The organism is Halorubrum rubrum, from assembly GCF_024494685.1.
Taxonomy (GTDB): domain Archaea; phylum Halobacteriota; class Halobacteria; order Halobacteriales; family Haloferacaceae; genus Halorubrum; species Halorubrum rubrum.
In genome coordinates, this window is the sequence record NZ_JANHDM010000002.1 from 56246 (window position 1) to 286931 (window position 230686).

General features: G+C 69.7%; 205 protein-coding genes, 3 tRNA genes and 1 pseudogene (1 of these 209 only partly in view). 104 read left to right on the plus strand and 105 right to left on the minus strand.

What is annotated here, in order from left to right; genetic code table 11:
* Positions 1-155: 155 nt before the first annotated feature.
* The 12 genes and pseudogenes from NO889_RS16490 to NO889_RS02590 all read right to left on the minus strand — a co-directional run bounded on the left by NO889_RS16490 (position 156) and on the right by NO889_RS02590 (position 12041).
* Positions 156-860, minus strand: coding sequence for an oligopeptide/dipeptide ABC transporter ATP-binding protein (locus tag NO889_RS16490; RefSeq protein ID WP_417445330.1), 705 nt, complete (start codon positions 858-860; stop codon positions 156-158).
* Between the two features lie 147 nt (positions 861-1007).
* A pseudogene (locus tag NO889_RS16495) lies at positions 1008-1574 on the minus strand (ATP-binding cassette domain-containing protein); the annotation flags it as partial.
* A complete protein-coding gene (locus tag NO889_RS02545) occupies positions 1567-2637 on the minus strand; it encodes an ABC transporter ATP-binding protein (RefSeq protein WP_256410695.1) in 1071 nt (356 codons plus the stop codon). The pseudogene NO889_RS16495 and the gene NO889_RS02545, both read right to left, overlap by 8 nt.
* Positions 2634-3851, minus strand: coding sequence for an ABC transporter permease (locus tag NO889_RS02550; RefSeq protein WP_256410696.1), 1218 nt, complete (start codon positions 3849-3851; stop codon positions 2634-2636). The genes NO889_RS02545 and NO889_RS02550 overlap by 4 nt, the downstream gene beginning before the upstream one ends.
* Positions 3844-4800 (minus strand): ABC transporter permease, encoded by a 957-nt coding sequence (locus tag NO889_RS02555; RefSeq protein WP_256410697.1) that lies wholly within the window; start codon positions 4798-4800, stop codon positions 3844-3846. The genes NO889_RS02550 and NO889_RS02555 overlap by 8 nt, the downstream gene beginning before the upstream one ends.
* A 19-nt stretch (positions 4801-4819) precedes the next feature.
* Positions 4820-6589 carry an ABC transporter substrate-binding protein gene (locus NO889_RS02560; RefSeq protein WP_379786996.1) on the minus strand — a complete coding sequence of 590 codons (1770 nt, stop codon included), beginning with the start codon at positions 6587-6589 and terminating at the stop codon, positions 4820-4822.
* Between the two features lie 332 nt (positions 6590-6921).
* Complete coding sequence (locus NO889_RS02565) at positions 6922-7713, minus strand: DICT sensory domain-containing protein (RefSeq protein WP_256410699.1); 792 nt, start codon at positions 7711-7713, stop codon at positions 6922-6924.
* A gap of 187 nt (positions 7714-7900) precedes the next feature.
* Positions 7901-8278, minus strand: a complete 378-nt coding sequence (locus NO889_RS02570) for a thioredoxin family protein (RefSeq protein WP_256410700.1) — start codon at positions 8276-8278, stop codon at positions 7901-7903.
* A 64-nt stretch (positions 8279-8342) separates the two neighbouring features.
* Positions 8343-9683 (minus strand): M20 family metallopeptidase, encoded by a 1341-nt coding sequence (locus tag NO889_RS02575; RefSeq protein WP_256410701.1) that lies wholly within the window; start codon positions 9681-9683, stop codon positions 8343-8345.
* Positions 9684-9786: 103 nt separating this feature from the next.
* Positions 9787-10224 carry a YeeE/YedE family protein gene (locus NO889_RS02580; protein ID WP_256410987.1) on the minus strand — a complete coding sequence of 146 codons (438 nt, stop codon included), beginning with the start codon at positions 10222-10224 and terminating at the stop codon, positions 9787-9789.
* A gap of 17 nt (positions 10225-10241) precedes the next feature.
* Positions 10242-10766, minus strand: coding sequence for a YeeE/YedE family protein (locus NO889_RS02585; RefSeq protein WP_256410702.1), 525 nt, complete (start codon positions 10764-10766; stop codon positions 10242-10244).
* 72 nt (positions 10767-10838) lie between these two features.
* On the minus strand, positions 10839-12041 hold the full coding sequence (locus tag NO889_RS02590) for an MBL fold metallo-hydrolase (protein ID WP_256410703.1): 1203 nt from the start codon (positions 12039-12041) through the stop codon (positions 10839-10841).
* Between the two features lie 267 nt (positions 12042-12308).
* On the opposite strand from NO889_RS02590, the gene NO889_RS02595 reads away from it, so the two are divergent.
* Together NO889_RS02595 and NO889_RS02600 are read left to right on the plus strand one after the other, a co-directional pair.
* Entirely contained in the window at positions 12309-12563 is a 255-nt protein-coding gene (locus NO889_RS02595) for a sulfurtransferase TusA family protein (RefSeq protein WP_256410704.1), read from the plus strand.
* 1 nt (position 12564) lies between these two features.
* Positions 12565-13152, plus strand: a complete 588-nt coding sequence (locus NO889_RS02600; protein ID WP_256410705.1) for a DsrE/DsrF/DrsH-like family protein — start codon at positions 12565-12567, stop codon at positions 13150-13152.
* Between the two features lie 58 nt (positions 13153-13210).
* Here the strand turns inward: NO889_RS02600 and NO889_RS02605 are convergent, their stop codons facing one another.
* From NO889_RS02605 to mptA, 4 genes are all read right to left on the minus strand, one after another.
* Positions 13211-13840 (minus strand): helical membrane plugin domain-containing protein, encoded by a 630-nt coding sequence (locus tag NO889_RS02605; protein WP_256410706.1) that lies wholly within the window; start codon positions 13838-13840, stop codon positions 13211-13213.
* A gap of 1 nt (position 13841) precedes the next feature.
* Entirely contained in the window at positions 13842-14987 is a 1146-nt protein-coding gene (locus NO889_RS02610) for an NAD(P)/FAD-dependent oxidoreductase (RefSeq protein ID WP_256410707.1), read from the minus strand.
* Between the two features lies 1 nt (position 14988).
* The gene (locus tag NO889_RS02615) at positions 14989-15231 is read right to left on the minus strand and encodes a sulfurtransferase TusA family protein (RefSeq protein WP_256410708.1); all 243 of its coding nucleotides are present in this window, start codon (positions 15229-15231) and stop codon (positions 14989-14991) included.
* Positions 15232-15383: 152 nt separating this feature from the next.
* Positions 15384-16310, minus strand: coding sequence for a GTP cyclohydrolase MptA (mptA, locus tag NO889_RS02620; protein WP_256410709.1), 927 nt, complete (start codon positions 16308-16310; stop codon positions 15384-15386).
* A 273-nt stretch (positions 16311-16583) separates the two neighbouring features.
* On the opposite strand from mptA, the gene NO889_RS02625 reads away from it, so the two are divergent.
* From NO889_RS02625 to NO889_RS02650, 6 genes are all read left to right on the plus strand, one after another.
* Complete coding sequence (locus NO889_RS02625) at positions 16584-16874, plus strand: 50S ribosomal protein L21e (RefSeq protein ID WP_256410710.1); 291 nt, start codon at positions 16584-16586, stop codon at positions 16872-16874.
* 1 nt (position 16875) lies between these two features.
* The gene (locus tag NO889_RS02630; protein WP_256410712.1) at positions 16876-17232 is read left to right on the plus strand and encodes an RNA polymerase Rpb4 family protein; all 357 of its coding nucleotides are present in this window, start codon (positions 16876-16878) and stop codon (positions 17230-17232) included.
* Positions 17233-17323: 91 nt separating this feature from the next.
* On the plus strand, positions 17324-17929 hold the full coding sequence (locus NO889_RS02635) for a DUF655 domain-containing protein (protein WP_256410713.1): 606 nt from the start codon (positions 17324-17326) through the stop codon (positions 17927-17929).
* Between the two features lie 121 nt (positions 17930-18050).
* Entirely contained in the window at positions 18051-18950 is a 900-nt protein-coding gene (locus NO889_RS02640) for a 16S ribosomal RNA methyltransferase A (RefSeq protein ID WP_256410714.1), read from the plus strand.
* A gap of 51 nt (positions 18951-19001) precedes the next feature.
* A complete protein-coding gene (locus NO889_RS02645) occupies positions 19002-20156 on the plus strand; it encodes a mechanosensitive ion channel family protein (RefSeq protein WP_256410715.1) in 1155 nt (384 codons plus the stop codon).
* Positions 20153-20719: a HemK2/MTQ2 family protein methyltransferase gene (locus NO889_RS02650; RefSeq protein WP_256410716.1), complete on the plus strand. Its 567-nt coding sequence runs from the start codon at positions 20153-20155 to the stop codon at positions 20717-20719. Before NO889_RS02645 ends, NO889_RS02650 begins: the two co-directional genes overlap by 4 nt.
* Here NO889_RS02650 and NO889_RS02655 read toward each other — a convergent pair.
* Entirely contained in the window at positions 20688-21623 is a 936-nt protein-coding gene (locus NO889_RS02655; protein WP_256410717.1) for an ABC transporter substrate-binding protein, read from the minus strand. The genes NO889_RS02650 and NO889_RS02655 overlap by 32 nt on opposite strands.
* A 125-nt stretch (positions 21624-21748) precedes the next feature.
* Here NO889_RS02655 and NO889_RS02660 point away from each other — a divergent pair, with 125 nt between their 5' ends.
* The 4 genes from NO889_RS02660 to NO889_RS02675 are packed head-to-tail and all read left to right on the plus strand — an operon-like array spanning position 21749 to position 25331.
* Positions 21749-22762 (plus strand): 5-methyltetrahydropteroyltriglutamate--homocysteine methyltransferase, encoded by a 1014-nt coding sequence (locus NO889_RS02660; RefSeq protein ID WP_256410718.1) that lies wholly within the window; start codon positions 21749-21751, stop codon positions 22760-22762.
* Complete coding sequence (locus NO889_RS02665; protein ID WP_256410719.1) at positions 22762-23835, plus strand: methionine synthase; 1074 nt, start codon at positions 22762-22764, stop codon at positions 23833-23835. Before NO889_RS02660 ends, NO889_RS02665 begins: the two co-directional genes overlap by 1 nt.
* 54 nt (positions 23836-23889) lie before the next feature.
* Positions 23890-24528 carry an NAD(P)/FAD-dependent oxidoreductase gene (locus tag NO889_RS02670; protein WP_256410988.1) on the plus strand — a complete coding sequence of 213 codons (639 nt, stop codon included), beginning with the start codon at positions 23890-23892 and terminating at the stop codon, positions 24526-24528.
* A gap of 53 nt (positions 24529-24581) precedes the next feature.
* On the plus strand, positions 24582-25331 hold the full coding sequence (locus NO889_RS02675) for a sugar phosphate isomerase/epimerase family protein (RefSeq protein ID WP_256410720.1): 750 nt from the start codon (positions 24582-24584) through the stop codon (positions 25329-25331).
* 9 nt (positions 25332-25340) lie between these two features.
* Here the strand turns inward: NO889_RS02675 and NO889_RS02680 are convergent, their stop codons facing one another.
* Together NO889_RS02680 and NO889_RS02685 are read right to left on the minus strand one after the other, a co-directional pair.
* Entirely contained in the window at positions 25341-26165 is an 825-nt protein-coding gene (locus NO889_RS02680) for a DUF7547 family protein (RefSeq protein WP_256410721.1), read from the minus strand.
* Between the two features lie 65 nt (positions 26166-26230).
* Positions 26231-27316: an NADH:flavin oxidoreductase/NADH oxidase gene (locus NO889_RS02685; RefSeq protein WP_256410722.1), complete on the minus strand. Its 1086-nt coding sequence runs from the start codon at positions 27314-27316 to the stop codon at positions 26231-26233.
* Between the two features lie 131 nt (positions 27317-27447).
* Here NO889_RS02685 and NO889_RS02690 point away from each other — a divergent pair, with 131 nt between their 5' ends.
* Entirely contained in the window at positions 27448-27609 is a 162-nt protein-coding gene (locus NO889_RS02690) for a hypothetical protein (protein WP_256410723.1), read from the plus strand.
* Between the two features lie 69 nt (positions 27610-27678).
* Here NO889_RS02690 and dpsA read toward each other — a convergent pair whose 3' ends face one another.
* Entirely contained in the window at positions 27679-28227 is a 549-nt protein-coding gene (gene dpsA / locus NO889_RS02695) for a DNA starvation/stationary phase protection protein DpsA (RefSeq protein WP_256410724.1), read from the minus strand.
* A gap of 192 nt (positions 28228-28419) precedes the next feature.
* Here dpsA and NO889_RS02700 point away from each other — a divergent pair, with 192 nt between their 5' ends.
* Positions 28420-29913, plus strand: a complete 1494-nt coding sequence (locus tag NO889_RS02700) for a HEAT repeat domain-containing protein (protein ID WP_256410725.1) — start codon at positions 28420-28422, stop codon at positions 29911-29913.
* A gap of 236 nt (positions 29914-30149) precedes the next feature.
* On the opposite strand, the gene NO889_RS02705 is transcribed toward NO889_RS02700, so the two are convergent.
* Positions 30150-30344 (minus strand): cold-shock protein, encoded by a 195-nt coding sequence (locus NO889_RS02705; RefSeq protein ID WP_066411613.1) that lies wholly within the window; start codon positions 30342-30344, stop codon positions 30150-30152.
* A 155-nt stretch (positions 30345-30499) separates the two neighbouring features.
* Between NO889_RS02705 and NO889_RS02710 the strand changes: the two genes are divergently transcribed.
* Entirely contained in the window at positions 30500-32209 is a 1710-nt protein-coding gene (locus tag NO889_RS02710) for a phospholipase D-like domain-containing protein (RefSeq protein ID WP_379786994.1), read from the plus strand.
* A 37-nt stretch (positions 32210-32246) separates the two neighbouring features.
* Here the strand turns inward: NO889_RS02710 and han are convergent, their stop codons facing one another.
* Positions 32247-34196, minus strand: a complete 1950-nt coding sequence (han, locus tag NO889_RS02715; RefSeq protein ID WP_256410727.1) for a Hef-associated nuclease — start codon at positions 34194-34196, stop codon at positions 32247-32249.
* Positions 34197-34332: 136 nt separating this feature from the next.
* Between han and NO889_RS02720 the strand changes: the two genes are divergently transcribed.
* The 5 genes from NO889_RS02720 (at position 34333) to NO889_RS02740 (ending at position 37802) form a co-directional block, all read left to right on the plus strand.
* Complete coding sequence (locus tag NO889_RS02720) at positions 34333-34854, plus strand: JAB/MPN domain protein-containing protein (protein ID WP_256410728.1); 522 nt, start codon at positions 34333-34335, stop codon at positions 34852-34854.
* Positions 34851-35279 carry an FAD synthase family protein gene (locus NO889_RS02725; protein ID WP_256410729.1) on the plus strand — a complete coding sequence of 143 codons (429 nt, stop codon included), beginning with the start codon at positions 34851-34853 and terminating at the stop codon, positions 35277-35279. Before NO889_RS02720 ends, NO889_RS02725 begins: the two co-directional genes overlap by 4 nt.
* 82 nt (positions 35280-35361) lie before the next feature.
* The gene (locus NO889_RS02730) at positions 35362-36786 is read left to right on the plus strand and encodes a heme o synthase (protein WP_256410730.1); all 1425 of its coding nucleotides are present in this window, start codon (positions 35362-35364) and stop codon (positions 36784-36786) included.
* A 63-nt stretch (positions 36787-36849) separates the two neighbouring features.
* On the plus strand, positions 36850-37092 hold the full coding sequence (locus NO889_RS02735) for an Rdx family protein (RefSeq protein ID WP_256410731.1): 243 nt from the start codon (positions 36850-36852) through the stop codon (positions 37090-37092).
* A gap of 95 nt (positions 37093-37187) precedes the next feature.
* Entirely contained in the window at positions 37188-37802 is a 615-nt protein-coding gene (locus NO889_RS02740; protein WP_256410732.1) for a hypothetical protein, read from the plus strand.
* A gap of 12 nt (positions 37803-37814) precedes the next feature.
* On the opposite strand, the gene NO889_RS02745 is transcribed toward NO889_RS02740, so the two are convergent.
* Together NO889_RS02745 and NO889_RS02750 are read right to left on the minus strand one after the other, a co-directional pair.
* The gene (locus NO889_RS02745; RefSeq protein WP_256410733.1) at positions 37815-40325 is read right to left on the minus strand and encodes a heavy metal translocating P-type ATPase; all 2511 of its coding nucleotides are present in this window, start codon (positions 40323-40325) and stop codon (positions 37815-37817) included.
* 57 nt (positions 40326-40382) lie between these two features.
* Positions 40383-40595 carry a DUF8131 family protein gene (locus NO889_RS02750; protein ID WP_256410734.1) on the minus strand — a complete coding sequence of 71 codons (213 nt, stop codon included), beginning with the start codon at positions 40593-40595 and terminating at the stop codon, positions 40383-40385.
* Between the two features lie 97 nt (positions 40596-40692).
* Between NO889_RS02750 and NO889_RS02755 the strand changes: the two genes are divergently transcribed.
* The 5 genes from NO889_RS02755 to NO889_RS02775 all read left to right on the plus strand — a co-directional run bounded on the left by NO889_RS02755 (position 40693) and on the right by NO889_RS02775 (position 43767).
* Positions 40693-40866 carry a hypothetical protein gene (locus NO889_RS02755; protein WP_256410735.1) on the plus strand — a complete coding sequence of 58 codons (174 nt, stop codon included), beginning with the start codon at positions 40693-40695 and terminating at the stop codon, positions 40864-40866.
* Positions 40867-40872: 6 nt separating this feature from the next.
* Positions 40873-41385 carry a cytochrome c oxidase subunit II gene (locus NO889_RS02760; protein ID WP_256410736.1) on the plus strand — a complete coding sequence of 171 codons (513 nt, stop codon included), beginning with the start codon at positions 40873-40875 and terminating at the stop codon, positions 41383-41385.
* Positions 41382-43202 carry a b(o/a)3-type cytochrome-c oxidase subunit 1 gene (locus tag NO889_RS02765; protein WP_256410737.1) on the plus strand — a complete coding sequence of 607 codons (1821 nt, stop codon included), beginning with the start codon at positions 41382-41384 and terminating at the stop codon, positions 43200-43202. The genes NO889_RS02760 and NO889_RS02765 overlap by 4 nt, the downstream gene beginning before the upstream one ends.
* Complete coding sequence (locus tag NO889_RS02770; protein WP_256410738.1) at positions 43199-43408, plus strand: CbaC protein; 210 nt, start codon at positions 43199-43201, stop codon at positions 43406-43408. The genes NO889_RS02765 and NO889_RS02770 overlap by 4 nt, the downstream gene beginning before the upstream one ends.
* 83 nt (positions 43409-43491) lie before the next feature.
* A complete protein-coding gene (locus NO889_RS02775; protein ID WP_256410739.1) occupies positions 43492-43767 on the plus strand; it encodes a DUF7542 family protein in 276 nt (91 codons plus the stop codon).
* 15 nt (positions 43768-43782) lie between these two features.
* Here the strand turns inward: NO889_RS02775 and NO889_RS02780 are convergent, their stop codons facing one another.
* The 3 genes from NO889_RS02780 to NO889_RS02790 all read right to left on the minus strand — a co-directional run bounded on the left by NO889_RS02780 (position 43783) and on the right by NO889_RS02790 (position 46961).
* Positions 43783-44589 carry a TrmB family transcriptional regulator gene (locus NO889_RS02780; RefSeq protein ID WP_256410740.1) on the minus strand — a complete coding sequence of 269 codons (807 nt, stop codon included), beginning with the start codon at positions 44587-44589 and terminating at the stop codon, positions 43783-43785.
* Between the two features lie 132 nt (positions 44590-44721).
* A complete protein-coding gene (locus NO889_RS02785; RefSeq protein ID WP_256410741.1) occupies positions 44722-46410 on the minus strand; it encodes a DUF255 domain-containing protein in 1689 nt (562 codons plus the stop codon).
* 215 nt (positions 46411-46625) lie between these two features.
* Positions 46626-46961 (minus strand): DUF8028 family protein, encoded by a 336-nt coding sequence (locus tag NO889_RS02790; protein ID WP_256410742.1) that lies wholly within the window; start codon positions 46959-46961, stop codon positions 46626-46628.
* A gap of 314 nt (positions 46962-47275) precedes the next feature.
* Here NO889_RS02790 and NO889_RS02795 point away from each other — a divergent pair, with 314 nt between their 5' ends.
* Both NO889_RS02795 and NO889_RS02800 read left to right on the plus strand, forming a co-directional pair.
* Positions 47276-48379, plus strand: coding sequence for an asparaginase (locus tag NO889_RS02795; protein WP_256410743.1), 1104 nt, complete (start codon positions 47276-47278; stop codon positions 48377-48379).
* Positions 48380-48532: 153 nt separating this feature from the next.
* Entirely contained in the window at positions 48533-49720 is a 1188-nt protein-coding gene (locus NO889_RS02800) for a hypothetical protein (RefSeq protein WP_256410744.1), read from the plus strand.
* A 28-nt stretch (positions 49721-49748) separates the two neighbouring features.
* Here NO889_RS02800 and NO889_RS02805 read toward each other — a convergent pair whose 3' ends face one another.
* Together NO889_RS02805 and NO889_RS02810 are read right to left on the minus strand one after the other, a co-directional pair.
* Positions 49749-51404: a globin-coupled sensor protein gene (locus tag NO889_RS02805; protein WP_256410989.1), complete on the minus strand. Its 1656-nt coding sequence runs from the start codon at positions 51402-51404 to the stop codon at positions 49749-49751.
* 168 nt (positions 51405-51572) lie between these two features.
* Entirely contained in the window at positions 51573-52085 is a 513-nt protein-coding gene (locus tag NO889_RS02810) for a thioredoxin family protein (RefSeq protein WP_256410745.1), read from the minus strand.
* Between the two features lie 88 nt (positions 52086-52173).
* Between NO889_RS02810 and NO889_RS02815 the strand changes: the two genes are divergently transcribed.
* Entirely contained in the window at positions 52174-52626 is a 453-nt protein-coding gene (locus tag NO889_RS02815; protein ID WP_256410746.1) for a pyridoxamine 5'-phosphate oxidase family protein, read from the plus strand.
* A 42-nt stretch (positions 52627-52668) separates the two neighbouring features.
* Here the strand turns inward: NO889_RS02815 and NO889_RS02820 are convergent, their stop codons facing one another.
* Both NO889_RS02820 and NO889_RS02825 read right to left on the minus strand, forming a co-directional pair.
* Positions 52669-54750 carry a type II secretion system F family protein gene (locus NO889_RS02820; protein WP_256410747.1) on the minus strand — a complete coding sequence of 694 codons (2082 nt, stop codon included), beginning with the start codon at positions 54748-54750 and terminating at the stop codon, positions 52669-52671.
* On the minus strand, positions 54747-57185 hold the full coding sequence (locus NO889_RS02825; RefSeq protein WP_379786953.1) for a type II/IV secretion system ATPase subunit: 2439 nt from the start codon (positions 57183-57185) through the stop codon (positions 54747-54749). Before NO889_RS02825 ends, NO889_RS02820 begins: the two co-directional genes overlap by 4 nt.
* 156 nt (positions 57186-57341) lie before the next feature.
* Here NO889_RS02825 and NO889_RS02830 point away from each other — a divergent pair, with 156 nt between their 5' ends.
* The 7 genes from NO889_RS02830 to NO889_RS02860 all read left to right on the plus strand — a co-directional run bounded on the left by NO889_RS02830 (position 57342) and on the right by NO889_RS02860 (position 65636).
* Positions 57342-58244, plus strand: a complete 903-nt coding sequence (locus tag NO889_RS02830) for a hypothetical protein (protein WP_256410749.1) — start codon at positions 57342-57344, stop codon at positions 58242-58244.
* A gap of 66 nt (positions 58245-58310) precedes the next feature.
* The gene (locus tag NO889_RS02835) at positions 58311-61454 is read left to right on the plus strand and encodes an FAD-binding and (Fe-S)-binding domain-containing protein (protein WP_256410750.1); all 3144 of its coding nucleotides are present in this window, start codon (positions 58311-58313) and stop codon (positions 61452-61454) included.
* 59 nt (positions 61455-61513) lie between these two features.
* Complete coding sequence (locus NO889_RS02840) at positions 61514-61690, plus strand: hypothetical protein (protein ID WP_256410751.1); 177 nt, start codon at positions 61514-61516, stop codon at positions 61688-61690.
* A gap of 135 nt (positions 61691-61825) precedes the next feature.
* A complete protein-coding gene (locus tag NO889_RS02845; protein WP_256410752.1) occupies positions 61826-62272 on the plus strand; it encodes an acyl-CoA thioesterase in 447 nt (148 codons plus the stop codon).
* 835 nt (positions 62273-63107) lie between these two features.
* Complete coding sequence (locus tag NO889_RS02850; protein WP_256410753.1) at positions 63108-63536, plus strand: ArsR/SmtB family transcription factor; 429 nt, start codon at positions 63108-63110, stop codon at positions 63534-63536.
* Positions 63533-64540 carry a permease gene (locus NO889_RS02855; protein WP_256410754.1) on the plus strand — a complete coding sequence of 336 codons (1008 nt, stop codon included), beginning with the start codon at positions 63533-63535 and terminating at the stop codon, positions 64538-64540. The genes NO889_RS02850 and NO889_RS02855 overlap by 4 nt, the downstream gene beginning before the upstream one ends.
* Positions 64541-64622: 82 nt before the next feature.
* Positions 64623-65636: an aldo/keto reductase gene (locus tag NO889_RS02860; RefSeq protein WP_256410755.1), complete on the plus strand. Its 1014-nt coding sequence runs from the start codon at positions 64623-64625 to the stop codon at positions 65634-65636.
* 396 nt (positions 65637-66032) lie between these two features.
* On the opposite strand, the gene NO889_RS02865 is transcribed toward NO889_RS02860, so the two are convergent.
* Positions 66033-66434 (minus strand): SHOCT domain-containing protein, encoded by a 402-nt coding sequence (locus tag NO889_RS02865; RefSeq protein ID WP_256410756.1) that lies wholly within the window; start codon positions 66432-66434, stop codon positions 66033-66035.
* Between the two features lie 150 nt (positions 66435-66584).
* Between NO889_RS02865 and NO889_RS02870 the strand changes: the two genes are divergently transcribed.
* Entirely contained in the window at positions 66585-68954 is a 2370-nt protein-coding gene (locus tag NO889_RS02870; protein WP_379786948.1) for a hypothetical protein, read from the plus strand.
* A gap of 42 nt (positions 68955-68996) precedes the next feature.
* Here the strand turns inward: NO889_RS02870 and thrC are convergent, their stop codons facing one another.
* Entirely contained in the window at positions 68997-70226 is a 1230-nt protein-coding gene (thrC, locus tag NO889_RS02875) for a threonine synthase (protein ID WP_256410758.1), read from the minus strand.
* 97 nt (positions 70227-70323) lie between these two features.
* On the opposite strand from thrC, the gene leuS reads away from it, so the two are divergent.
* Positions 70324-72996, plus strand: a complete 2673-nt coding sequence (leuS, locus tag NO889_RS02880; protein ID WP_256410759.1) for a leucine--tRNA ligase — start codon at positions 70324-70326, stop codon at positions 72994-72996.
* A gap of 289 nt (positions 72997-73285) precedes the next feature.
* On the opposite strand, the gene NO889_RS02885 is transcribed toward leuS, so the two are convergent.
* From NO889_RS02885 to NO889_RS02895, 3 genes are read right to left on the minus strand one after another with little or no spacing between them, the layout of a single operon-like run.
* Entirely contained in the window at positions 73286-75448 is a 2163-nt protein-coding gene (locus NO889_RS02885) for a glycosyltransferase family 2 protein (RefSeq protein ID WP_256410760.1), read from the minus strand.
* On the minus strand, positions 75445-76713 hold the full coding sequence (locus NO889_RS02890) for a HEAT repeat domain-containing protein (RefSeq protein ID WP_256410761.1): 1269 nt from the start codon (positions 76711-76713) through the stop codon (positions 75445-75447). Before NO889_RS02890 ends, NO889_RS02885 begins: the two co-directional genes overlap by 4 nt.
* 1 nt (position 76714) lies before the next feature.
* Positions 76715-77095 carry a response regulator transcription factor gene (locus NO889_RS02895; RefSeq protein WP_256410762.1) on the minus strand — a complete coding sequence of 127 codons (381 nt, stop codon included), beginning with the start codon at positions 77093-77095 and terminating at the stop codon, positions 76715-76717.
* Between the two features lie 130 nt (positions 77096-77225).
* Here NO889_RS02895 and NO889_RS02900 point away from each other — a divergent pair, with 130 nt between their 5' ends.
* The gene (locus tag NO889_RS02900; protein WP_256410763.1) at positions 77226-77867 is read left to right on the plus strand and encodes a riboflavin synthase; all 642 of its coding nucleotides are present in this window, start codon (positions 77226-77228) and stop codon (positions 77865-77867) included.
* A gap of 17 nt (positions 77868-77884) precedes the next feature.
* Here the strand turns inward: NO889_RS02900 and NO889_RS02905 are convergent, their stop codons facing one another.
* Positions 77885-78583, minus strand: a complete 699-nt coding sequence (locus tag NO889_RS02905) for a phosphoglycerol geranylgeranyltransferase (RefSeq protein ID WP_256410764.1) — start codon at positions 78581-78583, stop codon at positions 77885-77887.
* 101 nt (positions 78584-78684) lie between these two features.
* The gene (locus tag NO889_RS02910) at positions 78685-79764 is read right to left on the minus strand and encodes a tubulin/FtsZ family protein (RefSeq protein WP_256410990.1); all 1080 of its coding nucleotides are present in this window, start codon (positions 79762-79764) and stop codon (positions 78685-78687) included.
* 75 nt (positions 79765-79839) lie between these two features.
* Between NO889_RS02910 and NO889_RS02915 the strand changes: the two genes are divergently transcribed.
* The 12 genes from NO889_RS02915 (at position 79840) to NO889_RS02970 (ending at position 92505) form a co-directional block, all read left to right on the plus strand.
* Positions 79840-80385, plus strand: a complete 546-nt coding sequence (locus tag NO889_RS02915) for a DUF7310 family coiled-coil domain-containing protein (protein WP_256410765.1) — start codon at positions 79840-79842, stop codon at positions 80383-80385.
* 54 nt (positions 80386-80439) lie between these two features.
* The gene (locus tag NO889_RS02920; RefSeq protein ID WP_256410766.1) at positions 80440-80928 is read left to right on the plus strand and encodes a DUF7311 family protein; all 489 of its coding nucleotides are present in this window, start codon (positions 80440-80442) and stop codon (positions 80926-80928) included.
* A 60-nt stretch (positions 80929-80988) separates the two neighbouring features.
* Positions 80989-82857 (plus strand): ATPase, T2SS/T4P/T4SS family, encoded by a 1869-nt coding sequence (locus NO889_RS02925; RefSeq protein ID WP_256410767.1) that lies wholly within the window; start codon positions 80989-80991, stop codon positions 82855-82857.
* Between the two features lie 188 nt (positions 82858-83045).
* Positions 83046-84833, plus strand: a complete 1788-nt coding sequence (locus NO889_RS02930) for a type II secretion system F family protein (protein WP_256410991.1) — start codon at positions 83046-83048, stop codon at positions 84831-84833.
* An 84-nt stretch (positions 84834-84917) separates the two neighbouring features.
* The gene (locus NO889_RS02935; RefSeq protein ID WP_256410768.1) at positions 84918-85400 is read left to right on the plus strand and encodes a DUF7283 family protein; all 483 of its coding nucleotides are present in this window, start codon (positions 84918-84920) and stop codon (positions 85398-85400) included.
* On the plus strand, positions 85381-85806 hold the full coding sequence (locus NO889_RS02940; protein ID WP_256410769.1) for a DUF7285 family protein: 426 nt from the start codon (positions 85381-85383) through the stop codon (positions 85804-85806). Before NO889_RS02935 ends, NO889_RS02940 begins: the two co-directional genes overlap by 20 nt.
* A complete protein-coding gene (locus NO889_RS02945; RefSeq protein ID WP_256410770.1) occupies positions 85803-86348 on the plus strand; it encodes a DUF7284 family protein in 546 nt (181 codons plus the stop codon). The genes NO889_RS02940 and NO889_RS02945 overlap by 4 nt, the downstream gene beginning before the upstream one ends.
* Complete coding sequence (locus NO889_RS02950; RefSeq protein WP_256410771.1) at positions 86349-89561, plus strand: DUF7286 family protein; 3213 nt, start codon at positions 86349-86351, stop codon at positions 89559-89561. It begins immediately after the preceding gene.
* Between the two features lie 68 nt (positions 89562-89629).
* Positions 89630-90130 (plus strand): DUF5791 family protein, encoded by a 501-nt coding sequence (locus NO889_RS02955; RefSeq protein WP_256410772.1) that lies wholly within the window; start codon positions 89630-89632, stop codon positions 90128-90130.
* Positions 90127-91029, plus strand: a complete 903-nt coding sequence (locus tag NO889_RS02960) for an NAD-dependent epimerase/dehydratase family protein (protein ID WP_256410773.1) — start codon at positions 90127-90129, stop codon at positions 91027-91029. Before NO889_RS02955 ends, NO889_RS02960 begins: the two co-directional genes overlap by 4 nt.
* A gap of 117 nt (positions 91030-91146) precedes the next feature.
* Positions 91147-92322: a DHH family phosphoesterase gene (locus NO889_RS02965; protein ID WP_256410774.1), complete on the plus strand. Its 1176-nt coding sequence runs from the start codon at positions 91147-91149 to the stop codon at positions 92320-92322.
* Positions 92323-92376: 54 nt separating this feature from the next.
* A complete protein-coding gene (locus NO889_RS02970; protein WP_256410775.1) occupies positions 92377-92505 on the plus strand; it encodes a hypothetical protein in 129 nt (42 codons plus the stop codon).
* 29 nt (positions 92506-92534) lie between these two features.
* Here NO889_RS02970 and NO889_RS02975 read toward each other — a convergent pair whose 3' ends face one another.
* Together NO889_RS02975 and NO889_RS02980 are read right to left on the minus strand one after the other, a co-directional pair.
* Complete coding sequence (locus tag NO889_RS02975; protein WP_256410776.1) at positions 92535-93290, minus strand: ABC transporter permease; 756 nt, start codon at positions 93288-93290, stop codon at positions 92535-92537.
* Positions 93287-94333 (minus strand): ABC transporter ATP-binding protein, encoded by a 1047-nt coding sequence (locus tag NO889_RS02980; RefSeq protein ID WP_256410777.1) that lies wholly within the window; start codon positions 94331-94333, stop codon positions 93287-93289. The genes NO889_RS02975 and NO889_RS02980 overlap by 4 nt, the downstream gene beginning before the upstream one ends.
* A gap of 309 nt (positions 94334-94642) precedes the next feature.
* Between NO889_RS02980 and NO889_RS02985 the strand changes: the two genes are divergently transcribed.
* Positions 94643-94921, plus strand: a complete 279-nt coding sequence (locus NO889_RS02985; protein ID WP_256410778.1) for a hypothetical protein — start codon at positions 94643-94645, stop codon at positions 94919-94921.
* Between the two features lie 128 nt (positions 94922-95049).
* Here NO889_RS02985 and NO889_RS02990 read toward each other — a convergent pair whose 3' ends face one another.
* The 5 genes from NO889_RS02990 to NO889_RS03010 all read right to left on the minus strand — a co-directional run bounded on the left by NO889_RS02990 (position 95050) and on the right by NO889_RS03010 (position 100443).
* A complete protein-coding gene (locus NO889_RS02990) occupies positions 95050-95307 on the minus strand; it encodes a DUF7561 family protein (RefSeq protein ID WP_066412281.1) in 258 nt (85 codons plus the stop codon).
* Between the two features lie 205 nt (positions 95308-95512).
* Entirely contained in the window at positions 95513-95995 is a 483-nt protein-coding gene (locus tag NO889_RS02995) for an aminoacyl-tRNA deacylase (RefSeq protein ID WP_256410779.1), read from the minus strand.
* 186 nt (positions 95996-96181) lie between these two features.
* Positions 96182-97330 (minus strand): ABC transporter ATP-binding protein, encoded by a 1149-nt coding sequence (locus tag NO889_RS03000; protein WP_256410780.1) that lies wholly within the window; start codon positions 97328-97330, stop codon positions 96182-96184.
* The gene (locus tag NO889_RS03005) at positions 97320-99113 is read right to left on the minus strand and encodes an ABC transporter permease (RefSeq protein ID WP_256410992.1); all 1794 of its coding nucleotides are present in this window, start codon (positions 99111-99113) and stop codon (positions 97320-97322) included. Before NO889_RS03005 ends, NO889_RS03000 begins: the two co-directional genes overlap by 11 nt.
* A gap of 88 nt (positions 99114-99201) precedes the next feature.
* The gene (locus NO889_RS03010) at positions 99202-100443 is read right to left on the minus strand and encodes a thiamine ABC transporter substrate-binding protein (protein WP_256410781.1); all 1242 of its coding nucleotides are present in this window, start codon (positions 100441-100443) and stop codon (positions 99202-99204) included.
* Between the two features lie 128 nt (positions 100444-100571).
* On the opposite strand from NO889_RS03010, the gene hisA reads away from it, so the two are divergent.
* Entirely contained in the window at positions 100572-101312 is a 741-nt protein-coding gene (gene hisA, locus NO889_RS03015; protein ID WP_256410782.1) for a 1-(5-phosphoribosyl)-5-[(5-phosphoribosylamino)methylideneamino]imidazole-4-carboxamide isomerase, read from the plus strand.
* 36 nt (positions 101313-101348) lie between these two features.
* Here the strand turns inward: hisA and NO889_RS03020 are convergent, their stop codons facing one another.
* Together NO889_RS03020 and NO889_RS03025 are read right to left on the minus strand one after the other, a co-directional pair.
* A complete protein-coding gene (locus NO889_RS03020; protein ID WP_256410783.1) occupies positions 101349-102146 on the minus strand; it encodes a universal stress protein in 798 nt (265 codons plus the stop codon).
* Entirely contained in the window at positions 102139-103587 is a 1449-nt protein-coding gene (locus tag NO889_RS03025; RefSeq protein WP_256410784.1) for an APC family permease, read from the minus strand. The genes NO889_RS03020 and NO889_RS03025 overlap by 8 nt, the downstream gene beginning before the upstream one ends.
* A 132-nt stretch (positions 103588-103719) precedes the next feature.
* On the opposite strand from NO889_RS03025, the gene hisB reads away from it, so the two are divergent.
* The 3 genes from hisB to NO889_RS03040 all read left to right on the plus strand — a co-directional run bounded on the left by hisB (position 103720) and on the right by NO889_RS03040 (position 105821).
* Positions 103720-104316 carry an imidazoleglycerol-phosphate dehydratase HisB gene (hisB, locus tag NO889_RS03030; protein WP_256410785.1) on the plus strand — a complete coding sequence of 199 codons (597 nt, stop codon included), beginning with the start codon at positions 103720-103722 and terminating at the stop codon, positions 104314-104316.
* Between the two features lie 137 nt (positions 104317-104453).
* Positions 104454-104813: an Ig-like domain-containing protein gene (locus NO889_RS03035; protein ID WP_256410786.1), complete on the plus strand. Its 360-nt coding sequence runs from the start codon at positions 104454-104456 to the stop codon at positions 104811-104813.
* 93 nt (positions 104814-104906) lie between these two features.
* Positions 104907-105821, plus strand: coding sequence for a YkgJ family cysteine cluster protein (locus tag NO889_RS03040; protein ID WP_256410787.1), 915 nt, complete (start codon positions 104907-104909; stop codon positions 105819-105821).
* 39 nt (positions 105822-105860) lie between these two features.
* Here NO889_RS03040 and NO889_RS03045 read toward each other — a convergent pair whose 3' ends face one another.
* The 3 genes from NO889_RS03045 to serB form a co-directional block, all read right to left on the minus strand.
* Positions 105861-107021, minus strand: a complete 1161-nt coding sequence (locus tag NO889_RS03045) for a Brp/Blh family beta-carotene 15,15'-dioxygenase (RefSeq protein ID WP_256410788.1) — start codon at positions 107019-107021, stop codon at positions 105861-105863.
* Positions 107014-107874, minus strand: coding sequence for a lycopene cyclase domain-containing protein (locus NO889_RS03050; RefSeq protein ID WP_256410789.1), 861 nt, complete (start codon positions 107872-107874; stop codon positions 107014-107016). The genes NO889_RS03045 and NO889_RS03050 overlap by 8 nt, the downstream gene beginning before the upstream one ends.
* Positions 107875-107960: 86 nt before the next feature.
* Positions 107961-108608, minus strand: coding sequence for a phosphoserine phosphatase SerB (gene serB / locus NO889_RS03055; RefSeq protein WP_256410790.1), 648 nt, complete (start codon positions 108606-108608; stop codon positions 107961-107963).
* A 115-nt stretch (positions 108609-108723) separates the two neighbouring features.
* Between serB and NO889_RS03060 the strand changes: the two genes are divergently transcribed.
* Together NO889_RS03060 and NO889_RS03065 are read left to right on the plus strand one after the other, a co-directional pair.
* On the plus strand, positions 108724-108912 hold the full coding sequence (locus NO889_RS03060) for a DUF7554 family protein (RefSeq protein WP_256410791.1): 189 nt from the start codon (positions 108724-108726) through the stop codon (positions 108910-108912).
* Between the two features lie 13 nt (positions 108913-108925).
* Entirely contained in the window at positions 108926-109507 is a 582-nt protein-coding gene (locus NO889_RS03065; protein ID WP_256410792.1) for a 2'-5' RNA ligase family protein, read from the plus strand.
* A 228-nt stretch (positions 109508-109735) separates the two neighbouring features.
* Here the strand turns inward: NO889_RS03065 and NO889_RS03070 are convergent, their stop codons facing one another.
* The gene (locus NO889_RS03070; RefSeq protein WP_256410793.1) at positions 109736-111130 is read right to left on the minus strand and encodes a cytochrome P450; all 1395 of its coding nucleotides are present in this window, start codon (positions 111128-111130) and stop codon (positions 109736-109738) included.
* 129 nt (positions 111131-111259) lie between these two features.
* Positions 111260-112885 (minus strand): methyl-accepting chemotaxis protein, encoded by a 1626-nt coding sequence (locus NO889_RS03075; RefSeq protein WP_256410794.1) that lies wholly within the window; start codon positions 112883-112885, stop codon positions 111260-111262.
* Between the two features lie 128 nt (positions 112886-113013).
* On the opposite strand from NO889_RS03075, the gene NO889_RS03080 reads away from it, so the two are divergent.
* Complete coding sequence (locus NO889_RS03080; protein WP_256410795.1) at positions 113014-114813, plus strand: excinuclease ABC subunit C; 1800 nt, start codon at positions 113014-113016, stop codon at positions 114811-114813.
* 160 nt (positions 114814-114973) lie between these two features.
* On the opposite strand, the gene ahbB is transcribed toward NO889_RS03080, so the two are convergent.
* Both ahbB and NO889_RS03090 read right to left on the minus strand, forming a co-directional pair.
* Positions 114974-116038, minus strand: a complete 1065-nt coding sequence (ahbB, locus tag NO889_RS03085; protein WP_256410796.1) for a siroheme decarboxylase subunit beta — start codon at positions 116036-116038, stop codon at positions 114974-114976.
* A gap of 80 nt (positions 116039-116118) precedes the next feature.
* Positions 116119-116277: a DUF7317 family protein gene (locus NO889_RS03090; protein ID WP_256410797.1), complete on the minus strand. Its 159-nt coding sequence runs from the start codon at positions 116275-116277 to the stop codon at positions 116119-116121.
* Positions 116278-116630: 353 nt separating this feature from the next.
* Here NO889_RS03090 and NO889_RS03095 point away from each other — a divergent pair, with 353 nt between their 5' ends.
* The gene (locus tag NO889_RS03095) at positions 116631-117719 is read left to right on the plus strand and encodes an anthranilate phosphoribosyltransferase (protein WP_256410798.1); all 1089 of its coding nucleotides are present in this window, start codon (positions 116631-116633) and stop codon (positions 117717-117719) included.
* A gap of 150 nt (positions 117720-117869) precedes the next feature.
* On the plus strand, positions 117870-118019 hold the full coding sequence (locus NO889_RS03100; protein ID WP_179234045.1) for a DUF7563 family protein: 150 nt from the start codon (positions 117870-117872) through the stop codon (positions 118017-118019).
* 38 nt (positions 118020-118057) lie between these two features.
* On the opposite strand, the gene NO889_RS03105 is transcribed toward NO889_RS03100, so the two are convergent.
* From NO889_RS03105 to NO889_RS03115, 3 genes are all read right to left on the minus strand, one after another.
* Positions 118058-118891, minus strand: coding sequence for an NAD+ synthase (locus NO889_RS03105; protein WP_256410799.1), 834 nt, complete (start codon positions 118889-118891; stop codon positions 118058-118060).
* Between the two features lie 333 nt (positions 118892-119224).
* The gene (locus NO889_RS03110; protein ID WP_256410800.1) at positions 119225-119926 is read right to left on the minus strand and encodes an NUDIX hydrolase; all 702 of its coding nucleotides are present in this window, start codon (positions 119924-119926) and stop codon (positions 119225-119227) included.
* Positions 119923-120312, minus strand: a complete 390-nt coding sequence (locus NO889_RS03115) for a hypothetical protein (RefSeq protein WP_256410801.1) — start codon at positions 120310-120312, stop codon at positions 119923-119925. Before NO889_RS03115 ends, NO889_RS03110 begins: the two co-directional genes overlap by 4 nt.
* Positions 120313-120434: 122 nt before the next feature.
* On the opposite strand from NO889_RS03115, the gene NO889_RS03120 reads away from it, so the two are divergent.
* Complete coding sequence (locus NO889_RS03120; RefSeq protein WP_256410802.1) at positions 120435-121391, plus strand: DUF5787 family protein; 957 nt, start codon at positions 120435-120437, stop codon at positions 121389-121391.
* 507 nt (positions 121392-121898) lie between these two features.
* On the plus strand, positions 121899-122306 hold the full coding sequence (locus NO889_RS03125; protein WP_256410803.1) for a CBS domain-containing protein: 408 nt from the start codon (positions 121899-121901) through the stop codon (positions 122304-122306).
* Positions 122307-122734: 428 nt separating this feature from the next.
* Here NO889_RS03125 and NO889_RS03130 read toward each other — a convergent pair whose 3' ends face one another.
* Positions 122735-123208, minus strand: a complete 474-nt coding sequence (locus NO889_RS03130) for a deoxyuridine 5'-triphosphate nucleotidohydrolase (RefSeq protein WP_256410804.1) — start codon at positions 123206-123208, stop codon at positions 122735-122737.
* Between the two features lie 200 nt (positions 123209-123408).
* On the opposite strand from NO889_RS03130, the gene NO889_RS03135 reads away from it, so the two are divergent.
* Entirely contained in the window at positions 123409-125391 is a 1983-nt protein-coding gene (locus NO889_RS03135) for an aconitate hydratase (protein WP_256410805.1), read from the plus strand.
* A gap of 188 nt (positions 125392-125579) precedes the next feature.
* Here the strand turns inward: NO889_RS03135 and NO889_RS03140 are convergent, their stop codons facing one another.
* From NO889_RS03140 to NO889_RS03180, 9 genes are all read right to left on the minus strand, one after another.
* Entirely contained in the window at positions 125580-126230 is a 651-nt protein-coding gene (locus NO889_RS03140; RefSeq protein WP_256410806.1) for a 30S ribosomal protein S7, read from the minus strand.
* The gene (locus tag NO889_RS03145; protein ID WP_004048726.1) at positions 126227-126655 is read right to left on the minus strand and encodes a 30S ribosomal protein S12; all 429 of its coding nucleotides are present in this window, start codon (positions 126653-126655) and stop codon (positions 126227-126229) included. The genes NO889_RS03140 and NO889_RS03145 overlap by 4 nt, the downstream gene beginning before the upstream one ends.
* A 214-nt stretch (positions 126656-126869) precedes the next feature.
* On the minus strand, positions 126870-127676 hold the full coding sequence (locus NO889_RS03150) for a DUF7537 family lipoprotein (RefSeq protein WP_256410993.1): 807 nt from the start codon (positions 127674-127676) through the stop codon (positions 126870-126872).
* 95 nt (positions 127677-127771) lie between these two features.
* A complete protein-coding gene (locus NO889_RS03155; protein ID WP_256410807.1) occupies positions 127772-128191 on the minus strand; it encodes a NusA-like transcription termination signal-binding factor in 420 nt (139 codons plus the stop codon).
* The gene (locus NO889_RS03160; protein ID WP_321169281.1) at positions 128191-130875 is read right to left on the minus strand and encodes a DNA-directed RNA polymerase subunit A''; all 2685 of its coding nucleotides are present in this window, start codon (positions 130873-130875) and stop codon (positions 128191-128193) included. The genes NO889_RS03155 and NO889_RS03160 overlap by 1 nt, the downstream gene beginning before the upstream one ends.
* A complete protein-coding gene (locus NO889_RS03165) occupies positions 130868-133795 on the minus strand; it encodes a DNA-directed RNA polymerase subunit A' (RefSeq protein ID WP_256410808.1) in 2928 nt (975 codons plus the stop codon). Before NO889_RS03165 ends, NO889_RS03160 begins: the two co-directional genes overlap by 8 nt.
* A 6-nt stretch (positions 133796-133801) precedes the next feature.
* Positions 133802-135631: a DNA-directed RNA polymerase subunit B gene (gene rpoB / locus NO889_RS03170; RefSeq protein ID WP_256410809.1), complete on the minus strand. Its 1830-nt coding sequence runs from the start codon at positions 135629-135631 to the stop codon at positions 133802-133804.
* A 1-nt stretch (position 135632) separates the two neighbouring features.
* Positions 135633-137198 (minus strand): DNA-directed RNA polymerase subunit B'', encoded by a 1566-nt coding sequence (locus NO889_RS03175; RefSeq protein ID WP_256410810.1) that lies wholly within the window; start codon positions 137196-137198, stop codon positions 135633-135635.
* Positions 137195-137425 (minus strand): DNA-directed RNA polymerase subunit H, encoded by a 231-nt coding sequence (locus NO889_RS03180; RefSeq protein WP_066412362.1) that lies wholly within the window; start codon positions 137423-137425, stop codon positions 137195-137197. Before NO889_RS03180 ends, NO889_RS03175 begins: the two co-directional genes overlap by 4 nt.
* Positions 137426-137655: 230 nt before the next feature.
* Between NO889_RS03180 and NO889_RS03185 the strand changes: the two genes are divergently transcribed.
* A tRNA-Asp gene (locus tag NO889_RS03185) sits at positions 137656-137728 on the plus strand.
* A 30-nt stretch (positions 137729-137758) separates the two neighbouring features.
* A tRNA-Asp gene (locus tag NO889_RS03190) sits at positions 137759-137831 on the plus strand.
* Positions 137832-138134: 303 nt separating this feature from the next.
* On the opposite strand, the gene NO889_RS03195 is transcribed toward NO889_RS03190, so the two are convergent.
* A complete protein-coding gene (locus NO889_RS03195) occupies positions 138135-139742 on the minus strand; it encodes an ABC transporter permease (RefSeq protein WP_256410811.1) in 1608 nt (535 codons plus the stop codon).
* Positions 139743-139859: 117 nt separating this feature from the next.
* Here NO889_RS03195 and NO889_RS03200 point away from each other — a divergent pair, with 117 nt between their 5' ends.
* The 3 genes from NO889_RS03200 (at position 139860) to NO889_RS03210 (ending at position 143050) form a co-directional block, all read left to right on the plus strand.
* Positions 139860-140441, plus strand: coding sequence for a gluconate 2-dehydrogenase subunit 3 family protein (locus NO889_RS03200; protein ID WP_256410812.1), 582 nt, complete (start codon positions 139860-139862; stop codon positions 140439-140441).
* A complete protein-coding gene (locus NO889_RS03205) occupies positions 140438-142096 on the plus strand; it encodes a GMC family oxidoreductase (protein WP_256410813.1) in 1659 nt (552 codons plus the stop codon). The genes NO889_RS03200 and NO889_RS03205 overlap by 4 nt, the downstream gene beginning before the upstream one ends.
* 300 nt (positions 142097-142396) lie before the next feature.
* Positions 142397-143050: a dolichyl-phosphate hexose transferase gene (locus NO889_RS03210; protein ID WP_379786991.1), complete on the plus strand. Its 654-nt coding sequence runs from the start codon at positions 142397-142399 to the stop codon at positions 143048-143050.
* A gap of 158 nt (positions 143051-143208) precedes the next feature.
* On the opposite strand, the gene NO889_RS03215 is transcribed toward NO889_RS03210, so the two are convergent.
* Positions 143209-143763 carry a DUF7523 family protein gene (locus tag NO889_RS03215; RefSeq protein WP_256410815.1) on the minus strand — a complete coding sequence of 185 codons (555 nt, stop codon included), beginning with the start codon at positions 143761-143763 and terminating at the stop codon, positions 143209-143211.
* Between the two features lie 188 nt (positions 143764-143951).
* Here NO889_RS03215 and NO889_RS03220 point away from each other — a divergent pair, with 188 nt between their 5' ends.
* On the plus strand, positions 143952-144821 hold the full coding sequence (locus NO889_RS03220; RefSeq protein ID WP_256410816.1) for a CbiX/SirB N-terminal domain-containing protein: 870 nt from the start codon (positions 143952-143954) through the stop codon (positions 144819-144821).
* A 2-nt stretch (positions 144822-144823) separates the two neighbouring features.
* A complete protein-coding gene (locus NO889_RS03225) occupies positions 144824-146032 on the plus strand; it encodes a DR2241 family protein (RefSeq protein ID WP_256410817.1) in 1209 nt (402 codons plus the stop codon).
* Positions 146033-146100: 68 nt separating this feature from the next.
* Here NO889_RS03225 and polC read toward each other — a convergent pair whose 3' ends face one another.
* The 5 genes from polC to NO889_RS03250 form a co-directional block, all read right to left on the minus strand.
* Positions 146101-151179, minus strand: coding sequence for a DNA polymerase II large subunit (gene polC, locus NO889_RS03230; RefSeq protein ID WP_256410818.1), 5079 nt, complete (start codon positions 151177-151179; stop codon positions 146101-146103).
* A gap of 31 nt (positions 151180-151210) precedes the next feature.
* Entirely contained in the window at positions 151211-151630 is a 420-nt protein-coding gene (locus NO889_RS03235) for a PPC domain-containing DNA-binding protein (RefSeq protein ID WP_256410819.1), read from the minus strand.
* 196 nt (positions 151631-151826) lie between these two features.
* On the minus strand, positions 151827-152198 hold the full coding sequence (locus tag NO889_RS03240) for a NifU family protein (RefSeq protein WP_256410820.1): 372 nt from the start codon (positions 152196-152198) through the stop codon (positions 151827-151829).
* 56 nt (positions 152199-152254) lie between these two features.
* A complete protein-coding gene (locus NO889_RS03245; RefSeq protein WP_256410821.1) occupies positions 152255-152581 on the minus strand; it encodes a DUF5783 family protein in 327 nt (108 codons plus the stop codon).
* A 368-nt stretch (positions 152582-152949) separates the two neighbouring features.
* On the minus strand, positions 152950-153963 hold the full coding sequence (locus NO889_RS03250; protein WP_256410822.1) for an AI-2E family transporter: 1014 nt from the start codon (positions 153961-153963) through the stop codon (positions 152950-152952).
* Positions 153964-154192: 229 nt separating this feature from the next.
* On the opposite strand from NO889_RS03250, the gene NO889_RS03255 reads away from it, so the two are divergent.
* Positions 154193-155494, plus strand: a complete 1302-nt coding sequence (locus NO889_RS03255; protein WP_256410823.1) for a TIGR00341 family protein — start codon at positions 154193-154195, stop codon at positions 155492-155494.
* Between the two features lie 17 nt (positions 155495-155511).
* Here the strand turns inward: NO889_RS03255 and NO889_RS03260 are convergent, their stop codons facing one another.
* The 8 genes from NO889_RS03260 to NO889_RS03295 all read right to left on the minus strand — a co-directional run bounded on the left by NO889_RS03260 (position 155512) and on the right by NO889_RS03295 (position 165684).
* Positions 155512-157518, minus strand: coding sequence for an SLC13 family permease (locus tag NO889_RS03260; protein ID WP_256410824.1), 2007 nt, complete (start codon positions 157516-157518; stop codon positions 155512-155514).
* Between the two features lie 197 nt (positions 157519-157715).
* Positions 157716-159143, minus strand: a complete 1428-nt coding sequence (lpdA, locus tag NO889_RS03265) for a dihydrolipoyl dehydrogenase (RefSeq protein ID WP_256410825.1) — start codon at positions 159141-159143, stop codon at positions 157716-157718.
* Positions 159143-160732: a dihydrolipoamide acetyltransferase family protein gene (locus tag NO889_RS03270; protein WP_256410826.1), complete on the minus strand. Its 1590-nt coding sequence runs from the start codon at positions 160730-160732 to the stop codon at positions 159143-159145. Before NO889_RS03270 ends, lpdA begins: the two co-directional genes overlap by 1 nt.
* Entirely contained in the window at positions 160729-161721 is a 993-nt protein-coding gene (locus tag NO889_RS03275) for an alpha-ketoacid dehydrogenase subunit beta (RefSeq protein ID WP_256410827.1), read from the minus strand. The genes NO889_RS03270 and NO889_RS03275 overlap by 4 nt, the downstream gene beginning before the upstream one ends.
* Positions 161722-162825, minus strand: coding sequence for a pyruvate dehydrogenase (acetyl-transferring) E1 component subunit alpha (pdhA, locus tag NO889_RS03280; RefSeq protein ID WP_256410828.1), 1104 nt, complete (start codon positions 162823-162825; stop codon positions 161722-161724).
* A gap of 731 nt (positions 162826-163556) precedes the next feature.
* Positions 163557-163961, minus strand: a complete 405-nt coding sequence (locus NO889_RS03285; protein WP_066412396.1) for a DUF8146 domain-containing protein — start codon at positions 163959-163961, stop codon at positions 163557-163559.
* Positions 163962-164081: 120 nt separating this feature from the next.
* Positions 164082-164756, minus strand: a complete 675-nt coding sequence (locus tag NO889_RS03290; protein ID WP_256410829.1) for an RPA family protein — start codon at positions 164754-164756, stop codon at positions 164082-164084.
* 1 nt (position 164757) lies between these two features.
* Positions 164758-165684, minus strand: coding sequence for a replication factor A (locus NO889_RS03295; RefSeq protein ID WP_256410830.1), 927 nt, complete (start codon positions 165682-165684; stop codon positions 164758-164760).
* Between the two features lie 329 nt (positions 165685-166013).
* Between NO889_RS03295 and NO889_RS03300 the strand changes: the two genes are divergently transcribed.
* From NO889_RS03300 to NO889_RS03315, 4 genes are all read left to right on the plus strand, one after another.
* Positions 166014-166316: a DUF7091 family protein gene (locus tag NO889_RS03300; RefSeq protein ID WP_256410831.1), complete on the plus strand. Its 303-nt coding sequence runs from the start codon at positions 166014-166016 to the stop codon at positions 166314-166316.
* Positions 166317-166355: 39 nt separating this feature from the next.
* Positions 166356-167606: a hypothetical protein gene (locus NO889_RS03305; protein WP_256410832.1), complete on the plus strand. Its 1251-nt coding sequence runs from the start codon at positions 166356-166358 to the stop codon at positions 167604-167606.
* A 99-nt stretch (positions 167607-167705) separates the two neighbouring features.
* Positions 167706-169544 (plus strand): ABC transporter substrate-binding protein, encoded by a 1839-nt coding sequence (locus NO889_RS03310; protein WP_256410833.1) that lies wholly within the window; start codon positions 167706-167708, stop codon positions 169542-169544.
* Positions 169541-170440 carry a phosphatase PAP2 family protein gene (locus NO889_RS03315; RefSeq protein WP_256410834.1) on the plus strand — a complete coding sequence of 300 codons (900 nt, stop codon included), beginning with the start codon at positions 169541-169543 and terminating at the stop codon, positions 170438-170440. The genes NO889_RS03310 and NO889_RS03315 overlap by 4 nt, the downstream gene beginning before the upstream one ends.
* Before the next feature lie 15 nt (positions 170441-170455).
* Here the strand turns inward: NO889_RS03315 and NO889_RS03320 are convergent, their stop codons facing one another.
* Positions 170456-171148: a DsbA family oxidoreductase gene (locus NO889_RS03320; RefSeq protein ID WP_256410835.1), complete on the minus strand. Its 693-nt coding sequence runs from the start codon at positions 171146-171148 to the stop codon at positions 170456-170458.
* 85 nt (positions 171149-171233) lie between these two features.
* Here NO889_RS03320 and thiD point away from each other — a divergent pair, with 85 nt between their 5' ends.
* Positions 171234-172067, plus strand: coding sequence for a bifunctional hydroxymethylpyrimidine kinase/phosphomethylpyrimidine kinase (gene thiD, locus NO889_RS03325; RefSeq protein WP_256410836.1), 834 nt, complete (start codon positions 171234-171236; stop codon positions 172065-172067).
* Between the two features lie 102 nt (positions 172068-172169).
* Here the strand turns inward: thiD and NO889_RS03330 are convergent, their stop codons facing one another.
* Positions 172170-173003 (minus strand): DUF8054 domain-containing protein, encoded by an 834-nt coding sequence (locus NO889_RS03330; RefSeq protein WP_256410837.1) that lies wholly within the window; start codon positions 173001-173003, stop codon positions 172170-172172.
* Positions 173004-173146: 143 nt separating this feature from the next.
* On the opposite strand from NO889_RS03330, the gene mutS reads away from it, so the two are divergent.
* The 3 genes from mutS (at position 173147) to azf (ending at position 177300) form a co-directional block, all read left to right on the plus strand.
* A complete protein-coding gene (mutS, locus tag NO889_RS03335; protein WP_256410838.1) occupies positions 173147-175930 on the plus strand; it encodes a DNA mismatch repair protein MutS in 2784 nt (927 codons plus the stop codon).
* A 96-nt stretch (positions 175931-176026) separates the two neighbouring features.
* Complete coding sequence (locus NO889_RS03340) at positions 176027-176380, plus strand: cell division protein SepF (RefSeq protein WP_256410839.1); 354 nt, start codon at positions 176027-176029, stop codon at positions 176378-176380.
* A gap of 113 nt (positions 176381-176493) precedes the next feature.
* Positions 176494-177300 carry an NAD-dependent glucose-6-phosphate dehydrogenase Azf gene (gene azf, locus NO889_RS03345; protein ID WP_256410840.1) on the plus strand — a complete coding sequence of 269 codons (807 nt, stop codon included), beginning with the start codon at positions 176494-176496 and terminating at the stop codon, positions 177298-177300.
* 46 nt (positions 177301-177346) lie between these two features.
* Here the strand turns inward: azf and NO889_RS03350 are convergent, their stop codons facing one another.
* Entirely contained in the window at positions 177347-178141 is a 795-nt protein-coding gene (locus tag NO889_RS03350; RefSeq protein ID WP_256410841.1) for a DUF309 domain-containing protein, read from the minus strand.
* Positions 178142-178249: 108 nt separating this feature from the next.
* Here NO889_RS03350 and NO889_RS03355 point away from each other — a divergent pair, with 108 nt between their 5' ends.
* Positions 178250-180091, plus strand: a complete 1842-nt coding sequence (locus NO889_RS03355) for a cation:proton antiporter domain-containing protein (protein ID WP_256410995.1) — start codon at positions 178250-178252, stop codon at positions 180089-180091.
* A 1260-nt stretch (positions 180092-181351) separates the two neighbouring features.
* Here NO889_RS03355 and NO889_RS03360 read toward each other — a convergent pair.
* A tRNA-Arg gene (locus NO889_RS03360) sits at positions 181352-181424 on the minus strand.
* A gap of 273 nt (positions 181425-181697) precedes the next feature.
* Between NO889_RS03360 and NO889_RS03365 the strand changes: the two genes are divergently transcribed.
* The 7 genes from NO889_RS03365 to prf1 all read left to right on the plus strand — a co-directional run bounded on the left by NO889_RS03365 (position 181698) and on the right by prf1 (position 189821).
* The gene (locus NO889_RS03365) at positions 181698-183140 is read left to right on the plus strand and encodes a single-stranded DNA binding protein (RefSeq protein WP_256410842.1); all 1443 of its coding nucleotides are present in this window, start codon (positions 181698-181700) and stop codon (positions 183138-183140) included.
* Positions 183141-183323: 183 nt separating this feature from the next.
* Positions 183324-183755, plus strand: coding sequence for a histone (locus NO889_RS03370; RefSeq protein ID WP_256410843.1), 432 nt, complete (start codon positions 183324-183326; stop codon positions 183753-183755).
* Positions 183756-184760 carry a histone deacetylase family protein gene (locus NO889_RS03375; RefSeq protein WP_256410844.1) on the plus strand — a complete coding sequence of 335 codons (1005 nt, stop codon included), beginning with the start codon at positions 183756-183758 and terminating at the stop codon, positions 184758-184760. It begins immediately after the preceding gene.
* Between the two features lie 427 nt (positions 184761-185187).
* On the plus strand, positions 185188-186123 hold the full coding sequence (locus NO889_RS03380; RefSeq protein ID WP_256410845.1) for an NAD-dependent epimerase/dehydratase family protein: 936 nt from the start codon (positions 185188-185190) through the stop codon (positions 186121-186123).
* 61 nt (positions 186124-186184) lie between these two features.
* Positions 186185-186583, plus strand: coding sequence for a hypothetical protein (locus NO889_RS03385; RefSeq protein WP_256410846.1), 399 nt, complete (start codon positions 186185-186187; stop codon positions 186581-186583).
* Between the two features lie 92 nt (positions 186584-186675).
* Complete coding sequence (argS, locus tag NO889_RS03390; protein ID WP_256410847.1) at positions 186676-188457, plus strand: arginine--tRNA ligase; 1782 nt, start codon at positions 186676-186678, stop codon at positions 188455-188457.
* Positions 188458-188570: 113 nt separating this feature from the next.
* A complete protein-coding gene (gene prf1 / locus NO889_RS03395) occupies positions 188571-189821 on the plus strand; it encodes a peptide chain release factor aRF-1 (RefSeq protein WP_256410848.1) in 1251 nt (416 codons plus the stop codon).
* Between the two features lie 28 nt (positions 189822-189849).
* Here the strand turns inward: prf1 and NO889_RS03400 are convergent, their stop codons facing one another.
* Both NO889_RS03400 and NO889_RS03405 read right to left on the minus strand, forming a co-directional pair.
* A complete protein-coding gene (locus NO889_RS03400; protein ID WP_256410849.1) occupies positions 189850-190290 on the minus strand; it encodes a metal-dependent transcriptional regulator in 441 nt (146 codons plus the stop codon).
* Between the two features lie 82 nt (positions 190291-190372).
* The gene (locus NO889_RS03405; protein WP_256410850.1) at positions 190373-190858 is read right to left on the minus strand and encodes a ferritin-like domain-containing protein; all 486 of its coding nucleotides are present in this window, start codon (positions 190856-190858) and stop codon (positions 190373-190375) included.
* A gap of 118 nt (positions 190859-190976) precedes the next feature.
* Here NO889_RS03405 and NO889_RS03410 point away from each other — a divergent pair, with 118 nt between their 5' ends.
* The gene (locus NO889_RS03410; RefSeq protein WP_256410851.1) at positions 190977-192308 is read left to right on the plus strand and encodes an aminotransferase family protein; all 1332 of its coding nucleotides are present in this window, start codon (positions 190977-190979) and stop codon (positions 192306-192308) included.
* A 63-nt stretch (positions 192309-192371) separates the two neighbouring features.
* Here NO889_RS03410 and sufD read toward each other — a convergent pair whose 3' ends face one another.
* The 4 genes from sufD to NO889_RS03430 all read right to left on the minus strand — a co-directional run bounded on the left by sufD (position 192372) and on the right by NO889_RS03430 (position 200231).
* Positions 192372-193589, minus strand: coding sequence for a Fe-S cluster assembly protein SufD (gene sufD, locus NO889_RS03415; protein WP_256410852.1), 1218 nt, complete (start codon positions 193587-193589; stop codon positions 192372-192374).
* Between the two features lies 1 nt (position 193590).
* Complete coding sequence (gene sufB, locus NO889_RS03420) at positions 193591-195018, minus strand: Fe-S cluster assembly protein SufB (protein WP_256410853.1); 1428 nt, start codon at positions 195016-195018, stop codon at positions 193591-193593.
* Between the two features lie 52 nt (positions 195019-195070).
* The gene (locus tag NO889_RS03425; RefSeq protein WP_256410854.1) at positions 195071-195985 is read right to left on the minus strand and encodes an ABC transporter ATP-binding protein; all 915 of its coding nucleotides are present in this window, start codon (positions 195983-195985) and stop codon (positions 195071-195073) included.
* 121 nt (positions 195986-196106) lie between these two features.
* Positions 196107-200231: a DNA polymerase domain-containing protein gene (locus NO889_RS03430; RefSeq protein ID WP_256410855.1), complete on the minus strand. Its 4125-nt coding sequence runs from the start codon at positions 200229-200231 to the stop codon at positions 196107-196109.
* Between the two features lie 175 nt (positions 200232-200406).
* On the opposite strand from NO889_RS03430, the gene NO889_RS03435 reads away from it, so the two are divergent.
* From NO889_RS03435 to NO889_RS03445, 3 genes are all read left to right on the plus strand, one after another.
* The gene (locus NO889_RS03435; RefSeq protein WP_203227857.1) at positions 200407-200580 is read left to right on the plus strand and encodes a DUF7331 family protein; all 174 of its coding nucleotides are present in this window, start codon (positions 200407-200409) and stop codon (positions 200578-200580) included.
* 81 nt (positions 200581-200661) lie between these two features.
* Positions 200662-201144 carry a DUF7322 domain-containing protein gene (locus NO889_RS03440; RefSeq protein WP_256410856.1) on the plus strand — a complete coding sequence of 161 codons (483 nt, stop codon included), beginning with the start codon at positions 200662-200664 and terminating at the stop codon, positions 201142-201144.
* A 27-nt stretch (positions 201145-201171) separates the two neighbouring features.
* Positions 201172-201618: a DUF7346 family protein gene (locus NO889_RS03445; protein ID WP_256410857.1), complete on the plus strand. Its 447-nt coding sequence runs from the start codon at positions 201172-201174 to the stop codon at positions 201616-201618.
* A gap of 180 nt (positions 201619-201798) precedes the next feature.
* Here NO889_RS03445 and rad50 read toward each other — a convergent pair whose 3' ends face one another.
* The 4 genes from rad50 to NO889_RS03465 all read right to left on the minus strand — a co-directional run bounded on the left by rad50 (position 201799) and on the right by NO889_RS03465 (position 206467).
* Positions 201799-204492, minus strand: a complete 2694-nt coding sequence (gene rad50, locus NO889_RS03450; RefSeq protein ID WP_256410858.1) for a DNA double-strand break repair ATPase Rad50 — start codon at positions 204490-204492, stop codon at positions 201799-201801.
* Positions 204489-205781 carry a DNA double-strand break repair protein Mre11 gene (mre11, locus tag NO889_RS03455; protein ID WP_256410859.1) on the minus strand — a complete coding sequence of 431 codons (1293 nt, stop codon included), beginning with the start codon at positions 205779-205781 and terminating at the stop codon, positions 204489-204491. The genes rad50 and mre11 overlap by 4 nt, the downstream gene beginning before the upstream one ends.
* Positions 205778-206137: a DUF7966 family protein gene (locus tag NO889_RS03460; RefSeq protein WP_256410860.1), complete on the minus strand. Its 360-nt coding sequence runs from the start codon at positions 206135-206137 to the stop codon at positions 205778-205780. Before NO889_RS03460 ends, mre11 begins: the two co-directional genes overlap by 4 nt.
* Before the next feature lie 66 nt (positions 206138-206203).
* Positions 206204-206467 (minus strand): MarR family transcriptional regulator, encoded by a 264-nt coding sequence (locus tag NO889_RS03465; protein WP_066412490.1) that lies wholly within the window; start codon positions 206465-206467, stop codon positions 206204-206206.
* Between the two features lie 140 nt (positions 206468-206607).
* Between NO889_RS03465 and pan1 the strand changes: the two genes are divergently transcribed.
* The 3 genes from pan1 to NO889_RS03480 all read left to right on the plus strand — a co-directional run bounded on the left by pan1 (position 206608) and on the right by NO889_RS03480 (position 208753).
* Entirely contained in the window at positions 206608-207825 is a 1218-nt protein-coding gene (pan1, locus tag NO889_RS03470; RefSeq protein ID WP_256410861.1) for a proteasome-activating nucleotidase Pan1, read from the plus strand.
* Positions 207826-207899: 74 nt separating this feature from the next.
* Entirely contained in the window at positions 207900-208037 is a 138-nt protein-coding gene (locus NO889_RS03475) for a DUF7560 family zinc ribbon protein (protein ID WP_256410862.1), read from the plus strand.
* Positions 208038-208141: 104 nt separating this feature from the next.
* Positions 208142-208753, plus strand: coding sequence for a creatininase family protein (locus tag NO889_RS03480; RefSeq protein WP_256410863.1), 612 nt, complete (start codon positions 208142-208144; stop codon positions 208751-208753).
* A 68-nt stretch (positions 208754-208821) separates the two neighbouring features.
* Here the strand turns inward: NO889_RS03480 and NO889_RS03485 are convergent, their stop codons facing one another.
* The 3 genes from NO889_RS03485 to NO889_RS03495 all read right to left on the minus strand — a co-directional run bounded on the left by NO889_RS03485 (position 208822) and on the right by NO889_RS03495 (position 210389).
* Positions 208822-209274 carry a pyridoxamine 5'-phosphate oxidase family protein gene (locus NO889_RS03485; protein WP_256410864.1) on the minus strand — a complete coding sequence of 151 codons (453 nt, stop codon included), beginning with the start codon at positions 209272-209274 and terminating at the stop codon, positions 208822-208824.
* 140 nt (positions 209275-209414) lie between these two features.
* On the minus strand, positions 209415-209567 hold the full coding sequence (locus NO889_RS03490) for a DUF7560 family zinc ribbon protein (RefSeq protein ID WP_198530012.1): 153 nt from the start codon (positions 209565-209567) through the stop codon (positions 209415-209417).
* A gap of 87 nt (positions 209568-209654) precedes the next feature.
* Positions 209655-210389: a helix-turn-helix domain-containing protein gene (locus tag NO889_RS03495; RefSeq protein WP_256410865.1), complete on the minus strand. Its 735-nt coding sequence runs from the start codon at positions 210387-210389 to the stop codon at positions 209655-209657.
* 160 nt (positions 210390-210549) lie between these two features.
* On the opposite strand from NO889_RS03495, the gene NO889_RS03500 reads away from it, so the two are divergent.
* The 5 genes from NO889_RS03500 to NO889_RS03520 all read left to right on the plus strand — a co-directional run bounded on the left by NO889_RS03500 (position 210550) and on the right by NO889_RS03520 (position 217098).
* The gene (locus NO889_RS03500) at positions 210550-210939 is read left to right on the plus strand and encodes a winged helix-turn-helix domain-containing protein (RefSeq protein ID WP_256410866.1); all 390 of its coding nucleotides are present in this window, start codon (positions 210550-210552) and stop codon (positions 210937-210939) included.
* Between the two features lie 95 nt (positions 210940-211034).
* A complete protein-coding gene (locus NO889_RS03505) occupies positions 211035-212504 on the plus strand; it encodes a PAS domain-containing protein (protein ID WP_256410868.1) in 1470 nt (489 codons plus the stop codon).
* An 85-nt stretch (positions 212505-212589) separates the two neighbouring features.
* A complete protein-coding gene (locus tag NO889_RS03510) occupies positions 212590-214749 on the plus strand; it encodes an acetate--CoA ligase family protein (protein ID WP_256410869.1) in 2160 nt (719 codons plus the stop codon).
* Positions 214746-215804, plus strand: a complete 1059-nt coding sequence (locus tag NO889_RS03515) for a phosphotransacetylase family protein (protein WP_256410870.1) — start codon at positions 214746-214748, stop codon at positions 215802-215804. Before NO889_RS03510 ends, NO889_RS03515 begins: the two co-directional genes overlap by 4 nt.
* Before the next feature lie 241 nt (positions 215805-216045).
* A complete protein-coding gene (locus NO889_RS03520) occupies positions 216046-217098 on the plus strand; it encodes a cell division protein CdpA domain-containing protein (RefSeq protein ID WP_256410871.1) in 1053 nt (350 codons plus the stop codon).
* A gap of 30 nt (positions 217099-217128) precedes the next feature.
* Here NO889_RS03520 and NO889_RS03525 read toward each other — a convergent pair whose 3' ends face one another.
* Together NO889_RS03525 and NO889_RS03530 are read right to left on the minus strand one after the other, a co-directional pair.
* A complete protein-coding gene (locus tag NO889_RS03525; RefSeq protein WP_256410872.1) occupies positions 217129-218238 on the minus strand; it encodes a DUF373 family protein in 1110 nt (369 codons plus the stop codon).
* A 333-nt stretch (positions 218239-218571) separates the two neighbouring features.
* Positions 218572-219303, minus strand: coding sequence for a DUF6517 family protein (locus NO889_RS03530; protein WP_256410873.1), 732 nt, complete (start codon positions 219301-219303; stop codon positions 218572-218574).
* A gap of 140 nt (positions 219304-219443) precedes the next feature.
* Between NO889_RS03530 and NO889_RS03535 the strand changes: the two genes are divergently transcribed.
* The 4 genes from NO889_RS03535 to pheA all read left to right on the plus strand — a co-directional run bounded on the left by NO889_RS03535 (position 219444) and on the right by pheA (position 223772).
* A complete protein-coding gene (locus NO889_RS03535) occupies positions 219444-220442 on the plus strand; it encodes a radical SAM protein (RefSeq protein WP_256410874.1) in 999 nt (332 codons plus the stop codon).
* Positions 220443-220547: 105 nt separating this feature from the next.
* Positions 220548-221609, plus strand: coding sequence for a M48 family metalloprotease (locus NO889_RS03540; RefSeq protein WP_256410875.1), 1062 nt, complete (start codon positions 220548-220550; stop codon positions 221607-221609).
* On the plus strand, positions 221606-222877 hold the full coding sequence (locus NO889_RS03545) for an outer membrane protein assembly factor BamB family protein (protein WP_256410876.1): 1272 nt from the start codon (positions 221606-221608) through the stop codon (positions 222875-222877). The genes NO889_RS03540 and NO889_RS03545 overlap by 4 nt, the downstream gene beginning before the upstream one ends.
* Before the next feature lie 88 nt (positions 222878-222965).
* On the plus strand, positions 222966-223772 hold the full coding sequence (gene pheA, locus NO889_RS03550; RefSeq protein ID WP_256410877.1) for a prephenate dehydratase: 807 nt from the start codon (positions 222966-222968) through the stop codon (positions 223770-223772).
* A gap of 60 nt (positions 223773-223832) precedes the next feature.
* On the opposite strand, the gene NO889_RS03555 is transcribed toward pheA, so the two are convergent.
* Both NO889_RS03555 and cysS read right to left on the minus strand, forming a co-directional pair.
* On the minus strand, positions 223833-224738 hold the full coding sequence (locus NO889_RS03555) for a DMT family transporter (RefSeq protein WP_256410878.1): 906 nt from the start codon (positions 224736-224738) through the stop codon (positions 223833-223835).
* Between the two features lie 209 nt (positions 224739-224947).
* Positions 224948-226423, minus strand: a complete 1476-nt coding sequence (cysS, locus tag NO889_RS03560) for a cysteine--tRNA ligase (protein WP_256410879.1) — start codon at positions 226421-226423, stop codon at positions 224948-224950.
* A gap of 151 nt (positions 226424-226574) precedes the next feature.
* On the opposite strand from cysS, the gene NO889_RS03565 reads away from it, so the two are divergent.
* Positions 226575-227492: an alpha/beta fold hydrolase gene (locus NO889_RS03565; protein WP_256410880.1), complete on the plus strand. Its 918-nt coding sequence runs from the start codon at positions 226575-226577 to the stop codon at positions 227490-227492.
* A gap of 19 nt (positions 227493-227511) precedes the next feature.
* On the opposite strand, the gene ilvA is transcribed toward NO889_RS03565, so the two are convergent.
* The gene (ilvA, locus tag NO889_RS03570) at positions 227512-228765 is read right to left on the minus strand and encodes a threonine ammonia-lyase (protein WP_256410881.1); all 1254 of its coding nucleotides are present in this window, start codon (positions 228763-228765) and stop codon (positions 227512-227514) included.
* A gap of 128 nt (positions 228766-228893) precedes the next feature.
* Positions 228894-230686 carry the 3' portion of an ArnT family glycosyltransferase gene (locus tag NO889_RS03575; protein ID WP_256410882.1) on the minus strand. 490 nt of this gene lie beyond the right edge of the window, so only the last 1793 of its 2283 coding nucleotides appear in the window; its start codon lies off the right edge, out of view; it ends in the stop codon at positions 228894-228896.

Sequence of the window (230686 nt, forward strand, 5' to 3'; positions counted from 1 at the left end):
CGCGACGCCCCGGCCGGGAGAAGCCGGTCGGACGTCACGGTGCGGACGCCGCCACCGCATCCGCCGTCCGATCCGCCTCCCGCTCGCTCCGCCGAACGTGCGGGTCGCCGTTCCGGCGAAGCGCGTCCGACCCGTAGATCCGTCGTCGACGACGGCTACTCCGCCGACCCGGCCGGTTCCGACCCGTCCGCGAACGTCCCGGCCTCCTCGTCGAACTCCCCGTCGTACCGGAGACACGCGATCCCGTGGTCCGCGCCGACGTCGTACTCCGTCGGGTGACGTCGCTCGCAGGGGGAGACGAACGCGGCGTCGAGCAGTTCCGCGGCCTCCCCGATCCGGTCGTCGCGGAGCGCGTCGATCGCCTCGGCGACGGCAGCCTCGGCGTCGGGGTCCGAGAGCGGATCGGGGAGGCCGAACTCCTCGCGAACCAGCGCGTCGAACGTCTCTCGGGACGCCTCTGTCGGGCCGGTCGGACCGGCCGGATCGATCGCGTCGGCCGGATCGAGAGCGCCGCCGTCGACCGGCGACCCGTCGCCCTCCCTCGACGTCCTCGCGGCCGTCAGGGACGTCACGCCGTCGGCCTCCCTCGCCCGGAGTTTCAGGTCCGTCAGGGAACGCCAGGTCTCCCCGGAGAGGTCGTACTCGGCGCTCGGGACGAGTCGCGGACATCGAGTGTGAAACCGACAGCCCGAGGGGGGATCGACCGGGGACGGGACCGTCCCGGTGAGGCGGATCCCGTCGCCCTCCCACAGCGGGTCGGGTTCGGGGATCGCGGAGAGCAGCGCCTCGGTGTACGGGTGGTACGGCGGTTCGAACACCGTCTCGGTCGGCCCGCGCTCGACGAACTCGCCGAGGTACATCACGGCCACCCGGTCCGAGACGTGCTCGATCACGCGCAGGTCGTGCGCGATGAACACGTACGCGAGCCCGAACTCCGCCTGGAGGTCGGAGAGCAGGTTGAGGATCTGCGCTTGAACGCTGGCGTCGAGCGCGGACACCGGCTCGTCACAGACGATCACCTCGGGATCGACCGCGAGCGCGCGGGCGATCCCGAGTCGCTGGCGCTGCCCGCCGGAGAACTCGTGCGGATAGCGGGCCGCGTGGTTCGGCTTCAACCCGACCGTCTCCAACAGCTCGCGGACCCGCTCGTCGCGTTCCGCGCCCGCCGCGAGCCCGTGGACGTCGAGCGGCTCGCCGACGATGCCGCCGGCGGTGAGGCGAGGGTTCAGACTCGAGAGGGGATCCTGAAAGACGTACTGGAGGTCCTTCCGGCGGTCGCGCAGCTCGGCGCTCGACAGCGCAGTCAGGTCCTCCCCGCGGTGATACACCGACCCCGCCGTCGGCTCGACCAGTCCGAGCACGCTCCGGGCGAGCGTCGTCTTCCCGCAGCCGGACTCGCCGACGACGCCGAGCGTCTCGCCCGCCCGAAGATCGAAGTCCACGCCGTCGACCGCCCGCACCCGCCGCGACCGCCCGAGCAGCCGGTCGAGGAACCCCTCGGTCGAGTCGTAGTGCGTCTCCAACCCCTCGACGCGGAGGACCGGTTCGACGGCGTCGCCGTCATCGTCACTCATCGGCGGGGTCACCCCCGGCGCGTTCGTCCCGCGGTTCCTCGACCTCCACGGAGTAGTCCAGCCCGCCCGAGAGCCCCTCCGTGTACTCGAGGCAGGCGGCAGCCCGGTCGTCGTCGAGCGTCGCCGCCTCGCCGGTCTCCGGATCGACGAGCGAGGGGTGCGTCCGGGTACACGCCTCCTCGGCGAAGGGACACCGCGGGTGGAACCGACAGCCGGAGGGCGGATCGACCGGATCCGGCGTCGTTCCCGGAATCGTCCGGAGGCGATCCCGGCCGTCGCCGATCCGCGGGATCGCGCTCATGAGCCCCGCCGTGTACGGGTGTTTCGGGTCGTAGTACAGGTCCTCTATCGGGGCCGTCTCGACGGCCTCCCCCGCGTACATCACCATCGCTCGGTCGCACGTCCCGGCGATCACCCCGAGGTCGTGGGTGATGAGCTGGACCGCGACGTCGAACTCGTCGGCCAGCTCGTCGAGCAGCTCCAGGATCCGCGCCTCGACGGTGACGTCGAGAGCGGTCGTCGGCTCGTCGGCGACGATCAGGTCCGGCTCACACGACAGCGCCATCGCGATGGTCGCGCGCTGGCACATTCCGCCGGAGAACTCGTGGGGGTACTCGGAGTACCGGGCCTCCGGATCGGCGATCCCGACGCGGTCGAGCAGCCGGATCGCTCGCGTTTTCGCCGCCGCCGGGTCGTATCCCATGTGGTGTTCGATCGTCTCGGCGATCTGCTCGCCGACGGCGTAGACGGGGTTCAACGCGGCGCGGGCGTCCTGAAAAACCATGCCGATCTCGTCGCCGCGGACCGACCGGAGGGCGGACTCGTCCATCGACAGGAGGTCCTCGCCCTTGAACCGGACCTCGCCGCGTTCGATCCGGCCAGGTCGGTCGATCAGCCCGAGCACCGACCGCGCGGCCACGCTCTTTCCGGCCCCGCTCTCCCCGACGACGCCGAACGTCTCCGCGGCCTCGACCCGGTAGGAGAGGTCGTCGACGGCGGTCACGACGCCCTCATCGGTGTGAAACCGAACCGTCAGGTCCTCGACCTCCAGGAGGGCGGTCACGGCTCGTCACCTCGGCTCTCGCGGTTCTCGCCGTCGTCCCGCAGATCCCCCCGATCCCCGCGTCCCCCACGGTCCACGCCGATCCGGCGCGCGTCGAGCGCGTCGTTGATCCCGTCGCCGATCACGTTCATCGCCAGCACGAAGACGAAGATCGCCGCGCCGGGGTACACCGTCGCCCACCACGGGATCTCCCCGCCGGGCCCCTGGATCAGCGTCTCGCGGGTCGCGTCGAGCATCGTCCCCCACTCGGCGGTGCTCGGGTCCATCCCGAGTCCGAGGAAGCCGAGCGCGGCGACGCCGATCACGACGTTGCCGACGTTGAGCGACGCCAACACGACGAGCGGCGACAGCGCGTTCGGCGCGACGTGTCTGCGGATGACGCCGCGGTCGCGCGCGCCGATCGCCCTCGCCGCCAGCACGTAGTCGCGTTCCGCGATCGACAACACCTCCCCGCGAACGAGCCGGGCGTACCCGGCCCACCCGAAGAGGCTGAACGCGCACACTAGCTGCCAGTAGCCGCCACCGAGCGTGGCGACGACGACGAGCGCCAACACGAGGCCGGGGAACGCGAAGACCACGTCGACGATCCGCATCATGACCTCGTCGACCGTCCCGCCGTAGTACCCCGAGACCGCCCCGTAGACCAGCCCGAACGCCGCCGTCAGCCCGACGACCACGAACCCGATCGAGATGCTGTAGCGCCCGCCGACGAGGACCCGAGAGAACAGGTCGCGTCCCGCGCCGTCGACGCCCATCGGGAACCGCGCGGACGGCGGGTCGTACGGGCTCACGCTCGGGTCCACGGAGAGGTAGAGGATCGTCGTCGGGTCGTAGGGCGCGAGCGCGAACGGCTGGACGACCACGCCGAAGACCTCGACGGGCCGCGCGAGAAGCGAGACGAGCGCCATCGCGACGACGACCGAGAGGGCGACCATCGCCGAGCGGTCCCGTCGGAACCGTCGGAGCCCGCGTCGCCACCGGCCGGCCGCCGCGCCGTTCGTCGCCCTCTCGGCGCTTTCCCCGTCGTCGCCCTCGCCGGTCGCTCCCCGACCCTCGCCGGTCGCGCCGTCCGTCTCGCTCCACTCGGAGAGCGGATCGCGGTCGCGGACGCGGTCCGCGTCGAACCCGACGACCCGGATCCGTCCCCGCTCGGCGGTTCGACCGCGCGCTCGACTCCCGTCCGAGCCGGTCCCGCGCTCCCCGTTCTCAGTCATACCTGATCCTCGGGTCGAGCACTGCGTACAGGACGTCCGCGAGGAAGTTCGCGAGGACGACGGCGACGGCGGTCACGACCGTGATCGCCATCACGACGTTGACCTCCCGTCGGTTGATCGCCCGGACGAGCTCCGAGCCGAGTCCGGGCCAGTTGAACACGCTCTCGACGACGACCGAGCCGGCGACGATGCCGGCCGTCAGCGTGGCCGCGAGCGTGACCACTGAGACGAGCGAGTTCCGCAGAACGTGTTTGAACACGACCGTGCGCTCGGGCAACCCCCTCGCGCGCGCGGCGGTGACGTACTCCGCGTTCAGCTCCTCGACCATCGACGTCCGCATCACGCGCATGAGGCTCGCGGCCGCCGCGGTCCCGATCGTCACCCCCGGTAACAGGAGATACCGGAGCGTCTCCGGGTGATACAGCGGCAGCCGCGAGGGGGGCAACACCGGGAACAGTCCGAGGTACAGAGAGAAGACGAGGATCAACAGCAGGCCGAGCCAGAAGTTCGGGAGCGAGACTCCCGACAGCGCCAGCACGCGGCTCGCGACGTCGCCGAGCTTCCCCTTGTTCACCGCCGCGTAGATCCCCGTCGGGATCGCGATCGCGACCGCGAAGACCCAGCCGAAGAGCCCCAAGGCGATCGTCTCTGGAAGCCGTCGCCACACGAGGCCCGAGACCGCCCGTCCCGTCCGGATCTCTCGACCGAAGTCGCCGACGAGCACGTTCGAGAGCCACTCGAGGTACCGTCTCCACACCGGTCCCGAGACGCCCCACCGCTCGCGGAGTCGCGCCTCCTCGGCGGCGCTCACGTCCGGGTTCAACGCGACCACCTGCGAGACCGGATCGCCGGGCGTCAGGTGGAACAGCCCGAAGGTGACCACCGACACGCCGAACAGGACCGGGATCACGGCGAGCGCACGCCGGAGGACGAACCGTCTGAGACTCATCGTCGAGCGGACTCCGCGGTCACGGCGACTCGCCGTACTCGGCGGCCATCTCCTCGAGCAACTCCTCCGCACGCTCGACGTCGTACTCGTTCAGCGGCTTGACCGTCGCCTCGAGCGCGTCGTAGTCGGCCGTCCCCGCCCCCCGCGCGATCCGCGGGATGGGCGTCCAGGCGGGTTCCGCCCAGCCGTTCAACACGTTGTCGACGATCCGCTGACGGGGAACGAGGTGGTTGACCGCCTCCCGAAGCCGCGGATCGTCCCACGGCTCGACGTTCACCGGATACTGGAGGTAGTCGTATCCGCCGGCCTCGACGGCGTGGACGACGAAGTCGTCGGCGTCGTCGAAGTCCTCGAGCGTCCCGCTCGCGACGTCGTAGGTGAGGTCGACCTCGCCGTTCCGGAGCGCGCCCGCCCGCGTCGCGTCGTCGGGAACGACCTCCACCTCGACGGCGTCGATCGCGGGGCCGTCCGGGAACGCGTCGGGGCCGTCGAACCACGCGAACGCCTCCGCGACCCCGCGGGATTCGACCCAGTAGTCGTCGAACCTCGAGACCTCGAGGTACTCCTCGTCGACGAACTCGCCGAACTCGTACGGGCCGGTTCCGATCGGCGTGACCCCCTCGCGCGGGTCGATCCCGCCCTTCTCGACGTCGGCGATCTGGTCCGCGCTGAGGACGTATATCCCCGGCAGTTCGCGCTCCGCCTCCGCGTCGGGGACCTGCGCGTACACGTCGACGACGTGGTCGTCGACCGCGACGGCGGCGAGCACGGAGTCGAACGTCTGGGGGGCGGTCGCCGAGTTCTCGTAGTACTCGTAGCTCGCGACGACGTCCTCGGCGGTCAGCTCGCTCCCGTCGTGGAACTCGACTCCCTCGTGGAGCTCGTAGCGGAACCACATCCCGTACGTCCCGTCCGCGGCCGCCTCGCGAGCGTCCTCGGGCAGCAGGACGCGGACCTCGTCGTCGGCCGCGGGGTCGTCCTCGGGGTGTCTGGCGATCACCTGCTCGTCGGCGTCGACCGCGCCCTCCGCCGTGGTCCCCACGACGCGCATGTACTCCTCGTAGGCCGTGCGGTCGACGTCCCGAACGTCGCGAAGCTCGTAGCGCTCGGCGAGCCACGGATGGACGTTTCCCTCGGCGTCGTTGACGACGAGCCCCTCGAAGAGGAGGTTCTGAACCATCGTCGACGTCGTGTCGCTGCTGTGGGGGGGATCGAACGAGCCGGGATTCGTCGAGATCGCACCCGTCAGCGTTCCGCCCGTCACGAGGTCCGCGAGGTCCGCGTCTCCCGCCCGCCGCTCCCGGTCGATCCAGGCGACCTGCTCGTCCTGTGGCGCGTACAGGGCGTAACCGAACAGCCCCTCCTGGAACGGCCACGTCGCGAACCCGTGGACGGCCGCGTCGGTCACGGCGGTCGCCACGCTGAAGTGGGTGAAGGAGGTGTATCGCTCCTCGGCGAGCGTCCGCCAGATCTCGTCGTACGTCTCCGCGCGGAGGTCCGCGTCCTCGGCGACCTCGATCCCGTACCGGGCGGAGTCGAGCAGCTCGTCCAGCTCCGGATCGGAGATGCCCGTCAGGTTACAGCACGCGCCGACGTTCGCCGAGTTGTGGATCACGTTACAGAAGCTGTGGGGGTTGAACGTGCCGGAGAGGCCGATGGCGGGGAGGTAGCCGTTCTCCCGATACGTCGGGTTGATGACTCGGTCGAGGTACGCGTTCCACTCGTAGGTCTCCACCTCCGTCTCGAAGTAGCCGGTCTGTTGGAGCGACTCCGCGATGAGTTCGACCATCCGAATTCGTTCGTCCTTCCCGCCGGTCTCGAGACGAACCGAGAGGGGAAACAGCCCGTCGTCGTCCGAATCGGAGCCCGCGGACCCCGAGGGCTCGGTGGCCCCCTGACCACCGCATCCGGCGAACCCGGCGGTCCCCGCGGCCCCGATCGTCGCGAGGAGGTTCCGCCGGTCGAGCCGCCGACCCCCGTCGGCAGCTTCGTGTCGATTTGCCATGCCGTGAAAAATTCTCTCACCGGTATAATATGTTACGGAGAGTCACCCGGTCGCAGTCCGGTCGATCCGACGATGCCCGAGGAACCGACAAGTCCGCGCCGCGAACCCGCTTCCCCTCAGACGTGATCGGCGATGTAGCGGTCGATCCGGGACACGAGGTCGGGTTGAAAAGTCCAGAACCCGTCCCAGACGTTGGGCTCGTCCTCGAGCGCGACGAGCGCGGCGTGATCGCCGTTTCCGCCGTCCGTCCCGGCGTCGGCTCCGCCCGGCGGGGTGAAGACCACGAACCACGACCGATGGTAGGGGTACGACGAGCCCGTGTGGATCGTCACCGGAAGCGTCTCAGAGAGGTCGGCGTCGTCCACGCCGTAGACGTGGACGTCGACGCCGATCCGCCCGATCGACTCGTACACCTCGTAGGTGCCGCGCTCGTCCCTGAGCCTCGAGAGCCGCTGGAACGACGAGCGGAGCGTTCCCTCGCCCGTCTCGTTCGCGATCCGCTCTATCACCCGCGAGATGACGATCAAGAGCAGCTTCTCCTTGTTGGACTGGGGGTATCCCCGTACCCTGAACGGCACCTCGTCGAGCCCGCGGAGCACGTCGGGGAGTTCGACCTCCTCGAGGTCTATCGCGCCACTCTTGTACAGATCCGAGTTGATCAGAAGCACCGACTCCAGCAGCTCGTCGAGCGTCGACTGCGCGAGCACCTCGCCGCCCTCGATCAGCGCGACCACGTCTGCGTCGCCGTCGGGAACCTCGACGTCGCGTATCGACACGGGCTGTCCCTCGAGCAGCGAGTCGAGCAGCCCACGGACCGGGTCCGGTGACGATCGGTTGAGCACGACGAGGGACCGATCGGGGGCCTCGATCTCCTCGAAGAACGCGCGTAACGACTCCGGTCTCGTCATGACACTCTCCGGTGAGTGTTCGGGCGAGCCTCACTAATAGTGTTTGCCTCCCCCGCGTCTACGGATGAGCAAGGCGACTGCCTCGGGGGGATCCCGAGGCGGGCCACCGACTCGAGGAGCGGGTCTCACCGTGGGTTTCCGCCTTGGTCCTCTGTGAGTCCGGCGGCCGCGGAAGGGCGGCGACCCGCTACTCGACGTGTTCCTCCACCCACGCGGCGAGGTCGTCGCCGGGGATGAACCCCTCCGCGCGCCGGGCGACGGGCTCGCCGTCGACGAAGAGGACGAAAAGCGGGACGCTACGCACGTCGAATCGCTCGACGAGCGGCGGATCGTCGCGCGGGTTCACGAGCGCCACGTCGACGTCGACCGTGCGCGAGACGTTGCCGAGGACGGGCTCCATGCTCGCGCAGATCCCGCACCCCTCGGTGTAGAACTCGACGAGCGCGGCGTCGGTGTCGGCGAGAAAGTCGTCGAGGGCGGCCTCGTCGGCCAGCGAGATAGGGCGACCGCGGGAAGCGCCCTCGACGCGATCGGCTGCGTCTGACGATACAGTATTGGAATTCATACACACTATTGTGTTCGAGACGGCATAAAGCCTCGCTTCCGGCGACCGTCCGGATCCCCGACTCTCACGTCTCGACTCGCTCCGCCCACGTCGCCGGCAGTCCGGCGTACACCTCGGCGTTGCGCGCCAGCGCCTCGAGGGTGGTGTACTCGTCGACCGCGTGGACCGTGTCGGTTCCGAACGCGAACTCCACGGTCGGCACGCCGGCGTGTCGGAAGGTCTTCGCGTCCCCGCCGCCGGTGGCGCTCCGGCGGTAGATCCGCTCGCCGGAGACGGCGGCCGCCGCGGTGCTCACGGCGCCGACGAGCGGCCCGTCGACCGGCTCGTAGCTGCCGACCGACCAGCTCACGTCGGCGATGGAGACGGCGGGGAACTCGTCGAGACAGTCGCGGACGTCAGCGAGCACGTCGGCGGTCTCGACGCCCGCGGTCAGCCGCACGTCCAGCCGGGCGGTCGCCGCGTCCGGAACGGTGTTCACCGCCTCGCCGCCCTCGATCGTTCCGAGGTTCACCGTCGGATGCGCGAAGAGGTCGCGCGCGGCGGCCGCGCCGAGCGTCGGCTCGTAGTACTCGACCGACTCCTCGATGATCGGCCGGAGCGCCGCGTCGAGGTCGAACTCGCGGGCCGTGAGCCGCGACCGGAGCAGCGAGACGGCCTCCCAGAGACGGTCGATCGCGTTGTCGCCGAGCGACGGCCGAGAGCCGTGTGCGGCGGTCCCTTCGGCGCGCAGCGTGAGCCAGATGCTCCCGCGGTCCGAGACGGTGACCGAGTGACGGCCCCGCGAGCAGGTCGTCTCGCCGATGACGCAGGCGTCGGGCGCGAGCCGGTCGAAGGCGTCGCTCCCGACGAGCGTGTCGACGCCGGCGTCGCCGCCGGTCTCCTCGTCGCCCACGACCGCGAACGCGAGCGTGACCGGCGGGTCGTCGCCGGCCGCGGCGATCGCCTCGCCGGCGGCCAGCATCGCCGCGAGCGGCCCCTTCATGTCGGTCGCTCCCCGGCCGTAGATCCGGTCGCCCGCGCGCTCCCCCAACGGCTCGTGCGTCCACGCGTCGGCGTCGAACGGCACGGTGTCGACGTGGCCGTTGTACAGCAGGGTCCGGTCGCTCCGACCGGGCAGGACCGCGAGCAGGTTCGGCTTCGCCGGATCGGTGATGACGCGCTCGGTCTCGAAGCCGGCGGTCGCCAGCAGGTCGTCGACGTAGTCGACGATGGCCCGAACGCCGCCGGGTGGGTTCCGCGTGTCGAACCCGATCAGGTCGGTCGCGATCTCGACGACACGATCGGTCGAGACGGTCGGTCCGTCGCCGATCGCGTCGGTCGAGACGGTCGGTTCGCCGCCGATCGTATCGATCGATCCGGTCGGTCCGTCGCCGAGGTCGATCGTCTCCGAGTTCTCGTCGGTCATGGTGGTGTGTCGTGATGTGGGTCGGGAGAGGCGATACGGGGAGCGGGTAGCGATCGCGAGCCGGCGGACGAAAACGGTCTCCACCGCTCAGGGGTCGCGCCGGTCAGTCGTCGCTCGGTGCGGCCGCGGCCGTGTCGGCGGCGTCACGGCTGCGCCAGAGCCCTTGAACGTACGCGCCGATGAACATTCCGCCGATCGCGTACAGGATCGGCCAGTTGCCGACCCCGAGGCTGGCGTAGGCCGCGCCGGGACAGATCCCGGAGAGCCCCCAGCCGACGCCGAAGATCGAGCCGCCGACGAGGACGTTCCGGTCGAACGACTTCAGCCGGCGACCGTACGGCCGGCCCGTCAAGGGGGCCGACTCGCGCAGCCTCGGCAGCGTCCAGAACGCGATCCCGGCGACGATCGAGCCGCCGAACATCACGAAGAGGAGCCCGAAGTCGTCGAACGTCAAGAAATCGAGGACGACCTCCGGACGGGCCATGTGGCTGAACCCGAGCCCGAAGCCGAACACGAGCCCCCCGACGAGGACGAGCGGCATGAAGAGGGGATGTCGGCTCACAGCCCCACCCCCAGCGCCGAGACGGCGTTCGCGGTCACGATCGCGACGACGAGGAACGTCGCCACGCCGACGAGCGACGTACGGGAGACGGACCCGACCCCGCAGATGCCGTGTCCCGAGGTACAGCCCTTCCCGACGCGGGTACCGATCCCGACGAGGATCCCGCCGAGGAACAGCCGCCACGGCGAGACCTGCGTGGTCCAGGCGCTGCCCGCGATCGACCAGGGGTCGCCCTGATAGATCAGCGCGTAGACGGCCGCGCCACCGATTATGCCGAGCGTGAAGACGACGCGCCAGTCACGCGAGAGGCGGTATTGCTCGAACCGAGAGCGCCCCGAGACGTACGAGAGCGTCGACTCGAGGAACGTGCTCGCGCCCGCCGTGATCCCCGTCCCGAGGTAGATCAGGACGGTGCCGAGCCCGACGAGCAGCCCGCCGATCGCGTACCGCGATATCCCGTTTGGGAACAGCGCGTCGACCGTTCCGGCCCCGAGCAGGTCGGCGAGTACGCCGGCTATCACCGGCGATCACCTCCGGATACGGAGGGGTCAGTCGGGTTCCGCCTCGCGGCCTGATCGGGGATCACGGTCGGATCAGTCGTCGCTCGTGAGCGCATCCTGGCTCGCGGCGCAGTTGTTCGGGCCGAGCTCGAGCGCGAACGCCTCGTCGTCGTCGACGGCGTTCCGCCCGAGGTTGGTGGCGATGACCTCCTCGTAGTTGGCCGGCCGTGGGGGCATGTCCGCGAGGACGGTCTCGACGAAGGTATCCTCGTCGGCCGAGAGCGCGTCCATGCGCTCGCGGAGCTCGCCGATCGGCGCGGTGTAGGTGCCGTCGGCGGCCGGATCGGCCGCGTCGCTGAAGTGCGCGCCGCCGACGAGCACGTCGTCGTCGAACGTCAACACGCGGTTCTGTAGCGACTCGTACAACAGCCTGGCGGCCTCGGGGGCGCCCTCGTCGCCCTCCTCGAGGTCGGGGCGAGCGACGCTCTCGATGAAGAGGCCGTCGCCGGTCGCGAGGAGGCTCCCGCCGAGCAGGTAGGAGGTCATTCCGGTGGTGTGGCCGGGCGTGAAGACCGTCTCGATCGTCGCCGACCCGACGGCGAACTCCTCGCCGTCGGTCGTCAGCGTGACCTCGTCGGCGTAGGTGACGCCGCGGTCGGCGGCGGCGGACGGGAGGACCGCCTCGACGCCCTCCGCGGCCAGTTCACGGAGCCCGGAGACGTGGTCCGCGTGCACGTGAGTGTCGAACGCGTACGTCAGCTCCACGCCGAGATCCTCGGCGTCGGCGAGGTACCGGTCGGCGAACGCGCGAAGCGGGTCGACGACGGCGGCCTCGTCGCCGTCGTACAGCAGGTAGCCGAGACAGCCGCTCGAGGGGCGCTGGTACTGGAGGAGCGTTCCCGGCCCGTCGTAGTCGGTCACCTCGTGGGCCTCGTAGATCGACGCCCAGCCGTTCATGCCGTCCTCGAGGTGATCGACGTCGTAGCCCCGGTCGGCGAGCGCGCCCGCGACGTACTCGCTCGCGCCGCCCTTCGCACAGAGCACGGTGACGTGCTCGTCGTCGGGGATCGACGCGAGGACGTCGTCGTCGATCTCCTCGTCAAGAAAGTGGAAGTAGGGCGCGTTGATCGACTCGACGTTCTCCCCGTCGATGCGCCACTCCTCGTAGTCGCTCGACATCCGCGCGTCGAGCAGCGTCACCGACTCTCCGGCGTCGATGCGGTCTTTGAGCGTTTCGGGTGCGATCGAGTCGACGTCCGATTCCGGCGTCGGAAAGTCCATCTCGTCTGCGTCCATGTACATCACCTACTATCGGACGTATCGACTTAAATGTTCCCATAGTAATGTACAAGACATACAATATAGATATCCACGTGTGGAGTCGGAGTTCGAGTTTTCGGCCCATTAGAGCGGTGGTTTGGCCCACTATCGCGCGTTGCGATCAATACGTACGCCAGGATCGGACGTCGTATCGTTCAGTAGTTCAGGTCAATCACAAGAATCGACACACTTATCTCCGGACACCCAATATTGTATGCTAGCCCCAACACGGGGATCCCAACCATGAGCACGGAAACCGCGACCGAGACGCTCGACGTGAAAGGACAGAACTGCCCGATGCCGGTCATCAAGACGAAGGGAGCGTTCGACGGCCTCGCGGCCGGCGACGTCCTCGAGATCGTCTCGACGGACTCGGGGAGCATGAGCGACATCAAAGGCTGGGCCGAGTCGACCGAAGGTGCCGAGCTGGTCGACCAGGAGGAGGCCACCGAGGACGGGACGGCGGTGTACAAACACTACGTCCGGAAGGCGGAGTGAGATGAGCGCGGACACACCGCCGTCGTCGGACGGCGAGCTCTCTCCGGACGACGTCGCCGACCTGCGCGCGCAGATCGAGGCGTTGGAGAGCGAGGTCTCCGACCTCCGGAGCGAGGTCGACGAGGGAAGCGCGGACAAGATGGTGATCATCGCGACGAAGGGGACCCTCGACATGGCGTACCCGCCGCTCATCCTCGCGAGCACGGCCGCCGCGTTCGGCTACGACGTCACCGTCTTCCACACCTTCTGGGGGCTCGAGATCCTCCACGAGGAGAACTCGAAGGACCTCGGGTTGAGTTCCGTGGGTAACCCCAACATGCCAGTCCCGAACGCCATCGCCGCACTTCCGGGGATGGATCGAATGACGGCGCGGATGATGCGAAACCGCATCGAGGACAACGACGTGGCCTCCGTCGAGGAGCTGATCGAGACCTCGCTCGCGAGCGGCGTCGACCTCCAGGCGTGTCAGATGACGATCGACCTGCTCGGCTACGACGAGGACGACTTCTACGACGGCGTGACGACCGGCGTGGGCGCGGCCTCCGCCTTCCAGGACATGGCCGACGCGGACATCCAACTGCTCGTTTGAGCCGCCCCGGCGGCGTTCGGAAAGACTCGTATCCCCCCGATCGAAAGGAACCGAACCGCTAGGACTCGTTTTCCGGCGATCGCGACCGACCGATGGCCTTCGACAGCGCGAGCACGTAGCCCAGTCCGTACTGTATCTCGGGGTCGCGGAGCCCGCGAACGAGCCCGACGGCACCCACCTTCGACGGCTCGCTCCGTTGGGCGGACCCGAGTCCCTCCAGGAGCGTCTTCGTTCCCTCGCGGACGTCGTCGTCAGCCGCGGCGTCCGCGACCTCGCCGAGCGCGGCACCGGTGCCCGCGAGCGACCGAACCATCCCGTCGTCGAGCGCGGCCGTCGCGAGCGAGCCGACCTGCCCCAGCTCCGCGAGCTCGTCCAGGGTGCCGCTCCGCTGGAGCTCGATCAGCGTCTCCATCGCCTCGCGGAGCTCGTCGCCGTCCTCCCCGACCGTCTCCGCGAGCGCGACCGTCTCCGCGGTCGCCAGTCCGTCCGCCGACTCCGCGAGCGTCGACGCCGTGTCCGCGAGGTCGGCGACCATCTCGTCGGTGAGCGCGGCCTCGCCGAGCGCGAGCACGTCGAGGAGGTCGTTGACCGCGTCGAGCCGGTCGATGAACGCCGCCACCGCCTCGGGGTTCTCGGCGACGATCGCCTCGAGCTCGTCGCGGTCGAGGTCGGAACGCTCCCCCGACATCTCAGAGCAACCCCCGTGCGGTGAGCCAGTAGGACTCGTTGTACGCCAGCTTCGACCAGTGGAGCTTCTCCGAGGGCGGCGCGGGCGACGGCGGGTTCTCGTAGTCGAACTCGACGAACGACGCCGAGTCCATCCCCGTCTCGATGAAACACAGGGTCTTGCCGTCGTACGTCGCCGTCGCGGGGCGACCGCGGACCTCGCTCGCGAGCCGCCGGCCCACGACGCCCGCCTGGTAGTGAGCGACGCTGCCCGCCTTCGGAACGCCGGTCGTCGCGGCGTCGCCGATCGCGTACACGCCGTCGGCCGCGTCGGCCTCCAGCGTGTGTTTGTCCACGTCGACCCAGCCGCGGTCGCCGAGGTCCGCCTCGTCGACCACGTCGACGCCGCGGTGCGGCGGGACGCCGACGAGTAGGTCGTAATCGATCTCGGACCCCTCCATGGAGGCGATCGTTCCCGCGTCGGGGTCCACCGACTCGGCGTTGAAGAACGTCTCCACGTCGATCCCGCGCTCGTCCATGATCGGCCGGGCCCACTCGGCGATGTTCGCGTTCCCGTGGACGCGGTTGATCGGGTAGGTGTAGGTGATGTCGACGTCCTCGCGCAGCCCGCGCTCGCGGAACCAGTCGTCCGCCATGAAGACGAACTCCAGGGGCGCGGCGGGGCACATGTGCGGCGTCCCCACGACGCTCAGTACGAGGTGCCCCTCCGTCATCGAGAGCAGCTCGTCCCGGAGCGCGACCGCGCCGGACTCCGAGTAGTAGTCGTGGCCGCCCTCGACGAGTCCGGGAACCTCGGCCGGCGCGAGCGTCGATCCCGTCGCGACGACGAGGTAGTCGTACGCGAGCGATCCGGGGGCGTCGCGGAGCGCGAGCGCCTTCGCGTCCGCGTCGATCTCCGTCACTCGGTCGATCACGAGGTCGATCCGGGAGTCGACGAGTTCCCGGAGCGGCCGCCGGCCGTCGGCCGGCTCGCGCTGCCCGAACGGGACGTACAGCCACACCGGCTTGTACACGTGGTCGGGGTCGTCGTTGATCAGGGTCACCTCGACGTCGCCCGCGTCGATCTCGGCGGCGAGCCGGTCGGCGAGGTCGTTCGCGAGCACCGCTCCGCCGGTGCCGCCACCGAGGACCGCGATCCGGTCGACCACGTCAGGTCACCTCCACGTAGAAGCCGTACTCGTCGCCCGTCTCGTCGACGGCGAGCAGTTCGTTATCGGTCTCGCCGACCCACTCCGGGACGTCCGTGAGCGACCCCTCGTTGTCGCTTAACAACAGCACGACGTCGCCCGAACTCGCCGAGCGGACCCGTCCGATGAGGTCCATCAGCGGACCGGGGCAGGCGGCTCCGCGCGCGTCGACCGTGTCCGTCGGTTCGATGTCGATGTCGGTCATGAGTACGCGTGAATATCCGACCCCCGCGAACATAGTATTGTGTATAAATTCCACGTATGTAGAACCGTACCGGACGTTATATACCCCATCGGCGACGACACGAGCGTCTCGGGACGAGTCGAGAGCCGTTCTCGGAACGGACGGCGGCTACGCTACTCGCCGAGTTCGGCGCGGAGGTCACCCATCGTGACCTCGCGTTCGGCGTGTGCGTTGTGCTGGTGGATCGACTCGTCGTTCGACTGTTTCATGCGGATCACGGCGTCGTCGGCGAGGTGGTCGAACTCCGAGAGCGCCCCCTCGGCGAGCGCGCGGACGCAGTCCTCGACGAACTTCGCGTTCGCGTGGGCGTGGTAGGTCATGTGGTCCTCGTCGGGGCGTTTCGCCATGTTGTAGATCCGCGCGCTCATCGAGTCGCGGGCGACGTCGATCACGTCCCGGAGGTCGACCTCGGGGCTGCCGTCCGTGGTGATCGTCAGGGTGGCGTGGCCGCGCTGGGAGTGGCCGGGCTGCGGGACCGCCTCGAGGAACGTCTCGGCGGTCTCCTCGTCGACGCCGAGCCGGTGGAGCTCCTCGCGGGCGCGCGACTCGCTCATCCCCTGCGAGCAGGGACACACCGTCATCCCCGTGACCTCCGCGCCGATCTCGGCGCGGGTCACCTCGTCGGTCGCGGTCGCGCTGGCGAGGATCGTCGCCGTGCTCTGGGTCTCGAGCCCGGAGGCCGGGGTCTCCTCGCGGGTGACGAGCTCCGCCGACATCGACACCTCCGCGGTGGTCGTGTAGTCGTGTTTCTCCAGGAGTCGCTCGGCGGCGTCGCCGCAGACGTCCTCGACGCGATAGGCCTCCTCGCGGGTTATCTCCTCTAAGATCTCGTCTATCGTCGCGAGGTTCCGCGACATGTCGATCCCCTTCCGGCCGCTCGGGAGGTCGACGAACACCTCGAACTCGGCCATGAGCACGATCGGTCGGTCGTCGCCGCGGGCGAGCTTGACGAGCTTCTCCACGCCGGTGACGCCGACCTGTGAGAGCCCGACGGTGACGTCCGGGGCCGACGCCTGTACGTCCGGCAGCTGGTGACTCATTACGAACGTACCAGGGGAGACGAGCGATTAGGGCTTTCGATGACGGGTCTCACGTCGGGTTCTCCGGGACGTCGGGGAGCCGATCGCGCGTTCACTCGCGCCGATCGGTGCTCGACCCCCGTTCCCCCCGAACCGTTCGAGCTTGAGCGCCCTGACCTCCCGCTCCACGTCGAGGCCTTCCAGCTCGTCGAGCGCTCAAAGCCGCGTCGCTCGCCGCTCCGGCGCGTAACGCACCATTTATAACCGCGGCAGCGGAACCGTACCCCAACGACCATGCCGAGTTCCAATGGACCCCAGAAGGCCACTCGCGACAAGCTGTCGAACAAGCCGAGAGACCGCGGAACCTCGCCGCCCCAGCGCGCGATCCAGGAGTTCGAGGAGGGAAGTCAGGTCCACCTCAAGATCGACCCGAGCGTCCAGGAGGGCCGATTTCACCCCCGCTTCGACGGCCGAACCGGCACCGTGATCGGCAAGCAGGGCGCGGCGTTCAAAGTCGAGATCACGGACGGCGGCAAGACCAAGACGCTCATCGTCCGCGCCGCCCACATGAGCCGTCAGCAGTAAGATGACGATCTTTAAGGAGAAGCTCGACGAGGAGTACCTCACCACCGCGGAGGCGAAGGACATCCTCGCCGAGATCGAGGCCGACCGCGCGGCCGACGAGGACCGCGAACTCCGATACGAGCTGGCCCGCGCGATCGAGCACGTGAACCGGTTCGGCCACCTCGACGCCGAGGAGTCCCGCGAACTCGTCCAAGATCTCGTCGATCTCGAACCGATCGACGTTCCGACCGCGGTCAAGATCGCCGACCTCCTGCCGGAGGACCGCACGGAACTCCGCTCCGTCTTCGCACAGGAGCGGTACTCGCTCGACGGCGAGGAGCTCGATCAGGTCCTCGACGTCGTCGCGAAGTACGCCTGAGACGGCCGGTCGGCCCGAACCGTCCCGGCCGGGGTCTCGAGTTTCCCCGACGACAGCGGTTTTTTACCCTTCGGACGCGCTACCTAGTGGCATGACCGACGACGCCACAGACGTCGCCGCCGAGCGCGCCGCGACCTCCGGAGACGGGACGGAGGAGCGCTCCGTCGCCGTCCTCCTCGACGTCCTCCCGAACGGCCGGCCCGACGACGGCCGGCCGGGCTACCAGAAGTCACCGGTCGCGTACGCGCTCGGCGAGTCGTCGTTCGGGCTGTACGAACTGTCCCTGGAGGAGGACGCGGACGTCTCCGTGAGCGACCGGATCGACCTCGACGGACCGGCCGTCTCGCGGTACCGAAAGGTCTCCTTCGACGACCTCACCCGGAACGCGGCCGCCGAGATCGAGTACGCGGTCGAGGCGATCGTCGACGCGGACGAGCGCCGGTTCGTCGACTTCTACAACGAGGCGGAGCCGATCACGCTTCGACTCCACCAGCTCAACCTCCTTCCGGGGATCGGCAAGAAGCTCCGAAACAGGGTCCTCGACGAGCGGAAGCGCGGCCCCTTCGAGAGCTTCGAGGAGGTCGAAGACCGGATCTCGGGGCTCCACAGCCCCCGCGAGGTGATACTCGAACGGATCGCAGAGGAGATCCGCGAGGACGACCTGAAGTACCGGACGTTCGTCGGACGCGGGGAGTGACACGACGCGGGCGCAGGGGGAAGACGCGGACGGGTGACACGACGCGGACGGGGGGACCCAGGAACGGAACGCCACCGCGCCGAAACGGGACTTTTACCCCGAACCGACGTGTAGCGCGGCCATGACCGATCGATCGGCGGGGACCGCGGACGCGTACGGAAACCGTGACCCCGACGCGCTCGCGCGGCGGGCCGGCACCCGCGCGAACCCCGACAACGATCAACACTTCCTCGTCGACGACCGCGTCCTCGACCGGTTGCCGACGTACCTCCCCGACGGTGCGGACGCGAGCCACCTCCTCGAGGTCGGCGGCGGCGCGGGCGCGCTCACGGACCGACTGCTCGCGGCGGCGGGCGCGAACGACCCGGACCCCGCCGGCCGGGTGACCGTGATCGAGCGCGACCCGCCGTTCGCGGCCTTCCTCCGCGAGGAGTTCGCCGACGCGGTCGAGTCGGGGACCCTCGAGGTGATCCAGGGGGACGCGCTGACGGTCGATCTGCCCGAGTTCACCGCCTGTGTCGCGAACCTCCCGTACGGGATCTCCTCGGAGATCGCCTTCCGGCTGCTCCCGGAATCGAGGCCGCTCGTGTTGACCTTCCAGGCGGAGTTCGCCGACCGGATGGTCGCGTCGGCCGGCGAGTCCGAGTACGGCCGGCTCTCGGTCTCGACACAGCACTACGCCGACGTCGAGGTCGTCGAGCGGATCCCCAAGGAGGCGTTCGATCCCCAGCCCGCCGTCGAGAGCGCGGTCGTCCGCTGTACGCCTCGAGACCCCGACTACGAGGTCGACGACGAGGCGTTCTTCCTGCGGTTCGTGAAGGCACTTTTCACCCAGCGGCGCAAGACGGTCCGGAACGCGATCCGCAACACGGCGCACATCTCCGGACTCGACCGGCCCGACGCGGTCGTCGACGCGGCCGACGAGGACCTGCTGTCCCGGCGACCGGGGACGCTCGACCCCTCGGCGTTCGCGGCGCTGGCGGCGCTCGCCAGCGAGCACGGCTCGCCGACGGAGGCGTGAGACGATGACCGACCGGACTCGAACCGAACGACGGCGGACCGGAGAAAACCGATGACGGCCGGGGCGGAGACCCTCGTCGGCGTCCTCGCCGGCGTCGAACGTCTCGTGAGCGAGAACGCCCGGCGCATTCTGATCACGGCGGCGATCCTCGCGGTCGTCGGCGGCGTGAGGCTGGTCGTCGGCCGCGTGAAAGGACGGGACGAGGAGCTCTCCTCGAAACAGCGGCTCGCGCTCTCGACGACGGTCGCCGGGGTCACCGCCGCGGGGGTGCTCTCGCTTCTCGCCGTCTGGGAGCGCAGCGGGGCGCTCGTCGACGCGGTCCAGTCGGCCGCGATCGCCGACCAGCTGTCGAACGTCGTGCTCGCGGTGATCCTACTCGCGAGCGCCTACGCGGTCACCGACTTCCTCGGGGGCGTGATCCGCGAGCTCTCCGTCGAGAGCACGGCGATCTCCGAACACCAGGAGGAGGTGCTCCGCCGGATCGTCCAGTTGAGCGTGTACACGCTCGTCGGCCTCGTGACCATCGGCCTCTTCACCGACAACGTCGGCAGCCTGCTCGTCGGGGCGGGGTTCCTCGGGATCGTGGTCGGGATGGCCGCGAGACAGACGCTCGGGGCCGTCCTCGCCGGCTTCGTGCTGATGTTCTCGCGCCCCTTCGAGGTGGGCGACTGGGTGTCGATCGGCGAACACGAGGGGACCGTCACGGAGATCTCGATCATCAGCACGCGGCTTCGGTCGTTCGACGGGGAGGTGGTGACGATCCCGAACGACGAGGTGCGCGCCGGCGCGGTCATCGACCGATCGCGGCGAAACCGGCTCCGGATCGAGATCGAGGTCGGCGTCGACTACGCCACCGACCTCGACCGGGCGGCGGACGTCATCGGCGAGTCGGTCTCCGGGATCGACGGGGTGGCCCGAATGCCCCAGCCGGACGTCGTGACGAAGCGGTTCGCCGACTCGGCGGTCGTCTTCGGCGTCCGCTACTGGATCACGAACCCGAGCATGCGCAAGCGCTGGCGGACCCAGACCGCGGTCATGAGCGCGATCAAGACCGCGTTCGAGGACGAGGGGATCACGATCCCCTTCCCGCAGCAGACGCTCTCGAGCCGCACGAAGGGGGCCGACGCCGAGATGGAGGCCAGGATCGGCGGTGCCGCCGAGGGCGAGCCCACGCCGTCGAGCGAGGACAGCTCGGAGGGAGCGTGAACGGTCTCGACCGCGACGGACCGGCGGTGTACCGGCCCGCGGAGGACTCCGGGCTGCTGGCGGAGGCGGCCGTCGAGAGCGCTCGCGGGCGCGTGCTGGAGGTCGGCACCGGCTCCGGCTGGGTCGCGGAGCGGATCGCCGAGGAGCGCGGGCTCCGCGTCGTGGGCAGCGACCGCAACCCCCACGCGGCGCGGGAGGCCCGCGGGCGCGGCGTGGAGGCGGTCGTCGCCGACCTGCTCGACCCGTTCCGCGCCGACGCGTTCGACACGGTGTGTTTCAACCCGCCGTACCTCCCGACCGACCCCGAGAACGAGTGGGACGACTGGATGGAACGGGCGCTCTCGGGCGGCGAGTCCGGCAGGGAACTCATCGAGCCGTTCCTCGCCGACGTGGGTCGGGTGCTCGCGCCCGACGGCGTCGTCCTCCTGCTCGTTTCCTCGCTCACGGGATACGAGGAGGTGCTGGCGCTGGTCGAGGCGGCCGGCTTCGCCCACGAGGTCGCACTCGAGGAGTCGTTCCCGTTCGAGACGCTCAGCGTGTTGCGGCTCGAACGACGCGTCTGACCCGCTCGTCGGACTCGCCGCGTCCGCTCGCCTCGAACCGGCTCGGGTGGATCAGGGTCGCGAGCGCCTCCAGCGCGTCGACGACGCGGTGGCTGTGGCGGTTCAGGTAGGCGGTGCCGTCCATCGCGTACACCCGTCCCTCACGCACCGCGGCCACGCCGTCGAGCGACTCGCGCTCCAGCAGGTCGAGCGCCCGTCCGTGAGCCTCGCCGACGTCGGCGCTACAGGGGCCGACGACGAGCACTTCCGGGTCGAACGCGCGCAGCTCTTCGGGATCGACCTTCCGCGACCGCTCGCCGGCCGCCACGAGTCCCGGCTCCCCGCCGGCGAGACGGACCAGGTCGGGGATCCAGAGCCCGCCGTGGCGGACCGGGTCCGTCCAGTCGAGGACGGCGACGCGGGGGCGGGCGGCCTCCGTCCCGCCCCCCACGGTTCCGCCCGGAACCGCGTCGGCGACGGCGTCGATCCGGGTTTCGAGGTCGGCGCGCAGTTCGGCCGCGGCGTCCGGACGGCCGACCGCCTCGCCGATCCGCTCGACGTTCGCGAGCACGTCCCCGAGGTCGTCGGCGTGAACGTCGAGCACCGCGGCGTCGAGGTCGAGCCGCTCGACCGCCCGGCGGGCGAGGCCGGCGTCGAGCGCGCAGACGGCACAGACGCCCTGCGTGAGTATCGCGTCCGGGTCGGCCGCGGCGAGCGCGTCGCCGTCGAGGTAGTAGGTGTCGTCGTGGGCGGCGATCCGGTCGAACCCGTCGGGGTCGCCGTCGAGGTCGCGGACGAGCCCGGTGAGCGTCGGGCGGTCGGCCGCCGCCGGCGGGCGGTCACACTGGTGGGAGACCGCGGCGGGCGTGACGCCGAGCGCCGCCGTGACCTCCGTCGCCGAGGGGAAAAGCGAGACGACGGACATGGATCGCGGTTCGACGCCATCGATGGTAAGGGTTCGGCTCCGGCTCTCGACGGGAGCGCGAGGATAACCGAGAAACATGAAACAGGTTCGCAAATATTATACAACGGCATATCCAACGCTCGGTGATGACTGAACGAGTCGCGGCCACGCCGGGGATCTATCCGCTCCCGGACTGGGCGAAAGAGACGCTTTCGGACCTGAAAGGCCATCAGAAGGGCGATCTCCTGAGCGGCGACGAGGGAGGCGAGATCGCCGAGGCGTACGACGAGGTCCGCGCGGAGTTCGTCGACGACCAGCTCGGGGCCGGTCTCGACCGCGTCGTCGAGGGACAGGGCCGCTGGGACGACATGATCGCGCACCCGCTCACGGTTCACGAGAGCGTCGAGACCGGCGGGATCGTCCGCTACTACGACAACAACAACTTCTACCGCGACCCGCGCGTGGTCGACGACCTCGGCTTCTCCGGCGACGTCGCCGCCGAGCTGGAGGCGGCCGCCGACCTGATCGACGGGACGGACGTCGGCGACGCCCCGCTCGCGGCGACGCTGCCCGGCCCGTACTCGCTCGCGGCGCTCGCGACCGACGAGCACTACGGCGACGAGAGCGCGTTCCAGGCGGCGATAGCCGACTTCCTCGCCGGCGAGCTCGAGGCGTTTCCCGCCCACGAGACGCTGTTCCTCCTCGAGCCGTCGCTGGTGACGGACCCGCCGGCGGAGGGAGCAGAGGAGCGGGCGACCGACGCGATCGCGACGGTCGCCGACGCGACCGACGCCGACGTGGTCGTCCAGACCTCGTACGGCGCGCTCGACGAGAAGCTGTACGCCCACCTCGTCGACGAGGCCGACGCGGACGCGCTCGGCCTCGACCTCGTCGCCGGCGACCGCGAGGACACGGTGTACAACGTCCAGGAGTACGGCGCGACCGACTCGGTCGCGCTCGGCCTCGTCGACGGCCAGAACACGCTGGTCGAGGAGCCGGAGACGGTGGCGGAGCGCGTCGAGTGGTTCGAGGGACAGGTTCCGGCCGCCGACTTCGAGGCCACCTACCTGACGCCGAACACGGAGCTGTTCTACCTGCCGGAGAACAAGTACCGCGCGAAGCTGTCCGCGCTCGCCGCCGCCACGGAGGTGTTAGAGTAATGGTCCGAAACCCGTCCGCCAACCGCGCCCAGTTCCGCCCGCACGACCACCCGAACGACTCGTTCCTGCTCACGACCGTCGTCGGCTCGTACCCGAAGCCGAAGTGGCTGAACCGCGCCGACGAGCTCGTCGAGGACCCCGACTCGAAGTTCGACGAGTCGGATCTGACGGAGGCGCACGACGACGCCTGCCGGCTGATCACCCACGAGCACGAGCGCGCCGGCCTCGACACCGTCGTCGACGGCGAGATGCGCCGCAACGAGATGGTGGAGTTCTTCGCCGAGCGCATCGACGGCTACGAGTTCAACGGGCCGGTGAAAGTGTGGGGCCACAACTACTTCGACAAGCCGTCGGTCGTCGAGGAGGTCTCGTACGACGAGCCGTGGCTCGTCGAGGAGTTCGCGTTCACCACGAACGTCGCCGAGCGCCCCGTCAAGGTCCCCATCACGGGGCCGTACACCCTCGGCTTCTGGGCGTTCAACGAGGCGTACCCCTCCACCGAGGAGCTCGTCTACGACCTCGCGGACCTCGTGAACGAGGAGGTCGAGAAGCTGGTCGAGGCGGGCGCGCGCTACGTCCAGATCGACGAGCCCGCGCTGGCGACGACGCCGGAGGACCACGCCATCGTCGGCGAGGCGCTCGACCGGATCGTCTCGGGGATCGACGAGGACGTGCGGATCGGCCTCCACGTCTGTTACGGCGACTACTCGCGGATCTATCCCGAGATCAACGACTTCCCGATCGACGAGTTCGACGTGGAGCTGTGTAACGGCGACTACGAGCAGATCCCGACGTTCCAGGAGCCCGCGTTCGAGCCCGACCTCGCGCTCGGCGTCGTCGACGCCCACACCGCCGAGATCGAGCCGGTCGAGGAGATCAAGGCGAACATCCGCCAGGGGCTGCGCGTCGTTCCCCCGGAGAAACTGACGATCTCGCCCGACTGCGGGCTGAAGCTGCTGCCCCGCGAGATCGCCTACGGCAAGACCGAGAACATGGTCGAGGCCGCGCGCCAGGTCGAAGCCGAGATCGACGCCGGCGAGATCGACCTCGACGCGCCGCTCGCGGACGACTGAGGCGGTTCGAACGGCGGCCGCTCCGGATCGGTGACCGATTCGCCTCCTTGCCCGATCACACTCCCGTTACCGGGCGTTTATGCGGGTCGAGTCCGTGTCTCCGACATGGCAAACGTCATCGTCGTCGGCGGCGGCCCCGCCGGCCTGAGCGCAGCCCTCTTCGCGGCAAAGAACGGTCTCGAGACGACGGTCTTCGACACCGACGGCACGTGGATGCACAAGGCGCACCTGTTCAACTACCCCGGCATCGGGTCGGTGGACGGCACCCTCCTCGTCGACACGATGCGGGACCAGGTCGACGACTTCGGCGTCGAGCGCCACCAGGGCGTCGAGGTGACGGGCGTCGAGGAGAGCGGGGACGGCTTCGTCGTCTCGACCACGGAGGACGAGCACGCGGCGGACTACGTCGTGCTCGCGACCGGCGCGAGCCGAGACCTCGCGGAGGACCTCGGCTGTGACTTCTCCGAGGACGACACCGTCGACGTCGGCGTGGACATGGAGACCTCCGTGGAGGACGCCTACGCGACGGGCGCGATGGTCCGCGCCGAGGAGTGGCAGGCGGTCATCTCCGCCGGCGACGGCGCGGCGGCCGCGCTCAACGTCCTCTCGAAGGAGAAGGGCGAACACTACCACGACTTCGACGTGCCCGCGGACGCCGAGCGGGTGCTCGGCTCGCTCGTCGACGAGGAGTAGGACCGGAGTCGTGGGTCCGTTTTCTTAAGTCCCCCGCGGCGCAGCCGATCGGTATGGACATCGGCGTGACCGTCGGCGACGACCTCGATCGACTGGCGGGGTCGCCGGCGGCGTTCGACTTCGTCGAACTCGGCGTGGGCGCGGGCAGCCTCCCGCCCGAATCGATCGACCCGGACCGACTGGAGCGGGCGCTGGCGGGTCGCGACCTGATGGTTCACCTCCCGTACAGCCAGCTGCTCACGAGCTACGCGCCCGAGGTCAACGACGCCATCGTCGCCTACCAGCGGCGGCTGTTGGAGGCGACCGGCGACCTCGGCGCGGAGAAGGCGGTCCTCCACGCCACCTCGGCCGACCGCGACGACGTCGAGTTCCGCGAGGTCGCGGCCGACCAGCTCCGTCGCGTCGCCGACGCCGGCCGCGAGGCTGGCGTCGAGGTCGTCGTCGAGAACGTGGGACACCAGCACCGCGGGATCCAGCTGTCGGTGCTCGGTGATATCGTCCGCGAGACGGACGCTGCGGTCTGTTTCGATGTCGGCCACGCCTACATGGAGGGCGGCAACAAGGCCATACGGCGGTTCCTCCGGAGCCACGGCGACCGCGTCTCGCACCTCCACTGTCACGACGTGCGGCGACGCGGCGACACCCACATGCCGGTCGGGGCCGGCGAAGTGGACTACGGGAGCGTGAGCGACGCGCTCGGCGAGTTCGACGGCACCGTCGCGCTCGAGGTGTTCACCGACGACGGCGCGCTGCTCCTCGACTCCGCCGAGCGCGTCGCCGGCCACCTCGGCGCGGAGTGGTGACCGGACCGGTCAGGGTTCGTCGTTCCCCTCGGGCCGGTCGGGAGCGCCATCGTCTCCCTCGGGCTCCTCGTCCGCGTCGCCGTCCTCGTCGAGCTGGCTCTTGATCGACTCCAACTCCGACTCGACGTCGACCTCGGGTCGCGCCTCGTCGGCGGGTCGGTTCGCGTCCGCCGGCGCGTCGCTCCCGTCCGCGTCCGTCGAGCCCTCGCCGCGGTCGTCGTCAGGGTCGGTGACGTCGATGCGGACCGCCCCGTCGTCGGAGCGGGCGTCGCTCCGTCCTCGGTCGGCGGCTCCGGCCCGCTCGCCGCTCCCGGTCCGCTCGCCGGCGTCGCGCTCCGGCCGTCTCGCCGCGTCCGCCTCCCGGCGGCCCTCCTCGATCCGGGCTTCGATCTCGGCGGAGAGGTCGCGCGCGTCCTCGATGATCGAGCGCGAGGCGGCCTCCTCGGGGAGGTCGGCCTCCGCGAGCGCGGTCCGAAGCTCGGAGAGCGAGCGCGCGAGCCCCCCGGCCGCGCCGTCGCGAACCCCCGCGAGTCGGTCCGCGGTCGCGTCCGCGTCCTCCCGTAACTCCCGTCCGGGATCGAGCAGCCGGAGGGTTCCGCGCACCAGCTCCAGCGACGTGATCGTCGTCTCGAGGAGGGCGATCAGCGTCGGGATCGTGTACTGCTCGGTGAATCGGACCAGCTCGGAGAGGCGGGGCGGGCGCGGGGGACCGCGGCGGTCGCGCTCGGTTTCCCGGAGGTCGCGCCGGAGTTCGGAGAGCACGTCCTCGAGCTCGTCGAGCCGCTCCTCGAGGTCGTCGTCGCGCGGGCCGTCGCGGGAACCACGGGAACTCATGTACGGCCGTACGCGGCCGGGAGATAAAAAGGCCGTCCGGAGGGAAGGGTCGCCCCGATCCGCCGCTACTCGAACCGGCCGCGGCGGTACTGGACGGGCCACTCGACCGCCGCGCCGAGCTCGTGGGCGGCCTCGAGCGGCCAGTAGGGGTGTCGAAGCAGCTCGCGGCCGAGCGCGACGAGGTCGGCGCGTCCGTTGCGCACGAGCGCGTCGGCGTGGGCCGGCTCCGTGATCCCGCCGACGGCGGCCACGGGCACGTCGGTCCCCTCGCGGATCGCCTCGGCGTACGGCACCTGGTAGCCCGGTCCCGCGTTCGGGATCTCCTGGTCCGGGTGGATCCCGCCGCCGGAGACGTCGATCAGGTCCGCACCGGCCTCGGCGAGCAGCGGGGCCAGCCGCACCGAGTCGTCGACGTCCCACGAGTCGCGGTCGGGGAGCCAGTCGGTCGCGGAGATCCGGACGAAGACGGGCCTGTCGTCGGGCCACACCTCGCGGACCGCCGCGACGACCTCGCGAACCAACCGCGTCCGGTTCTCGAAGCTCCCGCCGTACTCGTCGTCGCGGTCGTTGGTGACCGGCGAGAGGAACTGGTGGAGGAGGTAGCCGTGCGCGGCGTGGACCTCGGCGATCCCGAAGCCGGCGGAGCGGGCGCGCTCCGCGGCCGCGGCGAACGCGTCGATCACGTCCGCGACGTCGTCGCCGTCCATCCGTCGGGTCGCGGCGGGCTCCTCGTCGGGGTACGGCTCGTCCGTCGCGGAGACCGTCTCCCATCCCTCCTCGTGATCGAGCGGGAGCGCGTGGCCGCCCTCGCTCGGGGGAGCGTGGGAGGCCTTCCGGCCGGCGTGGGCCAGCTGGATCGCGGGGATCGCGCCCCGCGACCGGACGAACGAGGTGATCGGCTCGAGCGCCTCGGCCTGCTCGTCGGACCAGATGCCCAGACAGCCGGGCGTGATGCGGCCGCGACGCTCGACGCCGGTCGCCTCCGTCATCACGACGCCCGCGCCGCCGACCGCCCGACTCCCGAGGTGGACCCGGTGCCACTCGTTCGGCATCCCCTCCTCGGCGGAGTACTGACACATCGGGGAGAGCATGACTCGGTTCGGAATCTCCGTATCGCGCAGCGAGAACGGCGTGAAAAGCGAGTCCGTCATCGTCGGATCGACGCCGCCGTCGCAGTAATGCCCTCCGGTAGCCCGCCGCCATCGCCGCCATCGCCGGCGGCTATCGGCGCGATTTAGGCCGACCGAAACTCATAACGTCGCTCGTCCCCGAGCGGCCGTTAATGAGCAGCGGAGAACGCGTCGAACGCGACCCCGACGCTCCGGGCGACGCGCCGCCGACCGTGGCGACGAATCACACCACTCCCGACCGTACCGTCTTCATCGAGGAGGGCAACACCGACGCCTGGATCGCGACCGACCTGACCGTCGAACCCGAACGCTGAGGAGAAACGGCCGCCGAAGATCACGCCCCTATCACCGACCGTCGGACACCGACGGAAATCGCTGGCCGATCAGTCGAGCGCTTCGGGGCTGACGAGCGTGTCGTCCTCGAGGTAGTGCTCGACGTGGTGGCCGTGCTCCTCGACGTCCTCCAACACGTCGCGGAGGTGGTCCTCCGTGGTGTAGTCGCCGAGGTTGTTGGCGAGCCGGACGTGCTCGCGTAAGCTCTCCACGACGTCGCCGAACATCTCGAGGTCGTTCTCGAGCGACGTTCGAACGTCGTAGGCGTCGGCGTCCTCGGGGGTCACCGGCGCGTGCTCCTCGTAGTTCGCGCCGCCGGAGAGCGGGACGCCGCCGAGCGCCTGCGCGCGCTCGGCGATCGCGTCGGCCCCCTCCTCGAGGTCGGCCGCGACCTCGCCGAGGTACTCGTGGACGTCGCGGAACTCCGCGCCCTCGACGAGCCAGTGGTGTTTCTTGATCTGGTGGTACAACACGTACGTGGCCGCGAGGTCGGTGTTGAGCGCGTCGACGAGCTGTTCGGCTTTCTCCGCCGGGATCCGCAGCGCCTCGCTCTCGTGTACCTCCCCGTACCGCTGACGGGGCTGTATTTGGGTGCTCATGACGTCTCGACGTAGGGGACACACCCACTTAATGCTTTCATTATCAAAAACAGATTTTCGATAGCTGAAAGAATAATTCATATATTGTGTTCCTCCCGTCGAGCGTCCGCGGCCCGATCGACGGGCGTTCCGCGGACGCGGCCCGCCACGAAGGGAAACGTCTTAATGGAGTACGCGCGCATTCTCCAGTGTATGAGCAACGGCGATGACGACCCGGCCGACGCCTCCGAGGGGGCAGACGCCGACGACGCGGCGGCGGCCGACGAGCCCGAGGCGACCGCTCCGACGCTCCCCGACGAGGCCACCGAGGAGTCCCTGACCGAGTACCTCGACGAGATCGAGGCCGCGCTCGAGGACGCCGAGACCGAGGCGGACCTCGACGACGTCGAGGCGCTGCTCGACGACGCCGAGGACGCCCTGGCTGACGCCGACCTCCCTGAACCCGACGAGGACGACGAGGACGCCGACGACCCGCGTGGCGACCTCGAAGACCGTATCGCGGCGCTCCGCGAGGGGGTCGAGGACGCCCGCGGCCCCTACGCCGAGGACGTCGTCGAGGCGATCGAGGCGGCGGCCTCGACGCTCGAGGACACCGAGTGGACCGCCGACGGTCACGATGACGCCGCGGACGCGGTCCGCGCGTTCATCGACGCGGCAGCCGACGCGATCGACGTGCCGGCGGTCGAGGACGACGCCGACGGGGGCGCGGCGGACGCGCTCCTCGACGAGGTCGCGGAGACGGACGACGCTGGGACGGAGACGGACGGTTCGGAGACGGACGCCGACGCGGAGACGGCGGACGCGGACGAGGCGGCGGACGCCACCGATCTCGACGGGGCCGTCCCGATCGCGGAGCTCGTCGCCGCGCTCGACGCGGTCGCCGGCGCGATCGGCGAGGTGGACCTCGATCCCGACGACGACGCGGAGACGATCGCGGCGCTCCTGGAGGCGACCGACGCGCTCGAGGACGGCCTGGAGGACGCCGAGGAGTGGGACGACCTCGAGACCCACGAGCAGCTCCGCGCGCAGGGGTACTACGACGTGCTCGGCCACTACAAGGACTTCCCGGTCGAGTGGGCCGCCCTGAAGGAACACGAGGCGCGCGGCAACGTCGACATGATCCTGCTCGCGCTCGACTCCCTCCAGTCGGACTTCATGGAGCGCCACTGTCTCGAGGCGCTCGAGCGGATGGGCAAACGGGGCAAGACCGAGGCCTCGCTCGAGGAACTGCTCGGCCGCGCCGGCAAGCGCGACCAGTTCGCGATCCGCATCCTCGGGAAGATGGCGGCCGAGGAGGCAACCGAGACGCTCCTCGAGTACGTCGACGAGGACTCGAACCCGCAGCTCCAGAAGGCGACGTTCAAGGCGCTCGGCGAGATCGGCGCGGTCGACGCGGTCGGCCCGCTCGCGGCGAAACTGGAGATGGAGAACGACCACGTCCGTCCGCTCGCCGCGCGCGCGCTCGGACTCATCGGCGACACGCGGGCGATCGACCCGCTCGCCGACGCGCTCGCCGAGGACGACGCCGACGACGTCCGCGCGGCCGCCGGCTGGGCGCTCCGCCAGATCGGCACGCGGGAGGCGCTCGAGACGGTCGCCGAGTACGCCGACGAGCGCTCCTTCGTCGTCCAGACGGAAGCCGAGAAGGCGCGGACGGCCCTCGACGCCGCGGCGACGCCGGCGTAGTCGATCGGGTTAGCTCTCTCGTTCGTTTCGGATCGCTTTCGAATCTCCCGAAACCGCGGAACCGACGGTTCGTCGAAACGCGGTCCGACAACGCGTCGAGATCCGATTCGTCATCGGCGATGCTCGGCGCGTGATATGTGTGAGAAACTGGGTCGCGTCCGGCGTCCCCTCGCGAGGACGAAGCGGGCCCGATGGTCGTCGTGTGGGGTCTCGGGGCGACGATCGCCCGACGGAGCTTAGTTGCGGACGACGTTCGTCGCGCGGGGGCCTTTCGGCGACGACTCGATGTCGAACTCTAACTCCTGTCCCTCCTCGAGGTCCGGGCCGCCAACGTCTTCCATGTGGAAGAACACGTCATCGTCCTCGTCCTCAGTCGAAATGAAACCGTAGCCGCCAGTGTCGTTGAAGAAATCAACCTTTCCGTTTGCCATTGCAATCAAACGTACGGCCGATCGGGGGATAACCCTTGCGAGGGTCGTGGTACCACGAAGGGAGCGTCCGACCCTTTATTCCAGATACCGCGGCCAGAGCGCTCATGCGTCCCTCGATCGATCGATCCCGTCGGCTCGTTCGGGCCGGGATCGGGATGTGGATCGAATCCGTCCACCGGGCCGAATCCGTCCTCCGGATCGTCGTCGCGGTCGCGGTCCTGATCGCGGCCGTCGGACCGGTCGCGGGCGTCGCCGGCGCGACGACCGGGTCGGCCACCGTCCCGGAGGCGACCGAGCCGTCGCGGATCGCCCCCACCGACGCCGCCGGCGCCGCTGATGCCACCGACCCGCGGATCGTCGAACTCTACCCCAATCCGGTCGCCGAGGGGAACCGCGGGGAGTATCTCGTCGTCCGGCTGCCGGAGCCGGGGAACTGGTCGCTCTCCGACGGGCACCACGAGGCGTCGATCCCGTCGAACGCGACCGGCACCGTCGCGCTCTCGATGGAACCGAACCTCACTCGAGAACACCTCGTCGGTCGCGACGTTCCCGTCCGCGCGCTCGACGACCACTTCCCGCTGTCCGCGAGCGGCGACCGGATCGTTCTCCGGCGGGACGGCGACCCGGTCGACGTCGTCGCGTACGACCGGGTCCGCGAGGGGTACCGCTGGCGGGTGGCGTGGGACGAGTGGCGACCGGACGGGTACGCGCCGCGCGCGCCGGAGCGCGTCGCCGGCGCGTCCGTGACGCCGTTCGTCCTGCCGGACAGTCCCGACGTTCCCGTCGAACCCCTCGCGGCCGCGGACGACCGGATCCTCCTCGCCGGCTACACGATCGAGTCCGACCGGGTCGTGGAGCGCCTCGTCGACGCGGCCGCCCGCGGGGTGAAGGTGCGCGTCCTCGTGGAGGGCACTCCCGTCGGCGGCTTCCCGAAGCGAGGCGCACGGGCCGCCGACCGACTCGTCGCCGCCGGCGTCGAGGTGCGCGTCCTCGACGGCGAGCCGAATCGCTTCCGCTTTCACCACGCCAAGTACGCGGTCGCCGACGACCGGGCGGTCGTGCTCACCGAGAACTGGAAACGCTCGGGAACGGGCGGCGGATCGAACCGCGGGTGGGGCGTGACCGCGAACGACGCGGCGATCGCCGCGGACCTCGCGGCGCTCTTCGAGAACGACGTGACCGGATCGGATACCCGCTCTTGGCAGGCGTTTCGCGCCGACGCGACGTTCCACGGACCGCCTCCGTACGGAGGCGACGACGATGCGGGAGGGCCCGACACGGAGGAGCGGCCGTACCCCGTCCGGTTCGATCCGCCGGCCGCGGCTCCCGCCGACGTCGAACTGCTCACCGCGCCCGGCAACGCCGGCGATCGGATCGTCGACCGGATCGACGCCGCCGACGACCGGGTCCTCGCGGTCGTCCCGCGGACGGGCGGGCCGAACGGCCGGATCGTTCGAGCGCTCCGGCGGGCGGCCGCGCGCGGCGTCGACGTTCACCTCCTGTTGTCGAACGCGTGGTACGACCGCGAACGGAACCGCGAACTGGCGGAGACGCTGGCCGCGGAGCCGATCGACGTCGCCGTCGCGGAGCCACGCGGCCGGTACGGCAAGATCCACGCCAAGGGGCTCGTGATCGACGACACCGCCGTGGTCGGGAGCCTCAACTGGAACGAGGGCGCGAGGACGGAGAACCGCGAGGTGCTCCTCGTCGTCGAGAACGCGGACGTCGCCGACTTCTACGCTCGGGCGTACGCCGCCGACTGGCGCGGCGGTGGCGTCCACCTCCCGGTCGGCACGGTCGCCGGACTGGTCGGGACGGTGCTCGTCTCGGGAGCGGTCGCGCGTCGGGAGATCGCGTTCGTCTGAGAGCTCTCGTCCGCGCTGGGGGAACCGGTCCGGGAGCTCAGTCGTCGTCGATGACGGCGGTCGAGGAGAGCGATTCGTCGATCTCCGCGTCGGCCATCTTCTCGACGAGCGCGTCGATGACGGCCTCGCGACGGCCCTTCACGAACTTGATCGAGCCGACGACGAGGTGGCCGCCGCCGGAGACGCCGGCCTCCGGCAGCTCCTCGTTCAGCTCCGTCACCATCGTCGGAATGTCGAGTCGGACGCCGTCCGAACGGAGGACGGCGAAGTCCGGTCCGTATCCGATCGTGATGACGGGGTCGCCCGTCTCCTGAACTCTGGTGTCGTGGAGTTCGCCCGTCGTCTTCCCCGGTGCGGGGTAGGTGAACCGGTGGGCGTACTCGTCGACGTCGATCCGGTAGAGGTGTGCGCCGGAGGCGAGCCGCTCGTGTTCGACGTGGTCGTCGACGGCCTCGAGCTGACGGTCCACGTCATCCTCGGCGCGATCGGCGAGGAACTCGACCAGCTCCGCGTGACGCTCCGAGTCGTCACAGCCGACGTTCAGGGCGTCGTTGACGAGGGTCTTCCCCTCCGAGTAGCGCAGCCAGTGGGCGGCGTAATCGAGCGCCTCGCCGATGTCGAGGAGTTCGTCCTTCCCGTAGCCGGCGTCCGCGGCGAGTTCGACGTAGTCGTCCATGGCCTCGGCCTTCGAGCGGTCCGAGAGCCCGGCGACGGCGGGTACGTGTTCGAGCTCCTCGGAGAGCGACGGGTCGATCAGCCGCGCGAGCTCGACGCACATCATGCCGGTCGTGATCCGATAGTCCTCGCCGTGGAGGTACGGGTTGACGTGGGCGTCCAGAAGCGGCGCAACCGCGTCCGGGTCGGGGTGATGGTGGTCGACGACCGCGATCGGAATGTCGTAGTGCGTGAGGTTCTCGTAGGCGGGGACGTCCTCCTCGGTCGACCCGTTGTCGAGCATGAGCAGGAGCGGGAGCTTCCGTCCGTGGCGGGCGCGACCCTCGAGCGCGAAGTTGAGGTCGCGGGTGACGTCCTCCATCTCGTAGTAGGGAGCCTTGCTCGGGAGCCGCTTGAAGAGGTGTTGTGAGGCGTCCGGGTCCTCGTGGACGTCCCGGACGAGTCGTTCGAGCGCCAGCTGGACCGGGATCGCCGCGCACATCCCGTCGCCGTCGGCGTGGTGGCGGACCCGGATCGGTCGTCCGGCGAGCACGGTTCGCCGGAGCATGTGGGCCAGGTCGCGGAGGTCGTCGTGGATCGACTCGAACGCCGCCCACTCGACGAGCGGCTCCACGTCGGCCGGTTCGGCCCGCTCGTCGAGTGCCGACTCGAACGCCGTCCGGGCCTCCTCTGCGCGGTCGCCGGCGAGCGGCTTCACCGAGTCGACCTCGAGCTGGAGACCGCCCTCGCGCGTCTCCACGGTCCCGGTGACGTGAACCATGTCTCCCACCTCGACGGTGGGGTACGCGCGCACGCCTGCCTCCTCGAAGGCGGCACACGAGACGACGCCGGACGCGTCGGCGACGCCGAAGATCGTCGGGCCGCCCGTCTGTTTCGTCTGGACGACCTCGCCCTCGACGGTCACCTGGTCGCCGGGGACGAGCCCGCGGACCCGAGAGATGGCCGGCTCGTGTTCGACGGTCTCGGTCGTGTAGCCGCCCGGAGACGACTCCTCGAAGGCGATGTCGCCGTTCTCTTTGACCTCGGTCAGGCGGACGATCAGGCGGTCGCCGACCGCGTACTCGCCCTCGAGGTTCGACTCGTGGACGAGCCCGCTCACGGCGTCGGAGACGTCGACGAAGACGCCGTACTCGACGACGCCGTTGACGGAGGCGTGATACAGCGCGTCGGTCTCGACGTCTTCGAGGGTACAGTCGGGTGCGAGATCGTGGACGACGTCTCGGCTATCGCGTTCCCCCTTCGCCCCGACGGCGTCGGGTTCGGGACTCGAATCGTCCCGCATGCCGGAATCCCCGGCGGTGTGCTCGCTCATACACGTCGTTCGGGATCGGACGGTGTTAAGCTTGTTATCTCGTGCTCGTCGGACGGAGTCCGTCGAGGAGCCGTCGCGTTCGGCCGCGTCCCGCCGGTCCGGAACCCATATGAGTCGACGGCGAGTCTCTCGGGACATGCGACTGTTCCGGTCGGACGACCTCCTCGGGATCGCCCGAGAGACGATGGAGTTCGTCCTCGAGGCCAGCGAGGAGACCCACCCCAACGAGTACATGGGGTTCCTCCGCGCGGACGACGCGGCCGACCTCGACATCGACCGGGACGGCCAGGTCATCACGGACGTGCTCGTCATCCCCGGAACGGAGTCGTCTCCGACGAGCGCGTCCGTCCGCTCGCACATGAAGCCGAACGACATGCGCTCGGTGGGATCGGTTCACTCGCACCCGAACGGGGTGCTCCAGCCGAGCGACGCCGACCTCGCGACGTTCGGGCAGGGCGAGGTCCACGTCATCGTCGGCGCGCCCTACGGCTGGGGCGACTGGAAGGCGTTCGACAACGAGGGGAATCAGCGGACGCTCGAGGTCCTCGACGTCGAGATGCCCGACGAGCACTTCTTCGATTTCACCCAGGAGGACATCGACCGCGAGCTGGGCGACGCGAACGACGACCGAGGCGGGTTCCTCTCGTGGCTGCGATGACACGGGTCGTCGCACAGGGGACCTTCGACCTGTTACATCCTGGACACGTTCACTACCTCGAGGACGCCGCGACGTACGGCGACGAGCTCCACGCGATCGTCGCCCGAGGGGCGAACGTCACTCACAAGGCGAAGCCGATCCTCTCCGACCGCCAGCGTCGGGACATGGTCGCCGCGCTCGCCGCCGTCGACGAGGCGCACCTCGGCCACACCGAGGACATCTTCGTGCCGATCGAGGCGATCGATCCGGACGTCATCGTGCTCGGCTACGATCAGCACCACGACGAGGACGCCATCGCGGCCGCGCTCGCGAACCGAGGCATCGACTGCCGGCTCGAGCGGGCGTCCGGCAGGGAACCCCGCCACGACGACGAGCTGCTCTCCACGGGCGACATCATCGATCGGGTCCTCGAGCGTCGCGGATGAGGTCAGAGCCGGGAGGAGTCCCCGCCGACCGCGACCCGAGGAAGCGCGGGACATATATGGGCCGACGCCCAAGCCGATCCACGTGACGATACCCGACCGGTTCCCCGCGGTCCTCGCTGCTGCGGCGATGGGCGTGTACCTGCTCGTCGTCGTCGGAGCGACGACCTCGCTGACCGACGCCGCGGCGGCTTGCGGCGGTTGGCCCGCCTGCGGGGGCGGCTACGCGCTCCCGGCGGAGCCGGCGGCCTGGATCGCGCTCGCCCACCGGGCCGTGGCCGCCGTCGTCGGAGGACTCGTCGTCGCCGCCGCGGCGTTGGCGTGGCGCGCTGACGCGGGCCGCCGCGTCCGCGGCGCGCTCCTCCTCGCGCTCGCGCTGTTCCCGGCGCAGGCCGGGATCGGCGCGGTCGTCGCCCTCGGCGACACCTCGCTTTCGGTCCGGGAGGGGGCGATCCCGCTCGGGCTCACCCACCTCGTCCTCGGCGTGGCGATCTTCGCGAGCGTCCTCGCCGCGCTGGCGTGGTGGCTCGAGGACGCGACCGGCGACGCCGACGACGCCCCGACCGACTTCGAACCGGGGGCCGACGACCTGCCGCCGGTCGAGGACGCTCCCGAGCCGTCGGTGCCGACGGCGACGGTACCGCGGCTTCGCGCGACCGCGGCCGCGTACTTCCGACTGATGAAACCGCGGCTGATGTGGCTGCTCTGTCTCGTGGCCGCCGCCGCGATGGCGCTCGCCGGCGGTCCGGGGTTCACGCCGTACGCGGTCGCGGCGACGCTCGCCGGCGGGGCGCTCTCCATCGGCGCGTCCGGCACGTTCAACCACGTGTTCGAACGCGACGTCGACCGACGGATGCAGCGGACCAACGACCGCCCGCTGGCGACCGACCTGGTCCCGGTCCCGCACGCGCTCGCGTTCGGCGGGCTGTTGACGACCGTCTCCCTCGGGCTGTTCTGGAGCGTGAATCCCCTGACCGCCGCGCTCGGCCTGGTCGCGATCCTGTTCTACAGCGTCGTGTACACGCTGGTGTTGAAGCCGAACACGGTACAGAACACCGTCCTCGGCGGGGCGGCGGGCGCGCTTCCGGCGCTCATCGGGTGGGCGGCGGTCACCGGCGAGGTCGGCGGCGGCGGGCTGTTGCTCGCGGCCGTGATCTTCCTGTGGACGCCCGCGCACTTCTACAACCTCGCGCTGGCGTACAAGGACGACTACGCGCGCGGCGGGTTCCCGATGATGCCCGTCGTCCGCGGCGAGACCGCCACCCGACGACACATCCTCTGGTACCTCGGGGCGACGCTCGTCGCCGCCGCGGTGCTCGCGCTCGTCGCCAACCCGCTCGGCGCGCTGTACGCGCTCGTCGGCGTGGCGCTCGGCGCGGTCTTCCTGTGGACCGTCGTCCGGCTCCACTACGAGCGGAACGAGTCGGCCGCGTTCCGGGCGTTTCACGCGTCGAACGCGTACCTCGGGCTCCTGCTGTTCGCGGTCGTCCTCGACGCGCTCGTGGTCTGAACCCGAGCGGTCCGGGATCGCCGGGGCAGCCGTTTTATGCCGCTCGGGATCCTACTCGCGCGTATGACGCGAGTCGAGATCGAGTACTGCGTACCGTGCGGCATGCTGGACCGGGCACAGGACGTCTCGCGGGCGGTGCTCGAGCAGTTCGGGGAGGCACTCGACGAGGTCGCGCTCGTGACCGGCGACCACGGCGTGTTCATCGTCCGCGTCGACGACGAGGTCGTCTACGACAAGGACGAGGACGGCTACGACGTCGACGACATCGTTCGCGCGGTGAAGCCGCACGTCGGCGCGACCGCGTAAGCCGAGACCCGCCCGTTCGGTCCCTCCGTCGGTTCGGGAGCGGACCGTGGCCGCCGGGGGAAGTTAATTGTTCCTCGCCGACGAACCCGGAGCCGATGGCGGGTCAAACACGGGATCCGAGCGAGATCGGGGGGGACACCCCGGACGGGAGCCGGGACTTCGGCGAGGCGGGCAACCCCGAGTGGTTGGTCCGGACGTGGTACCGATCGAGCGTCGGGATCGCGGTCGCCGCGGGCGATCTCCTGTTGACTGTCGTCCTCGTGGCGGCGGCGACCGTCACCTACGACGGCTCGGTCGCCGGGATGGGAGATATCTCGGCCGGCCTCGTTCCGCCGTACGTCCCCGTGTTCAGCCTGCTCGGCGCGCTGGGGTTCGTCTTCACGACGCTGATCGAGCGGTTCGACGGCTCGACCGCCAGGCTGCTCCGGTACAACTTCCACCTTCTCGCCGCGCTGCCGCTCGGTATCGGGGTCTTCCTGCTGTCGGACATCGTTCTGGCCGAGGCGGCGACCAACGACGCCCTCGTCGCCGGGACGGTGTTCCTCGCGGGGCTGTACGTCAACCTCGCGTACAAGCGGCTCGGCGCGCTGGCGAGACGGCTCCTTCCGGGGAAGCGAAGCGACGGGAACGGGACGGACGCGGGCGACGACCGGTCCGAGTCGGAGGCGAATACGGACCGCGACCGGTCCGGATCGGACGCGTCGGGGTGAGCCGGGACGCGGTCACTCCCCGCCGGCGACCGAGCGCGCCGAGTTGCTCACGACGAGCAGGCTGCTCGTCCCCATCGCGAGCGCGGCTAACAGTGGATTCAGCGCCCCGGAGACCGCGAGCGGGATCGCGATCGCGTTGTAGGCGAACGCCCATCCGAGGTTCTCCCTGATCCGCCGGTTCGTCCCGCTCGTGACGTCGAACAGCTCCGGGATCGCGGAGAGCCGGTCCTCTAAGAGGACGGCGTCCGCGGCGTCGGCCGCGAGGTCGGTGCCGCTCGCGACGGAGACGCCGAGGTCGGCGGCCGCGAGCGCCGGGGCGTCGTTGCTGCCGTCGCCGACCATCGCGACGCGCTCGCTCGCGCCGAGCCGCCTCACCGTCTCGGCTTTCGCCTCCGGCGGGACCCCCGCGAACACCTCGTCGATCGCCGGGTGTTCCTCGAAGCGCCGGGCCGCCGCGGCCGCGTCGCCGGTGAGGACGACGACGCGTTTCCCGCGGTCGGCGAGGTCGGTCACGACCCGCTCCCACCCCTCGCGGACAGCGTCGCCGACGACGAGAACGCCCCGGACGCGGCCCTCCCAGCCGACGAAGACGGGGACGTTTCCGTCCGCCGTCGCGCGCTCGCCCGCCTCGTCGAGTCGGTCGGAGAGCGCCCACCCGCGGTCGGCGAACAGCGATCGGTGGCCGACGACGACGCGGTCGCCGTCGATCCTCCCCGCGACGCCGCGGTCGGTGACCTCGACGTCGGCGGCGTCAGCGGAATCGACGTGGTCGTCGGAATCGGCCGACTCGCCGGCGGGACCCGACCCGTCCACGTGGCCCGTCCCGGCTCGGGGCTCGGTTCCGCCGTCGGCGACGACCGGCTGCGACGCGGGCGGCCGGTCGGTCGCGTCCCGATCCACCGCGGCCGCGTCGACGATCGCCTCGGCGATCGGGTGTGCGGACGCGCGTTCGAGCGCGGCCGCCCGCCGGAGGAGCCGGCCGGCGTCGACCTCGAGATCGGCGTCGGAGGTGGAGCCGGACGAATCCGCGTCGTCGTCGGGAACCGTCTCGAGCAGCCGCATCTCGCCGTCGGTGAGCGTGCCGGTCTTGTCGAGCACGACCGCGTCGATCTCGGCACCGGCCTCGAAGACCGCGTCCGAAACGATCACGATCCCGCGACGGGCGGCGTCGCGGATCCCGGCGGCGATCGCGAGGGGGGTCGCGAGCCCGAGCGCGCACGGGCACGAGACGATGAGTACCGTGAGCGCGACGAGCGCCGCGTCGGTCGGAGCGCCGCCGAACGCGAGCGTGCCCGCGGCGGCGACGACCGCGACCGCGACGACGAGCGGGACGAACACGGTCGCGAGCCGGTCGACGAGCCGCTGGATCCCCGACCGGGAACTCTGGATGTCCCACAGCAGGCGGACGAGCGTGTCGAGCGTGCTCGTCGCGTCCTTGCCGACCTCGATCACGAGCGGCGAGTCCGTGACCACGGTCCCCCCGCGAACCGCGTCGCCGGGGCGTTTCGTCGCGGGGAGCGACTCGCCGGTGACCAGCGCCTCGTCGACCGCGGCGGTCCCCTCGGCGATCGTCCCGTCGAACGGGACGCGCTCGCCGGGGCGCACGAGCAGCCGATCGCCCGGCTCGACCGCCTCCGTCGGGACGGTCTCGCCGGACTCCCGTCGGGCCTCGCTCTCGGCCGCGGTCGTCAACTCGGACAGCATCCCCGTCGCGCGTGATTTGATCCGCGACTCGTACCCGTTACCCGCGGTGACGACGAGGATCACGGCGATCGTCACGTCGAAGTAGAGGTCGGTCCGACCGAGCAGCATCGCGAGCGTGCTGTACGCGTAGGAGCTGACGGCCGCGAGCGACACCAACAGATCCATGTTGGGCCGTCCCGCCCGCAGGCTCACGTACGCCCCGCGGAGGATCGGGTACCCCGTGTAGAACAGCACGATGGAGGTGAAAAGCCAGATCTGCGTGAACAGGTAGAGCCCGCCCATCCCGCCCAGATCGAGGAGGGGGTCGTAGCCGAAGTAGGTCGGGTACAGAAAGAGGACGTACCACAGCATCGCCATCATCCCGAAGAAGCCCCCGCCGATCAGGAACCGGACCACGTCGACGTCGTCGCCCGCGGGCTCGGGGTCGGCCCGGTCGCTCGCGGCGTAGCCGGCGACCGAAAGCGCCTCCGGCAGGTCGGCGGCGGTCACCCGGTCGGGGTCGTACTCGACGCGGATCGTGTCGGTCGCGTAGCTGGCCTCCGCGGCCGCGACGCCGTCGCGCTCGGCGGCGGTCATCTCGAGGAACGACTCACAGGTCGCACAGTGCATGCCGTCGACGTGGAGGAAGGTCGTCTCGCCGTCGAAGTCGTCCGGGGGCTCCGCGTCCGGGGCACGCTCCTCGAGGTCTTCGAGGTCGTCCACGTCGTCGAGCGACTGAGCCACCGCGAGACACCCCTGACAGCAGTACTCGCCCTCGACGGCGGGGTCGGTGTCCGGGTCGGATCCCGTCGGCAGGTCACAGAGGGTACAGTTCGGCATGAGTGGTGGCTTCGTCCGCCGGCGGCGTCCGGGCGGGATCGCGACGGTTGCGCCGGCTTACGCGTCCCCGATGTCGCTCGGCTCGAGCCTGTCGTCGTCGCCGCCGGGCCGGAGGCTCCCGCCGGTGGCGACCCGGAGGCTCGCCCAGATGAGCACCACGTTGACGAACGTGACGGCGACGACGTATTCGGCGCGCGAGGCGATGTAAGCCGCGGCCGGAAGCACTCCGCCGAGCACCAGGAAGACGGCGTGCTGGAGCGAGAAGTCCATACGAACGAATGTGTGGCCGTCAGTATATAGACCAAGCGGATTTTCAGACCACGGGAACGGGTGGATATTATATGTCTGGCTACCCGTAATCGGACTCATGAGCCGAACCGAGACGGCAGGCGCGCCGACGGACGACGCGGGCGGCGACGAGGAGTTCGATCCCGTCGGCACGCTCGCGCTCATCGCGGTGTACTTCGCGATCCTCGTGCTCGCATGGGTGTACATCTACTACATCGAGTTCCTCGGCCGTGACCTGGTCGTGGTGGGGTGATATCGGATGCACATTCACGCCTACGAGAAGATCTGGCTCGCGCTCTCGATCGTGTTGATCCTGTTTCTCCTCGGCTCCGTCACGTACGGGGCGGTCGGGCCGGGGGTGGCGATGGTCGCCGACAGCGAGGCCCAGATCGACGCGAACGCGCTGGACGAGGACGACCGCTTCGCCGAACCGCGCGTCGAACAGGTCGGCGAAAACGAGTACGAGGCGTACGTCGTCGCCTACCAGTTCGGGTTCGACCCGAGCCCGATCGTGGTCCCCGAAGACAGCACCGTCACGCTCCAGATCACCTCCCGCGACGTGATCCACGGCTTCGAGGTTGCCGGGACGAACGCGAACACGATGGCCGTTCCGGGCGAGGTCGCGGAGGTAACCGTTGAGGTCGGCGAGCCGCAGGAGTACGGGATCGTCTGTAACGAGTACTGCGGGGCCGGCCACCACGGCATGGAGGGGAAACTCCACGTCGTGACCGAAGAGGAGTTCGAGTCGGAAGACGGGGGTGACAGCGAATGAGTGACGCGCTCGAAGCGGAGGAGACGTTCCTCGATAGGTACCCGGCGGAGGCGAAGATCGTTCGGTCGGCGTTCCTCGGGTCCTTCCTCGCGCTCACGCTGGGAGCGATCTTCGGCATCATTCAGACGCTTCACCGGACCGGGATCTTCCGCGGGATCATCGACTCGTCCGACTACTACACCGTGCTCACGGCACACGGCGTCTTCCTGGTCATCAGCTTCACGGTGTTCTTCCTCGTCGGCCTGTTCACGTGGGCGGTGGTCCGCAGTCTCGACCGACCGCTCGTGAACATCAAGATCACGTGGACGTGGTACCTGCTCATGGCCGGCGGAATGACGATGACGGGGATCTCCATCCTCGCCGGCTTCGTCGACGCCATCGACATGAGCGCGGACGTCCTGTACACGTTCTACGCGCCGCTTCAGGCACACCCCCTGTTCTACACGGGACTCGCCGTGTTCATCGTCGGGTCGTGGCTCGCCGGCGCGGACTGGTTCCGCACGTGGCTCGCGTGGCGCGAGGAGAACCCGAACGAGCGGATCCCGCTCCAGACGTTCATGGTGTTGACCACCATGATCATGTGGTACATCGCCTCCTCGGCTGTCGCCGCGTCGGTGCTGATCTTCCTCCTTCCCTGGTCGCTGGGACTGATCGAGTCGGTGAACCCGACGCTCACCCGGACGCTGTTCTGGTTCTTCGGCCACCCGGTGGTCTACTTCTGGCTGATGCCCGCGTACCTGCTGTGGTACACCGTCCTCCCCTCGATCGCCGGCGGGCGGCTGTTCAGCGACCCCCTCGCGCGGGTCGTCTTCGTCCTCTTCCTGCTGTTATCGACCCCGGTCGGCATCCACCACCAGTACCTCGACCCCGGCATCGCCGAAGGGTTCAAGTTCATCTCGATGACGAACACGATGTTCCTCCTGTTGCCGAGCCTGCTCACCGCGTTCACCGTCGTCGCGAGCGTCGAGTACGGGGCCCGTCAGCGCGGCGGCACCGGGGTCTTCGGCTGGCTCCGGTTGCTCCCCTGGCGGGACCCGGCGTTCACCGGGATGATGCTGGCGGGGCTGATGTTCGCGGCCGGCGGGTTCTCTGGGATGGTCAACGCCGGGATGAACGTCAACTACATGATCCACAACACGATCTGGGTCCCCGGCCACTTCCACCTCACCGTCGGAACCGCGGTCGCGCTCACGTTCATGGCGGCGACCTACTGGCTCTGGCCGCAGATCACCAACAAGCCGATATACAGCAGCCAGATCGGGCTGTTCCAGGTCGTCCTCTGGTTCATCGGCATGGCGCTCATGTCGAACGCGATGCACGCACAGGGGTTACTCGGCGTCCCGCGGCGGACCGCGGAACCGGAGTACTCCGGCTTCGACTACCCGGTCGCGTTCGGCGGCTTCGAGGAGCTGAACGTCCAGATCGCGATCGGCGGGACGCTGTTGTTCCTCTCGACCGTCCTGTTCATCGGGAACCTCGTGCTCACGATGGGGAACCCGCGGGTCTCCGGGATCGCGGAGACGCTCCGTCCCGCGCTCTCCGGTCCCGACGACGCTCCCGAAGTGCTCGACGACCTCCGGATCTGGGTGGGGATAGCCGTGACCCTCGTCGTGCTCGCGTACGCGCTCCCGCTCGCGGCGATCATCAACGACGGCGGGCTGCTCGGTCCCGGCGTCGGGACGTATCCGGTGTGGATCGACGCCGCGGTCGGGACGCTCGCGGACGTCGCCGTCCCGGCGGCGTGGTCGCTCGTCGACGCGCTCGCGTTCCTCGGCTTCCGCCTCCTCGACGCGGCCGCCTCGGGGGTGGTCGCGTGAGCGTCGACGTCACCCGCGGCGGGCTGTTGGTCGGCCTCGCGATCTTCGGCGTCATCATCTACGAACTCCGGACGGTGCTCGACGCCCTCGGCATCAGCCTCCCGATCGTGCCGTACATGGCCGGCGTGTTCGCCCTCGCCGGCCTCGCGATCTGGCTCGTGGTGCTCAACGGCGGATGGCGGACCGAGCCCGACGAGGCCGGCTGACTCGACGAGTGGTCCGGCGCGGATCCGAGTGTCGGTGGCTCTCCGACCGGTGCGGTTTTGCTGACCCCTCCCCTCCCTTCCGTATGGCCCGAACGCGCGTCGTCGTCCGCTGTGCGGACTGCCGGTTCGAGGCGACACACGACCGACTCCGCTCGGCGAGGGAGACGCTCGCGGATCACGAGACCGACACCGGTCACGCCGTCGAGTGGCGGATCGAGTCGCTCGCGCCGGGCGTCGAGCGCGCGGGCGCGGACGCCGGCGTGTGCGGTCGCCCGGCGCGTACGGACGCCGACTCCCCGCTCGTCGCCGACTCCCCGCCCGCCGATCCGAACGACGACCCGGACGCGCCCGACCGGTGAGACGGTTCCCGTCGATCAGTCGAAGGAGAGCGGCTCCGCCTCCGTCCACCGTGGTTCGAACTCCTCGCTCACGCTGGCGGCGAACTCGGCGTCCTTGATGTCGATCATCGCGAACGGCTCCTCGCCCGAGAGCGGATGGGGGACCTCGATACACACCTCCAGCCCGTCGAAGACGTTGAACGTCCCCTCGACGCCCGGCGTCGTCCGAACCGAAAAGCCCTCGTTGTCGGCGAGTTCGGCGGTGTATCGGCGACCGACGCTGCGCGGAAGCGCGTCGACCGTCTCCGGCGACAACAACACCCTGATCTCGACGCCGCGGTCGAGCGCCACCTCGAGCTCCGCGGTCACTCGCTCGCCGACCGTGCCGAGGTCGAAGCCGGTCGCGGGCGCGCCGGCGACGACGACCATCCGCCGCTCGGCCGCCGCGATCCGCTCCAACAGGAGGTCCGTGGCGTCCTCCGCGCCGACGGCGGCCGTCCAGAACTCCCCGTCGACGGGGTCGGTCGCGTCGAGCTCCGTCGACAGCTCCTCGACGACCGACGCGTACTGCTCCGCCTGCGCTTCGAGTTCGGAGCGTTTCTCCTCGAGCAGGCGATCGAGCGCGGCGTCCGGCTCGACCCCGACGTACTTCTTCGGCCGGCTCGCCGCCTGACTGCGGACGAGGTCGTGGCCCTCGAGACTGTTGAGCACGTCGTAGATCCGACCCATCGGGACTTCGCTGGCCCGCGAGAGGTCCTTCGCCGTCGTCGGCCCGGTCCGCAACAGGGCGCGGTACGCGCGGGCCTCGTACTCGGAGAGACCGAGGTCACGAAGGGATGCCATACCCTCACGTGTCGGGGTGTCGGCATAAACGCGTCGGAGGTTTACGGTCGGTCCGAGCGAGGGAACGGGTCGGCGAGGTGACGAGACCGATCGGGGTCGCACCTCTGCCGATCGACGGCGTCGGCGCGTCAGTCACTCGACCGTCTCTGCGACGCGGGTCATCAACTCGTCCGGCGTTGTCGCGGGGTCGGAGACGGCGTCGCCCGCGGTCACGACGGCGGACCCCTCGGGAACGGTTCGCGGCGCGGGCGCGTCCTCGCGATGGGCGTTCGGGACGACGACCTTCTCGTGGTCGGCGACCCGCCAGGCCGCCCGGTGGAGGTCGCTTCCGGGCCCGTCGCCGACGGCGATGACGGTCGTCCCGCGGAGTAGCCGCCCGACGAGGCTCCCGTACCCGGCGACCTGGACGCCGAGCCGGTCGGTCGCGCCCGCGAACGACTCGGCCGTCTCGCGGGCGACCTCCCGATAGCGGTCCTCGCCGGTGAGCGCCGCGAGGTCGACGAGCGCGGACGCCAGTTCCACGTTGCCGTCGAGCGGCCTGAAGGATCGATCGAGCAGTCCGGCGCCCGAGCGCGGTCCGTCCACGAACGAGCCGTCGACGTGGAGCTCCGCGATCGCCCGGTCGGCGACCGCGCGGGCGACGTCGGCCCCCTCGCCGAGCACGCCGGCGGCGCGGACGTACGCGCCCACGACGCGCGAGACGTCCTCGAGGAGGTCGCGCGGGGCGTCGTCGCCCGCCCGGTGGCGGGTCCCGTCCTCGACGTCCGTCGGCCGGTAGCGGGTCACGACGCCGGAGTCGGGGTCGATCAGGTCGCGCTCGAGGCCGTCGAGGATCCGCTCGGCGTACTCGCGGGCGCGGTCGTCGTCGGTGTACGCCGCGACCGTCAACAGGGCGTCGGCCGCGAGCGCGTTCGCGCCGGCGAGGACGGTCAGATCGCGCCGTGGGGAGTCGAGCTCCGCGCGCTCGTCGGCGGGAGCGGCGTAGTAGGCCCGACCGAGCCCCGGTCCGAGGCTCCCGCCGACGCCGTAGCCGGTCCAGAGGTCGTCGGTGAGGAAGTCGACCGCCGCCGCGGCGGGCTCGCGGTACGCCTCCTCGCCGGTGTAGAGGTAGGCGTCCGCGAACGCCCGCGTCACCGCCGCGTTCGTGTCCGCCGGCTTCTCGTAGGCCACGTCGCTCCAGTCGCGCGCGCCGGCGAACCGGAAGAAGCCGCCGGCGACCTCGTCGGCGAGGTGGTCGCGGACGGCGTCGAGGGTGCGCAGGGCGCGGTCGCGGTCGCGTTTCAGCGCGAACTCGACGGTTCGGGGAAGCGGGAACTTCGCGTCCGTGCCCCAGCCGGCGTACCGCTCGTCGTACTTGCTCTCGAGCTGGCCGGCGAGGTGGCTCTCGACCGCCTCGGAGAGTTCGCCCGCCGGCGGCCGGTCGCCGTTCAGCGCGCGCGGGATCCGGCCGGCCTCGCGGCCCTCCTCGTCCCACATCCGGTGGACGGACTCGAGCACCTGGCGCATCCCGTCGACGCCGAGATAGCCCGCGCCGGTGAGCAGCTCCCCGTCGGGCGTGAGGAAGGCGGTCGTCGGGAACCCCCCCATGTTGTACCGCTCGCGGACGCGCGGACGCCGGTCGACGTCGACCCGAACCGGGACGAACCACTCGTTCACGTTGGCGGCGACCCGCGGCTCGGCGTAGGTGGTCGCGTCCATCTCGTGACAGCCCTCACACCAGGTGGCCGAAAGCGAGAGGAGGACCGGGAGGTCCCGCTCGTCGGCCTCCGAGAACGCCTCGCGGCCCCACTCGCGCCACTCGACCCGCGTCGCGTCGGTCATGGCTCACGCTCGGGTCGGCGGGTGGGTAAGCGCTTCGAGACGCCGACCGGGAGCCGAAGGCGGGCGGTGGAGTGGACGGTAGAGCGGGTCCGGCGGAGGACGGAGACGGGGGCTGACTGAAGGTGGAACGGGCCGAACGGAGGGCGAAGGGAAACGGAGGGCGGACGGTGGGAGGGCGGCGTCGTCGGTCGGATCCCGACCGGGTCGGTCCCGGATCAGGCGTCGGCGTCGTCGGTCCGTCTCCGGTCGCCTGCTCCGCGGCGCGCGTTCGGCTCGCGAGCGTCCGCGCGACCGGGACGGTCCGTCACGCCGAGGTCCCCGGACGAGCCGGGGTCGTAGTCGTGGCCGACCGCGAGCGCGAGCGCGTTCGCGGCCAGCAGCGCGACGAATCGCAGGCCGTTCGTCCCGTCGAGCCCCGCGTGTAGCAGGAACGGGTAGCCGATCGGGAGGACGATCGCCGCCCAGAACGCGGCGGCGCGGACGGCGCGAACCATCCGCTCCGCGAGCGGGAGGTCGAAGGCGAGTCGGTTGAGGGGGACACGAGTGGACATCTGACGACTGGGACAACGAGCGGAACCCACATATAGCCCGCCGAGGGTTCGGCGTAATTCACACCTTGTACCGGGTTTCGCGACGTTTTAAAAACCCCTCAGAAGCCTCTAAAAAGTTTAGAAATTTCTTAGAATATTCTTTCACACCTAATTTTGTGATACCAGTATCCGGGCGACACGGGTCAACTCGAGGCTCTCGATGACGGACCGAGGCCCGACCGTCGAGCGCAGATCGGGATCGACCTCGGACGACGGATCGGAGCCCGGCTGCCGGGGGGCGAAGCGATTTACCCCTCCCGCGGCCACCGTCGGCCATGACACGCGACGAGGTCGACGAGAGGAGGGCGCGCGGGGAGAGCGAGCACGGAGACGGGGAGGGCGAGCGCGGAGATGGACGCGGCGATGGAGAGCGACCCCACGTGTGCGTCGTCGCCTGCGGCGGGACGATCGCGTCCGAGCCGGGAGACGACGGCGCAGCGCCGGCCAAGACGGGGTCGGACCTCGTGGCGGCGGTTCCCGACGTCGAGGCGTACGCGACGGTGTCGGCTCGGGAGGCGTGTGCGCAGCCGGGGTTCGACGTGCGCTGGCGGGACGTGTTCGCGACCGCGGCCGCGGCTCGGGAGGCGATCGAGGGGGGCGCGGACGGGATCGTCGTCACCCACGGGACCGACACGCTCTCCGACACCGCCTACGCGCTCGACGTGTTGACGGACCTTCCCGCGCCGGTCGTGGTGACGGGTGCGCAGCGTCGCCTCGACGAACCCTCGAGCGACGTGCCGGCGAACCTGACGCTCGCGGTCCGAGCGGCCGCGGACGACCGGTTCGCGGGCGGGGTCCACGTCGCGTTCGACGACGAGCTCCACGCCGGCCGCGACGTCGTGAAGGGGCACAGCAACGCGCTCTCGACGATGACCTCGCCGGCGACCGCGCCGGTCGCGACGTTCACCCGCGCGGCGACCGACCTCGTCCGGGAGCCCCGCCGGCGCGTCGCGATCGATCCGCTCTGCGGACCGGAGGGACCGATCGACCCCGCCGATCCGGCCGCGGCGGCCGACCGCGTCCCCGAGGTGCCCGTGGTCCACTCGGGGACGGGAGCCACCGCGGCGGGGATCGAGCGCGCCCTCGCGGCCGACGTGGGCGGGATCGTGATCGAGGGGACCGGCCTCGGGAACGTCACGGCCGCCATCGGCGACGCGGTCGCCGGAGCGCTCGAGGAGGTGCCAGTCGTCGTCGCCGGACGGCCCGCCGGCCCGACCGAGCCGGTGTACGGCACGCCGGGCGGGGCGGTCACGCTCGCCGACCACGGCGTCGTCTTCGCCGGCGACCTCCCGGCCGCGAAGGCCCGCGTGGGGCTGGCACTCGGGTTGGCCGCCGGCGTCGAGCGGGCGGATCTCCCCCGCGTGTTCGGCCGACCGTAGCGGTTCGTCGTGCCGCGGCGAGGTGACGTCCTCGCCGACGCGGTAGCGCGACGACGCGACACCTCGACGACGCGAGAGCGCGGAGACACGGTAGCACAGAGAGTCGTTTGTGCCTACACGAAGCCCTTATGCGGGACCGACGTACGGCCGGGTATGAGAGGGATCAGCCGTCGATCGACGCTTCTCGGCATCGGAACCGCCGCCGGGGCGGTCGGAGTCGCCGGAGTTGCGGGCTGTCTCGGTAGATCCGCTCCCCGATCCGGCGACGACGCGGCCGACGGACACGCCGGGAGCGACCCGGATCTGGAGACCGCGGTCCACCAGACCGGCGGCGCGCTCTCCGGGCCCGCGTGGCGGCGAACGGAGCGGCCGGGCTTCTGTACCCTGTTCGCGGAACGCGTCGCGGTCGAGTGGCTCCTCCGGGACGCGCCGCCGGAGACGATCGCGTTCGTGGACGAGACCGACTTCGAGGAGTCGGCGCTCGCCTACGTCGAGTCCGTCGGCCGGAACACCTGTGAGCGCCTCGTCGAGTTCGCGGACGTCGCCGTCGACGACGGCACCCTAACCGCGGCGGCCGAGGTGACGGCCGTCGACGACGCCGACGGTGACGTCGCCTGCGGGCAGGCGATCACGTACGCCGGCGCGTTCCTCCGGGTCACGGCCGACACGCTCCCGGAGTCGATCCGGGTCGAGGTGACCGACGGCTGGGGGACCAGTACCGAGCTGACCGGCGAGGACGGCGTCCGCGACCCGGCGGCGCTGGACGGGTCCGTTCGACCGGACGGCGACCCGCCGAACGTCCCGCCCGCGCTTTCGTGTCCGGACGACGCGTTCGAGCGCCACCCCGCGGCCTACGACGGGGAGGTGAACTGGGGGTCCGGCGGCGGCGTCGACGGCGAGTCGGGGCTCGAACTCCGCGTCGTGGACCCGGAGAACGACGGCGACGACGCCGACGACTCCGGCGGATCGACCGACGGGGGCGACCCGAACGAGGTGCTCCGATTCGAGCGCGGCGACGCGTTCCGGGTCGAGATGACGAACGTCTCCGCGCGGCCAGTCGGCGTCGGCAACCACGCGAAGTACAACCTCGAGGTCGAGACCGAGGCGGGGTGGACGGACGTGCGAGGCAGCGACGACGGGGGGTTCGAGTACACCGACGAGCTGGTCTTGACGCGGCCGGGCGAGACGGTCGAGTGGTCCTTTTCGATGGACGAGGAGGGGATCGTGGCCGAACACCCGAACGACGACCTCCGGGTGTGTCCGGACCTCGGGACCGGGCGTTACCGGTTCGTCTTTTTCGGAGCCGACGACCTCGCCGTCGCGTTCGATCACGTCGAGTGAGGACGAGGACGGTCCCGAGGTTCCGCTTTCACTCCGTCGAGAGCCGAGTCACGGTGGATTCGACCTCCTCGACCATCTCCGCCTGTCGCTCGTTGGCCGCCGCCAGCTCCCGGATCTCGTCGGTGACACGGGCAGACCGCTCGACGACCTCGTCGACGGTGGCCGCGATCTCCTCTGCGGCCGCCGCCTGGTCGTCGGTGACGTCGGACACCTCGCGTATCCCCGCCGCGGTCTCCGAGACCGCCTCCGCGATCTCGGTCAAATCCGACATCGCGTCCTCGACGCGGTCGACCCCCCGAGAGACCCGTTCGTTCGCCTCCGTCAGGCTCTCGACGGTCTCTTCGGTGTCCGCCTGGATCCCCGAGACCATCTCCTCGATGTCGCCGGCGTGGGATTTGGACTCCTCGGCGAGCGATTTGATCTCGTCGGCCACGACGCCGAACCCGGACCCGGCCTCTCCCGCCCGCGCGGCCTCGATGGAGGCGTTGAGCGCGAGCAGGTTCGTCTGGTCGGCGATCCCGTTTATCGCGTCGACGAACTCGTCGATCTCGCCGACGCGCTCTTGAAGCGCCGCCACGTCCTCCGCGGCGCCGTCGACGGCCTCCCCGATGTCGTCCATGACCTCGGCGGCGTCGTCCGCGGCCTCCCGTCCGTCGCCCGCGAGCGTCTCCGCGCGGTCGCTGGCGTTCTCGACCTGATCCGCCGTCGAGGCGACCTCCTCGACGGTCGCGGAGAGGTTGCCCACCTCCGCGGCGATCTCGCGAATACGGTCGGACTGCTCCCCGGAGGTGTCGCGTATGGTGGCCGCGCTTTCGGCGACGTCGATGGCTGACGCCTCGAGGTCCCGAACCGGATCGCGCAGTTCCTCGCGGACCTCGGTCATCAGCCGCTCGGAACGGCGCGCCTCCGCTTCGATCTCCTGGCTGTACGAGTGGATGTACGTGTCCGTGACGACCTGCATGTCGAGGTTGACGACCCGTAGGATCGAGAGAACGTCCTCGATCGCGTCGTCGACCTCCGCCCGGATGGCGTCCTCGAGTTCATCGGCGGCGGCGTCCTCGAGTTCATCGGCGGCGGCGTCCTCGAGCTCATCGGCGGCGGCGTCCTCGAGCTCATCGGCGGCGACGTCCTCGAGCTCATCGGCGGCGACGTCCGCCAGCTCCGTCTCGATCCGACCGGCCGACGTCGCGGACGCTCCCTCTCCGTCGACCGCCAGTCCGCCGTCCGTGGCCGCGCCGGTCAGCCGCTCCGTGAGGGACTCGACGAGTCGATCGCCGACGAGCGGTAGGATCAGGTCGTAGTAGACTCCGTACTGGCCGAGGTAGTGTTTCATCGGCATCTCGAGGAGGTCGTGGATCTTGCCGATCCGCGCCCGGTCCGCGAAGTAGTCGGAGCCGTACTCGCCGTTCGCAAGCGTCACCAGGTACGCCGACTGGGTCCGTTTGAGCTGATCGATCCCCTTCTCGGAGCGACTGACGACGTCCACGGTCTGTTGGTGATCGGTGAGGTTGTCGTAGAAGTCCGTGGCGATCCGGTCGGCGTTGGCCGCGAAAACCTCCTCGTACCGCTCGAGACGCCGGACGTCCTCCTCGTCGAAGCCGATGAAATCCTTTCGCCACGCGATCTCGTCGTCGTCGAGCCCGATCTCCGCCAGCAGTTCCGCGACGTCCAGTCGGTCGTTCAATCCACCCTGCCCGAAATCCTCTCGTCCGTACTCTCCTGCAGCGGTCACTGGATCGGCTCCGGCCGCGACCGTATATAAACGATCGGGCGAGATATCAGGTGTAATAATCGAGAGACCGCGAGCCGTTGAGCGGGGTGTCGCGAGCGGCCGGACGAGCGCTTCGATCGGTCAGGCCGCGTTGCTCGCGATCGCCGTCTCGAGGGTCGTCCGGTCCTGTGCGCCGACGAACCGGTCGACCGGCTCGCCGTTCGCGTACACGAGGAACGTCGGCACGCCCCGAGCGCCGAGCTGCTGGGCGAGTGCGGGCAACCCGTCGACGTCGACCTTCGCGACGACCGCGTCCGTCTCGGCCGCGAGCGACTCGACGGTCGGCTCCATCATCTGACACGGACCACACCAGTCGGCGTAACAGTCCACGAGCACGACGTCGTGTTCGGCGACGAGCCGTTGGAACTCCTCCGGGCCGCCGACCTCGACCGGCTCCGTCGGCGTTTCGGGGTCGGTTCCCCCGGTGCGGTCTCCAGTGCGGTCGTCGCCCGCGGACCCGTCGTCCGCCCCGGATTCGAGCCGCTCGCGCAGCTCCCGACGCTTCCGTTCGCGGATCCGCTCGCGCTCGCTCGATCGGGACCCATCCCGCTCGGCTCCCGTCTCGTCCGCTTCCTCTCGATCGGCTTCACTCATGTCTTGGTATTGTGCCTTTCAAACAATATAGCTTGCGGTCCGGGGGACCGTAACGGACCTATATGGTGACGGGCGGCGTAGTCGGGGTATGAGCGACACCGATGCGGTTCGCATGGACGACGACGAGCGCGACGAGTTCCTCGGCCGGGCCGGAACCGGCGTCATCTCGCTCGCGACGGCCGAGGGCGAACCGCCCCACAGCGTCCCGGTCTCGTACGGCTACGACCCGGTCGAGGCCGTCCTCTATTTTCGGCTCTCCGTCGGGCCGGACCGAGAGAAGGGCGAGATCGACGACCGCGCGGTGACGTTCGTGACCTACGGCGAGCGCGACGGCCGGTGGCGGAGCGTGGCGGCGAGCGGTCGACTGGTGTCGACGACGGACGAGTCCGTGGCCGAGGAGACCATCGAGGGGCTCGAACGGACCGGCAGGATACCGATCGTCGACGTCTTCGGCGAGTCCACGGCCGAGGTGGCGTTCGCGTTCTGCCGGCTCGATCCCGAACGGTTCACGACCCGGATCGAGCGGTCGATGGAGCCCTGAGCGCCCCCGGCCGCGTCCGCCACGGACCGGCGATCGGGTCGATCAGACCTGTCCGATCGCGACGAAGCCGACGTAACAGGCCGCCACCAGCACGCCGGAGTGGAACAGCGCCCCGTACCTGCCGCGCGCGGCGGCCCCGGCGAACCACCCCGACGCGAGCATCGTCGCCTGCGCGACCACGTAGAGGCGGAATCGCTCCAGTTCGGGGTGGACCAGTCCGGGATCGAAGGGCACGTCGAGCGCGGCCGAGAGCGCGAGCAGGCGATCCGTCTCCATCACCCCCGCGTTGATCGCGGCGACCACGGCGGCGACCGACAGCGCCGCGACCCACCCGACCACGACGTACCGGCGCATCGCCCCGCGGAGCGCGCGCTTCTCGTGGGTCAGCCGGTCGACCTCGACCTGGAGCGTCTCGAACACCTCGTCGACGGTGCTCCCGGCGTTCAACGCCCCGGCGACCAGCCCGACGGTCCGGGCGGCGAGCGGCGTCCCGACACGGGCGACGAACCGGTCGAGCGCCGCGGCGCGCACGTCGCTGCCGGCGGTCGGAGCGTCGACCGCGGAGCCGCCCGTGCCGGGGGCGTCGCCGTCGGCGGCGACCCCGTCGTTCCCCGTGGTCGTCAACGAGAGGTTGAACGCGAGGTCGGCGACGTCGTCGCGCAACACCCCGAGGTCCGTCTCGCGGGCGGCTGCCTCGACCGACTCGGGAAACGGGCGACCGACGGAGGCGCGCGCGGAGACCGCGTAGACGAAGTCGGCGACTCGGCGGTCCTTCGCGTCGTCGATCCGGCCGCGCCGGGCGGCGACGAGCCCGACCGGGAGCGCGAACGCGACGTACGCCAGAAGCGAGACGTTCACGAGCGGATACCCGGCGTACGCGAGCCAGCCGGCGGTGGCGGCCGCGGGGACGGTCGCGACGGCGGACGCGCTCGCGGGGTTCGACGGCGCGGACGCGAGCACCCCGCGGACGCCCCTCGGTCGTCGATAGCTCGTGCGGGAGTCGACGGGCCGGAGCGCGCCGGTGGCGGCGATGCCGACGAGTCCGACGGCGAGCAGGAACCCGACGGAGGCGTAGACGGCGACCGCTCGCGGCGAGACGGCCCCGACCGGCGTGTCGACCAGCCGCGAGAGGTCGGGCGCGAACACGCTCGTCACCGTGACGGCGACGACGAGCAGCGCCGGCAACACGAGCACGAGCACGAACAGCTCCGCGATCGGTTTGAGGTACCGCCGGGCCCGCGTCCGGGCGTGTTCCTGTCGATGCGCGAGCAGCCGGCTCTCGGTCCGGAGGAACTCCGCGAGCGCCTCGTCGCCCGCCGAGACGTGCTGGCGGAACTTCAGCAGGAACGGCGCGAGCAGGTCCCGCGAGGGCGTGTCGCGGGCGACGCGGCGGAGCCCGGCGTCGAGGCTCCCCGTGAGCCGCGCCGCGTTGAGCGCCTTCCGGAACGACACGGCCGCGCCGCCGTAGGCGTCGTTCTCGGCGACCTTCGCTACGAGCGTCCGGGCGTCGTCGCTCCCCGAGGAGAGCGCGTCGAGGTACCTGACCGCGCCGGGGAGCGTTCGCTCGATCCGCGTCCGGCGCGCGGAGACCAGCCACCGGAGGTAGAGCCCGCCGGCGCGGACCGTCGCCCGCTTGGCGAGGAGGCCCGCGACCGCCGAGAGGGCGACCGCGAGCGCGGGCGGCGGGGGCGCGGGAACGACGACCGGCACGCGCGCGCCGAGGCCGGAAGCGAGGGCGACCGAGACGTCGGGCGCGACCGCGCCGGCGACGAGGAAGGCCGGGACGGCCGCCGCGAGACAGGCGAGCCACGAGAGCGCGTACGTCCGCGCGAGGTACGTCTCGAACCCCGTCGACGGGTCCGCTCCGCGGTAGCGCTGTCTGTCGACGTCGTGGCGGCGATCGTCCGCGTGCCGGGCGAACAGCGCGCTGACGAGCCGGTCGAGTCCGTCGAACCGAGGGACTCCGGGGCGGCCGGCGGGGTCGGCGGACCGGCCGCGACCGGGAGAGCGGGCAGGATCGGCGGACCGGGCGGTTTCGTCGGGCCCAGTTCCCGCCCCGCGGCCGCCGGGTCGGGTTTCGATCCCGCGTTCCCCGTGGATCGACGCCCGCGTGTCGCCGCTCACGGCGCGCCCCCGGCCCGATCGTCGTCGGGCGGCGTGCCGCCGGCGTGTGCGTCGCCGGGTCGGGCCTCGCCGTCCGCGTCGGTCGCGCGGCGCATCGATCGCGCGGCGCGTTCGACGGTCGCGGCCTCGTCGGCCCGGAGGTCGGCGAGGAACTCGAACAACTCGTCGAAGTCGTCGAGGCCGTCGCGGACGAGGTACTCGACGTAGCGGTGTTTGGCGGCGAACTCGGACTCGACCGCGTCGAGGTCCTGGTCCGTCCGCTCGGCGAGCCGGGCGAGCGCGTGGAGCCGCCTGCCGCCGTCGGAGTACGAGGCCGCGGCGTCCGCCGTCGGCGCGCCGTCCATCCGGAACCCGCCCGCGGGGTCGCGCCACGCGACGGTGTTGTAGTGGACGCTCGTGTCGTCGCGCTCGATCACGCCGGCCCCGCCGTGTTTCGGGTCGCCGGTCCGGCTCCGCGTCGCGGCCGGATCGAGCGCGTCGTACTCGGCCGGCGAGAGCGGCTCGACCGCCTGCGCGACGTACCGGTCGCCGCCGACCTGCCGCGGGAAGACCACGAGATCGATCTCCCGGAGCAGGTACGGCGGGAGCCCGCGCTCTATCGCGCGATTGACGAGGGTCCGCACGTCCGCGGCGTGGGTGGTCCCGACGACGCCGTGGCCCGTGTTCACCGTCTCCGCGAAGGTCTCGAAGCTGGCGGGCGTGTTGATCTCGGCTATCACCTCGACGTCGGGGTTGAGGTAGTTGGCCTCCGTCATCAGCGTCGCCATGCCTACCGCCTTGTACGCGTTCTCGTGGTCGCGGGTCGTCAGCGCCACGCCGGTCTCGTGGGGGAGCTGTACCTCGCGGGACCCCTCGTCGATGGAGACGGGCCGGTCGTCGAAGGGAATGAAGGGCATGTGGGCGTTCATCAGGGTCGTCTTGCCCGCTCCCGTCGGCCCCGCGAAGAGGACGACGCCGCGGTGTTCGTACAGCAGCCACAGCAGGGTGACGAGCTCCGTCGAGAGCGCGCCGCGGGCGACCAGGTCGACGGGCGTGAGCGGGTCGGCCGCCTGCTTCCGGATCGAGACGTGCGGGCCGTCGGCGGAGATGACCGGGAGCGCGACCGCACACCGTATCGTCTCGGGGACGCCGGGTACGTCGAGGTTGACCTTCGCGGAGGGCGTCGAGGCGTTCAGCTCCACGCCGTCGCGCGCCGCGAGCCGCGTCACGACGTCGACGAACCGCGACTCGTCGGTAAAAGCGAGGTTCGTCGGGATCCGGCCGCCGCCCGCGAGCGGGTCGATCCCGCCCCGGTCGGTCGTCGCGTCGGCGTCGGCCGTCGCGTCGCTCGCGGCGCCCCCGTCGTTCCCGTCCGCCGCTCCCGCCAACACCGCGGGACGGGGAACCACCTTCACGCGCTCGCCGACGCGGTTGGCCTCGACGTCCTCCAGGTTCGGGTCGCGGATCGGGACGGTGAGGACGCCCTCGCCGACGAAGTCGCGGAGCACGTAGTAAACGAGGTCGTCGAGGCGGTCGGCGGCGTACGCCGGGTCGACGCTCGGGGCGACGAGGTCTCGTTCGGCGAGGGCGCGCCGAACGCTCTCGCGGGCGGCCGCGATCCACCCCCGAGGCGAGGAGCCGCCGGCGAGCCGGCGCGAGAGGTACCGGCGGGCGTGCTCGGCGACGAACGCGGTCCGGTCGTCGATCAGCCGGTCCACGGGCGTCTCCCAGATCCGGCGCTCGCAGTCGCGGATCAGCGCCTCGTCGCCGGGGAGGAGGTCTGGCTCGAGCGCGGCGTACTTGGTCTCGAAGGCGTCCGAGCCGAGCAGCCGCTCGCGGTAGATCACCACGTCGACGGCGAAGCCGGCGAACTCGACGGCGTAGCGCGCGAGCCGCTCGCCGGCGACGCGCTCGACGTACTCGGCGTCGGCGTCGACGCCCGTCTCGAGCGGGGCGAACGCGTCCGTGTGGACGACGAGCTCGCGGTCGTCGCCCACGTCCGCGACCGCGATCCGGCCGTCGAGCGCGACGGGGGTGAGGTCGCCGAACAGCCGCAGCTCACACAGCGCGTGGTGGTCGATCCGGCGGCGGGCGGCGGCCGTCGTCGAGAGGAGCTGATCGAGCACCCGCTCGTACTTCGGCTCGAAGCCCGCCTCCGCGCGCTCGACCGCGCCGGCGCGGGTGAGCGGCCGTCGGCCTCGGACCGTGGAGAAGTGTTCTCTGACCCGTTCGAGCGCGCGCTCGTCGACTGGCGAGAGCGGCGGTTCGCGCACGTCGTAGCCGAACCGGCCGCCGTCGCGCTCGCGGATCGTCGCGACGACGCCGGGCGCGGACTCGTACTGCGCGCGGACGTCGGGTGCGTACCAGGCTTCGGGGTCGTCGGGCGGGACCGGGGCCGGAACCGAGGCGTCGTCGCCGCCGGAGCCGCCGCCGATCCGCAGGGTGGGACTCGTCACGTCTCTGCGCTCGTCTGCTCGACCCGAGTTCGACCATCGGATATAACGGTTCTCTTTTCCTGACATGTCGTTTCAGCGGCCTGAAACGCGAACGACGGCCGGGTCGACGGCGGCCGGAGTGCCAAGAGGTTTGTCGTCGGGCGCGGAACCGGCGCGATGATGGTGTCGAGCGAGGACCTCGGGCGGCGGGCCGCCGCGCTCGACGGCTCCGTGGTCGTCTGCGAGGTCGACGGCGACGCCCCCGTCCTCGGCGGGGCGTTCCCCGGCGCGCGCGTCGCGACGGTCCCGGAACTCCTCGCCGAGCGGGACGCCGATCCGGATGACTGCGACGCCGCCGCCGACACCGTCGGCGTCGCCGCCGTGCTGGTCGCCGTGGACCCGCCGCTCGAGTCGGACCGCGTCCTCGACGCGCTCGACGCGCTCGCCGACCTCGACGCGTTCGTCGTCGCGGTCGCGCCGGCGGGCGTCGACGCCGAGTCGCTGGCGGCGGTGCGTCGGCGGGTCGACGCGACGCTGCTCGCCGGAGACGGCGGGCCGGCGGAGGCGATCCGAACGTTCCTCGAGGCGGTACAACGCCCCGGCTTCGTCAACCTGGACCTTGCCGACGCTCGGACCGCGCTCTCGACCGGCGTCGCCGCGGTGGGAACCGGGACCGTCACGCGGCGCGGGGACGTGGACGACGCGCCCGCGGTCGCGGTCGGCGCGGCGTTCGGTCGGTTACCGGAGGGTGTCGATCCGGCGGGCGCGAGCGCCGCGCTCGTCGACGTGGTGGTCGACCCGGAGACCAGCATCGCCGCCGCGACGGACGCGATCGCGGCGGTCCGCGAGCGGGTCGGCGCGGACGCGAACGTGATCTGGGGCGGCGCGGTCGACGAGTCGGCGGCGGACGAGATCGCCGTCCGGGTCGTCGTCGCGGACGTCGCGTACGCCCCGCCGCCAGCCGCCGGCGACCCCTGTCCGCGCTGTGGGTCCCCGCTGTCGGCGTACGCGTTCGGCTCGCGCGAGACCCTCTCGTGTGACGGCTGCGGCTACTCGGGGATCGCGATCGACCGCGGCTGACGGTCGGGGACGTACGTCATCATCGTTAACGATGGATTTATTCGACGGTCGCCGCCCTGTTACGGTATGGCAACAGACCCCACGCCGGGGAGCGACTCCTCGGGGTCCGGGCGGTCGGGAGCGGACGCGTCGGGATCCGCGGCGTCCGGTCCCCGCGCGTCCGGACTCGACGCGTCGGCGGCGGCGCTCGGCCACGACAGGCCGGACGTGCCCGCCCGCCGGGCGCTCGCGTCGGCGCTCCGCGAGCGCGTCGACGGCGAGGTCCAGTTCGACGAGTACGCGCAGGTGCTGTACGCGACCGACGGCAGCGTCTACGGCGCGCGGCCCGCGGGCGTCGTGTGTCCGCGCTCGGTCGAGGACGTCCGGGCGACGATGCGGGTCGCCGCGGACCACGACGTCCCGGTGCTCCCGCGCGGGGCGGGCTCCTCGCTCGCGGGCCAGACCGTCGGCCCCGGGTGCGTCGTGTTGGACCTCTCGCGACACATGGACGGGATACTGGAGGTCCGCCCCGAGGACCGCCGCGCCGTGGTCGAGCCGGGCGTCGTCCAGGACCGCCTCGACGACCGCCTCGCCGAGGACGGGCTGAAGTTCGCGCCCGACCCGGCCTCCTCGGCGCGGGCGACCGTCGGCGGCGGGATCGGCAACAACTCCACCGGCGCGCACTCGGTCCGGTACGGGATCACCGACGCCTACACCGAGGAGCTGCGCGTCGTGCTCTCGGACGGGACCCTCATCCACACCCGCGAGGTCGTCCTCGACTCGCCGGAGTACGAGGCGATCGTCGCGGGCGAGGAGGGCGGCGAGCGGGAGGCGGCGCTGTACGAGACGGTCCGCGAGCTCGTCGAGGGGAACGAGGCGGAGATCGAGGCGCGGTACCCGACGCTCAAGCGCTCGGTGTCGGGGTACAACCTCCACAAGGTGATCGACGAGAACGACGACGGCGAGGCGGTCATCAACCTCTCGAAGCTGTTCGTCGGCGCGGAGGGAACCCTCGGCGTCGTCGTCGAGGCGGAGGTGTCGCTCGTCACTCGCCCCGAGGAGACGGCGCTTGCGTTGTACTGTTTCGACTCGCTCTCGGCCGCGATGCGGGCGGTGCCCGAAGCCTTGTCGTTCCCGGTGAGCGCGGTCGAGCTGATGGACGACGAGGTGTTCGAGCTCGCGGCAGGCTCCCCGCAGTTCGCGGAGTACGCCGAGCCGATCCCCGACCGCGCCGCGGCGGCGCTGATGCTCGAGTGGGACTCGGAGCTCGTCGACGACTTCGAGGCGGCGGTCGCCGACACGAACGCGCGCTTTCTCGAAGGGGGCGACGCCTTCGACGTGCTGGAGGCGTACGCGGACGCGGACCAGGCGGACCTCTGGAACCTCCGGAAGGCGGCCATCCCGCTCCTGATGAGCATGGAGGGGGACCCGAAGCCGTACCCGTTCATCGAGGACGCGTCGGTGCCGCCGGAGGAGCTCGCCGAGTACGTCGGCGAGTTCGAGGCGGTGCTCGAGGCCCACGACACCTCGGCGGCGTACTTCGCACACGCCGGGAGCGGCACCCTCCACATCCGGCCGATCCTCTCGCTGAAGGCGGAGGAAGGGGTGGAGAAGATGCACTCGATCGCGGACGACGTCACCGACCTCGTGTTGGAGCACCACGGGGCGTTCTCCGGCGAGCACGGCGACGGGCTCGCGCGCACCGAGTTCAACCCGAAGATGTACGGCGAGCAGCTCTGGGACGCGTTCCAGGAGCTGAAATCGGCGTTCGACCCCGACTGGCGGCTGAACCCCGGAAAGGTCGTCTACGTCGACGGCGAGACCGCCGAGGCACGCGGCTACCCCGAGACCGCCGCCGACACCGACATGCGCGAACACCTCCGGTACGGCCCCGCCTACCAGTCGATCGAGCCGCGGACGACGCTCGACTTCGACGACGAGGGCGGCTTCTCGCACCTCGTCGAACTGTGTAACGGCTGTGGCACCTGTCGGGAGACCGACTCGGGCGTGATGTGTCCGACCTACCGCGCCTCCGGCGAGGAGATCCAGACGACGCGGGGGCGCGCCAACATGCTTCGGGCCGCCATCAGCGGCGACCTCGAGAAGGACGAGATCCACTCCGACCGCTTCCAGGGGGAGGTGCTCGACCTCTGTGTGGGGTGTAAGGGGTGTAAGAGCGACTGTCCGACCGGGGTCGACCTCGCGAAGCTCAAGGCGGAGGTGAAACACGAGCACCACGAGACGGAGGGGTCGGGGCTCCGCGAGCGGCTCTTTCGCGATATCGACCGACTCTCGGCGGTCGGGAGCGCGCTCGCGCCGCTGTCGAACGCGGCGACGAAGGTGCCCGGCGCTCGCAGGGTGATGGACGCCGTCGCGGGGATCGCGCCCGAGCGCGCGCTGCCGACGTTCCGCTCCGAGAGCTTCGAGGAGTGGTTCGCGGCGCGCGGCGGCTCGAGCGTCGCTCCCGCGGACGCGACCGACGCCGTCGTCCTCTTTCCGGACACCTACACCAACTACAGCTACCCGGCGGCCGGGAGGGCGGCGGTGGAGGTGTTGGAGGCCGCCGGAATTCGCGTCGAGGTCCCCGACGACCTCGCGCCCTCGGGCCGGGCGGCGTTCTCGACCGGCTTCCTCGACGTCGCCCGCGAGCGCGCGGAGGCGAACGTCGAGGCGCTCGCGCCGCGGGTCCGCGAGGGACGATCCGTGCTCTTCGTCGAGCCCTCCGACGCGGTCATGTTCCAGGACGAGTACCTGGACCTGCTCGACGGCGAGGACGTGGCGGCGGTCTCGGCGGCCGCAAGCGGCGTCTGTGAGTACCTCGACGTCGGCCGGATCGACGAGCGGCTGGCGTTCGACGCGCCCGCCGAGTCGCTCGCCTACCACGGCCACTGTAACCAGAAGGCGCTCGACAAGGACCACCACGCGGTGGGCGTGCTCCGGCGCGCCGGCTACGAGGTCGACCCGCTCGACTCCTCGTGTTGCGGCATGGCCGGCTCGTTCGGCTACGAGTCCGAACACTACGACCTCTCGCGGGCGATCGGGCGGATCCTCTTCGACCAGGTCGAGGCGAGCCCCGGCGAGACGGTGACCGCGCCGGGGGCCTCCTGTCGCTCGCAGCTCGGCGACCGCGGGGGAGACGCCGAGAACCCGCCACATCCGATCGAGAAGGTCGCCGAAGCGCTGGTCGGCTCCACGGACGAGGGATCGACGGGCGCGGCTGTCGCCGACTGAGCGACGAACCAGTCAGTCACCCAACGTTTATTTTCGTTCGTCCCGTGGTAACTAGTGTCATGTGCCACCACGGAGACGAGGCGCTCTCCCTGGCGGAGATCCGGGAGCGTCACCGATCGCTGGCGGCGGAGGAGGGAGCCGACGACGTGTCCGACGAGCCGGGAGAGACGGACGACCGCGCGGAAGCCGAGGAGTCCGAACCGCCCGCCGAGCCGCGGGCACCCGCGGACGACTGACGCGACGGCGGCGCGTCCCGCCGCGAACCCCGACATTTTCGAGACGTCGGACACCGAGCCGGGGGTGGCGACGAACCGATCGAGTGGTCCGCCGTCGGAGCCGAGCTTTTTGCTCGCACGGGTCCTCTACGCGGTATGTCGAGCGTCAGCGACACCTACATCCAGAACCGCCAGCGCGTCCAGCCGACCCACACCAACAACTACGAGTCGGCCCACGGGGGCAACGTCGTCAAGTGGATGGACGAGGTCGGCGCGATGTCGGCGATGCGCCACGCCGGCGAGACGTGCGTCACGGCGAAGATCAGCGAACTCGACTTCAAGCGGCCGATCCCGCAGGGCGACACCTGCGTGATCGAGTCGTACGCCTACGCCGCCGGCCGGACGAGCGTGCGCGTCCGGCTCCGGGCGTTCCGCGAGTCGCCCCGGACCGGCGATCGAGAGCTGACGACCGACTCCTACTTCGTCTTCGTCGCCGTCGACGCGGAGGGATCGCCGACGCCCGTCCCCGAACTCACCGTCGACGGAGAGCGCTGCCGGGAACTGCGCGACGACGCGCTCGCGGCCGAGCCGGACGAGGAGTAGTCGGCGACGAGGGAAGGCGCGGGCGACGACTGCAATCCGAGGGAGCGTCGACGACTGAACACGTTCATCGACGATACTCCATGTCTTCGAGATCGGGTCAGCTCCATCGAGATCGTGGCGACTGATAGATTCCGATCTCTCCGTAGTCGATACAGGCGGAGGAGTAAGCGATTGCCCGTGCGGTGGCGCGCCTCCGAGTGCCCGAGAGGGCGCGAGGAGCCCGCGAGGGACGTCGCGAACGGTGCGAGGTGCGAACGAAGTGAGCACCTCGGTAGCGAGCGGTGAAACCGCGAGCAGTGAGCGACGAGGCTGGGGAGGTGTGAGGTGCGGGACGGTTGCGGTTCGGGTGGGACTCAAAGGGGCAGTCGCGAGGGCGAAGCACGGCGACGCAAGGACCGCAAGGAGGGAGCGGTAGCGACCGACTGAGGACCACAGCGAGCCGCGCAAGTCCTCGCGACTGGGGCTTTGACAATGGTCACCGCGCCAGCAACGATCTCATTCTCATCACCCCGATCCCCCGCGAAACATCCGTACCACCAGCACCGTTCATCGAGCACCCGCTTCACACGAGGACGATCTAACAAAGAATTTCAACGGGATCATCGGTTTCGAACGGTCGCGAACGAGACGATTGGCGTGGATTCTCTCGAATCGAAACGACCACAACGTTAAAGTCAAATCGAATTATCTCAATACGTATGGAGATACTCGATCGACTGTTCGGCGGCGGTGAGACGAACGACGACTGCTGTGACGTGCGTATCGAGGAGATAAAGGCGGATAGCGACGGAGAGGAAGCATGAGCGAGCGACCCGAACGAGAGAATCCATCGAATATGACCAATCAATCCGACGGCGAACGGGACGGAACCGGCGACGGGATCGACGACGGAACCGGATCGACGAGCGCGACGCTCCGACGGCTCGAGGAGGGGAGCGAACGAGCCTGCTGTGCGGGGTCGGTCGTCGACGATCGCCGGCCCGACCCCGAACGGGTCGCGAGCGAGGAGGCGGTGTTCAAGGCGCTCGCGAACGAGAAGCGGCTCGCGGTCGTCCACGCGCTCCGTGACGGCGAACTGTGCGCCTGCGACCTGGAGGCCGTCCTCGACGCGCCGCAGTCGACGGTCGCCACCCACCTCCGGAAGCTCCGCGACGCGGGGATCGTCCGGACGCGCAAGGACGGGAAGTGGACCCACTACCGGATCGCCGACACCGCGAGCCTCCAACTGATCGACCTGGCCGCGGCGCTGGGGCGAGAGCCGTGATCCCGCCGGGCACCGAGGCGGCGCTCGCCGACTCGTGGGAGTACTTCCTCCACCTCGCGGTCGTCCTCACGCCGCTCTTTCTGGGGGCCTCCTTCCTCGTCGGGCTCGCCCAGGAGTACCTCCCGCCCGAGCGCGTCGAGACGCTGCTTCGATCTCGCGACCACGGCAGCGGGAACGTCCTCGCGGCGGGGTTGGGAGCCGTGACGCCCTTCTGTTCGTGTTCGACCGTGCCCGTGCTCGCGGGACTGTTGAGCGCGGGCGCGCCGCTCGGCACCGCCTTCTCCTTCCTTCTCGCCTCGCCGATCGTCAACTGGATCGCCGTCGTGCTGCTGTTCGGGCTCTTCGGCCCCGCGGTGACGATCGCGTACGTCGCCGCGGCGCTCGCGTGCGCGGTCGGCGGCGGGCTGGTCGTCGGATCGCTGGATCTCGACCGCTACGTCAAGGACGTGCGGATCACCGCGGGCGACCGGGAGACGGTGACCGACGGCGGGACGGCCGCGGCCGGCGGCTGTTGTGACCCCGATCCGACGCCGTCGGGCGGGTGCTGTGAGCGCGACGCGGCCGCGACGACCCGGACCCACGTCGAACGGGTCTCGGCGGCCGGCCGTGGGGCGCTCTCCTTCTTCCGCGACACGCTTCCGTACCTCCTCGTGGGGATCACGATCGGCGCGCTGATCCACGGCGCGGTGCCCGTCGAGGCCCTCCAGCGGGTGGCCGGACCGGGGAACCCGCTCGCGACGCCGCTCGCGGCGCTGGCGGGTGCGCCGATCTACGTGAGCCTGAGCGGCATGCTGCCGATCGCCCACTCGCTCGCCGAGACGGGGATCCCGATCGGGACCGTGATCGCGTTCGTGATCGGCGGCGCGGGGGTCAGCATCCCGAACCTGATCCTGTTGAACGAGCTGTTCGAGCGCCGGCTGTTGGTCATCTACGCGACCACGGTCGTCACGATCGGCGTCGTCGTCGGCGTGAGCTTCGACACGGTGCTCGCGGGAGTCCTCTAGCCGCTGGACTTCGGGCCCGACCGCCTCCCCGCACTCGCCGCTTCCTCGGGGCTTTTGCCCCGAGAGCCCGAACGACGAACCGATGACGACCACACCCGACGAGATAGACCTCGAGTTCGTGAAACTCGACGGCACCGGCCTACACACCAGCGAGCTCCAGTTCGGAACCTGGCGGTTCGGCAAGGAGAACGAGGCGGGCGAGATCGAGATCGGCGAGGAGCGCGCGCACGAGCTGCTCGACGCGTACGCCGACGCCGGGGGGCGCTACGTCGACACGGCCGACGTGTACGGCGGGGGCACCTGCGAGGAGTGGATCGGCGACTGGCTCGACGGACGCGACCGCGAGCGCTACACGATCGCCTCGAAGATCTACTGGCAGATCCGCGACGGCGACCCCAACAGCCGCGGGACGAACCGCAAGAACCTCCGACACCGGCTCGACGCGCTGCTCGACCGGCTCGGCACCGACTACGTCGACGTACTCTACATCCACCGCTGGGACGACGAGACCGACGCCCGAGAGCTGATGAAGACCCTGAACGGGTTCGTCGAGTCCGGGAAGGTCCACTACCTCGGGGCGTCGACGCACCGACCGAACGCCTGGAAGGTCGCCCGTGCCAACGAGATGGCCCGCGCGGAGGGATGGGAACCGTTCACCGTGCTCCAGCCGCGGTACAACCTCGTCGACCGCGAAATCGAGGGCGACTACCTCGAGTTCGCCCGCCAGCGGAACCTGGCCGTCTGTCCGTGGAGCCCGCTCGGCCAGGGCTTTCTCACCGGCAAGTACGACCGCGACGAGGACCTCCCCGAGGAGTCGAAGGTGGCCGCCTCGAGCCGGTTCCGGGACGCCTACCTCACCGAGGAGAACTTCGACGTCCACGACGAGCTCGACGCGGTCGCGGCGGAGGTCGACGCCTCGCCCGCGCAGGTCGCGCTCGCGTGGCTCTCCCACCGCAACGGCGTCACCGCCCCGATCGTGGGCGCGCGCACCGTCGACCAGCTCGAGGAGAACCTGGCGGCCGCATCGATCGACCTCTCCGACGAGCAGGTCGACCGGCTCACGGAGGCGAAGGCGAGCCCCTACGAGGGGCTGTAGCGGAGTGTCATAGAACGGGTAGCATCCCCGTGTCGCTTCCGGAAGTCGGTCAGTACAGGGTATGAACTTATCAAAAATAGGTCCTCAGCGCGAACATAACGATGAACGCGCTAACTGCACCCACTAATCCGACTTCAACTGAGCTGTCGCCAAGAATGACAAGTCCGAGTAATGTGCCGACGGCGATGGCGAAACCGGATACGAGAGGACGACGAATGTTGGCCATTATGTCAGGTCTTCTGCCGACATTGAAAGTGTTTCCGAGCAATGAGAGTCTCTTATACGGTCCGGCTATCAATACGCAGGCGGGCCCTCACCGATGGTTCAGCTGTCGAATCGCGAAATAAACCATCTGAATACGTGTTCTATGATTTCTCCATCGAACTCCACCGCGTGTCACCGCTCCCGTTCGAGTTCCCGCTCGATCCCGTCGAGGTCCTCGGTCTCCAGTTCGCGGGCGATCCGACGCTCGAACTCCGCCTCGTCGATCTCGCCCTCGACGTACTGCCGACGGAGCCGCTCCTGGCGGTCCGCCGCGTCGTCGACGTCGACCGACGCGGACGACCGCGACCCGCCGACCGAGTCGGTGGACCTCGTCCCGTCGTCGCCGCTGGAGAGCCACGATCCGACCTTGTACGCCACGTAGACGATCCCGACCAGGACCGCGAGGGTCACGGCCGCGGAGACGACCGCCCAAGCGAGACTGAGGATCGCCGAGACGATCGAGACCACGACGCTCACCGCGATCAGGACGCCGATCGCGACCGCGGCGTAGTAGAGGGCCCGCTTCGAGTCCATGATCGGAGATGGCGGCCTCGCGCACAAATACGTTCTCCCGGCGACCGTATCCGTTCTCCCGGCGACCGTATCCGTTCTCCCGGCGACCGCGACCGCTCGCCCGCGGGGCCGGCCGCTCCCGGTCCGTGGATCCGCGGCGTCAGAAGGCTTATGCCGATCTATCTCTCTCTCCGAACGAATGGCACCGAACGCGTTTCGAACGATCCCCGAGGGAGTTCCGATCGAGACGCGAACGCGGGCTCCGAGCGGGACCCGCCCGTGACCGGGATCCCGTCCGCGATCGACCGTCGAACGGTCCTCGGTGCGGTCGCCGGCCTCGGGAGCGCCTCGGTCGCGGGGTGTTCGGCGCTCCGGCGGGAGGCCGACGGCGACGCGGCGGAACTGGACGCGGACCGGCTCTCCGAACTCGCCGAGCGGTTCGCCCCGACGCTGTACTTCGACGTCCACGAGCCGTGGTTCCCGACGGACCCGCGTCCGTACACGAGCGAGCGCGACGGCGAGACGGTCGTCGACGGCTTCGACGCGCTGAACGGATATCACGAGCGGTTCGAGGGGACCGCGGGCGATCCGGAATCGTCGCCGACACCGCCCGATCCGACCGTGTTCTACCACGGCGTCGCGTACGAGGACTCCCCGCTCGACGCCGTCCAGTTCTGGTTCTACTCCGCGTTCGACCAGTTCACGACCAACTTCCACTGGCACGACTGGGAGGTGCTCCACGTCTTCGTCGACCGCGAGACCGACGAACCGCAGCTGTACGTCGCCAGCTCGCACTCGCGGCGGATCCCGAACAACGAGTTCCTCGACCCGGACCCCGCGGTGGTCCCGCGGATCCTCCCGGAGCTCGGCTCGCACTCCTCGACGCTGTCGGTCAACGAGGTCCCCGACCGGTTCCAGCGCATTAGCGCGGACGGGCTGCTCGCCGACGTCACGAACTCCGCCATCGAGGGGGTCGAGGACCTCGCGGAGGTGCCGCTCGCCTACGGGCTCCCCCGCGACGAGGGGGCGCGGCTCCCGTTCGTCGTTCCTGAGTACGAGGGCGAGCCCGTCTACGAGCACGACCGACTGCCGGCGGTCGATCCCGAGTCGCTGGTCGACGACGCGCTCACCGTGCGCTCGCTCGACGCGCTGGCGTCGCCGCCGACCGATCTCCCGCTTCGCGAGACCGGGATCGCGTTCGAGCGCGCCGGGCGCGGTGGCGACGATGACGGCGACGCACCCGACGGCCGAAGCGCGACCGTCGCCTACGACCTCGTCGAGACGGCCGAGCTCGAGGGGATAGACGCGTTCGTCGGCCCACAGTTGAGCTTCGAGTTCGCGGTCCCGCGGACGGTCGAGGACGCGGTCGCCGGCCACATCACGACGACGGGCGTGCCCTGGGAGCAGCCCCGCTACGACGACCCGGCGGCGGACATCACCGCGCCGAACCACCGCGCGGAGCTCGCGGACCGGTACGACGCGATCGGCGAGCCCGCACCGGTGAACACGGTCCTCACGCGGGTGACCGAGGCGATCACCAACGACGACGCGCCGGAAAACGAGGGGTTGACGACCACGGACGCCGGCGTCGAGGCGGTCGCACTGCTCGAGAGCGACCCGGAGGCGGTGCCGACGTTCGGCGGCGTCGCGGTCGTCCGCGACGTCGAGCCGGGCGAGCACCGGCTCACGGTCAACGGCGCGGGTCGAGCCCCGCACAGCGAGCGGGTGACGGTTCCGGACGCCGGATCCGACGAGACTGACGACGACGGGAGCGGAGGCGACGGCGACGCCACCGACCGGGTGACGGCCGCCGGGGTCGACGGGGAGGTCCCGCTCGTCGCGCGCGAGGACGCCACGAAACTGGAGGTCACGGACGAGGAGGCCGAGACCGACGTGGTCGAGACGGCCGTCGAGGACGACTTCGCGGGCCGGATCTACGCGTCGCCCGTCGACGACGGGACCGACGCCGTGTACGTCCACGCCGGCGGCGCGTACACGACCGAGGTGCGCGACGCCGCCGACGAGGTCGGCGCGTACCGAGTTAATCCGGATCCGGAGTCCGACGACGGGATCCGGATCGAGCGTCCGGAGACCGGGGCGGCCCCGCTCGCCGGCTACGTCGCCGACGTGGCGGAGGAGACGCGCGCCGCGGTCGCGGCCGCGGCGGGGAGCGATGCCGGCGACGACGATGACGACGATTCCGGCGGCGGGAGCGGTGGCGGCTCCGGCGGTGGAAGCTCCGGTGGCGGCTCCGGCGGTGGAAGCTCCGGCGGCGGCCCGTCGAACGCGGTGAACGGGCTCGAGCGAGCCCTCGCCGCCGCGGTCGCGGCCGCACGGCGGGCCGAGGAGCGCGCTCGCGAGGGCGACGGCGAGGGAACGGAGCGCCAGCTGGCGAACGTGCTCGAACGGATCGCCCGGATCGAAGAGCGGCTCGCGGCGGCACGAGAGGGACTTCCGCCCGGACTCGCGAACGCGACGGGGAAGCGGGTCGAGCAGGCGACGCGACGCGTCGAGCAGGCGCGAAACGCCGAGAAGCTGTAGGCGTCCTCGCCGGTTCGACCGCCCCGGTCCGACCCCGCCGGTTCAGTCGCCCTCGCCGTACCGCTCGACCACGTCGCCGATGGCGGGGTCGATCCCGTCGACCTCCCCGCCGGCCCGCATCCCGCTCTCGGTGTCCTTCAGTCCGTTCCCGGTGACGACGACGACGACCGACTCGCCGGACTCGACGATCCCCGCCTCGCGGGCCGTCCGGAGGCCGGCGACCGGGGTGGCGCCCGCGGGCTCGGCGTAGATCCCCTCGGTCCGTCCCAGAAGCGACTCCGCCGCGAGGATCTCCTCGTCGCTCACGAGGACCGACTCGCCGCCGCTCTCCTCGAGCGCCGCGCAGGCCTTCACCGTGTTCCGCGGCCGGCCGACGGAGATGCTGTCCGCGACCGTGTCGGCCACCTCGTCGACGTCGTCGTGCTCGTGGAACGCGTCGTGGATCGCGCTCGCGCCCTCGGCTTGAACGCCGAGCATCCGCGGGGTCTCCTCGACGAAGTCAAGATCCGCGAACTCCCTGAACCCCTTCCAGCCGCCGGCGATCGTACAGCCGTCGCCCATCGAGAACACCAGCCAGTCGGGGACGTCGCCGCGGGTCCCCTCGGCGAGTTCGTGGCCGACGGTGCGTTTCCCCTCCACTTGAAACGGGTTGACGGCGGCGTTGCGGTTGTACCAGCCGAACCGCTCGGTCACTTCCATGCTCAGGTCGTACGCCTCGTCGTAGCTGTCCCGGACGCCGAGCACGTCCGCGCCGTAGACGAGCGGCTGTGCCAGTTTTCCCTCGGGGGCGTCGTCGGGGACGAACAGACGACAGTCGAAGCCGCCGCGGGCCGAAAAACCGGCGAGCGACGCGGCCGCGTTTCCGGTGGAGGCGCAGGTGATGACGTCGAGCCCGAACTCCCGCGCCTTCGTCAACGAGACCGCGGTCGCCCGATCCTTCAACACGCCCGTCGGGTTGCGGCCGTCGTCTTTCACGCGGAGGTCGACGCCGAGTTCCTCGCCCAACCGTGGCGCGTCGAGGAGCGGCGTTCCGCCCTCGCCGAGCGTCACGGGCTCGACGCCGTCGGCGACCGGGAGGAACGCCCGGTACTTCCACTGCGAGTCGATACGTCCGTCGAGCGGCTCGTCGAACCGGTCGAGGACGCGATCGTAGTCGTACGTGACGTCGAGGATGCCCTTCACCCCCGGATGGTTCGGACACGTGTAGATCACCTGATCGGGGTCGTACTCCGCGCCGCAGAGCGTACACTCCAGCGTTTCGACGTGGTCCATGTACGGAGGTCGGGGAGGGAACACGAGAACCTACTGGTCGCCGCACCCGTGGATGGAAAGCTATACGACGGCGACCGCACCACGAGTATATAAGCAGATGTCTCAGGAGGCTTACGACCACACCGCGGTCGAGAGTCGGTGGCAGGAGGCGTGGGCGGACGCCTCCGTGTACCGCACGGCGGACGACGTCGACGACCCGACGTACGTCCTCGGGATGTACCCGTACCCGTCCGGAAAGCTCCACATGGGTCACGTCCGCAACTACACGATCACGGACGCGTACGCTCGCTACCGCCGGATGCGCGGCGACGACGTGCTCCATCCGATGGGATGGGACGCGTTCGGCCTCCCCGCCGAGAACGCCGCCAAGGAGCGCGACACGAACCCCCGCGACTGGACGTTCGACTGCATCGACACGATGCGCGGCCAAATGAAGTCGATGGGGTTCGGCTACGACTGGGACCGCGAGATCACCACCTGTACCCCCGAGTACTACGAGTGGAACCAGTGGCTCTTCTCGCGATTCTCCGACGCTGGTCTCGTCGAGCGCCGCGAGGCCGAGGTGAACTGGTGTCCCTCCTGTGAGACGGTGCTGGCCGACGAGCAGGTCGAGGGCGACGCGGAGCTGTGCTGGCGGTGTGACACGCCCGTCGAGACGCGCGACCTGGACCAGTGGTTCCTGAAGATCACCGAGTACGCCGACGAACTCCTGGAGGCCATCGACGACCTGGAGGGGTGGCCGAATTCCGTGCGTCAGATGCAGCGCAACTGGATCGGCCGGCAGCACGGCAGCGAGGTCGACTTCCGGATCGAGGGCCACGGCTCCGTCCGCGCGTTCACCACCCGTCTCGACACGATCCACGGCGCGACGTTCTTCGCGCTCGCGCCCGACCACCCGATAAGCGAGGAGCTGGCCGCCGAGGACGACGCGGTCCACGAGTTCGTCCGCCACGAGGCCGACCCCGACGGCGACGAGCCGAACGGCGTCGAGACGGGGCTGACCGCCACGAACCCCGTCACCGGCGAGGAGATCCCCGTCTTCGTCGCGGACTTCGTCCTCTCGGACGTGGGGACCGGCGCGCTGATGGCCGTGCCGGCCCACGACGAGCGCGACCACGCGTTCGCGACGAAGAAGGGCGTCGAGATCCGGCCCGTGATCGCCCCCGAACCCGACGACTGGGACGGGGAGACGATCCCGGACGCGCCCGACGTCAGCGAGGCGGCGTTCACCGACGACGGCGTCCTCGTCGACTCCGGCGAGTACGGCGGCCTCGACAGCGAGACCGCCCGCGAGCGGCTGACCGAGGAGATCGAGGGCGCCGAGGAGAGCACCCAGTACCAGCTTCGCGACTGGGGGATCTCCCGCCAGCGCTACTGGGGGACGCCGATCCCGGTCGTCCACTGTGACGACTGCGGGCCCGTCTCGGTGCCCGACGAGGACCTGCCGGTGGAGCTGCCGGAGTTCATCAACACGACCGGCAATCCGCTGGACGCCGCCGAGGAGTGGAAGGCGACGACGTGTCCCGACTGCGGCGCGGCCGCGACCCGCGAGACCGACACGATGGACACGTTCGTCGACTCCTCGTGGTACTTCCTGCGGTACGTCTCGCCGGACCTGGCCGACGCGCCCTTCGATCTCGACCGCGCCAACGACTGGATGCCGGTCGACCAGTACGTCGGCGGCATCGAACACGCCGTGATGCACCTGCTGTACTCGCGCTTCTTCACCAAGGTGCTCGCCGACGAGGAGGGGCTCGACCACCGCGAGCCGTTCACGAACCTGCTCGCGCAGGGGATGGTCCAGCTGGACGGCGAGAAGATGTCCAAATCGAAGGGGAACGTCGTCTCTCCCCAGCGGATCGTCGAGGAGTACGGCGCGGACACCGCCCGGCTGTTCATGCTACAGGCGGCCCAGCCCGAGCGCGACTTCGACTGGTCCGAGGAGGGCGTCAAGTCGACGCACCGATTCCTGGCCCGCCTCTCGGACCTCGTCGAGGGGTACGCCGCCGGCGACGTCGCGACGGTCGGCCGCGACGCCGACCGCGACACCGTCGACGAGTACGTGGCCGACGAGGTCGACGCCGCCGTCGCCATCGCCGGCGACGAGTACGACGACCTCACGTTCAACGTCGCGCTGCGTGAGGCCCAAGACCTCGTCCGGACGCTCCGGAGCTACCGCGAGCACGCGGAGCCGCACCCGGACGTCTACGAGCGCGGGCTGGACGTCGCCGTCCGGCTGCTCGCGCCGGTCGCCCCGCACCTCGCCGAGGAGCTGTGGGAGACGCTCGGCCGCGACGGGTTCGTCGTCGAGGCCGACTGGCCGAGCGCGACCGCCGACCGCGAGACCGTCGAACGTCGGCGACGGCTCGTGGCGAACACGCGCGAGGACGTCCGCGACATCGTCGAGGTCGCCGGGATCGAGGATCCGGAGCGGATCGACGTCGTCGTCGCCCCCGACTGGAAGTACGACGCCCTCGAGATCGCGATCGACAGCGACGCCGACAACCTGATCTCGGAGCTGATGCAGGAGAGCCACATCCGCGCGCAGGGCGACGAGGCGGCGTCCTACGGGCAGGACCTCCAGGCGGAGCGGGAGGCGCTCTCGGGGACCCTCTCCGGCGACGAGGAGTACGCCGCGCTACGCGCGGCCGCCTGGCTGATCGAGCGGGAGTTCGACGCGCCGGTCGTCGTCGAGCGTGCGAACGACGCGCCCGACGACGTGGCCCGGAAGGCCGAACCCGGTCGCCCCGCGATCGACATCGCGGAGTGATCGGGCAGTCCGGTCGACGGGGTGAGCGATCGATCGTTGCGGCGGGGACACCGCAGCGAAGGAGCAACGGGACCGAGCGAGGCGCACAGCGAGCCGCGCGAGTCGTGCGAGGGCGACCGAAGGGAGCCCTCGAATAGCGAACGGCCGCGAGGCGCTCCTCGCCTCTGGAAGCCGGCGGCTCCGCCGCCGGCGAGGGAGCCGTGAACCGAGCGGCTGGGGCGTTGGCGGTGTTCACCGCGCCGGCAACGATCCCGGACCGATCGATCCGATCACGCGAAAGAGAGCCGTCTCACCCGTCGTCTCCGTCATCGATCCAGGCACCCAACGGCCCGATCCCGTCGCCGGGCGACTCGTCGGCGTCGACCACCCAGACGTAGCCCTCCCGACCCTCCCCGTCGGCGAACTCGCGCGTCCAGACGAACCCGCCGTCGCCGACTCCGTCGCTCGGATCCGTGGTCCAGACGAACCCGCCGTCGCCCACGCCGAGCGAGAAGTCCGTCGTCGCGACGAGGCGGCCGGAGGCGGGATCGCCGTCGTCCCCGAACACCCAGACGAATCCGCCGTCACCCACTCCCACGGAGGGGTCCGTGGTCCAGACGAACCCGCCGTCGCCGACGCCCTCCGAGAAGTCGGTGGTCCACACGAATCCGCCGTCGTCCACGCCGTTTCGCGGGTCCGGCGTCCGGAGGAAGCCGCCGACGGCTCCCCCGACTGTCGTCGAGGGCGGTTCCGCCTCCCCTTCCGCGGACGATCCTGTCTCCACGGACGACTCCGCCTCCGCAAGGGGTCCTCCGGCCGCGGACGAGTCCACCCCCGCGATCCGGGCGATCCAGCGGACCCCGTCGGTGCCGGGCTCCTCGACGAGGTCGTCGATCCAGTTGAAGTCGTCGACGGCGTCCGGGTCGGGAAGGTCGTCGGCGAACCGGTCGACCCACACGAACCCCCCGGAGTCGCCCGGATCCGTCTCCGCGTCGGTCGTCACGTCCGGGGGGTCGCCGGCGGCGGTGCCGGCGGCCGCGACCGAGCCGCCCGACGCCCCGCCGAACCCGCGCCGCTCCATCACGCCCCAGGACGTCTCACCGCGGAGGAACTCGACGAGCCCGTGCCAGGCGACCGCCGTCTTCCACTGACGGTAGCCGAAGTTCTCGAGGACGCCGTACCACAGCAGCCGGACCACGTCCCTGGGGTCCTCGTAGCGATTGAAGCTCCACACCTCGCTGAACACGCCGAACCACGAGAGGAAGACGCCGACGCCGACGGTGAGAAGCAGGAACGCGAGGAAGAACTCGACGTTCAAGATCCCGAAGTACCACGCCAGCGGGAGGAGGACGTAGCCGAAGCCCTCGATGAGCGGCCCGAGCGCCTCCGCGGCGGTGAAGAAGGGCAGGATCGCGGTCCCGACGCGGCCGTAGCGCCGCCTGAAGAACACTCCGCGGTTGGCGACGACCGTCTCGAGCATCCCGCGGTACCAGCGGCGTCGCTGGCGCCCGAGCCCCACGAGGGTCTCCGGAACCTCCGTCCACGCGACCGGCTCCGGGAGGAAATCGACCGTGTACTCCACCTCCTCGTCGGAGAGGTACCGGTGGAGCCGGACGACCACGTCGAAGTCCTCGGTGACCGTGTCGTGGCGGTAGCCGCCGATCTCGCGGACCCGGTCGGTTCGGAAGACGCCGAACGCCCCGGAGATGAGCACCAACCCCTTGAGGCGGCTCAACCCGAGCCGGCCGGAGTAGAACGCGCGGAGGTACTCCATCACCTGGAGTCCGGGCAGCCCGGTCCTCGGGAGGTTGATCTCCTGGACCTCGCCGTCCTCGACGACGCAGTCGTTGGCGACCCGGATCGTCCCCCCGCTGGCGACCGCCTTCTCGGGCTCCTCGAGGAACGGGCGGACGATCTGGAGCAGGGCGTCCCGGTCGATGACCGTGTCGGAGTCGACCGCACAGAACAGCTCCTGGTCGGTGAGCCACAGCCCCGCGTTGAGCGCGTCGCTTTTCCCGCCGTTCTCCTTGTCGACGACGAGGAGGTCCTCGTGACGCGTCGAGCGGTACACCCCACGGATGGGTTCGGCGGGGACCCCGTAAGGGACCGCCGCGTCGATCCGTTCCAGGTCGAACGCCCCGCGGAGCCGGTCCATCGTGGCGTCCGTCGAGCCGTCGTTGACGACGACGACCTCCTGGTCCGGGTAGTTCAGCGTCAGCATCGACCGGACGCTCTCGACGATGGTCGCCGCCTCGTTGTACGCGGGAACGACCATCGCGACGCCGGGATAGAAGGGGCTGTCGAACGCCCGGAACGGCGGGCTCCACTCCGACTCGCGCACGCTGTCGCGCAGCTCGAACAGCGCGAGGACGTGGATGAGGAGGTAGCCCGCGTTGACGAGGAGGTAGTAGCCGACGATGAACACGCCGGATCCGACGACCAGCGCGACGGCGAGGTCCTCGACGACCGTCATCGGGACGAACCCTCCGAACCGCGCGAGGCGGTTCCGTGCCCGAGGGCACCCCGTCGGGGGACGTCGCGCGCCAGGTCGTCGAACCGGGCGTGCTCGACGGCCCACGCCCACGCGTCGGCGAGTCCGCCAGGAGACGCACTCTCGGGTCCGCCGGGAGGCTCGCTCCCGAGACCGGCGGGGAACTCGAGCGACCGACCGCCCCCGCGACCGCGGTGTGACAGCAGGGCCTCGGCCGCCGCGACGCGGGTCCGTCCGTCGGGCTCCGCGGCCGCGACCGTCCGGAGCGCGGACAGCGCCTCCGCGTCGCCCCACGCGCCGAGCAGCCGGTAGGCGCTCGCCCGGACGACCGGAGAGGGGTCATCGAGCGCCGCGGTCGGATCGATCCGGGCCCGCAGCGGGGCGTTCCAGCCGTACGCGGCGAGCGCGCGCCAGGCGGCGACCCTGACCCGCTCCTCCGGGCTCGAGACCGCCCCGACGACCCACGAGAGGTCGGCGTCGCCGACGACCGTGTGGAGGTGCCCCGTCACGGACAACACCTGCTGTTGGACCGCGGGGTCCCACCCGTCGAACTCGGCCGCCGCCCGGTCGAAGAGCGGTCCGGGATCGGTCTCGCCGACCCGATACAGGGTATCGATCCCGAACACCGAGAAGGCGGAGGGGTCGTCGCCGAGGAGGAGGTCGACGCCGGTCGTCGCGAGGTCGGGCGCGTCGCTCGCGTACAGGACGCGCACGGCCGCCGCGCGCTCGCGCGGCGTGTCGGTACAGCGCGCCTCGAGCAGGGCACGGTCGGGCGGGTCCCGGAGGAGCGCGAGCCAGGTCAGCGCGTCGAGCCGATCCCAATAGTCGCCATCGCGGATCTCCCGACGAGAGCGCTCGGGGATCCCGAGCGCGGCGCCGAGCCGTGCCAACCGCTCCGCGTCGCGTCCCTCGATCCGGCGGAGGTAGACGTCGAGGAGGGACCGGAGCTCGTCGCGGCGGGCCGCCGACAGCGACGCGGCCCACGTCTCCCAGCCGGGGTCCTCCCGGCCGTACAGCCGCTCGAGGAGTTCGGACCGGAGGTCCGCCCGGACCGGCTCGCGCCGGCGGCGACGCCGTGCCGCGAGAAGCGAGTACCCGACCGTGACGAGGACGGCCGAGACGAGAAGCGACCCGAGGACGACGATGCCGATCGAGACCGCGAGCGACGGGAGGTCGACCTGTGCGGTGCCGACCGGCGGTCCCGGATCGGGCGGAACGCCGACGGTTCGCGACGCGGAGGCGTACACGTCATCCCTCCAGCAGCTTCTCGATGCGCGCCAGCAGTTCGTTCGGGCTGAACGGCTTGGTGAGGTACTCGTCCGCTCCCGCCTCGAGCCCGGTCAACACGTCCTCCTCGCGGCCGCGGGAGGTGAGCATGACCACCGGAACGTCGGGGTCGACGGCGAGTTCCCCCCGGCGGATCGCACGGAGCAGGTCGGTCCCCTTCAGCCGCGGCATCATCACGTCGAGGACGACCACGTCGGGGTCCGCGCCGGGCGCGTCGAGTGTCTCGCGCGCCTCGTGGCCGTCGCGACAGACGTCGAGGTCGAACCCGGCCATCGACAGTTTGTACTGGAGGATCGACCGGATCGCCTCGTCGTCGTCGGCTATCACCGCGGACCTGGACACGTCACCCACCAGCACGGTCGACGACTTGAGGGTGTCGGGAGCGCGACGACGACCGGCGACGCTCGACGCGACGACGACCGGCGACGCCCGAACCCAGAACGGCTATCCGTCGGCCGCCCGCAGACCGGGTATGTTCACCGGCATCGTCGAGGGAACCGGGACCGTCCGGGCGCGAACCGAGACGGAAGACGGCCTCCGGCTGCGGATCGCCGTCGACGGGGTCGACGGCTTCGACGACCTCGCGCACGGCCAGTCGATAAGCGTGAGCGGCGTCTGTCTGACCGTCGAGGAACACGGGGTCGCGGACGACGTGGACGCGACCGCGGACTCGGAGGGGGCGAACGCCTGGTTCGAGGTCTTTCTCGCGGCGGAGACGGTCGCGAAGACGTACCTCGGCGACCTCCGCGTCGGCGACGCGGTCAACCTCGAGCGGGCGATGCCCGCGGACGGGCGGTTCGACGGCCACGTCGTCCAGGGACACGTCGACACGGTGGCGGCGGTGGAAGGCGTCGAGCGGATCGGCGAGGATTGGCGGTTCACCTTCTCGATCCCCGAGGGTCACGGCCGCTACCTCGTCGACAAGGGCTCGGTGACGCTCGACGGGATCTCGCTCACGATCGCGGAGAAGCGCGCCGACGAGTTCGACGTGGCGATCATCCCGACCACGTACGAACTGACGACGCTCTCGGAGAAGTCCGCGGGTGACCCGGTCCACCTGGAGGTGGACGTGATCGCCAAGTACGTAGAGAACATGCTAGAGGGCTACGTCTAGGCCGACTCCGAGGCGGTTCACGCGTCCTTCGCGCCCCGAACGGTCTCGCGGACCGCGTCGACGCCCTCGTCGTGGAGGAGGTCGCCGACGACGATCACGTCGCTGTGTGCCGCCATCGTGTTCGCCGACTCGTAATCGTGGATCCCGCCGCCGTAAAACAGCGTGGCGTCGTCGAGCGCGTCGTGGGCGGCGGCGACCTTCTCCGTATCGCCGAAGGTGCCCGAGTACTCGAGATAGACGATCTCCTGGCCGAACATCCGTTCCGCGACCTTGGCGTACGCCTCCACGTCGTCGGCGGTGAGGTCGCAGTTCGCGTTCGTCAGCTCCGCGACGGACGCGTCGGGGTTCATCACGATGTACGCCTCGGTGTGGGTCCGGTCCCAGTCGAGGTCGTCGATGCGGACCCACTCCTTGTGTGCACCCGTGATCCAGAAGGGGCCGCCGGCGTTGAACACCGTCGGGATCAGGTACCCCTCGAGCGCCGGCGAGTCGATGACGACGCCGGGGTTCGACGGCTCCTGGTAGAGCGGGACGTCGTACTCGGCGGCGGCGTCGATGACCCGCGTCATCTTCTCGGCGGTGACGTCGAGGGTCCCGCCGATCTCGATCGCGTCGGTCCCGGTCCGGCACACGTCCTCGAAGGTCTCCCCGTCACAGAGGTCCTTGTCGGGGTCGACCTTCAGCACGTGGTCCCAATCGTCCCACGGATTGCTCATCGCTCGGGTCTCCACCGGGCGGAACCAAAAAGGTGCGGAAGCGTCGCGGCGGGCGGCGATCCGTCTCGGCGGGCGCTCCGCGCCGAGCGCCCGCGACCGCCTCACAGCAGGTCGTCGATCTCGTCGTTGCGGAACGCCGCGGCGGGATCCGGCGTCGCCTCCGGCTCGTCGCGGACGGCCTGTCTGGCGCGCTCGAGGAACTCCTCGACGCGCTTCGAGCGCTCGACGCCCGCGAGCAGTACGACGGCCGCGATCCGATCGGAGTTCATCGGGAAGTCGCCGCCGCGGACCTGCATCGACCCCGTCTCCTCCTGGAGCCACTTGCGGGCCTTCTCCGCGCCCTTGCGGGAGATCCGGTCCGGGTCGCCGGCGACCGCGACGAGCCCGGCGTCGGCGTCGGTGGCGTTCGGCAGCGAGAGGCCGGTCATCACCGCGCTGCGGACCGCGCTCGTCACCGTGTTGACGTTCTCGCCAGGGTCCTCGGCGGCGGGCGAGGAGGCGTAGCCGACCGCCGCCATCCCGCCGGCCCGCAGCGTGTTGATCACCTCGCTGGTGTCGACGACGGACTCGCCGACCCCCTGCGTGGCCTCGCCCGCCGCGAGCAGCAGGCCGACGCGTTTCGCCATCGACTCGTTGATCGCGGCGTAGCCGCCCTCGACGCTCTCGCCCGCCGAGCGCCAGGCGTCGTTGTCGAGGAGGATCGTCGCGTCGGCCTCCCGGACGAGCGTCTTCAGCGACCGGCCGGCGTTCACCTGATACAGCGCTCCCTCGTCGCGACCGGGAAGCACGCCGAGCGCGTAGATCGGCACGTCGTACACCCGCGAGAGCTCGCGGACGAGCACCGGCGCGCCGCCGGAACCCGTGCCGCCGCCGAGGCCGGCGACGACGACGACCGCCTCGATCTCGGCGGTCATCCGGGGGGCGAGCGCGTCCAGCACCTCGATGGAGTCCTCGTCCATCACCTCCGCGCCGAGCTCGTTGTCGCCGCCGACGCCGTGACCGCTCACGCGGGACTGCCCGATGAGAACCGTATCGAGCGGAAGCGGGTCGAGGTCGGCTACGGCGGTGTTGACGGCGAGCGCGTCACGGACCGAACCGAACCCCATCTCCGCGTCGAACTCGGAGAGGGCGGTCGTGAGCTTCCCGCCTGCCTGTCCGACGCCGACGAGGAGGGCCTTCATGCGTTCACGATACGTGTCTGACATCAATACTCTTTCCCCCGACCGGTTAAGTACGAAACCGCGGCCAGCTGGGACATGGCAAACGAGACGAACGCGAGCGGATCGCCGGACGACCGTGCCCGCCTCGAGCAACGGCTCGACGCGGTCGAGCGCGCGCTCACCGGGACGGATCGGTCGGTCGCGGGAGTCGTCGACGGCGCGACGGCCGACGCCGAGCGCGAGGCGATCGCGGAGCGGCTCGACGCGGTCGAGGCGCGGATCGAGGAGCTCGAGGCGGCGACGCAGGCCGTCCGCGGGTACGCGGGCGCGATCCGTGCGGTCAACCGCGAGGTCGAGCGCCGCGCCGACCTGGCGCTCGCGCGGGCCACGGCCGCCCGAGACGGTGGACCTCCCGACGCCGATGCGTCGTCCAGCGACGGGATGGTCGGGGGCGTAACCTCCGGAAACGGGATCGACGAGAACGGGATCGACGAGAATCGAACCACCGAGAACGACGAGATCCCCGGCGACGACGCGCTCGACGCGGCGATCCCGGACGATGCCCGATCGACGGGAGAGAGATCGGTCGGGAGCACCGAGGAGGAGGCGAGTCCACTCGAACGGCTTCGTGAGGCCCTGTAAACTGAACCGGCGTGGGATCGGCCGCGCGACCGCCGACGACGAGGGCGGGAAGCCGTGATCCGCGTCGTCCTGACGGTCCTCCTCGCGGTCGCGCTCCTGACCGCCTCGATGCCGGCGATCGAGGACGCCGGACGAGACACGGTCGTCGAGCGACTCGGAACGGAGGCGAGCCACATCGAGCGCGCCGCAGGCGGGGTGACCGCCGACTCGGTCGCCGTCGCGGACCCGAGTCTCGCCGCGCGAACGTCCCTCGTCGTGTCCGCGCCGACCGGGGTCCTCGCGGCCCCGATCGATCGGCTCGCGCTCGCGGATCCGACGCGGACCGACACGACGACCGAGGCCCGCGTCTCCGAGGGAGCCGCCCTCGTGTATCGGCTCCGGCACGGGTCGGTTCGACGGGTCTCGATCGTGCCGCCGACGGACGCGATCGGGATCTCCCTCCGCGACGGACCGATCGAACTCGAACCGGACGGCGAGACGGAACTCGAGCTTCGGCTGGTCGACGACGGCGGGCCGACGGTCCGGATCGCCCGGGCCGGGTGACCGGGAACGCCGGATCGTCCCGGACGACCCCTTATATACGATGTCGCGGCCACGGTCGCCATGAAACTCGATCTCTCCTCGCTCCCCAGGTTCGGAACCGGCGGCGAGTGTACCTGTGACGCGTCGTTCGAGCGACCCGTCGGAACGGGCGTCGACGACCGCGTCGTCCTCGCGATCGACGCGAACGACTGTCCGGGCGGCGGCGACCTCGCCGAGAGCCCGGCGTGTCTGGCCGCCGCGATCGAGGCGCTCGCCGACCGCGACGCCGACGTCGTCCGGACCGAACACGCGGGCCGCGAACGCGCTTACACCGGCCGATCGGCCGCGTGTCTGCTCGCCGCGGGGCGCTTTCGCGAGCGCGTCGAGTTCCACGAAACGCGGCTCGCGGAGCGCGTGGTCCGAGACCCGGTCGGAGCCGCACGGGAGGCGGCCGGGCGCGCCGGACCGGTCGGGCGGATCGTCGCCGAGACGGGGCTCGAGGAGGCGGTCGCCGGGATCGACCGGACGGCGGACGCGGTCCGGGCGCACGTCGGGCCGACCGTGGCGGCGACGCGGGTCGCGGCCGACCCGCCGCCGGGAGCGACGCTCGTCGACCGGTGGAACCTCGAGACGGGCGCGACGGTCAGGCTCTACGAGGGGACGGGCGCGCTTCGGACGTACCACCTCACGCCGCCGATGGCGGCGTTCGACGCGGACGCGTTCGAGACGCTCGACGCCGCGAGAGAGCGGCTACTCGCCGACCCGAGAGGCGGCGAGCGGGCACCCGGCCGAGCGGTTCGAGCGGTGGCGGGTCCGGACGACCCCGTCGACGCGCTCGCTGCCACGCTCCGCCGACACACCAACGGGTACGGCGCGTTCGAACACGTCTTCGCCGACGACCGCGTCAGCGACGCGACCCTCTCCGCGCCGGTCACTGAGAACCCCCTCCGCGTCGTCCTCGACGGCGAGCGGTGTCAGACGAACGTCAGGCTTCCGCCGGAGGGGGCCGCGACGCTCGCGTCCCGGCTCCGCCGAACGAGCGGTCGGGCGTTCTCCCGAGCGACGCCGACGCTCGATTCGACCGTCGACGCCGAGTCGGGGACGGTCCGGGTGGCGGCGACGACGGCGCCCGCGAGCGACGGGCTCTCGTTCACCTTCCGCCGCGGCGACCCGGAGGCCTGGACGCTCGCCCGTCTCGTCGCCGCCGGGACGCTCTCGCCCGCGGCGGCCGGACTCCTCTCGATCGCCGTCGAGCGCGGCGTCACGGGGCTCGTCGCCGGCGGACGCGGGGCCGGAAAGACGACCGCGCTCGGCTCCCTGTTGTGGGAGCTTCCGCCCGACGCGCGATCGATCCTGATCGAGGACACGCCCGAACTCCCCGCGGACGCGCTCGCCGCCGCGGGTAGAGACGTCCAGCGGCTCCGCGTCGGCGACGACGCGGAACCGACGCCGACCGAGGCGGTTCGGACCGCGCTCCGGCTCGGGGGCGGGGCCCTGGTCGTCGGCGAGGTTCGCGGCGAGGAGGCGAAGGCGCTGTACGAGGCGATGCGCGTCGGGGCCGCCGGCGAGACCGTCCTCGGGACGATCCACGGCGAGAACCCGGCGGCGGTCCGCGAACGCGTCGTCACGGACCTCGGCGTGGCCCGCTCGTCGTTCGCGTCCACGGATCTCCTCGTGCTGTTGGACGATCACCGGGTCGAGACGGTCGTCGAGGTGACCGATCACGACGACGTGGTGAGCTTCGACGCGCTGTTCGAGCGGACGGTCGACGGGCTCGCGTCCACCGGCCGGATCGGTAGGGGCGAGAGCCGTCTCGTCGACGACCTCGCCGAGACCGAGGAGTCGTATGCCGACGTCCGGGAGGCGATCGGTCGACGCGAAGGGCGGATCCGCACGGCATCGACGACCGGACGGACGACGCCCGACCGCTACGCGGGGTGGGGACGGTGACGGAGCCGCGTTCGACTCGACGCGCCGAGGGAATCGCATCGAATCGAAGGGGCGACTCGGGACCGGCCCGGAGCGCGACCGATCGGAAGGACGAGAGACCGATCGATCCGGAGATCGAGGGCCCAGCCGAGCGAGACGGTGGCGACGCGACCGCCGAACGATCGACGGTGAGATCCGCGGCCGCGGCGATCGCCGCGTTCGCGGGCGGGGACGGAGCGTCGGCCGGCGGCGGATCGACCGAAGCGGGATCGCACGAACTCCGACGAGCGATCGCGTTCCTCGAGTGGGAATCGACGGCCGAACGGGTGATCGAGGCGGGACATCGCGCCGGGATCGGTGCGGGGCTCTGTTTCGTCGTGGCCGGTGTGCTCCTCGCCGGGACCGTCTCGGGATCGCTCGCGGGCGTCTCGGGCGGACTCGCGGCGATCCACGCGGTACACCGAGGTCCCGTGTGGCTCGCGGCGCTACGGCGAACCCGCGCGCTCGGGGCGACGCCCGGACTCGTCGGACGCCTCGTCCTCCGGATGCGTCTCGACCCGTCGACGGAGCGCGCGGTGCGGTTCGCCGCGCGGACCGGTCGCGGACCGCTCGCGGAGAACCTGGCGCGACACGAACGACGGTGCGTCAACGGCCCGACGAGCGGACTCCGCGAGTTCGCCCGCGAGTGGGGAGCGTGGTTTCCGGCGATCGAACGGGCGTCGACGCTCGTTCGGACGGCGGCGGCCGCGCCGCCGGAGCGCCGCGGCCGGTGTCTCGATCGGGCGCTCGAGACGACGCTCTCGGGGACGACGGAGCGGCTGGCCGAGTTCGTCGGGGACGTCCAGGGCCCGGTGTCGGCGCTGTACGCCTTCGGCGTGCTCCTTCCCTTGGCGCTCGTGGCGCTGCTCCCGGCCGCGGCAGCCTCGGGCGTGCCGATCCCGCCGTCGGCCGTCGCCGGGGGGTATCTGGTAGCGCTTCCCGTCGGTCTCCTCGTCGCGGCCGCGTGGCTCCTCTCGAAGCGCCCCGTCGCGTTCCCGCCGCCGACGATCCGAAGCGACCATCCCGACGTCCCGGACAGACGTCTCCACGCGGTCGCCGTCGGCGTCGGAACCGGCGTCGTTGCCGGCGTCGGCTCGGGATCGCTCGTCGCGTCGTGGGCGGCCCCGATCGGCGCGGTCGGCGTCGGGATCGGAGCGGCGCTGGTCGTCGTCGTCCGGCCGCGGCGAGCGGTGCTCTCGACGGTCACGGCGATCGAGAGCGGCCTCCCCGACGCGATGACGATCGTCGGCGGGGACGTCGCCGAGGGCGTCTCGGTCGAACGCGCGGTCGGGAACGCCGGCGACAAGCTCGACGGTGCGACCGGCGAGGTCTTCGAACTCGCCGCACGGCGAAGCGACACCCTTCGCGTCGACGTTCGCGAGGCGTTTTTGGGTGACGGGGGGCCGGCGGCGACGGTCCCCTCTCCGAGGGTTCAGGGAACCGTCGCCCTGCTGGCGATCGCCGCGCGGGAGGGGCGGCCGGCCGGGGACGTGCTGTTGGAACTCGCGGACCAGCTCGAGCGGCTTCGGGAGCTGGAACGCGACGCGCGGAGACAGCTCGCGACCGTGACGGGGACGCTGGCGAACACCGCGGCAGTGTTCGCCCCGCTAGTCGGCGGCGCGACGGTCGCGCTCGCGACCGGCGTCGAGGCGATCGGGACCGGCGGGCTCGAGACGACCGCCGCGATGGCGAGCGATCCGATCGCGGTCGACGCCGCCGGATCGGTTCCGCGGACCGGGAGCGAAAGCGAGGAAGTCGTGACCGCGCTGTCGGTGCCGGTCCTCGGTCGGATCGTCGGCGTCTACGTGATCCTCCTCGCCGGGATCCTCACCGCGCTAGGGACGGGACTCGAACGGGGCTTCGACGGGACGCTCGTGGCGTACCGGATCGGGATCGCGCTGCCGACGGCGACGACGACGTACCTCCTGGCGTTCGCCGCGGCGGGGGCGTTGCTGTAGCCCGTTACGACGTGGCGACGCGTTCGCGACGTGGAGCGATCCGCCGGGCGACGGTTTATATACCATACCGAGGCCACCCGACCCATGTTCGAGACCCACCTCGACGCCACCTACGCGTGGCTCGGCCTCGCGCTGGTGAGCGTCGTGACCGTCGGCGTGGTCGCCGCGCTCCCCGCGGCCCCGCCGCCGGACGCGGACGGAATCGCACACACGATCGGAGCGGTCGCCGACGGCGAGTACGTCTCGACCGCCGAACACGGACTGGCGGCCGACCGGATGCGACTCACACCGCACACGGTCGAACTCGAGAACGGCGGCGGTTCCGCCCGTTCGGCTCTCCGAGGACCGCCGATAACGCCCGTCGTTCCCGGCGGGACCGCCGTCGACCGACGACTTCGCCGGGTTCTGGACGGCGTTCCGCCGCGAACCGTGTTCGAGGATCCTGAAGCGTTCTCCGACGCGGCGGCCCAGGCGAGATCGAGGAACCATCGGTGGCGGACCGCCCCACAGCGGCTGACCGTTCGACAGGTCCGGTACGGAGGAACTCGTGTCACGCTCGTCGGGTGAGCGGCTCGACGGGGCCGACCGCGCCGCGGTCGAGCCGCTCGCCGCACTGGTCGCCGTGCTCGCCGTCGGCGCGGCCCTCGGTCTGTACGCGACCGCCCTCGACGACGCGACTCCGGATGCGGAAGAACCCGCCGCCGACGTCGTCCTCGACCGGATCGAACGCGACGCGACGGTCGGCGGGATCGTCCGTCCGGAGCGCCTGCGTCACCTCGAGGAGGAAACGCCTGCGGTCGTCGAGTTGGAGACGGAGCGGCGGCGGTGGCGAGTCGGCGTCGGCTCGGTCTCCCCGTCCGCCGGCGGGCGGCTCGACCCCCGATCGCCCGCGGTCGCGCAGCGATCGGTGACGGTGGCCGTCGCTCCCGGCGAGAACGTTCGTGGCAGACTCCGGCTGGCGGTGCGTCGATGACGAGCACCGTTCTCGACGTGACGGTCATGCTGCTCTGTGTCTCCGCGAGCGTCGTCGCACTCGGGAGCGTCGGAAGTGACTCCGAGACGGCAGGATACGCCGCCTCGGATGCCGCCGACCGGCTCGCGACCGAGACCGCGACGGTGACCTACGAGGTGAGCGAGGGAGACCACGACTCGCGAACGGTTCACGCGACGCTGGCGGAGCTGCTCGCGACGGCCGTACGGGGACCGCCGGGAACCGACGGCGAGATCGAAGATCGGTTCCGATCCCGAGTGATAGAACGCGTGACGAACGCGCTCGGCGGGCGAACCCGTGTCGACGTGCGGTACGAGACGGACGACGAGTCGTCCGGGCCTCACGCTCGAGACGACGACGTTCACGTACGATCCGGCGACGGTGGAGGGGCTTGGACGCTTACAGTCGGGAACGAACCACCCGTGGGTACCGACGTGACCGCGGCCGTCCTCACACACCCCGGTTCGGAGCGGATCGAAGGGAACGGACGGGGACGATTTCGGATCATCGTGAGGGCATGGTAGATGGCGGGTTCACCACGCGGTCGTTCGGTGTCGCTCGCCGACGACGATCGGGCCCGCGTTCCGTTCGCGCTGGTCGGCGTGTTGCTCCTCGTGACCAGTTCGGCGTACGCCGCCGGCATCGTGGATCAGGGGCTCGTGAGCGAGGACCGAAGCGTCGAGCGAGCCGTCGAACGCGCCGAGGCGGACGCGACGGCGGCGCTCAGACACGCCGCGCGGGAGGCGGCACACGAGGCCGCCGCGAGGCCGGTCACCAAGGCGACGACGGTCGGCGGCGGTGCGGATCCCTCGTGGCGGGCCGCCGGTGGGACCGCGACGGACGCAGTCCGTTCCGGTTCGGCCTTCGAGGACGCGTTTCGGATCCGAACGGCGCTCGCCGGCGTGGAGGCGCTGGACGCGGTGACCGCCGAGGTCGGCGACGTCTCTGCTACCGTCGACTTCGAGCGTATCGACGGTCGGATCGCGCCGAGCGATCTGGAGACGCTCCGCGAGACGGTCCGCGTGAGCGCCGTCGCGGACGGAACGGCGACCCGCGCGGTCTTCGAGGACGTGACGGTGACCGTGACGCGGCGAGGACGCACCGTCGCCGAACGGACGGAGAACCGAACCGTCGTCGTTGCCGTGCCGACGTTCGCCGCGCACGAGCGGACCGAACGGTTCGAGACGCGTCTGAACCGCGGTCCCGTCGAAGGACCGGGGCTCGGCCGGCAACTGACCGCCAGCATCTATCCGATCGCGTGGGCGCGGGGGTACGGCCAGTACGCGCGTGCACCGATCCAGAACGTGATCGCGAACCGGCACGTCGAGCTGTCGACGAACGCTGGGATCGTCAGAACCCAGCGGGACGTGTTCGGCACGAGCGACCCGGACGCACGCGGCGGCGTCGCCGAAGCGACGGCGAAAACCGGAGTGACCGATCTCCTCGCGCCGACGGACCTGGACGAGTCGGCGTGGAGCGATCGCGTCCTCGACGCGCCGGCGCCGGACTCGAAGACCGGAGCAGACGGGTTCGCCACGGCGAGGAACCACTCCGACGAGACGACATCGATCTCGGTTGGCCACGCGGCCGACGTGGCTGCCGTGTCGGTCCACGACGACCTCGAGGATGAGATTCGAGACAGCTACCGCGTGGAGGCGTCGCTCGACGTCTCTGCAGACCGGTTCGTCGATGGCGGCCGACCGCGACCGCCGCGGCCGAGCGGCGGTGCGGGCAGGTGGCAGCGCGTCGGCGTGAGCGTCGACGAGACGACGCGCGTCGTCCCCGGTGAGGAGGTCCCGACGGGCGTCCCGTCCGGCACCGTCGAGTCCGGCGAGGAGGTCGAGTTCGGCTCGGCGAGTCGAGAGGTTCGGGTCGAACGGGTCGTGACCGGGCGATGGAAGCGGGTCGTCCGGCGAAAGGTCGTCGTCGAACCGGCGGAGGTGGGTCCGAATGGGACCGTGCTGGATCCGGCGACCTACGGGACGCGTGAGGTGGTGGTCGACCGGGAGACGACGCGGGCGACCGCGACCGACCGATACCGCGTCTCGGTCGACGTGAGCGGGAGATACGAGCCGCGAGACCGCGCACCCGACCGGCCCACCGCGACGTTCGGTGCCGGACGCGGAGCCGCCGGGATCGACCTCTCCGGAACGCCCGACGCCGCCCGGTCGGACCTCGGCGTCGACGACGCTCGCGACGTCGACCGTCTCGCTCACGACGCGGTCGATCGCGGTGGGGTCGAACGATCGACGGTGGTGGTCGGCGAGCGGTCGGAGAGAGCGGTCGATCGAGTCAGATCCGACCTCAACGACCTTCGAGAGGCGGTCCGCGGGATCGACTCCGAGCAATCCATGGAGGAGATGGCGGTCGGCGAGGCGGATCCGTACGGCGGGCTCGCCGACACGCTCCGCGACCGCCGCCGCGACCTCGTGGATGCGCCGCGAACCTACGACGGCGCAGTCGATCGGGCGCGGATCTCCGTTCGGATCGCCTATCTGGAGGCGGTCGTCGACGAGCTAGAGTCGGCGAGCGGGGACGAGGAGGTCACCACCGACGCGTTCCTCGAACGAGTGGAGGACGCGTTCGGCGGACCGTCGATCGGAGAGACCATCGCCAGCCGCGAGGCCGCGCGCGACACGGAAGCGTACCGGATCGGCGAGGACGGTCCCGGCGGCTCCGTCGAATTGACGCCGAACGCCTCACCCGGATACCTCCCGCGGACCGCCGTCGATGGGGCGAGCGTCGAGGCGGTCGACGGAACGACGACCCGGCCGCTCGCCGTTCGAAACCTCAACTACGTGACGGTCCCGTACGGCGACGTGGCGAGCGGCGTCGTCGAACGCGTCCTCGGAAGCGGCGACAGCGTGCGGATCGGCACCGCCGGACGCGTTCTTCTCGCGGCCGATCGATCGCTCGTCGGTCGCGACGACCCGGATCTCCGTGCCGACCGGGACGAACTCGCCGAGCGGGTCGAATCGGCGAGAGGGATCGTCGATCGCGAACTGGTCGCCGCACTCGGCGAGCGGAGCACGCTGACGCGCGACGAACGGCGGTCGATCGTCGAGTCAGTGGCCGCGGAGTACGGTTCGAGGGGATCGCGTGCCGTCGCCATCGGTGACGGAGAGTACGCGGACCGGATCGCCGCCGAGACCGCAAGGGTCGAGTCGCTCTCGGACGGGCAGGAGGGAGCGCTCGCCGCGCGGCTCCGCGTCTCGCTCATGGAGGCGACCGGTCGGGACGCCGTTCGGATCCCGGCGAGGTTCGTCGACGGCCCAGCAGAGACGGTACGCGGCCACGTCCGGAGCGAACTCGAGGGAACGGTCGAGGACGAACTGCGGCGCGGCGGCGAGGCGGCCGTCGAGCGCTGGGCGTCGGACTCCGATCGGGCCGTCGCGCGCTGGGCGAGAGAGCCCAACCGTAGCGTCGGCGCGGGTCTTCCAGTCGCTCCCGTTCCGGGGTACTGGGTGGCGACGGTCAACGCGTGGCGCGTGGAGGCGCGCGGCGAGTACCCGCGATTCACGCTGTCCGGCGACGTCGGGACGCCGGGTCGTCCCTTCGAGTACGTTCGCGAGGAGTCGACGGTGACCGTCGACGTCGGGGGCGAGCGAGTCCAGCTGGGTCGAACGGAGCCGGTGCGGTTCGAGACCGAGACGGTGGTCGTCGTCGCGGTTCCCGCGGGGCCGCCGGGCGTCGGCGACGTGAACGGAGTGCGGGACGAGACGTCTCCCGGCTGGTGAGCGCGGGGAGCGAGACGACGAATGCCGCCGATCGGAGGCGTTTTGGGACGCGACCGCCGATCGCGGGTATGTTCCATGAGGTCGTCGAGGGGTCGGGCGGACCCGCCTCGATCGACGGCGAGGAGACCGGCGGAGGCGAAGGATCCGAAGGGGAGGACGGCGAGGGGGTCGCGGCGGCCGCGTTGCTGACGGCCTTCGAGACGATGTTGGTCGAGGCGGTCGACGAGGTCGAGTCGACCGGTCGCGCCGGCGTCGACGACGGCACGACCCTCGATCCGGCGACGGTCGAGACGATCGGCGACGGCGACGCCGCGACCCTCACTGTCGAGGAGGCCGCGGCGGTCCTCGCGGCCGCCGACGGCCGCGACGCCGACGCGATGGTCGCCGAGCTCCGGGATCACCTCCTGATGGGGATGGCGACGGCGGTGCTCGACGTCGACACGATCGCGGCCTCGATCGACGCCGATCTCACCGGCCAGGAGGTCCAGCAGGTCCTCGAGGGGCGCGCGGCGATGACGCTCGAGCAGCTCGCGGAGGTCATGGCGGTCGTCGAGACGCGGAAGCCATGAGGGTCGTGATCGTCGGCTGCGGCTACGTCGGGCTGGAGCTCGCGCGGGGGCTTGCCGCCCGCGACCACGACGTGATCGGCGTCCGGCGGTCGGACGACGGGCTCGACGCGATCGAGGCAGTCGACGAGGGCGTCGAGGCGGTTCGGGCGGACGCGACCGATCCCGAATCGCTCGCCGCGCTTCCCGACGTGGACGCGGTCGTGTTCGCGGCCAGCTCGGGCGGCCGAGGCGCGGAGGCGGCCCGCGAGGTCTACGTCGACGGACTCCGGAACGTCGTCGAGGAGTACGGCGACCGAACCCGAGCGCCCGACCGGCTGGTGTACACGTCGTCGACCGGCGTGTACGGCGATCACGGCGGCGCGTGGGTCGACGAGGGGACGCCGATCGAGCCGACGACCGAGAAGACGCGGGTGCTCGCCGAGGCCGAACGCGTCGCGCTCGAGGACGCGGCCGCGGCCGGGATCGACGGCACGGTCGCACGGTTCGCGGGGCTGTACGGGCCGGATCGGTATCGGCTCGACCGGTACCTCGAGGGACCGGTGACCGCCGGCTACCTCAACATGGTTCACCGCGACGACGCCGCGGGTGCGATACGGTTCCTCCTCGAAAGCGACGCCGCCCGCGGCGAACCCGTGGTCGTCGTCGACGACGAGCCGGTCGAGAAACACGCGTTCGCCGACTGGCTCGCCGACGAGTGCGGAGTCGACCGTCCGGAGAAGCGTTCGAAGGAGACGCGGATCGCCGCGGGGGACCTCTCTCCGGCGGCAGAACGCCGGATCCGAACGAGCAAGCGCTGCTCGAACGACCGGCTTCGAGAACTCGGATACGCGTTCGCGTACCCGACGTTCCGCGAGGGGTACCGCGACGCGGTCGACGGGTTCCGCCGCGCGCGAGAGTGAGGCGAGCGGCGGCCGCGCGGCGGTCTCCACGGCCGCCGACGGCCGGGATCCGGTTGGATTCGCGAGGTCGGAACCGCCACGAACCTTCTTGTGGGACCGGTGACTCCGGGGAGACGTATGTGGGCCCCAGCAACGGTCAGCGGGTGGCTCTCGGAGGCGGAGACGTTCATTCGGGAGAACCCCGAACTGGCCGCCACCGCGATCCTCGTCGCGGTCGTCGTACTCGTCAGCGCGTACGCGTTCGTCCGGGCACGTCGGCCGGCCGGCGAGGAGTTTCGTCGGCTACTGGGGGAGCAGTCGGAGATCGCGGTGCTGATGCACCCCAATCCGGATCCCGACGCGATGGCGGCCGCGGTCGGCGTCTCGTCGCTGGCGGACCAGCTCGACGTCGAGGCGACGATCCAGTATCCGGGTCAGATCCGCCACCAGGAGAACCGCGCGTTCCGGACGGTGTTGGACCTCGAGCTCGATCGGGTCGACCACGTCAGCGACCTCGCGGCGGAGACGGTCGTCCTCGTCGACCACAACGAGGCACGCGGGTTCGCCGGGGCCGACGGCGTGTTGCCGGCCGCCGTCGTCGACCACCATCCGGGAGACGGACGCGGCGACGAGTTCACCGACGTCCGGACCGACTACGGGGCGACCGCCTCCGTCGTCGCCGAGTACTTCGACGACGTCGGCGCGGTGCCGGTGCCTCCCGATAAACACGCGAGCGAGACGGACGCGGACCTCGTGTTGTCGACGCGGGCGGCGACCGGGCTCCTCTACGGAATCCTCACCGACACCAAACACCTCACCGTCGGGGCGAGCGAGCCGGACTTCGCCTCGGCCGCGTACGTCTATCCCGGCGTCGACCAGGACCGGCTGGACCGGATCGCCAACCCGGCCGTCGACGCGGAGGTGCTGGAAGTGAAAGCTCGCGCGATCGCCGGCAGACAGGTCGAGGGCTCGTTCGCGGTCGCCGACGTCGGCGGCGTGAACAACGTCGACGCGATCCCGCAGGCGGCCGACGAGCTGATCCAGCTCGAGGGCGTCAGTGCGGTCGTCGTCATCGGCGAGCGGGACGGGACGGTCCACCTCTCTGGGCGCTCACGCGACGACCGAGTCCACATGGGCAACGCCATCGAGTCGGTGCTCTCGGAGGTCACGAACGGGGACGGCGGCGGTCATTCGCGAATGGGCGGCGGCACGATCACCCCGGAAGTGGATCCCACGGGAGAGACGGAGCCGGAGACGGTCGATCGCGACGGACTGACCGACGCGCTGTTCCGGGCCATGGCCGGCGACGTGTGATCGGTCGAGCGGGGGCGACAGAACGGTTAAGCCGCCGCGGTCGCACCGGAGCGTATGGAGATCGAACGAGTCGACGGCAGGTGGCTGACGCTCGCGGGGGTCGGCGCGGGCTACGCGATCGCGACGGGGCTGATCTTTCTCGCGTTCTTCCTCGTCCCCTACCTGATCGTGAGCGCGCTCTAGGCTCGGGGCGAACCGGATAGACGATCCGGTCAGTCGGTTCGCGGCACCGCGTACGCGCCGAGCGCGAGGAACCCGGCCGCGAGCGCCGCGAGCACGGCCAGATCGCCGACCCACGCGCCCGGCTCGTGGACGATCGCTCGCGTCCCGCGGGCGAAGTAGGTGAGCGGCGAGGCGGCGACGGCCGGCAGGAACCAGTCCGGGAGCAGCGCCGGCGGGACGAACGTCTCCGAGAGGAACAGAAGGGGGAGCGCCACCGTGTTGCTCGCGGCGATCACCCCGTCCTGTGAGTCCGCGAGCGCGCCGAGGACCGCGCCGAGCCCGCAGAAGAGCGCGACCGCGAGCGCGACGAAGGCGGGTAGGGCGGCGAGCGCCGGCGAGACGACGAGCGTCGCGTCGGTCACCGCGAGCACGAGTCCGAGTATCAGGAGGCTCGCCGCGCCGATGATCGCGACGTTGACGAGCGTGTGCGCGAACAGCCACTCCGCGCGGGAAAGCGGCGTGGTCGCGAGCTTCTCGAAGCGGCCGCCGTCGCGATGGCGGGCGATCTCCGAGCCGACCCGCGAGAGCGGCGTGAAGAGCACGACGACCGCGAGATAGCCGGGGATGTAGTAGCCGGCCGGCTCGGCGAAGAGACCGCCGCCGGTCGGCTGGGTCCGGACCAGCGCGCCGAAGATGACGACGAGGATCACGGGGAAGAAGAACGTGAAGAAGACGGCGGTTCGTCGCCGGAGGAACGACCTGGCGGCCGCAGTCGCCTCCGTGAGGACTCGCGAGAGCCGGCTCATCGTCCCTCTCCCTCCTCCGAGTCTCCGAGCGCGGTCCCGCCGGCTCGCGGCGAGTACTCCTCGCCGGTCAGCCGGAGGTACACGTCCTCCAGGGACGGCTCGGCCCACGTCAGCGACTCGAACTCGACGCCGGCCGAACCGAGCGCGTCGACGACCGCGCCGATCCCCTCCGGGCGCACGCCGAGTACCCGGAGGCCGTCGGCGGTCGACTCGACCGCCGGGCAGTCTGCCGTCGCCTCCGCTTCGATCCCGGCGAGCGCGCCCCGGACGCCGTCGAGGTCGGCGTCGTCCGGTTTCGATCCGCCCAATTCGACCTCCAGTCGTGGATCTCCGCCGTGTTCGGCGATCAGGTCGGCGGGCGCGCCGACGGCGACGACCGCGCCGTCGCGCAAGAGCGCCACGCGGTCGGCGAGCCGCTCGACCTCGTCCATCGCGTGGCTCGTGAGGAACACCGTGGTCCCGTCGGCCGCGAGCCGCTCGATCAGCCGGTGGATCGATCTCCGGCCCGCGGGGTCGATCCCGGTCGTCGGCTCGTCCAGGAAGAGGAGGTCGGGGTCGTTGACGATGGCGGTCGCGACGCAGGTCCGGCGTTTCTGGCCGCCCGAGAGCGTCTCGTACCAGGCGTCGGCGTCGTCCGTCATCCCCACGTCACCCAGTACGGCCTCGGGGTCGCGGGCGTCCTCGTAGAGTCCGCCGTAGTAGCCGACGAGTTCGCGCGCGGTGAGCCGCTCCGGCGGGTCGAACGACTGGGGGAGGAGGCCGATCCGCTGGGGATCGACCGCGTCGGGCGGCGAGCCGAAGACGCGGATCGTTCCCTCGGCGTCGGTCGTCCCGGTGAGCGCGCGCACGAGCGTCGTCTTGCCCGCGCCGTTCGGCCCGATCAGTCCGAACACCTCGCCGGGCTCGACGACCACGTCGACGCCGTCGAGCGCGACGACGTCGCCGTACGACCGCCGGACCCCCTCGCCGACGACGACGGAGACGTCCTCCTCCGTCACGTCGTCCGCGGACGCCGAGGCCGACGCGGCTGCCGTCTCGTTCATACGTTCGGATCCGGGGGCCGCGCGCGTAAGGGTTGCTTTTCCGGGTCGACTACCAGGCCGAGCGGCGCGCGGATGACGATCCGCCCGCCTTCCGTCGAGTCTGCGATCAGTGTCTTCGATCGACGTCCGCCGAACATGATCGATCGGTATAGTTCTATTTCCTTATAATTATGTAGACGATATCATGGTACACCTTACATGATGTTTTCACGCGTTTCAGACCATATATCTCCATGAGTAGTGATACCATTCATCAAAACATATTTGTAATATGAAAGTTTTATGTCCGCGCGGAGCCAAGGGGAGAGTATGTCACAGACTGACCGAACATCGACTCGACACCCCGGCCTCCTGATCGACCCGCCCTCGGTCGCCAGCTCGCTCGGCGCGATCCTCGCGCTGCTCCTGCTCGTGACCGGCGTGCTCATGGCCGTGGAGAACCCGGCGATCATGCTCGGCCTGCTGGCCGGCGCGGTCGTCGTCCTCGCGGCCGTCCGCTTCCTTTCGGACCGCTCCATGCCGCGGAGCGCGTCGCGGCCGTTCGGCCGGATCATCCGGTTCGGCCCGCGCCGCCGTTACCGGCTGTAGACCGTTTCCGACCGCGTTTCGACGTTTTTCCGTCCGTTCCGCTCGCCGTGGAGCCGACGGTGTCCATCCGACCACCCGCCCGAGCGTCCGGCCTCCGTGACGCCGAGCGGTCCCAGTCCTGACGCCGATCAGCCCCAGTGCCAGAAGGAGTGTCCGTCCTCCTCGACCGGGTCGGTCCGTTCGCGGAGGTCGGCGACGTCCTCGGCGGTCGGCTCGACGTCCTCGGGCAGCGACTCCATACAGTCGAAACAGAGGAAGAACTCGGAGCCGTCGGCGAGTTCCAGGGTCATCCCCTGGGTCGACTCGAACGCGAAGTTCCAGAGGTCGCCGATCCCGCCGGCGATCCTGACGGACCGCTCACAGACGTCGCACGGCTCCGAGGCCATACGCGACCTTGGGTGCCGGGCGGTTAAGACGTGTCGGCCGCCGGAACGGAGCCGCGGGTCCGGCCGTGAACACCGTCACCACGCCGGCCGCTCGGCGCTACACGGTCGTCACGACCGACATCGGGGTGTCGCGGGATCGTCCACGGGAATCGGAAAGGAACGGGTCCCGTTCCGCGTCGAAGACGGTCGCTCTCGCCGCGTGCTCTCAGTCGGAGGCAGTTCCGATCGATCCCCTCTCGGCGTCGAACTCATCCAGTACCGTCCGGAACGCACGTGTCTCCACCTCGATACCCGCATCCGGACGACCGCTGCTGAAGTTGACCTCGTCGTTCCGGAAGATATCGGCGTCCATGTAGATCGGACAGTCCCTGCCGGGGAAGAAGGGGGGAATCGCGCCGATGGTGTACCCGAGATCGTCCTCGATGACCTCCTCGTCGGCGAATTTCAGGCTGTCGATGTCGGCGATCTCTCTGAGCGATCCCAGATCGACTTTCCGTTCGGCGGGAACGATCGCGACGACGACTTCGCGGTCGTCGTCCAGGAACACCATCGATTTCACCATTTCGGCGAGCGGAACGTCGCGCAGTTTGGCCGCTTTTTCCGAGGTTACCGCGTCGTCACTGTGCTCCAATAGCTCGTATTCGATCCCGCGCTCGCGAAGATAGTCCGTGATCTCCGTCCGTACCATGCGTTTCTCGACCGCGACTCGTCCCCGTGCCGGATTAATCCCATCTATGGGTCAAATCGAGGTTGAAGTCAGCGACCGAGCGAACACGACTGGTTGACTCGACGCTCCCAGACGAGACGGTACAGGACGTCCCGTCAACACGGCTCCACACCTCGCGTCTCCCCGGTCGCGCAGGGATACGACCCCTCAGTCGCCGACGTCGATCACGTGTGCGTCCTCGGGGTCGAACCCCACGACGACCGTTCCGTCGAGCGGATCCTCGGCCCGCACGACGAGGTCGCGGCCGTCACAGTCGAGGTGGACGCGCGTCGTCTCTCCGAGGAACTCCGCGCTCGCGACCGTCGCCCGGAGCCCGTTCTCGGCTCGCCCCACCCGGAGGTGTTGCGGGCGGACGCAGAACGTCACCCGGTCGCCGGGACCCGGCGTCCCGGTCGCGGCGTCTTCGCGCTCGTCGACCGCGACGCGGAGGGTCTCGCCGCCGATGTCGACGAGGACGGTTCGGGCGGGCGAGTCCGTCCCGCCGCCCGCGCTCTCGTCGTCCGTTCCAGCGACGACCCCCTCGAACACGTTGTTGTCGCCGACGAACTCGGCGACGAACCGCGACGCGGGCCGGCGGTACACGGACCGGGGCGGCGCGACCTGCTCGGGCGTTCCGCCACGCATCACCGCGACGCGGTCGGAGACGGAGAGCGCCTCCTCCTGGTCGTGGGTGACGTAGACGGTGGTGATCCCCAGCTCGCGCTGGATCTCACGTACCTGAAGCCGGAGGCGCTCGCGCAGGCGCGCGTCGAGCGCGCTCATCGGCTCGTCTAAGAGCAGGAGGTCGGGGCCGGGCGCGAGTGCCCGCGCCATCGCGACCCGCTGCTGTTGGCCCCCCGAGAGGCTCTCCGGGTCGCGGTCGGCGGTCCCCGAAAGGTCCACGAGGTCGAGCAGGTCGCGGACGCGCTCGGCGCGGCTCGCGCCGCCCGGCGGCTCCGAGAAGCGCAGCCCGTAGCCCACGTTCTCGCCGACGGTCATGTGCGGGAACAGCGCGTAGTTCTGGAACACCACGCCCACGTTCCGCTCCTCCGGCGGGACGCCAGAGACGTCGCGGCCGCCGAACCGTATCCGTCCCTCGGTGGGTGCCTCGAATCCCGCGATCAGCCGCAGCGTCGTCGTCTTCCCGCAGCCGGACGGCCCCACGAGCGTGAAGAACTCCCCCTCCCGGATCCGCAGGTCCACGTCCTCGACGGCGACCGTCCCGTCGTAGTGCTTGCTCACGCCCGCGAGGTCGACCGCGGGGGGTCCCGCGTCGGCGTCGCGGTCCGCCGCCGGAGCGTCGCGCTCAGATCCCATCGTACTCACCCCCGAGCCGCTCGATCACGACGAAGCTCAGCCCGGTCACGAAGAGGAGGACGACGCCCATCGCGGTCGCGGGTCCGAGCCGCCGCCCGATGAAGCGTTCGATCGCGACCGGCATCGTGTAGGCGTCCGCGCCGGTCGCGAGGACGACCGTCGCCGTGAACTCGCCCATCGAGATGGCGACCGCGAACGCCGCGCCCGCGACGACGCCCGGCCACACGAGGGGGAGTTCGACGTCCCGGAGCACCCGCGCCCGCGACGCGCCGAGCGCGCGGGCGGACTCCACCAACGCCCGGTCGAGCGACTCCAGGCCGGGCGCGACCGTGCGGACGACGAACGGGTAGCCCGCCACGGCGTGGGCGGCGACGATCGCCGCCGAGCCCGCGACCGCGATCCGCCACCCGGCGACCTCGACGCCGAACACCAGCCCGCGGAGCAGTCCGAGTCCGACGAGGATCCCGGAGACGGCGAAGGGGGCCATCGCGACCGCGTCGACGAGCTTCCGTCCGCGGTACTCGCGGGTGGTGATCACCGCGACGACGACCCCCATCGGCAGCGCCACGAGCGCCGACGCGGCCGCGAAGACGAGCGAGTTGCGGACGGCGGGCCACGGCCGCACCTGGAACGCCGCTCCCGTGCGCTGGCGCTCCAGGAGGAACCGGTAGTGGTCGAGCGTGAGCGCCCCGTCACCCCCGGTGACGCTCGCGAGGATCATCGAGACGATCGGCGCGAGGAAGACGAGCGCCGCGACGACGCCGTAGACCCCGAGCCCGAGCCGGGGAAGGAGTTCCCGCGGGGTCGGCGCGGACGGGAGGAGGGGTTTCCGCGGGAGCGGCCTGACGCCCCGCGAGGTCACCGTGTGTCGGGCCTCGTACCGGAGGTACGCGCCGAGCACCGACAGCGAGACCACGAGCTCGACGACCGCGAGCGCCGCCGCCTCCGCGTAGTTCAGATCGCGCGCGAGCCGGTAGACGAACACCTCGACGGTCGCCAGCTCGAACCCGCCGAGCGCCAACACGATCGGGAACGTCCCGAAGGTGAAGACGAAGGTGAGCGCCGCGCCCATCAGGACGGCGGGGTACACCTGCGGCGCGACGACGTGGAGGAACGCCCGGATCGGGCTCGCTCCGAGGCTCCGGGCGGTCTCGACCGCGCCGGCGTCGACGGACTCCCAGGCGGCCGTCGTCACCCGCGCGACGAGCGGCGCGTTGTAGAAGGCGTGGGCGATCACGATCGCCTCGAGCGTGAACATGAGCTCCACGGGACCGAGCCCGACCGCCCCGAGGAGGGCGTTGAGCGTCCCGTTCCGGCCGAAGGTGGCGACGTACCCCACCGCGACCATGATCGACGGGAGCACGAACGGGACGATGGTGAGCGAGCGAAGCGTCCGTCGGCCGGGGAACTCGAAGCGCGCGAGCAGGTAGGCGGCGGGGAGGCCGAGGGCGACGCTCGCGAGCGTCGACAGGACGGCCTGGTAGGCGGTGAACCCGACGATACCGAGCCGCCGATCGGGCGAGAGCAGCGCCCGCGCGACCGCGAGCGGACCCTCGCCCGCGAACAGTCGCGACAGCTCGCCGAAGTAGAACGGCTCCCGAAGCAGGTCGGCGAAGACGCCGAGCGTGACCGCGCCGTCGACGACGACGGACTCGACGAGGACGGTCCCGACCGGGTAGTAGAAGACGAGGACCAACACCGCGACCGTCGCGGTCGCGAGCGCGGCCAGCGCGTGTCGCTCGAGCCCCCCGAGGAACCGGCTCGTCCGGTTCCCGTCGCGGATTCCCTCCGTCCGCCTCGTCCGGTCCCGCCGCTCCTCGGAAGCGTCCGGCGCGTCGGGATCCCGCGATCCGTCGGTCACGGGCCGGGGCTCAGTTGCCCGCGTACTGGCGTTCCCACGCGGTGATCCATCCGTCGAGCGACCCTTGGAGCTGGTCGTACGTGAACGTGACCGGCTCGTCGGGCTCCTGGGCGAGGTCGGCGTAGTCGTCGGGCAGCTCCGCGGTGTCGGTCGCGGGGAACGCGACGTTGCGCTGGGCGATCTCCCCCTGGACCGCGGGTTCGAGCATGAACGACATGAACTCGCGGGCGAGGTCGGGCTCGTCGGCGTCGGCGAAGACCGCCATTCCCTCGGGGGTCGCATACGCCTGGTCGTTCAGGAAGCGGATCTGGTGTTCCTGGAGGTCCTCGCCCTCCATGTCCGCGAACACCTGATCGGTGGAGTACGACACCACGATGGGCGCTTCCCCCTCCGACCACGAGGTGTAGGCGTCGTCCCAGGAGCCGAGCACGCGGACGTCGTTCTCCTGGAGCTCCGCCCAGTAGTCGAGGTAGTCGTAGTCGGGGTCGCCGTCGCCCCCATCGACGTCACCGTCCTCGCCGTCGCCGAACCGGGCGACCGTGTGTAACATGAACGCCCGGCCCGTCGAGGAGCCGCCGGGGTTCTGCGCGATGAGGTCGCCGCGATGGTCCTCCGCGAGCAGCCCCTCGAACGTCTCGGGGGCCTCCGTCTCGGTGCCGTCGTACACGAGGCTGACGTAGCCGGTGTCGAACGGGACCGCTCGCTCGAACGGGTCGAACCGGAGCCCGTCGCGGACCGCGTCGCTTCCCTCGATCTCACCGGCGGGGGCGAAGAGGTCGTCGTCGACCGCCTCGTCGATCCGGACCAGGTCCTCGGCGGTGAGCCCGACGTAGAGGTCGGCGTCGATCGACGCCCCCGAGGCCGCGCGCTCGACGTAGTAGTTCACCTCGTTGTCGGGGGTTGCCCACTCCAACTCGGCGTCGACGCGCGACTCGAACTCCTCTTTCAGCCACTCGCCGGGGCTCACGGAGGGCGCGTCGATGAACGCGCCGTAGGTCGCGACCGTCAGCGTCGGCGTCTCGTCCTCCTCGCCGTTCTCGCCGTCCTCGCTTCCGTCGTCCCCGTCGTCGCCGTTTCCGTTACCGCCGTCGCTCTCTCCATCGCCGTCGGAGCCGCCCGAATCGCCCGATCCCCCGTCCCCCGTTCGTTCCGCGCTACAGCCGGCGAGCCCCGCCACGCCCGCCGCGCCGCCGAGCGCGAGGAACCGCCGCCGCGTGTGTCGTCCGTCGATCGCGTCCGTCTCGTCTGTCATTACTTGGTTGTTGTACTCGGTGATTACATAAGGGATCCGTGTCGGCGGCGGGTCGTCTCCGATGCCGACCCCCGTTGCCGCCGCCCGAGACCGACCCGTTTAATCGACGCCCGCGCCAGTCTCCCCGTATGAGCGGATTCCCCGAGTTCGAGGTGATCCCCGCGGTCGACGTCCAGGACGGCTCCGTCGTCCAGCTGGTCGGCGGCGAGCGCGGCACGGGCAAACGCTACGGCGACCCGGTCGAGGCGGCGACGCGCTGGATCGACGAGGGGGCCGCGACCCTCCACCTCGTCGACCTCGACGGGGCGTTCGAGGGCGAGCGCGAGAACGCCGCCGCGATCGAGGCGGTCGTCGACGCCGTCGACGACGCCGTCGGTCTCCAGCTCGGCGGCGGGATCCGGACCGCGGCCGACGCCCGTGGACTGTTGAACGCCGGCATCGACCGCGTGATCGTGGGCACCGCGGCGGTCGAGAACCCGGAGATCGTCGCCGAGGTCGACGAAACGCATCCGGAGAGCGTCGTCGTCAGCCTCGACGCGAAGGAGGGGGAGGTCGTCGTCTCGGGATGGACGGAGGGGACCGGCCTCGACCCCGCCGACGCCGCCGCGCGCTACGAGGAGCTCGGCGCGGGCGCGATCCTCTTCACGAACGTGGACGTCGAGGGGCGACTGGAGGGGATCGATCGGGAGGCGGTCGAGAGCATGGTCGAGGCGGTCGACATCCCGGTGATCGCGTCGGGCGGCGTCGCGACCGTGGACGACGCGGTCGCGTTGAAGCGGGCCGGCGCGGCCGCGGTCGTGGTGGGGACGGCGCTGTACGAGGGTCGGTTCACGCTGCGGGAGGCACAGGCCGCGACCGACGAGGCCTGAGTTCGTCGACCGTCGCGGTCGGCGGATCCGCGCCGGCTACTCCTCGGGTCGCTTCCGTTGAACGACCAACACCGGACCGAGAAAGCGCTCCGCCACCTGTTCGGAGGGCATCCCGAAGACGAACGTGGTGACCGACGGGTCCGTCTCGCCCATGACCACCGCGTCGTGGTTCTCGCCGTGGCGGGCGATCGCGTCGACGGCCGCCCCCGCGTCCTCGACGGCGACCCCGATCTGCTCGGGGTCCATCCCGCGCTCGACGAGGTCGGCTCGCACGCCGTCCAGGAACGACTCCCCGTCCGCGGGCGACTCCCCCTCGTCGAGCGCGTGGTACAGCGTCACCGCCACGTCCGACTCGGCGAACAACCCGGCGACGAGCCGCGCGCTTCGGTCGATCCCGACCGTCCCGCGGAGCGCGACGAGGACGGACTCGACGCGATCCGTGCTGTTCGGGACTAACACGGCGAGACAGTCGTACTCGTAGATGAGCCGATCGACGGTCGTCCGCTCGTCGTGAGTGAACACGAGTCGCACCTCGACGGTCGCGCCGGCGTCCGTCAGCGCGCCGGCGAACTCCTCGAGTTTCGACATCGCCGTCTCGCCGAACTGCGCTCTCGCCTGCTCCGCGGCCGTCTGCTCGGGGATAACGTGGTACCCCAACAGGACGACGTGGGCGTTCGAGAGCAGCTCTGTCGTCCCCGCCGGAAGCGACTCGCCCTCCAGCACCTCCAGCGGGACGAGCACCGCGGGACGGTCGGTCACGGTTCCCGCCGTGTCGTCCGGTGGCGTCGTGTCGTCCGGTGGTGTCGTGTCGTCCGATGGCGTCGTGTCAGTCATTTCGGAATCTCCCCTCGAGTTCGACGTCCGTCGCGTAGTGGCGGTACCAGCCGTAGGCCGCGACCATCACCGCGATACCGATCCCGATCGACGCCGGGCGCATGAACGCGATGAGCGCGAAGCTCGCGGCCGCCCCGCAGGTCGCTATCGCGAGTCCGGCCGGACAGCGGAACGACGGCGCGTACCAGTCGGGTCGCTCGCGTCGAAGCCGGATCAGCGCGACACAGATCAGCCCGTACATCACGAGATGGAGGAAGGAGGCGACCTCCGCGAGCACCTCCACCTGCCCGGTCGCGGCGAGGGCGACGATCGGTCCGCCTGCGAGCCCCAACGCGACGTGCGGCGTCCCGTACCGGAGATTGATCCGGCTCGCGGCCGCGGGGATGAGGTCGTCGCGGCTCACCGCGTACACCGCCCGCGAGGCGCTGAGGATCGACGCGTTCGCGCTCGAGAACGTCGCCAACAGCCCCGCGACGACGATGGCGATCGCCCCCGGAAGGCCGACGAACTCGCGGGCGACCTCGACCATGGCGGTTTCGCCGAACTCGCCGAGGCGGCCGCTGCCGAACGCGCTCGTCGCGACGAAGACGGTCACGACGTAGAACACGCCCACGACGAGAACGGACGCGACCATCGCCAGCGGGAGGTTTCGCGAGGGGTCCTTGATGTCGCCCGCGACGGTCGCCACCTGCGCGAAGCCGAGATACGAGGTGAACACGAGCGCCGCGGTCTGGAAGACCGGAAGCAGGCCGCCGGGCGGGAAGAAGCGCTCCGGGGTGCGCTCCGTCCCGAACACCCCGAGCGCGTCGAGGCTGCCGTAGCTCAGAAACAGCGTGAGGATGACGAGCAGGACCGCCACGATCCCGTTCTGGAGCGACGCGGTGTTATCGGTCCCGAAGAGGCTGAGCGCCGTGAGTCCCGCCCCGAACGCGACGCCGAGGGGGACGGCCGGGTCCAGGGGCAGCGCGATCCCCGCCTCGAGGAACACCTGCCCGGCGTAGCTCCCGAGCCCGACGAGGTAGAACGCCGACGCGAACACGAGTCCGAGCCAGAGCCCGATCCCGACGATCGCGCCGGGAGCGGTACCGAGCGCGCGCGAGATGAAGAAGTAGCCGCCGCCGCTGCGCGGCATCGCCGTCGCGAGTTCGGAGGTCGGCAGAGCCACGAGCAGCGCGACGATCGCTCCGATGGCGAACGACAGCGACGCGGCCGGACCGGCGCTCTCGGCCGCGAGTCCGGGGAACACGAAGATCCCCGCGCCGATCATCGTCCCGATCCCGATCGCGAGCCCGCCCGAGAGGCCGATCGTCCGCTCGAGCTCCCCCTCGCCCGTGTCTGCGTCGACGGCGTCGGCGATCCCGTCCGGGACGTCGACGGCGGCGGCATCGGCGTCGCTCGGACCGTCCGATCCCGGCCCGATCGGACCGTCTGGAGCCTCCATGCCACGGGAGACGACTCCCGCACGGGGGAAATAGCCACCGCCGCAGTCGAAACCGTCTCGTCCGCCTCGCCGGTAAGCGCCTCGCGTCGCCATACCCGCAACCGCCTTAAGAGCCCCCGCCGACGGTCCCGTATGGGCGATCACGACCGGACCGCGGCCGTCTCCCGCGAGACGGCGGAGACGACGATCGATCTGGCCCTCGCCATCGACGGCGACGGGGAGAGCGAGGTCGACACCGGGATCGGGTTTTACGACCACATGCTCGAATCGTTCGCGAAACACGGCCTCTTCGATCTCACCGTTCGCTGTGACGGCGACACCCACATCGACGATCACCACACCGTCGAGGACGTGGCGATCTGCCTCGGCGAGGCGTTCGAGGAGGCGCTCGGCGACAAACGCGGGATCCGGCGGTACGCCGACCGCCGAGTCCCGCTCGACGAGGCGGTGGCGAGCGTCGTCGTCGACGTGGCGGGGCGGCCGTACTACGACTTCTCGGGCGAGTTCTCCCAGGAGCGGGTCGGGGAGTTCACGAGCGTCATGGCCGACCACGTCGCGCTCTCTTTGGCCAACAACGCCGGGCTCACGCTCCACGCCGCGGTCGAGACGGGCGACAACGCCCACCACGAGGTCGAGGCGCTGTTCAAGGCGCTCGCGCGCGCCCTCGACGACGCGACCCGGATCGACGGCCGCCGGAGCGACACGCCGAGCACGAAAGGCGAGTTGTAACCGTCTCACGCTCCCCGCCTACCACGGCTCTCGTCTCCCACGCCTCCCGCTCACGGCGCCTCGATCGCGGCTGGATCACTCAAACGCGTGTTTCAGCCATCGGGACCCACATGGTTCCGTCGGTCGAAGCGGCACGTATGGGACGACCGTCCCCGTCAGACCCCCTCCACGTACCGTCGACGACCGACGATAGCACCCGCTGGCGGCTCGAGAGCGAGGACCTCCACGTCCGCAACCACGACCGTCGAACCGAACACGACGTCCGACTGGAGATCCGTCGCGACGACGAGCTTCGCCACCGCGGTGACTACCGCCTGCTTTCCGACCAGTCAGGGAGTTCGGTGAACCTCCTCGCGGCCGGCGAGTACACCGTCACGGCCACCGTCGACGACGCGGAGTCGGAGACGGCTACGGTTCGCGTCTCCGACGACCCGAACGAGACGATCGTCGTCGAGATCATCAACGGCGCGGTGCGGATATCCGAGGGCGTCAACTGAGCCGCGTTCCGGCCGCCATCGTGCGGCTTCGGCGTCCGCCGACCCGTATCCTCCCGATCCGTTTTACGTGTGCGAACCGTCAGCACGGACGAGATGGAGCTCCGCTGTGAGGGGTGTGCCGGCTGCTGTGTCGACTGGCGACCGCTCACGCCCGAGGCCGCCGGCTCCGACCGGGCGGGCCGTCGTCCGCCGCTCGACGACGTCTACGACCTCGTGCCGCTCACCCGCGACGAAGCGGTGAGGTTTCTCGACCGCGGGCTCGGCGACGTGATGACGCCCCGCCTCTTCGAGCCCGCCGAGGGCGACGACCGCGTCCGGATCGACGGGGTCGACCTCGCCGCGGTCGACGGCCGCCCGGTGTTCGTGGTCGGCCTACGGAAGCCGCCGAAGCCGGTCGCGCCGATCGGGACCGACGAGCCCCGGTGGCTCGACGCCTGCGTCTTCCTCGATCCGACCACCCTCCAGTGTCGGATCCACGACGACGACGCGTACCCCCGGACCTGCGCGGCGTACCCCGGTCACAACCTCGCGCTCGACGCCGAGACCGAGTGCGAGCGCGTCGAGGCCGCCGGCGGCGGCGAGCGCCTCCTCGGCGACGAGCCGCCCGCGGACCTCCCCGCGCCGGCGTTCGGTCCGCAGGCGCTCGGATCGACCGTCTTCGCGTACCCCGACCAGGACGACCTCGAGGGCGCGGTCATGCGGATCCGCGACGGCGAAACGACCGCCGCCGACCGCGCCCGGTTCGTCGGGGCCGCCGCCGGCTCCCGACCCGGATCGCTCTCCGTCGACCGCGACCGCATGGCGGAGGCGCGCGCTCGGGCCCGCGCCGCCGACTCGTGGGCGGGGCGGGCGATCCGGGAGTGGTCGAAGCGAGCCGGTGACGACGGGGCCGGCGACGACGGAACCACGGACGGTGCCGGCGTCGGTCTCGGCGCGGACGCCCGCGAGCGGCTGGTCCGCGAACTGGAGGACGACGCCGGCGCGCCGCCGACGCCGGGGTGGGACTGAGGGGTCGCTCTCTTTCACCCGATCCCTCCCGGACACCCGTCACCCGAACGACCCTGGCCGCCACACCCCCTGTTTCCCGTCGAGCCACGCGACGACGACGACGTGTGGAAGCGTCAACGCCGCGATCGCGACGAGCGAGACCGCGAGGAGGTCTCCGGCGTCGCCGACGTTCGAGGGAACCGCGAGGGCCACGCCGCCCACCACCAGAAAGCCGCCGAGCGTGAGCGGCGCGGCGTCGCGGGCGAACCGCGCGAGCGCGGCGCGAACGCCCCCCGTTCCGTCCGTCACGTCCGAGACGGCGTCCGGATCCACCAACAGCAGCCGCCCGACGTGGCGCAGCGAGTGCCAGGCGGCGAAGTAGACGCCGATCGCGAAGACGGGAGCGGCGAGCAGAAACCACGCCCACAGGACGACCGTCTCGCCGGCGTCCCGGAGCCACCCGCGTCGGTCCGCGCCGGCCCGAACGCGACGGTAGCCGAGCCCCAACGACAGCAGCGTCGCGCCGGCCATGACTGCGCCGACCGCGAACCGCGTCGACGGCGCAAAGAGCGGGTCGAGGGCGGCAGCCGCCACGTCGGCCGTGGGGATCGTGGCCTCCGCGCCGACCGCATCGGGGGCGCCGGTCGTGCCGGACGCGTCGGCGACGAACAGCCCGACGACCCACTCGGCGACCAGCCGGTACTCCTCGGGGTGGCTCACCAGCGGAACGGCCATCGGGAGCCCGCCGCGGACGACGAGCGTGAGCGTCCGCTCAACCGGGGTCGGGAGGTGGTCGACGCCCGCGATCGACAGCGTCGCCACGTCGCCCTGTCCCCAGTGGAGCCACGTGAGGCCGACGAACCCGACGAACGCGGCGACGGGCGCGAGGAAGAACGCGACGACGACCGCGCCGCCGAGGACCGCGTAGACGACCGAGACGGCCGCCACCGACCGCCGGAGCGACACGCCGGGGCCCTCTCCGCCCCCGGCGGCCGCCCGCAGCGGAACCAAGTGGTCGACCGCACCGTGAGCCATCCCGACGACGAGCGTGCCGAGCGCGAAGACGGCGACGCCGATCTCGACCGGAAACAGGGGGGTAACGGCCCCGACCGGGAGCAGCGCCGCGAGCGCGATCGCGGGCCGGCGCGCGAACCAGCGGTCGACGAGGGACCGCACGGTGCGGTCGTCGGACGCGTCGGCAGTCGCGGCGAGATCAGTCATCGACGGGATCGAGGTCGACGCTCGGCTCGATGTCGACGCTCGGCTCGATGTCGACGCTCGATTCGGCAGACGTGTCGACGCGATCGATCGCGTCGCCGTGACGCTCCCCAACCGCCGCGGTCCGACGGTCGTTCCGGTCGAGGACCCACTCGAACAGGACGAGCCCGTTCGCGGCCATCAGCCCGGCGGCGACGAAGAAGCACGCCTCCTCGATCGGGAGCCCGAGGACGGCCACGCCGGTGGTGAACTCCGGGGAGACGCGCCACGTCCCCAACCCGATCGCGATCCGGTCGACGACACAGAGGTACGCCGCCGGGACGAGCGTCGCCGCGAGCCACGGCCGGGGCGCGCGGACGAGGTGGCCGCCGCCGACCGCCCACTGGAGCGCGAGGACGGGTCCGATCCACGCGAGGAGGCCGCCGAGATAACGGAACGACGCGTCGAGCGAGACGAGCCACAGCCCGCATACCAGCGCGGCGAGGCCGACGAGGACGCCGGCGACCCGCGGACGACGGTCGAGGTCCCCGTCGCGAAAGCTCGGATCGAAACCGACCCGGTGGAGCACGAGCGCGACGAGAAGCGTCTGTATCGCGAAGAAGAGGTACTCCCCGAGCGGGATCGACAGCGCCCGGACGAGCACCGCGCCGTCGGCGTACGACCACGCTCCGCGGCGGATCATGTAGGCGATCCACGGCGTCGTGTACGCGTACGCGATCCCGACGAGAACCGCGATACCCGCGGCCGCACGGCGACGGCGGACACCCTCGTACCGCGGCGCGAGCGCCCACAGCACCGCGAGCGCGGGGAGGGTGAAGACGAGGTGGAACTGGAGGTACGTCGGCGTGGGGATCACGGCACCACCCGAACGGAAACGGCCATGAGGGATCCTCCGGGCCGACCCTAATCAAGCATGGGTCCCGATTATCGAAACGACGAGGCTCACTCCGCGCTCGAGAGCACGCCGTGTGCCTCCAGCACCTTCCCGAGCCGGTACATCGAGGCGACCACCGCGTCACACGCCGGCCTGACAGCCGGCTTCGGGACGAATCCCACCGAGAGTCCCGCGACCTCGAGCATCGGGAGGTCGTTCGCGCCGTCGCCGACCGCGACCGTGGACGCCATCGGGACGCCGAGCTCCGCGGCGAGACCCTCCAACGCGTCGTCCTTCGTCCCCTCGATCAACGGCCCCTCGGCCTCGCCGGTGAGCCGTCCGTCCGCGATCGGCAGCCGATTGGCGAGTATCGTGTCCACCTCGACGCCCTCGCGTTCGAGCGCGCGCTCGACGCCGCGCTCGAAGCCGCCGGTGAGCACCGCGACGTGGTGGCCGTCGGCCCGCAGGCGCGCTATCAGTCGCGCCGCGCCCGGCCGGATCCGGACCGCGTCGAACGCCGCGGCCGCGGCGTCCTCGTCGAGCCCGCCGAGCAGCTCCGCCCGGCTGTAGAGGCTCTCGGCGTAGCTGATCTCGTCGTTCATCGCCCGCTCCGTGATCTCGGCGACCTCGTCGGCGACGCCCGCCCGCTCGGCGAGCAGCACCGTCATCTCGGAGTCGGAGAGCGTGCCGTCGAAGTCGAACGCGACCAGGCTCATGCCCACCGTTGGGCCGGCAGGGGTCTTTAAGCGCCTGATCGGCGGTCGAGACGGCGCTCGACCGACGCCGCCCGCCTCCGGTGGGCTTTTGCCCACGCCGGGCGTTTTCGCCTCCATGACCCGCGCCGAGATCGACGTCGACGACCTCCTGAAGATCGTTCTCGGACTCGCCGTCGTGTGGCTTCTCCTGGAGGTCCTCGGGACGGTGCTTGACCTGACGTTCGCGCTGCTCGACGCCCTCCCGACGCTCATCGTCGTCATCATCGTCGTCCTGATCGCCTTACGGCTCGCCGATCGGATCTGACCACGTAGCGTCCGTGTTCAGCCTCAACGTTCCGCTTCCGCCCGCCGTGGGGCGTCTCGCCGACGATCTCCAGCCGAAACTGTCGGGGTTCGATCGGGTCCGCGACCGCCACACCCTGGTGTGTAAGCGGTTCGGCGTCGACGACGTGACAGCCGGCGCGGAGCCGGCTCCGGGCGCGGACGCGAGGGAGGGGCTCGACGGCGACGGCGCCCCGCCGCGGTCGGTGGCGCTCGATCGCCTCCGCGACCGGCTCCGGCGACCCCTCGCCGGAACGCCCCCGTTCGCGGTCGAGGTCACCGGTGTCGACGCGTTCGATTCGCCCGCGTCCGGCTCCGGCCCGGTCGTCTACCTCGCCGTCGAGAGCGAGGGGCTCGTCCGGCTCCACCGCCGGCTGTGTGCCGTCTTCGGCGTGGTCGACGGGATCGAGGGCGACGCGTACGTCCCGCACGTCACGCTCGCGCGGGGCGGGGGACCGGCTTCCGAAACCATCGATCGCCTCCGCCGGATCGGGTTCGACCCGATCCGGTGGCGGGTCCACGCGCTCGACCTGTACGACCCCGCGTTCCGCGAGATCGCCGCGACGATCGAGTTGTGAGGGGGTGAAAGCGGGAGGAGACGTGGCCGATACGTCGGCCGCGCAGTGCGAAATCGTTGCTGGCGCGGTGAACGCCGCCAAAGCCCCACCCCGCACAGCACCGCACCTCACGCCTCCCCAGCCTCGTCAGTCGCCTCCGGCGACTGACTCCCTCGCGTTCCGGTCGCGGGCCGCGGCCCGCGACCGGGCGCGCCGGGACGCTTCGGAGGACCTGTGACACGGCTTCGCTCACCGCTCGCGGATCCGCATCGGCACCGGGTGGTCCGGGTGCATCGTCAGCGACCCGCGAAGCGAGAGGTCGGGCCCCTCGTAGTCGAGCTCGTAGCGCGAACAGACGCACGCGAGGATGAGCTTCGCTTCCAGCAGCGAGAACGCCTTCCCGATACAGTGGCGCGGCCCGCCGCCGAACGGGAAGTACGCGAACCGGGGCCGCGCGCTCCGGCGCTCGGGCGTCCACCGGCTCGGGTCGAACGTCTCGGGGTCGTCGTACCACCGCGAGGAGCGGTGGACCACCCACTGCGAGCACATCAGCGCGGAGCCCTCGGGGATCCGGTAGCCGTCGATCTTCACGTCGAGCTTGGGCTCGCGAAACAGGGTGTAGACGGGCGGGTACAGCCGCATCGACTCCGAGAGGACCCGGTCGGTGTACGTCATCTCCCTGGCGTCCGCGGCGTCGGGCGACCCCGACTCGGTCGCGGCCGCCGCCTCCCGCTCCACGCGCGCTCTCGCGTCGGGGTGCTTCGAGAGGAGGTAGAACGTGTACGTCAACGCGAGCGCGGTCGTGTCGTGGCCGGCCAGGAGCATCGTCACCAGCTCGTCGCGTAGGTTCTCGTCGGTCTGCTCGCCGCGGTCGCGCGCACGCAGCAGGACCGACAGCAGGTCCATCGGCAGGTCGCCGTCCGGATCCCCCGACGGGCCCGCCACGGCGACCCCTTCGGGACCGGCCGGATCGACGGCGGGGTCGCGCTCGGTGCCCCGCCGGCGCTCGACGATCCCGTCGATCACCGACTCGAGGGTGTCGACGGCGGCGTCGAACTCGCGGTTCTCGCGGGTCGGCACCCAGTTCGGGATCAGGAACCGGCGCGGATCCGGCTCGAATCGCGCGCCGAGCGGCTCCAACTCCTCCTGGACCGTCTTCACTTCCTCGTCCGTGACGTCCGCACCGAACATCGCAGAGACGATGATCCGGACGGTGAGGCGGGCGACCTCCAGCTGGACGTCGACGACGTCGCCGTCGCCCCAGTTCGCGAGCTGCGACTCGGTGTGATCGACCATCGTTCCCGCGAGCGCGCCGATCCGGCGATTGTGGAATGAGGGGTTCGCGAGGTTCCGCTGGCGCCGCCAGGTGTCGCCCTCGCTCATGAGCAGTCCCTGGCCGAGCAGCCGGTCCATCGCGTCGTCGCCGAACTGCGGTTTGCGGTACCGTTCCGCCTCCGAGACGAGCACGCGCTCGATGTCGTCGGGGTTCGTGAGCAGGTACGTTTCGCGCGGCCCGAGATCGAAGCGCACGACGTCGCCGTAGCTATCGGCGCAGGCGCGCATGAAACTGAAGGGGTCGTCGGCGTACTGGCGGCCGTTGCCGAAGAGGGGGTCCCCGATGGGTCCGGGCGGCGTGACGGACATACGAGTTCTGGGGGTTGAGCAGGGTTAAACGTTCGGCGAGGCGAGAAACGCGGGAGACGAGGTACGGGGCGTTGGCTCCGAGAATGCGACGGGATCGCCGCTGTGAAACGGCGGGCCGCCAGCGCTCGGTCACCGGGCGTCGAGCCGTTCGACCCAGTCGATGAGCTCTTCCACGGCCGCCTCCTGGTTCTCGGTGGCGTCGACGATGCGGTCGGTCGCGTCCTCGGTGCGGTCGGAACGCTCGCGGACCGCCTCCAGCGACGAGGTGAGCTCCTCGACGGTGGCGGCTTGGTCGTCGGTCGTGCGCGCCACCTCCGCGACGCCCGCCGCCGCCTCGTCGACGGCGTCCGCGATCTCTTCGAGCGAATCGAGAACGGTCTCGATCTCGATGCCGGCGTCCTCGATGCGCTCGTGGGAGCGCTCGACCGCGGTCGTCGTCTCCGCGGACTGCTCCTGGAGCTTGTCGAGGCTCTCCGTGATCTCCTCGGTGTAGCCGCGGGTCTCGTCGGCGAGCTTCTTCACCTCCTCGGCGACGACCGCGAAGCCGTTGCCGTCCTCGCCGGCGCGGGCAGCCTCGATGTTGGCGTTTAACGCGAGCAGGTTCGTCTGCTCGGCCACGTCGGATATCACCTCGATCACCTCCTCGATGTCGTCCATCCGCTCGGAGAGCGCGCCGACGCTGTCGACCAGCTCGTCGCCGATCTCGACGACGTCTCCCGTCGCCTCGCGGGCGTCCTCGCTGGCGTCGAGCCCCTCGTCCACGGCCTCGCTGGCGGCGACGGCGGCGGAGTCGACCTGGTCGGCGGTGGCGGCGACCTCTTCCATCCCCGCCGAGAAGGACTGCATCTCCGAGACGCTCTCCTCTAACAACTCGTTCTGCTCGTCAACGTTCTCCGCGATGTCCGCGGCCGCGCTACCGGCCTCTTCGACGGTCGCGTCGAGGTCGCGCGCCTTCGAGTGGACGCTCGAGGAGAGCTCGTCGAGGTTCTCGGCCATCCCGTTGACGACGTCGACGACGCGGAGGAGTTCGTCGTTGAGGTGCTCGAACGATTCCCGCCGCGCCGCGCGGACGTCGAGGTCGCCGTCGCCGATCGCGTCCGCGGTCTGGCGCACCTCTTCGAGCAGCGCCGCGGTCGCGTCGCGCTCGGTCACCGTCTCAGTCCGGTCGATGACCACCTCGGTCACGCCCACGAACTCGCCGGTGTCGTCGTCGTACAGCGGGGTCGCGGTGAAGTCGATGTGCCGCTCGTCGCCGTGGCGGTCGACCATCGTGCTGGAGTCTCGGTATCGGTTCTTGGCCGGATCGCGCCGCTCGACGTCGTACACCTCGTCCGCGTCTTCCGGCGCGTCGAGCACCTTGTCGGCGAGCGTGTCGGCCCGGCGGCCGTCCGGGTAGAACAGCTCGGAAACGTGGCCGTGACCGATCGCGTCCTCGCGGTCGACCCCGGTGAGCGCGGCGATCGACTCGTTCCACTCGGCGACGTGGCCTTCACGGTCGAGAATGAACGTCGGAACGCTCATCGCGTTGAACACCTGTTGGAACCCGGCACTCGCGAGCGTCTTCGCTCGGTCGACGCCGTCCTCGTCGCTGACGGTGTGTCGTTCGCCCGTTCGTCTCCCCGTCGCGTCTCCGTCGTCCGCCTTCCGGAGTCCCCCGTCCGACGACTCGTCAACGACGACGCCGCCGTCCGGAACCGACCGTGCGTTCCGGTCCCTCCCGAACACGCGACGGAGGAGCCCTCGAAATCCCGCCATGATCACCCGAACCTCTCCGAACCGCCTATATAATATCCGGCCCTGGAAAATCAGATCTGATACTTCCATCCGTCGCCGACGGATCCCGCCCGCAGCGTTCAAGCGCGTCCGTCGGCTACGTGCCATCGATGGATGTCGACGCCGTGAGAGCCCGTGCGGCCGATCTCCCGACGGAACCCGGCGTGTACCAGTTCCGGTCCGGAGAGACGACCCTGTACGTCGGCAAGGCGGTCGATCTCCGTGATCGAGTCCGGTCGTACGCCGATCCGCGGTCGGCCCGGATCCGCGGAATGGTCGAGCGGGCGGACCAGGTCGAGTTCGCCGTCACCGACACCGAGACGCAGGCGCTGCTGCTCGAGGCCAACCTGATAAAGCGACTCCGGCCGCGGTACAACGTCCGGCTGAAGGACGACAAGTCCTATCCACTGGTTGCGTTTTCCGATCACGAGGTTTCGCGGATCGAGGTGACACGCGATCCCGACGAGGGCGCACTCGCGTACGGCCCGTTCACGAACAAGGGGCGCGTCGAGACGGTCGTGAAGGCGATCCGAGACGAGTACCGGCTCCGCGGCTGTTCGGACCACAAGTACGCGAATCGTGACCGACCGTGTCTCGACTACGAGATGGGGATCTGCTCGGCACCCTGTACCGGCGAGATCGATCCCGAGAGCTACGCCGAGGACGTCGCCGCCGCACGCCGCTTCTTCGAAGGTGAGACCGGCGCACTCGCCGACCCGCTCCGCCGCCGAATGGAGGCGGCCGCCGAGAACGCCGAGTTCGAGCGCGCGGCGAACCTCCGCGACCGGCTCGAGGCCGTCGAGGCGTTTCACGGTGAGGGCGGCGAGGCGGTGAGCGACCGATCCGACGACCGCACCGTCGACGTGCTCGCCGCCGTCGTCGAGGGCGATACCGCCCGCGTGGCGCGCCTCCACAGCGAGCGCGGCCAGCTCGTCGACCGGAGTCGCCACCGGCTCGACACGCCGACGGTGACCGCGGCGGTGGAGAACGCGAACGACGGGGAGGTGGTCGGTGACGCCGAGGAATCCGTCGTCGACGCGCACACACCGGCGGCGGTGCTCTCGGCGTTTCTCACCCAGTACTACGCCGAACGCGAGTTCCCCGACGCGGTCCTCCTCGCGGAACGTCCGTCCGACCCCGACGTGATCGAGTGGCTCGAACGCGAGGGCGTCTCGGTCCGCGTCCCCGGCGCCGGACGGGAGGCGAAGCTCGTCGAGCTCGCGTTGAAGAACGCCCGAAAGCGCGGCGGCCGCGACGACCCCGTCGGCGCGCTGGCCGACCGTCTCGGGATCGACCGCCCGGCGCGGATCGAGGGGTTCGACGTGAGCCACGCGTCCGGGACCGCGGTCGTCGGTTCGAACGTCTGTTTCGTCGACGGGAGCGCTCGGACGAGCGAGTACCGCCGGAAGAAGCTCACCGATCGCAACGACGACTACGCCAACGTGCGGGAGCTGGTCCGCTGGCGTGCGATCCGGGCGATCGAGGGCCGCGACGACCGCCCGGACCCGGATCTGCTTCTCATCGACGGCGGCGAGGGGCAGCTCGGTGCGGCGCGCGATGCGCTCGTCGAGACCGACTGGGAGGTGCCGGCGATCGCCTTGGCGAAGGCCGAAGAGCTGGTGGTGACGCCGAACGGGCCGCTGCGGTGGCCCGACGACGCGCCGGAGCTCCACCTGCTCCAGCGCGTCCGCGACGAGGCGCACCGCTTCGCCGTCCAGTACCACCAGACCGTCCGCGACGAAGTGAAGACGGTGCTCGACGACGTTCCCGGCGTGGGCCCGGAGACGCGAAAGGGACTGCTCCGACGGTTCGGGTCGGTCGAGAACGTCCGCGAGGCCTCGTTGGAGGATCTCACCGATATCGACGGCGTCGGCGACACGACGGCCCGACGGCTCCGGGACCGGTTGTAGTGGCGAGCAGGCGGCGAACCCTCCCGGAACGACCGCCGCGCACCCGCCCCCCGTTCCGGGCCTCCATCAGACCACGGGGTGGATGGCCGCGGCTTCGAATGTATACTCACGGACCGCGCGAGTCGACGACGGGGATCGACCGCGGCGAGGCGGTCGGTGCTCAGTTACCGGCCTCGTCCGCGACGAGTTCGTCGTACCGCGCGCCGGTCTGTTTCAGCGTCTCCGTCGAGTAGAGCCGCTCGTGCTCGAACGGGAGGTACTCCGCGGCGAGCTCGTCGATCTTCGCGTCGACCGCCTCGGCCTCGCGGCCGTGGATCATCGTGAACAGGTCGTACTCCCACCCCTGCTCGGGGCGGCGCGGCCGGTGGTAACAGAGGGTGACGTACGGGAGGCTTCCGACCGCCTCGCCGCGCGCGTCGAGCTCGTCGTCGGGCACGTCCCAGACGACCATACAGTTGTTCGTGAAACCGGTGACGACGTGGTTGACGACGCAGCCGATACGCTTGATACAGCCGTCGGCGAGCAGGCGGTCGACCGCCGCGAGCACGTCGTCGACGTCGGCACCGATCTCGCGAGCCACGTCGGCGTAGGGGGTCGCGGACAGCGGGAAGCCGTCCTGGATCGCGACGAGGAGGTCGGCCTCGAGCGCGTTCAGGTCGCCACGGGCGTCCTCGGAGATGCGGGTGGCCGACACGTCCGTCCGTTCCAGCGATTCCCTGGCGAACCGGTCGCCGTTCACCACGGGGAACTCCAGGTCGATGTAGTAGTCCGTGAGCATCGGGAGGTTCAACACGTCACAACCGGTTCGCTCCTCGATCTCGACGAGGATCGCGTCGCGCCTCTCGCGGGAGCCGGCGGTGACGACGAACCACTGGTTCCACTCGTGGTCCCGACGGTAGTTGTGGTTCACCTGTCGGTAGCCGTTGATGACCTCGGCGATCTCGTCGAACCGGTCCTCGGGCGCGCGCACGGCCGCCAGCGTCGAGGAGCCGATGACGGGCGGGTTGAGCACCGCGCCGAACCGCCGGAACACGCCGCGTTCGCGGAGGTCGCGAACGCGGTCGAGGACCTCGTCGCCGTCGACGTCGACGCCCGTTTCGACCGCGATCTCCGCCGCGACGCGCTCGAACGGCCGCGACTCGACGGGGAAGCCGCTCTGGTATCCGTCGATGAGCGCGGCGTCGACCGCGTCGATCCCGGCCCGCCAGTCGGCGTCCAGACTCATTACCGGTAGCAGGGGTCGCGCGTACCTACGCGTTTCGGAGGATCGTTCCGCAAGGTAGTCGCCGTTCGGAGCGCGGGAGTTCAGTCGTCGGCGGGGTGCCGGGCGGAGACCGGCGCGAACGCCCGAGCGCTCTCCTCGAGCTGTGCCGTAGAGCAGCCACCGACGGTTGCGGCCTGCTCGAGCGTCAGCGTGCGGGAGCGATACAGCGTGAGTGCGGTCGCCACGGATTTGGACGTCATCTGGTACGAGTCACACGTGGATGGACGAACATATAATAGTATCGGATTTTAGAACCGGTAACGGACAGTAGAGATCGGATATTGTTTCGTATATTCATATACTGGCCATAAAAGTGTACGTCTAATCGGTTTTAATTTGGTAACGAGTCTCACGATCTCGGCTTCACGCGGCTCCCGTCGTATCTCGTTCGACGTTCCCCACGTCTCGCGCTCGACGACGGTCCACCGGCGGTCAACGCCCCGTCATCGAGGGACCCGACCGAGACGCTCTCGATCGACGGGGGCCTCGACACCGTTCCCGCCGCGTGGGAGTCGAGCGAGAGGCTTTTCGTTCGAGAACCCGAACGTCGCATATGGCTCAGGCGACCCAGGAGTTCGGCGAGTGGCCCCTCAAGCGGCTGATGACCGAGGTCTGCGGCTCCGGGCACAAGTCGGCCGACGACCTGACCCGCGCGCAGGCGACGGAGGCGTTCGAACGTATCCTCGCGGACGAGCCCGACCCGACGACCCTCGGAGCGTTCTGGCTCGCGAACCGCTGGAAGCGCAACACGCCCGAGGAGCTCGGAGCGTACGTCGACGTCATGTGCGATCGCGTCGAGTACGCGGAGCCCGACGCCGACCCCGTCGATTGTGGCGCGAACTACGACGGGAAGGGTCGGACCGCGATCCTCGGCGTGGCCGCCGGCGCGGTCGCGGCCGCGGCGGGCACGCCCGTCGTCGTCCACTCGGGCGACCGCGTCCCGACCCAGAAGCAGGACGCGTACAAACACGTCCTCGACGAGCTGGGCGTCCACACCGAGCTGACGCCCCGTGACTCCGCCGACATGGTCGACGAGACCGGCTTCGGCTTCTACTACCAGCCCGCGTTCAACCCCGCGATCGACGAGCTGTTCGAGCGCCGCGACATGATGGGCGTCCGGACGTTCGTCAACACCATCGAGACGCTGGCGAACCCCGCGGGCGCGTCGATCCACCTCGGCTCGTTCTACCACCTCGCGTTCGCGAAGAAGGTGGTCGACACGTTCGTCGAGAGCGAGTTCCACGACCTCGACCGCGTCCTGATGTTTCAGGGGATGGAGGGGTACGACGACGTGCGGCCGGGGTACACCAAGGTCGCCGAGTGGGACGCGGCGGGAGACGACGCCGGCAGCGACGGCGCGTCCTTCGACGACTTCGAGATCGAGACCGCCGAGTACGGGATGGACCTCGAGGAGGCGGATCTCGCGGTCGACGACGTCGCGGCCGAGTCGGCCGCCATCACCGAGGAGATCCTGGCGGGCGAGCGCGACGGGGCGTTCGCCGACGCGGTCGCGGTCAACGCGGCGCTACGGATCTACGCCCGCGAAGACGCCGACTCGATCGAGGAGGGCCTCGAGGCGGCCCGTGCGGCCATCGACGACGGCTCCGCCCGCGAGGTCCTCGAGGCGCTCCGCGACTTCTGAGGGCACCGTTCGAACGCGGTTTCGTCGCCCGCTCTCGCGACCGAATCAGCCGATCCGGGTCGAATTTTGGACGAAATTCGGAAAGCCGTCTTGAGTCTCCGGAGCCAAGGGAACGTGTACCGAACATGACCCACGATACCCCGTCACATCATGCCGACGTGTGAACACTGTCAGGCGCACGTCTCCGAACGGTTCGTCCGGGTGTTCGCGGACGCTCGCGGCCGGATACACGCGTGTCCGAACTGCTCGGCGAACGCCGGGATCGCGGAGGTCGCGAAGGAACGGGCCCACGACGCCTGATCCGCCCGAAACCGGACGAAGAAAGCGAAAACGGCCGCCTAGCGGGTCGGTGCGGGCGGCATCGACCGCTTGTGCGCGCTTCGCTCGTACAGCTCGACGACCCGATCGACGGCCTCCTCGGGAAGACCCAGCTCTCGAACCGTCGCCGCTCGCGAGAGCCCGCCGTCGACGTGGACCGCGAGGATCGCGTCGACGGTGTCGTAATCGAGGCCCATCTCCTCGGCGTCTGTCTGTCCCTCCCACATCCCGGCGGTCGGCTCCTGCATCACGAGGTCGCGGGGGACGCCGACGTGGGCGGCCAGCTGGCGCACCTGCTGTTTGTAGAGGTTGCCGATCGGGTTACAGTCGACCGCCTGGTCGCCGTACTTGGTGAAGTATCCCGTCATCGCCTCCGCGCGGTTACCCGTCCCGAGCACCACCCGGTTCTCCGCGTTGGCGACGAAGTAGTTCAGGACCGCACGGGTCCGAACGTACACGTTCCCCGCCGCCGTCCGGTCCTCGGCGGCCTCCGGAAACGCAGCGAAGAACGACTCCGCGATCGGCTGGATCTCAACCACGTCGTACTCGATCCCGAGGTCGTGAGCCACCCGCTCGGCGTCGCTCATCACGTCCGGGTCGTTCATCGCGGCGGGCATCGTGATCCCGTGGAGGCCGTCCTCGCCGAGCGCCTCGACCGCGAGGTGGGCGGTGAGTGTCGAGTCGATCCCGCCCGAGAGACCGAGGACGGCCCCCTCCGCACCCGCGTCGTCGACGACGTCGGCGATGAACGAGACGATGCGCTCGCGCGCCTCCTCCAGTTCCGCCTCCGAGAGTCGCAGATCGATCGGGGGGTCCTCCGACAGCAACACTGACTGCTCCGGCGTCTGGCTCATGAAGGAAGGGTGGGGCCGAGACGACTAATAGCTCCCCGTTCCGGACTCGAACTGGACGCACGTCCGGTTTTCGATGGATATCGTGAAGATGGCCCTCGTGAACGGAGCGAGACAAATCGGTTCGCTGTCGGCGCGCGCCTCCGAGCGCCCGGAGGGCGCGAGGAGTCCGCGCGAGGGAGGTCGAGGTGACCCGCCGGCGGTTCCGGCGGGTCGGCGAGACCGAGGCTGGGGAGGCGTGAGGTGCGGTCGCGGCGCCGTCCGCGGCCGGGATTCGGCGGTCGTCACCGCGCCGCCGACGACGCGTAGCCGGTCGTTCGACCCCTCGAGGACGCGCTACTCCAACATCCCGTCGCGCTCGGCCAGCAGCAACCCCTCCAGGGTCGCGTCGTTCGTCGGGGTCTCGCGCGCGATCGCGAGCGCCTCGTCGACCGGCACGGTCCGCGGGACGAGGAACTCGTTGCTGTCGGCGTCGACGTCGACCGGCTCCAACCCCTCGGCGAACACGTATCCCCGCCGGTGTCGCAACACGCCGGTCGAACACCACACCTCCTGGAGCAGCGTCGTCGACGAGGGGGCGAAGCCGGTCTCCTCGGCGAGCTCGCGGGCCCCCGCGGCGGTGTAGGACTCGCCGGGCTCGACGATCCCGGCCGGTAGCTCCAGCTGGGTGTTCCGCACCGTCGGGCGGTACTGCTCGACGAACAGGACCGCGTCGTCGGCGACCGCGACCACGACCGTCGCGGGCGGGAGCTCCGCCCAGTAGTAGTTCTTCTCCGTCCCGTCGGGCTGTTCGACCCGGTCGTATCCCCCGACGAACCAGCCGGGGTCGTACTCGACGGCGACCTCCCGGACCGGCCACTCCGGCTCGCCCGGCAGCGAGTGGAGCCGCCCGTCTGAAAAGGCCGGCAGGTCGCGTAAATCGCTCGCGGGGTGACCCCACGGCGAACCGGTCGGGTCGTCGCCGCCGCGGATCGGGTCGACCTCGCGGTCCGCGCCGTCGCCCTGGTCCGCGCCGTCGTGGTCCGCGTCGTCGGTCATGTCGGGGACTGCGTCACCTCGACGTAATACGTTTGGCCGTCGCGCTCGACCCGGACGCCGCCGTCGGTCCCCGCCTCCGGCGCGCGCCGGGTGAGCGCGTCCACCTCGTCGAACGGCGTGTGGGTGAACCACTCCTTCATCCCGTAGGGACCCATCAGGTACGGCTCCGAGCGGCCGTCCTCGCTTCCGATCGCGGCCGTCAGGTACGGGTAGCGGCGCTCGGAGAGACCTGTGGCGTTCGCGGTCGGCTCGTCGGTCTCGATCGGCTCGGCGGTGAGGTAGTAGGGATCGCCGCTCCCGAGGTAGCTCGGCAGCGCGCCCAACGCCAGCAGCGCGAGCGCGATCACCGCGAGCGCGACGAGGAGGTTCCGCGTGACCGGGCGCATACCTGGAATAGGGAGCGGCGTCGAATACGGGTTTCGGCCGCGGCCGCCGCCGCACTCCCTCCGTCGGCGGACGGGACGGTCGACGCCGACGACTTTTAGATCTCGGCGGCCCTCCCTCGAACATGGAGTTCCGGTTCGAGCTGGCCCTCTGTGCGGCCCTCGAGTCCCCGGACCGCGTGGTCGCCCGCCAGCTCGGCGCGGGCGTGACGCGGCCGGGGGCGCGGATCGTCGACGTCTGCGTGCTGACGCCGGGGCCCGACTTCGACGCGCGGGCCGCCCTGACGCCCGACCGGATCCCGCACGCGGCGGTCGAGGGGCGCGTCGGCCCCGGCGAGGCCGTCCCGGTCGCCGACGCGTTCGACCTCCCGCCGGAGCGCGCGAGCGCGGTCGCCGACGCCGCCGTCGAGGCCGGCTACCTCGAGCGCGAGCGCCGCGGCGGGCGACCGGTCGTGCGCGCGACCGCCCGCTACCCCGACGACTGGGTCGGGTCGCTGACCGCGATCGAGAACAAGCCCGACCTCGGGACGCCCGGCGACCTGTCGGCCCAGCTCCGGTACGACGCCGCGCTCGGGCTCTTCGATCGGGTCGTGCTCGCGACCGCCTCCTACGTCACCCGTGCGCACCTCAACCGGATCCCCGACCCGGTCGGCGTCTGGCGGTTCGACCCGGAGACGGGCGAACGCGAGGTGGTCCGGAAACCGGCCGCCCTCGATCCGGACGCGCCGGGCGTCGAGATCCGCGAGAAGCGGTCGACCCGGACCGACGTCGCGCTCGTCTCGCCCGAGGCGAAGGCGCGGAAGCGCCGCCGGATCGCCGAGCGCGCCTACGGGAAGGGGTGGCGACCGGAGCCGCCGGCGTGCGCGCACGCGAGGGGCACGGACGACGGTCGACCCCACTGTGAGCGGTTCGACCGCGTGGTCGATCCGGGTCGCGAGTGCGGTCCCGGCTGTCCCGAACGCGACCCCGCCGACCCGCCGGCGCTCGACCGCGACCGCCTCCGCGACGGGCGAACGGCGTGGGTCGCGGACCCCGACGGCGACGGCCCGCGCAGGCAGTCGGGGCTCTCCCGGTTCCAGTGACGGCTCGGTTGAAACTCCCAGCAGGCGATACGTTCTGGCCGGGAGGGGTTAGTACAGACAAAACACCGACTGATCGCGGTGTCGTCGCCGGCGGCTCCGCCGCCGGCTGTCAGAGGCGCGGAGCGCCTCGCTGCCACGAGGACGAAGCTCGACGACGTAAGCCCTGGAAGGAACGAACGGAGTGGGTGACTGAAGCGCGCAACGAGTCGCGCGAGTCCTCGCGGCTGGGACTTTGGAGGCGTTCTCCACAGTCGGTTGTTTCACCGCGTACAGCCGAGCGACTCGGGCTTTGTGAGTGTTCACTCCGTCAGCAACGATCTCCCTCTATCTATCCAATTTCCCACCGAAACACCCGTTCTACGAGCACTACTCACCGATCGACGGTTTCGGACGAGATCGCATCCGAAAAGGAGGGTCTCGACGGGTTCGGACGACGTCAAGACTCGTCCCGATACCCGGTATCCCGCCCGTGAGAACGCTTATACGGCGACGGTGGGATCTCTCCGTATGAACGACATCGAGGACGTCTTCGTCGCTCGGTTGATGACGACCGACCTCCACACCGTCACCCCGGACACGCTCGTCGAGGACGCCGCGGCCGTCCTCCTCGAGAACGACATCAGCTCCGCGCTCGTCGTGGAGGACGGCCGGTTGGTCGGGATCCTCACCACCACCGACTTCGTCGAGATCGTCGCGAAGAGCCAACCCAAAGCCGAGACGACGGTCGAGCGATACATGACGCCGGACCCGATCACGGCGGGCGCACAGGACGCCGTCTCGGCGATCGCCGCCACGATGATCGACCACGGGTTCCATCACGTGCCGGTCGTCGACGACGAGGGGACCCCCATCGGTATCATCACCACCTCGGACTTCGCGGCGTACGTCTCCGGTTCCTCGCCGCTCGCGTCGTAGGCGACGCGGTCCGCTCACCCCTCGAGGACGCTCGCGTCCGCGTCCGAGATCCCGTCAAGAGACGACCCTATCTCCGGGGAGTTTCCGGCGGCGACCCCACGGAAACCGTGACCGATCGCGTACGCCGCAACCCCTTCACAATGGCCTCCGTCGAGCACGTCTCGCCGAGGTCGTGGAGGTATCCGGACGACCGCCACTCCGGTCGCCGAGTTCCTCACGGTTATTAAGTAAACGGCTATCGTTAACACGTCGTATCTGCCGCCCCCGGCACCGTTAAGTGGTTCACGCGCCAGTCATCAGGTGACGCTTCGCTTGGAGGGCCGAAGCGTCAGCGGGGACCTACTGAACGACCCCGCGTGCCACTTTTTGTCGGCACGCGGGGTCGTTCGTTCATTTTGAACCACGAGCCGTGGCGCCGTGACCGCCGCTCAGAGCCCCTCGGACTGGTAGTCGCCGTCGTACGTCCCGTCGTGATCGGCGCGCGCGAACACCAGCTGAGCGATCCGCGCGCCGGGTTCGATCTCGAGTTCGTGTCCCACGTCGAGACGCCCCTCGCCGACCCCCTCGTAGCCGGCGTCCCACACCGCGGTGTCGAGCGTACACGAGTTGCGAAGCAGCGTCGACCGCGGGAGCACGAATCCGACGTGCCCCTCGGGGATCCGCACCGGCTCGCCGTACCGGACGACGTAGGTGCCGCGGTCCAGCCGGTACGTGCCGTCGTCCGTCTCGAGTTCGACCCGGTCGCCGACGCGTTTCCCCTCGCGACCGATGCGTCCGGGATCGGTCTGCCGGAAGACGGCCCCAGCCGTGAGATCGACCCCGTTCGGCTGTCGCTGGTTCGGTTCGATCGTCGCACCCGCGGCCGCTAAGGCGGCCGCCACGAACTCCCCCGATTCGAACATGTCATCCCGGAGCCGCGGCGGGGGCAAAACCGTATCGTCCGCGCGTCGCGAGCCCGAGAGACCCCCGACGGATCCGCCGCCGTTCGGTGTGTCATCACGGTCGTGTTCGCTCAATTCTTGCTGGATCCGGCGTTCCACACGTTCGATCCGGCGGAACACTCGCGGGTTTTATATTCACGGGACGGCCATCTTCGACCGATATGGGAAAGACGATAACTGAGAAGATCCTCGACGACCACCTCGTCGAGGGCGAGCTGACTCCCGGAGAGGAGATCGGCATCGACATCGACCAAGTGCTCACACAGGACACTACGGGGACGATGGTCTGGCTCCAGTTCGAGGCGCTCGATCTCGACGAGGTCCAGACCGAACTCGCCGCGCAGTACTGTGACCACCAGACGTACCAGTTCGACTTCAAGAACACCGACGACCACCGTTTCCTCCGCTCTGCCGCCGGCACCTACGGCGCGTACTTCTCCCGGCCCGGCAACGGCATCTGCCACCAGGTCCACAAGGAGAACTTCGCCGCGCCCGGCAAGACGCTGCTCGGCTCCGACTCGCACACCCCGACGCCCGGCGGGCTCGGCCAGCTCGCGATCGGCGCGGGCGGGCTCGACATCGCCGTCGCGATGGGCGGCGGTCCCTACTACGTCGAGATGCCCGAGGTCGTCAACGTCCACCTCACCGGCGAGCTCCCCGAGTGGGCGACCGCCAAGGACGTCGCGCTCCACCTGCTCGGCGAGCTGACCGTCAAGGGCGGAGTCGGGAAGATCTTCGAGTACACCGGCCCCGGCGCCGAGAAGCTCACGATCCCCGAGCGGACGACGATCACGAACCTCGGCACCGAGCTCGGCGCCACCTCCTCGATCTTCGGCACCGACGAGAAGACCAAGGACTGGCTCGCCCGCCAGGACCGCGAGGAGGAGTTCGTCGAGCTCTCGCCCGACGAGGACGCCGAGTACGCCGAGACGATCGAGGTCGACCTCGACGAGCTCGAGCCGCTCGTGGCCGCGCCGTCGATGCCCGACAACGTCGCTCCCGTCAGCGAGTACGAGGGGACCGACGTCGAGCAGGTCATCGTCGGCTCCTGTACCAACGGCGCGTACGAGGACATCCTCCCCGCGGCGAAGATGCTGGAGGGTCGCGAGGTCGCCAAACAGACCGAGATGATCGTCGCGCCCGGCTCCAAGCAGGCCTCCGAGATGCTGGCCCGCGAGGGGTGGACCGCGGAGATGATGGCGGCCGGCGTCAACTTCTCCGAGGCGACGTGTGGCGCCTGTATCGGCATCGGCCACGTGCCCGCCTCCGACTCCGTGTCGCTGCGCACCTTCAACCGCAACTTCGAGGGTCGCTCCGGCATCGAGGACGACTCCGTCTTCCTCTGCTCGCCCGAGGTCGCCACCGCGGCGGCCATCACCGGCGAGATCGTCGACCCGCGTGACCTCGCCGACGAGCTCGGCGACCTCGAGGCGCCCGGCCTCGAGATGGGAACGAAGTACGGCCCCGGCATGGGGAAGGACGACTCCGACATCATCTCGCCCGACGAGGCGATCGACGACGGCCTCGTCAAGGGCCCGAACATCGGCGACGTGCCCCTGAAGGACGGGATCGACGTGGACGGCGGCGAGGCGCTCCTCAAGATGGAGGACAACATCACCACCGACCACATCATCCCGGCGACCGCGGACATCCTGAAGTTCCGCTCGAACATCGAGAAGCTCTCGGAGTTCACGCTCTCGCGCGTCGACGACACGTTCGCGCAGCGCGCGCTCGACGCCGACGGCGGCGTCCTCGTGGCCGGCGAGAACTACGGGCAGGGCTCCTCGCGCGAGCACGCCGCCCTCTGTCCGATGTACCTCGGGATCGAGGCCGTCTTCGCACAGAGCTTCGCGCGCATCCACAAGGCGAACCTGTTCAACTTCGGGATCGTCCCGCTCGCCATCGACGCGGAGACCTACGAGAAGATCGACCAGGGCGACGACATCGAGATCGTCGACGACGTGCCCGCGGGCGTCAACTCCGGGGAGACCGAGTTCACCGCACGCGTGAACGACGACTGGGAGTTCACCGCCGAGCTCGACGCCTCCGAGCGCGAACGCGAGATCCTCGCCTCCGGCGGCAAGCTCTCGTGGGTCAAACAGCAGCACGACGGCGGCTCCGACGCCGCGCCCGCCGACGACTGAACCCGCATCGGGGTTCGGACTCTTCTCTTCTCTCTTTTTCACCTCCGGAGCGACCGCTCTCCGGGACCGGTGATGATTCCGAACCGGGGGTCGACAACGCGAGCGACCGTCCGACTCGACGGCACGGCCGCTCACCGCCTCGCAGTTCTCGAGAAACGAAAAACCGCCCGTCGCTCGGTCTTCCCGCGTCAGCGGGCCGCGGCGGCGACGCGTTCGCGCTCCTCCTTCTGGGAGATGGAGTAGGAGGCGTTGGCGTCGTAGTCGGCGGCCGCGATCAGCTCGTTCGCGAGCGCCTCGGCGGCCGAGGTGCTGGACTTGTACGTCGCGTTCGCGACGCCGTCGGAGATGAACAACAGCGCCTGGTCGACGCGGCGCTGGGGCGCGACGTCGACGGCCTTCGGGACGGAGATCCCGCCGTACTTCAGGCGGACCGTCTCCTCGCGGGGCGCGGCGTTCTCGACGGCGCGCACGAGGATCTGGACCGGGTTCTCCTCGGTGCGCTCGAAGATCACGTCGAACGCGTCGCGGACGATCCGCGTCGCCTGCTGTTTCTTCCCCGTGTTCTCGTCGGTCTGCATCAGCCGGTTGATCAGCCGCTCGACGAGCGAGATCTCGCTCTTCTGGAACTGCTTGGACGCGTGTCGCCCCATCGTGTGGGCGATCGGCGTCACCGTCATGTACCGCTTCGTCGAGGGGTCCTCGTAGGCGATCTCGGTGACGTCCCAGACGCCGAACAGCTCCGCGTTCTCGTTCGCGGCCTCGCTGGCGGCGGGCGCATCGGGCTCGGGCTCGTCGGCAGCGGCGTCCGCGTCGTCCGCCTCGACTTCCTCCCCGCTCATCGGACCGGTTTCTCCGCGTTGCCGCGAACCAGTTCGATCATCGATACGCCGTTGACCTTCTCGACCTTGTAGTTGACGCCGGAGAGGTCGCCCATCGCGCGACCCTTCGCGCCGCCGATCCCCGCGATCGTGACCTCGTCGTGCTCGTCGATGAAGGAGATCGCGCCGTCACCGGGACAGAAGGCCGTGACCTGCTTGCCGTTCTTGATGAGCTGAACCCGGACGCACTTCCGGATCGCCGAGTTCGGTTGCTTCGCCTCGATCCCGACCTTCTCTAAGACGATCCCGCGGGCCTGCGGGGCGCCCTCGAGGGGGTCGGACTTCTTCTTGAGCCCGCGCTCGCGCCGAGCGTACTCGGAGTCGGACCAGCGGCGCTTCTGCCGGTCCTGTTTGAGCTTACGGGCGGCATATTTGCCGTTCGCCATCGTACGCTCCATTCCCGACGGAGCTACTTAAGCGTCGTCTTTCAGCCCGGAGAAACGCGCGCAGAACGCTCGAGCGGTACCTCTCGTCAGATCTGCGCGCGTTTCTTCGATCGAGAACGACGGGCGCTCGCGACCGCTGAACCGATAAGCCACCCTGAGAGGCCGTCGTTGACCGGAGACGGACGCCGTCGCCGACCGTCCCGCCGACCCCGTCTCAGTCCGTCGTCTCCTCGCGGGCCTCCTCGACCCACTCGGGCACTGCGACCGTCGCGCCCCGGTCGCGGTACGCGACGTCGACCGCGACGGTCGCGGTGCCGTCGTCGTGTGGTCCCTCCCACGACTGCGCGATCCGCGGAACGAATCCCGACTCGAACACGTGGGCGGTCGCCGACGCCGTCTCGACGGTCGCCGGGACGTCCCTGTCGCCGTCGAAGGAGTCGGCGACGAACCGGGCGGTCGCTCGTCCGTCGACCTCGCCTTCCCCGTCGGCTCTCGGGTCCCAGTTCTCGAGCCCCTCGTACGTGGTCTCCCCGTTTCGCTCCCGTGGAACCCGGATCCCCACGCGCGCCTCCGACCGAAGCGCCGATTCGAAGTCGTCAGACGTGCGCTCGACCGCCTGCCGGTCGTATCGGACCTCCTCGCCGACCCGCTCGCGGACCAGCGCCTCGCCGTCCTCGACGTACCGCTCGAGCACCTCCGGCACCTCGGTTCCGGTCAGCTCCTGTCTCACGTACCACCGACCGTTCTCGAGGTCGTAGCTCGATTCGTACTCCTGTGAGGGAAGCCACGGGCTCGGGTCCTCGCCGTCGAACGTCGTTTCCGCCGTCGACGAGAGGGTCACGCCGCCGGCGTCGACCGCCGACTCGACGTGGCTCTCGACCAGCGCCGCGACGTCCAGCCCGTCGCCCTCGCGCCAGTCGGCGTCCGGGAAGGGGCCGTCCACACCCTCGCTCCCGATACAGCCCGCGAGGCCGACGCCGACGGCGGTCCCCGTCGCCGTGAGAACGCGCCGTCTGTTCACACGCCTTCCGTTCACGCGTCGCTCGTTCATACTCGCCCGTGGCGGTGGATCGGAAAAAGCCCGCCGGACCCGTCGACGAGTCGGCGGCGGCTCGGCTAGGTCAGCTGGATGTCGTCGACGTCGTGGTGACGTTTCGCCAGCGTCCGCGCGGTCTCGATGTTGCGCCCGTTCGCACCGATCGCGACGCCCCGGTCCGGCTCGGGCACCTCCACGTACGCGACCCGGTCGTCCTGCTCCGAGACGGTCACGGCGTTGACCGCCGCCGGCGCGAGCGCGCTCGCGACGAACGCCTCCGGCGTGTCCGCGTCCTCGACGAGGTCGATCGACTTGCCGAGCGTCCGCTCGGCCGCCTCGACGGTCTCGCCGGCCTGCCCGATCGCCGACGCCATCTCGCCGGCCGGCAGCAGGAACACGAGCCGATCGCCCTCCACGAGGCAGTCCTTCGGCGCCACGCCGGTCAGCTCGTCGAACCGACCGATGTATCGCCGCGCCTCGTCGGAGAGCTCGACGCGCATCAGTCGTCGCTCACGACGCGCGATCCCATCCGGAGGTCGACGTCGCCGGTCCCGATCGAGATCGGCTTGCCCGCGATGACGTTCTCGATGACGCCGTCGAGCTCGTCGTACTCGCCGTGGACCGCCGCGTCGAGCAGGTGGTTGACCGTCACCTCGAAGGCGGCCCGCGCGAGCACGGAGTCCTTCGAGCCCGAGATCCCGTGGCGGCCGATCGACTCGATCTCGCCGTTGTTCGTCATGATGTCCGCGACGAGCATGAGGTGCCGGACGTTCACGTCGTCGAGCCCCTGCTCTTCGAGCGTGTTCTTCGTCTCGTCGATGATCGTCTCGCGGGCCGCCTCGACCCCGAGGTTCCGGTAGATCTCGTGGATGTTGTTACACGTCGTCCGCGAGGCGTCGACGCCCTCGATCTCGAGGACGTCGCCGAAGGCGGACCCCTCGGTGTAGAGGACGAACTCCTCGCCGTCCTCGAGCTGCTCTTTGCGGATCACGACGCGCTCGACCTCCTCGATCCCCTTGAACACGATGTCGCGGAGCCGCTCGACGAGCTGTAACAGCTCGCGGTAGCTCGGCTCGTTGGGGCCGAACTCGATCACGGTGCCCGCCTGTCGGGCGTCGACGCCGAGCGAGTCCTCGATCGTCTCCGTGATGATCTCGGCGACCTCCGTCGGGTCGGAGTGGGTCGGCCACCGCTCCAGGAGGGTGTCGTCGTTGAGGTCGATCCGCACCAGCATGTCCGCGACGTTGGTCGAGACGTCGCCGAGCGCCAAGATCCGCGTCGACTCGATGGACCAGACGACCTCGTGGGCCTTCTCGCGGTCCGTCGCGTACTCGCCCTCGAGGTGGACCGTCATCATCGGCGTGTCCGGCGTCTTCCGGGCGTCCACCAGCTCGATGAGCCGGGGAAGCCCCTGCGTGACGTCGATCTCCGCGACGCCGGCGTAGTGGAAGGTGTTCATCGTGTTGTGGGTCACGACGCCCTCGGCGGTCGTGAACGTCTCCAACCCCTCGACGGAGAAGTCGTACACGTGCTCGTGGTCGTCGGTGATCGTCTCGATCGATTCGATCCGATCCCAGACCACATCACCCTCGACCGCCCGACGGAGCTCGTCGAGCGAGTCGGAGTCGACACCGGCGTTCTCGCCCTTCGAGACGATCCCTCGAAGTCGCGTCCGACCGATACGCTGTCGCTTCGACGCGGCGTTCACCTGTCTGCTCGGTATCCCGGCATCGGAGGCGATCTCGCGGAGCGAGTCGCCGAAGTTCGGGACTTGATCCGTCGAATCGGGACCGCTCGGGTTGATATCCGCCGTGAGTTCCTCGAGCGAGTCCCCTCGTTCGCCGACCATGCCGACCTCGTTCGCGAACCGGCGAACGTGTTTCTTCGGAACGCGTAGCGTTCGGGATCCGTCCTGCTCCGCGAGAGTCGAGTACACGCCGACCCGCGCGAGCAACAACGCGATCCCGGCCGTGAGTCGATCGCTCGTGGAGCTGGATCTGACGGCGTTTCGTCCGACGTTTCCGTCCCCGCTGAAGTACCCACGGAGAAGTCCACGAACGAACTCGTCGCTCGCGCCAAACGCGAATCCGGGGACGGCCTTGTTCCCGTTCTCGGTACATGTCGCGCGAACGAAGTCAGCGAGAACCGTTCCGTTCAGACGGATATCGTATCCGCGAGCGAAGCCGCTGTCGTTCTCGTACTCGTTTGCCGAGAGATCGAACCGGTCGGCGAACGCACGGATCTCGGATTGGAACGTCTCATCGACGTTCGAGACCGAGACGTAGTGGTCCGTCACCGACCCTTCCGCGAGCCACGCACCGACGAAGAATCCGGTCGCAGAATCCAACGGGAACCGTTCCGGCAGTCCGACCGTCCCACCGACGGGATACACGGTTTCTTCGTCGATCTCCCCGGTTTCAAGCGCCTCTCGTTTGGTTCGGAGCTGCGCCTCACCGGCCGGTACCGCGTCGACTCCGCCGTCGGTCAGCGTCGACGTATACCAGTAATCGGTAGCCGGGAGATACTCCCGGAGATCGACGGTATCCGTCCCGTCGGATTCGAATCGTCCGACGACCGGGAGCCAATCCCCCTCGGTGAGATCCTCACCGGCGACGGGGACTACTTCGTTGTCACGCCGTGTGACGAACGAGTGCGCCTTCGTCGCTCGGATCGTTCGGCCCGACTCGAGTTCGAATCGGAGCAGTTCCTCGGGCGTCTCGTGTCGACTGACCTCCTCGACCGGTTTCCAGCGAATCTGCTCGTCTCCGTCGAGGCTCAGGGTTTCGAGCCCGTCCGGAGCCACCGCGACCTCGTGGCCGTCGAACTTTCGAGACTCGCGGGAGTCGACGACGTCGTCGACGAGCGATCCGATCTCGACGATCTCTGTCTCACCGTCACGGCGAACGACCACTCGCTCGTCGTACGGGACGCTCATCTGCGTTCCGGGTTCACCGATCGACTGCGCAGAGACGGTTCCCACGGGCTCTAACGGGTCCACGCGGGTCTCGATGTACCGGTTCTCGACGCCGGTCACGATGTCGGTCGCCTGCTCGATGGTGACCTCGCCGTACTCGTCGGCTTTCGCCTCCAGCGTCTCGTACACCTTCGTCTTCAGCCGCTTCGGGAGCTCCGTCGCCTCGACGACGGCCTCCATGTCCTCGGTGACGTGCTCGTACTCAGTCATCCGACTCCACCCCCAGCTCGTCCGCCTTGTTCAGTCCCGGACCCGCGTGCTCCGAGAGGTTCGTCGGCGGCGCGCGCTCGCCGAGGAACCGCTCCTTCTCGTCGTCGGAGTCGAACTCCGACTCGAGGACGCGGTCGGCGATGCCGTCGACGTCGATGCCGTCCCCCTCGCCGGAGGAGACCTTGATCGGCGAGGTTCCGTCCTCGCCGAACTCGAACTGGACGATACGCCCGGAGGTGTCCCGGACCGTGCCGTCGTACTGTGCCTCCAGCTCCGAGAGCGCGTTGATGAGCCGCCGCTGGAGGTAGCCGGACTTGGAGGTCCGGACCGCCGTGTCGACGAGCCCCTCGCGGCCGCCCATCGCGTGGAAGAAGAACTCCTCGGGCGTGAGCCCGCCGCGGTAGGAGTTCTCCACGAAGCCGTGCGCCTCCGCGGAGAGGTCGTCGGCCTCGTAGTGGGCAAGCGTGCGGTCCTCGTAGCCGCGGTTTATCCGCTCGCCGCGAACCGCCTGCTGGCCGACCGAACCGGCCATCTGCGTGAGGTTGAGCATCGAGCCGCGCGCACCCGAGCGGGCCATCACGACCGCCGGGTTGTCGTCTCCGAAGTGCTGGTCGGCGATCTCGCCGGCGGAGTCGCGGGCCTTCCCGAGCGTCTGCATGATCTTCATCTCCAGCGTCTCGTCGACGCTGCGGCCGGGCAGCGACTCCAGCTCGCCCGCCCGATACGTCTCGATCAGCTCGTCGACGCGATCGTACGCGCTCCCGATCGCCTCGTCGACCTGCTCTTCGGCCGCCGAGGGGATCGATTCGTCGTCGATCCCGATCGAGAAGCCGAAGTGCATGATCGCCCGCATCGCGAGCGAGGCGATCTCGTTGATGAAGACGCGAGCGCGCGTCTCGCCGTACTGCTTGGTGAGGGTGTCGACGACCTCGCCGCCGAACGCGCCGACGGCGTCCTCGTCTATCGTTCCCTCGACGAGCTGGCCGTCCTCGATGACCACGGCGTCGCCGGTCGAGGAGGTGAACTCGAGCGTGAGATCGTCGGGGAGCAGTTCCGAGAAGAGCGTCCGGCCGGTCCAGAACTCCCGGCCGTCGTCGTCGACGCCGTCGGCCTCGGGCAGCTCGTCGACCCGCGTCGCCCGGAGCAGGTCGAGCGCCTGCGTCTCCGTGAACTCGGGGTTGGCGTGGGTGAGCAGGTACGTCCCGGAGATGTGGTCCTGGATCGCGCCGATGATGTTCCCGCCGAACCGCGGCGAGAGGATCTGCTCTTGGACGCGCATGAGCACGCGTGCCTCGGCGCGAGCTTCCTCGTTCTGGAGCGCGTGCATGTTCATCTCGTCGCCGTCGAAGTCGGCGTTGTACGGCGGACAGACGACGGTGTTGAGCCGGAACGTCTTGTACGGCATCACGACCACCTCGTGGGCCATGATCGACATCCGGTGCAGCGACGGCTGCCGGTTGAAGATCACGATGTCGCCGTCGACGAGGTGCCGATTGACCTCCCAACCGGACTCGACCTTCTCGGCGAGCTCCTCGCAGTTCTTCTCGGTCACCTTCAGGCGGCGGCCGTCGGGCCGGCGCACGTAGTTCGCGCCCGGATGCGCCTCGGGACCGTTCCGGACGTACTGGCGCGCGTCCTCGACGTTGCGCTCGGTGACGTTGAGCGTCTGGGTCATCTCCTTGGCCACGCGGTCGGGGACGCCGACCTCGTTCAGCGAGAGCGTGGGGTCCGGCGAGATGACGGTCCGCGCGGAGAAGTTGACGCGCTTACCGGAGAGCGACCCGCGGAAGCGCCCCTCCTTCCCCTTCAGCCGCTGTGAGAGGGTCTTGAGGGGACGGCCGGAGCGGTGGCGGGCCGGGGGCGTCCCGCTGATCTCGTTGTCGACGAACGTGGTGACGTGGTACTGTAACAGCTCCCAGAGGTCCTCGATGATGAGCTGTGGCGCGCCGGCCTCGCGGTTCTCCATGAACCGCTGGTTGATGCGGATGATGTCGACCAGCTTGTGGGTGAGGTCGTCCTCGGAACGCTGGCCGTTGTCCAGCGTGATGGAGGGGCGCGTGGTGACCGGCGGCACCGGGAGCACCGTCAGGATCATCCACTCGGGCCGGGAGTGCTCGGAGTCGATGCCGAGCACCTCCAGGTCCTCGTCGGGGATGTCCTCGAACCAGTCGCGGACGTCCGAGGGCATCAGCTTGTTCATGTCCTCCTCGGTGAGGTCGATGTCGAGCGCCTTCTCGATGGCGCGACGGTCCTCCTTGCGCGGACGGAACTCGCCCGCCATGATCTCGTTTATCCGCTCCAGGGCAATGTCCGTCTTCTCGGCCAGCTCCTGCGGGGAGGTTCCGGGGTCCGCTTCCTCCTCGTCGGGCTGCATCGCGGCCGCGATGTGCTCCGAGTAGTCGCCGGAGAGCACGTCCTGGACCTCGTAGTAGGTCGTCGGCTTCTCGTGTTTGATGTCCGCCTGCGGCTCGCCGCAGTAGGGACACGTCGACGCCTTCCGGGCCTGCCGGACGGCCGCCTTCAACACGTCGTGGGGGTCCTCGCCGAGCTCCTCGGCGCGTTCCAGCCGATCCTGGAACTCCTCGCGTTCCGCCTCCGTGAGCGCCAGCTTCCCGCACTCGCGGCACGTCGATCGCAGCAGTCGGCGGATGAGCTTCGTGAACCCGACGTGGATGACGGGGGCGGCGAGCTCGATGTGCCCGAAGTGGCCGTTACACGACCCGGAGTGGGAGCCGCAGGTCCGACACTCCAGTCCGGGGTCGATGACGCCGAGCCGCGGGTCCATGAGCCCCATGTCGATCGGGTAGCCGTCGTCGTCGTACGTGTCCGCGGTGATCACCTTCGTGGCCGACATGTCCCGGTACGTCTCCGGGTCCATGAGGCCGAAGTCGATCCCGCCGAGCACCTTCGGTGTTTGCATTGACATTTAAATCGCGTCCTCCAGTTCGAGTTTCGGTCGGATTCCCAGGGCGATCATCTCGTCGAGCAGCAGCTTGAACGCGTAGCTGACCTCCAGCTCGTGGATGTCGTCCTCGTCGCCCGTGACCGGGTCGTACACGCGGCGCTGCTCTCTGTCCTCGACGGCGACGAGGCCCGTCTCCGCAGAGACGTACACCTGCTCCGCGTCGGAGGACTCGAGCAGCCGCTCGTTGAGCACCATCGACGCGCCGTGGCCGATGATCGTGTCGCGCTCCATCTCGCCCACGCGGAGGCCGCCCTCGCGGGCGCGCCCCTCCGTCGGCTGGCGCGTGAGCACCTGGACCGGCCCGCGCGAGCGGGCGTGGAGCTTGTTCGACACCATGTGGTACAGCTTGTGGTAGAAGATCGTCCCGACGAAGATCTCCGCGTCGATCTTCTCGCCGGTGACGCCGGAGTACATGACCTCCTTGCCGGAGGACTTGAACCCGTGTTCCTCCAGCCCGCTCCGGAGCTCCTCCTCGTCTTCGCCCTGGAACGGCGTGCCGTCGACGCGCGAGCCGCGCAGCGAGCCGACCTTGCCGCCGAGCATCTCCAGCACGTGGCCGACCGTCATCCGCGACGGCAGCGCGTGCGGGTTCATCACGAGGTCGGGGACGACTCCCTCCTCGGTGAAGGGCATGTCCTCCTGGGGCGCGAGGTGGCCCACGACGCCCTTCTGGCCGTGTCGGGACGCGAACTTGTCACCGAGTTCGGGCACCCGCTGGTCGCGCACCTTCACCTTCGAGAGCTTCGAGCCGTCCTCGCCCTCCATCAGCGTCACCGTGTCGACGACCCCGGACTCGCCGGAGCGCATCGTCACGCTCGTCTCGCGGCGCTTCTGCGGGGAGAGCCCGCCCATGTCGTCGGGCTCCTCGAGGAACCGCGGCGGGCTGGTCTTGCCGAGGAGCACGGAGGACTCGTCGACCCGCGTCTCGGGATTGACGAGGCCGTCCTCGTCGAGGTGGGTGTACGCGTCCTCGCCGCGCGCCCCGCGGACGTCCTGGTCCGGGATCTCGAAGCGGTCCTCCTGGCCGCCGGGATACCGTCGCTCCTCGCCCTCGTAGGTCCGGAAGAAGTGCGAGCGGGTGAGCGCGCGGTCGACGGAGCCCTGGTTCATCACCAGCGCGTCCTCGATGTTGAACCCCTCGTAGCTCATCACGGCGACCACGAAGTTCTGGGCGGCTGGCCGTTTGTCGAAGCTGATCTGGTCGGAGGTCTGCGTCTTCACCATCGCCAGCTGCGGGTAGTGCAGCAGGTGCTGGCGGGTGTCCGGCCGGATCCGGTAGTTGGCGGAGGGGAGCCCGAGCGACTGTTTCATCATCCCAGCGCCCATCGTGATGCGCGGAGAGGCGTTGTGTTCGGGATACGGGATCATCCCCGCGCCGATGCCGAAGACGAGCTGCGGGTCGATCTCGAGGTGGGTGTGGTTCTCCGTCACGTCCTCCTCGTCGACGGCGACGAGGATGTCCTCCTCCTCCTCGGCGTCGATGAACTCGACGTAGCCGCGGTCGACGAGGTCCTCGAACTCGACGTCGCCGCGCTCGAGGGCGGCGATCTCCTCGTCGCCGAGCAGCGGCTCGCCGTTCTCGACGACGATCAGCGGACGACGGGCCCGCCCCGCGTCCGCGTTGACGATCACCTCTCGGGTCCTGTCCTTCACCGAGACGTTCACCATCTCGCTCACGTCGCCGCGACGGCGCGCTTCGCGGATCTGGCCGGCGAGCTCGTGCGGGTCCGGATGGGTCCCGACGAGGCTCCCGTTGACGTACACCTTCGCTTCGCGTTCTGCTTGTGCCATGTTAGTCGTCCGCCGTCTGTCGTTCGACGCCCTCGATGCCGGGGATCCCCTCGACACCCATCGACGCCAGTTCTCGTTTCAGCCCCTGTTCGTCCTCGACGGTCTGTGACAGCTCCATCGCCTGCGCGAAGTTCTTCACGAGCCCGCAGTTCGGCCCCTCCGGCGTCTCGGAGGGACAGATGCGCCCCCACTGGGTCGCGTGGAGGTCCCGCGCCTCGAAGTGCGGCTGCGAGCGCGACAGCGGCGACCGGAGGCGGCGCAAGTGAGAGAGAACGCCCATGTAGTCGGTCCGGTCGACGAGCTGGGAGACGCCTGAGCGTCCACCCACCCAGTTGCCCGTCGCGATGGGGTGTTCGAGCCGCTCGGTCAACACGTCCGAACGGACCACCGTGTTCACGGTGAGCTGCCGGTTCCGCATGTTCGCCCGCTCGAGCTGGTACTTCACGTCGCGCGCCAGTTTGTTCAGGGCGGTCCGGAACAGGTCGCGCATCAGGTCGCCGGAGACCTTCAGGCGCTTGTTCGCGTAGTGGTCCTTGTCGTCGGCCTCCCGGCGGTCCAAGGCGAGCTCGAAACACGCCTCGGCCATCCGGCAGAGGTAGTACGCCTTGTTGATCCGGACGTCCTCCTCGTCGACCCCCTCCTCGTGGAGGTGCGGCAGGAGGTAGCGGTCGATGACGTAGTTCGCCCGCTTGAGCTGGTAGTTCTTCCCCTGGCCCGAGGCGACCCGCTCGCCGAGGGTCTCGATGGCCCCCTCGGTCGTCTGGACCGAGGCCTCCTCCAGGTTCTCCAGCATGAACTTCACGATCTCGGGGTCGTCGCTCACGCGGTGGACGATCTCCTCGTCCGACTCGAGTCCGAGCGCGCGGACGAGCGTGACGAAGTCTATCGACCCGGAGACGGAGGGGAACGACACCTCGAGCAGCCCCTCGCGGTTGCGCTCACAGAGGACCAGGGCGCGGTACCCGCGGCGCTGGGAGAACGTCTTCGCGACCTGGATCTCGTCGCCGTACTTCGAGTCGTACTCGGCGAGGATCTTGTTCGGCGCGAGGTCCTCCGAGGTCATCAGCACGCGCTCGGAGCCGTTGACGATGAAGTAGCCGCCGGGGTCGACGGGGTCCTCGCCGATGTCGATCAGCTCCTCGTCGGTGAAGTCGGCCATGTTACACTTATCCGAGCCGACCATGATCGGCATGCGGCCGACCTTCGTCTCCGTGCTGTCGACGACGGTCTCGGGCTCGTCCTCGCCACCGCGCACGATGGACATCTCCATGAACACCGGCGCGGAGTAGGTGATGTTCCGCAGGCGGGCCTCCTGGGGGTACAGAAGCTCCTCGGAGCCGTCGGCCTCGCGGACTCGGGGCGTGACCATCCGCACGTCGCCGAGTTCGACGTAGACGGGCTCTTGGCCCTCCTTGTCGCCGATGTCGGTCTCGATGGTCTCCTTCTCGTCGACCACCTCCTGCATCCCGCGGCCCAGGAAGTTGTTGAACGACCGGAAGTGATGTTCGGCGAGCCGTTCGTCGGAGAAGTACTCGCGTGAGACCACGCGTCGGTCTTGCCTGTTCATGAGACGACCAGTCGGAACACGACCGCTCGATCCGTCGTGCGTGAATCGCGAACGATCTTCACCACGTCCCCGACTTCGGCGTCGTCGGGGGTCGCGGGGTCGGTGCGTTTGATCTTCGGTAAGTTCGTCTTCTTCACGTCGTACTCGGACAGGACCGCCTCGATCTCCTCGGGATCGTCGATCAGGACGTGGTCCGGAACGAGTTCGTGTTGGCTTACGTCTACCATGGGTGGTGGTGGTGGGGAAAAGCTATCACGAGATACTACAGCGTGTTACCGACTGCAGCCGCATAAGGTTTGTCAACTCCGCCGCGCACGGCTCTCCGCGCGGGGCGTTCCACGTCCTCACGCTCGGGAGTGACACACAAAAACGTACCGCCCTCCCTGTGAGCGTTCACCACCGCCGCCGCCGATGGCAAGCCTTATTTGCCAGACACGGGTACGACAGGTTGCGACGCGCCCGGATGGTGTAGTGGCCCATCATACGACCCTGTCACGGTCGTGACGCGGGTTCAAATCCCGCTCCGGGCGTCCCCTCTTTCGGGGCCTCCGTCGCTGTCTGCCCGGATGGTGTAGTGGCCCATCATACGACCCTGTCACGGTCGTGACGCGGGTTCAAATCCCGCTCCGGGCGTATTCTGTCGCCGCCAGTCGACGAGCGAAGCGAGTCGATACCGGCGGTGACGAATCGTTTCAGAGGGATTTGAACCAGGGAGTGAAGCGAGCGAAGCGAGCGGAACGAGTGGGGTTCAAATCCCGCTCCGGGCGTTCTCGACGAACGATTCGGCGAGCGTAGCGAGCCGTTCGTCGAGAACGCTCGCACGAGGGTGTGATCGGTCATTCGTTCGACGATACCGACCGCAGTCGGAGCGGAGCGTATCACGGACGAGGCCTCGAGGGAGTCGAAAGCGAGGAGCGCCGCGGGCGGGTTCGGGACTCAGATCCCTTCCTCGCCCTCCTGTGCGAGGATGACCACCATCGAGAGCCCGGAGATGACGAGGAGGATGAGCGTGGGGACGACCGCGTACTGGTAGAGCGCGGTCGCCTGCGCGCGCCAGATCTGCGTGACGATCGTATCGAACCCGGAGGGACGGAGCACGAGCGTCACCGGCAGTTCCTTCATCGTCGTGAGGAACACGAGGGCCGCGCCGGCGACGATGCCCGAGCGTGTGAGCGGAAACGTCACGCGCTTGAACGCGCCCGTCGGCGACTCCCCGAGCGTGCGACCCGCCTCGACGAGCCGCCGGTCGACCTGGAGGATCGACGTCCGGGTCGACCCGACCGCCTGCGGCAGGAAGCGGACGACGTACGCGAACACCAAGAGCGGGAGCGTCTGGTAGAGCCACGGCACGTAGCCGGAGCCGAAGTAGACCAACGCGAGCGCCAGCACGATGCCGGGAACGGCGAACCCGACGTACGTCGCCCGCTCGAAGACGACCGCGAGCGGCGAGTCGTGGTTCGCGGCGAAGTACGCGACGGGGATCGCCGCCAGCGCGGCGACGACGGCTGCCGCCGCGGAAACCGATACCGAGTTGAGCACCTGAACCGGCTCGAACGCCATCGAGGGACGGCGGCCCGCCTCCGACCGGACCAGCCACAGCCCGAGGATCCACAGGGGCACGAGCAGCGCGAACCCGGAGACGCCCGCCGGGAGCAGCGTCGCCGGCCAACGAAGTCGACCGAGCGACACCAGGTCGTTCGTCCGGCCCGCGTCGTCGCCGCTCGCGTTCCGGTCCGAGCGGACCGCCCACTCCAGCGCGAGCACCAGGAGTACGACGACGAGCAGCTGTAAGGAGAGCAGCGCGGCGTAGTCGCGGCCGAACGCGTTGTACTCGACGTAGATCTGGCGGGTGAACACCGGCAGCCGCATGATGGAGGGCGTGCCGAAGTCGGAGACCGCGTACAGCGCCGCGAGCAGCGACCCGGCGGCGATCGCCGGGCGGATCGTCGGGAGCGTCACCCGGCGGAACGCCGCGAGCCGCCCGTGGTTCAGCGTCCGGGCCGCCTCCAGGAGGGTCGTGTCGAACGACAGCAGCGCGGCCCGCGTCGTCAGGTAGACGTACGGATACGTGTACAGCGTGATGACGAGGATCGAGCCGGAGAGCCCGGTGATGTCGGGCACGCGAGCGACGCCGAGCGGGGCGAGCACCTCGTGGAACTCGCCTTGCGGCCCGAACGCGGAGACGAACGAGAAGGCACCGACGTAGCTCGGCACGACGAGGGGGAGCGCGGCCGCGATCGACCAGAACCGCCGGAACGGGAGGTCGGTCCGCGTGGTGAGGTACGCGAGCGGGACGCCGACCGCGATCGAGAAGGCGGTGACGCCGGCCATCAACAGCAGGCTGTTGACGAGCACCTCGGCGGTGGCCGGGCTGAACATCAGGTCGGTCGCGCGCTCCCGCTCGACCGCGGCCGCCTCGATGACGAGCCACGCCAGCGGGAACACGAGCGCCGCGGCGATCGCCGCACACAGCAGCGTCAGTCCGATCGGGAGGCGGTCGTCGCCGTCGGTCAGACGGTCGCGGATGCGGTGTCGCAGGGTCATTGTACGGGAAGCGGAGTCGCTTTCCACGAGCGAGGGCGTGCCCGGCGTTAGGGGTTCCGATCGCTCGGCGAGCGCACTCCGACGGATATAAGGATTTAGGGCCACCTAAAAACTTCCATGGAACTGACGCGACGCGACGCGGCGGCCGCGCTGGCCGCGGTCGGCGCGACGGGCGGCGTCGCGCTCGGCGTCCGTCGAGCGGGCGACGGGGGGACGGGCGACGACGGAAGCGCGGGCGGCGCGGACGGAGCCGCCGGCGACGGCGAAGGCGACCGGAGCCCCTCCGACGAGGCGGTCCGCGAGGCGATGGCCGCGGTCGCGACGGCGGTCTATCCGGACGCCGTCTCGGGAGTCGAGTCGTTCGTCGACGGCTTCCTCGACGGCCGGCTCGACGGGTCGGCACACGCCGAGGGGATCCGGGCGGCGGTCGCCGAACTCGAGTCGTCGGCGCGGTCGTGGTACGACGCCCCCGTCGCCGACCTGGAGACGGCCGAGCGCGACGAACTCCTGCGCGAACTCGGCGCTGACACGGCCGAGGAGGACCCGCACGGCACGACCGCGGAGCGGGTGCGGTTCTTCGTCGTCAACGAGCTTCTGATCGCGCTGTACGCCTCGCCGACCGGCGGCGAACTCGTCGGGATCGAGAACCCGCAGGGATACGCCGGCGGGGCCGAGAGCTACACGCGAGGGTCGCCGTGAGCGGCGCGGAGAGCGTCGGGAACGAGGGGGGCGGCGGTACCGAGGGAAGCGACGGCGACGCCGTCGACCGCACCCCCGTTCCCGACGCGGACGTCTGCGTCGTCGGCGCCGGACCGGCGGGCGCGCTCGTCGCCGACCGGCTCGCGGGCGACCACGAGGTCGTGGTGCTCGACGCGGGGCCGCGGTTCGACCCCGAAGACCGACTCGCGAGACAGGAGCGGGCGATCCGCCCGTTCTACGACCGCCCGGACGTGTGGGGCGTCGGGGGAGCGCGCGACGCTCACGAGAACGCCGGCGACTGGTTTTATCCCCTTAATCACGCCCGCGTGAAGGGGGTGGGCGGGTCGACGCTCCACTGGCAGGGGATGGTGATGCGCCTCCACGAGGACGACTTCAACTCCGGCTCGACGCGGGGGGTCGGCCCCGACTGGCCGATCGACTACGCCGACCTGCGGCCCTACTACGTGGAGGCCGAGCGCGAACTCGGCGTCGCGGGGGCCTCCGACAACCCCTACGCGCCGCCGCGCGAGGAGCCGCACCCGATGCCCGCCTTCGAACCCTCCTACAGCGACTCGCTGTTCGCCGAGGCCTGCGAGTCGCTGGGGATCGACATGCACTCCGTGCCGAACGCGCGCAACTCCGAGCCGTACGACGACCGGTCGCCCTGCGTCGGCTACGGCACCTGCCAGCCCGTCTGCCCCTCGGGGGCCAAATACGACGCGACCGTCCATATCGAGCGCGCAGAGGAGCGGGGCGCGACCGTCATCGACCGCGCCCCCGTCCAGCGGCTCGAACACGACGACGACGATTCGGTCACGACGGCCGTCTACGCGACGCCCGAGGGCGAGGAGCACGGGCAGGAGGCCGACGCGTTCGTCGTCGCCGCCGGCGGCGTGGAGACGCCGCGGCTCCTCCTCCTTTCCGACTCCGACCGGTATCCCGACGGCCTCGCGAACGGGAGCGGCCACGTCGGCGAGTTCTTCATGGACCACCTGTTCGCGGGCGCGGGCGGCACGCTCGACGAGCCGACCAGGCAGAACCACGTCGGCTTCTACACGAGCGCCTGCGATCAGTTCTACGACGAGGCCGACGAGACGCAGGCCCCCTTCAAGCTGGAGTTCTTCAACTACGCCGGCCCCTCGCCGGTCGAGATGGCGCTGTCCGGCGACGACTGGGGCGATCCGCTCTTAGACCGGCTCCGCGACGGGTACGGCGACCACGTCGCGATGGGCGGGCTCGTCGAGCAGGCCCCGGACGCCGACAGCCGCGTGACGCTCGCCGACGACCGAGTCGACGACCACGGCAATCCCGTACCCCGGATCGAGTGGACCGTGGGCGACCGCGCGCTCGACACGATCGAGCGCGCGAACGAGATCCAGGTGGAGATATTAGAGGAGCTCGGCGCGGACGTGGGGTGGGTCGCGGGCCCGGACGCGACCGGCCCCGCCTACCACCACATGGGCACGACGCGGATGAGCGGCGATCCCGATCGGGGCGTCGTCGACGCCGACTGCCGCACCCACGACCTGGACAACTGCTGGATCGCCTCCAGCTCCGTCTTCCCCACGAGCGGCGCGATGAACCCCACGCTCACCATCGCCGCGCTCGCGCTCCGGGTCGCCGACGACGTGGACGCGCGGCTCGGCGAGGCGTGAGGCGGCCGCGTCGCTCTCGGGCGTGTCACGCCGACTCGCGATTGTTTTAGGTAAACCTAAAAATTCAAGTGGGTGCGACGTGAGGTGCGGGTAATGAGCGACTCAGCGCACACGACGAACGGGGCCGCGAGCGCGTTCGACGCGGACGCGACCGACGATGCGGGTTCGACCGACGACGCGGACTCGATCGACGATGCGGGTTCGACCGACGACGCGAACTCGATCGACGGAACGGACGCGGCCGACGGGGCGGCGAGCGCCGACGCCGACGAGTACACCTTCGACGACCTGAGCGTCGTGATGGGCACGTACAACGAGGCGGAGGCGATCGGGACCGTCCTCTCCGACATCGACGAGGTCACCGACGGCCGCGCGGAGGTCGTCTGCGTCGACGGCTCCTCGGACCGCACGCCGGAGATCGCCCGCGAGCACGGCGCGCGCGTCATCGAACAGGAGCCCCAGGGGTACGGCGTGGCGGTGCGCGAGGCGATCCTCGCGCCCGACCGCCCGGTGGTCGTCACGACCGACTGCGACGACACCTACCCGATGGAGGCGTTGCCGGCGTTCCTCACGGAGATCAACGACGGCGCGGACGTGGTGAGCGGCGATCGGCTCTACCACGGCGCGAAGGCGATGCCGGCGTTCAACCGCCTCGGCAACCACGCGTTCGCGGCGGTCGCGAGCCTGCTCATGGGCGAGCGCGTCCACGACACCACCACCGGGATGCGCGCGTACCGCCGCGAGGTCGTCGAGGGGATCGGCTGGACGGAGAACACCGGCCTCTCCGCCGAGCTCCTGATCCGCCCGCTGATGCGCGGCCACGACGTGCGCGAGCGCCCGATCCGGTACGCGGAGCGCCTCGGCGAGACGAAGCTCGATCCGATCGGCGGCGGGGCCGCCATCGCGAAGTCGATCGTCACCGTCTGCCTCGAAGAGCAGCTCCGGCGGTTCTGACGGGACGACCTCGACTCTAAACCGGACGGCGGTCCACACACGGTGGGCATCCAGGACCGCCGCCGGCGGCGTATTTCGCAACCGGGAACGACGCGCTCGTTCGAAACCGACGGGCGATCGTTCACCGCGGTCGCGTTCGCTTCGCAGTATCGGCCGATCTATCCGTCCTCGTCGCTCGGGACCGCGGCCAGCGCGTCCTCGACGACCCGGAGCGCCGTCGCGCCGTCGCGCCTACCGACGACCGCGACGAGCGAGCCGTCGTCGTCCCCCGCGACCGCGACGCCCGCGGCCGCGACCGCGACGCCGACCGCGTCGAGCCGGGAGAGCGCGGCCGCCAGCGCGGCAGCGTCGACCTCGCCGGTCGCGAGCAGCGCGGTGTGCGAGCCGTCCGGGACGACCGCCGCGCCGCCGACTCGAAGCAGCGACTCGCCGTCGTCGCCGTCGCCGCCCGCTCCACCCGCCTCGTCGTCGGTCACGACCCCGACGCCGCTCCGCATCGTGACGCTCGCGGTTCGGGCCGCGGTCGCGTACGCCGGGAGGTCCTCGCGGAACCGGCGGAGCGCGGTCGCGACCGCGTCCTCGTCGCCGTCGAGGTCGGTCGACTCGACGAGCCACGCGGCGGCCGCGCTGTGGTTCAGGACTCCCGCGCGGAGCGCGTCGAGGAGGAAGGGATGGTCCCGGACCGCCTCGCGGGTGTCGGCTGCCAGCGACATGCTCGCTTCTGTGCGAGCGGTCGACATGTCGGTTTCGGTCGGCGTGCGCCGGGGTCGGCGTGCGCCGGGGTCGGCGTGCGCCGGGGTCGGTCGGCGCGCGACCGTCCCGCTCCGGACCGTTCGCCTGAGCGTTCCCACGCCCTCGCAGCCTCCGAAGTCCCTAAGAGCGGCGCGCCCCCAGATCGGGTATGCAGTCGCTCGTCATCGTCGCGCACGGCTCCCACCTCAACCCGGAATCGAGCGCGCCGACCTACGCACACGCCGACACGATCCGCGCGTCCGGGGCGTTCGACGAGGTGAAGACCGGGTTCTGGAAGGAGGAACCGCACTTCCGGGAGGTGCTCCGCACCGTCGAGGGCGACGAGGTGTACGTCGTCCCGCTTTTCGTCTCCGAGGGCTACTTCACCGAACAGGTGATCCCCCGCGAGCTTCGACTGGAGGGGTGGGACGTCTCCGAGTGGGACTCCGACGGCCTCTCCGCGGACCAGGCCACGCTCGTCGCCGAGGACGTCGACCGCGAGGTCCACTACTGCGGCCCCGTCGGCACCCACCGCGCGATGACGGACGTGATCGTCCGGCGCGCGGAGTCGGTCACCGGCGACTCCGACGTGGGCGAGGGATTTGGGCTGGCGGTCGTCGGCCACGGTACCGAGCGCAACGAGAACTCGGCGAAGGCGATCGAGTACCACGCCGACCGGATCGCGGAACGCGATCGCTTCGACGAGGTGGAGGCGCTCTACATGGACGAGGACCCCGAAGTCGACGACCTCCCGGAGTACTTCGAGAGCGACGACGTCGTCTTGGTCCCGCTCTTCATCGCCGACGGCTACCACACCCAGGAGGACATCCCGGAGGACGTGGGGCTCTGTGAGGACCACACGGAGGGCTACGACGTGCCGACCGCGGTCGACGGCACCCGGATCTGGTACGCCGGCGCGGTGGGCACCGAACCCCTCATGGCCGACGTGATCTTGGAGCGCGCGGCGGACGCCGGGGCCGACCTCGGCGACGCGCTCGCGACCGTGCGTGAAACCACTCGCGTCGCCGCGGGGGACTGATCGTGGCGGACTCCACTCCTACCGCGTCCGAGGCCGCTGCAACCGGAGACGACCCCGACGTCCCCGATATCGACCTCCCGAGCGACGCCTTCGACGCGGTGCTCGACGAACTCGGCGATCCCGACGACCCCGACGACGAGCTCCGGTTCGAGGGGTTCACGGTCGCCGTCTCGGGCGACGGTCGCGCCGGCGACGCCGACGCCCGCTACGTCCTCGACCCGGCCGGCGACGATCCCCGAACGGGTCTGAGCGAGCGCGACCTCCACGCGGCGCTCGCCGAGCGCGCGGCCGCCGTCACCGACTGGTACGTCTTCGAGCGCGTCGTCGGCGAGTTCGGCCCCCGGCGCGCGTTCCTGCGGTGGATCGAGGACGCCGACGGTGCGACCGTGGCCGCCCGGTACGCCGCGCTCGCGGCGGGGGTAGAGCGCGCGTGGGGGCAGCTCCGGATCACCGCCCGCGTCACCGACCGCGGCGAGCGCCGGTACGAGGTGCGCCACGAGGCCGACGCGGGCGTCCCCCGCGAGGAGCTGACCGTCCACGACGACCCGCTCGACGCCCGCGACATCGTCAAACTCGACGAGCGGGGACGCTACCGGCCGCTGAAGACCGCGCCCACGCTGCGCGGCGGGTGGATCTTCCCCGACGTGGGGCCGAAGGCGGTCTACGAGACGGTCGAGACGATCTATCCGGCCACGATCGCCAACTGGCACCGCGAGCGCGAGGGCGAACTCGACGTGAGCCACTGGCGCGAGACGATGGAGCGGCAGTCCGGCATCTACGGCGTGATCCGGACGTGGGACCGCGGTGAGGGATACGAGCACGTGAACTGGGTCGCCGAGGCCTGCTGTGACGACTCGCAGTGTCTGAAACGCCGGGAGTGGGAGTACGACGACGAGACCGACCTCGACGTCGACGGCGGCGACGGCGTCTTCCCCTGCCGGGAGCCGTGTTCGGTCGTCGTGAGCGCCGCCCGCAAGTGGACGCGCCTTGAGAGCGAGCAGTCCAGAACGTACGCGTTCGAGCTCACGCCGAGCGAGAAGGAGCAGCTCGAGGCGATCGTCGACGCGGTCGCGGACGGCCGGATCGACGAGATCCGCGAGGCGGACACGAAGGAGGGGGCGAACCGCTACCGCGCCCGGTTCCTCCGCGCGAAGCTGTTCGACGAGGACGGGAACCTCGGCGGCGTGCCGACCGACCCCGACGACGAGTAGCCGCGAGTTCGCCGCGAGTTCGTCGCAGTCGGGTCGCCGTCGCTACATCGCCGTCGACCCGCGGCCGCTCACATGAAGTCGGCGATGCCCGACTGCTTGTTGGTGTCGTCTTCGAAGATCGACTCCAGGGCGTCCTCGAGCACGTACAGCCGCTGTTTGGTGTAGGGCCGGCAGCCGAACCGCTCCGCGACCTCGATGGCGGTGTCGACGTACTTGCTCACGGATCCCTCGTGGACGGTGAGGTTCACCCGGCCGCCGCACTCCCGGCAGTCGCCCGAGAGGGGCATCCGCCGGTACTTCTCGCCGCAGTCGAGACACCGCGTCTCCTGGCGCGAGAACGCCCGCAGGTTCCCGATGATGTCCGGCAGGAAGTGGTACTCGATGACGCGTTCCGCCACGTCCGTCTCGTCGACCGCGCGGACCTTCCGGGCCAGCTCCAGTTGGGCGTCCATCTTCTCCATCATGTCGCCGAGCGTCTTGTACGCCGAGAGGTCCGGCCCCATCGCGATGTCGGTCGTGTCGTGGGTGTGGTCGAACCCGCGGTACTCGTCGTCGGTGCCGAGCGTGTCCTCGCCCAGTTGGATCCGCTCTTCGACCGCCCCCGGATCCGCCATCTCGCGGGTCGCCTCGTAGAACGCCAGCGGGTACCGCCGCACGACGTCCATGTTGTGCGCCTCGTCGTCGATCTCCGAGGGGTCGATCCGCGAGGACATCACGAGCGGCGCGTCCATGCGACCGCCGCGCTGGTCCGGCAGAAACGTCTTCGAGAAGTTGAGAAGCCCGTCCATGAGCAGCATCACGCAATCCTCGTCACCATCACATTGATCTGCTGATATATCATTTGCTATTAACGAATGGGTCTCCTCCACGGTGAGACAGTAGACGTGATCGGTGTCACTCTCGACAAACTCGATCTCTCTAATACTATCTAGTAGGTAGTCACCGGATCCACCGTCCGAAGCGACAGACGTACCCGGTTTGATCGATGAGACATTCGTCTCCAGTCGATCCTCCTTTCTGGTGAGGTGGAATCCGGCCACCTCGGAGAAGCGTACGGCTTCGCGCGAGGAAATGACAATGATGTACGCCTGCGAAGTGAGACGAGTGTCGGTCTCATCGTAGAAGTCCGGGAACTTATCTTGGAGTTGAGCGCGCTTCGGTCGGTCAATTTTCGCGTGGATGTCGAGTCGTCTCAGAAGCCCGATCAGGTCCTCACGAAGTTCTTCGCTTATTGTGGTTGCCGTGATGCGAAGTGATCCCTTGGCCACGCTGCCATCGCCGCTGAAGTACCCGCTCAGGTACGCACCGACGACCTCGTCAGATGCATCGAATATTTGATCGGGGACGCGTTTCGTATGCGCGTACACACCGGCATCGAGTACCGAGTCGAAGAACGCACGCAACAGGCGACCGGAGACGGTCACTTTCGCGTGATTCTCTTCGTACGGATCGACACCGAACTCCTCCCGCAGAACGTCGACGAAGAACTCTCGCGCTTCCGACTCGGTTCCACAGATCGTCGTTTGGTGAATGGTGCCCTTCGGTGTCTCCTGTTCGCGAGCGAATCCCTCGGCCGCGTAGTAGCCGAGCAACGTCGTGACGCGCCGGTTGAGCTCGACGATCCGGTTGATCTCAGTGCGGTCACGTTTCATCCCGAGCGTCACGTCTTCCGGGACGAACTCGAGCAGTTCGTCGAGCGAGGAGAAACACCGCTGAAGATACGACGCGGGGAAACTCTCGCGGTACAGGTAGTTACTCAGCGTCTTCTTGTTCGTCTCGAACACTTCGGTCATACTCTGGAGCGGGTAGAACCGTCCCTCCCAGTCGTCGGCGAACGCGTCCTCGAAGAGTTCGTACAGCCGATCCTTGTCCAACCCTGTTATCATGAGGCGGTCGGTCGGAACCGCTTCGGATCGAATGAACTCGGCGAGCAGATCGAACCGACGTGAACTCCGATCGCCGTCGTCGTTCCCGACCGAATCGGGGATGACCAGCTCGTCGGTCGTATCGAGGTCTCGCGCTTCGACACCGACGATCGAGTCCTCCTCTACGTCGTACACGTGGACTCCGTGATCCGGGGTGACGGTTATCGATCGTCCGGAGTCAGTCCGAACCCGTACGAGGTGATCCGGCGCTTCGTGTTTACTGACCGCTTCCACCGGACGAGAGACTCGATCCCCGTCGGCGGTCAAGGCGGGAACGTACAGATCTCCATCGACGTCCTCCAGCTTGCCGACTGCAGTTCCGAAGTCGTCGAATTCGACATCGGATCGATCGAGATACGTCTCGACGAACGCCTCGATCTCGTCGTATCGGAGGCGACCGGTCTCGTCCTCGTACCAGATCTTCGTCTCCGGGTGGAAGCAGTTCCGACGTTTCGCGGCGTGAAAGTACGGATGCGCGTAGCCGACCGCGGCCGAGGTGAACCCCACGACCCGGCCGACGGTCGCGGCGCTCGTGTGCGGGGCCATCCCGAAGACGAGCTCGCCGACGAGGTCGTCGCGCTCGTTGACCTCGTAGAAGCGCGGGAGGTCGTAGAACTGCGCGAGGAGGTCGTCGACGAAGTCGGCGGTCCGTAGCATGTGTTCGGCCGCGCCGTCCGAGAGCACGACGTCCTGGACTTTGAGCTCGACGAGCTGGTCGTCGTGACGCAGCGGGTCGCCGTCGATGTCGGTCTCGTACCCCAGCTCCCGGAAGTGGTCGGCGGTGACGTCGAGCTCCTCGGGGCGGACCGACGTGACCGGGAGGTCGGTCATGTCGTACCGGACCGTCCCGTCCTTGAACGAGGTGACGCCGTTCTTCGCGCGTAAGATCCCCTTCTCGATGGGTTCGGGCGTCTTGTTCGTCGAGGTGAGCCCCTGGACCCCTTTGAGGATCTCGAAGGCGGACTCGCGCTCGCCGACCGATTCGAGCGCCGAGCGGTAGGCGTCGTTGAGGTCGACCTCCTGGTAGGTCGCCGCTGTGACCTCCCACTCACAGCGCGGGCACTCGATTCGCCCGGCCTCGTCGGGCTCGCAGACGGTGCCGCAGTCGCCGCACTCGTAGTGGGGCTCGGTGTGGGTGCCACAGTCGGGACACGAGGGACGATAGGTGTGGGTGCCGCAGTCGGGACACGCGCGATCCGCGACCTCGAGTTCGTGGCGGCCGCGTCGCCCGCGGTCGTCCATCGTCCGGGCCGCCTCGGCGACGTCGCGCTGCGGGCCGCCGGCCTCGTTGATCGGGAACAGCGTGTGGACCGCCGGCGAGAGGTCGCGGCTCTCCGACTTCTCCGGACGGCCCATCCGGTTGCCGATCCGGACCGGGGCGCGCTCGCGAACCTCGAATGACGCGATCGCGTTCACGGCTCGCACCGCGTTGTCGCCGCCGTCCCACTCGCGGGCGGCCGCCGGGAGCTCGTCCCACTCCCTCCGGAGCCCGTCGTCGACCCCGAGCGAGCGCGCGAGCGGCCGCCACGTCGGGACCCGGAGCGAATCGGGCGTGGCGGCGTGTTCGACGAGCAGCCGTTCGAGCGCGCTCGCGATCCGATCGGTACGTTCGATCGCCAGCACGCCCTCGACGATCTCGCCGCCCGCGACCGCGTCGGCGAGCGCCTCGAACTCGGCGACCGACACGTCGTGCCAGAGGTAGGTGTACTCGGGGTGGAGCGGGCAGTCGTACGACGCCGCCCACTCGAGCGCCTCCTCGGGGTCCGGGTGTTCGAGGTCGACGTTGGGATCGTCGTCGAGCGCCTGGACGTCCGCGCCCGCCGCCTCGAACTCCTGGACCCACCACTCGTAGACGTACGAGGCCGGCACGAGCGGATGGTTGTTCTCGACGAACTCCCCGTAGTTGACGAGGTACTCGCCCAGATCGAGGATCTCCTCCACGCCGTTGCGGACGGCGAGCGCCTCCTCGGGGTCGTCGATCCGCCGGACCTCGCCGTTCGCGAGCTTCACCGTCGGGCCCTCGATGGAGTCGACCGGAACGACGCCCGCGGCCTTTCCCGGACGCTCGGTCTTTATCTGCGTCCCGGTCGCGAGGAAGTCGTCCACGAGGTGCATCGTCGCCGGGTGCACGCCCGCGGTCGCGAAGCCGTGGTTTCTCGCGCGGCCGTACCGGAGCCGGAACCCGCCGTCCTCCGACGGGTGCGTGAACACCGGCCGCCCGGCGATCAGGTCCCGCAGGAACTTCTGTGAGGGCTTCGGCCGGGGCGGTCCGGCGGGGCTGGCATCGTCGGACCGTCCGTCCGCGCTCGCGTCGTCGCCTCCGCGTTCGTCGCCCTCGCGTTCGTCGCTCGCGCCCTCGTCCTCGCCCCCGTCTCCGTCCTTCCCGATCGTCCCGTCGATGAGGTCCTGGAGCCACGGCCAGTCGACCTCCTCGAGGTCGCGAGTGTACCGCTGGATCTTCGGGGCCTTCAACGCGATCCCCTCGGCGGCGACGAGACACATCCCGCCGCGTGCGGAGTTGGTGTCGACCCGTTCGAGGTCGCGGAAGCCGGAGACCTCCTCGTCGCCGGTCGCCTCCCCGTCGAGCATGATGGGGATGTTCTCCGCGATGAACTTCGCCTCCTCGTCCTTCGGCGTGTACTGAAGCCCGGTTTCGCGGTCGTAGAGGGCGATCTCCTCGGCGTATCGCTCGACCTCCTCGGTCCGCGCGTGGTACTCGTCGATCCCCAGAAGGGCCCGCGCGTAGTCGGCCACCAGGACCGAGAGCGCCTGTGCGGTCCCGCCCGCGGACCGGATCGGGCCCGCGTAGTAGACGTTGATGAACTCGGTGCCGTCGTCGTTCCGTAACAGCTCGACGCGGTCGATCCCCTCGATCGGCGCGGCGACGACCCCCTCGGTGAGCAGCGCCACGGCGGTCCGAACCGCGCCCTCGATCTTGCCGGCGCGGGAGTCGTAGTCGCCGACGGTCCCCTCGACGAAGTCCGTGACGAGCTCGAGGGCGGCCTCCTCGCGGGACATCTCGCCTTCCAGCTCGCGGACGCGGTCCGCGACCCCGTCGATCCCGAGGATGTTCTCGACGCGGTCGGCCATGTCGCGTGCGACCGGGATCTCGATCTCCGGTTCGGGATCTTTCCCCTGTGCCTTCGCCGTCTCCGCGACCTCGAAGGCCTCGTCGAGCCGCTCCTCGATCCGCGCGAAGTAGCGCTCGTCGTCCGACCTCATCGCCGCCGGGTCGGAGCCGTCGATCCCGACATCAGAGCCATAGGTCCAGGTCGGTGACCGGGTCGTGTTCGCGCTCGAGCGGCTCGGCGAACGCCCGAAGGTGACACTCGCCTGCCCAGACGGTCGCCGAGTCGAGGTGGCCGGCGAGCGCCTGTCCGCTCGGCCGCGACAGCACAGCGTGGGTGTGCGCGAACGCGTCTCCCTCCAGAAGCGAGACGTTGCCGACGCAGGCGGCGACCTCGAGCGGCTCGTCGAAGGTCACCGACCGGTACTCCGTCTCCTCCTGGTCGTAGAACCAGACCTCCGCGTCCTGGACCGCGCCGAGCGCCGAGAACCACCCGGCGTCGACGTCCTCCTCGCGGGCGAGGTCCTCGATCTCCTCACGCCAGTCGGCCCCCGTCTCGAACCGCGCGACGTACTCCGCCGTCGGTTCGACTTCGCGGTACTGCATAGAAACCGGTGACGGGCCGCGGGACAAAAAGCCTTCAGTCGGGCTGGGCGAGCGCGTGGACGTTCTTTCGATATCGCGATATGAAGTGTATCGAGTCGAGGGGGCGGGTCCGGGGTCGAACGAGCGATCTCGAAAAACGCGGCTGCTATCGGCTGTACGACGAGAAAACGCGAGAAAACGGTTCGACCGCCGAGACTCAGAAGGGGGCCTGCGGCCCCTCGTCGTCGTCGCCGTCGGTCGTCTCGCCGGGGAAGGAGGGGGACATGCCGCCGCCGGTGCTGCCGAGGTCGCCGTCGGCGCCCGCACCCATGCCCGTGTCGGCGTGAACGGTCTCGATCTCGGGGATCTCCTTGACCATCCGGGACTTGATCGCCTGGATCGTCATCGGGGAGATGCCACAGCCCGAACACGCTCCGCCGAGCTGGATCTGGACCTCGCCGCTCTCGCGGTCGAGGTGGCTGATCGCGGCGCTCCCGCCGTGCATCTGGATCTGCGGGAAGTTGCGCCGCAGGAAGTTCGTGATCCGCTCGCGGAGGTCGTTGTCCGCGTCGCTCGTATCCGTGCTCATGGCTCCGAGTTGGCGGTCGGTCGGCTTATGCCTTTGGTTCGGGGGGGATCTCCGGGCTATTCGGGGGCGTCGACGCCCAGCGTCCGGTAGAGCTCCGTCTCGATCCGGTCGACGTACTCCTCGAGCGTCGCCTCGAACGTCTCGTCGTCGACGAGGACGCCCTGGAGCCGCTCGCGGGGGTTTTCCGGGAGTTCGACGCGGAACTCGCCGTCCTCGTAGGTCGGCTCGGATTCGTTGAGCACCATCTGGTCGATCCCGTGGATAAGCTCGGAGTCGTAACGCTCGTTCATTTGGTTGAACGCGTTCTTGTACGCCCGCTGGAGTTCGGGGAAGTAGTGGACGTACTTGTCCTCGAACTTCTCGGGGTCGAACTCGTCGGCCATGTCGAGATCCAGGGACCGCCGGGGAAAAAGCCGGTCGATCCGCCGGGGGCGACCCCGAACGCCGACGTGATCGACCGACGTGTCGGCGTACGACCGTTCCGAGGGATCTCGAGGCCGAGCCGAATATGAATCATATTTCGCGATATTAAATAGGATCCCGTCGACCAACCCACGGTGAGGGCGTTCCGAATCAGGTCCCGGAGGTTCCCGTTTCTCGTGCCTGCCCGAGACGTGACGATCCCCCGCCCTACGGCGATCGGTGCCTCGCCCGAAGTCTCCCCGGCGAGACCGGAAGGTTCGGCGCCGATTCGACACCCCGAGGTCGGGGACACGACTCGGCGGTCGTGCGATCGACCACGAACGGTCGTTCAGGCGTCGCTCCGGTCGAGCCGGGGCCAGTCGTCCAACCCGACGCGGAGAGCGGCTTTGAGTGCTCCGAGAACGACGGGGCCGAAGAACAGCCCCATGATCCCGAACGCGTACGCTCCTCCGAGAATACCGAGGAGGATGACGGCGGGATTGAGCTTCGCGTATCTGTCGACGGCGAACGGACGGAGATAGTCGTCGGTGAGCCCGACCACGATGACGCTGTAGGCGAACAGTCCGACGGCGAGCAACGGTTCGCCCGTGAGGTACAGGTAGACCACCGCCCCGCCCCAGACGGGGATCGCACCGACGAGCGGAACCATGGCGAGAACGACCATAACGGCCGTCCAGAACGGCGCGTTGGGAACGCCGGTAGCGACGAGTCCGACTCCGGCGACGACCCCCTGGACGACGGCGACGAAGACGTGTCCGAAGAGAACGCCCCACATCACGTCGTTGATCTCGGCGTAGAGGTCGCGCTGGGTATCCGCCGGAAGGGGGACCGTTCGGTGGATCCAGTCGACCAAGTCGTCACCGTCCTTGAGGAGGTAGTAGACGAGAAAGAGCGCCAACGCGATCCCGATGAGGTGGAAGGTGATCGTACCGAACGCCTGGGTCGACCGTTCGAATACGATCGTCCCGATCTCCCGTCCCGAGGTGACGATCTCGCCCACGATGTCGACCTCCAGTCCGGTGAGCTCCCCGATCCGGGATTCGACCACCGCGATCTGTACCGTGTCAGCGTCGACGTCGCGAAGGATCCGGTCGGCGCTGTCCACGACGGTCGCGAGGACGACGACGAACGGTGCGACGAATCCGGCGACCGCCAGGGCGACGAGCGAGAGTGCGGCTACCATCGGCGATACGTACGCTTCGAGACGGATCTGTAGCGGGTAGAGCACGTAGGCGAGGAGGACGGCACCGAGGACGTACTGGAGAAACGGCCGGATCAGTAGGACCGACAACAGGAGGAGAGCGACGATGAGGGCGAGAACGAACCCCTTGCTGAGATTCACGACTGCGAGTTCATCGAGCAGTGACAAAAAGATTCGACGTCATCACGGCTGTAGACCGCGTTTGCCGCCGTCGACCGTCGGGGGAATCCGGATCGACCCTCGACCGTTCCGCGGGTTTCGTCGACTCGCTCCCGAGAGGAGTTCGTCACTCGCATTCCGTTCGATCGGCCACGACTGGATTTTTCCGGACACGAAACCATTTATCCTGTACGGGCGAGTCGTGGTATCCATGGCTCGGCTCGTTTTCGTGACCGTCCCGGTAGGGAAACGGGACGCCGTTCTCGACGTTCTGACGGACGAAGGAATCAATTACACCCTCACCGACGAGACGAGCAGCCGCGAATACGCCTGTGCCGTTCACTTTCCGCTCCCGACGAACGCCGTCGAGCCCATCCTTGACCGGCTCCGGGAGAACGGGGTAAACGACGATGCGATCACGGTGACGGTCGAGACGCAAACCGTCGTCTCACGCGATTACGACCGGCTCGCGGAGCGGTTCACGGAAGACGACGACAGTCCGGAGCAGATCGCCCGCGAGGAGCTACAGAGCGCGGCCGAGAACCTCGTCCCCGCGTCGATCCCCGTATACGCCGGCATGACAATCGTCAGCGCGATCATCGCAACGGCCGGTCTGCTCCTCGATTCCGCGGCCGTCGTCGTCGGATCGATGGTGATCGCGCCCCTGATCGGCCCCGCAATGGCTGCGAGCGTCGGGACGGTGTTTCGCGACCGCTCGCTCTTCCGAGACGGCATCAAGCTTCAGGTGTTCGGGCTCGTTCTCTCGATCGTCAGTGCGGCCCTCTTCGCGTTCGCCGTCAAGCGCGGAAACCTCGTCCCGCCCGGATTGGATATCCTGGCGATCCCGCAGATCCGTGAACGGTTTCGCCCGGACGTGCTTTCGCTCGTCGTCGCCCTCGGCTCGGGCGTCGCGGGAGTGATCAGCCTCGCGTCCGGGCTCTCTTCGGCGCTGGTCGGCGTCATGATCGCGGTCGCCCTCATCCCGCCGGCCGCGACGGTCGGCATCGGTCTCGCGTGGGGGACGCCGGCGTTGGTTCTCGGCTCGGGAGTCCTGCTCCTCGTCAACGTCCTCTCAATCAACCTCGCCGCACTCGTCATGTTGTGGTACATGGGATATCGGCCGGTCCGGTGGATCAACGTCGAACAGACCCGGCAGACGTTTCTCAAGCGAGTCGGCGTGCTCCTGCTCAGTATCCTCCTGTTGTCCGCCTTCCTCGGCGCGGTCACGTTTTCGTCGTTTCAGACCGCGACTGCGGAGCAATCGATCCAGAACGAGGTCGAGACGACCCTCGACGAACCGGCGTATTCGGAGTTCATCCTCCTGGACGTCGAGTTCGAGTACTCGGAAAACCTTCTCGCTCAGGAACCCTCGCAAGTAACCATCCAGATCGGAGCGCCTCCGGGGGATATCCCTCCCGAACTCGGCGAACGGTTGGACGCCCAAGTCGATCAGGCCGCGGGACGTAACGTCGACGTTCAGATCCGATACGTCACGACTCAACAACCGCCTTGATCCGGTTCGACACGTAGTCACAGCCCCCAGAAAACCGTGATGCCGACGGTCGTGACGATCGTCAGTATCAGTTGTAAGGGTGCGCCGACGCGTGCGAAGTCGGTGAACTTGTACCCGCCCGGTCCGTAGACCATCAGGTTCGTCTGGTAACCGACGGGCGTCAGTAGCGGGGTGCTGGCCGCGAAGGTCACGGCCATCGCGAACGCGAACGGATTGGCGCCGAGCTGTCCGGCGACCTCGACGCCGACCGGCAACATCAACACCACGCTGGCCGAGTTACTGACCATCTCCGTGATCAGCGCCGTCCCCAGATAGAACAGTCCGAGGACCGCGATCACGGGGAGGAGGACGCCCACGGAGACGATGACGTCGGCGATGACGTCCGCCGTCCCGGAGGCCTCGACCGCGATGCCGAGCGGGATGACGCCCGCCACCATGAAGATCACCTGCCAGTCGATGGCGTCGTACGCTTCCTCGGGCGTCAGGATGCCCGTAAAGAACATCGCCGCGACGCCCGTCAGCGCACTCACCATGAGCGTGAGGACGTCGAGTGCTGCGAGTCCGAGGGCGCCGGCGAGGATCCCCAACGCGATGGGGATCTTCGACCGGTCGAACTCTTCCCACCCGTCCTCGCCCGCGATGGCGACGTTCGTGTCCCTCGCGATGCGATCGAGCACCTGGTCGGACGCCTGGACGAGGATGACGTCGCCGGCCCGTAAACGGACCTCCCGGAGACGCTGACGGATCACCTCGTCGCCGCGCCGGATCGCCAGAACCGTCACGTCGTAGTCGCGCTCGAAGTCCGCGACACCGCTGCGCCGACTCGACCAGGGGCCGGGCAACAACACGACTTCGGTGAGTTCGATCTCCTCGTCGGGGGGCTCCTCGTCCGTCTCGTCACCGTCCTCTTCCGTGTCTTCGCTAGACGCCTCGCTCTCTGCGAGAGAGTCGCTGGCCTCCGCGTCGGGCGGCTCCCAGCCGTGACGCCGCGGTGAGAAGCCGGGCGGGAGGGACGCGTCGTCCTCCGCGGCCGCCTCCATGACCTCCGGCAACAGCCGGAGGTGGTCGTGTTCGATGACCTCCTGGAGGGTTTCCTGATCGGCCCTGACGGAGAGGACGTCGCCGGCCCGGATCCGTTCCGATCCGAGTCCGTGGGCGAGCGTTCGGTCGCCACGAACGATCTGGAACACGTCGAGATCGAGGTCCTGCCCGCTCAGTTCCTCGACCCGAGAACCGACGAGCGGCGAGTCCTCCATGACGACGACGTCGGTGAGATAGTCGGTCATGCCGAACGCGTCGGTGGGCGACTCCGCCGGCTCGATCCGGACCGGAGTGAGGTATCGACCGACGGTGAGCAGATACACGATCCCCACGAGCAGGACGACGGCCCCCAGGTGCGTGAACTCGAGCAGCGAGAACGGCCGCGCGTCGGGGCCGCCCACCTGAACCCACACCTCGCTCGCCAGGAGGTTCGTTATCGTCCCGACGACGGTGAGCATGCCGCCCAGCATCGAGGCGAACGACAGCGGGATCAGGAGCTTCGAGGGCGACGTCTTCGTTTGCCGAGCGAGGTTCATTATGGCGGGGATCAACACGGCGACGACCGAGACGTTGCTGACGACCCCGCCCGGCGGCCCGGAGAGCGTGACGGTGGCGAGCAGCTGCCGGAACTCGTCGTCCCCGGCGAACGCGATCAGTTTCCGCGTGAGGATCTGGATGACGCCGGTCCGTCGGACGCCCTCGCTCAGCACGAACATCGCCAGCACGGTGAGCGTCGCGGGGTTCGAGAACCCGGAGACGCCCTGCTCCGGAGACACGCCGGTCCACTCGCCGAGGAGGACGAGCGCGACGACGAGCCCGACCGCAGTGGCGTCGATCGGAACCGGCTGGGTAACGAAGAGGACGAAGACGGTGGCGATGAGTGCCAACACGACGAGCACGTCGATCGAGAGCGGAAGCGATCCGGGGAGCGGCTGTAGGGGCCATCCGGCGCTCGAAGCGGAGAGGAGTGAGAGAGAACTCATTCGTTCGTCGTTCCCGGAGTTCGCTCGATTCCCACATAGCATTTGGGTTCCCTCCGGGTGACGCGGTCGTCTCCCGCAGTTTTGCGGGACGACGCTCGACGAGCGCGTCCGTCGGGGGACGGTTCGACGTTCGTCGACGCGCGACGCTCACGGCGGCGGACGGGTGAGCCGGACAGTTCGGGCCGAAGAGAGCGCGCCTACCGGTTCAGCGTGTGGATCGCCTGCCCCTGCGCGTTCTCGGCGGCCTCCATCACGGCCTCCGAGAGCGTCGGGTGGGTGTGAACCGTCGCGGCGACGTCCTCGAGCGTCGCCCCCATCTCGATCGCGAGCCCGACCTCCGCGATCAGCTCCGAAGCCTCCGGACCGACGATCTGCGCGCCGAGGACGAACCCCTCGTCCGCGTCGGCGACGATCCGGACGAACCCGTCGGTGTGGCCGGTCGTCAGCGCGCGCCCGGAGGCGTTGAAGGGCATCTCGCCGACCGCGACGTCGAAGCCGGCCTCCTCGGCGTCGGTCTCGGTCATCCCGACGGTTCCGATCTCGGGGTCGGTGAAGACGGCGGCGGGGATCGCCCGCTGGTCGAGCGCGGCCGGCTCGCCGGCGATCGTCTCGGCGGCGACGATCCCCTCCTTGGAGGCGGCGTGCGCGAGCATCGGCTCGCCCGCGACGTCGCCGACGGCGTGGACGTGCTCGACCGCGCTCCGGGTCCGGTCGTCCGTCTCGATGAACCCCCGATCGTCGGTCTCGATCCCTGCCCGCTCGAGATCGAGCCCGTCGGTGACGGGTTCGCGGCCGACCGCGACGAGGACCCTGTCGGCGGGGTACGTCGACTCCTCGCCCGCCTCCGTCTCCGTGTGGACGAGGTAGCCGCCGTCGCTCGCCTCCGACCAGCCGGTCGCGCCCTCGCCGAAGCTGAACTCGATTCCCAGATCCTCGGCGCGCTTCCGGACGACGCGTTTCACGTCGTCCTCGTAGGGATCGAGGACGTCCTCGAGCATCTCGACGACCGTGACGTCCGCGCCGAGCTTCGCGTAGACCGTCGCGAGCTCCATCCCGATGTAGCCGCCGCCGCCGACGACGAGGCGGTCGGGGACGCTCTCGGCCGAGAGCGCGGCCGCGGAGTTCCAGACGTGCTCGTCGGCGAAGGAGAAGCCGGGGATCTCGACCGGCCGGGAGCCGGTGGCGACGATCGCGTGCTCGAACTCGATCGACTCCGACCCCTGCCCGTCGCCGCCGTGGGCGACGCGGACCGTCTGGTCGTCGACGAACGAGGCGGCCCCCTCGATCAGGTTCACGCCGTTGGCCTTACACAGCTTCTCGACGCCGCCCGTGAGCCGGTCGACGACGCCCTCCTTCCACTCGATCATGCGCGCGAGGTCGACGGCCGGGTCGGCGTGGATCCCCATCTCCTCGGCGGTGCCCGCCTCGTGGGCGAGCCCGCTCGCCGTGATGAGCGCCTTCGAGGGGATACAACCCCGGTTGAGACACGCCCCGCCGTAGGCGTCCTTCTCGACCAGCGTCACGTCGAGTCCCTTCTGTGCGGCGCGGATCGCGGCGACGTAGCCGCCCGGCCCCGCGCCGATCACCAGTACCTCCGTTCCCGTCGAGATGTCTCCGACCACCATCACTCGTTCAACAGCAGCAGTGGCTCTTCAAGATGGTCCATCACGACGTTCGCGAACTCGGCGGCGACCGCGCCGTCGACGACCCGATGGTCGATCGACAGCGACAGCGGCAGCGTCGAGGCCGGAACGACCTCGTGACCCGTTCCATCTCCGGACCGCTCCCGCACGACGGGGCGCTTCTCGACCGCGCCGAGCCCCAGAACGGCGGTCTCGGGGTAGTTGATGATCGGCGTCGCGTACTCCCCGCCGATCGCGCCGAAGTTCGTCAGCGTGAACGTGCTCCCGCGCAGCTCCTCGGGCGCGAGCGACCGGTCGCGCGCCCGCGACGCGAGGTCGCTCACCTCGGCGGCCAGCTCGAAGAGTCCCTTCTCGTCGACGTCCTCGATTACGGGGACCATCAGTCCCGCATCGGTCGCGACCGCGACGCCGAAGTGGTACTCGTCTTTCAAGACGATCTCCTCGGCCTCCTCGCGGAGCTCGCTGTTGAGGATCGGGTACTCCCGCAGCCCCGCGAGGACCGCCTTCATCACGAACGGCAGGTAGGTGAGTTTCACCCCCACCTCCGCCGCCCTCGGTTTCAGCCGCTCGCGGGCGGCAACGAGCGCGTCGACCTCGGCGGTGTCGTGGTGGGTGACGTGCGGAGCCGTGAACTTCGACTGCTCCATGCGCTCGCCGATCGTCCGGCGGACGCCCCGGTACGGGATCGTCTCTCCCGGCGCGTCGGTCGCCGGATCGGCCGGCGTCGGCTCCGTTTCCACGCCCGATCCACCCTCGCCGGCGGGCGGCGCGGCCTCGTCGTCCGGCCGCGCGCTCGCTTCGGCGTACGCCCGGACGTGCTCCTCCGCGACGAACGCCTCGCCCTCGCGCGTCTCGTCGGTGGGCACGTCGTCGAGATCGACGCCCAGGTCGTTCGCCAGTTTCCGGGTCGCCGGCGTCGAGAGGGTCCGATCCCGGCCGGCGGGCTCGGGACCGGAGCCCGGTTCCGCCGCGGTCGTCGCGCCCGCCCCCTCCGCGGAGCCCCGCTTGCTCACCGCCGACTTCCGGTCACCGGTGTCCATCTCGACCGGCTTCGGGTCGGTCGCGTCGTCCTCGTCGGGATCGGATCCCTCGGCGTCGGCGTGCTCGCGCACGTCGCGCTCGTCGACCCGACCGCCGGGACCGCTCCCGTCGACCGCGGAGAGGTCGACGCCGAGCTCGCGCGCCAGCCGACGGACCGACGGCGGGGCGAACGTGCGGCGCGACGGGGAACCCGATTCCGCCTCGACGGAGGTCGGCTCCGAGTCGTCGGGTTCCGCGTCGGTCGGCTTCGTATCGCCGGATTCCGCGTCGGCCGACGCTCCGTCCGCCCCGCCGACGCGGAACGAGATGATGACGTCGCCGACGGGGACGACCTCCCCCTCCTCGACGAACAGCTCCTCGACGACGCCGTCGTAGCTGGAGGGGACCTCCACGAGCGCCTTGTCCGTCTCGACCTCGGCGACGGGCTGGTCCTCCTCGACGCGGTCGCCGGGCGCGACCAGCCACGAGACCAGTTCGCCCTCGGCGACCCCCTCGCCGACGTCCGGCAGCCGGAACTCCTTGACCGTCATGGCTCGAACTCCGCGGCCTCCCTGATACCTTCCTCGATGCGCGTCGCGCTCGGGAGGTAGTAGTCCTCGAGCGCGTACAGCGGGTACGGCACGTCGAACCCGGTGATCCGCTCGATGGGGGCCTCCTGGTACAAGAGCGCCTCCTCCTGGAGGATCGCCGTGATCTCCGCGGCGAGTCCGGCGGTTCTCGGGGCCTCGTGGACGACCGCCGCGCGACCGGTCCGCTCGAAGGCGTCGACGATCGCCTCCCGGTCGAGCGGCGAGATCGTCCGCAGGTCGAGCACCTCGCACTCGATGCCGTCCTCGGCGAGCGCCTCGGCGGCCTCGAGGGTGGGACGCGTCATCGCGCCGTAGGTGAAGACGGCGACGTCGTCGCCCGCGCGCCTGGTCGTCGCCTCGCCGATCGGGACCGTGTACGGCTCCTCGGGAACCTCCTCGCGGAACGCGCGGTAGATCAGCTTCGGCTCGAGGAATATCACGGGATCGGGATCGCGGATCGACGCCGCGAGCAGTCCCTTCGTGTCGTACGGGGTGGAGGGGATCACGACCTTCAGCCCCGCCTCGTGGGCGTAGAAGGCCTCCTTCGACTCCGAGTGGTGTTCGGGCGCGCGGATCCCGCCGCCGTACGGCGCCCGGAGGGTCATCGGCAGCGTGAACCGGCCCCGCGAGCGGGCCCGGAACCGGGCCATGTGCGAGACGATCTGGTCGTAGCCGGGATACATGAACCCCGAGAACTGGATCTCTGGGACCGGCCGCATCCCCATGGCGGCCATCCCGACCGCGCAGCCGACGATGGCGGACTCCGCGAGGGGCGTGTCGACGACGCGGTCGCCGCCGAACTCCTCGTGGAGCCCCTCTGTCGCGCGGAAGACGCCGCCGTTCTTCCCGACGTCCTGGCCCATCACGACGACGTCGTCGTCCGCGCGGAGTTCGGTGTGGAGTCCGTCCCGTACCGCCTGTACCAGCGTGAGGTTCTGCGTGTCGCTCATTTATTCACCCAGGAAGGCCGCGTCGCCGCGTTCCTCGCGGAGCGCCGTGAGCTCCGCGTGCTGCGCCTCCAGTTCGGTCGGGAGCTCGGCGTAGGCGTGCTCGAACAGCGCCCGCGGCTCCGGTCTGGGGGCCGACTCCGCCGCCTCGATGGCGTCGGCGACGCGCGTCTCGACCTCGGCTTCGATCGCGTCGACCCGGTCGTCATCGAGGATCCCCTCGGCGCGGAGGTACCGCTCCAGCCGCGGGATCGGGTCCTTGCGCCGCCACCGCTCGACCTCGTCGTCGTCGCGGTAGACGGTGGGATCGTCGGCGGTGGTGTGCGCGCCGAAGCGGTACTGGACCGCCTCGATCAGCGTCGGGCGGAGCCGGCTCTCGGGAGGATTCCGCGCCTTCTCGAGGGCCGCCGCCGTGACCGCGTACACCGCGAGCGGGTCCATCCCGTCGACCTGGACGCCGTCGAAGCCGTACGCCTCGGCCTTCCCCGCCAGCGTCGCGCTCCGCGTCTGCCGCTCGCGCGGGACGGAGATCGCCCACTGGTTGTTGTTACAGAAGAGGAGGGTCGGCGTGTCGAAGACGCCCGCGAAGTTACAGGCCTCGTGGAAGTCGCCCTCGCTCGTCGCGCCGTCGCCGAAGTAACAGACGAAGACGTCGTCCTCGCCCCGCAGCTTCGAGGCCCACGCCCCGCCGACCGCGTGGGGGACGTGCGAGGCGATCGGCACCGCGATCGGGAAGACGTTGACGTCGTCGGGCGCGCGCGCGCCGTCGCCGTGGCCCATCCAGTAGAGCAGCGTCTTCTCCGGCGGAAGCCCGTGGACGAACGCCGCGCCGTGCTCGCGGTAGGAGGGAACGATCCAGTCGTCCTCGGCGAGCGCGGTCGCCGACCCGATCTGTGCGCCCTCCTGACCCGACAGCGGCGGGTACGTCCCCATCCGCCCCTGCCGTTGGAGACTCACCGCCCGCCCGTCGAAGTGCCGGGCGAGCCGCATGTCGCGGTAGATCCCGACGAGCGCGTCCTCGTCGAGGTCGGGCACGTCGCCGACGACCGTGCCGTCCTCGTCGAGGACGCGAACGGGGTCGTCGTACGCCCTGTCGAACACGTTCACGGTCGGGGACACCTCGTCATGGGAGTACAGTCCGACGCCTGGGTAATATCCTTTTCGTCGGTGGGTTTACGATGGGCAGGAATCTCGCCGATGAGATGACGGTTCGTTCACCAGAATAGGCCCTAACTGATGATATATAGATAATCGGACGGAGAAGTGGAATCCTTTTCGTCGGATCGCCGCGTTCGATGAATATCTCGAACAAACGTGATGGTTTCGCGGGCGACGGGACGGTCGGGTGCGAGCGTCGTCGGTGCGGTGGCGCGTGCCGACGAGCGGCCGGAGGCCGCGAGTCGCACACGCGAGGGACGCTGCGAGCGGGGCGAGGGACGAACGGAGTGAGTCCCTCGATAAGCGAGCGGCGAAGCCGCGAGCCGCGAGCAGCGAGGCTGGGGAGGCGTGAGGTGCGGGTGCGTTCCCGCGAGCGCAACGAGCGGGAGCACGGGAGTCGCAGCCCGCGCAGCGAGCGAGCAGGACCGTCTTCCGGTGGTGCTGTGGGAGCGGGACTCAACGGGGCAGCCGCCGGGGGTGTTGCCGCCGGCTGCGGGAGGCGCGTAGCGCCCCGCGGCTGGGGCTTTGGCGGTGGTCACCGCGCCAGCGACGGTCTCCACTCGATCGAGACCGCTCCGTGGCGAACGGGCGTTTCGGACGGAAACACGTCCGAAACGTAGGCTCTCAAGGACCGGAAGGGAACCCTACGGCTCGGCGAGGAGGACCGAACGGCCGGGCGACTATCCGAGTCGGAAGGAGGGCTCGTCCGGCTCGCCGTCGAGGTCCTCGAGTTGGATCACGTCCTCGTCCTCGTCCTCGAGCTGCTCGCGGAGGTAGTTGACGTAGCGTTTGTGCTCCTCGAGCTGCTCGCGGAGGTGGTCGGCCTCGAGCTCCAGCCGTTCGTGCTCCCGGACGAAGCTCTTGGGGACCTCGATCTTCGGGGGGAACGACTCGCCGCTGTCGCCCATGCTCTCGAGCTCCGCCTCGGGAATGACGCGGACCTGTCCGTCGTGGGCAACGAGCGTATCCACGTAGTCCCGGAAGACGGCCGAAAGCGAGATGTCCCGCTCCTCGGCGATGTCTCGGAGGGTCTCGAAGGCGTCCTCGTTGACGCGGAACGAGATCGTCTTGTTCTTGTTGCCCATCACGCCCCGATCGTCGCGCGGACTACTTAAACATTTGTCAGACGGTGGCAGACGTCCGGTCGCGCCGGTTCGGAAAAACGAACCGTCGGGGCGGCGTCGGATCCCGGACGTGCCAGGCGATCAGGTCCCGGTCGCGTCGGGCGCTTCCGCATCCTCGACCGCGCCGTCTCCCGCGGTTGACCCGTCCGCGGCGGGGTCGTCGTCCCCGTCGTCGGCGAGTTCGTCGGCGTCGTCGAGGTCCTCGAGCGCAGACAGCGCCGCCGCCTTGTACGTCTCGGGGTCGAGGTCGTACTCCTCGCGGGCCATCCGCGCGTACTCGTTGCCCTCGTCGTCGAAGGCGGCCACGCGCTCGATCGTTCGCTCGGCCGTCTCGGCGACCCAGCGGTCGCGGACGGTCGCGTCGACCTCCGTGATCGACTCCGGGCGGACCGAGACGCGGACCGTCCCGTCGTCGGTCTCGTACGTCCGGGGCTTGCCGACGACCGCGACGTACGCGGGCGGCTCCAGGTCTCGGAGCTTCGAGGCGGCCTCGGGCTGGTACTGGCCGGCGTAGACGAAGAACGTCCCGGTGGGGTCGACGACCCGGCCCCGCCAGTACTCCGAGTCCTCGCCGACGTCCTCCTTCTCGGTGAGAGTGCCGACGAAGAAGACGCGGTTGGCGGACTCCCCCGTCGGCAACAGCAGGTAGACGGGCGCGCGCTCGTCGTCGGACTCCTTGAACGTGTAGCCGGCGTCGTTGAACTCGCTCGCGAACACGCGCCGGGCGACCTCTCGGGTGGGGGTTGACTGGCTCATTTCAGATCGACCTCGCTTCGATCAGCGCGCTCTCGACGTCGACGGCACCGGGTTCCTCCATCTCGTCGACCAGGACGTACCGGCCGAACGTCGGCCCGGTGACGCGGTAGTAGCGGCCGAGCACGTCCTCGGCCATCTCCTCGGCGACGACGGTCGTGTCGAGCGCGTCCATCGCCATGTCCTTGGCCTCCTCGAGGCCCATCCCGGTGAGCTCCTCCGTGGCCTCGCGGTCGAAGATCACCTCGGTGACGGTCTCGCCGTCGTCGAGGACGCCCTTGATGCGCAGGTCGAACTCGCCGTCGACCTGACCGTGTTCCGAGCACCGCCCGTTCTGGAGGACGCGGGTACAGTCCTCCTCGGGGCAGCGCTTTATCAGCCCGGAGCCGGACTGGATGTCGACGAGGGCCCCCTCGACGGTCTCGGCGTTGTCGCCGACCTCGATCTCCTCGTCGATCTCCGTAATCTGTGTCGTCCGGTTGAGCTTCACCGAGTAGCTCCCCTCGTACTCGTCGGTGACGACGTTGGAGAGCTCGTAGGAGGTCCCCTCCTCCAGCTCGGGGAGATCGGAGGTCTCGAAGGCGACGAACTTGATCGTGCCCGACTCGTCGCCGACGAGCCCGACCTGCGAGATGGAGTCGCTTCTGGGCTCCCAGAGGTCGACGAGCTTCACGCGCAGGTCGACCCACCGCTCGTCCTCGTCGATGTCGTTCACCCGGACCCGCTCGGTGCCGCCCCGGCCGAGCTCGTCGCGCTCCATCCCGGCGTCGTCGAGGTAGCTGTTGGTGACGCTTCGGCGCGCCTCCTCGAGCGGTACGCGGTACTCGTTGACCAGGTTTTCGAGCCGCTCTTCGACCTCGTCGGGACCCACCTCGAGGTGGTCCGAGAACTGTTCCGCTATCGCCTCCGCTTCCTGTCGCAGTTCGCTCATGGGTGTCTCGCCTCCGGTCGTGTTTCAATGGGAGGCGTACGACGGTTGGTTCCTCATGATATTAAAACGACGGTGACCGCGGTGAAAGTGACGCTCGAACGGCCGAGCGCGGCTCGAGTCGACCGATCGTGGACGATCGATGGCTGGGCGTCTGACGCGCGTCGGTCACGCGCGGGCTGCGTTTCGAGTGGAACGTTCACACGGATGGGAGTTCGCGAACGGGTGACGTTCACGTTCGCGAACGGGGAGCGGTCACAGGGGTTCACGGGGGCGCTCTCGGCCGACCCGTCGGCAACGGACCTATACTCCGGGCGGTCGAAACCGACGGTATGGACGACCGGCTCGAACGAGTGATCCGCCAGCAGCTCCGGAAGGCCGGCCGGCAGTTCGAGGAGGCCAAGCGGGCGTACGCGGAGGGAAGAACGGGTCCCGACCGCGAGAACGCCGGCGCGGAGCGGTACGACCTGCCGACCGACGACGAGGGGCGCGCGCGGATCGTCTGCCGACGATACGCCGAAAGGCGGTCGGTGACCGTCGACGCCGAGGGGAGACCGGCCTGTTTCGAGTCGGGACACGCCGACTGCGAGGGGTGTGCGGAGGACGTACGGGACGGCTACGTCGAGACGTGGTAGCCGGGGAGGTTATATGCGTTGAAAGCGTGCGAGTTGGCCATGGATCGGAAGACGGTCGCCGTCGCCCTGCTCCTCGTGGTCGGAGCGGGACTGATCCTCTCGGGATTACTCGGCGGGACCGCCGAGCGGCCGGAGCCCGGCGAGGTCCCCCAAGAGTCCCTCATCGAGGTCGAAGGCGACTACGAGCTGTGGCCGTACACGAGTCGAAGCCGATCCGTCTACGGGCAAACCCTCGCGATAAACGTCGTGTTTCAGAACGACGCCGAGACGGTCGAGCGCACGCTCACCGCGGACCCGGACGCCGACTGGCGAGAGACCGCGGCGGCCGAGGAGACCGACGAGTTCGGCGACAGGACGGGAGGCGACAACGGGACGGCGCTGACCGAGCCCGTCGACGACGAGAACGGGACGGACCCGGTTCGTGACCTCGTGGAAGGGAACTGGGAGAGCGCCAGCGGGTCGGAGCGGTACTCGTATTTCAGGGGATCGGACGGCGGCGTCTGGAAGGCGGTCACGTTCGAGATCCACGACGGGACCTACCTCGGTACGCGCGATCACATCCGTGCCTACGAGTCACCGGACGGGGAGTACACGGCGGTACAGATCCACGGGGAGTACTACGACTGGTTCCGCCTCCGTCACACCGTCTCCGACATCGACGATCCGGCGGCTCGGCTCGAGGACGAGTTCATCGACAACCCGACCGCCGCGGAGGTGAGCCGGGAGTACCGGGGGATCGAGGGGGGCTGGAGCGACGGGTGGCTCTCCGTGATCGAGGTCGCGGTCCTCCTCCCGATGGCCGGCGCGCTCCTGCGACGACGGACTCGCGAGGCGACGTGGGAGGCGGTACGCCGCCTCCGTCGGGAGGGTTGCCGACACGGCGCCGCGCTGGCCCTGGCAGTGACGCTCGCGGCGGTCTTCGTCTCGATCCGATACGTGGGGGTCGCGGTGGAGACGGCGTATCCCGCCCTCCCGCCGAAGGCGATCGCCGCGCCGCTGTATCTCGTGATCGCCGTCGGACTCCCGACGCTCGTCGTCGTCGGGAGCGAACGGGCGGACCCGACGGTGGCGTTCCTCGGGGTCGTGTTGGGTCTCGGGACGGGATTCCTCCTCGATTTCGCCGCCGTCGGGGTGGCGGTACCGCCGGGCCTCATCGTCCACCGCGTGGCGGTCCTCGTCGCGCTCGGACTGGTCGCGGTGGGACGCGCCGCGGAGGACCGGCCAGTCCTCGCCGCCGGCGTGGTCGCGTGGATCGTCGGACTGAGCCTCCCGCTCGCGGACGTGATCTGAGATGTCGGACGGGAGCTCCCCGACGGGCAAACTCGGGAGACGGGGGGCGAGGAGACACCATAGAACTGATATAGTTTCGGGGACGAGTCAGCCTGGGAAATGACGGGACCGATCAGTCGTCGTGAGGCGCTCGCGGGTATCGGCCTCGCTGTCGGGAGTGCCGGCTGTGTCGGTCGCGCACGAAACATCGCCGGACGGGATGGGTCCTCACAGCTCGTACTGGAGATCCGGACGACCCCCGCCGACGAGGACCCGAACGGGATCCGGATCGCACGGGCGCTCGCGGAGAACCTGTCCGCCGTTGGCGTCGACGCACGGGTCGAGACGATGAACGGGACCGACCTCCACCGGACGGTGCTTCTCAATCACGACTTCGACGTGTTCGTTGGACAGTACACGGAGGTGCTCCCCTTCGATCCGGACGCACTATACGGACTCGTTTACTCCGGGTTCGCCGCCGAGGCGGGATGGCAGAACCCGTTCGGATTCACCAACTTGGAGACCGACGAGCATCTCGAGGCGCAGCGGATCGCGGACGGATCCGACCGAGACGACGCCGTCGCGGAACTCCTCACCGACGTGTGTGAGAAACAGCCGTTCACCGTCGTCGCCTTCCCGGACGCGCTCGCGGCGACGCGGGCGGATCGATTCGTCGGCTGGGAGACGGGTCCCCCCGTCTCCGCGACCGGGCTTTTCCGCATGGAGTACGTCGACGCCGAAGACGACGAGGATCCGGTCACCCTCCGCCTCGTGACGACCGACGGGCGAATCTCCGAGAACTGGAACCCGATCGCGGCGGAGTACCGGCGATACGGGACGTTCATGTCGCTGTTGTACGATCGGCTCACGGTCGTCGACGACGGGACCGTGGTCCCGTGGCTCGCTCGCAGCTGGGAGTGGCACGATCCGGAGACGCTCGAGATCGAGCTACGGTCGTCGACGTGGCACGACGGGGAGCCGCTGACCGCGGACGACGTCGCGTTCACGTACGGCTTCCTCCGGGACACCTCGATGGGGAACGCCGAGACGCCGGTCCCCGCCTCGCAGTTCCGCGGACGCGGGTCGATCGTGGAGTCGACGACCGTGGTCGACGACTCGACCGTCAGACTGCGGATCGGGGAGACCGGTGCGGAAGTGACAAAACGAGCCTTACAGGTACCGATACTTCCGCAACACGTCTGGAGCGATCGGGCCGAGACGGCGACGGTCGGCGGGTTCGAGTTCGACCTCGAGACCACGGAGGCCCTCGTCATTCCCAACGAGGAGCCCGTGGGGAGCGGCCCCATGCGCTTCGTCGAGGCGACCCCCGGAGAGCGGGTCGTCTTCGAGCGGAACCCCGACCACTTCCTCGCTCGCGCCGGATCGGCCGACGGGGACGATGGGAACTCGGGCGGATCGACGGCCGAGGACGAAGGGTGGGGTTCGATCCCGGACGCGTACCGGGGGAAGCCGTCGTTCGATCGGCTCGAGGTGGCGGTCGTCGGGTCGGACGTGGAGGCGGTACAGTGGGTCGCCGACGGCCACGCCGACGGAACGGTCTCGAATTTGGGTCCGGATTCGGTTCCGCGGATCGGTCGAGAGAGCGGCGTCCGTCTCGTGAGCACGCGGTCGGCCGCGTTCTACTACGTGGGATACAACGCGCGGCGCGCCCCGCTTTCGAACCCGCGGTTCCGTGGGATCGTCGCGTCGCTCGTGGACAAGGCGACGCTCGTCGATGACGCCTTCGCCGGGTACGCACAGCCGGCCGGCAACCCGCTCGCGGCGTCGCCCGAGTGGGTCCCCGAGGACCTCCGTTGGGACGACGAGCGCGGCGAGGACCCGGTGTACCCGTTCCACGGGACGGACGGGTCGGTCGACGTGGAAGCGACGCGCGAGTCGCTCCGCGATATCGGCTATCGGTTCGACGAGTCCGACAGACTTCTGGCGCGGGAGCAATGAGTCCGCTCCTCTCGATCCTCACGAGCGTCCTGTTCTGGGTGACCGCGATGTGTCTCGTGGCGGGGGTCGCGATCGTCGGCCCGCGGCGACTGTACGGGATCGGTGAGAACCTCGTTCCGCACCTCCGCGAGTCGCGTCGCGAGGTCGCCGCCCTGCTCGTCGTGCTCGCCGTGAGCGGGGTCGGCCGTCCCGCGCTTCAGTCGGTCTCCGAGGTGTTCGGTCTCCGGCTGACCGGCGCCATCCTCGCGCTCGAGGGCGGGTTCGTCGCATGGCTCCAGGGGACCTTCCAGAGCCCGCGGCTGACGCTGTACTTCTCCTCCATCTACGTGTTCGGGTACGCGTTCCTGCTCGTGTTCCCGTTTCTCGCGTACGCGGCGCTTCCGAAGCCGACGACGTTGAAGCGACTGATCGTGGCGTACACGCTCAACTACGCGATCGGACTCGTGTTGTACACCGTCGTGTTGGCGTACGGCCCGCGAAACGTGATGCCGGACCTCGTGACCTCGCTTCTGTACACGTTCAACCCGAACTTCCAGACGCTCACCGGGGAGGTGAACGTCGAGACGAACGTGTTTCCCTCACTTCACACCTCCCTGTCGGTGACGGTCGCGGCCTTCGCGGCGCTCACCCGCGAGGAGTACCCCGCGTGGACGCCGATCGCCTGGTGGCTCGCCGGCTCCGTGGTCGTCTCGACGATGTACCTCGGGATCCACTGGCTCACGGACGTAGTCTTCGGAACCGCACTCGCGCTCGGCTGCGTGTACGCCGCCTACCGGTACGTGGATCCGACCGAGGAAGACGCTGAGCCGGACGAGAGAGAGGCTGGACCGGACGAGGGAGACGGCGGGTCGGAGCCCGGCGGGGGAGGGTCGGACTCCGCGTCGTCGACCGTCTGATCGCGGCGGAACCGGTTACGTTCCCTCGACCAGCCGACGGAGGTGCTCGGGAGGGACTGCGCCGCGGGCGGCGTGACCGTCGTACGCGAACGTCGGAACGCCGGTGACGCCGCGTCGTTTCGCCTCCTCGAACAGTTCCGTGACCGCCTCTCGGAGCGTATCGTCGTCCAGCGCGGAGCGAACCTCCGCGGGAGCGACCCCGGAGTCCGCGGCGAGCGAGACGAGGAGGTCGCGGTCGCCGATGTCCTCGCCCTCCCGCCAGAGCGCGGCGAAGATCGCCTCGTCGAACGCCAGCCACGCGTCGTAGGGGTAGTGTTCCTTCACGTAGTAGGAGACGACCTGCGCGTCGAGCGAGTCCACGTCGGTCGCGATCTCCAGGTCCATCTCGGCGTCGTACTCCTCCTGGAGCCGGCGGACGTTCTCCTTGGCCTGCGCGTAGTAGTCCTCGTCCTTCCCGTCGTCGACCGACGTGTCGATGCTCCCGTCAGATCGCCGCTTCCCGCTCCGGAGGTCGAAGGGGTGCCAGTCGATCCGGAGGTCGGCGTCGTCCTCCCCGCGCGTCTCGCGATACTGCTCGAGCGACTGCCGGCCCAGGTAACAGAACGGGCAGACGTAGTCCGAGAATATCGTGACGCTGACGGGGCCCTCCGCGGTCCCGTCGCCGGCCGCCGCGCTCGCGTTCTCGCCGTCGCTTTCGGTGTCGCTCATACCCGCCCTCCGCCCTCGACGCGGAAAGCCCGTTCGACGGCGGCGATCGCCAGCCACTAGTAAAACCGATGAATACCACTCGAGTATGGCAGCTCGCTTCGATCCCGTCTCACCGCCCGTCGCGCTGACGATCGCCGGCAGCGACAGCGGCGGCGGAGCGGGGATACAGGCGGACCTGAAGACGATGACGACCCACGGCGTCTTCGGCACGTCGGTCGTGACGGCGACGACCGCTCAGAACACCCGCGGCGTCGAGGACGTGGCCCCGCTGTCGGCCGAGCACGTGGCCGCCCAGTACGACGCGGTCGTCGAGGACTTCGCGCCCGCCGCGATCAAGACCGGGATGCTGGCGACGCGCGAGGTCGTCGAGACGGTGACGCGCGAGGTGCGGGAGTTCGACGGCCCGGTCGTCGTCGATCCGGTGATGGTGGCCGCGACGGGCGATCGGCTGCTCTCGCCCGCGGCCGAAGACGCCTACGAGGGGCTGATCGCGTCGGCGACGCTCGTCACGCCGAACGCCGACGAGGCGGCGATCCTCGTCGACGGCGCGGTCGAGACGCCCGCCGACGCCGAGCGTGCGGGTCGCGAACTCGTCGAGCGCGGCGCCGACGCGGCGCTCGTGAAAGGCGGGCACCTCGACGCCGACGGGGAGGTCGTGGTCGATACCCTGGCGTGCGGAACCGAGGGCGAGGACGCTCGCGTGCGTCGGATCGAGAACCCGCGGATCGACGCCGCGGCGACCCACGGTTCCGGCTGTACCCTGTCGAGCGCGATCGCCGCGCGGCTGGCCCGCGGCGAGCCCCTCGAGGATGCCGTCGTCGCCGCGGTCGACGACATGGGCGAGGCGATCCGGCGCGGCTACGACGTGGGGGAGGGCCCCGGCGCGGTGAACCCGACGAGGTTCGACGGCGGGCCGTGAGCCCCTCCCGGACGAGACCGGCCAACGACGCGGAGAGATGGTCCGAGAGCGGGCGCCTCCGGCGGCGACGACGGGTCGTGGTCATTCGCCTGAGGCCCTCGGTCAGTCGCTGGGGGCCGCAATCGTGGCCGGCTCGATCTCGAGGAGACGGGCGTCACATCCCCCACATCGAGCCACCACGACGTCGTGGGTGGTACAACAGGACGCCACGACTTCCTCTCCCATCGCCACGTCACCGCCGCACGTCGGACACTCCTCGACGAACAGTCGGAGCGCACCGAGAACGGTGCTCCGGGCCGGTTGCGAGAGTTCGATCCAGTCCCCCTCGGCGTCCCGCAACACGTGGTCGGCCGCCACGTCTGCCCGGAAGGCGGCCCGAGACACCCAGTGACCGACCCGCTCGCCGTCGACGGCGGCGAACACCGCGTTGCCGCGCTCTTCGACCACCAGGTCCTCGTCGGGACCGTAGACCGCGGCGAGCCGCGTGACCGCCGCGACGTCGTCCGTCTCGCGGGCGTCCTCGAGACGCGTCCGCCACGCCGACGCGAACCAGGGCGCGTATCGAAGGTCGGTCCCGTCCTCGGTCTCGACGAGCACGCCCGCCGACAGGAGGTACGACTCGGGGTCGATCGCGTCGGTCGTCGACGGCTCCGCGGTCGACGTGGGAGCCTTGCCGAACAGCGCGAGAACCCGCTTCGGGAGGTACCGCTTGGTGAGTTCGGGCGTCCCCGGAACGAGGTAGCCGCGGAGCCAGATCGCCACGAACGAGACGACGACCACGGCCGCGCCGGCCGCGGGGGTGACGCCGGTTCCGACCACGGCACCGGCGGCGAGGGCCACGGCGACGTTCACCGCCGTACAGGGGAGACACCGGTTTTCGCCGGTGTACTCGGGACGGCGAAACCGACCGATCGGCCCGTCGCGGGACAAGTCCATGCCGGAGGGGACGGCCGATGAGGCCTTGTATGTACGGTCGGTCGCGGACGCCGCGCTCACGCGGCTCCTCGGGTCTGCGACCGCCGCCTCGTCCGTCCCGAGCGACCCGTAGGGTTTTAGCCGCCGACGGCGGGAGTACGGGTATGCCAACGGGGATCGTCGGGGAGTTCCTCGAACTCAAGGAGTCGACGGACGCGGACGTCCTCGCGATGCAGTGCGGCGACTTCTACGAGTTCTTCGCCGACGACGCCGAGCTGGTCGCCGACGAGCTCGATTTGACGGTCTCACAGAAGTCCTCGCACGGGTCGTCGTACCCGATGGCGGGCGTCCCGCTCTCGGAGCTGACGCCGTACCTGAAGGCGCTCGTCGAGCGCGGCTACCGGGTCGCGGTCGCCGACCAGTACGAGACGGGGGACGGCCACGCGCGGGAGATCACCCGAGTGGTCACGCCGGGGACCCTCCTCGAGACGAGCGACGACGACGCGCGGTACCTCGCGACCGTGGTGCGCGGCGGCGGGAGCGGGGGGCACGGCGGAGACGGTGGGGCGGGCGGCGGAAGCGGGGGCGACGCCGACGACGGCCCCTACGGGGTCGCGTTCGCGGACATCACCACCGGCCGGTTCCTCGCGGCCGAACTCGCCGACCGGAGCGACCTCCGTGCGGAGCTGTACCGGTTCGATCCCGCGGAGGTGCTGCCGGGTCCCGACCTCCGGAACGACGACGCCTTCCTCGGGGCGGTCCGTGAGGACCTGACCGGCTCCGTCTCCGTCTTCGACGCGGAGGCGTTCGCGCCGGGGCGGGCGAGCCACGCGGTCCGCGAGCAGTTCGGGGCGGAGACCGCCGACAGCGTCGGGCTCGACTCCGACCCCGCGACGCGGGCGGCCGGCGCGGCGCTGGCCTACGTCGCGGAGACGGGCGCGGGCGTGCTCGCGTCGATGACCCGGCTGACGACGTACGCCGCGAGCGACCACGTCGAGCTCGACGCCACCACCCAGCGCAACCTCGAACTGACGGAGACGATGCGCGGCGACGCCGACGGGACGCTCTTCGACGCGGTCGACCACACGGTCACCGCCGCGGGCGGGCGGCTGCTCCGCGAGTGGCTCACGCGCCCGAAGCGCGACCGCGACGAGCTGGACCGCCGGCTCGACGCGGTGGCGGCGCTCGCGTCCGCGGCGCTCGCGCGCGACCGGCTCCGCGAGACGCTCGGCGACGCGTACGACCTCGAGCGGCTCGCCGCCCGGACGACGAGCGGGAGCGCGGGTGCGCGGGAGCTGTCGTCGGTCCGGGACACCCTCGCGCTGCTTCCCGCGCTCGCGGACGCGGTCGAGGGAACGCCGCTCGCCGACTCGCCGGTCGCGGGGATCCTCCGTCGGCCGGACCGTGCCCGCGCCCGCGACCTCCAAGACGAGCTGGACGGGGCGCTCGCGGAGGACCCGCCGAAGACGAAGACCGAGGGCGGGCTGTTCCGGAAGGGATACGACCCGGAGCTCGACGACCTCATCGAGCGCCACGAGGCGGCCGTCGAGTGGCTCGACACCCTCGCGGAGCGCGAGAAGCGCGACCACGGCCTCACCCACGTCACCGTCGACCGGAACAAGACGGACGGCTACTACATCCAGGTCGGAAAGTCGGTCGCGGACGAGGTGCCGGAACACTACCGGGAGATCAAGACGCTGAAGAACTCGAAGCGGTTCGTCACCGACGAGCTGGAGGAGCGGGAACGGGAGGTGCTCCGGCTGGAGGAGGCGCGCGGCGAGCTGGAGTACGAACTGTTCGAGGAGCTGCGCGAACGAGTCGCCGGGGCGGCGACGCTGCTACAGAACGTCGGCCGGGCGTTCGCGGAGGTGGACGCGCTCGCGTCGCTCGCGACGCACGCGGCGGGCAACGACTGGACGCGGCCGACGCTGACCGAGTCGCGGACCCTCTCGATCGAGGCGGGCCGGCATCCGGTGGTCGAGCGGACGACCGACTTCGTGCCGAACGACCTCGAACTCGACGCCGAGCGCGGATTCCTCATCGTCACGGGGCCGAACATGAGCGGGAAGTCGACGTACATGCGGCAGGCCGCGCTGATCCAGCTGCTCGCGCAGGCGGGGTCGTTCGTCCCGGCGCGGTCGGCCGAGGTCGGGCTCGTCGACGGGATCTACACCCGCGTGGGCGCGCTCGACGAGCTGGCGCAGGGCCGGTCGACGTTCATGGTCGAGATGCAGGAGCTGTCGAACATCCTCCACTCGGCGACCGCGGACTCCCTGGTGATCCTCGACGAGGTGGGCCGCGGTACCGCGACCTACGACGGCATCTCGATCGCCTGGGCGGCCACGGAGTACCTCCACAACGAGGTGCGCGCCCGCACCCTCTTTGCCACCCACTACCACGAGCTGACGACCCTCGCCGAGCACCTCCCGCGGGTCGCGAACGTCCACGTCGCGGTCGACGAGCGCGACGGCGACGTGACGTTCCTCCGGACGGTGCGGGACGGGCCGACGAACCGCTCCTACGGCGTCCACGTCGCCGACCTCGCGGGCGTCCCCGAGCCGGTCGTCGACCGCGCGGACCGGGTGCTCGACCGACTCCGCGAGGAGAAGGCGATCGAGGCCAAGGGCGGCTCGCCGGACGGGTCCGGCGCGACGAGACAGGCCGTCTTCGACCTCTCGACCGGCTCGTTCGCGGGGAACGAGCGCGAAGAGAGCGGGGATCGAAACGGCGACGGGCGCGACGACGACGGCCGTGACGGCGACGCACCCGACCGCGGCGACGGATCGGCCGGCGCGACGGCCGCGACCGTCGAGGAGGGGACGGGGATCGACCCGGAGACGCTGGCGGTGATCGAGGAGTTGACCGACGTCGACGTCGCGGCGACCCCGCCGGTGGAGCTGCTCTCGCGGGTCCAGGAGTGGCAGGAGCGGCTCGACGGGGGCGACTGACGGACGCTCCGAGCGACGGCGACCACCCGTCCGACGGTGACCTCGGCGACCGCGTCTGACGTAAGAACTAATGTGCGACCTCGCCGTAACACGGGTATGGGCATCATGAGCAAGATCCTCGGCGGGGGCGGGCAGCGTTCCGTCGACGACTACGTCGAACTCGACATAGACGACTTCGCCGAGGCGAGCGGGGAGGCGGGCATGAAGGTACACATCGCCGAGATCGGCGACCAGAGCGACGTCATCCCGATCAAGGACGCGGTCTACGACGGCGACTTCGTCATCGCGGACATCACTCGCCACTCCACGTCGGACCGGACAGTCGAACACATCATCGACGAGCTTCGCCAGGTGGCCGAGGAGGTCGACGGCGACATCGTCCAGAAGGGCGACGACCAGCTCGTGGTCGCGCCGACCGGCGTGACCGTCTCGCGTCAGAAGCTCTCTTGATCGGAGGCCCTCCAACGAGGGAACGAACCGCCCGTGACGGCCCGATCCCGAAGTCAGTCTCTCGGCGGTCGAACCGTGTCATATATGCCGTCCTCGCGTCCATAGTAGGCTGAATGGACGATCCGGTCCTACTCACTGGCGCGGGCGGGCGGGTCGGCCAGGCCATCCTCGATGGCATCGGCGAGGAGTACGACTGGCGGCTCCTCGACCGCGAGCCGCTCCCGGCCGCGAAGGTCCCCGACCGGGTGACCGACGCCGACCAATACGTCGCGGACATCACCGACGAGCGCGCCGTCCGCGAGGCCATGCGGGGGGTGAACGCGGTGATCCACCTCGCGGGCGACCCGCGGAAGACCGCGCCGTGGGACTCCGTCCTCCGGAACAACATCGACGGGACGCAGGCCGTGATGCGCGCCGCCGCCGAGGCCGGCGTCGAGAAGTTCGCGTTCGCCTCCTCGAACCACGCCGTCGGCGGCTACGAGACCGACGACCGGACGCCCGACCTCTACCGCCCCGACGACGACTACCGGCTCGACGGCGACGAGCTTCCCCGGCCGGGCAACCTCTACGGCGTCTCGAAGGCGACCGGCGAGTTCCTGGGTCGGTACTACCACGACGAGTTCGGGATGGCCGTCGTCTGCGTCCGCATCGGCAACCTCACCAAGGACCATCCGCCGCGCGAGTACGAGCGCGGCCAGGCGATGTGGCTCTCGCATGGCGACTGCGCGCATCTCTTCGAGCGGTGTCTTCTGGCGGAGTACGGCTTCGAGATCGTCTACGGCATCTCCGATAACGACCGAAAGTACTACTCGATCGACCGCGCCCGCGAGATCCTCGGGTACGATCCGCAGGACAACTCCGCGAACTACACCTTCGAGGGCGACCCGATCGCCGAGGACCCGCCGACCGACGAGCCCTGAGGATCCGTCGACGCCGCCGACGATGCCGACGTCGTCGCCGCGCCGATCACTCGAAGAGTCCCGACACGTCCCGTCGCTCGCGACGGTCCCGGTCGACGTGATCGGCGATCCGGGCCGCGATCTGCGGGCGCGCCTCCGGCCGTCGGAGATACGCGAACACGAGCTCCGTGACTCGCGTCCGGCCCGTTCCCCGTTCCTCGCGGGCGAGCCGCGCCGCCGACGACAGCGTCTCCTCGTCCCCGGCGTCGACCGCCGCCGCCAGCGCGGGCGCGGCCGCGAGCGTCGCCGCCAGATCCAGGTCCTCGAACCCGACGGCGACGCCGTCGATCCGGAGCGTCGGGGGTTCCGGGCCGGGTTCGTCGGGCGAGGTGGAAGCGGCGTCGGGCGTCTCGAGCGCGTCGGCGAGCTCACGGCACCACTCACGAACCGGCTCGAGGACGAGCCCGCGGTACCCCCCGCCGACCCCTCCGAGGAGGGTCACGGCGCGCGTACCGTGTTCGGCGGCGTCGGACCGCTCCCCGCCTCTCGCGCGATCGGCCGCGGTCGCGACCGCGAGTAGCCCCCGGAGAACTCGTTCGTCCTCGCCTTCGCACTCGGCGGCGGCATCGGTGGCGTCGTCGTTACCGCCGGCGGCGACATCGCTACCGTCCTGGTCGACGACCGCGTTCAGCGCCGCTTCCCACCGATCGCGCGCCGCCAGGACGTGTCCGGCGTTGAACAGGGCCACCCCTGCCTCGAACGCCGCGTCGACGGCCTCGTTCCTGGCGTCGCCGTTAGCGTCGCTGGCGTCGGCGGGGCGGTCGTCGCGATCCCCGGCGTCGCCACGAGCGTCGCGTGTCACGCGGTCGTCTCGGTCGGCGCGGAAGATAAACCCCGGCTCGATCGGCACCGAACCAACACGATAATGTGAGTCAAATACAATAGTAAGTTAGACGTGTCAAGTAGCCTTCTGCCGGTCGTCGCAGTCGTCCTCGTCTCGGGACTCGGCGTACAGCTGCTCGCACACCGGCTGAAGGTTCCGAGCGTGGTCTTCTATCTCGTTATCGGGGTCGTCTTAGGTCCCGAGATGCTCGGGCTCGTGACGCTGGACACGTTCGGAGAGGGCCTCGAGATCATCGTCGGCCTCAGCGTCGCGATCATCGTCTTCGAGGGGGCGTTCGCGCTGCGGATCGACCGGATCCGGCGCGCGTCGACCGTCTCGCTCCGGCTGGTCACGATCAGCGCTGCCGTGATGTTCCTCGGGACCGCGATCGCGGTGCGCGTCCTCGAGGGGGCCACCTGGGAGATCGCGCTGCTGATCGGGGCGCTGCTCGTCGCGACCGGCCCCACGGTGATCACGCCCATCCTCGACGTCGTCCGGGTCAGAGACCACGTCGCGACCGCGCTGGAGACGGAGGGGATCGTCAACGACGTGACGGCGGCGATCGTCGCGGTGGTCGTCTTCGAGACGCTGCTTCTCGACGACCTCGGCGTGCCCGCGACGCTCGTGTCTTTTCTCCAGCGGTTCGGCACCGGCGTCGCCGCCGGGATCCTCGCGACGGTCATTATCTACCTGCTCTTAGAGAGCGAGTTGGTTCCCGAACGCGACGTTCAGGCGTCGCAGTTCCTCGTGTTGGCCGCGGCGGTCGGGTCGTTCGCGGCCGCCGAGGCCGTCGCGGCCGAGGCGGGGATCGCCGCGGCGGCGACGAGCGGGATGCTGCTCGGGAACGCCGACATCGACAACAGAGAGGAGATCGAGCGGTTCGCACAGAACACGACGCTCATCGTGCTCTCGTTCGTGTTCATCTCGCTGGCGGCGCTGATAGACGTCGAGGCGATCCTCGGGCTGGGGCTCGGCGCGGTCGGGCTCGTCCTCGTGGTCATGCTCGTGTTGCGCCCGTTGGGGGCGTTCATCGCCACGTTCGGCGTCGAGCGGTTCACGCGGGCCGAGCGGCTGTTCATCGCGGCCGTCGGGCCGCGCGGGATCATCCCGGCGAGCGTGGCGACGCTGTTCGCCATCGAGCTGGAGCTGGCGGGGAACCTCGCGGCCGGACAGCTGCTCGTCGGGACGGTGTTCGCCGTCATCTTCGCGACGGTCGCGGTCGAGGCGGGGCTGGCGCGGCAGATCGGCGAGTACCTCGGAGTGTCACCAATGCGTACGATAATCATCGGCGGGGGTCGGATCGGCCGAGCGCTCGCCACACGACTGGAGAACAGGGGCGAATTCGTCGTCATCGTCGAGTCCGACGCGGACGTGGTCGAGAGCGCGCGCGCCGAGGGGTACACCGTTCACGAGGGCGACGGAAGCGAGGCGGCGGCGTTGCGTAACGCCGGGATCGAGGACGCCAAACGGGTCATCACCACGACTGCCGACGACGACATCAACCTCCTCGCGTGTCAGCTCGCGATCACCAAATTCGACGTCAGGTCGGCGTACTCGCGCGTGAACGACCCCGAGAACGTCGACGCGTTCGAGAGCGTCGGTGTCGAGGCCATCGACGCCACGACGGCGACCGCGGTCGCCATCGACGACGAGATCGAGCGCCCGGCGCTCACCCACTGGATGAACGAGCTCGGCGACAGCCACGACGTCCAGGAGGTGGAGGTGACCTCCGAGAAGCTCGCTGGAAAGACCATCCGCGACCTCAACTCGGACATCCCCGACGGGGCGTTCGTCGCCGTCATCAGCCGTGACGGCGAGAACCGCGTCCCCTCCGCGGACAGCGTGTTGGAGTACGGCGACCACGTCACGTTCATCGGCGACAGCGACGCGGTTCGTCAGGCGATGGACCGGTTCCACCCGCACGACTAAGGCGGCGAGAATTGAGATTCCAGGTGGGGACTCATGCGGTTTTACGATCTTACAAACCGATTCGTATGAGATGATTTTCCACGTTTTCAGGCGAACCGGGCAGTACAATCGGTGTACGAATTGATCGGCCCGAACAGTCCCAGAAGAATCTTTGAGCCGATGTGTTATTCAGGTTGGACGCTTGAGAACAGGTATGATCGGTACAGGGACTCAGATCATCGCAATTACGTTCACCGTTGTGATGGTGCTGACTTTAGCTATGCTGCTACGATTGCTGAAGAATTTTCGTGAGCTGTGAGATCCCTGTACTGAGCGAATCTAATTCCACAAAAAAATACACAAATTGGGCTTTGTTGAAATTCTATTCTTCAGATATATTCTCACCTGAAACAGCCGGTCGATGAGAACTGCTTGTAGCACGGGTGTTTCGTAAGTGATCGAGGTGATACGAAGGGGATCGTTGCTGGCGCGGTGAACACCTCCAAAGCCCCAGCCGCGAGGACTCACGGCTTCACCGTTCGCCAGTCGAGGGCTCCCTTCGGTCGCCCTCGCACGACTCGCGCGGCTCGCTGCGCTCCTCGCTCAGTCGCTTTGCTCCTTCGCTGCGGTGTCGCCGGCGGCTCCGCCGCCGGCTGCCCGTGGCGCGTAGCGCCACGCTGCTTACGTCGCCGAGCTTCGTCCTCGCGGCTGCCCCTTTGAATCCCACCCCGCACCGCACAACCCCGCACCTCACGCCTCTCCAACCTCGCCGCTCACTTCGTTCGCGGCGTCCCTCGCGGGCTCCTCGCGGCCTCCGGCCGCTCGGAGGCGCAGGGCGAGAGCGAAGCTCTCGCTTGAAGCCGGCGGCAGAGCCGCCGGCGACGCCACCGCTCGGGCGATCGCTCGTTGCTTCGGCTGTACTGACTGCGACTGGGTCAGAATATATCACTTGGTGAGAATTTCAACAGAGCCACAAATTGTTCTATGGCGTCCTGACGGAGTCCTGCGCGAGCGGTGCGAGGGCGACCGAAGGGAGCCCTCGAAAGTGAGCGGCGAAGCCGCGAACGAGCGAGCGCAGGGCACGTCAGGAGGCGAACGCCGCGGCTGTCGAACGAAGTGAGACAGCCGCAAAGTGAGCGTCCTGACGGAGATTTGAACTCGAAAAGACGATCCGGTCGCTCACTTCGTTCGCTCCCGGCTGCGACTTTTCTACTCAGATCTCCTCGGAGTTTCTTTCAGCACGTGCTGCTCGCTTCGCTCGCAGCGTTGTGCTGAAAGAAACGTCCTGACGGAGATTTGAACTCCGGTCCCTGGCTCCGCAAGCCAAGAGGATAGTCCACTACCCTACCAGGACTCGAGTACACGTACCGCCGAGATACTTAAGACGGTTACGGTCCGGCGTCCGCGTGTCCGACGGTCGCACGGATCGGTCGGGGACGCGGGCCGGATCGACGCCGACCGGACGATCGCGACGACTGAACGTTTTTGTATCGAACCGGGACGAGTGCGGGGTATGCCGAGCGAGAACGCGACCCGAAAGCGGGGGGAGAACGCGGCCGACGAGGACGGGGAAACGGCGCAAGGACAACGCTTATCCGCGGAGTCGACGACCCTACGAGGTACGCGTATGGGAGCCATAGAGGACGTCTACGAGGACCTCGAGACCGACGTCGAGTTCGAGGAGTTCGCGGCCGCCGTCGAGGACAAAGTCGAGCAGATGGGCGGGCTCGCGGACGAGGAGACCGCCGCGATGCTCATCGCGCACGAACTCCGCGACGAGGAGGCCGACACCATCGCCGACATCGAGCCCGGCATGAACGACGTGAAGTTCCTCGGGAAGGTGACCTCCATCGGCGACGTCCGCACGTTCGAGCGCGACGGCGAAGACGACGAGGGTCGCGTCTGTAACGTCGACGTCGCGGACGCCTCCGGCTCCGTCCGAGTCGCCCTCTGGGACGAGATGGCGACCGCGGCCGAGGAGGAGCTTGAGGTCGGTCAGGTGTTGCGGGTCATGGGCCGGCCGAAGGAGGGGTACAGCGGCCTCGAGGTGAGCGCCGACAAGGTCGAACCCGACGAGGACGCCGAGGTCGACGTCCAGGTGCTCGACACCTATCGCGTCGAGGACCTCACGCTCGGGGCCTCCGACGTCGACCTCGTCGGGAAGGTGCTCGACACGGACACGATCCGGACGTTCGACCGCGACGACGGGAGCGAGGGCCGGGTGGCGAACCTCACCGTCGGCGACGAGACCGGGCGGGTCCGGGTCACGCTGTGGGACGACAAGGCCGACCTCGTCGAGGAGTTCGCATCGGGCGAGGTCGTCGAGGTGGGCGACGGCTACGTCCGCGAGCGCGACGGCGACCTCGAGTTACACGTCGGCGACCGAGGCACCGTGGAGGCGGTCGACGAGGACGTCGAGTACGTCCCGGAGACGACCGACATCGCCGAACTGGAGATCGGTGAGACCGTCGACGTCGCCGGCGGCGTCATCGAGACGGACCCCAAACGGACGTTCGACCGCGACGACGGGAGCGAGGGGCAGGTCCGCAACGTCCGGATCAAAGACGACACCGGGGAGATCCGCGTCGCGCTGTGGGGCGAGAAGGCCGACCGCGATATCGAGCTGGCGGACCGGGTCGTCTTCACCGACGTGGAGATACAGGACGGGTGGCAGGACGATCTGGAGGCGTCCGCGAACTGGCGCTCGACCGTCTCCGTGCTCGACGCCGCCGGCGACGGAACGGCGGGCGACGGCGCGGACGACGGAACGGCGGACGCGACGAGCGGGACGGCGGCCGACACGGGGCTGGACGCCTTCGGCGACTCCGCGGGATCGGGCGACGAGGCGGTGGCGGACGGGGACGGCTCCGCGACGGCGACGGCCGACTCCGGCTCCGCCGAGAACGTGGAGTTCACGGGGACGGTCGTCCAGACAGGGGACCCAGTCGTGTTGGACGACGGAGAGCGGACGAAAAGCGTCGAGACGGGTGCGAGCCTGCGGCTCGGCGAGGAGATCACGGTTCGCGGCCCGGAACGCGACGGGACGATCCACGCCGAGGACGTGTTCTGACCGCCCCCCGCCCTGGCTCTCGAGGACGGAGCACGCCGGAAGCTCGAGGGTCGTATCCGGCGTGAGACGCCGATCGACGGATCCGGAGCGAAACGACTCGCTGAGTGGCTTCGAGGCCGTCGTTCGGCCGCGTAAACGCCGGTAACGGAAAGCGTTATACGGTGGACGAACCCGACTGTGTGTATGAGTGTCGAGTTGCCGTTCGCGCCGGTCGATACCATCATCCGGCGGAACGCCGGCGAGCTCCGGGTCAGCGCCGACGCCGCCGAGGAGCTGGCCCGGCGGATCCAGTCGCACGGCGCGGAACTGGCGATCGACGCGGCCGACCGCGCGACGGCCGACGGACGGAAGACGCTGATGGCGTCCGATTTCGGCGTCGAGCAGGTCATCTCCCGCGAGGAGCTCTCCCTCCCCGTCGCGCCCATCGACCGGATCGCGCGGCTCCGCATCGACGACCGGTATCGCGTCGGCGTCGACGCGCGGATCGCGCTGGCCGACATCCTCGAGGACTACGCCGACAACGTGGCGAGCGCCGCGGCGACGCTGGCCCGCCACGCGGACCGCCGGACCGTACAGGCCGAGGACATCGAGACGTACTTCGCGCTGTTCGAATAGATGCGCTTCGGCTACAGCGAGCGGTGCCTCGACCACGACACCGGCGACCGACATCCAGAGAACCCGGATCGGCTGCGTGCGATCCGGCGGGGGCTCGCGAAGCGCCACGGCGTCGAGTACGTCGAGGCGTCGCCGGCGGATCGCGAGGCGGTGACCGCCGTCCACGACGATGACTACGTCGACGAACTCGAGACGTTCTGTGCGGACGGGGGCGGCAACTGGGACCCCGACACCGTCGCGGGCGAGGCGACGTGGGACGCCGCGCTCTCGGCGGCCGGACTGGCCGGGTGGGCGGTCGAGGCGGCGCTGGACGGCGAGAACGGACGAAAGACCCCGTTCGCGATCGGTCGGCCGCCGGGACACCACGCGGTCACCGACGACGCGATGGGGTTCTGTTTCTTCAACAACGCCGCGGTCGCGGCACAGCGCGTCATCGACGCCGGCCGCGCCGAGCGTGTGGCGATCCTCGACTGGGACGTCCACCACGGAAACGGCACCCAGGACATCTTCTACGACCGGGGCGACGTGCTGTACGCGTCGATCCACGAGGACGGGCTCTACCCCGCGACGGGCGATCTGACCGAGACGGGTGAGGGCGACGGCGCGTGTACGACGGTGAACCTCCCGCTCGCGGCCGGGGCTGGCGACGCCGACTACCGCTACGCGGTCGACGAGGCGATCGATCCGGCGTTCGACAGGTTCGATCCCGACCTCGTGATCGTCTCCGCGGGGTTCGACGCACACCGTCACGATCCGATCTCGCGGATGCGCGTCTCCTCGGAGGGGTACGCGCTGTTGACCGACCGGATCCGGACGGTCGCGGACGACGTCGACGCAGCCGTGGCGTACGTCCTGGAGGGCGGGTACGGCCTCGACACGCTTGCGGAGGGGGTGTCGATGGTTCACGAGACGTACGACGGCCGAACGCCCGTCGATCCCGACGGCGACCCCAGCGAGAAGACCGAGAGCCGGGTCGCCGACCTTCGGTCGGCACTGGGGTTGTAGCCGGCTGGCGACTCGGTCGGGGACGACACCCTGACGAACCGGAGGGCCTCCGAGCGAACGCAGGACACGAGCGGGGAGAGACCGGAGGACCCTCCGACGGTCGGCGATAAGCGGCGGTGACGAGGCTGGGGAAGCGTGCTGCGGTGCCGGGCGGATCCCGCGGCACTGCGAACGGGACACGAACGTCACGACCCCCACAGCGAAGCGAGCAGGAACTGAGCGAGACCGGAGGTCTCGCTGGCTCACGCGGTGAAAGCACGAAACCGTCTTCGGATGGTTCCGGATCGGACGCGAGGGGTGACCGGGGGACGGCGGCGACGACGTCCGGGATCCGCCGGAACGTCCGATCCCGGAGAATCCGCGGGACTCCCCCGCGCCGCCCGTCCGAATTCCACACGTACTTACCCGCTACCGCTCACGGACGCGTATGGATCTCGTTGATTCACGCGTACTCATCACGGGCGGGGCTGGACTGGTCGGGAGTCACCTCGCCACCCGTCTCCTCGAGGAGGGCGCGACCGTCCGAGTCGCCGACGACCTCTCGAAGGGCGGACGTGACCGGGTGCCGGAGGGAGCCGAGTTCGTCGAGGCGGACGTGACCGACCCCGACGACGTCGCCGAAGCCGTCACCGCGGACCTCGACGTCGTCTTCCACTTCGCCGCGTACACGGACACGAACTACGAGGACGACCGCGAGCTGTTCGAGGCGAACACCGAGATGACGTACAACGTCTTGGAGCGAGTGGCCGAGGTCGGCGTCGACCGGTTCGCGTTCACCTCCTCGTCGACCGTGTACGGGGAGGCCCCCCGCCCGACGCCGGAGGACCACGCGCCGATGGAGCCGATCTCCATTTACGGCTCCTCCAAGCTGGCCGACGAGGCGCTGATATCGACGTACGCGCACTCCTACGGGGTCAGGTCGTGGGTGTTCCGGTTCGCGAACATCGTCGGCCCCCACCAGCGCGGGAACGTGATCCCCGACTTCATCCAGAAGCTCGAGGACGACTCGACCGAACTCGAGATCCTCGGCGACGGCCGCCAGGAGAAGTCGTACATGCACGTCACCGACTGCGTCGACGCGATCCGCCACGTCGTCGAACACGCGGACGACGACCTCAACGTGTACAACCTCGGCACGCGGACGACGACCTCGGTCACCGACATCGCCGACGTCGTGAGCGAGGAGCTCGGCGTCGACCCCGAGTACGCCTACACCGGCGGCGACCGCGGCTGGACCGGCGACGTGCCACGGATGCGGCTCTCGATCGAGCGGCTCGCCGACCTCGGCTGGGAGCCGTCGATCGAGAGCGACGAGGCGGTCCGGCGCGCGGCGCGACAGCTGATCGACGAGATCGTCGAGTGAGCGGCTACCAGGTCCCGTTCCGCCGGAACGCCTATCACCGCGTTTCGACGATCCGATGACGATGGTCCTGAGAAAGTGGTGTCCCGACCGCCCTCCGACGTGGACGGACGTGCTCGTCGGCGTTCTCGCCCTGCTCTGGATACCGATCAACCTGGCGTCGCTCCGGACGATTCACTGGAGTTGGGTGTTCGGCGGCGTCGCGATCGGTTTGGTCGCGACGGGGCCGATCGCCAACTCACGGAGCGGTAAACGGGTCGGAGCGTGGTTCCGAACGATCGGTGTCGGAGGGAGACTAGTGGTCATCCTCTCCTTCGCCGCGGCCGTCTGGATCGTGAGCAACCGGGTCGACGTTCCGAGCGAGATCGTCACCAGCGCCGCGGGAGGGTTCATGATCTCGTTGGTGGTGTACCTTCTCGTGTCTCTGATCCATTCGGGTGGGATCCGGCGGATCGACGACTAGTCGCCGTCCGTCTCCGTTTCCGCTTCGGATCGGTTCGATTCCCGCCGAGCCGCTTCGGAAGGCCCTTTTAATCCGCCCGTCGAACGGACGGTATGTTCAGACAGTTCCGGTCGGAGGTCGAGGCGGCGCTCTCGGACGCGCTCGCCGCCCTCGATCTCCCGACCGACGACCTCGGCATCGAACGCCCGCCCGACGAGATGGACGCGACGCTCGCCTCCAGCGTCGCCTTCCGGCTCGCGGGCGAGGTCGGCGAGGCGCCGCCGAACGTCGCGAGCGACGTCGCCGAGGCGGTCGACGTCGACCCCTACGACTACCTCGTCGGCGTCGACACCGCCGGCCCGTACGTCAACTTCCACGTCGGCGAGCGCTACCTCGCGGACGCGCTCGACGCGGCGGCCGGAAACGAGGCGTACGGGACGCTCCCCGACCGGGACACCTCGGTCGTCGTCGAACACACGAGCGCGAATCCCACCGGGCCGGTCCACGTGGGGCGCGCCCGTAACCCGATCGTCGGCGACGCGGTCGCGAACCTCCTCGAGTACGCCGGCTACGACGTGGACCGCCACTACTACGTCAACGACGCGGGCCGCCAGATGGCGGTGTTCACGTGGGCGTACGAGACGTTCGACGAGTCGGACCTGGAGGGGGAGCCCGCCCGCGACCGGATCGAGTACGACCTCGTGCGCTACTACCGTCGGGGAAACGCCTATCTCGAGGAGGCCGACCCCGACGACGTCGAGGCCGCGGAGGCCGAGATATCGGCCATCCTCCAGGGGTTGGAGGCGGGCGACGAGGCGGCGTACGAGCGCGTCGGCGCGGTCGTCGACGCGGTACTCGGCGGCATGAAGGACTGTCTCGCCCGGCTCCCAGCGGAGTTCGACGAGTTCGTCAAGGAGACGCGATTCATGCGCGACGGCTCGACCGACGAGATCGCGGCGCGGCTCAAGGAGACCGACCACGCCGTCTACGAGGAGGACGCCTGGCAGCTCGAGCTCGACGAGTGGGGGATCGACAAGAACCTCGTCTTCTTACGCTCCGACGACACCAGCCTCTACACCACCCGCGATCTCGCCCATCACGAGTGGAAGTTCGCGAACTACGACCGCGCCGTCACCGTCCTCGGCGAGGACCACAAGCTCCAGGCCGACCAGCTCGACGCCGCGCTCGAACTGCTCGGCAACGACACCGACGCGCTCGGTCACGTCATCTACTCGTACGTCAACCTCCCCGACGGGAAGATGTCCACCCGGAAGGGCACCGGGGTCATGCTCGACGACCTCCTCGACGAGGCGATCGACCGTGCCCGCGAGGCGGTCGAGAGCCGGATGGACGACCGGATCCGCGACGACGACCTGACCGACGAGGACGTCGAGCGCATCGCCCACCAGGTCGGGATCGGCGCGGTGCGGTACGACATCGTCTCGAAACAGCCCGCGAAGGCGATCACCTTCGAGTGGGAGGAGGCGCTCGACTTCGAGGCGCAGTCGGCCCCGTTCGTCCAGTACGTCCACGCGCGCTGTTGCGGCATCCTCGACGAGGCGGCCGAGGCGGGGTTCGACGTCCCCGAATCGGGCGAGTCGATCGACGTCGACGTCGGGACCCTCGAGACCGACGAGGCCGAGGCTCTGCTGCGGGAGGTCGCTCGCTTCCCGGCCGTCATCGAGTCGGCCGCCGACGACCTGGAGCCGCACACGATCGCGACGTTCACCCGCGAGTTCGCGGACGCGTACAACGCCTTCTACCGCGAGTGCCCCGTGGTGACCGCCGAGAGCGACGAACTGCGGGACGCCCGACTCGCGCTCGTCGCGGCCGCGCGCTACACGATGGCGAACGCGCTCGACGCGCTCGGCGTCTCCGCGCCCGAATCGATGTAGCGCGGGGTCGCTTCGCGTCGCGAGCGCCACTCTTCGCGGCCGAAACCGCGTCCGCGCCGCCGTCGAACCGGCGGTCAAAGGTTACTTACACGCGCCACGCCGTATTGAAGACAATGAGTAGCGACGCCCAGGAGGCGAGCAAGGACCGGCGGAAGTACGAGTTCCGCAAGGTCATCGAGGAGCTCAAGGAGTTCGAGGGCTCCGGCACGCAGCTCGTCACCATCTACATCCCCGAAGACAAGCAGATCTCGGACGTGGTCGCCCACGTCACCCAGGAACACAGCGAGGCGTCCAACATCAAGTCCAAACAGACCCGGACGAACGTTCAGGACGCGCTGACGAGCATCAAGGACCGTCTCCGCTACTACGACACCTACCCCCCAGACAACGGGATGGTGATCTTCTCCGGGGCGGTCGACGCCGGCGGCGGCCGAACCGACATGGTCACCAAGACGCTCGAATCGCCGCCGAACCCCGTCCAGTCGTTCCGCTACCACTGCGACTCCGCGTTCCTCACGGAGCCGCTCGAGCACATGCTCGCGGACTCCGGGCTCTTCGGGCTCATCGTCCTCGACAGACGGGAGGCCAACGTCGGCTGGCTGAAGGGGAAACGCGTCGAACCGGTCAAGTCCGCTTCCTCGCTCGTCCCCGGCAAACAACGGAAAGGGGGCCAGTCCGCCCAGCGGTTCGCCCGGCTCCGACTCGAGGCCATCGACAACTTCTATCAGGAGGTCGCGGGGATGGCCAACGACCTGTTCGTCCCCAAGCGTCACGAGCTCGACGGCATCCTCGTCGGCGGTCCCTCGCCGACGAAGGACGAGTTCCTCGACGGCGACTACCTCCACCACGAGCTACAGGACAAGGTGCTCGGGAAGTTCGACGTGGCCTACACCGACGAGTCCGGACTGAAGGACCTCGTCGACGCCGGCAGCGAGGCGCTCTCCGATCAGGAGATCGTCGAGGACAAACGCCACATGGAGGAGTTCTTCGAGAACCTCCACACCGGCGAGGAGGCCACCTACGGCTTCGAGGAGACCCGACGCAACCTGATCATGGGCTCCGTCGACCGGCTGCTCATCTCGGAGGACCTCCGGTCGGACGTGATCGTTTACGAGTGTCCGAACGGCCACGAGGAGTTCGAGGTGGTCGACTCGCGACACTCCACCCCCGCTCACGAGTGTTCCGAGTGCGGCGAGGACGCGGCGGTCGAGGAGCGCGAGGACGCCATCGAACACCTGATGGCGATCGCCGAACAGCGCGGCACCGACACCAAGTTCATCTCCACCGACTTCGAGAAGGGCGAACAGCTGCTCGACGCCTTCGGCGGCATCGCGGGCATCCTCCGGTACTCGACCGGCGTCTAAAACACGGGTTCGACCGCCGACTGCGTCCTCACCGCTCCGGCTCCGCCGGCACCGCCGCGACCTCCAGACACGCGCAGGCGTCGGTCTCGGGGTCGAAACAGTCCGGACACTCGGGCTGGCGGTCGATGATCGTGTCCAGCCGCTCGGCGACGGTGTCGTCTATCACCGCCTCCAACTCGTGGGCCTCCTCGCGGAACTCCTCGACGGCGAGGACGTTCGCGAGGAAGCGCTCGATGATACAGTAGGTCTGGAGCGCGTCGCGCGCCTTCACGATCCCGTCGTCGGTGAGTCGAACTCCCTTGTACTTCTCGTGTTCGGCGAGCCCGCGCTCCTCGAGCTTGCCGATCATCTCGTTGGCGCTCGCCGGACTGACCCCGAGGGCGTCGGCGATCGAGCCGGTCGAGGCGGGGCCGTCCTCCTGTTTCTGTACGACGTAGATCGTTTTGAGGTACTGGTCTGCGGTGTTCACGCTTCGCCTCCGTCCGTGGTCGTCGGCCTCCTCGGTCGTCCCGTCGGTTCGGTCCTCCGGCTCGTCGGTTCGGTCCTCCGGCTCATCGTCGTTCCATGACCTCCGTGACCTCGCTCACGCCCTCGGCCTCCTCCTCGCGGATCGCCTCCAGGGTGTCGAGCAGTTCGTCGCGGTCGACCGAGAACTCCGCGTCCGCGCCCTCTATCGCCTCGATGAGGTCGTCGTAGAACTTGTAGGCGGTCTCCTCGTTACACAGCTGGTCGTACAACACGCCGTCGAAGTCGTCCGGCTGCGTCCGCCCGTACCGCGCGTCGACGAGCGACTCGATCTCGTCGAACGGGACGCTGTCGACGCCGAGCCCCTCGATGAGCCCCTCCAACCGCGCGCGGTGCTCGGCGGACTCCTCGGCGGCGTCCGAAAGCAGCGTCTCGACCTCCTCGTCGAGCTCCGCGTCGAGGCTCTCGTAGTGGTGGTGAGCCCGCGCCTCGACGACCTCCTCCAACACGATCCCGATCTGTAGCAGTCTGGCGAGCTGGTCGTCGGAGGTGATCCGCTGGCTGACGCTCACCTCGACCACCCGTCGCCGTTCGATACGCCCGTTCGCATGGTGTCACGTCGGGGCCTCCCCGACTTAAGCGGTTCCCTCGGGGATCGATTTATCACGCCCACCCGCGAGGAAGGTCTCCATGGGCGTGTTCTACAAGTGGGGCGCGGGTCGGGACCCCGACCACCCGGAGATCGTCGACGCACACGACTCGACGCTCGTGACGGCCGGCGGCGAGGAGATCCTCGACGCGGCCGCGGGCGCGGCGGTCGTCAACCTCGGCCACTCGCCGCCCGGCGTCGCCGACGCCATGGCCGAACAGGCCGAGCGGGTCGGCTACGTCTCGACGTCGCACTTCACGACCCCGTCCGCCGAGTCGGTGGGGGAAACGCTCGCCGCGATGACGCCGGGCTCGTTGAACGAGGCGTTCTTCGTCGACTCCGGCAGCGAGGCGGTCGAGTCGGCGATCAAGCTCGCCCGCGACTACCACGTCGCCCGCGGCGAGCCGACCCGAGAGGCGGTGATCGGCCGGTGGGCCTCCTACCACGGATCGACGCTCGGCGCGCTCTCCGCCTCGGGCAACACCGGTCGGCGGACGACGTACGAGCCCTCGCTGCGGGGCTGGCCGAAGATCGCCCCCGCGTACCCGTATCGCTGGGATCACGAGGGACCTCCCGAGGAGCAGGCGGTCGCGGCCGCCGGAGAGCTGGAGCGGCTCGTCCGTCGCGTCGGCCCCGAGACGGTCTCCGCCTTCATCGCCGAGCCCGTGGGCGGGTCGAGCGTCCCCGCGACGCGTCCGCACCCCGCCTACTACCGCGAGATACGCCGGATCTGCTCGGAGTACGGGCTCCTCTTCATCGCCGACGAGGTGATGGTCGGGTTCGGCCGGACCGGCGACGCCTTCGCCTGCGGGGGGCTCGGGGTCACGCCGGATCTCATGGCGCTCGGGAAGGGGCTCTCAGCCGGCTACGCGCCGATAAGCGCGACGATGGTCGCCGACCACGTCGTCGAGACGCTCGAGGCGAACGACCACGCCTTCCAACACGGTCACACCTACAGCGGGAACCCGATCTCGACGGCGGTGGCCGACCGCGTGCTCGATCGCTACACTGAGGACCTGTTCGCGGCGGCTCGACGGCGCGGGCGGCGGCTCGAGGAGACCCTGGAGCCGCTCGTCGAGAGCCCGATCGTCGGCGAGATCCGACGGGTGGGGCTCCAGGTCGGCGTCGAGTTCGTCGCCGACCGGGAGACGAAGACGCCGTTCGATCCGGACGCCGATATCGCCGACCGGATCTACGACGCCGCGCTCGAGGACGGCGTGTACACGTATCCCGGCGGCGGCAGCGTCGACGGACGGGCCGGCGATCACCTCATGCTCGCGCCGCCGCTCACGGTCGACGACGCGGACGTCACGACGATGGGCGAGACCGTCGTCTCGGCCGTGAACCGCGTCGCCGGCGAGGAGGGATACTAACGGCGTTCTCGGAGGCGGTCGCGAAAAATCGAATCTCCGTGCGTCTTCCCCGCGAGCGACCCGCTACTGGAGCCGTTCGACGACGAGTTCCTCGACGTCCTCGCGGAACTCGTCGACCGCGATCTCCTCTAAGACGGGCACGAAGAAGCCCTCGACGAGCATGTTTCGCGCCGTGAGCGAGTCGATGGAGCGACTCTCCAGGTAGAACAGGTCCTCGGCGTCGACCTGCCCCACGGTCGCGGAGTGTGACGCCTCCGTGTCGTGGTTGTGGATGATCAGCTTCGGCGACGCGTCCGCCTCGGCGTCGTCCGACAGCATCAGCGTGTTCTCGCGCTGGTAGCTCGAGGTGTTCCACGCGTCACGGCCGACGTCCTGGACGCCCTCGTACACCGAGCGCGCCACGTCGTCGAGCACGCCGCGCGTGACGAGGTCGGCCGTGGTGTGTTCGGCCTGGTGCCAGACGCGGGCGTTGACGTCGAAGTGCTGGTCCTCGCTGCCGAAGAACGTCCCGACGATCTGGCTCTCGGAGCCGTCGCCGTTCAGTTCGGTCTCGACGTCGGAGCGGGTGAGCTTCGAGCCGAAGTTGCTCTCGATCCAGTCGATCGTGGCGTACGTGTCCGTGATCCCGCGTTTCAGCGAGTAGGTGTAGGTGTCGTCGTCGAGGTTCTGGAGCGAGCCAAACTGGACGGCCGCGTTCTCGCCGCCGACGACCTCGACGAGGTTCGAGAAGTACCGGTCTCCCTCGATCTCGCTCTCCTCACCCGACTCGATCGACTCGAGGATCGTCACCGACGACGACTCCTCGGCGACTACGAGCGTCTGGCTGAACAGCGAGCGGGAGTTCATCTCCGCGCGGATCTTCACGTCCTCGACGTCGACGCCCTCGGGGACGTAGACGAACGTGCCGGTCGTAAAGAGCGCCACCGACAGCGCCGTGAGGTAGTTGTGCTCGGGGTCGAGCACGGTGCCGAAGTGCTCCTCGAGGGTGTCGCCGTACTCGTCGAACGCCTCGGTGAACGGCGCGACGACGACCTCGTCGTCGCCGGCGGTCCGCTCCGTCGCGTCCGACTGGTTCAGCGGGTCGACGAGCGCCTCGAAGTCCAGCGCCTCGAGGTCCGTCCAGCGCCGGCCGGGCGTCTGGATGACGTCGGGTAGCTCCGCAGTCTCCAGCGCCGAAAGCGCGTTCAGACGGGTCTCGAGGAGCCACTCGGGCTCGTCGCGTTCCTCCGCAATGTGTCGTACCGTGTCCTCCGAGAGGCTCTCGATTGCTTTCGTGCTCATGTTATCCGAGCGAACCCTCCATCTCCAGTTCGACGAGCCGGTTCAGCTCGACGGCGTACTCGATCGGCAGCTCCTCCGTGATCGGCTCGATGAACCCCGAGACGATCATCTGTTTCGCGTCGTCGTCGTCGAGACCGCGCGACTGGAGGTAGAAGATGTCCTCGTCGCCGATCTTCCCGACGGTCGCCTCGTGAGCGACGTCGACCTTCGACTCGTTGATCTCCATGTACGGCATCGTGTCGGAGGTCGACTCGTTGTCGAACATCAGCGCGTCGCACTCCACGGCGGTCGAGGAGTCAGAAGCGCCGTCGGCGATGTGGACGAGGCCGCGGTAGTTGGTGCGGCCGCCGTCCTTCGAGATCGACTTCGACTCGATCGTCGATTTGGTCTCGGGCGCGTTGTGGTACACCTTCGCGCCGGTGTCGATGTCCTGGCCCTCGCCCGCGAAGGCGATGGTGATGTGGTTGTCGCTCGCGCCGCGACCCTTCAGGATCGTCGAGGGGTACAGCATCGTCGCCTTCGACCCCATCGACCCCGAGATCCACTCCATTCGCCCGCCCTTCTCGGCGATCGCGCGCTTGGTGTTCAGGTTGTACGTGTTCTTCGACCAGTTCTGGACGGTCGAGTACTGGACGTGGGCGTCCTCGCCGACGAACACCTCGACGCCGCCGGAGTGGAGGTTGAACGCGGAGTACTTGGGCGCCGAACAGCCCTCGATGTAGTGGACCTCCGAGCCCTCCTCGGCGATGATGAGCGTGTGCTCGAACTGGCCCATCCCCTCGGAGTTCATCCGGAAGTACGCCTGGATCGGCATCTCGACCGTGGTGTCCTCGGGGACGTAGACGAACGAGCCGCCCGACCAGATCGCGCCGTGAAGCGCCGCGAACTTGTTGTCGCTCGGCGGGACGGCCTTCGTCATGAAGTACTCCTTGACGAGCTCTTCGTGCTCCTGGACCGCCTTGTCCATGTCACAGAAGACGACGCCCTTCTCCTCCCAGCGCTCCTGCATGTTCTGGTAGACGATCTCCGACTCGTACTGTGCGCCGACGCCGGAGAGCGCGTTCTTTTCTGCCTCCGGGATGCCCAGCTTGTCGAAGGTGTCCTTGATCTCCTCGGGGAGGTCAGTCCAGTCGTCGACGCCGCCGCGGACGTCGATGTCGGGACGGATGTACGGGACGATCTGGTCGATGTCGACCTCCGAGAGGTCCGGCGCTTCGGGCCAGTCGGTCGGCATCGGCATCGCCTCGAACTGCTCGAGGGCGCGCAGGCGGCGCTCCAGCATCCACTCCGGTTCGTCCTTGTCCTCCGAGATGACGCGGATCGTCTCCTCGGTGAGGCCCTTCTCGCTTTTGAAGGCGGACTTCTCCTCCTTCTTGAACTCGAAGCGGGCCTCGGTGTCGGTCTCTTTGAGGTGGTCTTGTGAACTCATGTCAGTTGTTTACGTCTCTGGTTGTATAGCGTTGTTGTGTAACCACGGTTAGTTACGCCGTCCCGTAGGCGTCCTCGCGGACCCAGTCGTACCCCTCGTCCTCGAGCTTCTCCGCGAGCTCCGGGCCGCCGCTCTTCGCGACCTCGCCGTCTAACATTACGTGGACGTGGTCGGGCTCGACGTAGTCGAGGATGCGCTGGTAGTGGGTGATCTGGAGGATGCCGGTTCCCTGCTCGTCGCGGAGCGCGTTGATCCCCTTCGAGACGTCCTGGAGGCGGTCGATGTCGAGCCCGGAGTCGATCTCGTCGAGCACGGCGATCGCTGGCTCCAACATCGCTGCCTGGAGCACCTCGTTCTGCTTCTTCTCGCCGCCGGAGAAGCCGGCGTTGAGGTACCGCTGCATGAACTTCTCGTCCATGTCGAGCAGCTCCATCTTCTCCGAGAGGATCTCCTGGAACTCGGCGACGCCGATCTCGCCGTCGTCGGCGGGGCCCTCCATCGGGGAGGTGTCGTAGCCCTCGTCGTCGGCGTCCGCCTCCTCGGCGTCCTCGCCCTCGAACAGCTCCTCGCGCTCGTCGGCCTTCGCGTTGAGCGCCTGCCGGAGGAAGTTCGTCATCGTGACGCCCTCGATCTCCGCGGGGTACTGGAACCCGAGGAAGATCCCGAGCGCGGCTCGCTCGTTGGGCTCGAGTTCGAGCAGCTCCCAGTGGTAGTCATCGTCGTCGAGGTCGGCGTCAACGTCCGCCAGGTCGGCCTCGTCGAGATGGAGCGCCACGCTCCCGTCCGTTACCTCGTAGGCTGGATGTCCGGCGATGACCTTCGCCAGCGTCGACTTGCCCGAGCCGTTCGGACCCATCAACGCGTGGATCTCGCCGGACTCGACCTCGAGGTCGACGCCTCGAAGGATCCGTTCACCGCCCTCTTCTGCCACCCGCACGCGTAGGTCGCTGATCTCGAGAGTTGCCATATGTAGGGTTCTGCCTCGTACGTGTATCGTGGGGGTTGCGGAGGTTAATAGTTACGGATACCCCGTCGAAAATCACGAATTAGAGAATAATTCTTTCGAGAACTGAAATCATGGTTCGTAATCACATGAACGAACCGAGGCCGGTCTGTTCTTGGCCGGTCTTGACCTCCTCCCAGGAGGTGCCGAGCGCCTCGATGATCCGCTCGATGGGTCCTTTCAGCGTCTTCTCGAGCATCTTCTCCCAGTCCACCTCGAACTCCTCGGGGATCTGGTCCGCGTACTCGAAACAGATCACGTCCGGGTCGCGTTTGAACTCGCCGTAGAGCCCGTTGCGTTGGGGATCGAGCCCCACCTCGGACTCCATCCGCTCCCAGAAGTCCGGATGGACCTTCTCCAAGTAGAGCCGCTTGGGCTTCGAGCCCCTCCCGAAGTTCGTCCCCAGCAGCTCGTTGGCGTACTGCGCGCCCCGGACCTGCGCGGTCGGCGTCTCGTAGGCGTCGAGCCGCTTGCCGATCCCGCCGGGGATCCCGACCTCCTCGACGTCGACGTTCCCCGCGAGGAAGTCGTCGATGACCCCCGAGAGGTACGTCGTGATCGCCGCGAGGTCCTCGTCGATGTCGTCGCCGGTGACGATGGTCTCGATGACATGCTGTTGGACCTCCTTCGTAATCTGTGCGATGTCCGACCGCTTGTACTCGAAGCCCGTGATGTCGATGTCGTCGACGTCTTTCCCCTCCTTCCAGACGATGTGGCCCGCGTACCGCTTCTTCTTGCCCGCCTGGAAGAAGCGCCGGTAGAGCTTCTCGAACTCGATCTCGAAGCGGTGAAACTCGGCGTTCAACTCCTCGCGCGCGAAGTCGTCGTAGCGGTCGTTGATGTGATCCGCTATCTCGAAGGAGGTCGCGATCGCCTTTTCTTTCGATAAATCTCCGAGAGAAAGCATAACTGAATCGGTGTCCCCGTATGTAACCTTCCTATCAAGCTCTTCGGTCACGCCGGCGGTGAAGTCGATCACCTCGCGGTTGGTCGAGGTGACGCCCGCGCTCATCTCGCGGTCGTACAGGCGGAACCGGTCCCACCCGAAAACGCCGTACAACGAGTTCATCAGAACTTTGACAGCTCCCTGCTGCCGGTCGTACTGTTCGTACGCCTCGGTCCCCGGCTCGTGCTCGTTCCGGAGCGCCTTCTTCTCCTCGCGCTCGTCGAGGAGTTCGTTCACCATCTCCCGGATGATGCCGTCCGGCTCCTTCCGGAAGTGGACGCCCGTCGGGGTCCGGTAGGTGTCGCCGTCGTACGCCTCGGGGTCGACCTTCGTCTCCGGCGACGCGTTGATCGTCACCATGGACATGGGGTAGAGGCTCTTCAGGTCCAGCACGCTCACCATCTCGCGGACTCCGGAGATCGGGTCGAACACCGCGCCGCCCTCGAACTCCTCGGCCTCCTGTTGGCCCTTCGAGGGCAGCGCGAAGTTCCCGAACGCCATGTGGAGCACGTACATGTCGACCGCGTCCCCCGGCGTCGTCGCGTCCTCGAGCTTACAGCCGACGATCTTCCGGGCGTCGTCCCAGAAGGCGATCACGTCCTGTGCGCGGTCGATCTCGACGCACAGCTCCACGTCGCGGATGCTGTACTCGAGCAGGCGCTCCGGGTCCTGCTCCCAGAGGTCGCCGATGTCGCCGGCGTACCGCTCCTTGCCGACGCCGAGCTCGCGCTCTCCCACCGCGTCGAGCCGGTACGACTCCAGCTCCGTGAACATCGTGCGCTTGTAGGCGTACAGGAGGTCGAAGACGACGCGGCCCTTGACGTCGGGGCCGCCCCAGCCGGAGCGCCACACCTCGCCGATGCGGGAGAATCGATCCACCGAGAGATCGTACTCGCTTCCCGGATCGAGCTCTTCCATCCGGTCGAAGAAGTACGGGACGTCGAAGTCCTCGCAGTTGTGAACGAGACAATCATCTGCGAAGAAATTGTGCGTGGTGGTCTCGATGTCGTAGGTCGTCTCCGTGCCGACACGCTCCACATCCTCAACCTTCACAAACACGTACTCCGACCACTCGTCGAGAGTCGTTTCGTGCCGTTTGAGGTTGATTCCTCGGCGGCGTTTGTCCCGGCCGATCCGCTTTTCATCCGTACCAGTGTCCGCCTCAAAGAGCGCGTACGGGATGTTCTCGCTCCGTCCGCTTTCTCCGCCGTCTAGCGCTTTCAGCGCCTCTCGCTTTTTTGAGTGAGAGAGATGCGGGAGGACCCGATCCCTGAGTCGCTGGATCTCACGCTCTGCGTCCGGGACCCGAACCACGTTTTCCCGCTGTTCTGCGTAGATGCCAAGCCGGCGGAATAGCTTCACGTACCATTCTCCGATGGATCGGTTTTCGGCCGCAACGGTCACCGAAGACGAGACGTTCCCGTCCCCGTCGATGACTCCCGCCAAGAACCGTTCTATATGCGATTCTGGAAGTTCGAAAATCGTCGAGAGATCGACTTCCACCTCGTTTTTATCACCGAACGGAATCCCGAGCCCGTTGAACGCGTACATTCGGGCGTAATCCAGTACGTTCTGCTTGTAGCATCCCTTTCCATCGGGTTGAAGATGGGTCTCACCAGGGAACTGTCCGTGTAACTCCTCACGCGTGTTGTAGAAACGGACTCCGTCCTCGGGCGACATCGTTCCATCCGTGAGAACGAGTCCTGCGAGATACAGCTCGTGGTCGGTGAGTTCCCTGTCGAGGTCGTTCCGCGTGCGGCGGTACTCCTTCCCGCCGTCAGGGAGCGCAACGTCGTACCGGTCAGACGCAACCTGACAGCGCTCCGGCGTCCAGACATCTGTCTTCGGGTGATGTAAGGTTCCCGCGGCGAGATCGAACTCCTCTGCGAGCTCAGAAACGGCGCCGTAAGGAAGTTCAGATTTGAACGATTTGATCGCTTCTTTACTACCGAACCGCTGGCATTCGATCGGGACGAGGTCACTGAGGGTCGGGACACGCTCCGAGTCGACGTTCAATTTTCGCGGCTTGAGGAGATAGTCCCCGACGTCGATCTCGCTTCCCTCCTTCCAGTCGACTTGATCGTCGTCACCGACCATCACACGATGGTCCTCCGAACTGCGGAGATCAGTTCCGTCCGCGAGCCTGTATCTGAGAATATCCTTCTCGCTTTCCCACTTGTTCGTGACCTCCGCGGTCGTCGTCTGCTGTTCGTCGCTCCCGATCACCTCGTCTCCGACGGACACGTCTTCGATCCGTTGCTCGGTCCCGTCCGCTTTGAGAATCTGACTATCCGCCGGTAGACAGTTCCACCCTGTAAAGAGATCCGGGTCCGTCTCGTCGATGTAGTCCACGAACGCGTCGAGCATCGCGGCCTCCTCCTCGAAGACACGGACCTCGAAATCGAGCTCCCCGTCCTCGACGATCCCCTCGTAGTCGGGGAGTTCCGACGGCGGCGGCACCTCCGCGTCGGGCGCGTCGTACAGCCAGACGACGTACTCGTCGTCGTAGGAGTCGTGGCTGGTGAGGCAGATGATCGGTTCCTCGCCGTCCTCGGGGAAGCCGCGGCGGTCGTCGACCTCGATGTCGAAGGTGTTCACCCGCATCTCGGCGTCGACGTCGGCGGGTTCCAGCATCCCCTCGTGGACCTGGATCGTCCCCTCCCCGTCGTCGAGGCGGCGCTCCTCGACGCGCAGGCCGCCGTTGAGCCCGTTGTCGATCAGAAAGCGGTTCGGAAAGAGGATGTCCGCCTCGAAGGTGGTCTCGAAGTCGTCCCGGATGTTCCCAACGTCACGCGGGGTCCGCGTGACGATCCGGGTGAGCGGCTCGCCGCGGATGCTCTCGTAGGGCTCGCCCTCGGCGTTCTCCTCGCGGGTGCCGATGACCACGTCGTACGCCTCGGCGGGGTCGCGATCGAGCTCCGCGGTCGGGACGTAGAAGTACGGCTCGACGCCGAGGACGCGGAGGTGTTCGACGTCGTCGTCGCCGTCGGGGTTCGGCCGGCGGCCGAACACGTGGACGACGGGGTACTCGTCGCTGCCGTACCCCTCGACCGCGTAGTCGATCTGGGTGATCATCAGCTCGACGGTGCCCGTCGATTCCGGGAACTTCGCCTCGTCGACGTCGACGACATCGCTGACGCGTCCGTGTCCGCCGCCCGCGACGACCCTCGCCTCCTCGGCGGCGAGGTCGTCGCGGGCGCCGCCGTCGCCGTCGGCGTCCGCACCGGCGGGCGACGAGAAGTCCGTGAGCCCCGACTGAGTCATACGCTCCGTTCGCCGTACCCGGCTAAAAGACCGGCGTTCGTTCCCGGACCCGTCCCTCGGCTCACGGCGTCCCGACGGCCCCGGTCGAGTCCGCCACGCTCGGACGGCGGCGACCCGACCGGTGACACTCACCCCCACGGAAAAGCCTATATCGTGTACTGACTTACCACGGTCCATGCCCTCGAACCCGCTTCGGGACGACGGGACGCACCGTTCGGGCGACCACGACGCGGTCGACGCCGACGTGGAGGTGTACGAGGACGACGGCAACGTGGTGCTCTTCGAGGCGGAGAACCCGCTCGCGTGGGTCGAGGCCAGCCGAACGGTCCGGCTCGCGGACGCGGCCTGAATCGCGTTTCGACGCGTCCGACCCGTTCCTCCGCGACCGCCGGACACAACCCCTTTGACCCGCCGCGCCGTACCGGCGAACGTGTTCCCCTTCGACGAGGACGACGAGGGCGAGGTCTCCTTCGGGGAGAGCTCCGACGCCGAGCGCGAGATGACGCCGGAGATCCCGAAGGCCCCCTCGGTCAAGTCGTTCGACGACGACGGGGACTTCTCGGCCGCCGGCGACGTCGACGGCGGCACCCTCCGCGCGTTCGTCGTCGCCGTGATCTACGCGAACGTCGCGGTCCTCCTCGCGAGCCTCGGGCCGATGGTCTGGTTCTTCGAGGGATGGATCCGGATCGGCATCGTCCTGACCGTCGCGGGGATCCTCGCCGGGATCCGCACGTATCAGACGTACCGGTCGTGGGATCGGTCGCGGGGGGACGACGGGGGCGAGGAGGCGGCCGCCGCCGAAACTGAACGCCCCGCTGACGGCGATGCCGCCGGCGACGATGCCGCTGACGCGGGCGTGGACGCGACCGTGACCGACGACGCCGACGCGGACCGCTCCGCCCCGGAACCGTAATCCGTCCCGCTCTCCTACCTCGGTCCGATGCGAACGGTCCGAGACGCGGACGGCGACACGTATCTCCTCGTGAAGCGGTCCGACGAGTCCAGCCGGATCCGCGACCCGGAGACGGGCGCGGAGCGGTACGTCGAGAACGCGACCCTCGAGACGGTCGAGGGGGAGTCACCGCTCGCGACCGCGGCGAGGGGGGTTCCGGAGCCCGTCCGCCGGACGATCCGGGCGGTCCCCGACGACCGGGCGCTCGGGCTGCTCATCGAGCTCGTCGATCGCGGACCGCTGTCGGTCCGCGAGGTCACGGACGCCTACGACATGTGCGAGTCCGACCTCCACGGCCGGCTCGCCGGGTTCCGCGTCGCCGAACTGATCGAGGAGGCCGACGTCGGCGGCCGCCGGGGATACGCCGCGACGCCGGTCGCCGAGGCGGCGGTTCGACTGTTACGCGGGGACGCCGAGAAAACGGACGAGTCGTAGGGATCGACCGCCGACCGCGCCGCGACCGCACCTCACGCCTCCCCAGCCTCGGTCTTGGCGGCCCGCCGGAGCCGCCGGCGGGCCGCCTCGCCCTCCCTCGCGCGAGCCGTTCGCGGCCACCGGCCGCTCACGGGCGCGCGCCACCGCGGACGCGTCGGTCGTCTCGGTCGCCTCTCCGCCTCAGTCGTCCGCGAGGGACGCGACGTCGACCCCGGCGGCGTCCTCGCGAGTGACGGTCGAGCGGTTCGTCCGCGGATCCTTCTCGACGGTCACGAGCTCGTCCGCGGCCCCCACCAGCTCGTCGTCGTGGCTCACGATCACGATCTGTTTGACGCCGAACCCGCGCATCTCCTCGACGAGGTCGACGAGCCGGGAGACGTGTCCGGAGTCGAGGAAGACGGTCGGCTCGTCGAGGATCAGCGGGGGCGTCGGCGCGGCCCCCTCGATCCCCTCCGCGAGCAGCCGGTAGATCGCACAGCGCAGCGAGAGGTTGAACAGCGCCCGCTCGCCGCCGGAGAGCTGCTCGGGGTCGAGCGCCTCCCCGTCCTTCTGGTAGACCGTGAGCGCGTACTCGCCGTCGAGTTCGATGTGCGAGTACGCGTCGTTGCCGTACACCAGCTCGAACGTCTCGTTGAGCGTGCGCTCGAGCTCCCGGACGTTGCGTTGGCGGAGCTCCGCGCGGAGTTCCCCGTACGTCGCCTCCAGCTCCGTCGTCTCCTCGTGGAGCGATTCGAGCGCCGCGACCGTCTCGGCGAGCGCCTCGCGCTCCCCGCGGAGCTCCTCCAGCGCCTCGATCTCGCCGCGCACCCCGCCGATCGCGTTCTGGAGCTCGGTCCGCCGCTCGTCGAGCCGGTCGAGCTCCTCGTCCACCTTTTCCACGTATTCCTCGGCTTCCGCCTTGCGCTCGCGAGCCGTCTCGACCGCCTCCTCGTCGACCGCCTCGCGAAGCTCGTCGCGCCGCTCGCGTTTATCCGCGAGCCGGTCGCGCCGCTCGTCGTTCACGGCCTCCAGGTCCGCGCGCTTCTCGCGCCGTCGCGCGATCTCCGCCTCCAGCTCCTCGACGGTCGCGAGCCGCTCCTCGACCGCGTCGACCGCCTCGCGAGCGTCCGCGACGCGCTCGAGTGAGTCCTCCAGCTCCCCCACCCGCTCCGCGGTCGCGTTCGCCTCCTCGCGTTTCTCCTCGGCGACCTCCCGCGTCGACTCGGCCTCCTCGCGCTTCTCCGTCGCCGCCTCGTGCTTCTCCGCCGCCGCCTCGCGCTTCTCCGTCGCCGCCTCGCGCTTCTCCGCGACGCGCTCCTCGAGGGTTCCGGTCCTCTCGTCGATCTCGGCGAGCCGATCGGCGGCGTCCGCGAGCGCGTCGATCTCCTCGAGTCGGGCGTCGAGGTCGCTCGCGCGCTCGCGGGCGGACTCCAGCTCCTCTTCCAGCGCGGCGACGCGCTCGCGGTCCTCCTCGATCCCCGTCGCGTGCGGGGAGTCCTCGACCGGCTGGCCGCACTCGGGGCACTTGCCGGCGGCCAGCAGCTCCTCGGCCTCCGCGACGCGCTCGCGGGCGTTCTTCAGCTCCGTCTCCAGCTCCGCGACGCGCTCGCGGACCTCGCCGCGGCGCTCCCGCAGCGTCTCCCGGCGCTCGGCGACGTCCCCGCGGTCGACGTCGGCGTCGGCCGTCTCGAACCGTTCGCGGAGCGCGTCGGCCTCCTCGCGGAGCGCCTCGATCGAGGCCTCCCGCTCGGCGGCCGCCCGCTCGGCGGCGCCCGCTTCCTCGACGAGGTCGTCGGCCGCCTCCTCGAACTCGTCGGCGCGACCCGCGAGGTCGTCCGCCTTCGCCGCGAGGTTCGCCGCCTGGTTGCGGAACGCCTCGGCTCTCACCCGTCGATCGTCGAGCTCCTCGCGGACCTCCGCCTCCCGGTCGGCGATCGCCTCGCGACGCTCCGCTATCGCCTCGTCGCTCGCGGCCTCGAGGCCGGCCGCGTCGAGCCGGTCGGCGATCGCCGACTCGACCTCGCCGATCCGCTCGCGGGTCTCGCGGATCGTCTCCCGGTGCGTCTCGCGTTCGCGTTCCGTCTCGCGGATCGCCGTCTCGATCGACTCGACGGCCTCCTCGACGTCCGCAAGCTCCTCCCGCTTCTCCTCGTGGGTCGACAGCGTCTCGGCCGCCGCCTCCCGCGTCTCCTTCGCGCGCTCCCGCTGGGCCTCGTAGCGGTCGATCGCGTCAGTCACCTCGCCGAGGTCGCTCTCGAGCCCGTTGAGCCGCCCGTGGAGGTCCTCCCCTTCCTTCCGCTCGATCCGCGCCTCCTTCTCCTCGAGGACGGCCCGTTTGGCGTTCAACACGTCCTCCACGCCCAGCCTGGCGTCGCCCGCGCGCTCGCGGTACTCCTCGAGTTTCCCGAGCTGGAGGAGGTCGTCGATCACGTCCTGCCGCTGGCTCGGCGTGGCGTTGATGAGCGCGTTCACCTCCCCCTGCCGGACGTACGCGCAGTTGACGAACGCGTCGGCGTCCATCCGGAGCAGCTCGGTCACGAACCGCCGGACGGCCGTCGCGCCGTCGCGCGTCGCGTCGCCGCCGGCGGTGGTCTCGAGGGCACAGTCGTGGTCGACGCGGTCGTCGTACCGGCGGAGCCGCCGCTCGACGTGGTAGGCGGTCCCGTCGTGGGTGAACCAGAGGTCGACCTCCGTCTCCTCCTCGCCGTTCGTGATCACGTCCTCGAGAGTCCCCTCCAGCGCCTTGGAGCCGTACAGCGCGAAGAAGCAGGCCTCGAGCAGCGACGACTTGCCGCTGCCGTTGATCCCGTGGATGACGGTGACGCCCTCGGAGAGTCGGAGGTCGGCGTCGCCGTACGGCTTGAAGTTCGAGAGCCGGATCCGGTCGAACCTCACAGGTAGTCCTCCATGGAGACCTGTCCGTCCGCCGGCGTGGACGGGTCGGATCGCTCGGTTCCGTCGTCGGTCGCGTCGTCCCCGGTCGGCCGCTCGTCCCCGGTCGAGCCGTCGTCGGTCGTGTCGTCACCGGCCGCGTCGCCCTCGCCCGCCCCGCCGTCCGCGGCGGCGAACGCGGCGGGGTCGTCGAGCCGCTCCTCGACGCGGCTCTTCACCGTCTCGCGGACGTTGGCGTCGGCGATCGAGTCGGATCGGACCGCGTCGTCGACGTCGAGCCCGGCCGCGGAGAGCCCCATCTCCTCGATCCGCTCGCGGACGGCCGCCTCCGGGTCGGCGAAGCTCACGTCGAACTCCTCGTCGGTCTCCACCGTCCGTCGGTCGGTGACGCGCGCGACGAGCGCTCCCTCGGCGTCCGCGAATGCCTCGACCGCGGCCGGGGTGACAGGGTCGCCCTCGCCGGTTATCTCGACGAGCACGACGGCGTCCGCGAGGTCGTGTTCGCGGACCCGCTCGCGGACGCGCGCCTCGCCCTCCCCGGCGTCGAGATCGACCGACACGAACACGAACTCCCGAGTGTCGAGCGCGCGTCGCCGGATCTCCACGCGGTCGTCGCCGCCGACGGCCGCCCCGTCGAAGGCGACGAGGTTGTAGCCGCGTCCCTCGCGCTCGCTCGCGCTCGCGCGCTCGGTCGACCCCGGATAGGTGACCCACGTCCCCGCGACCTCGGCGCTGTCGGGGGTGTGGTTGTCACCGAGGAGCATCGCGTCGAAGTCGACGTCGCTCTCGTCGAGGACGGTCTCCGTGTCCCAGTCCGCGTGCGCGAACGGCTCGAAGAGGCCGTGGGCGACGAGCGCCGCGTAGTCGGCGTCGTGCGGCTCGAACGCGTACTCGAGCTCGTCCCGTCGGGAGACGGGGACGTGATCGAGGCCGTAGAAGGCGACGTCGCCGACGACGGTCGGCGCGTCGCCGAGCCGGGTCGCGAGCCCCAGCCGCTCGAAGAGGTCGAGCCACTGTCCCCCGCGGGTCGACTCGTGGTTGCCCACGACGGCGAGGAAGGGGATCCCGGCGTCCGCGAGTCGCCGGAGGACGGCGATCGTCCCCATGAGGTCCGGGAGTTCGGGCCGCCGGTCGTGAAAGAGGTCGCCGGCGTGGACGACGGCGTCGACGTCGTCGTCGACCGCGTCGTCGACGACGGCCCCGAACGCGTCGAGGAAGTCCTGGCGTCTGACCGGCGAGTGGTACTGCTGGTACCCGACGTGGGTGTCGCCGGTGTGGATCACCCGTGTCATCGGCTCGACGGTTGGCCCGTGTCGGGTTTAGGGGTTCCGGGCGGGTCGGGCGGAGCGGGTCGGGCGGGTCCGCCGGGACGTTCCGCCGATTCCGAGGCGACGACCCGATACCGACGGTACGCCTCGAGCGCCTCGCGCCCGCGCTCGGCGAGGTCGACGTCGCCGGCGCGGTCCGCCTCGTCCACCGCCGTCGCGAGTCGGGCGACCCCGACCGCCTCGACGAAGCCGGCCGCCCGGCGGAGGTCGGTTCGGGCGGCGTCCGCCTCGGCGATCACCGCCGCGTAGGGGCGGGTCGCGGTGTCCGTTCGCGTCGCGAGCGCGGCGAGCGCCCGTTTGACGTCGTCCGTCGAGACCATGCGGCCGCTGGGTCGGCATCGGGTTTAGACCCTCGGTGGTGGGATGGGCGGTCGACGGGCCGCGGCTCACACCGCCAGCGAGTACAGCCGCTTGCGGGCGTCGGTAAAGGAAAAGCGGGAGTCTATCACGTCCTCCTCCTCGAGCCGAGAGAGCGCGTACCGGACGGTCCGCGGGGGGAGGAGCGTCTCCTCGGCGAGTTGGCTCTGGGTCAGCGTGTCGTTGTAATCGAGGACCTTCGCGACGAGTTTGGCGCTCGGCGGCAGGTCGCGAACGGCCTCCCAGCGGTCCGAGACGTCCTCGTCGGCGGCGACGGCTTCCGTGGTGCTCATGCGTGGTCGTCAGTATCTCATGCTGCTAGATAATATTTACTATCCTATTTTATTACCTAGAGACATGTGTTTCGCGGCGGGACGGACCTCGAGTGCCACCACCCGAAGCCTCTTATCCGCGAGACGCTTTATTACGGCCAATGAGTGACACCGTCGACGACGTCGACATGCCCTACGACGAGGGGTCGGCGTCGAGACAGGAGAAGATCGAGACCCTCCAGGATCGGCTGGAGGTCCTCGAGACGCAGAACGAGGAGATGCGCGACAAGCTCCTCGACGCCAACGCCGAGAACAACAAGTACCAACAGAAGCTCGAACGGCTCACCCACGAGAACAAGAAGCTCAAGCAGTCGCCGCTGTTCGTGGCCACCGTCCAGGAGCTCACGGAGGACGGCGCGGTCATCAAACAGCACGGCAACAACCAGGAGGCGCTGACGGAGATAACCGACGAGATGCGCGAGGAGATCGGCCCCGACGACCGGGTCGCGGTCAACAACTCGCTTTCCGTCGTCAAGAAACTCGAGAAGGAGACGGATGTTCGCGCCCGCGTCATGCAGGTCGAACACTCTCCGGACGTCACCTACAACGACATCGGCGGGCTCGAAGACCAGATGCAGGAGGTCCGCGAGACGGTCGAGATGCCGCTCGAACGCCCCGAGATGTTCACGGACGTCGGGATCCAGCCGCCGAGCGGCGTCCTGCTGTACGGCCCGCCGGGGACGGGCAAGACGATGCTCGCGAAGGCCGTAGCCAACGAGACGGACGCCACCTTCATCAAGATGGCCGGCTCCGAACTCGTCCACAAGTTCATCGGCGAGGGCGCGAAGCTCGTCCGCGACCTCTTCGAGGTCGCCCGCGAGAACCAGCCCGCGGTCCTCTTCATCGACGAGATCGACGCGATCGCCTCGAAGCGGACGGACTCGAAGACGAGCGGCGACGCCGAGGTCCAGCGGACGATGATGCAGCTGCTCTCGGAGATGGACGGCTTCGACGAGCGCGGCGAGGTGCGGATCATCGCCGCCACGAACCGCTTCGACATGCTCGACCCCGCCATCCTCCGGCCCGGCCGCTTCGACCGTCTCATCGAGGTGCCCAAACCCGACACCGCGGGCCGGGAGATCATCTTCCGGATCCACACCCGCAAGATGAACCTCGCCGACGGCATCGACTTCACCGAACTCGCCGGCATGGTCGAGGACGCCTCCGGCGCGGACATCAAGGCGATCTGTACCGAGGCCGGGATGTTCGCGATCCGCGACGACCGGACGCAGGTCACCCTCGACGACTTCCTCGAGGCCTACGAGAAGCTCCAGGCGACCGACGAGAGCGACGCCGACGACTCGCTCGCGTTCGCGTAGGGCGGACGCCGCCCCGACCGAAAGCCGGTGGTTTATATCGGCCGCCGTCGTTCTCGGACCAACGAGGGACCATCGTGACGACCGCAGAGTTCTCGTGTCCGGGCTGTAACCAGACCATCGAGGTGAACGACGAGATGCGCGAGACCATCCTCGAGGTCGGCTGTCCGGTGTGTACGACCGCCGTGAGCACCGACGACTTCGCCGAAGCGTAGTCCCGGATCGTGGACCTCGCTCGCGTTCTCCTCCCGGTCGAGTGCTCCCCGTCCGGCGACGTTCCTCCGTCCGTCTTCTCGTTCGACGCACGCGAAGCGGCCGCATGAACGACTCTCCCGGCGCTTCTCGCTCCGCCGATCCCGTACGGCGTCACCCCCACCACACGTTCAAGCCGGGGACGGTGTCGACCGGGACGTTCCAGCGCTACGTCTTCGACGTCTGCGACTCCGCGGCCGACTGGGGGATCGAACACGTCCTGCTCGTCAACGGCCGCTACCTCGTCCAGGATCCCGAACTGGAGGTCGTCGTCCGCCGACTCCGCACCGAGAGCGACCTCGAGGCGTTTCACGTCCCGCTCGTGGAGCCGTTCGCGGACGTCGCCGAGGAAATACGGACCGGCGAGGTCTCGTTTCACGCCTCGGAGTTCGAGACGAGCATCATGCTGGAGCTGTTCCCCGAACTCGTCGACATGGACGCCGCGACCGCGGTCGACCCGTCCGCGGGGTCGCTCCCGCTCACCAACGACGACGCGCTCGGCGAGAACCGGGTGGGATGGGCGTTCACCGCCGACGAGATGGCGTCGATCACCCCCGCGGGCAACGTCGGCGACCCGACGGTCGCAACGGCCGAGACGGGGGCGGCGCTCGTCGACGCGGCGGTCTCGGACGTGGTGACGCTGATCGAGGAGCTGGAGCGTCGGCGACGCGAGGAGTGAACGGAGACGGGGCGCGAGGAGCGAACGGAGCCGAGAGGCGGGGCGAGAGGGAACGAGGCTCCCGTAGACTACTCGTCGCGCTCGACCGTGATCGTCCGGCCGGTCAGCCGGTCGGGAGCGAGCCGGTAGAGCTGGATGTCGAGGTCGGGCTTGCCGTCGGCCCAGATCTCGAAGAGCGGCCGGCGGGTCTCGCCGTACTGGGCGATCGTCTCGGGGGTGAGCGTCGCGGGGTCGACCCGCTCGAGCGTCCCGACGGCGACGACGCTGGTGTAGCGCCCGCCGTCCTCCTCGTACACCACGATTCGGGCGTCGGGATCGGACCCGAGGAACTCGCGTTTCTCGCTGTCGACGGTGGAAACGAGCCGCAGGAACGTCTCACGTGAGTCCTCGTCGTAGCCGTAGGAGATCGGGATCGCGTACGGGGCGTCGTCGCGGGCGAGCGAGAGCACGCCGGTCTCGTGGCGGGCGAGGAACGCGTCTATCGCGGACGCGGACATCTCGGCCTCGCGCTTCGTCGTCATACCCTACGTCTCTACACACGGGGGGATAAACCACACGAGACCGGGTGACGGCCCCGTCGCTCGCGGGTCGAACCGCGGTCGTCGGTGGTGGTCGCGAAGAGGGCTCTGGCGGCGGAGATTCGCGGGCTTCGGACCGGCGGTCACTCCACGGCGGGGGCGGTGAGGTCGGCGTCGACGACGGGCGCGCCGCAGACGACACAACCGGCCTCGAGCAGCGCCTCCCGCATCGCGTCGTCCACCTCGAACGAGCGGCGACACTCCGGGCAGACGAACGTGTGTGTGGGTGTCGTCATGAACGGATATGGAACGGCCGTTCCTATCAAACGATCATCGAGTTCTCACGCCGTCAGAATCCGATCGGTCGAGCACCGTCCGCGCGGTCAGTCGAGCACGGTCGCGAGGATCTTTCGCTGGGCGGCCGCGATGTGTTCGCTGAACGTCGAGCGGTCGATGCCGAGATCCGCGGCCACCTCGCCCGCGTTCGCGCCCTTCGGGTGGTCGAAGTAGCCGGCGTCGTAGGCGGCCGTGAGCACCTCGCGCTGTCGTTCCGTCAGTTCGCTCCGGTCGAAGGTGGCCAGGTCGCTCTCCTCGGGGGTCGACGATGACTGTAACAGCCGCAGCACCTGCATGTCCGCACAGGACTCCTGAAGCTCCTCGAGGACCGCCCGCAGCGTCGGGAGGTCGGCCGCGTGAAACGTCACGAGGAGCCGACCGTCACGGACGACCGTCTCCGTCGCCGGGACGCCGTGGCGATCGAGCACCGAGAACGGCGACTCGTCCGTGCACGGCACCTCGAACCGGTAGGCCGCCTTTCGGCCGTAATCGAACACCGTCTCGACGCCCTCCGGGACCTCGAGGTCGGCGTCCGCGAGGAACTCGATCACGACGGCGTCGCCGCCGGTGACGCCGGGATCCGCGGCGTCGCCGTCGTCGGGCTCGCCGCGATCGGGCGTCTCGACCTCGTCGCCCGCCGACCGGTCGCCCGCGCTCGCCGGCTCGGGGACGAGCCGACTCCGCGCCACGCTGTAGATCGGGGTCGACCCGTCGAGCACGCCGTCGAACGGCGACGGCGACGACGTCGGCAGCGAGACCTCCGCCCTGATGCCGGCTCCCATCGTTCGTTCCTCCCCGCCGCCGGACAAAACGTTGACGGCCCGCCCGCCGTTCGGAGGGGGACCGCACCCCGTCGCCGTCCGCCGCTCCCCGCGACCGCCTATAAAACACCCCGCATATACAGGGACGGTGTACGGGGGGACGGCGGACGGATCCATAGACATGAAACGAGACCCGTCCCGCGTGGGTGGACCGACGACGCTGACGGAGGCGGACGACGCCTTGGACGCCGCGTTCGACGCGCTCTCGGATCCCGACTGTAGGCGCATCCTCGCCGCAGTGGACGAGCCGATGACCACGAGCGAGATCGCCGACGACTGTGACATCGCCCTCTCGACGGCGTATCGCAAGGTCGAGCGACTGAGCGAGACGCCGCTTCTCGCCGAGGGTATCCGATTCGATCCCGACGGCGACCACGCGGCCGAGTACTCCCGGGGAGTCACCGACGCGACCGTCGAACTCTCCGACGCCGGCGTCCGGCTGACGGTGGAGTCTTCGGAGGCCGAGGCGTCGATGGCCGCCTTCGACGCACCCGGCGTCTCCGCGGACTGACGCGACGGGGCCGGCGTCCACCGCAGGCGATGCCGTTTTCGATCCTGATAATCGGACGGTCACGATTATACGTTCCGTTGGGCGACCGTGAGCGTATGACCGACCCGCCGGAGACCGAGACGCTTCTCGATCTCGCGGGGGAGGCGGTCGTCGTGATCGACGAGGAAGGAACCGTCCGGTATCTCAACGCGACCGTCACCGATATTCTCGGGTTTCAGCCCGACGATCTGGTGGGCGAAAGCGTCTTCAAGTTCGTTCACCCCGACGACGAGCCGCGTGTCGAGCGGGTCTTCGCCGGGGTCGTCGCCGGCACGTCGCCGAACGAGCCGTTCGAATATCGGTGTGAAACCGCCGACGGCGACTGGGTCTGGCTCCGGAGCGACCTGTATCCGCCATCGCGAACCGGCGTCGGCGGCTACGTGTTGAGCTCTCGGAACGTCACCGAGGAGGTCGAGCCGATCCGCCGGCTCGAGACGATCGTCTCGAAGTCGCCGGACGTCCTCTGGATGTTCGACGCCGACTGGTCGGAGCTGCTGTTCGTCAACGACTCGTTCGAGGCCGTGTTCGGGTTGCCGCCGGACAGCCTACGTGAGCGTCCGCGCCGGTTTCTCGACGTCGTCCACCCCGACGACCGCTCGCGCGTCGAGCGCGCGATGGCGCGGCTCTCGGCGGGCGAGACGGTCCACATCGACTACCGGATCGAGCCTTCGGACGGCGAGACGAAGTGGCTCCGCGTGCCGGGCGAGCCGGTGTACGGGGACGACGACGAGACGGTCGTGGCGGTGTCGGGATTCGCCCGCGACGTCACCGACGAGTACCGACGAAACCGACAGCTCGCGGTGATGGACAACCTGTTGCGTCACACCATCCGAAACGACATGAACGTCGTGATAGGGACCGCAGAGCGCATCGCCGACCGGACGACCGGCGGACCCGAGACCGACGCGGAGACGATCCGACACGTCGCCGCGGAGCTCCTCGAGACCGCGGAGAAGCAGCGGGACGTGATCGACCTTCTGAGCGAGGGAGGTTCGCCGCGTCCCGTGCCGGTCGAATCGATCGTTTCGGAGGCGGTCGATCGGGTGCGGGCCCGCGAGCCGAGCGGCGAGTTCGACGTCGCGTGTGCGGACGGGGTGACCGCGCTCGCGATCCCCGAACTCCGCCACGCGGTCGAGGAACTCGTCGAGAACGCGGTCGAGCACGCCGAGTCGGCTCCCGCGGTTCGCGTCGAGGTGACCGCCGAGGAGGGACGCGTCGCGATCGAGGTTAGGGACACCTGCCCGCCGATCCCGACCGAACAGCGCCGCGTCATCACCGACGCCTGGGAGATGAACCACCTCAGACACACCGTCGGGATGGGGTTGTGGCTCGTCTACTGGATCGCCGAGCGGTCCGGCGGCCACCTCGAGTTCGACACCCACTCGAACGGGAACGTCGTCACGATCGCCGTCCCGAGCGCGCGTGAGACCGCGAGCGAGAACGTCGATGGACCGACGGGAGCGACCGCGACGACGGAAGCGGAGGCGACCGACAGCGACCGGCGAAACGAGGTCACGCCCGAGTGAGCCGCGGTCACGAACGATCGCGAGGATTTCGGACCCCGAAGAACAGTCATCGACGTTAAACCGGAAGTCCGCGTAGGTGGACCCGATGGGTACGCTCAACGAACTGTTCGACCCGGATCGGGTCGCGGTCGTCGGCGCGACGGCCCGCGAGGGCGCGGTCGGGCGCGCCGTCACGTCCAACCTGCTCGCTGACTTCGACGGCGAGACGGTCCCCGTCAACCCGAACTACGACGAGGTGCTCGGGACGGCCTGCGTCGACGCGGTCGGCGACGCCGACGCCGACGTCGCGGTCGTCGTCGTTCCGCCCTCGATCGTCTTGGACGCCATCGAGGCGTGCGGCGAGGCGGGGGTCGACAACGTCGTCGTGATCACCGCGGGGTTCGGCGAGACGGGCGAGGACGGCGCGGACCGCGAGCGTCGCCTCGCCGAGATAGCCGCCGAGTACGATCTGAACCTCGTCGGCCCGAACAGCCTCGGGATCATGTCGACGCCCTCGGGGATGAACGCCACGTTCGGTCCCGAGAACGCCCTGCCGGGCGGGCTCTCCTTCATGAGTCAGTCCGGCGCGTTCGTCACCGCGGTCCTCGACTGGGCCAACGACAACGGCGTCGGCTTCAAGGACGTGGTCTCGCTCGGGAACAAGGCCGTCCTCGACGAGACCGACTTCGTCGACCACTGGGGAGACGACGAGGAGACGGACGTGATCATCGGCTACCTCGAGGGGATCGAGGACGGCCGCGAGTTCATCGAGACCGCCCGTGAGACCGCCGCCGACACCCCGATCGTGGCCGTGAAGTCCGGTCGAACGAGCGCCGGCGCGCGGGCCGCCTCCTCGCACACCGGCACGCTCGCCGGCTCCGAGAGGGCGTACGAGGCGGGCCTCGATCAGGCCGGCGTCATCCGCGCCGAGTCGGTCGACGAGCTGTTCGACGCCGCCGGCATCCTCGGCAGCCAGCCGCTGCCCGACACCGACAGCGTCGCGATCGTGACCAACGCCGGCGGACCCGGCGTGATGGCGACCGACGCGGTCGGCGACGCCGGCCTCGAGCTGGCCTCGTTCACGGGCGAGACCACCGCGGCGTTACGCGAGTCGATGCCCGAGGAGGCGAACGTCCACAACCCCGTCGACGTGATCGGCGACGCCGACGTCGACCGGTTCCGCGAGGCGCTCGAGACCGTCATCGCCGACGACAACGTGGGGGCCGCGCTCGTGTTGGCCGCCCCGACCGCGACCCTCGAGTTCGACGAGCTGGGCGAGGCGGTGCGCGAGACGGTCGCGGACACCGACGCGCCGGTGGCCGCCTGCCTCATGGGCGGCGACCGGACGCGCGAGCCGAAACGGAGGCTCCAGGCGGCGGGGATACCCTGTTACTTCGACCCCGCCCGCGGGATCGAGAGCCTCGCGACGCTCGCGGAGTACCGCGACATCAGGGAACGCGAGTACGCCGACCCGATGTCGTTCGACGTCGACCGCGCCCGCGCCCGCGAGGTGCTCTCTTCGGTCCGCGACCGCGAGGACAACCGCCTCGGCGTGGAGGCGATGGAGCTGCTCGACGCCTACGGCATTCCCACGCCCGCCGGCGAGATCGTCGACTCGCCGGAGCGCGCGAGCGAGGTCGCCGCCGGGATCGACGGCGACGTGGTCATGAAGATCGTCTCGCCGGACATCCTGCATAAGTCGGACATCGGCGGCGTCGCGGTCGGCGTCGCCGACGCGGACGCCGCCGACACCTACGAGGACCTGATCACCCGCGCACGCAACTACCAGCCGGACGCGACGATCCTCGGCGTCCAACTCCAGGAGATGGTCGACCTCGACGACGGCGTCGAGACCATCGTCGGGATGAACCGCGACCCGCAGTTCGGCCCGCTCGTGATGTTCGGGCTCGGCGGGATCTTCGTGGAGGTGATGGAGGACACCGCCTTCCGCGTCGCGCCCGTCTCCGAGCCGGAGGCCCGCGGGATGACCGAGGAGATACGCTCCGCGCCGCTGTTGCGCGGCGCGCGCGGCCGCGACCCGGTCGATCTCGACGCCGTGATCGAGACGATCGGCCGGCTCTCACAGCTCGTCACCGACTTCCCCGCCATCCTGGAGCTCGACGTCAACCCGCTCGTCGCACTGCCCGACGCCGACGGCGACGCGAACGTCGCCGCCGTCGACGTCCGACTCACCGTCGACCCCGAGGAGCTCGACCTCGAGACGCCTCACGCCGAGGACGCCGACACCGAGGAACCCCACCAATGACAGATACCACCACACTCGTCACCGCGACCGGAGAGGGAGCCGGAAAGACTGCGATCACCGTCGCGCTCGCGCGGCTCGCGGCCGACCGCGATCGGAGCGTCGCCTACATGAAACCGAAGGGGACGCGGCTCCAGTCGAACGTCGGCAAGACGCTCGACCGAGACCCGATGCTCGCCCGCGAGGTGCTCGGTCTGGACGCCGAGATGCATCAGATGGAGCCCGTCGTCTACTCGCCGACGTTCATCGAGGGCGCGATCCGCGGCACCGAGGACCCCGAGGCGCTCCACGAGCGGATCCGCGAGGAGTTCGACGGGATCGCGGCCGACCGCGACCACGTCTTCGTCGAGGGGGGCGGCGACTGGACGACCGGCGGCGTCGTCGACCTCACCGACGTGGACGTAGCCGAACTGCTCGACGCGCGGGTCGTGCTCGTGGCCGAGTACGGAACGCCCGGCGACCTCGACGAGGTGCTCGCCGCCGCCGACGCGTTCGGCGACCGGCTCGCCGGCGTCGTCTTCAACAAGGTCGGCGACGCGGCCTTCGACTCGCTCGATCACGACGGGATCCCCTTCCTCGAGTCCCGCGGGATCGCCGTCTTCGGGGCGCTCCCGCACGAGAAGGAGCTCGCGGGCGTCACCGTGGGCGACCTCGCCGACGAACTCGGCGCGGAGCTGCTTACCGACGGCTCCACCGACGCGTTCGTCGAGCGGTTCCTCGTCGGCGCGATGGGCGGCGACGAGGCGCTCCGGCACTTCCGGCGCGCTCGCGACGCGGCGGTGATCACGGGCGGCGACCGCGCGGACGTCCAGACCGCCGCCCTCGACGCCTCGGGCGTGAAGTGTCTCGTGCTCACCGGCGGCCACCGTCCCTCGGGCGCGGTGCTCGGACGCGCGGCCGAGGCCGGGACCGCCGTGCTCGCCGTGAACACCGACACCGCCACCGCGATCGACCGCGTCGAGGCGGTCATCAGCGGCGGCCGGACCCGCGACGCCCGCACCGTCGAACGAATGGCGGCGCTGCTCGAGGCCCACGTCGACGTGGACGCGATCGTCTGATCCGACGGGCGCGGCCGACCGACGGCCGGTGACGACCGACGACGGCCGTCGAGCGTTCCCGTCGGCGAGCGTTCCCGTCGGCGAGCGTTCCCGTCGGCGAGCGTTCCCGTCGGCGAGCGTTCCCGTCGGCGAGCGTTCCCGTCGGCGAGCGTTCCCGTCGGCGAGCGTTCCCGTCGGCGATCGCCTCCGATCGGATGAGCGTCTGACGTACTGTTTTCACGGTGGCCGACGAAGAAGGCGCATGACCAGTCTCTCGGAGGCGTACGGGGGGAAGGGACGCTCCGAGGTCGACCCGCGACGGCTGTCGATCGGTGCGGGGTTGTTCGTCGGCGGGACGCTGCTCCTCGTCGCGGGGATCCTCGTGGCCGCGGAGGTGCTCGTGCCGAATGGGTACACCTCCGGCGCGGCGAGACGTCTCGGCGGGATCCTCGGCGGGAGCGGCGTCCCGCTCATCACGCTCGGCGTGATGGCGGTCCTGCCGGCCGACCGGCGCACTCGCGTGGCGTCGGTCGTCGGCGCGGCGATCATGGCGCTCGGCGTCGCGCTGTTCTCGCAGGCGTACCCGAACCACTGGGTCGGCGGGCCGCGCCCGGAGCTCGTGGACCTCACGCTCCCGACCGCCGGCGTCTACTTCCTCGGGGCCGCGACGACGATGTGGTGCGTCTTCGTCGGCGTCGCCAACTTCAAGACCCGCAACGACCCCGGCGGAACGGTGACGATGGAGGTCACCCACAAGGGCGAGACGAAGGTGATAGAGGTCGAACGCGATCGGGTGAGGGGACTCGGCGGCGGCGTCGGGCTCCTCGGCGGCACCCCCGACGGGGACGTCGAGACGCAGACGAACCGCTCGGAACCGACGGAGACGGCGGACGCCGCCCCCGGACCGACCGCCGATTCACCGTCGAGGAGCGAGTCGCACCCGGCGTCGACCGGCGAGTCCGGCTCCGGTCCGAGCGGCGGGTCCGCGCCCGCCGACTCGCTCGGTCTCTCCTCGACCACGCCGTCCGGTCGCAGCGACGGCGGGAGCGCGTCCGCCGACCTCTCCTCGCCGCTCGACCGGCCGTCGGGAGCGGACGCGCCGGCCGCCCCGAACGCACCGAGCGGACCGGACGGCTCGGAAGCCGGATCGCGGGCGACTGGGGGGACCGCGCGCGACGGCCCCGGCGACACCTACTGCGGGAACTGCGCGGAGTTCGATTACGTCCGGACCGACGACGGGATGCGGCCCTACTGCGGCCACTACGACGAGGTCATGGACGACATGGAGGCCTGCGATCAGTGGACGCCGCAGTGAGGGCGTCGTCTTTTTTCCGCCTCGCGTGACTCAGGTCGGCTCTCCGGACGGGAGCTGTGACTCCGCGATCGCGAACGTGAGCGTGCTCAACACGCCGAGCAGCGTCCCGGCCGCGAGCGCCATCGCGAGGTCCGCGAGCGCCAGGGCCGTGACCCCCGGAGCCGCCGGGAGGAAGAAGCCCGACACCGCGTACAACACCACCGCGATGGCGACGACGTAGAAGGGCGCGTTGAGGTACCGCCACCGGAAGCGGCCGGCGAGGTACTCGTCGGTGATCTGTCCGAGGCTGGAGGTCACCCCGGCGACCGCGAGCCACTGGACGAAGCCGTGGACGAACGCGGTGACGGTCGCGCTCGGCGGGAGGCTCCCGTCCGTGACGCCGCGGACGGCTTCGACGGTCTCCGCGCCCTGGACCCCGCCGACGAGGACCAGCGCGAGCGCGACGATGTAGGTGACGAGCGTCACCCGCCCAGCGTAGAGCACGTTCCGGACGGAATCGGCCGCGCCGTCGACGGTCTCCTCCAACCCGAGCCCACGGAAGAGCGAGTAGAGGCCGACGCCGCCGGAGATCAGCCCCAGCACGGCCGCGCCCTCGACGTCGAAGAGGTTCGCGACGACCACGAGCGGGTAGATGAGGAGTAAGATTCCGAGCGGCACGAGGATGGTGCCGCGGGTCTCGGGGTCCGCGAGCACCTGCTTGATCGTGTAGTACAGCGACTCGAGGTCCTGCGCCTGCCGGACGACGACGCGCCGGACGCCGTCGATCCGCATCCGCGAGCGGATCACGGGGAGCACCGACTCGTCCTGTGCGCCGTCGGTGATCACGATCGCCGAGACGTCCTCGCCGGTCGACAGCTCCGCGAGGACGCGGTCGACCTCCGCGCCGACCGCGCGGTTGGCCTTCACGTCCGGGCCGTCGACGCCCGTGACGGCCGCGACCTCGACCGCCTCCCCCTCGGCGGCCAGCTCGTCGTGGACGGTCACACCCTGGAACAGCACGTTCACGTCGGAGTCCTCCGGGTCGGCGGTGGCGAGCGCGACCGCGGCCTCGGTGACGTCGTCGTCGCCGATCACCGGGGTCGGGATCCCCGTCTTTCGGCCGAGGTCGTCATCGAGGTCGACACAGAGGACGAGCAGCATTCACCGGGGGTATGCGAGGGGTCGGCATATGCTTTCGGCTCGCGGTCCTCCCGCTCCGATGAAACGCTCGGCGGGTGAGACCGTCCGACCTTCTCGTGGGCAATACGGGTGACTCACTCGTGATTCACAACCAGTCGGTAGTGATGAGTCGTGTACCGCTCGCTTTGTTCGCAGTACGTTCATCCACAGGGAGACGCCCGTGTCTCGGACAGACTCCAGCGATAGAAACTGCGAGCGAAGGGAGCTGTGCGCACTCTTTAGCGACAGACTGATTCATGCCGTCCGATGTCGGAAAAGGGGGACGACAGCGGAGTTGCCCGTCTCCCGCCGACCCTACGCGCCTGGGTGTTCGACGCCGTTCAACAGCCGCCGGACGTTGTCGCCGTCGCTGATGACCTGCGGATACGCGCCGAGACAGACCACGAAGTCGTCGCCGACCTCGGTCGGCTCGGTGACGTGGAGCGTCATCTCGACGGTCGCCCCGCCGTCGGCGAGCTCCGATTCGGCCTCGTACTCCACGACCGTCGTCTCGGTCCCGACCACGTCGGTGGTGTACTCCGAGGCGCGCTCGACGTCGCTTATCCCCTCATAGCGGTTCTGGAGCATCGTCGCCAGCTCGTCGGTACTCATCTCGGCGACGGGGTTGAACGTCCGGCCGAGCACCTCGACCTGCGGGGTCGAGAGCGCGGCGAACACCGCCGCCCGGTACCGCTGGCCGAGGAAGTCGACGCCGCGGTCGTACTCGGCGATCCGGTTCGTCACCTCGACCTCGCGGGTCTGGCCGGCCGCCTCGAACTCGCGGGTGATCTCGTCGTCGGTCACGCCCTGGGACTCGTAGCCCGTCTCCTCGAGCGCGGCGTCCGAGACCGTCGCGGCCTCCGCGGTGAACTCGACTGGGTCGCCGCCGGTGACGAAATCGAGGGCCGTACAGCCGGCGAGCCCGGCGATGCCGAGCGACCCGCCGGCGGCGATCGCCCGGCGTCTGGTGACGCTCCCGTCGGCGTCGCCCTCGCCGTCGCGGCCCTCCCCCTCGGTCGCCTCCGGCGCGGTCGCGGTGCGTTCCATACCTCCCCTCCGAGCGAGCGGGCGTACATACTTTGTGTTCGAGACCGGCCGGAACCGCCCTCGCGACCCGTGTGGGGGGGTTCGCGCCCGAGACGGCGCTTCGGACGCTTTTTCACGTCGGAGCGAGTATCGGGGCGTAGATGATCTCCAAGGGCTGTGAACAGTGCGCCAAGGGCGGCAAGATGGTGCTGTTCGTCTACGGCTACTGCGACCAGCGGGACTGCTTCTACTGCCCCCTCGGAGAGAACCGGAAGAACGTCACGGACGTGTACGCCAACGAGCGGAAGGTGGAGTCCGACGAGGACGTGATCGAGGAGGCCAAACGCATGAGCGCGCTCGGCACCTCGATCACGGGCGGCGAGCCCCAGGAGGCGATGGCGAAGACGACCCGGTATCTTCGACTCCTGAAAGACGAGTTCGGCGAGGATCACCACACCCACCTCTACACGGGGATCCCCGGCGGCCGAGAGAACATGCGCCGGCTCTCGGAGGCCGGCCTCGACGAGATCCGCTTTCACCCGCCCTTAGAGCTGTGGGGCGACATGCACGGCACGGAGTGGGAGGAGATCCTGTACGTCGCCCGCGAGGAGGGGCTCACGCCCGCATTCGAGATCCCCGGCATCCGCGCGGAGCCGGAGTTCCTGGAGTTCCTCGACGAGGGGGCCGCCGAGTTCTGTAACGTCAACGAGTTCGAGATGAGCGACGGGAACTACCGTCGGATGCAAGCGGAGGGGTTCGAACTTCAGGAGGGGCACATGTCCGCGGTCGAGGGATCGAAGGACGCATCGATCGTCGAGGAGATGGCCTCCCACGAGAAGGTGTACTTCTGTACGTCGGTGTTCAAGGACGCCGCCCAACACCGCAACCGGCTCAAGCGGATGGCACGGAACGTCCGGCGCGAGTTCGACGAGGTGACCGACGACGGCACGCTCGTCTACGGTAAAGCGTTCGCCGCCCCCGAACGGTTCGAGGCGCTCGGCGTCCCCGAGGAGTTCTACACGGTCAAGACGAACCACGTCGAGGTCGCGTGGTGGCTCCTGGAGGAGATGGTCGAGGACGGCGACCTCGACGAGGGCGAGATCGTCGAGCAGTACCCCACCGTGAACGGGACCGTCGTCGAGCGGACGCCGGTCGCGTAGGGGTGCCGGTCGCGTAGCGTCGAGCCGACGCCCGCGCGCTCTCCGCCGTCCCGTCCCCGTCCACGCGCGAGAGGTTTTTATCGTATCGCTCACAACGCGCGAGCGATGCCCTCCACCCTCGCAGAGCGCCCCACGACCTCCCCGGAGAACCGCGCGAGCCTCCCCGAGGACCCCGGCCTCCGGCGTCGCCTGCTCGTCGCGATCGCGTTGGTCGCCGTCCTCCCGTTCGCGTTCATCTACGCGTTCGTCTTCGTGACGAACACCGTTCTGCTCCCGCTTCTGGAGTGGCAGGGGAGCGGTCCCTACCACGGTCGGGTGTACGTCGACCCGCTGTTCGCGGTCGTCGTCGTCGCCGGCGGGCTGGCACTTCAGGCCTGGAAGGGCCCCTCGATCGTGCTCGGCAGCATCGGCGCCAGACGCGTCGACGCCGACGAGTACCCCGATCTCCACGCGCGCGTCACGCGGCTGGCGAAGGCGGCCGACGTCGAGCCGCCGGACGTCGCGGTCGCGCACAACGACGCGCCGAACGCGATGGCCGTTCAGGGGCCCCGCGGCGCGGCCGTCGTCGTCACCACGGGGCTGCTCGACGCCCTCGACGAGCGCGAGCTGGAGGCGGTGTTGGCCCACGAGGTGTCACACCTCGCCAACGACGACGCCACGGTGATGACCGTGGCGTGGCTGCTGCCGACGGTCACCTACTACGTCGCGACCGCGGCCGCGTACGTCCTCTACGGGATGGCGCGGACGATGGGTCACGGCGGCGACGGTGACGGCGGCGACGGCGCGGCGAAGGCGATCCTCGTCCTCCTCGTCACCGCGGTCGTCACGCTCGCGGTCTCCGCGATGTTCTGGGCGGCGAGCGTGCTCGTCCATCGGGTGCTCTCGCGGTACCGCGAGCACGCCGCCGACCGCGGCGCGGCGGCGATCACGGGCGATCCGACCGCGCTCGCGAGCGCGCTCCGGAAACTCGACGAGCGGATGGCGGACGTGCCCGACCGGGACCTCCGGTCGCTCGACGGCGGCGCGGAGGCGCTGTACGTCGCGCCGCTCGAGGGGCGGGCGTTCACCGACGCGGAGCTGGTGTCGACGGACGTCTTCCCGGCGACGCACCCGCCGACGGCCGACCGGATCGACCGGCTCCGGGAGATCGCCGGGGAGCTCGAATGAACCGCCGCCGACTGCTCGCCGCGCTCGCGACGGGGTCGATCGCGACGCTCGCGGGGTGCGGGTACGCCTACGGCGGCGGCGACGTCCGCGCCCGCGAGCTCGCGGGCGGCTCGGGCGTCTTCATGGCCGGCTGGAGCGCCCACGCGACCGCCGGGGACCGGCTGGCGTTCGCCGAGTCGGGCGATTCGCCCTTCGAGGGCGAGCGGACCGCCGTCGACGTGATCGACCGCGACGCCGACGCGGTCGGGTCGTTCCGACACGAGGGGACGAGCGTCGGGCTGGCGCTCGGGTCCGCCGGGGAGCGGGCCTACCTCCGCGAGTCGACCGGGAGCGTGGTCGCCGTCACGCCCACGGCGGACGACGCGGCCGGGATGGACGGCGAGGACGACTCGGACGGCGGGAGCGACGGAACCGGCGCGAACCGGACGAGCGACGCGGACGACGGCGACGGGTTCGACGCGGACGACGAGGGACCGTCCCGGCCCGTCGACACCCCCGACTGGCGGGCGTCGCTCGCCGACGTGACCGGGACGCCGGCGGCGGGGACGGATCCCGTCGAACGGCGCGAGACGGAGCCGCTCGCGGCCGACGGACTGGGCGCGTACGTCGGGAGCGGCCCTGTCGTGATCGCCGCCCGCGGGGGGGACGTCGACTGGACGGCCGAGGTCGGCGGGGACGTGCGCGGGCTGTGGTGTGCCGACGCCGAGGGTCCCGACGGCGTCGTCGTCGCGACGGCCGACGCGGTCGTCGCGCTCGCGCCCGACGGCTCCCGCCGGTGGCGTCACGCGTCCGGGACCGGATCGAGCCTCGTCGTCGACGGCGACCTGGTCGTCCTCCGCGAGGGCGACGACCTGCTCGCGCTCGAGCGTCCCGACGGCGCGGAGGCGTGGCGTACCGGGGTCGACGGCGGCGGGCCGCCGCCGACCGTGACGGGCGACCGCGTCGCCGCCGTGAGCCGGGGGGAGGTCCACGTCCTCGACCGGGACTCCGGCGACCCGCTGTGGCGGACCGGGGTCGCGCCCGACCGCGACCGTCACCGCTCCCTCGTCGTCGACGCGGGGCGCGCGTACTTCGTCGACCCGGACGGCGAGGCGGTCGCGGTCGACGCCGCGGACGCGGGCGGCGACCGGGCCTGGACGCGGGAGCTCGAGGTCCGCTCGCCGACGGTCGTCGACGGCTGGATCGACGGCGGGACGGTCGCGTTCGCGTTCGACACCGGCGAGTTCGTGTGGCTCCAGCGGTACGACGAGGACCCCGGACTGCTGTGAGCGGCGGCGGTCGCCCTCGCCGCCGGCCGCCGCCGACCGACGCCCGGTCCCACCACGCTTTTCGCACCCCGACGTCTACGTCGACGCGATGAACGCCGTCACGCTCGGTCCCGCCGGCACGTACTCCCACCGCGCGGCGCGGGCCGTCGCCGCAGAGGTGTCGTTCCGCGAGTCGGTCACCGCCATCGTCGACGCCGTCGCGAGCGGCGAGTTCGAGCGCGGGGTCGTTCCCATCGAGAACAGCATCGAGGGGTCCGTCTCCGAGAGCCTGGACGCGCTCGCCGACCACGAGGTCGCGGTCACCCGCGAGGTCGTCACCCCCATCCGGCACGCGCTGCTCGCGCAGTCCTCGGAGTTCGATCTCGTCGCCAGCCACTCGCAGGCGCTCGCGCAGTGTCGAAACTGGCTGGAGGCGAACCACCCCGACGCCGGGCTGGAGGCGGTCGCCTCGACGGCCCGCGGGGTCGAGCGCGCCCGCGAGGACGCCCGCGTCGCCGGCATCGGCCATCCCGACAACGCCGGCGACGACCTCGAGATCCTCGCCGCGGACATCCAGGACCGCACCTCGAACGCGACCCGATTCCTCGTGGTCGGCCCCACGAGCGCCCGCTCGGACGCCGGGGGCAAGACCACGCTCATCGTGTACCCGAACGCCAACTACCCCGGCCTCCTCCTCGAACTGCTGGAGGCGTTCGCCGACCGGAACCTGAACCTCTCGCGGATCGAGTCGCGCCCGAGCGGCGAGCGCCTCGGCGACTACCTCTTCCACTTCGACGTCGAGGCTGGGCTCTACGAGGACCACATGGCGAAGGCGGTCGAAGACGTCGAGGCCATCGCCGACAACGGGTGGGTTCGGGTGTTGGGGTCGTACGACACCCAGCACGTGTTGGAGTAGCGCGTCTCGGTCGGTCCGTCCCGCGTTCCCGTCCGTCGCGACCGAACGCGAGGACTCCGTTCACCCCGACAACGTGACGAGTGACGCGCCGACCACGACGACCGCCGCAGCCGCGACCAGCGGCCACGTGATCCGCTCGAGACGTTCCGGAAGGAACAGGACGGACAGCGCGATGACGATCAGGGGGGCGGTGTGTGTGATCGGGATCGCGATCACTACCGGGGCGGACGCGATCGCCCCGAAGTACGCGAGCAACCCGACCGTGCTCGCCAGTCCGGCGCCGACGTACCATCGCATGTGTGGGTTCCCGAACAACGACGGTACGGGGCGCTCGTTCAGGCTCCGATATCCGGCGTAGCCGACGAATGCCGTGCCCATCATCACGGTGAGTCCGACGAGGATCGGCGTGCCGGTATCGAGTCCGACCCTGACGAGTATCGGCTCTATGCCGACGAACATCGCGGCGCTCACCGGAAACAAGAGCGAGGTACCCACCTCCCGCAACGAGTCGTGGGACGGATCGGTCGAGGCGGTCACCCACGAAATGGTGGCGACCCCGCCGACGATACAGACGATCCCGGCGAGATGTGGCAGCGTGAGCGTTTCATCGAACAGCCCCACCGCCAGCACGGCGGCGACGAGCGTCGAGGCCGACACGATCGGGGTCGTTCGGCTCGCACCGATCCGCTCGATCCCCGCGAACAGACAGATCCGTCCGAGGACGAGGCCGACGACTCCTGCCGCGGCGAACGCCCCGAGCGCCACCCGTGAGAGCCCGTACTCCGGGTAGTAGCGGATCGCGGCCAGCGGTGCGACGAAAACGAGGTTCACGCCCATCACGACGACGACCGCGTCACTCGTGTCGCCCGTCGCAGTGCCGATCCGGATACACAGGTTCTGTACGGCCAAGAGAACGGCGGCAGCGATCGCCAGCGTGAGCCCGACCAGCGGGACGAGTTCCGTCATTCTGGTTTTGTGCGCGTGTTACGTCGTTACCACGCCGACCTCCCGAACCCGTTCCGTGATCGAATACGCCAAAAGACGGTCCCGCGATTCCTGATCGCCATACCTCGCTCGAGCACGCGGAATGAAATAAAACCCTGACGACATGTGGTCCCATGTAACATGTATCACGATCGTGTCCGGTCCCGACCCGCCGAGCCCCTCGGCTGGCCCTACTCGAACCGGTACGTCGCCCCGTCCGGACCGTCCTCGATCTCGACGCCCACGTCGCGGAGGGCGTCCCGGAGCTCGTCGGCGCGCTCGTAGTTGCCGGCCTCGCGTTCGGCCTCGCGGACGTCCAGAATCAGCTCGACCAGCTCGCCGGCGAGGCCGACGTCGCCGTCGGTGGGGGTCTCGAACTGGAGACCCAACACGTCGCCGCCGAACTCCTCGAAGGCCTCGACGGCCTCGCGGAGCCCGCGGTAGTCGTAGGGGTGCTCCGCGTCGACGTGGCGGTTCACGGCGTCGGTGAGCGCCAGGAGCGCCGCGGTCGCCTCCCGGAGGTTGAGGTCGTCGTTCATCGCCGTCTCGAACTCCTCGCGAGCGTCCGCGACCGCCCGGCGAAGCTCCTCGTCGACCGTCTTCGCGTACGCGTCGACGGAGTCGAGCGCGTCGACCGCGCGCTCGTGGGCGCGCGAGAGCCGATCCCACCGTTCCTCGGCCTCCGCGATCGTCTCCTCGGTGAGCGCCTGCTCGGAGCGGTAGGCGGCCCCGGCGTAGAAGGTCCGGACCACGTTGACGCCGAGCTCCTCCAAGGCGTCGGGGACGGTCCAGAAGTTGCCGATCGACGAGGACATCTTCTCGCCCTCCATCGCCAGCAGGCCGACGTGGAGCCAGTGGCGGACGAACTTCTCCCCGGTCGCGGCCGTCGACTGGGCGATCTCGTTCTCGTGGTGCGGGAAGACGAGGTCGCGCCCGCCCATGTGAACGTCGAGGGTCTCGCCGAGGTGCGTCGTCGACATCGCGGAACACTCCACGTGCCAGCCGGGGCGTCCCTCGCCCCACGGCGACTCCCAGGTCTCGCCCTCGGGGACGGACTCGCCGTGGTCGTGTTTGGCGTGCTCGCGGACGGCCGTCTCGCTCACGCCGCCGGCCTTCCAGAGCGCGAAGTCCGCGGGGTGGCGCTTCTCCGACCGCTCGTCCGGTTCGCCCTGCGCCTCCAGTTCGTCGACGTCCTGGTTCGAGAGCTTCCCGTAGTCGTCGAACGTGGTGACGTCGAAGTAGACGGAGCCGTTCGCCTCGTAGGCGTACCCCTTCTCGACCAGCGCCTCCACGAGGTCGACGATCTCCGGGACGTGTTCGGTGACGCGGGGGTACACCTCCGCGCGCAGCAGGTTCAGCCCGCGCATCGCGGCGAAAGTGCTCGCCGTGAACGCCTCGGCCACGTCGCGCTCCTCGCTCCAGTCGTCGCGCTCGCCCACGCGGGCCGTGATCTTCTCGTTGACGTCGGTGACGTTCTCGACGTGTCGCACGTCGTAGCCGAGGTGCTCGAGCCACCGGTGAAGCACGTCCGCGTGGAACCAGAGCCGGGCGTGGCCGAGGTGGGGGTCGTCCGACACCGTCAGTCCACAGACGTACAGCGTGACGTCGCCGTCGGCCGTGAACTCGACGCGCTCGTCTTCCAGGGTGTCGGTAACGACGAGACTCATTACGCGGCGATACCCGCGGGGAGGCTTTGAAATCGTCGGATCGTCGCCGGAGCGGTACGCTCGACGCTCGATCGGGACCGCCGAAAGACTACAACGGGAACCTGAGCCATCCGACGCGTTATGGGACCGGGACCGAAATCCCGATCCACCGATGGATCAACACGCGACCTCCGGGACCGACGACGCCGGAGACCCACTACCTCGGACCGACCGCAACGAGGACGCCGGAGACGGGAGCCTCCGAACCGCCGCGGTCGATCTCCCCGACGGCCGCGAGATCGCCTACGCCGTCTGCGGCCCCGCGGACGGCCCGCCGGTCGTCCTCCACCACGGCACCCCCGGCTCGCGGCTGTTCGCGGCGCTGCTCGCGGAGGTCGCCGGCGAGGCGGGAGTCCGGCTCGTGGCCCCCGACCGACCCGGATACGGGCGCTCGTCGCCGCCGCCGGACGACTGGGGACGGCGCGATTGGTGCGCGGATCTGAGTAGGGTGCTCCGCGCGGAGTCGGTCGACCGAGCCGGACTGCTCGGGTTCTCCGGGGGCGGCCCGTTCGCGATCGCGGCCGCCGAAAGCGACCGGACGACCCGGCTCGCGCTGGTGAGCGCCGTCGTCCCCCCGAGCGACGAGGGCCTCGCCGGGCTCGCCCGGATCCCGTACGCGATCCGGCTCCTCTTTCCCCTGTTCGGCGCGTTCGCGTCGGTTTCGGGGCCGGAGACGGTCGTTTCCCAGTACACCGACCGGTCGGTGTCGCCGGCGGTCGCGCGGGCGGTCGCCGCGGACTTCCACGAGGCGCTCGGCGGCGGCGAGGGCGTGCTCGGCGGTGCGCTCGGGAGCGGCGCGAGCGCGGTCGAGCGCGAGAGCCGGTCGTTCGCGACCGGGTCGGTCGATCCCGATTCCCTCGATCTCCCGGTTCGCGCGTGGCACGGTACCCGCGACGACAACGCCCCGCTCTCGCCGGTCGGGGAGTTCGTTGCGGAGGCGGGAGGAACGCTGACGACCGCCGACGCCGACCACCTCGGGACGCTGCTCGATTCGGCGTCCGACGCGCTCCGGTGGGTCGCACCCGAGTAGGGGATCGCGATCCCCCGCGCTACCGCCGGGAGCCGACGTCCGTCCGCGAGGCCACCTCGTAGCCCGCCCCGCGGACCGCCTCGACGACCCGTTCCATGTGGGCCGGGCCGTTCGTCTCCACCTCGAAGACGAGGTCGGCGTCGCCGACGGGGAGGTCCGGGCGACTCCGTTCGTGGCGGACGGTCCGGATGTTCGCCCGCTCCTCGCCGATCAGCGTCGCGATCTCGCCCATCTTCCCCGGCGTGTCGTCGATGCGGACGACCAGCTCGACGAGCTGGTGGCGATCGACCAACGCGTGGGTCAACACCTCCTGGAGCGACGTGATATCGATGTTCCCGCCGCAAAGCAGCGGGACGACCGTCTCGCCGGCCAACTCGAGCTCCGCGACGAGTCGGTCGTCGAGGAGGGCGGCCGCGGCGGTCGCGCCCGCGCCCTCGACCATCTGTTTGGCGCGCTCCAAGAGCAGCAGGATCGCGGCGGCCACGTCGTCGTCGCTGACGACCACCACGCCGTCGAGGTGCGCCTCGAGGAGGTCGAAGGTGAGGTCGCTCATCCCGCCGGTGGCGATCCCGTCGGCGATCGTGTCGGGCTCCTCGCGGGTCACGAGCTCGCCCGCAGCGAGGCTCTCCGAGAGCGTCGAGGCACCCTCGGTCTGGACGCCGACGACCCGCACGTCGGAATCGCGCGCCTTCACCGCGGTCGCGACCCCGCCCGCCAGCCCGCCGCCGCCGACGGGGACGAGCACGGTGTCGACGTCGGGTGCCTGATCGAGCACCTCCAACCCGATGGTCCCCTGTCCGGCGACCACGTCCGGGTCGTCGAAGGCGTGGACGAACCGCGTTCGCGGGTCGTCGACGAGCGTCCGCGCGTGGTCCATGGCCTCGGCGAAGACGGCCCCCTCGAGGACCACGTCGGCCCCGTACGACCGCGTCGCCTCGATCTTCGCGCCCGGCGCGGACTCGGGCATCACGACGGTCGAGTCGAGCCCCGCCGCGGTCGCCGCCAGCGCGACCCCCTGCGCGTGGTTGCCCGCGCTCGCGGCGACGACCCGCTCGGCCGACGGCTCCGACTCCACGAGCCGGGAGATCGCGTTGTACGCGCCGCGAGGTTTGAACGAGCCGGTGCGCTGGAGGTGTTCCATCTTCAGCCGAACCTCGGCGCCACACCGGTCGGAGAGCGATCGGCTTCGCTGGACGGGGGTGCGTTGGACGATGTCGGCGTCGGCGAACCGGGCCGCCGCGGCCTCGACGTCGTCGATCGTGACTCGGGACATGACGCCCGGATCCGCGCCCCACAACGAAAAGGACCCGGTCGCGGAACCGCGTTCCCGCTCGCGGCGGCGCGTGCGTGAAACGGGACCGCCGACGCGAGCGAGCGTTTCGCCGGTGATACGCGGCCGCCTCAGTCGCCGCTCGCCTCGGCGTCCGTCTCGAAGGCGGCCCACTCGGGGTGGGTGTCGGGCGCGTCGGGGAGGTACGTCCCCTCGTTCCCGCACTCGGTGACGAGCCGACACGTGGAGCGCTCGGGGGGCCAGACGGCCTCGACGCCGGGGCCCTCGGTACCCGCCTCGCCTCCCTCCGTCTCCCGGACCGTCACCTCCTGCCGGTAGGTGAACGTCGAACCCGCGGGATCGACGAGCGTCACCGTCACGGCGACCACGTCGCCCTCGGGGTCGAACGGGACGGGCTCGTCGGCGTCGGCGTCCGCCGCCGAGCCGGGCAGTCGCACGCCCTCCGGCGTCACCGTCCAGTCGACCGCGAGCGACTCTCCGGGGTCCGTCACGGTGTAGGAGACGTGGTCCGGACCGCCATCGCCGCCCCGACGCGGATCCACGCGTACCTGCGCGCGGGCGACGCGCTCGGGAACCTCGACGGTCGTCTCGGCGTCGAGTTCGGAGCCGGACCGCCGGTCGAGCGTCTCGAGTTCCGGCGTGACGTACACGTCGGGGTTCGGGGTCCACGTGCCGTGGTACGCGTAGCGGTACGGCGTTCGGTCGGGATAGGCGTCGAGCACCGCGAAGTCCTCCACCGGATCGCGTTCGAGCGCGTACACGACGTCGCCGTCGAGCCCCGGCTCGTTCCGGAGGTACTGGAACGGGTGGTTCTGCCACTCGCCGTACGGCGTGGGCAGGAACACCAGCCCGTCCTCGAACGTCGTCTCGTCGATCGGCGCGTACGCCGCCTCGTGTTTCGCGTCGACCGCGGCGTTCCGCTCGATCGGCTCCGAGGCGGCGTCCACGGCGGCGACGCCCGCGACGACGACCGCGCTGGCGACCACGACCGCGACCGCGACGCGGGCGACCGCGGGGGAGACCCCCCGACTCGCGAGCCGTTCGCGCGCCGAGGAGAGCACGCGCCGTCCCGCGGCGACGCCGAGCCCGCCGAACACCGACAGCGGCACCAGGAGGTCGAAGTGGTAGAAGGGGCCGAACAGCGACGCGAGCCCGTCGGTCGGGTCCGAGAGGTCGGCGAGCGCGTTGTGCGTCCCCCAAAAGAAGAGGTTACCGACGACGACCGCGACCGCGACGCCGACGAGGAGCAGGGCGGCCGTCCGGCGGAATCCGGGCGAGCCGGGGGAGTCGGGAGAGCCGGCGGCGTCGACGGCCGCAGCGCCGCTCACGTCCCCGTGGGCACGCCAGCCGTGGATCGCGACCGCACCGCCGATCGCGGCCAGCGCGGTCCCGAGCGGGCCGCCGGCGAGCCAGCGCGTCGCGATCTCCTGGATCGCGTACCGGTTCGACTCCAGCGCCAGCGCCGGGGTGTACTCGACCGAGTGCCCGAGGATCCGCCGCTCGCCGAAGCCGGGGCCGTCCATCGGCGCGAACGCCTGGTAGGGGAAGACGAGCGGGTCGCCCGTCATCCGGACGTTGTACGCGAGCGTGATCCCGACGAAGAGCGTGCCGAAAATCGCGGTCAGCCCGTGGCGGCGGATCGGGTCCGGGAGCGACGAGACGTTCGGAAGCGGCGAGAGACCGTCGGCGCGTGCGGCCGCCCGTCCGACCCGCCACAGCGCGTGGAGGATGAACGGCGCGGCGAACAACACCGCGGTGTACGGGCGCGCGAAGAAGGCGACCCCGATCGCGATCCCCGCGAGGCCGGCGGCTCGGAGGGAGCCGTCGCGGACGCTCCGGAGGTACGCGACCGCGAAGACCAGGTTGAAGAACGTCGTGGGCGCGTACGGGAGGAAGGCGGAGG

Excerpts from the sequence above, each read along its gene's own strand:
- NO889_RS16490 (WP_417445330.1), bottom strand. The coding sequence starts at position 860 with ATGTACCTCGGCGAGTTCGTCGAGCGCGGGCCGACCGAGACGGTGTTC.
- NO889_RS02550 (WP_256410696.1), bottom strand. The coding sequence starts at position 3,851 with ATGACTGAGAACGGGGAGCGCGGGACCGGCTCGGACGGGAGTCGAGCG.
- NO889_RS02555 (WP_256410697.1), bottom strand. The coding sequence starts at position 4,800 with ATGAGTCTCAGACGGTTCGTCCTCCGGCGTGCGCTCGCCGTGATCCCG.
- NO889_RS02560 (WP_379786996.1), bottom strand. The coding sequence starts at position 6,589 with ATGGTCGAACTCATCGCGGAGTCGCTCCAACAGACCGGCTACTTCGAG.
- NO889_RS02565 (WP_256410699.1), bottom strand. The coding sequence starts at position 7,713 with ATGACGAGACCGGAGTCGTTACGCGCGTTCTTCGAGGAGATCGAGGCC.
- NO889_RS02570 (WP_256410700.1), bottom strand. The coding sequence starts at position 8,278 with ATGAATTCCAATACTGTATCGTCAGACGCAGCCGATCGCGTCGAGGGC.
- NO889_RS02575 (WP_256410701.1), bottom strand. The coding sequence starts at position 9,683 with ATGACCGACGAGAACTCGGAGACGATCGACCTCGGCGACGGACCGACC.
- NO889_RS02580 (WP_256410987.1), bottom strand. The coding sequence starts at position 10,224 with ATGCCGCTCGTCCTCGTCGGGGGGCTCGTGTTCGGCTTCGGGCTCGGG.
- NO889_RS02590 (WP_256410703.1), bottom strand. The coding sequence starts at position 12,041 with ATGGACGCAGACGAGATGGACTTTCCGACGCCGGAATCGGACGTCGAC.
- NO889_RS02595 (WP_256410704.1), top strand. The coding sequence starts at position 12,309 with ATGAGCACGGAAACCGCGACCGAGACGCTCGACGTGAAAGGACAGAAC.
- NO889_RS02600 (WP_256410705.1), top strand. The coding sequence starts at position 12,565 with ATGAGCGCGGACACACCGCCGTCGTCGGACGGCGAGCTCTCTCCGGAC.
- NO889_RS02605 (WP_256410706.1), bottom strand. The coding sequence starts at position 13,840 with ATGTCGGGGGAGCGTTCCGACCTCGACCGCGACGAGCTCGAGGCGATC.
- NO889_RS02615 (WP_256410708.1), bottom strand. The coding sequence starts at position 15,231 with ATGACCGACATCGACATCGAACCGACGGACACGGTCGACGCGCGCGGA.
- mptA (WP_256410709.1), bottom strand. The coding sequence starts at position 16,310 with ATGAGTCACCAGCTGCCGGACGTACAGGCGTCGGCCCCGGACGTCACC.
- NO889_RS02625 (WP_256410710.1), top strand. The coding sequence starts at position 16,584 with ATGCCGAGTTCCAATGGACCCCAGAAGGCCACTCGCGACAAGCTGTCG.
- NO889_RS02630 (WP_256410712.1), top strand. The coding sequence starts at position 16,876 with ATGACGATCTTTAAGGAGAAGCTCGACGAGGAGTACCTCACCACCGCG.
- NO889_RS02635 (WP_256410713.1), top strand. The coding sequence starts at position 17,324 with ATGACCGACGACGCCACAGACGTCGCCGCCGAGCGCGCCGCGACCTCC.
- NO889_RS02640 (WP_256410714.1), top strand. The coding sequence starts at position 18,051 with ATGACCGATCGATCGGCGGGGACCGCGGACGCGTACGGAAACCGTGAC.
- NO889_RS02645 (WP_256410715.1), top strand. The coding sequence starts at position 19,002 with ATGACGGCCGGGGCGGAGACCCTCGTCGGCGTCCTCGCCGGCGTCGAA.
- NO889_RS02655 (WP_256410717.1), bottom strand. The coding sequence starts at position 21,623 with ATGTCCGTCGTCTCGCTTTTCCCCTCGGCGACGGAGGTCACGGCGGCG.
- NO889_RS02660 (WP_256410718.1), top strand. The coding sequence starts at position 21,749 with ATGACTGAACGAGTCGCGGCCACGCCGGGGATCTATCCGCTCCCGGAC.
- NO889_RS02665 (WP_256410719.1), top strand. The coding sequence starts at position 22,762 with ATGGTCCGAAACCCGTCCGCCAACCGCGCCCAGTTCCGCCCGCACGAC.
- NO889_RS02675 (WP_256410720.1), top strand. The coding sequence starts at position 24,582 with ATGGACATCGGCGTGACCGTCGGCGACGACCTCGATCGACTGGCGGGG.
- NO889_RS02680 (WP_256410721.1), bottom strand. The coding sequence starts at position 26,165 with ATGAGTTCCCGTGGTTCCCGCGACGGCCCGCGCGACGACGACCTCGAG.
- NO889_RS02685 (WP_256410722.1), bottom strand. The coding sequence starts at position 27,316 with ATGACGGACTCGCTTTTCACGCCGTTCTCGCTGCGCGATACGGAGATT.
- NO889_RS02690 (WP_256410723.1), top strand. The coding sequence starts at position 27,448 with ATGAGCAGCGGAGAACGCGTCGAACGCGACCCCGACGCTCCGGGCGAC.
- dpsA (WP_256410724.1), bottom strand. The coding sequence starts at position 28,227 with ATGAGCACCCAAATACAGCCCCGTCAGCGGTACGGGGAGGTACACGAG.
- NO889_RS02700 (WP_256410725.1), top strand. The coding sequence starts at position 28,420 with ATGAGCAACGGCGATGACGACCCGGCCGACGCCTCCGAGGGGGCAGAC.
- NO889_RS02705 (WP_066411613.1), bottom strand. The coding sequence starts at position 30,344 with ATGGCAAACGGAAAGGTTGATTTCTTCAACGACACTGGCGGCTACGGT.
- NO889_RS02710 (WP_379786994.1), top strand. The coding sequence starts at position 30,500 with ATGTGGATCGAATCCGTCCACCGGGCCGAATCCGTCCTCCGGATCGTC.
- han (WP_256410727.1), bottom strand. The coding sequence starts at position 34,196 with ATGAGCGAGCACACCGCCGGGGATTCCGGCATGCGGGACGATTCGAGT.
- NO889_RS02720 (WP_256410728.1), top strand. The coding sequence starts at position 34,333 with ATGCGACTGTTCCGGTCGGACGACCTCCTCGGGATCGCCCGAGAGACG.
- NO889_RS02725 (WP_256410729.1), top strand. The coding sequence starts at position 34,851 with ATGACACGGGTCGTCGCACAGGGGACCTTCGACCTGTTACATCCTGGA.
- NO889_RS02735 (WP_256410731.1), top strand. The coding sequence starts at position 36,850 with ATGACGCGAGTCGAGATCGAGTACTGCGTACCGTGCGGCATGCTGGAC.
- NO889_RS02740 (WP_256410732.1), top strand. The coding sequence starts at position 37,188 with ATGGCGGGTCAAACACGGGATCCGAGCGAGATCGGGGGGGACACCCCG.
- NO889_RS02745 (WP_256410733.1), bottom strand. The coding sequence starts at position 40,325 with ATGCCGAACTGTACCCTCTGTGACCTGCCGACGGGATCCGACCCGGAC.
- NO889_RS02750 (WP_256410734.1), bottom strand. The coding sequence starts at position 40,595 with ATGGACTTCTCGCTCCAGCACGCCGTCTTCCTGGTGCTCGGCGGAGTG.
- NO889_RS02755 (WP_256410735.1), top strand. The coding sequence starts at position 40,693 with ATGAGCCGAACCGAGACGGCAGGCGCGCCGACGGACGACGCGGGCGGC.
- NO889_RS02760 (WP_256410736.1), top strand. The coding sequence starts at position 40,873 with ATGCACATTCACGCCTACGAGAAGATCTGGCTCGCGCTCTCGATCGTG.
- NO889_RS02765 (WP_256410737.1), top strand. The coding sequence starts at position 41,382 with ATGAGTGACGCGCTCGAAGCGGAGGAGACGTTCCTCGATAGGTACCCG.
- NO889_RS02775 (WP_256410739.1), top strand. The coding sequence starts at position 43,492 with ATGGCCCGAACGCGCGTCGTCGTCCGCTGTGCGGACTGCCGGTTCGAG.
- NO889_RS02780 (WP_256410740.1), bottom strand. The coding sequence starts at position 44,589 with ATGGCATCCCTTCGTGACCTCGGTCTCTCCGAGTACGAGGCCCGCGCG.
- NO889_RS02785 (WP_256410741.1), bottom strand. The coding sequence starts at position 46,410 with ATGACCGACGCGACGCGGGTCGAGTGGCGCGAGTGGGGCCGCGAGGCG.
- NO889_RS02790 (WP_256410742.1), bottom strand. The coding sequence starts at position 46,961 with ATGTCCACTCGTGTCCCCCTCAACCGACTCGCCTTCGACCTCCCGCTC.
- NO889_RS02795 (WP_256410743.1), top strand. The coding sequence starts at position 47,276 with ATGACACGCGACGAGGTCGACGAGAGGAGGGCGCGCGGGGAGAGCGAG.
- NO889_RS02800 (WP_256410744.1), top strand. The coding sequence starts at position 48,533 with ATGAGAGGGATCAGCCGTCGATCGACGCTTCTCGGCATCGGAACCGCC.
- NO889_RS02810 (WP_256410745.1), bottom strand. The coding sequence starts at position 52,085 with ATGAGTGAAGCCGATCGAGAGGAAGCGGACGAGACGGGAGCCGAGCGG.
- NO889_RS02815 (WP_256410746.1), top strand. The coding sequence starts at position 52,174 with ATGAGCGACACCGATGCGGTTCGCATGGACGACGACGAGCGCGACGAG.
- NO889_RS02830 (WP_256410749.1), top strand. The coding sequence starts at position 57,342 with ATGATGGTGTCGAGCGAGGACCTCGGGCGGCGGGCCGCCGCGCTCGAC.
- NO889_RS02835 (WP_256410750.1), top strand. The coding sequence starts at position 58,311 with ATGGCAACAGACCCCACGCCGGGGAGCGACTCCTCGGGGTCCGGGCGG.
- NO889_RS02840 (WP_256410751.1), top strand. The coding sequence starts at position 61,514 with ATGTGCCACCACGGAGACGAGGCGCTCTCCCTGGCGGAGATCCGGGAG.
- NO889_RS02845 (WP_256410752.1), top strand. The coding sequence starts at position 61,826 with ATGTCGAGCGTCAGCGACACCTACATCCAGAACCGCCAGCGCGTCCAG.
- NO889_RS02850 (WP_256410753.1), top strand. The coding sequence starts at position 63,108 with ATGACCAATCAATCCGACGGCGAACGGGACGGAACCGGCGACGGGATC.
- NO889_RS02860 (WP_256410755.1), top strand. The coding sequence starts at position 64,623 with ATGACGACCACACCCGACGAGATAGACCTCGAGTTCGTGAAACTCGAC.
- NO889_RS02865 (WP_256410756.1), bottom strand. The coding sequence starts at position 66,434 with ATGGACTCGAAGCGGGCCCTCTACTACGCCGCGGTCGCGATCGGCGTC.
- NO889_RS02870 (WP_379786948.1), top strand. The coding sequence starts at position 66,585 with ATGCCGATCTATCTCTCTCTCCGAACGAATGGCACCGAACGCGTTTCG.
- thrC (WP_256410758.1), bottom strand. The coding sequence starts at position 70,226 with ATGGACCACGTCGAAACGCTGGAGTGTACGCTCTGCGGCGCGGAGTAC.
- leuS (WP_256410759.1), top strand. The coding sequence starts at position 70,324 with ATGTCTCAGGAGGCTTACGACCACACCGCGGTCGAGAGTCGGTGGCAG.
- NO889_RS02885 (WP_256410760.1), bottom strand. The coding sequence starts at position 75,448 with ATGACGGTCGTCGAGGACCTCGCCGTCGCGCTGGTCGTCGGATCCGGC.
- NO889_RS02900 (WP_256410763.1), top strand. The coding sequence starts at position 77,226 with ATGTTCACCGGCATCGTCGAGGGAACCGGGACCGTCCGGGCGCGAACC.
- NO889_RS02905 (WP_256410764.1), bottom strand. The coding sequence starts at position 78,583 with ATGAGCAATCCGTGGGACGATTGGGACCACGTGCTGAAGGTCGACCCC.
- NO889_RS02910 (WP_256410990.1), bottom strand. The coding sequence starts at position 79,764 with ATGAAGGCCCTCCTCGTCGGCGTCGGACAGGCAGGCGGGAAGCTCACG.
- NO889_RS02915 (WP_256410765.1), top strand. The coding sequence starts at position 79,840 with ATGGCAAACGAGACGAACGCGAGCGGATCGCCGGACGACCGTGCCCGC.
- NO889_RS02925 (WP_256410767.1), top strand. The coding sequence starts at position 80,989 with ATGAAACTCGATCTCTCCTCGCTCCCCAGGTTCGGAACCGGCGGCGAG.
- NO889_RS02935 (WP_256410768.1), top strand. The coding sequence starts at position 84,918 with ATGTTCGAGACCCACCTCGACGCCACCTACGCGTGGCTCGGCCTCGCG.
- NO889_RS02945 (WP_256410770.1), top strand. The coding sequence starts at position 85,803 with ATGACGAGCACCGTTCTCGACGTGACGGTCATGCTGCTCTGTGTCTCC.
- NO889_RS02950 (WP_256410771.1), top strand. The coding sequence starts at position 86,349 with ATGGCGGGTTCACCACGCGGTCGTTCGGTGTCGCTCGCCGACGACGAT.
- NO889_RS02955 (WP_256410772.1), top strand. The coding sequence starts at position 89,630 with ATGTTCCATGAGGTCGTCGAGGGGTCGGGCGGACCCGCCTCGATCGAC.
- NO889_RS02960 (WP_256410773.1), top strand. The coding sequence starts at position 90,127 with ATGAGGGTCGTGATCGTCGGCTGCGGCTACGTCGGGCTGGAGCTCGCG.
- NO889_RS02965 (WP_256410774.1), top strand. The coding sequence starts at position 91,147 with ATGTGGGCCCCAGCAACGGTCAGCGGGTGGCTCTCGGAGGCGGAGACG.
- NO889_RS02970 (WP_256410775.1), top strand. The coding sequence starts at position 92,377 with ATGGAGATCGAACGAGTCGACGGCAGGTGGCTGACGCTCGCGGGGGTC.
- NO889_RS02975 (WP_256410776.1), bottom strand. The coding sequence starts at position 93,290 with ATGAGCCGGCTCTCGCGAGTCCTCACGGAGGCGACTGCGGCCGCCAGG.
- NO889_RS02980 (WP_256410777.1), bottom strand. The coding sequence starts at position 94,333 with ATGAACGAGACGGCAGCCGCGTCGGCCTCGGCGTCCGCGGACGACGTG.
- NO889_RS02985 (WP_256410778.1), top strand. The coding sequence starts at position 94,643 with ATGTCACAGACTGACCGAACATCGACTCGACACCCCGGCCTCCTGATC.
- NO889_RS02990 (WP_066412281.1), bottom strand. The coding sequence starts at position 95,307 with ATGGCCTCGGAGCCGTGCGACGTCTGTGAGCGGTCCGTCAGGATCGCC.
- NO889_RS02995 (WP_256410779.1), bottom strand. The coding sequence starts at position 95,995 with ATGGTACGGACGGAGATCACGGACTATCTTCGCGAGCGCGGGATCGAA.
- NO889_RS03000 (WP_256410780.1), bottom strand. The coding sequence starts at position 97,330 with ATGGGATCTGAGCGCGACGCTCCGGCGGCGGACCGCGACGCCGACGCG.
- NO889_RS03010 (WP_256410781.1), bottom strand. The coding sequence starts at position 100,443 with ATGACAGACGAGACGGACGCGATCGACGGACGACACACGCGGCGGCGG.
- hisA (WP_256410782.1), top strand. The coding sequence starts at position 100,572 with ATGAGCGGATTCCCCGAGTTCGAGGTGATCCCCGCGGTCGACGTCCAG.
- NO889_RS03020 (WP_256410783.1), bottom strand. The coding sequence starts at position 102,146 with ATGACTGACACGACGCCATCGGACGACACGACACCACCGGACGACACG.
- NO889_RS03025 (WP_256410784.1), bottom strand. The coding sequence starts at position 103,587 with ATGGAGGCTCCAGACGGTCCGATCGGGCCGGGATCGGACGGTCCGAGC.
- hisB (WP_256410785.1), top strand. The coding sequence starts at position 103,720 with ATGGGCGATCACGACCGGACCGCGGCCGTCTCCCGCGAGACGGCGGAG.
- NO889_RS03035 (WP_256410786.1), top strand. The coding sequence starts at position 104,454 with ATGGGACGACCGTCCCCGTCAGACCCCCTCCACGTACCGTCGACGACC.
- NO889_RS03040 (WP_256410787.1), top strand. The coding sequence starts at position 104,907 with ATGGAGCTCCGCTGTGAGGGGTGTGCCGGCTGCTGTGTCGACTGGCGA.
- NO889_RS03045 (WP_256410788.1), bottom strand. The coding sequence starts at position 107,021 with ATGACTGATCTCGCCGCGACTGCCGACGCGTCCGACGACCGCACCGTG.
- serB (WP_256410790.1), bottom strand. The coding sequence starts at position 108,608 with ATGAGCCTGGTCGCGTTCGACTTCGACGGCACGCTCTCCGACTCCGAG.
- NO889_RS03060 (WP_256410791.1), top strand. The coding sequence starts at position 108,724 with ATGACCCGCGCCGAGATCGACGTCGACGACCTCCTGAAGATCGTTCTC.
- NO889_RS03070 (WP_256410793.1), bottom strand. The coding sequence starts at position 111,130 with ATGTCCGTCACGCCGCCCGGACCCATCGGGGACCCCCTCTTCGGCAAC.
- NO889_RS03075 (WP_256410794.1), bottom strand. The coding sequence starts at position 112,885 with ATGGCGGGATTTCGAGGGCTCCTCCGTCGCGTGTTCGGGAGGGACCGG.
- NO889_RS03080 (WP_256410795.1), top strand. The coding sequence starts at position 113,014 with ATGGATGTCGACGCCGTGAGAGCCCGTGCGGCCGATCTCCCGACGGAA.
- ahbB (WP_256410796.1), bottom strand. The coding sequence starts at position 116,038 with ATGAGTCTGGACGCCGACTGGCGGGCCGGGATCGACGCGGTCGACGCC.
- NO889_RS03090 (WP_256410797.1), bottom strand. The coding sequence starts at position 116,277 with ATGACGTCCAAATCCGTGGCGACCGCACTCACGCTGTATCGCTCCCGC.
- NO889_RS03095 (WP_256410798.1), top strand. The coding sequence starts at position 116,631 with ATGGCTCAGGCGACCCAGGAGTTCGGCGAGTGGCCCCTCAAGCGGCTG.
- NO889_RS03100 (WP_179234045.1), top strand. The coding sequence starts at position 117,870 with ATGCCGACGTGTGAACACTGTCAGGCGCACGTCTCCGAACGGTTCGTC.
- NO889_RS03105 (WP_256410799.1), bottom strand. The coding sequence starts at position 118,891 with ATGAGCCAGACGCCGGAGCAGTCAGTGTTGCTGTCGGAGGACCCCCCG.
- NO889_RS03110 (WP_256410800.1), bottom strand. The coding sequence starts at position 119,926 with ATGACCGACGACGCGGACCACGACGGCGCGGACCAGGGCGACGGCGCG.
- NO889_RS03115 (WP_256410801.1), bottom strand. The coding sequence starts at position 120,312 with ATGCGCCCGGTCACGCGGAACCTCCTCGTCGCGCTCGCGGTGATCGCG.
- NO889_RS03120 (WP_256410802.1), top strand. The coding sequence starts at position 120,435 with ATGGAGTTCCGGTTCGAGCTGGCCCTCTGTGCGGCCCTCGAGTCCCCG.
- NO889_RS03125 (WP_256410803.1), top strand. The coding sequence starts at position 121,899 with ATGAACGACATCGAGGACGTCTTCGTCGCTCGGTTGATGACGACCGAC.
- NO889_RS03130 (WP_256410804.1), bottom strand. The coding sequence starts at position 123,208 with ATGTTCGAATCGGGGGAGTTCGTGGCGGCCGCCTTAGCGGCCGCGGGT.
- NO889_RS03135 (WP_256410805.1), top strand. The coding sequence starts at position 123,409 with ATGGGAAAGACGATAACTGAGAAGATCCTCGACGACCACCTCGTCGAG.
- NO889_RS03140 (WP_256410806.1), bottom strand. The coding sequence starts at position 126,230 with ATGAGCGGGGAGGAAGTCGAGGCGGACGACGCGGACGCCGCTGCCGAC.
- NO889_RS03145 (WP_004048726.1), bottom strand. The coding sequence starts at position 126,655 with ATGGCGAACGGCAAATATGCCGCCCGTAAGCTCAAACAGGACCGGCAG.
- NO889_RS03155 (WP_256410807.1), bottom strand. The coding sequence starts at position 128,191 with ATGCGCGTCGAGCTCTCCGACGAGGCGCGGCGATACATCGGTCGGTTC.
- NO889_RS03160 (WP_321169281.1), bottom strand. The coding sequence starts at position 130,875 with ATGACTGAGTACGAGCACGTCACCGAGGACATGGAGGCCGTCGTCGAG.
- NO889_RS03165 (WP_256410808.1), bottom strand. The coding sequence starts at position 133,795 with ATGCAAACACCGAAGGTGCTCGGCGGGATCGACTTCGGCCTCATGGAC.
- rpoB (WP_256410809.1), bottom strand. The coding sequence starts at position 135,631 with ATGGCACAAGCAGAACGCGAAGCGAAGGTGTACGTCAACGGGAGCCTC.
- NO889_RS03175 (WP_256410810.1), bottom strand. The coding sequence starts at position 137,198 with ATGAACAGGCAAGACCGACGCGTGGTCTCACGCGAGTACTTCTCCGAC.
- NO889_RS03180 (WP_066412362.1), bottom strand. The coding sequence starts at position 137,425 with ATGGTAGACGTAAGCCAACACGAACTCGTTCCGGACCACGTCCTGATC.
- NO889_RS03195 (WP_256410811.1), bottom strand. The coding sequence starts at position 139,742 with ATGACCCTGCGACACCGCATCCGCGACCGTCTGACCGACGGCGACGAC.
- NO889_RS03200 (WP_256410812.1), top strand. The coding sequence starts at position 139,860 with ATGGAACTGACGCGACGCGACGCGGCGGCCGCGCTGGCCGCGGTCGGC.
- NO889_RS03210 (WP_379786991.1), top strand. The coding sequence starts at position 142,397 with ATGGGCACGTACAACGAGGCGGAGGCGATCGGGACCGTCCTCTCCGAC.
- NO889_RS03215 (WP_256410815.1), bottom strand. The coding sequence starts at position 143,763 with ATGTCGCTGGCAGCCGACACCCGCGAGGCGGTCCGGGACCATCCCTTC.
- NO889_RS03220 (WP_256410816.1), top strand. The coding sequence starts at position 143,952 with ATGCAGTCGCTCGTCATCGTCGCGCACGGCTCCCACCTCAACCCGGAA.
- polC (WP_256410818.1), bottom strand. The coding sequence starts at position 151,179 with ATGAGGTCGGACGACGAGCGCTACTTCGCGCGGATCGAGGAGCGGCTC.
- NO889_RS03235 (WP_256410819.1), bottom strand. The coding sequence starts at position 151,630 with ATGCAGTACCGCGAAGTCGAACCGACGGCGGAGTACGTCGCGCGGTTC.
- NO889_RS03240 (WP_256410820.1), bottom strand. The coding sequence starts at position 152,198 with ATGAGCACGGATACGAGCGACGCGGACAACGACCTCCGCGAGCGGATC.
- NO889_RS03245 (WP_256410821.1), bottom strand. The coding sequence starts at position 152,581 with ATGGCCGACGAGTTCGACCCCGAGAAGTTCGAGGACAAGTACGTCCAC.
- NO889_RS03255 (WP_256410823.1), top strand. The coding sequence starts at position 154,193 with ATGGCTCGGCTCGTTTTCGTGACCGTCCCGGTAGGGAAACGGGACGCC.
- NO889_RS03260 (WP_256410824.1), bottom strand. The coding sequence starts at position 157,518 with ATGAGTTCTCTCTCACTCCTCTCCGCTTCGAGCGCCGGATGGCCCCTA.
- lpdA (WP_256410825.1), bottom strand. The coding sequence starts at position 159,143 with ATGGTGGTCGGAGACATCTCGACGGGAACGGAGGTACTGGTGATCGGC.
- NO889_RS03270 (WP_256410826.1), bottom strand. The coding sequence starts at position 160,732 with ATGACGGTCAAGGAGTTCCGGCTGCCGGACGTCGGCGAGGGGGTCGCC.
- NO889_RS03275 (WP_256410827.1), bottom strand. The coding sequence starts at position 161,721 with ATGAGCGACACGCAGAACCTCACGCTGGTACAGGCGGTACGGGACGGA.
- NO889_RS03285 (WP_066412396.1), bottom strand. The coding sequence starts at position 163,961 with ATGGGCAACAAGAACAAGACGATCTCGTTCCGCGTCAACGAGGACGCC.
- NO889_RS03290 (WP_256410829.1), bottom strand. The coding sequence starts at position 164,756 with ATGAGCCAGTCAACCCCCACCCGAGAGGTCGCCCGGCGCGTGTTCGCG.
- NO889_RS03295 (WP_256410830.1), bottom strand. The coding sequence starts at position 165,684 with ATGAGCGAACTGCGACAGGAAGCGGAGGCGATAGCGGAACAGTTCTCG.
- NO889_RS03300 (WP_256410831.1), top strand. The coding sequence starts at position 166,014 with ATGGACGACCGGCTCGAACGAGTGATCCGCCAGCAGCTCCGGAAGGCC.
- NO889_RS03305 (WP_256410832.1), top strand. The coding sequence starts at position 166,356 with ATGGATCGGAAGACGGTCGCCGTCGCCCTGCTCCTCGTGGTCGGAGCG.
- NO889_RS03310 (WP_256410833.1), top strand. The coding sequence starts at position 167,706 with ATGACGGGACCGATCAGTCGTCGTGAGGCGCTCGCGGGTATCGGCCTC.
- NO889_RS03315 (WP_256410834.1), top strand. The coding sequence starts at position 169,541 with ATGAGTCCGCTCCTCTCGATCCTCACGAGCGTCCTGTTCTGGGTGACC.
- NO889_RS03320 (WP_256410835.1), bottom strand. The coding sequence starts at position 171,148 with ATGAGCGACACCGAAAGCGACGGCGAGAACGCGAGCGCGGCGGCCGGC.
- thiD (WP_256410836.1), top strand. The coding sequence starts at position 171,234 with ATGGCAGCTCGCTTCGATCCCGTCTCACCGCCCGTCGCGCTGACGATC.
- NO889_RS03330 (WP_256410837.1), bottom strand. The coding sequence starts at position 173,003 with ATGGACTTGTCCCGCGACGGGCCGATCGGTCGGTTTCGCCGTCCCGAG.
- mutS (WP_256410838.1), top strand. The coding sequence starts at position 173,147 with ATGCCAACGGGGATCGTCGGGGAGTTCCTCGAACTCAAGGAGTCGACG.
- NO889_RS03340 (WP_256410839.1), top strand. The coding sequence starts at position 176,027 with ATGGGCATCATGAGCAAGATCCTCGGCGGGGGCGGGCAGCGTTCCGTC.
- azf (WP_256410840.1), top strand. The coding sequence starts at position 176,494 with ATGGACGATCCGGTCCTACTCACTGGCGCGGGCGGGCGGGTCGGCCAG.
- NO889_RS03365 (WP_256410842.1), top strand. The coding sequence starts at position 181,698 with ATGGGAGCCATAGAGGACGTCTACGAGGACCTCGAGACCGACGTCGAG.
- NO889_RS03370 (WP_256410843.1), top strand. The coding sequence starts at position 183,324 with ATGAGTGTCGAGTTGCCGTTCGCGCCGGTCGATACCATCATCCGGCGG.
- NO889_RS03375 (WP_256410844.1), top strand. The coding sequence starts at position 183,756 with ATGCGCTTCGGCTACAGCGAGCGGTGCCTCGACCACGACACCGGCGAC.
- NO889_RS03380 (WP_256410845.1), top strand. The coding sequence starts at position 185,188 with ATGGATCTCGTTGATTCACGCGTACTCATCACGGGCGGGGCTGGACTG.
- NO889_RS03385 (WP_256410846.1), top strand. The coding sequence starts at position 186,185 with ATGGTCCTGAGAAAGTGGTGTCCCGACCGCCCTCCGACGTGGACGGAC.
- argS (WP_256410847.1), top strand. The coding sequence starts at position 186,676 with ATGTTCAGACAGTTCCGGTCGGAGGTCGAGGCGGCGCTCTCGGACGCG.
- prf1 (WP_256410848.1), top strand. The coding sequence starts at position 188,571 with ATGAGTAGCGACGCCCAGGAGGCGAGCAAGGACCGGCGGAAGTACGAG.
- NO889_RS03410 (WP_256410851.1), top strand. The coding sequence starts at position 190,977 with ATGGGCGTGTTCTACAAGTGGGGCGCGGGTCGGGACCCCGACCACCCG.
- sufD (WP_256410852.1), bottom strand. The coding sequence starts at position 193,589 with ATGAGCACGAAAGCAATCGAGAGCCTCTCGGAGGACACGGTACGACAC.
- sufB (WP_256410853.1), bottom strand. The coding sequence starts at position 195,018 with ATGAGTTCACAAGACCACCTCAAAGAGACCGACACCGAGGCCCGCTTC.
- NO889_RS03425 (WP_256410854.1), bottom strand. The coding sequence starts at position 195,985 with ATGGCAACTCTCGAGATCAGCGACCTACGCGTGCGGGTGGCAGAAGAG.
- NO889_RS03430 (WP_256410855.1), bottom strand. The coding sequence starts at position 200,231 with ATGACTCAGTCGGGGCTCACGGACTTCTCGTCGCCCGCCGGTGCGGAC.
- NO889_RS03435 (WP_203227857.1), top strand. The coding sequence starts at position 200,407 with ATGCCCTCGAACCCGCTTCGGGACGACGGGACGCACCGTTCGGGCGAC.
- NO889_RS03445 (WP_256410857.1), top strand. The coding sequence starts at position 201,172 with ATGCGAACGGTCCGAGACGCGGACGGCGACACGTATCTCCTCGTGAAG.
- mre11 (WP_256410859.1), bottom strand. The coding sequence starts at position 205,781 with ATGACACGGGTGATCCACACCGGCGACACCCACGTCGGGTACCAGCAG.
- NO889_RS03460 (WP_256410860.1), bottom strand. The coding sequence starts at position 206,137 with ATGGTCTCGACGGACGACGTCAAACGGGCGCTCGCCGCGCTCGCGACG.
- NO889_RS03465 (WP_066412490.1), bottom strand. The coding sequence starts at position 206,467 with ATGAGCACCACGGAAGCCGTCGCCGCCGACGAGGACGTCTCGGACCGC.
- pan1 (WP_256410861.1), top strand. The coding sequence starts at position 206,608 with ATGAGTGACACCGTCGACGACGTCGACATGCCCTACGACGAGGGGTCG.
- NO889_RS03480 (WP_256410863.1), top strand. The coding sequence starts at position 208,142 with ATGAACGACTCTCCCGGCGCTTCTCGCTCCGCCGATCCCGTACGGCGT.
- NO889_RS03485 (WP_256410864.1), bottom strand. The coding sequence starts at position 209,274 with ATGACGACGAAGCGCGAGGCCGAGATGTCCGCGTCCGCGATAGACGCG.
- NO889_RS03490 (WP_198530012.1), bottom strand. The coding sequence starts at position 209,567 with ATGACGACACCCACACACACGTTCGTCTGCCCGGAGTGTCGCCGCTCG.
- NO889_RS03495 (WP_256410865.1), bottom strand. The coding sequence starts at position 210,389 with ATGGGAGCCGGCATCAGGGCGGAGGTCTCGCTGCCGACGTCGTCGCCG.
- NO889_RS03500 (WP_256410866.1), top strand. The coding sequence starts at position 210,550 with ATGAAACGAGACCCGTCCCGCGTGGGTGGACCGACGACGCTGACGGAG.
- NO889_RS03505 (WP_256410868.1), top strand. The coding sequence starts at position 211,035 with ATGACCGACCCGCCGGAGACCGAGACGCTTCTCGATCTCGCGGGGGAG.
- NO889_RS03510 (WP_256410869.1), top strand. The coding sequence starts at position 212,590 with ATGGGTACGCTCAACGAACTGTTCGACCCGGATCGGGTCGCGGTCGTC.
- NO889_RS03515 (WP_256410870.1), top strand. The coding sequence starts at position 214,746 with ATGACAGATACCACCACACTCGTCACCGCGACCGGAGAGGGAGCCGGA.
- NO889_RS03520 (WP_256410871.1), top strand. The coding sequence starts at position 216,046 with ATGACCAGTCTCTCGGAGGCGTACGGGGGGAAGGGACGCTCCGAGGTC.
- NO889_RS03525 (WP_256410872.1), bottom strand. The coding sequence starts at position 218,238 with ATGCTGCTCGTCCTCTGTGTCGACCTCGATGACGACCTCGGCCGAAAG.
- NO889_RS03530 (WP_256410873.1), bottom strand. The coding sequence starts at position 219,303 with ATGGAACGCACCGCGACCGCGCCGGAGGCGACCGAGGGGGAGGGCCGC.
- NO889_RS03535 (WP_256410874.1), top strand. The coding sequence starts at position 219,444 with ATGATCTCCAAGGGCTGTGAACAGTGCGCCAAGGGCGGCAAGATGGTG.
- NO889_RS03540 (WP_256410875.1), top strand. The coding sequence starts at position 220,548 with ATGCCCTCCACCCTCGCAGAGCGCCCCACGACCTCCCCGGAGAACCGC.
- NO889_RS03545 (WP_256410876.1), top strand. The coding sequence starts at position 221,606 with ATGAACCGCCGCCGACTGCTCGCCGCGCTCGCGACGGGGTCGATCGCG.
- pheA (WP_256410877.1), top strand. The coding sequence starts at position 222,966 with ATGAACGCCGTCACGCTCGGTCCCGCCGGCACGTACTCCCACCGCGCG.
- NO889_RS03555 (WP_256410878.1), bottom strand. The coding sequence starts at position 224,738 with ATGACGGAACTCGTCCCGCTGGTCGGGCTCACGCTGGCGATCGCTGCC.
- cysS (WP_256410879.1), bottom strand. The coding sequence starts at position 226,423 with ATGAGTCTCGTCGTTACCGACACCCTGGAAGACGAGCGCGTCGAGTTC.
- NO889_RS03565 (WP_256410880.1), top strand. The coding sequence starts at position 226,575 with ATGGATCAACACGCGACCTCCGGGACCGACGACGCCGGAGACCCACTA.
- ilvA (WP_256410881.1), bottom strand. The coding sequence starts at position 228,765 with ATGTCCCGAGTCACGATCGACGACGTCGAGGCCGCGGCGGCCCGGTTC.